General features: G+C 71.4%; 204 protein-coding genes and 4 pseudogenes (2 of these 208 cut by a window edge). 90 read left to right on the top strand and 118 right to left on the bottom strand.

The annotated features are described in order from the left end of the window. Positions 1–281: the 3' portion of an NADP-dependent oxidoreductase gene (locus tag HD597_RS19415; protein ID WP_253744076.1), read on the top strand. The gene continues 706 nt to the left of window position 1, outside the view; 281 of the gene's 987 nt are visible here — the last part of the coding sequence; its start codon lies beyond the left edge, outside the window; its stop codon occupies positions 279–281. Between the two features lie 46 nt (positions 282–327). Here HD597_RS19415 and HD597_RS19410 read toward each other — a convergent pair whose 3' ends face one another. The 4 genes from HD597_RS19410 to HD597_RS19395 form a co-directional block, all read right to left on the bottom strand. Continuing rightward, positions 328–501, bottom strand: coding sequence for a hypothetical protein (locus HD597_RS19410; RefSeq protein WP_253744075.1), 174 nt, complete (start codon positions 499–501; stop codon positions 328–330). 343 nt (positions 502–844) lie between these two features. Next, positions 845–1114 (bottom strand): hypothetical protein, encoded by a 270-nt coding sequence (locus HD597_RS19405; protein ID WP_253744074.1) that lies wholly within the window; start codon positions 1112–1114, stop codon positions 845–847. Next, complete coding sequence (locus HD597_RS19400) at positions 1107–1358, bottom strand: hypothetical protein (protein ID WP_253744073.1); 252 nt, start codon at positions 1356–1358, stop codon at positions 1107–1109. Before HD597_RS19400 ends, HD597_RS19405 begins: the two co-directional genes overlap by 8 nt. A gap of 142 nt (positions 1359–1500) precedes the next feature. Beyond that, positions 1501–2067: a TetR/AcrR family transcriptional regulator gene (locus HD597_RS19395; RefSeq protein WP_253744072.1), complete on the bottom strand. Its 567-nt coding sequence runs from the start codon at positions 2065–2067 to the stop codon at positions 1501–1503. 95 nt (positions 2068–2162) lie between these two features. On the opposite strand from HD597_RS19395, the gene HD597_RS19390 reads away from it, so the two are divergent. Next, positions 2163–3086 (top strand): NmrA family NAD(P)-binding protein, encoded by a 924-nt coding sequence (locus tag HD597_RS19390; RefSeq protein WP_253744071.1) that lies wholly within the window; start codon positions 2163–2165, stop codon positions 3084–3086. A 207-nt stretch (positions 3087–3293) separates the two neighbouring features. Here the strand turns inward: HD597_RS19390 and HD597_RS19385 are convergent, their stop codons facing one another. After that, a complete protein-coding gene (locus tag HD597_RS19385) occupies positions 3294–3725 on the bottom strand; it encodes a hypothetical protein (protein ID WP_253744070.1) in 432 nt (143 codons plus the stop codon). Between the two features lie 521 nt (positions 3726–4246). After that, on the bottom strand, positions 4247–4534 hold the full coding sequence (locus tag HD597_RS19380) for a hypothetical protein (protein WP_253744069.1): 288 nt from the start codon (positions 4532–4534) through the stop codon (positions 4247–4249). 105 nt (positions 4535–4639) lie between these two features. On the opposite strand from HD597_RS19380, the gene HD597_RS19375 reads away from it, so the two are divergent. Beyond that, the gene (locus HD597_RS19375) at positions 4640–5200 is read left to right on the top strand and encodes a hypothetical protein (RefSeq protein WP_253744068.1); all 561 of its coding nucleotides are present in this window, start codon (positions 4640–4642) and stop codon (positions 5198–5200) included. Positions 5201–5623: 423 nt separating this feature from the next. Here HD597_RS19375 and HD597_RS19370 read toward each other — a convergent pair whose 3' ends face one another. Both HD597_RS19370 and HD597_RS65865 read right to left on the bottom strand, forming a co-directional pair. After that, positions 5624–6292, bottom strand: a complete 669-nt coding sequence (locus tag HD597_RS19370; RefSeq protein ID WP_253744067.1) for a response regulator transcription factor — start codon at positions 6290–6292, stop codon at positions 5624–5626. Further along, positions 6289–7347 carry a sensor histidine kinase gene (locus HD597_RS65865; protein WP_253744066.1) on the bottom strand — a complete coding sequence of 353 codons (1059 nt, stop codon included), beginning with the start codon at positions 7345–7347 and terminating at the stop codon, positions 6289–6291. The genes HD597_RS19370 and HD597_RS65865 overlap by 4 nt, the downstream gene beginning before the upstream one ends. Before the next feature lie 87 nt (positions 7348–7434). Here HD597_RS65865 and HD597_RS19360 point away from each other — a divergent pair, with 87 nt between their 5' ends. Further along, positions 7435–8055, top strand: a complete 621-nt coding sequence (locus tag HD597_RS19360) for a hypothetical protein (RefSeq protein WP_253744065.1) — start codon at positions 7435–7437, stop codon at positions 8053–8055. Positions 8056–8289: 234 nt separating this feature from the next. Here the strand turns inward: HD597_RS19360 and HD597_RS19350 are convergent, their stop codons facing one another. Then, the gene (locus HD597_RS19350; protein ID WP_253744064.1) at positions 8290–8811 is read right to left on the bottom strand and encodes a GNAT family N-acetyltransferase; all 522 of its coding nucleotides are present in this window, start codon (positions 8809–8811) and stop codon (positions 8290–8292) included. After that, positions 8808–9998 (bottom strand): MFS transporter, encoded by a 1191-nt coding sequence (locus tag HD597_RS19345; RefSeq protein WP_253744063.1) that lies wholly within the window; start codon positions 9996–9998, stop codon positions 8808–8810. Before HD597_RS19345 ends, HD597_RS19350 begins: the two co-directional genes overlap by 4 nt. An 86-nt stretch (positions 9999–10084) precedes the next feature. Between HD597_RS19345 and HD597_RS19340 the strand changes: the two genes are divergently transcribed. The 3 genes from HD597_RS19340 (at position 10085) to HD597_RS19330 (ending at position 12428) form a co-directional block, all read left to right on the top strand. Further along, on the top strand, positions 10085–10564 hold the full coding sequence (locus HD597_RS19340; RefSeq protein ID WP_253744062.1) for an RrF2 family transcriptional regulator: 480 nt from the start codon (positions 10085–10087) through the stop codon (positions 10562–10564). Positions 10565–10922: 358 nt separating this feature from the next. Next, the gene (locus tag HD597_RS19335) at positions 10923–11654 is read left to right on the top strand and encodes an SDR family oxidoreductase (RefSeq protein ID WP_253744061.1); all 732 of its coding nucleotides are present in this window, start codon (positions 10923–10925) and stop codon (positions 11652–11654) included. Between the two features lie 582 nt (positions 11655–12236). Then, on the top strand, positions 12237–12428 hold the full coding sequence (locus HD597_RS19330; protein ID WP_253744060.1) for an IS3 family transposase: 192 nt from the start codon (positions 12237–12239) through the stop codon (positions 12426–12428). Between the two features lie 404 nt (positions 12429–12832). On the opposite strand, the gene HD597_RS19325 is transcribed toward HD597_RS19330, so the two are convergent. Together HD597_RS19325 and HD597_RS19320 are read right to left on the bottom strand one after the other, a co-directional pair. Next, positions 12833–13480: a response regulator gene (locus HD597_RS19325; RefSeq protein ID WP_253744059.1), complete on the bottom strand. Its 648-nt coding sequence runs from the start codon at positions 13478–13480 to the stop codon at positions 12833–12835. After that, positions 13477–14601, bottom strand: a complete 1125-nt coding sequence (locus tag HD597_RS19320; RefSeq protein ID WP_253744058.1) for a sensor histidine kinase — start codon at positions 14599–14601, stop codon at positions 13477–13479. The genes HD597_RS19325 and HD597_RS19320 overlap by 4 nt, the downstream gene beginning before the upstream one ends. Before the next feature lie 319 nt (positions 14602–14920). On the opposite strand from HD597_RS19320, the gene HD597_RS19315 reads away from it, so the two are divergent. Genes HD597_RS19315 through HD597_RS19300 form a run of 4 tightly spaced genes read left to right on the top strand, consistent with a single transcriptional unit; the run spans position 14921 to position 18619 of the window. Beyond that, positions 14921–15457, top strand: a complete 537-nt coding sequence (locus HD597_RS19315; RefSeq protein ID WP_253744057.1) for a hypothetical protein — start codon at positions 14921–14923, stop codon at positions 15455–15457. Between the two features lie 59 nt (positions 15458–15516). Continuing rightward, positions 15517–16143 carry a TetR/AcrR family transcriptional regulator gene (locus HD597_RS19310; protein ID WP_253744056.1) on the top strand — a complete coding sequence of 209 codons (627 nt, stop codon included), beginning with the start codon at positions 15517–15519 and terminating at the stop codon, positions 16141–16143. Continuing rightward, positions 16140–17027, top strand: coding sequence for an ABC transporter ATP-binding protein (locus HD597_RS19305; protein WP_253744055.1), 888 nt, complete (start codon positions 16140–16142; stop codon positions 17025–17027). The genes HD597_RS19310 and HD597_RS19305 overlap by 4 nt, the downstream gene beginning before the upstream one ends. Then, the gene (locus tag HD597_RS19300) at positions 17027–18619 is read left to right on the top strand and encodes an ABC transporter permease (protein WP_253744054.1); all 1593 of its coding nucleotides are present in this window, start codon (positions 17027–17029) and stop codon (positions 18617–18619) included. The genes HD597_RS19305 and HD597_RS19300 overlap by 1 nt, the downstream gene beginning before the upstream one ends. Positions 18620–18653: 34 nt before the next feature. Here the strand turns inward: HD597_RS19300 and HD597_RS19295 are convergent, their stop codons facing one another. Further along, positions 18654–18965: a hypothetical protein gene (locus tag HD597_RS19295; RefSeq protein WP_253744053.1), complete on the bottom strand. Its 312-nt coding sequence runs from the start codon at positions 18963–18965 to the stop codon at positions 18654–18656. Positions 18966–19145: 180 nt separating this feature from the next. Between HD597_RS19295 and HD597_RS19290 the strand changes: the two genes are divergently transcribed. Both HD597_RS19290 and HD597_RS19285 read left to right on the top strand, forming a co-directional pair. Next, positions 19146–19670, top strand: coding sequence for a TlpA family protein disulfide reductase (locus HD597_RS19290; protein WP_253744052.1), 525 nt, complete (start codon positions 19146–19148; stop codon positions 19668–19670). Further along, entirely contained in the window at positions 19667–21469 is a 1803-nt protein-coding gene (locus HD597_RS19285) for an ABC transporter ATP-binding protein (RefSeq protein ID WP_253744051.1), read from the top strand. Before HD597_RS19290 ends, HD597_RS19285 begins: the two co-directional genes overlap by 4 nt. A gap of 59 nt (positions 21470–21528) precedes the next feature. On the opposite strand, the gene HD597_RS19280 is transcribed toward HD597_RS19285, so the two are convergent. Continuing rightward, positions 21529–21708, bottom strand: a complete 180-nt coding sequence (locus tag HD597_RS19280; protein ID WP_253744050.1) for a hypothetical protein — start codon at positions 21706–21708, stop codon at positions 21529–21531. Between the two features lie 371 nt (positions 21709–22079). Next, a complete protein-coding gene (locus tag HD597_RS19275) occupies positions 22080–22562 on the bottom strand; it encodes an MmyB family transcriptional regulator (protein WP_253744049.1) in 483 nt (160 codons plus the stop codon). Between the two features lie 428 nt (positions 22563–22990). On the opposite strand from HD597_RS19275, the gene HD597_RS19270 reads away from it, so the two are divergent. Continuing rightward, positions 22991–23836 (top strand): IS5 family transposase, encoded by an 846-nt coding sequence (locus HD597_RS19270; RefSeq protein ID WP_253744048.1) that lies wholly within the window; start codon positions 22991–22993, stop codon positions 23834–23836. Positions 23837–23875: 39 nt separating this feature from the next. On the opposite strand, the gene HD597_RS19265 is transcribed toward HD597_RS19270, so the two are convergent. Both HD597_RS19265 and HD597_RS19260 read right to left on the bottom strand, forming a co-directional pair. Further along, positions 23876–25006, bottom strand: coding sequence for a helix-turn-helix transcriptional regulator (locus HD597_RS19265; RefSeq protein WP_253744047.1), 1131 nt, complete (start codon positions 25004–25006; stop codon positions 23876–23878). A 69-nt stretch (positions 25007–25075) separates the two neighbouring features. Then, a complete protein-coding gene (locus HD597_RS19260; RefSeq protein ID WP_253744046.1) occupies positions 25076–25528 on the bottom strand; it encodes an erythromycin esterase family protein in 453 nt (150 codons plus the stop codon). A gap of 557 nt (positions 25529–26085) precedes the next feature. On the opposite strand from HD597_RS19260, the gene HD597_RS19255 reads away from it, so the two are divergent. Next, a complete protein-coding gene (locus tag HD597_RS19255; protein WP_253744045.1) occupies positions 26086–27540 on the top strand; it encodes an FAD-binding oxidoreductase in 1455 nt (484 codons plus the stop codon). A gap of 113 nt (positions 27541–27653) precedes the next feature. Continuing rightward, positions 27654–28106 (top strand): peptidase inhibitor family I36 protein, encoded by a 453-nt coding sequence (locus tag HD597_RS19250; protein WP_253744044.1) that lies wholly within the window; start codon positions 27654–27656, stop codon positions 28104–28106. A gap of 123 nt (positions 28107–28229) precedes the next feature. On the opposite strand, the gene HD597_RS64605 is transcribed toward HD597_RS19250, so the two are convergent. The 3 genes from HD597_RS64605 to HD597_RS19240 all read right to left on the bottom strand — a co-directional run bounded on the left by HD597_RS64605 (position 28230) and on the right by HD597_RS19240 (position 29784). Beyond that, positions 28230–28355 carry a hypothetical protein gene (locus HD597_RS64605; protein WP_276082956.1) on the bottom strand — a complete coding sequence of 42 codons (126 nt, stop codon included), beginning with the start codon at positions 28353–28355 and terminating at the stop codon, positions 28230–28232. Positions 28356–28562: 207 nt separating this feature from the next. Next, positions 28563–29354, bottom strand: a complete 792-nt coding sequence (locus tag HD597_RS19245) for an NmrA family NAD(P)-binding protein (protein ID WP_308210661.1) — start codon at positions 29352–29354, stop codon at positions 28563–28565. Beyond that, positions 29347–29784 carry a nuclear transport factor 2 family protein gene (locus HD597_RS19240; protein ID WP_253744042.1) on the bottom strand — a complete coding sequence of 146 codons (438 nt, stop codon included), beginning with the start codon at positions 29782–29784 and terminating at the stop codon, positions 29347–29349. The genes HD597_RS19245 and HD597_RS19240 overlap by 8 nt, the downstream gene beginning before the upstream one ends. 93 nt (positions 29785–29877) lie before the next feature. Between HD597_RS19240 and HD597_RS19235 the strand changes: the two genes are divergently transcribed. Both HD597_RS19235 and HD597_RS64600 read left to right on the top strand, forming a co-directional pair. Further along, complete coding sequence (locus tag HD597_RS19235) at positions 29878–30468, top strand: TetR/AcrR family transcriptional regulator (protein ID WP_253744041.1); 591 nt, start codon at positions 29878–29880, stop codon at positions 30466–30468. Positions 30469–30502: 34 nt separating this feature from the next. Continuing rightward, the gene (locus tag HD597_RS64600; protein ID WP_308210660.1) at positions 30503–30835 is read left to right on the top strand and encodes a MerR family transcriptional regulator; all 333 of its coding nucleotides are present in this window, start codon (positions 30503–30505) and stop codon (positions 30833–30835) included. A 23-nt stretch (positions 30836–30858) separates the two neighbouring features. Here the strand turns inward: HD597_RS64600 and HD597_RS64595 are convergent, their stop codons facing one another. Further along, entirely contained in the window at positions 30859–30990 is a 132-nt protein-coding gene (locus HD597_RS64595; protein WP_276082955.1) for a hypothetical protein, read from the bottom strand. Positions 30991–31757: 767 nt separating this feature from the next. Between HD597_RS64595 and HD597_RS66755 the strand changes: the two genes are divergently transcribed. From HD597_RS66755 to HD597_RS19220, 3 genes and pseudogenes are all read left to right on the top strand, one after another. Then, the gene (locus tag HD597_RS66755) at positions 31758–32345 is read left to right on the top strand and encodes a peptidoglycan-binding domain-containing protein (protein WP_372513376.1); all 588 of its coding nucleotides are present in this window, start codon (positions 31758–31760) and stop codon (positions 32343–32345) included. A gap of 53 nt (positions 32346–32398) precedes the next feature. Next, a pseudogene (locus tag HD597_RS19225) lies at positions 32399–33301 on the top strand (transposase). Then, the gene (locus tag HD597_RS19220; protein WP_308210967.1) at positions 33274–33789 is read left to right on the top strand and encodes an NACHT domain-containing protein; all 516 of its coding nucleotides are present in this window, start codon (positions 33274–33276) and stop codon (positions 33787–33789) included. The pseudogene HD597_RS19225 and the gene HD597_RS19220 overlap by 28 nt, the downstream one beginning before the upstream one ends. Positions 33790–34306: 517 nt before the next feature. Here HD597_RS19220 and HD597_RS19215 read toward each other — a convergent pair. Together HD597_RS19215 and HD597_RS19210 are read right to left on the bottom strand one after the other, a co-directional pair. Then, entirely contained in the window at positions 34307–35821 is a 1515-nt protein-coding gene (locus HD597_RS19215; RefSeq protein WP_253744040.1) for an aldehyde dehydrogenase, read from the bottom strand. Beyond that, on the bottom strand, positions 35818–37149 hold the full coding sequence (locus HD597_RS19210) for an O-acetylhomoserine aminocarboxypropyltransferase/cysteine synthase family protein (RefSeq protein ID WP_253744039.1): 1332 nt from the start codon (positions 37147–37149) through the stop codon (positions 35818–35820). The genes HD597_RS19215 and HD597_RS19210 overlap by 4 nt, the downstream gene beginning before the upstream one ends. 96 nt (positions 37150–37245) lie before the next feature. On the opposite strand from HD597_RS19210, the gene HD597_RS19205 reads away from it, so the two are divergent. Next, positions 37246–37752 carry an Lrp/AsnC family transcriptional regulator gene (locus tag HD597_RS19205; RefSeq protein WP_253744038.1) on the top strand — a complete coding sequence of 169 codons (507 nt, stop codon included), beginning with the start codon at positions 37246–37248 and terminating at the stop codon, positions 37750–37752. 47 nt (positions 37753–37799) lie between these two features. After that, on the top strand, positions 37800–38351 hold the full coding sequence (locus HD597_RS19200) for a GNAT family N-acetyltransferase (protein ID WP_253744037.1): 552 nt from the start codon (positions 37800–37802) through the stop codon (positions 38349–38351). Between the two features lie 86 nt (positions 38352–38437). On the opposite strand, the gene HD597_RS19195 is transcribed toward HD597_RS19200, so the two are convergent. Beyond that, complete coding sequence (locus HD597_RS19195; protein WP_253744036.1) at positions 38438–39358, bottom strand: LysR family transcriptional regulator; 921 nt, start codon at positions 39356–39358, stop codon at positions 38438–38440. Positions 39359–39429: 71 nt separating this feature from the next. Here HD597_RS19195 and HD597_RS19190 point away from each other — a divergent pair, with 71 nt between their 5' ends. After that, positions 39430–40341, top strand: a complete 912-nt coding sequence (locus HD597_RS19190; RefSeq protein WP_253744035.1) for a DMT family transporter — start codon at positions 39430–39432, stop codon at positions 40339–40341. Between the two features lie 259 nt (positions 40342–40600). Here the strand turns inward: HD597_RS19190 and HD597_RS19185 are convergent, their stop codons facing one another. Next, a complete protein-coding gene (locus HD597_RS19185) occupies positions 40601–41335 on the bottom strand; it encodes a GbsR/MarR family transcriptional regulator (RefSeq protein WP_253744034.1) in 735 nt (244 codons plus the stop codon). A gap of 258 nt (positions 41336–41593) precedes the next feature. On the opposite strand from HD597_RS19185, the gene HD597_RS19180 reads away from it, so the two are divergent. Further along, positions 41594–41953: a DUF1048 domain-containing protein gene (locus HD597_RS19180; protein WP_253744033.1), complete on the top strand. Its 360-nt coding sequence runs from the start codon at positions 41594–41596 to the stop codon at positions 41951–41953. Positions 41954–42030: 77 nt separating this feature from the next. Further along, entirely contained in the window at positions 42031–43272 is a 1242-nt protein-coding gene (locus HD597_RS19175) for a serine hydrolase domain-containing protein (protein WP_253744032.1), read from the top strand. Positions 43273–43471: 199 nt separating this feature from the next. Here HD597_RS19175 and HD597_RS19170 read toward each other — a convergent pair. Continuing rightward, a pseudogene (locus HD597_RS19170) lies at positions 43472–43960 on the bottom strand (Tn3 family transposase); the annotation flags it as partial. 614 nt (positions 43961–44574) lie between these two features. Between HD597_RS19170 and HD597_RS64590 the strand changes: the two are divergent. After that, positions 44575–45057: an ATP-binding protein gene (locus tag HD597_RS64590; RefSeq protein WP_308210658.1), complete on the top strand. Its 483-nt coding sequence runs from the start codon at positions 44575–44577 to the stop codon at positions 45055–45057. 67 nt (positions 45058–45124) lie between these two features. Here HD597_RS64590 and HD597_RS19160 read toward each other — a convergent pair whose 3' ends face one another. Beyond that, positions 45125–45451, bottom strand: coding sequence for a hypothetical protein (locus HD597_RS19160; protein ID WP_253744030.1), 327 nt, complete (start codon positions 45449–45451; stop codon positions 45125–45127). A 744-nt stretch (positions 45452–46195) separates the two neighbouring features. Here HD597_RS19160 and HD597_RS19155 point away from each other — a divergent pair. Together HD597_RS19155 and HD597_RS19150 are read left to right on the top strand one after the other, a co-directional pair. Then, positions 46196–47380, top strand: coding sequence for a family 20 glycosylhydrolase (locus HD597_RS19155; RefSeq protein ID WP_253744029.1), 1185 nt, complete (start codon positions 46196–46198; stop codon positions 47378–47380). A 270-nt stretch (positions 47381–47650) separates the two neighbouring features. Then, on the top strand, positions 47651–48232 hold the full coding sequence (locus HD597_RS19150) for a GNAT family N-acetyltransferase (RefSeq protein WP_253744028.1): 582 nt from the start codon (positions 47651–47653) through the stop codon (positions 48230–48232). A gap of 22 nt (positions 48233–48254) precedes the next feature. On the opposite strand, the gene HD597_RS19145 is transcribed toward HD597_RS19150, so the two are convergent. Then, positions 48255–48500: a hypothetical protein gene (locus HD597_RS19145; RefSeq protein ID WP_253744027.1), complete on the bottom strand. Its 246-nt coding sequence runs from the start codon at positions 48498–48500 to the stop codon at positions 48255–48257. Positions 48501–48713: 213 nt separating this feature from the next. Beyond that, positions 48714–49019: pseudogene (locus HD597_RS19140) on the bottom strand (helix-turn-helix domain-containing protein); the annotation flags it as partial. 617 nt (positions 49020–49636) lie between these two features. Here HD597_RS19140 and HD597_RS19135 point away from each other — a divergent pair. Next, the gene (locus HD597_RS19135) at positions 49637–49936 is read left to right on the top strand and encodes a DUF4193 domain-containing protein (RefSeq protein WP_253744026.1); all 300 of its coding nucleotides are present in this window, start codon (positions 49637–49639) and stop codon (positions 49934–49936) included. Positions 49937–50229: 293 nt separating this feature from the next. Here the strand turns inward: HD597_RS19135 and HD597_RS19130 are convergent, their stop codons facing one another. Beyond that, positions 50230–50415, bottom strand: a complete 186-nt coding sequence (locus tag HD597_RS19130) for a hypothetical protein (protein ID WP_253744025.1) — start codon at positions 50413–50415, stop codon at positions 50230–50232. Between the two features lie 1096 nt (positions 50416–51511). On the opposite strand from HD597_RS19130, the gene HD597_RS19125 reads away from it, so the two are divergent. Further along, the gene (locus HD597_RS19125; protein WP_253744024.1) at positions 51512–51793 is read left to right on the top strand and encodes a sulfotransferase; all 282 of its coding nucleotides are present in this window, start codon (positions 51512–51514) and stop codon (positions 51791–51793) included. 341 nt (positions 51794–52134) lie between these two features. Here HD597_RS19125 and HD597_RS19120 read toward each other — a convergent pair whose 3' ends face one another. The 3 genes from HD597_RS19120 to HD597_RS19110 all read right to left on the bottom strand — a co-directional run bounded on the left by HD597_RS19120 (position 52135) and on the right by HD597_RS19110 (position 54165). Continuing rightward, the gene (locus HD597_RS19120) at positions 52135–53241 is read right to left on the bottom strand and encodes a pentapeptide repeat-containing protein (protein ID WP_253744023.1); all 1107 of its coding nucleotides are present in this window, start codon (positions 53239–53241) and stop codon (positions 52135–52137) included. Between the two features lie 196 nt (positions 53242–53437). Further along, positions 53438–53830 carry an anti-sigma factor antagonist gene (locus tag HD597_RS19115; protein ID WP_253744022.1) on the bottom strand — a complete coding sequence of 131 codons (393 nt, stop codon included), beginning with the start codon at positions 53828–53830 and terminating at the stop codon, positions 53438–53440. Beyond that, on the bottom strand, positions 53821–54165 hold the full coding sequence (locus HD597_RS19110; protein ID WP_253744021.1) for an STAS domain-containing protein: 345 nt from the start codon (positions 54163–54165) through the stop codon (positions 53821–53823). The genes HD597_RS19115 and HD597_RS19110 overlap by 10 nt, the downstream gene beginning before the upstream one ends. A 313-nt stretch (positions 54166–54478) precedes the next feature. Here HD597_RS19110 and HD597_RS19105 point away from each other — a divergent pair, with 313 nt between their 5' ends. Then, positions 54479–54793: a helix-turn-helix transcriptional regulator gene (locus HD597_RS19105; protein WP_253744020.1), complete on the top strand. Its 315-nt coding sequence runs from the start codon at positions 54479–54481 to the stop codon at positions 54791–54793. A gap of 726 nt (positions 54794–55519) precedes the next feature. On the opposite strand, the gene HD597_RS19100 is transcribed toward HD597_RS19105, so the two are convergent. Together HD597_RS19100 and HD597_RS19095 are read right to left on the bottom strand one after the other, a co-directional pair. After that, entirely contained in the window at positions 55520–55873 is a 354-nt protein-coding gene (locus HD597_RS19100) for an ABC transporter permease (RefSeq protein ID WP_253744019.1), read from the bottom strand. Between the two features lie 79 nt (positions 55874–55952). Continuing rightward, positions 55953–56510 carry an ATP-binding cassette domain-containing protein gene (locus tag HD597_RS19095; RefSeq protein ID WP_308210657.1) on the bottom strand — a complete coding sequence of 186 codons (558 nt, stop codon included), beginning with the start codon at positions 56508–56510 and terminating at the stop codon, positions 55953–55955. A gap of 143 nt (positions 56511–56653) precedes the next feature. On the opposite strand from HD597_RS19095, the gene HD597_RS19090 reads away from it, so the two are divergent. After that, entirely contained in the window at positions 56654–57361 is a 708-nt protein-coding gene (locus HD597_RS19090) for a GNAT family N-acetyltransferase (protein ID WP_253744018.1), read from the top strand. Between the two features lie 6 nt (positions 57362–57367). Here the strand turns inward: HD597_RS19090 and HD597_RS19085 are convergent, their stop codons facing one another. From HD597_RS19085 to HD597_RS19075, 3 genes are all read right to left on the bottom strand, one after another. Next, positions 57368–58450 carry a Gfo/Idh/MocA family protein gene (locus tag HD597_RS19085; protein ID WP_253744017.1) on the bottom strand — a complete coding sequence of 361 codons (1083 nt, stop codon included), beginning with the start codon at positions 58448–58450 and terminating at the stop codon, positions 57368–57370. After that, a complete protein-coding gene (locus HD597_RS19080; protein ID WP_253744016.1) occupies positions 58435–59079 on the bottom strand; it encodes a ThuA domain-containing protein in 645 nt (214 codons plus the stop codon). Before HD597_RS19080 ends, HD597_RS19085 begins: the two co-directional genes overlap by 16 nt. Before the next feature lie 170 nt (positions 59080–59249). After that, complete coding sequence (locus HD597_RS19075) at positions 59250–59831, bottom strand: CGNR zinc finger domain-containing protein (RefSeq protein ID WP_253744015.1); 582 nt, start codon at positions 59829–59831, stop codon at positions 59250–59252. Positions 59832–59890: 59 nt separating this feature from the next. Here HD597_RS19075 and HD597_RS19070 point away from each other — a divergent pair, with 59 nt between their 5' ends. After that, positions 59891–60754: an alpha/beta fold hydrolase gene (locus HD597_RS19070; protein ID WP_253744014.1), complete on the top strand. Its 864-nt coding sequence runs from the start codon at positions 59891–59893 to the stop codon at positions 60752–60754. A 116-nt stretch (positions 60755–60870) separates the two neighbouring features. Here HD597_RS19070 and HD597_RS19065 read toward each other — a convergent pair whose 3' ends face one another. From HD597_RS19065 to HD597_RS18970, 20 genes are all read right to left on the bottom strand, one after another. Beyond that, entirely contained in the window at positions 60871–63534 is a 2664-nt protein-coding gene (locus HD597_RS19065) for a fumarate reductase/succinate dehydrogenase flavoprotein subunit (protein WP_253744013.1), read from the bottom strand. 2 nt (positions 63535–63536) lie between these two features. Next, entirely contained in the window at positions 63537–64274 is a 738-nt protein-coding gene (locus HD597_RS19060) for an ABC transporter ATP-binding protein (protein ID WP_253744012.1), read from the bottom strand. Then, positions 64271–65209 carry an ABC transporter permease gene (locus tag HD597_RS64585; RefSeq protein WP_276082952.1) on the bottom strand — a complete coding sequence of 313 codons (939 nt, stop codon included), beginning with the start codon at positions 65207–65209 and terminating at the stop codon, positions 64271–64273. Before HD597_RS64585 ends, HD597_RS19060 begins: the two co-directional genes overlap by 4 nt. Then, a complete protein-coding gene (locus tag HD597_RS19050) occupies positions 65206–66594 on the bottom strand; it encodes an ABC transporter substrate-binding protein (RefSeq protein WP_253744011.1) in 1389 nt (462 codons plus the stop codon). Before HD597_RS19050 ends, HD597_RS64585 begins: the two co-directional genes overlap by 4 nt. A gap of 11 nt (positions 66595–66605) precedes the next feature. Continuing rightward, positions 66606–66833 carry a 4Fe-4S dicluster domain-containing protein gene (locus tag HD597_RS19045; RefSeq protein ID WP_080039017.1) on the bottom strand — a complete coding sequence of 76 codons (228 nt, stop codon included), beginning with the start codon at positions 66831–66833 and terminating at the stop codon, positions 66606–66608. Continuing rightward, positions 66824–67585, bottom strand: coding sequence for a GntR family transcriptional regulator (locus tag HD597_RS19040; protein ID WP_253744010.1), 762 nt, complete (start codon positions 67583–67585; stop codon positions 66824–66826). The genes HD597_RS19045 and HD597_RS19040 overlap by 10 nt, the downstream gene beginning before the upstream one ends. A gap of 67 nt (positions 67586–67652) precedes the next feature. Continuing rightward, positions 67653–69530 carry a dipeptide ABC transporter ATP-binding protein gene (locus HD597_RS19035; protein WP_253744009.1) on the bottom strand — a complete coding sequence of 626 codons (1878 nt, stop codon included), beginning with the start codon at positions 69528–69530 and terminating at the stop codon, positions 67653–67655. Then, positions 69527–70393 (bottom strand): ABC transporter permease, encoded by an 867-nt coding sequence (locus HD597_RS19030; protein ID WP_253744008.1) that lies wholly within the window; start codon positions 70391–70393, stop codon positions 69527–69529. Before HD597_RS19030 ends, HD597_RS19035 begins: the two co-directional genes overlap by 4 nt. A 6-nt stretch (positions 70394–70399) precedes the next feature. Further along, a complete protein-coding gene (locus tag HD597_RS19025; protein WP_253744007.1) occupies positions 70400–71323 on the bottom strand; it encodes an ABC transporter permease in 924 nt (307 codons plus the stop codon). Continuing rightward, positions 71320–72918 carry an ABC transporter substrate-binding protein gene (locus tag HD597_RS19020; RefSeq protein WP_253744004.1) on the bottom strand — a complete coding sequence of 533 codons (1599 nt, stop codon included), beginning with the start codon at positions 72916–72918 and terminating at the stop codon, positions 71320–71322. Before HD597_RS19020 ends, HD597_RS19025 begins: the two co-directional genes overlap by 4 nt. Beyond that, positions 72915–74009, bottom strand: a complete 1095-nt coding sequence (locus HD597_RS19015; RefSeq protein ID WP_253744002.1) for an MsnO8 family LLM class oxidoreductase — start codon at positions 74007–74009, stop codon at positions 72915–72917. Before HD597_RS19015 ends, HD597_RS19020 begins: the two co-directional genes overlap by 4 nt. Further along, on the bottom strand, positions 74006–75079 hold the full coding sequence (locus HD597_RS19010) for an LLM class flavin-dependent oxidoreductase (RefSeq protein WP_253744001.1): 1074 nt from the start codon (positions 75077–75079) through the stop codon (positions 74006–74008). The genes HD597_RS19015 and HD597_RS19010 overlap by 4 nt, the downstream gene beginning before the upstream one ends. Then, positions 75076–76251 carry an LLM class flavin-dependent oxidoreductase gene (locus HD597_RS19005; RefSeq protein WP_253744000.1) on the bottom strand — a complete coding sequence of 392 codons (1176 nt, stop codon included), beginning with the start codon at positions 76249–76251 and terminating at the stop codon, positions 75076–75078. Before HD597_RS19005 ends, HD597_RS19010 begins: the two co-directional genes overlap by 4 nt. Continuing rightward, entirely contained in the window at positions 76248–77570 is a 1323-nt protein-coding gene (locus HD597_RS19000; protein WP_253743999.1) for an NtaA/DmoA family FMN-dependent monooxygenase, read from the bottom strand. The genes HD597_RS19005 and HD597_RS19000 overlap by 4 nt, the downstream gene beginning before the upstream one ends. Continuing rightward, on the bottom strand, positions 77570–78478 hold the full coding sequence (locus HD597_RS18995; protein WP_253743998.1) for a glutathione S-transferase C-terminal domain-containing protein: 909 nt from the start codon (positions 78476–78478) through the stop codon (positions 77570–77572). Before HD597_RS18995 ends, HD597_RS19000 begins: the two co-directional genes overlap by 1 nt. A gap of 23 nt (positions 78479–78501) precedes the next feature. Further along, positions 78502–79014, bottom strand: a complete 513-nt coding sequence (locus HD597_RS18990; RefSeq protein ID WP_253743997.1) for a flavin reductase family protein — start codon at positions 79012–79014, stop codon at positions 78502–78504. A gap of 339 nt (positions 79015–79353) precedes the next feature. Next, entirely contained in the window at positions 79354–80853 is a 1500-nt protein-coding gene (locus HD597_RS18985) for a carboxylesterase/lipase family protein (RefSeq protein WP_253743996.1), read from the bottom strand. An 87-nt stretch (positions 80854–80940) separates the two neighbouring features. Then, positions 80941–81453 (bottom strand): hypothetical protein, encoded by a 513-nt coding sequence (locus HD597_RS18980; protein WP_253743995.1) that lies wholly within the window; start codon positions 81451–81453, stop codon positions 80941–80943. A 31-nt stretch (positions 81454–81484) separates the two neighbouring features. Beyond that, complete coding sequence (locus HD597_RS18975; RefSeq protein WP_253743994.1) at positions 81485–87808, bottom strand: NUDIX domain-containing protein; 6324 nt, start codon at positions 87806–87808, stop codon at positions 81485–81487. Continuing rightward, positions 87809–88186, bottom strand: coding sequence for a YbaB/EbfC family nucleoid-associated protein (locus HD597_RS18970; RefSeq protein ID WP_253743993.1), 378 nt, complete (start codon positions 88184–88186; stop codon positions 87809–87811). A gap of 112 nt (positions 88187–88298) precedes the next feature. Between HD597_RS18970 and HD597_RS18965 the strand changes: the two genes are divergently transcribed. After that, the gene (locus HD597_RS18965) at positions 88299–88604 is read left to right on the top strand and encodes a hypothetical protein (protein WP_253743992.1); all 306 of its coding nucleotides are present in this window, start codon (positions 88299–88301) and stop codon (positions 88602–88604) included. A 16-nt stretch (positions 88605–88620) separates the two neighbouring features. On the opposite strand, the gene HD597_RS18960 is transcribed toward HD597_RS18965, so the two are convergent. Genes HD597_RS18960 through HD597_RS18945 form a run of 4 tightly spaced genes read right to left on the bottom strand, consistent with a single transcriptional unit; the run spans position 88621 to position 93681 of the window. Beyond that, a complete protein-coding gene (locus HD597_RS18960; protein ID WP_253743991.1) occupies positions 88621–89517 on the bottom strand; it encodes a carbohydrate ABC transporter permease in 897 nt (298 codons plus the stop codon). Next, entirely contained in the window at positions 89514–90413 is a 900-nt protein-coding gene (locus HD597_RS18955) for a carbohydrate ABC transporter permease (protein ID WP_253743990.1), read from the bottom strand. Before HD597_RS18955 ends, HD597_RS18960 begins: the two co-directional genes overlap by 4 nt. A 1-nt stretch (position 90414) precedes the next feature. Next, complete coding sequence (locus tag HD597_RS18950) at positions 90415–91788, bottom strand: extracellular solute-binding protein (RefSeq protein WP_253743988.1); 1374 nt, start codon at positions 91786–91788, stop codon at positions 90415–90417. A gap of 27 nt (positions 91789–91815) precedes the next feature. Next, positions 91816–93681, bottom strand: coding sequence for a glycoside hydrolase family 127 protein (locus tag HD597_RS18945; RefSeq protein ID WP_253743985.1), 1866 nt, complete (start codon positions 93679–93681; stop codon positions 91816–91818). A 317-nt stretch (positions 93682–93998) separates the two neighbouring features. Here HD597_RS18945 and HD597_RS18940 point away from each other — a divergent pair, with 317 nt between their 5' ends. Then, complete coding sequence (locus HD597_RS18940) at positions 93999–95909, top strand: Ig domain-containing protein (protein WP_253743983.1); 1911 nt, start codon at positions 93999–94001, stop codon at positions 95907–95909. Between the two features lie 132 nt (positions 95910–96041). On the opposite strand, the gene HD597_RS18935 is transcribed toward HD597_RS18940, so the two are convergent. After that, positions 96042–96383, bottom strand: a complete 342-nt coding sequence (locus tag HD597_RS18935) for a winged helix-turn-helix transcriptional regulator (RefSeq protein WP_253743980.1) — start codon at positions 96381–96383, stop codon at positions 96042–96044. Positions 96384–96444: 61 nt separating this feature from the next. Between HD597_RS18935 and HD597_RS18930 the strand changes: the two genes are divergently transcribed. Next, positions 96445–97305, top strand: coding sequence for an NAD(P)-dependent oxidoreductase (locus HD597_RS18930; protein WP_253743979.1), 861 nt, complete (start codon positions 96445–96447; stop codon positions 97303–97305). On the opposite strand, the gene HD597_RS18925 is transcribed toward HD597_RS18930, so the two are convergent. After that, positions 97292–98626, bottom strand: coding sequence for a lanthionine synthetase LanC family protein (locus HD597_RS18925; RefSeq protein WP_253743978.1), 1335 nt, complete (start codon positions 98624–98626; stop codon positions 97292–97294). The two genes, HD597_RS18930 and HD597_RS18925, sit on opposite strands and share 14 nt — an antisense overlap. A gap of 148 nt (positions 98627–98774) precedes the next feature. Between HD597_RS18925 and HD597_RS18920 the strand changes: the two genes are divergently transcribed. Further along, positions 98775–99968 (top strand): phosphotransferase, encoded by a 1194-nt coding sequence (locus HD597_RS18920; RefSeq protein WP_253743977.1) that lies wholly within the window; start codon positions 98775–98777, stop codon positions 99966–99968. 88 nt (positions 99969–100056) lie between these two features. On the opposite strand, the gene HD597_RS18915 is transcribed toward HD597_RS18920, so the two are convergent. After that, positions 100057–100551 (bottom strand): hypothetical protein, encoded by a 495-nt coding sequence (locus HD597_RS18915; RefSeq protein WP_253743976.1) that lies wholly within the window; start codon positions 100549–100551, stop codon positions 100057–100059. Positions 100552–100814: 263 nt separating this feature from the next. Between HD597_RS18915 and HD597_RS18910 the strand changes: the two genes are divergently transcribed. Continuing rightward, the gene (locus HD597_RS18910; RefSeq protein ID WP_253743975.1) at positions 100815–101384 is read left to right on the top strand and encodes a bactofilin family protein; all 570 of its coding nucleotides are present in this window, start codon (positions 100815–100817) and stop codon (positions 101382–101384) included. A 78-nt stretch (positions 101385–101462) separates the two neighbouring features. On the opposite strand, the gene HD597_RS18905 is transcribed toward HD597_RS18910, so the two are convergent. From HD597_RS18905 to HD597_RS18875, 7 genes are all read right to left on the bottom strand, one after another. Continuing rightward, positions 101463–102008 (bottom strand): hypothetical protein, encoded by a 546-nt coding sequence (locus tag HD597_RS18905; RefSeq protein ID WP_253743974.1) that lies wholly within the window; start codon positions 102006–102008, stop codon positions 101463–101465. Next, on the bottom strand, positions 102001–102525 hold the full coding sequence (locus HD597_RS18900) for a hypothetical protein (RefSeq protein ID WP_253743973.1): 525 nt from the start codon (positions 102523–102525) through the stop codon (positions 102001–102003). Before HD597_RS18900 ends, HD597_RS18905 begins: the two co-directional genes overlap by 8 nt. Positions 102526–102552: 27 nt before the next feature. Next, positions 102553–112806 carry a WXG100-like domain-containing protein gene (locus HD597_RS18895; RefSeq protein ID WP_253743972.1) on the bottom strand — a complete coding sequence of 3418 codons (10254 nt, stop codon included), beginning with the start codon at positions 112804–112806 and terminating at the stop codon, positions 102553–102555. 10 nt (positions 112807–112816) lie between these two features. Continuing rightward, entirely contained in the window at positions 112817–113161 is a 345-nt protein-coding gene (locus HD597_RS18890) for a hypothetical protein (RefSeq protein WP_253743971.1), read from the bottom strand. Then, a complete protein-coding gene (locus tag HD597_RS18885; RefSeq protein WP_253743970.1) occupies positions 113158–113529 on the bottom strand; it encodes a YbaB/EbfC family nucleoid-associated protein in 372 nt (123 codons plus the stop codon). The genes HD597_RS18890 and HD597_RS18885 overlap by 4 nt, the downstream gene beginning before the upstream one ends. A gap of 123 nt (positions 113530–113652) precedes the next feature. Then, complete coding sequence (locus tag HD597_RS18880) at positions 113653–114060, bottom strand: UCP033725 family protein (protein WP_253743969.1); 408 nt, start codon at positions 114058–114060, stop codon at positions 113653–113655. Further along, the gene (locus HD597_RS18875) at positions 114060–114944 is read right to left on the bottom strand and encodes an SseB family protein (RefSeq protein WP_253743968.1); all 885 of its coding nucleotides are present in this window, start codon (positions 114942–114944) and stop codon (positions 114060–114062) included. The genes HD597_RS18880 and HD597_RS18875 overlap by 1 nt, the downstream gene beginning before the upstream one ends. A gap of 83 nt (positions 114945–115027) precedes the next feature. Here HD597_RS18875 and HD597_RS18870 point away from each other — a divergent pair, with 83 nt between their 5' ends. Then, complete coding sequence (locus HD597_RS18870; protein WP_253743967.1) at positions 115028–115417, top strand: STAS domain-containing protein; 390 nt, start codon at positions 115028–115030, stop codon at positions 115415–115417. A gap of 2 nt (positions 115418–115419) precedes the next feature. Here HD597_RS18870 and HD597_RS18865 read toward each other — a convergent pair whose 3' ends face one another. From HD597_RS18865 to HD597_RS18850, 4 genes are read right to left on the bottom strand one after another with little or no spacing between them, the layout of a single operon-like run. Then, entirely contained in the window at positions 115420–116622 is a 1203-nt protein-coding gene (locus tag HD597_RS18865; RefSeq protein WP_253743966.1) for a hypothetical protein, read from the bottom strand. Further along, positions 116619–119348 carry an AAA family ATPase gene (locus tag HD597_RS18860; RefSeq protein ID WP_253743965.1) on the bottom strand — a complete coding sequence of 910 codons (2730 nt, stop codon included), beginning with the start codon at positions 119346–119348 and terminating at the stop codon, positions 116619–116621. The genes HD597_RS18865 and HD597_RS18860 overlap by 4 nt, the downstream gene beginning before the upstream one ends. Further along, complete coding sequence (locus HD597_RS18855) at positions 119348–120499, bottom strand: exonuclease SbcCD subunit D (protein WP_253743964.1); 1152 nt, start codon at positions 120497–120499, stop codon at positions 119348–119350. The genes HD597_RS18860 and HD597_RS18855 overlap by 1 nt, the downstream gene beginning before the upstream one ends. Positions 120500–120511: 12 nt before the next feature. Beyond that, a complete protein-coding gene (locus tag HD597_RS18850) occupies positions 120512–122284 on the bottom strand; it encodes an ATP-binding protein (RefSeq protein WP_253743963.1) in 1773 nt (590 codons plus the stop codon). Between the two features lie 267 nt (positions 122285–122551). Here HD597_RS18850 and HD597_RS18845 point away from each other — a divergent pair, with 267 nt between their 5' ends. From HD597_RS18845 to HD597_RS18830, 4 genes are all read left to right on the top strand, one after another. Next, positions 122552–123139, top strand: a complete 588-nt coding sequence (locus HD597_RS18845) for a quercetin 2,3-dioxygenase (protein WP_253743962.1) — start codon at positions 122552–122554, stop codon at positions 123137–123139. A gap of 101 nt (positions 123140–123240) precedes the next feature. Further along, a complete protein-coding gene (locus tag HD597_RS18840; RefSeq protein WP_345694487.1) occupies positions 123241–124473 on the top strand; it encodes a cytochrome P450 in 1233 nt (410 codons plus the stop codon). Beyond that, positions 124467–125204: a TetR/AcrR family transcriptional regulator gene (locus tag HD597_RS18835; RefSeq protein ID WP_253743960.1), complete on the top strand. Its 738-nt coding sequence runs from the start codon at positions 124467–124469 to the stop codon at positions 125202–125204. The genes HD597_RS18840 and HD597_RS18835 overlap by 7 nt, the downstream gene beginning before the upstream one ends. Next, the gene (locus tag HD597_RS18830; RefSeq protein WP_253743959.1) at positions 125204–125974 is read left to right on the top strand and encodes an SDR family NAD(P)-dependent oxidoreductase; all 771 of its coding nucleotides are present in this window, start codon (positions 125204–125206) and stop codon (positions 125972–125974) included. Before HD597_RS18835 ends, HD597_RS18830 begins: the two co-directional genes overlap by 1 nt. Positions 125975–126058: 84 nt before the next feature. Here the strand turns inward: HD597_RS18830 and HD597_RS18825 are convergent, their stop codons facing one another. Then, complete coding sequence (locus tag HD597_RS18825) at positions 126059–127240, bottom strand: TetR/AcrR family transcriptional regulator (protein ID WP_253743958.1); 1182 nt, start codon at positions 127238–127240, stop codon at positions 126059–126061. Positions 127241–127415: 175 nt separating this feature from the next. Here HD597_RS18825 and HD597_RS18820 point away from each other — a divergent pair, with 175 nt between their 5' ends. Next, on the top strand, positions 127416–129203 hold the full coding sequence (locus HD597_RS18820) for an AMP-dependent synthetase/ligase (RefSeq protein WP_253743957.1): 1788 nt from the start codon (positions 127416–127418) through the stop codon (positions 129201–129203). 1 nt (position 129204) lies between these two features. Continuing rightward, complete coding sequence (locus HD597_RS18815) at positions 129205–130341, top strand: acyl-CoA dehydrogenase family protein (RefSeq protein WP_253743956.1); 1137 nt, start codon at positions 129205–129207, stop codon at positions 130339–130341. 32 nt (positions 130342–130373) lie between these two features. On the opposite strand, the gene HD597_RS65860 is transcribed toward HD597_RS18815, so the two are convergent. Genes HD597_RS65860 through HD597_RS18795 form a run of 4 tightly spaced genes read right to left on the bottom strand, consistent with a single transcriptional unit; the run spans position 130374 to position 135623 of the window. Further along, the gene (locus HD597_RS65860) at positions 130374–130844 is read right to left on the bottom strand and encodes a (2Fe-2S)-binding protein (RefSeq protein WP_253743955.1); all 471 of its coding nucleotides are present in this window, start codon (positions 130842–130844) and stop codon (positions 130374–130376) included. Continuing rightward, positions 130837–133167, bottom strand: coding sequence for a molybdopterin cofactor-binding domain-containing protein (locus tag HD597_RS18805; protein ID WP_253743954.1), 2331 nt, complete (start codon positions 133165–133167; stop codon positions 130837–130839). Before HD597_RS18805 ends, HD597_RS65860 begins: the two co-directional genes overlap by 8 nt. After that, positions 133164–134372, bottom strand: coding sequence for an oxygenase MpaB family protein (locus tag HD597_RS18800; protein WP_253743953.1), 1209 nt, complete (start codon positions 134370–134372; stop codon positions 133164–133166). Before HD597_RS18800 ends, HD597_RS18805 begins: the two co-directional genes overlap by 4 nt. A gap of 36 nt (positions 134373–134408) precedes the next feature. Next, positions 134409–135623: an oxygenase MpaB family protein gene (locus tag HD597_RS18795; protein ID WP_253743952.1), complete on the bottom strand. Its 1215-nt coding sequence runs from the start codon at positions 135621–135623 to the stop codon at positions 134409–134411. A 180-nt stretch (positions 135624–135803) separates the two neighbouring features. Between HD597_RS18795 and HD597_RS18790 the strand changes: the two genes are divergently transcribed. Both HD597_RS18790 and HD597_RS18785 read left to right on the top strand, forming a co-directional pair. Beyond that, entirely contained in the window at positions 135804–136451 is a 648-nt protein-coding gene (locus tag HD597_RS18790) for a TetR/AcrR family transcriptional regulator (protein WP_253759404.1), read from the top strand. A gap of 40 nt (positions 136452–136491) precedes the next feature. Then, positions 136492–137757 carry an MFS transporter gene (locus tag HD597_RS18785; RefSeq protein WP_253743951.1) on the top strand — a complete coding sequence of 422 codons (1266 nt, stop codon included), beginning with the start codon at positions 136492–136494 and terminating at the stop codon, positions 137755–137757. Between the two features lie 5 nt (positions 137758–137762). On the opposite strand, the gene HD597_RS18780 is transcribed toward HD597_RS18785, so the two are convergent. The 4 genes from HD597_RS18780 to HD597_RS18765 form a co-directional block, all read right to left on the bottom strand. Beyond that, entirely contained in the window at positions 137763–138830 is a 1068-nt protein-coding gene (locus HD597_RS18780; protein ID WP_253743950.1) for a Zn-dependent alcohol dehydrogenase, read from the bottom strand. Between the two features lie 18 nt (positions 138831–138848). Next, positions 138849–140270, bottom strand: coding sequence for an aldehyde dehydrogenase family protein (locus tag HD597_RS18775; protein ID WP_253743949.1), 1422 nt, complete (start codon positions 140268–140270; stop codon positions 138849–138851). Between the two features lie 270 nt (positions 140271–140540). Continuing rightward, complete coding sequence (locus HD597_RS18770) at positions 140541–141812, bottom strand: cytochrome P450 (RefSeq protein ID WP_253743948.1); 1272 nt, start codon at positions 141810–141812, stop codon at positions 140541–140543. Further along, the gene (locus HD597_RS18765) at positions 141809–142015 is read right to left on the bottom strand and encodes a ferredoxin (protein ID WP_253743947.1); all 207 of its coding nucleotides are present in this window, start codon (positions 142013–142015) and stop codon (positions 141809–141811) included. Before HD597_RS18765 ends, HD597_RS18770 begins: the two co-directional genes overlap by 4 nt. Before the next feature lie 258 nt (positions 142016–142273). On the opposite strand from HD597_RS18765, the gene HD597_RS18760 reads away from it, so the two are divergent. The 10 genes from HD597_RS18760 (at position 142274) to HD597_RS18715 (ending at position 152396) form a co-directional block, all read left to right on the top strand. Beyond that, positions 142274–143377, top strand: a complete 1104-nt coding sequence (locus HD597_RS18760) for a TniQ family protein (RefSeq protein ID WP_253743946.1) — start codon at positions 142274–142276, stop codon at positions 143375–143377. A 156-nt stretch (positions 143378–143533) separates the two neighbouring features. Continuing rightward, entirely contained in the window at positions 143534–144292 is a 759-nt protein-coding gene (locus HD597_RS18755; RefSeq protein WP_253743945.1) for a TnsA-like heteromeric transposase endonuclease subunit, read from the top strand. Then, entirely contained in the window at positions 144289–146415 is a 2127-nt protein-coding gene (locus HD597_RS18750; RefSeq protein ID WP_253743944.1) for a Mu transposase C-terminal domain-containing protein, read from the top strand. The genes HD597_RS18755 and HD597_RS18750 overlap by 4 nt, the downstream gene beginning before the upstream one ends. Then, on the top strand, positions 146412–147614 hold the full coding sequence (locus HD597_RS18745) for a TniB family NTP-binding protein (protein WP_253743943.1): 1203 nt from the start codon (positions 146412–146414) through the stop codon (positions 147612–147614). The genes HD597_RS18750 and HD597_RS18745 overlap by 4 nt, the downstream gene beginning before the upstream one ends. Further along, positions 147611–148909 (top strand): TniQ family protein, encoded by a 1299-nt coding sequence (locus HD597_RS18740; RefSeq protein ID WP_253743942.1) that lies wholly within the window; start codon positions 147611–147613, stop codon positions 148907–148909. The genes HD597_RS18745 and HD597_RS18740 overlap by 4 nt, the downstream gene beginning before the upstream one ends. Before the next feature lie 9 nt (positions 148910–148918). Then, a complete protein-coding gene (locus HD597_RS18735) occupies positions 148919–149710 on the top strand; it encodes a DUF6461 domain-containing protein (RefSeq protein WP_253743941.1) in 792 nt (263 codons plus the stop codon). Positions 149711–149751: 41 nt separating this feature from the next. After that, the gene (locus HD597_RS18730) at positions 149752–150195 is read left to right on the top strand and encodes a hypothetical protein (protein WP_253743940.1); all 444 of its coding nucleotides are present in this window, start codon (positions 149752–149754) and stop codon (positions 150193–150195) included. A 695-nt stretch (positions 150196–150890) separates the two neighbouring features. After that, a complete protein-coding gene (locus HD597_RS18725; RefSeq protein ID WP_253743939.1) occupies positions 150891–151271 on the top strand; it encodes a hypothetical protein in 381 nt (126 codons plus the stop codon). Positions 151272–151288: 17 nt separating this feature from the next. Further along, positions 151289–151843 carry a DUF6461 domain-containing protein gene (locus tag HD597_RS18720; protein WP_253743938.1) on the top strand — a complete coding sequence of 185 codons (555 nt, stop codon included), beginning with the start codon at positions 151289–151291 and terminating at the stop codon, positions 151841–151843. Between the two features lie 40 nt (positions 151844–151883). Next, positions 151884–152396: a hypothetical protein gene (locus HD597_RS18715; protein WP_253743937.1), complete on the top strand. Its 513-nt coding sequence runs from the start codon at positions 151884–151886 to the stop codon at positions 152394–152396. Between the two features lie 193 nt (positions 152397–152589). Here the strand turns inward: HD597_RS18715 and HD597_RS18710 are convergent, their stop codons facing one another. Next, entirely contained in the window at positions 152590–152937 is a 348-nt protein-coding gene (locus tag HD597_RS18710; protein WP_253743935.1) for a hypothetical protein, read from the bottom strand. 514 nt (positions 152938–153451) lie between these two features. Between HD597_RS18710 and HD597_RS18705 the strand changes: the two genes are divergently transcribed. Continuing rightward, a complete protein-coding gene (locus HD597_RS18705; protein WP_253743933.1) occupies positions 153452–153814 on the top strand; it encodes a hypothetical protein in 363 nt (120 codons plus the stop codon). Between the two features lie 53 nt (positions 153815–153867). Here the strand turns inward: HD597_RS18705 and HD597_RS18700 are convergent, their stop codons facing one another. Further along, positions 153868–154659, bottom strand: a complete 792-nt coding sequence (locus tag HD597_RS18700) for a phytanoyl-CoA dioxygenase family protein (RefSeq protein ID WP_253743930.1) — start codon at positions 154657–154659, stop codon at positions 153868–153870. 101 nt (positions 154660–154760) lie between these two features. Here HD597_RS18700 and HD597_RS18695 point away from each other — a divergent pair, with 101 nt between their 5' ends. The 3 genes from HD597_RS18695 (at position 154761) to HD597_RS18685 (ending at position 165723) form a co-directional block, all read left to right on the top strand. Then, positions 154761–155627: an AraC family transcriptional regulator gene (locus tag HD597_RS18695; protein ID WP_253743928.1), complete on the top strand. Its 867-nt coding sequence runs from the start codon at positions 154761–154763 to the stop codon at positions 155625–155627. Positions 155628–156191: 564 nt separating this feature from the next. After that, on the top strand, positions 156192–164936 hold the full coding sequence (locus HD597_RS18690; protein ID WP_253743927.1) for a DNRLRE domain-containing protein: 8745 nt from the start codon (positions 156192–156194) through the stop codon (positions 164934–164936). Positions 164937–165006: 70 nt separating this feature from the next. Then, a complete protein-coding gene (locus tag HD597_RS18685; protein WP_253743924.1) occupies positions 165007–165723 on the top strand; it encodes a pentapeptide repeat-containing protein in 717 nt (238 codons plus the stop codon). A gap of 41 nt (positions 165724–165764) precedes the next feature. On the opposite strand, the gene HD597_RS18680 is transcribed toward HD597_RS18685, so the two are convergent. The 7 genes from HD597_RS18680 to HD597_RS65855 form a co-directional block, all read right to left on the bottom strand. Next, positions 165765–166205: a hypothetical protein gene (locus HD597_RS18680; RefSeq protein WP_253743922.1), complete on the bottom strand. Its 441-nt coding sequence runs from the start codon at positions 166203–166205 to the stop codon at positions 165765–165767. 197 nt (positions 166206–166402) lie between these two features. Further along, positions 166403–167437 (bottom strand): alcohol dehydrogenase catalytic domain-containing protein, encoded by a 1035-nt coding sequence (locus HD597_RS18675; RefSeq protein ID WP_253743920.1) that lies wholly within the window; start codon positions 167435–167437, stop codon positions 166403–166405. Further along, on the bottom strand, positions 167434–167613 hold the full coding sequence (locus HD597_RS18670; protein ID WP_253743918.1) for a hypothetical protein: 180 nt from the start codon (positions 167611–167613) through the stop codon (positions 167434–167436). Before HD597_RS18670 ends, HD597_RS18675 begins: the two co-directional genes overlap by 4 nt. A gap of 149 nt (positions 167614–167762) precedes the next feature. After that, positions 167763–168134, bottom strand: coding sequence for a YybH family protein (locus HD597_RS18665; protein ID WP_253743916.1), 372 nt, complete (start codon positions 168132–168134; stop codon positions 167763–167765). 25 nt (positions 168135–168159) lie between these two features. Then, positions 168160–168873: an SDR family NAD(P)-dependent oxidoreductase gene (locus HD597_RS18660; RefSeq protein ID WP_253743914.1), complete on the bottom strand. Its 714-nt coding sequence runs from the start codon at positions 168871–168873 to the stop codon at positions 168160–168162. Positions 168874–169040: 167 nt separating this feature from the next. Next, a complete protein-coding gene (locus HD597_RS64570; protein WP_308210644.1) occupies positions 169041–169952 on the bottom strand; it encodes a LysR family transcriptional regulator in 912 nt (303 codons plus the stop codon). Between the two features lie 170 nt (positions 169953–170122). Beyond that, positions 170123–170731, bottom strand: coding sequence for a TetR/AcrR family transcriptional regulator (locus tag HD597_RS65855; protein WP_253743912.1), 609 nt, complete (start codon positions 170729–170731; stop codon positions 170123–170125). A 118-nt stretch (positions 170732–170849) separates the two neighbouring features. Between HD597_RS65855 and HD597_RS18645 the strand changes: the two genes are divergently transcribed. Beyond that, a complete protein-coding gene (locus tag HD597_RS18645) occupies positions 170850–171488 on the top strand; it encodes a hypothetical protein (RefSeq protein ID WP_253743909.1) in 639 nt (212 codons plus the stop codon). Between the two features lie 8 nt (positions 171489–171496). On the opposite strand, the gene HD597_RS18640 is transcribed toward HD597_RS18645, so the two are convergent. Genes HD597_RS18640 through HD597_RS18630 form a run of 3 tightly spaced genes read right to left on the bottom strand, consistent with a single transcriptional unit; the run spans position 171497 to position 174127 of the window. Next, positions 171497–172018 carry a GerMN domain-containing protein gene (locus HD597_RS18640; RefSeq protein WP_253743907.1) on the bottom strand — a complete coding sequence of 174 codons (522 nt, stop codon included), beginning with the start codon at positions 172016–172018 and terminating at the stop codon, positions 171497–171499. Beyond that, the gene (locus tag HD597_RS18635) at positions 172015–173445 is read right to left on the bottom strand and encodes an ATP-binding protein (RefSeq protein ID WP_253743905.1); all 1431 of its coding nucleotides are present in this window, start codon (positions 173443–173445) and stop codon (positions 172015–172017) included. The genes HD597_RS18640 and HD597_RS18635 overlap by 4 nt, the downstream gene beginning before the upstream one ends. Before the next feature lie 7 nt (positions 173446–173452). Beyond that, complete coding sequence (locus tag HD597_RS18630; protein WP_253743903.1) at positions 173453–174127, bottom strand: response regulator; 675 nt, start codon at positions 174125–174127, stop codon at positions 173453–173455. 186 nt (positions 174128–174313) lie between these two features. On the opposite strand from HD597_RS18630, the gene vanY-N reads away from it, so the two are divergent. Genes vanY-N through HD597_RS18610 form a run of 4 tightly spaced genes read left to right on the top strand, consistent with a single transcriptional unit; the run spans position 174314 to position 177864 of the window. Next, a complete protein-coding gene (vanY-N, locus tag HD597_RS18625) occupies positions 174314–174880 on the top strand; it encodes a D,D-peptidase/D,D-carboxypeptidase VanY-N (protein WP_253743901.1) in 567 nt (188 codons plus the stop codon). Positions 174881–174924: 44 nt separating this feature from the next. Continuing rightward, positions 174925–176403 carry an MFS transporter gene (locus HD597_RS18620; protein WP_253743899.1) on the top strand — a complete coding sequence of 493 codons (1479 nt, stop codon included), beginning with the start codon at positions 174925–174927 and terminating at the stop codon, positions 176401–176403. Beyond that, entirely contained in the window at positions 176403–176834 is a 432-nt protein-coding gene (locus tag HD597_RS18615) for a MarR family winged helix-turn-helix transcriptional regulator (protein WP_253743897.1), read from the top strand. The genes HD597_RS18620 and HD597_RS18615 overlap by 1 nt, the downstream gene beginning before the upstream one ends. A gap of 46 nt (positions 176835–176880) precedes the next feature. Further along, entirely contained in the window at positions 176881–177864 is a 984-nt protein-coding gene (locus HD597_RS18610) for a hypothetical protein (RefSeq protein ID WP_253743895.1), read from the top strand. A 9-nt stretch (positions 177865–177873) separates the two neighbouring features. Here HD597_RS18610 and bla read toward each other — a convergent pair whose 3' ends face one another. The 3 genes from bla to HD597_RS18595 form a co-directional block, all read right to left on the bottom strand. Continuing rightward, positions 177874–178803 (bottom strand): class A beta-lactamase, encoded by a 930-nt coding sequence (bla, locus tag HD597_RS18605; protein WP_253743893.1) that lies wholly within the window; start codon positions 178801–178803, stop codon positions 177874–177876. Positions 178804–178932: 129 nt separating this feature from the next. After that, on the bottom strand, positions 178933–179340 hold the full coding sequence (locus tag HD597_RS18600) for a hypothetical protein (RefSeq protein WP_253743891.1): 408 nt from the start codon (positions 179338–179340) through the stop codon (positions 178933–178935). 29 nt (positions 179341–179369) lie between these two features. Then, complete coding sequence (locus HD597_RS18595; RefSeq protein ID WP_253743889.1) at positions 179370–179843, bottom strand: MarR family winged helix-turn-helix transcriptional regulator; 474 nt, start codon at positions 179841–179843, stop codon at positions 179370–179372. 107 nt (positions 179844–179950) lie between these two features. On the opposite strand from HD597_RS18595, the gene HD597_RS18590 reads away from it, so the two are divergent. Continuing rightward, positions 179951–181387 (top strand): MFS transporter, encoded by a 1437-nt coding sequence (locus HD597_RS18590; RefSeq protein WP_253743887.1) that lies wholly within the window; start codon positions 179951–179953, stop codon positions 181385–181387. Here HD597_RS18590 and HD597_RS64555 read toward each other — a convergent pair. From HD597_RS64555 to HD597_RS18575, 3 genes are read right to left on the bottom strand one after another with little or no spacing between them, the layout of a single operon-like run. Beyond that, positions 181371–183167, bottom strand: a complete 1797-nt coding sequence (locus tag HD597_RS64555) for a heparinase II/III family protein (RefSeq protein WP_276082950.1) — start codon at positions 183165–183167, stop codon at positions 181371–181373. The genes HD597_RS18590 and HD597_RS64555 overlap by 17 nt on opposite strands. A gap of 15 nt (positions 183168–183182) precedes the next feature. Next, a complete protein-coding gene (locus HD597_RS18580) occupies positions 183183–184166 on the bottom strand; it encodes a hydroxyacid dehydrogenase (RefSeq protein ID WP_253743885.1) in 984 nt (327 codons plus the stop codon). 8 nt (positions 184167–184174) lie between these two features. Next, the gene (locus HD597_RS18575) at positions 184175–185209 is read right to left on the bottom strand and encodes a LacI family DNA-binding transcriptional regulator (RefSeq protein WP_253743883.1); all 1035 of its coding nucleotides are present in this window, start codon (positions 185207–185209) and stop codon (positions 184175–184177) included. Positions 185210–185440: 231 nt separating this feature from the next. Here HD597_RS18575 and HD597_RS18570 point away from each other — a divergent pair, with 231 nt between their 5' ends. The 7 genes from HD597_RS18570 to HD597_RS18540 all read left to right on the top strand — a co-directional run bounded on the left by HD597_RS18570 (position 185441) and on the right by HD597_RS18540 (position 194362). Next, complete coding sequence (locus HD597_RS18570; protein WP_253743881.1) at positions 185441–186727, top strand: ABC transporter substrate-binding protein; 1287 nt, start codon at positions 185441–185443, stop codon at positions 186725–186727. After that, positions 186724–187701, top strand: a complete 978-nt coding sequence (locus HD597_RS18565) for a carbohydrate ABC transporter permease (protein ID WP_253743878.1) — start codon at positions 186724–186726, stop codon at positions 187699–187701. Before HD597_RS18570 ends, HD597_RS18565 begins: the two co-directional genes overlap by 4 nt. Continuing rightward, positions 187701–188522 (top strand): carbohydrate ABC transporter permease, encoded by an 822-nt coding sequence (locus HD597_RS18560; RefSeq protein WP_253743877.1) that lies wholly within the window; start codon positions 187701–187703, stop codon positions 188520–188522. Before HD597_RS18565 ends, HD597_RS18560 begins: the two co-directional genes overlap by 1 nt. Positions 188523–188535: 13 nt before the next feature. Next, positions 188536–189951 carry an RICIN domain-containing protein gene (locus tag HD597_RS18555; protein ID WP_253743875.1) on the top strand — a complete coding sequence of 472 codons (1416 nt, stop codon included), beginning with the start codon at positions 188536–188538 and terminating at the stop codon, positions 189949–189951. Positions 189952–190597: 646 nt separating this feature from the next. Beyond that, positions 190598–192388, top strand: coding sequence for an AMP-dependent synthetase/ligase (locus tag HD597_RS18550; RefSeq protein ID WP_253743873.1), 1791 nt, complete (start codon positions 190598–190600; stop codon positions 192386–192388). Positions 192389–192447: 59 nt separating this feature from the next. Further along, on the top strand, positions 192448–193533 hold the full coding sequence (locus tag HD597_RS18545; RefSeq protein WP_253743871.1) for an acyltransferase family protein: 1086 nt from the start codon (positions 192448–192450) through the stop codon (positions 193531–193533). A 115-nt stretch (positions 193534–193648) separates the two neighbouring features. Continuing rightward, positions 193649–194362 (top strand): helix-turn-helix domain-containing protein, encoded by a 714-nt coding sequence (locus HD597_RS18540; RefSeq protein ID WP_253743869.1) that lies wholly within the window; start codon positions 193649–193651, stop codon positions 194360–194362. Here HD597_RS18540 and HD597_RS18535 read toward each other — a convergent pair. Further along, positions 194344–194922 (bottom strand): dihydrofolate reductase family protein, encoded by a 579-nt coding sequence (locus tag HD597_RS18535; protein ID WP_253743867.1) that lies wholly within the window; start codon positions 194920–194922, stop codon positions 194344–194346. The genes HD597_RS18540 and HD597_RS18535 overlap by 19 nt on opposite strands. A gap of 66 nt (positions 194923–194988) precedes the next feature. Between HD597_RS18535 and HD597_RS18530 the strand changes: the two genes are divergently transcribed. From HD597_RS18530 to HD597_RS18490, 9 genes are all read left to right on the top strand, one after another. Next, positions 194989–195354: a hypothetical protein gene (locus tag HD597_RS18530; RefSeq protein ID WP_253743864.1), complete on the top strand. Its 366-nt coding sequence runs from the start codon at positions 194989–194991 to the stop codon at positions 195352–195354. A gap of 126 nt (positions 195355–195480) precedes the next feature. Continuing rightward, positions 195481–196476, top strand: coding sequence for a LacI family DNA-binding transcriptional regulator (locus HD597_RS18525; protein ID WP_253743862.1), 996 nt, complete (start codon positions 195481–195483; stop codon positions 196474–196476). A gap of 248 nt (positions 196477–196724) precedes the next feature. Next, on the top strand, positions 196725–198008 hold the full coding sequence (locus tag HD597_RS18520; RefSeq protein ID WP_253743860.1) for a hypothetical protein: 1284 nt from the start codon (positions 196725–196727) through the stop codon (positions 198006–198008). A gap of 29 nt (positions 198009–198037) precedes the next feature. Further along, positions 198038–199294 (top strand): extracellular solute-binding protein, encoded by a 1257-nt coding sequence (locus HD597_RS18515; protein ID WP_253743858.1) that lies wholly within the window; start codon positions 198038–198040, stop codon positions 199292–199294. 40 nt (positions 199295–199334) lie between these two features. Beyond that, on the top strand, positions 199335–200384 hold the full coding sequence (locus HD597_RS18510; RefSeq protein ID WP_253743856.1) for a carbohydrate ABC transporter permease: 1050 nt from the start codon (positions 199335–199337) through the stop codon (positions 200382–200384). Continuing rightward, entirely contained in the window at positions 200374–201231 is an 858-nt protein-coding gene (locus HD597_RS18505; RefSeq protein WP_253759400.1) for a carbohydrate ABC transporter permease, read from the top strand. The genes HD597_RS18510 and HD597_RS18505 overlap by 11 nt, the downstream gene beginning before the upstream one ends. Next, a complete protein-coding gene (locus HD597_RS18500) occupies positions 201228–203006 on the top strand; it encodes an alpha-amylase family protein (RefSeq protein WP_253743854.1) in 1779 nt (592 codons plus the stop codon). Before HD597_RS18505 ends, HD597_RS18500 begins: the two co-directional genes overlap by 4 nt. A 3-nt stretch (positions 203007–203009) precedes the next feature. After that, entirely contained in the window at positions 203010–205394 is a 2385-nt protein-coding gene (locus tag HD597_RS18495) for a glycosyl hydrolase family 95 catalytic domain-containing protein (RefSeq protein WP_253743852.1), read from the top strand. Beyond that, the gene (locus HD597_RS18490) at positions 205378–207174 is read left to right on the top strand and encodes a right-handed parallel beta-helix repeat-containing protein (RefSeq protein WP_253743850.1); all 1797 of its coding nucleotides are present in this window, start codon (positions 205378–205380) and stop codon (positions 207172–207174) included. The genes HD597_RS18495 and HD597_RS18490 overlap by 17 nt, the downstream gene beginning before the upstream one ends. On the opposite strand, the gene HD597_RS18485 is transcribed toward HD597_RS18490, so the two are convergent. Continuing rightward, positions 207149–207403 (bottom strand): hypothetical protein, encoded by a 255-nt coding sequence (locus HD597_RS18485; RefSeq protein ID WP_253743848.1) that lies wholly within the window; start codon positions 207401–207403, stop codon positions 207149–207151. The genes HD597_RS18490 and HD597_RS18485 overlap by 26 nt on opposite strands. 621 nt (positions 207404–208024) lie before the next feature. Here HD597_RS18485 and HD597_RS18480 point away from each other — a divergent pair. Together HD597_RS18480 and HD597_RS18475 are read left to right on the top strand one after the other, a co-directional pair. Continuing rightward, complete coding sequence (locus HD597_RS18480) at positions 208025–209275, top strand: serine hydrolase domain-containing protein (protein ID WP_253743846.1); 1251 nt, start codon at positions 208025–208027, stop codon at positions 209273–209275. A 330-nt stretch (positions 209276–209605) separates the two neighbouring features. Continuing rightward, entirely contained in the window at positions 209606–210313 is a 708-nt protein-coding gene (locus HD597_RS18475; RefSeq protein ID WP_253743844.1) for a sulfotransferase family protein, read from the top strand. Positions 210314–210552: 239 nt separating this feature from the next. Here the strand turns inward: HD597_RS18475 and HD597_RS18470 are convergent, their stop codons facing one another. Continuing rightward, complete coding sequence (locus HD597_RS18470) at positions 210553–212895, bottom strand: DUF4132 domain-containing protein (RefSeq protein ID WP_253743842.1); 2343 nt, start codon at positions 212893–212895, stop codon at positions 210553–210555. A gap of 157 nt (positions 212896–213052) precedes the next feature. Between HD597_RS18470 and HD597_RS18465 the strand changes: the two genes are divergently transcribed. Beyond that, entirely contained in the window at positions 213053–213904 is an 852-nt protein-coding gene (locus HD597_RS18465; RefSeq protein WP_253743840.1) for a DUF1963 domain-containing protein, read from the top strand. A 216-nt stretch (positions 213905–214120) separates the two neighbouring features. Here HD597_RS18465 and HD597_RS18460 read toward each other — a convergent pair whose 3' ends face one another. After that, entirely contained in the window at positions 214121–214462 is a 342-nt protein-coding gene (locus HD597_RS18460; protein ID WP_253743838.1) for a TetR/AcrR family transcriptional regulator, read from the bottom strand. Positions 214463–214486: 24 nt separating this feature from the next. Continuing rightward, positions 214487–216148, bottom strand: a complete 1662-nt coding sequence (locus HD597_RS18455; RefSeq protein WP_253743836.1) for a hypothetical protein — start codon at positions 216146–216148, stop codon at positions 214487–214489. 510 nt (positions 216149–216658) lie between these two features. On the opposite strand from HD597_RS18455, the pseudogene HD597_RS18450 reads away from it, so the two are divergent. After that, positions 216659–216835: pseudogene (locus HD597_RS18450) on the top strand (transposase family protein); the annotation flags it as partial. Between the two features lie 299 nt (positions 216836–217134). On the opposite strand, the gene HD597_RS18445 reads toward HD597_RS18450, so the two are convergent. The 5 genes from HD597_RS18445 to HD597_RS18425 form a co-directional block, all read right to left on the bottom strand. After that, a complete protein-coding gene (locus HD597_RS18445) occupies positions 217135–218199 on the bottom strand; it encodes a hypothetical protein (RefSeq protein WP_253743834.1) in 1065 nt (354 codons plus the stop codon). Positions 218200–218503: 304 nt separating this feature from the next. Next, positions 218504–219124 (bottom strand): dihydrofolate reductase family protein, encoded by a 621-nt coding sequence (locus HD597_RS18440; protein ID WP_253743832.1) that lies wholly within the window; start codon positions 219122–219124, stop codon positions 218504–218506. Continuing rightward, complete coding sequence (locus HD597_RS18435; protein WP_253743830.1) at positions 219124–219630, bottom strand: SRPBCC family protein; 507 nt, start codon at positions 219628–219630, stop codon at positions 219124–219126. The genes HD597_RS18440 and HD597_RS18435 overlap by 1 nt, the downstream gene beginning before the upstream one ends. Further along, positions 219630–219977 (bottom strand): ArsR/SmtB family transcription factor, encoded by a 348-nt coding sequence (locus tag HD597_RS18430; RefSeq protein ID WP_253743828.1) that lies wholly within the window; start codon positions 219975–219977, stop codon positions 219630–219632. Before HD597_RS18430 ends, HD597_RS18435 begins: the two co-directional genes overlap by 1 nt. A gap of 111 nt (positions 219978–220088) precedes the next feature. Beyond that, positions 220089–221690 (bottom strand): MFS transporter, encoded by a 1602-nt coding sequence (locus tag HD597_RS18425; RefSeq protein WP_276082949.1) that lies wholly within the window; start codon positions 221688–221690, stop codon positions 220089–220091. A 40-nt stretch (positions 221691–221730) separates the two neighbouring features. Here HD597_RS18425 and HD597_RS18420 point away from each other — a divergent pair, with 40 nt between their 5' ends. Next, positions 221731–222330 (top strand): TetR/AcrR family transcriptional regulator, encoded by a 600-nt coding sequence (locus HD597_RS18420; RefSeq protein ID WP_253743824.1) that lies wholly within the window; start codon positions 221731–221733, stop codon positions 222328–222330. 280 nt (positions 222331–222610) lie between these two features. Here HD597_RS18420 and HD597_RS18415 read toward each other — a convergent pair whose 3' ends face one another. The 5 genes from HD597_RS18415 to HD597_RS18395 all read right to left on the bottom strand — a co-directional run bounded on the left by HD597_RS18415 (position 222611) and on the right by HD597_RS18395 (position 225945). After that, positions 222611–223015, bottom strand: coding sequence for a YybH family protein (locus HD597_RS18415; RefSeq protein WP_253743822.1), 405 nt, complete (start codon positions 223013–223015; stop codon positions 222611–222613). A gap of 211 nt (positions 223016–223226) precedes the next feature. After that, the gene (locus HD597_RS18410; RefSeq protein ID WP_253759398.1) at positions 223227–223673 is read right to left on the bottom strand and encodes an SDR family oxidoreductase; all 447 of its coding nucleotides are present in this window, start codon (positions 223671–223673) and stop codon (positions 223227–223229) included. A gap of 205 nt (positions 223674–223878) precedes the next feature. Beyond that, positions 223879–224208, bottom strand: coding sequence for a hypothetical protein (locus HD597_RS18405; RefSeq protein WP_253743818.1), 330 nt, complete (start codon positions 224206–224208; stop codon positions 223879–223881). Between the two features lie 499 nt (positions 224209–224707). After that, positions 224708–225199, bottom strand: a complete 492-nt coding sequence (locus HD597_RS18400; RefSeq protein WP_253743815.1) for an SRPBCC family protein — start codon at positions 225197–225199, stop codon at positions 224708–224710. Between the two features lie 116 nt (positions 225200–225315). Further along, positions 225316–225945 (bottom strand): TetR/AcrR family transcriptional regulator, encoded by a 630-nt coding sequence (locus HD597_RS18395; RefSeq protein WP_253743812.1) that lies wholly within the window; start codon positions 225943–225945, stop codon positions 225316–225318. 79 nt (positions 225946–226024) lie between these two features. Here HD597_RS18395 and HD597_RS18390 point away from each other — a divergent pair, with 79 nt between their 5' ends. After that, on the top strand, positions 226025–226733 hold the 5' portion of the coding sequence (locus tag HD597_RS18390; RefSeq protein ID WP_253743809.1) for an aldo/keto reductase. Its footprint extends 266 nt past the window's final position; the window shows 709 of its 975 coding nt (coding positions 1–709); it begins with the start codon at positions 226025–226027; its stop codon lies off the right edge, out of view.

The following is a 226733-nucleotide window of genomic DNA, read 5'->3' as shown; positions in this document are numbered from 1 at the left end:
CCGACCCCACCGCGGCGGCGCTCGGCGTGCACCTGTCACACGGCGCGCCAGCCGCCGACCAGACCGCTGCAAAAGCCGCAAAGGCCGCCAAAGTCGAAGAAGTCGCCATCGGGGCCGCCGACCCGCTGGCGGTGCACGGCCTGGGCATCGCGGCCGAGCTCGCCGCGCGAGGCCGGTTGCGGGTGCCGGTCGCGGCGGCGTTCCCGCTCACCGAGGCCGCGTCCGCCCATGAGCTGAGCGAGCGCCACCACGCCCCAGGCAAGATCGTCCTGGTGAACTGACCAGATCCCGGGCAGCAGAGAACCTCGTACAGGCAGGTCCGGCCAGCTAGGTGTGGTTCTGGCGGGCCTGCTGGGCGGCCACGACCCGGGCCAGCCAGTCTCGCTCCACCTCCGGCTCCGGCGCCGCCCCGTCCGGGCACGCGGCCCGCTCGCCGACTCGGTCCGGCAGGGGGTGACGGCGCAGCACGTCCCGCTGGAGGCTTTCCGGCGGCTCCGTCATGACGGCCGACCCGGTTGTGCGAACGACGAGGAGCCGAGCATGCGCGCGTCCAAGGTTGTGGACGCACTCGGGGGGACGGCCTGTGACTCCTGCGTGCCTGCCCTGATGGAAGACGGCCTCATGATCATAGAGGTCTTCATGAGGCCGCTGCTGCTTGATCTACTGCGCCGGCAGGGCCCTCTTGGGCACAGCGGGGCTACTTCCTGCGTTTCACAGCCGGCGGCCCGATCCGGGAGGGCCAGGGCTGGGCCAGGGGCGCGTTCGGGCAGCCTTGCGTGACCTCGACCAGCTTGGCCTTCTCTGCGGCGTCTGCGATGAGCTGCCAGTGCCGCTTGACGGCCGCCTACTCGGCGACGTAGCGGCAGCGCACGGCCTCGATCGGCAGCCACTGCGCGGGATCCTTGTCGGCCTTTTGCCGGTTGAAGCGGGCGGTGACGGCGACCAGGCGCTCGGGCCGGTCCAGGTAGTTGGCGTAGGCCTCGCGCCTGGCGGCATTCCACGCCGACGCGCCGGAATCCCAGGCCTCTACCAGAGCACGAGGTCGTCGACGTCGAGCTGGCCGGCCGCGTACACCACGACGTCGTGTCGGGTAGCCCCGAGTCCTCTCAGACACGGGGCCCTAAAGGGAACCGGCCTCTTGATCGCTTGGCCGGGAGCGGCGCCGTCCCCTCGTGCCGCACGGCCAGGTCGCCGACGGCCTGGCGCAGCAGCGGCGGCGGGGCGGCCGGGGCGCTGTGGGCAGCAGCCGGGTAAACGGCGGCCGGGGAGGCGGCTGCGGTGAGGGCGAGGATTCTCTTGACAACGATCTCCCTCAGGGCCCGGTCGTACGCGTCGTACGTCAGCGTCGCCGCAGTCACGTTGGCCTCTGGCAGTCATCGGGTACCGTGCCGTGGGCCAGCGTAGGAGGCCATCGGCCACTCGAGTTCCCCGCCGCCGCTTCGCCGCCTGACGGTTCGTATCAAGCAGGCAGGACGATGGAGGGTCTTTCGAGCGGGCTTGTCAGCCCCGCGGGCTCAGGCCCGCCACGGCCAGCCGGAACAGCCGGTCCGCGCGGGCCGCCGGGTCAGGGTGATGCTCCGTCGCGAGGACGATGCCGACGATCAGCGCGATCAGGTCGGCGACGGTGACGTCTTCCGCCACCGCCCCGTCCTGCACGGCGCGCTGCAGCAGGGGGTTCCCCGCCTCGGTCATCATCGCCGAGCAGGTGTTCTCGTGTACGGGGTCGGGCTCGGCCCCGTCGTAGGCCAGTGCCGCCGCCAGCCCTCGGGCCGCGACGCAGTAGGCGACTACGTCACTGAGCCATTCCAGAAGCGCGTCACGGCTGTCGTCCTTGCCTGTCAGCTCGCGGGCGCGGGTGGCCAGGGCCTCGATGCGCTGATGGGAGACCGCCTCCAGCAGCGCCCGGCGGGTCGGGAAGTGGCGGCGCACGGTGGCCGAGCCGACCCCCGCGATGCGCGCGATCTGTTCCAGGGAAGCGCCGGCCCCGTACGCGGCGACCTCCTCCTCGGCCACGGCGAGGATGCGCGCGTAGTTGCGCCGGGCGTCCGCGCGCTGGTGGTCGGGCATGGGTGTCATCTCCAGGGTTGCTAAATGGCGGGGCCCGCCATATCGTATCGCACAGAAAACGGCGGCCCCCGCCGTTTATGACCCTGAGGAGCACCATGCCTGCAGATTCCGCCCCCGTCCTGGTCACCGGCGCCACCGGCAGGCAGGGCGGCGCCACCGCCCGAGCCCTGCTCGCTGCAGGCGTTCCCGTACGCGCCCTGGTGCGTCACCCCGCCACCGAGCGAGCCAAGGCCGTCGAGGCGCTAGGCGCCGATCTGGTCACCGGTGATCTCCACGATCGCGATTCGGTGGTGCGTGCCGCCAAGGGTGTCCGCGCCGTCTTCTCTGTTCAGATGCCCGCCGTGGCCGCCGAAGGTTTCGATTTCGACGGAGAGGTGGCCCAGGCCGTCAACCTCATCGAGGGCGCGCAGGCTGCGGGAGTGCCGCAGTTCGTACACACGTCCACCAGTGGCGCCGGTCGGCACACCGAGGCTCCTGGCTGGATCGCAGGTCGCTGGGGCTCCTTGGACGCCAGCCTGGGAGCCAAGAGCACGATCCAGGACCGGGTTCGCGCGGCCGGCTTCTCTCGCTGGACGATCCTCAAGCCGGGCTTCTTCATGGAGAACTTCCTGCCGTCCATGGCCTTCCTGTTCCCGCGGGGCGTTGAAGGCGGTCTGGTGAGCGTCGTGAAGCCGGACACCCGGCTGTCCCTCGCCGCGGTGGACGACATCGGCAGGGCAGCCGCCGCAGCCATCGCCGAGCCGGAGCGGTTCCACGGGGTCGAGCTGGAGCTGGCGAGTGACTACCTGTCGATGACGGAGATCGCCGAGGTTCTCTCCCGCGCGCTGGGCACGCACCTGTCCGCGCCGGACATGACCGAGGAGCAGGCACTCGCCGCCGGAATGCCGGCGATGGGCGCCTCACACGAGTGGATGAACACAGCCGGCCAGCCGGCCCGCCCGCAGTACGCCAGGGACCTCGGCCTTTCCCTCACCAGCTTCGAGGAATGGGCTCGGCAGCACCTGCGGCCCGCGGCTTGATACACAGGGGGCGGCCGGCCGTGATGGCCATCCCGGATCTGGTCCTCATCTCTGCCCGGGCCATCGTCTTGCTGATCCCAGCCCCTTCTCTGGCAAGATGACCCGCTACGCCTGACTGCTGCGCACCTACCAGCCTTACGTGCCTGACACGCCGGCCGGCTCGGCCGGCCTCGTGCCTTGCAGCGCCAATCCCCCGGGACGACAGCGCTAGCCTGCGATGAACCGCCAGCCTTCGGAGATGGTCGGGGCGTTGGTGGTCCCCCGTTGCGTGCCCTGGTCATGGCATCGCTGGATCCTGTTCGGGATCGCCGGCCAGGCCCGCACGGTCTGCACGTCATAGATCACGTCGAACGCGTGTACCCCGTACTGCCCGGTCACCCGGCTATGCGGGGCGACGACAAGGCTGGCGTTCACCCCGATGGCCGTGGTCCGTTCCTGCACGATCTGTGTGCTGACACTGGCCTGAAGGGTTTTGGCCAGTTCCCCCGCCGTGCCCACCGTGGCCGTGATCGATACCCGCCAGGTCCGCAATTGCGCCGAGGTGAAGGTTGCGTTGATCGATGGCCATCGTGGCCTCGAACTCCCGAAAGTACGGCCAGGGACGAAGTAGCAGTGGTCGCCGGAAAAGAATATCGACACAGTTGATCACCAGCCACCATGTGTGGTCGTCGGTCAAGAGCCGCCTGGATGCATTCAAGTGGTTCCAGCGGTATCTCGACGACGCCATCGTTATCTTGGGTTCTTGGCTTTTTCCCGCAGCTCAGAGCTGGATGATCTTGTCGGGCACGCTAGGCATGTCGGCCGGCGCTCCGGGTCCGGGCGAGGTCGGTGAACGCGGCCACGGCCTTCGTCGGCGGTGCGGTGATGTACAGCCCGTCCAAGCGGCGACAGCTCACAGCGCAGCGGTTCGCTCATGATCGGGCAACACCGACGATCAACCAGGCCCATTCGGCCTCGGGCGATCGAAGATCCGTTTCGGCGATCGAAGCAGCACAGCGTGAACACCGGACACTCCCCCGACTGACGACCTGCGCGAGCACCACCGGCAACTCCGCTGCAGCCAGCCATGGATGGACGTGGCCATGTGCTGGACCGTCGTGGTCCCAGACAGCGGACAGGCATGCACTCTGGACCAGCTCACCACCGGACTCGGCGGAGACTCACCGCACCAGCTCCATCAGCCGGCACCGCCCGATGCGGTCAGGCTTCCTGCGGCACCGACCATCCCGTGTTCGTTGATCGGTGGGATCGTGGATGTCGGGGCCAGGCTGCCCTCCGGCATGCTTGTCGCCGTCGTCGCCATGGTGATCGGCGAGCAACATCAGGGTCTCCCGGATCATGGACGGCCGCCGGGCCTGCTCTTCGGCTTCAGCCAGCCGCGTTCGCAGCTCATCCACCTGCTGCAGTGCGGACCTCTCGGCCCGCGCCAAGCGTTCCAGCAGTGGCACCCCATCCCCCGCAGCGTTGTCTCCGGGAAACCGCCACCGAAGGCCGCCTCGCCACCGCCACAGCCCGAGAATTGTTCACCCGACCCGTAGGTATGATCGTTCAGATTGTCGACCGAGGGGAGCCGTTTGCTGCGTGGCGCGCGTGGGCCGATTCTGCTGCTGCTGGGACTGTTCCTGGCGGCGGCCCACCTGGCGGGTCACTACCTGGCCATGCGGTACGCCATCAAACAGGAGACCGTCTTCGGAACGGCTGGCTCGCAGATGATGAACGCAACCCCGGATGATGGCGGCCTGGCCGAGGACGTAGCCCAGATGCGGCGGGGAAGTGGGGAGGAACGGGGCTTCCTCGCCGTCTTCATGTCGGTCGCTGTGACATGCGTCGGCATCATCCTGCCCAGGCTGAAGGGGTCGGTCAGGACCACCGCGGTGGTTATTTCAGGCGTCACGTGGGCGTTCTATCCGGTCGCCGCTTATCTCACGCTTGGCCAGTTGGGATCCCTCATGGTGGGCGATGGCGGCAACACCGGCCTCCACCACGACTATGCCAAGTGGCTTCCCCTCATGCTGCTCACCCTGGCCGGCGCCGCCGGGCTGCAAGCGACCGGCCTGGTCATGCAGGCCCGCCGTACGCTCGTGAGCCGACACTGCGAGTCTCCGGCTGCCTGAGCAGCCGCCGGCCTTGCGGACTGTGGGCCAGAACCCCGCACCTGTAACGCACTCCGTGTGCTCACCGCCCACTGCCCTATCTGGGAAACGATCACCCGGAAACAGGCAGCCGAGATCGTGGCTGAGACCCGATCACCCGACGCCCAACGACCCGGGACAAGCCGAGCAGACCAGGGCCATGGGGTCAAGGTCGTTCGTCCAGTGGGTGCTCCACCTTCACTCCATGGCCCGGCCCGCCTCCCCCGCGGGCGGTCGAGGGCGACGGGATGATCATGCAGGCTAGGTGTGCGCGTTGCGCGAAAAGCCCAGGTCACGGGCTGAACAGCGTGCAGTTGACGTTGACTCGTTGGAAATCTATATGCAGTCCGGCCCCCTACGGGATCGTCCGCGACACCCGGCCCGGTCGTCGGCGTGTCCGCCGAGCTATGACCAGCCGCCCGCCTCAGGGATCCGCCTTTGGGCACCGGCGAAGACGAGGCCGAGTTCGTAGGCCAGGACGGCCGCCTGGGTGCGGTCGCGGGCGCCGAGCTTGCCCAGGACATTGCCGACGTGTGTCTTGACCGTCTCTTTGGTGACGTGCAGGGCGGCCGCGATTTCCGCGTTGTTCTGCCCGAGCGCGATGTGCCGCAGGACGTCCAGTTCGCGAGCGGTCAGCTCGACCGGCACGCGAGCCGTGGCCGTACCGACGTGCGGGGAGGCGATGCGGCGCAGCGCGTCGGGGAAGAGCAGCGCGTCGCGTGAGTGCACCAGCCGGATGGCCTCCACCAGTTCGTCGGCGGGCGCGCGTTTGAGGACGTAGCCCGCGGCGCCGGCGCGCAGGGCGCCCCAGACCAGCTGGTCGTTCTCGAACGTGGTGACCACGATGACGCGCGTCGCCGGGGAGCGGCGGGCGAGCTCCTGGGTCGCGGCCAGGCCGTCCACCCGGGGCATGCGGATGTCCATCAGCACGACGTCGGCCCCGGTGCCGGCCTCGACGGCTTCGCGGCCGTCGCCCGCCTCCCCCACCACCGCGATGTCCTCGTGCAGGGACAGCATGGTCGTCCAGCCCGAACGGATCAGCTTCTCGTCGTCGGCCAGGACGACCCGGATCACAGCGGCAGCCTCGCCTGAACGCGCCACGTCCCGTCCGCCTCCTCCCAGGTACACGTGCCGCCGGCCAGGCGGGCCCGCATGCGCATGCCGGTCAGGCCGCGCCCCCGCCCGCCGGGGCTGCCCGCGACCGCGTTGTCCACCGTCAGGACCAGGTCGGCGCCGACGGCGACGTCCAGCGTGACCGGGCCACGCCCGTGACGCAGGGCGTTGGTGAGCGCCTCCCGCGCGAGGGCGAAGGCCGTGCGCGAGGCCGCGGCCGGGACCTTGCCGAGGTGTTCGATGACGTTCATGCGCACGTCGAGGCCGCGGGTGAGCGCGTGAAGGGCCTCCAGCGTGGGGGTCTCGGTGGTGCCGCCGTCGTCGAGCACGCTCAACAGTACGTCCAGGTCCTGCTGGGCGTTGCGGGCGGTGGCCGTCAGGTGCTCCAGCGACTGTACGGCGAGCGCGGGTTCGGTGCGCTGCAGTGCCGCCTGGGCGGCCATCGCCTGCACGAGGACGACGCTGAGGGCGTGGCCGACGGAGTCGTGCAGTTCCAGGGCGAGGCGCTGACGGCGGCCGAGCTCGTCGATCACGCGTGATGGCTCGGTACGCAGCAGCCGGCGCGCCGCCCAGCGCTGGCCGAGTCCCGCGGCGACCATCACGGTCAGTAGGGTGGCGGCGATCAGGAGCACTTCGGCAGGCTCGCCTAGCCCCGCCCGCGCCAGTTCAGGCAGCGACACCAGCCCGGGCGTCAGCGCCAGGATGCCCCCGCTGAGTGTGCCACCGACGTACAGGTGCAGGCTGGTCAGCACCACCAGGTAGACGCGGTCCGCCCGCTTGGGCACCTCGACGTCGAGCAGCTCCGACAACGCGGCCACCTCCAGACGCCGCACCAGCGGCGTCAGGGCAAGCAGCACGGAGGCCGGCAGGCAGGCCGCCCATAACACCAGCACACGCCCCGGCGTCCACTCGGTCAGGATGGGCAGGCCGAGCACTACGGCGACCGGAGTCAGCAGCGCGGCGCCCAGCAGTTGGTAGATCCCGGCCCGCACGGCCCGGACGATGTGGTGCTTCACGACGATCGACGTTAGCCGACGGCCCGTCCGGCGCACTCCCTCGCCAGGGGGAGGCGGCCGGCTCCGGTCGTTCCTAGCGTGATCGGCATGACGAGAACCGATCGGATCCTCGGCACGCCGCTGCCGGCTGCCATGACCACCGGAACAACAGGATCGACCATGAACGCGCCGGTGGCCACCGGGCGGCTGCGTAGCACGTGGAGAGCCGCCCATGCCCCGGTGGCCGGGGTGCCCCGCTGGGCGCGGATCGCCGCCTACGCCATCCCGTTCACCGTGCTGCCGTCCAGCCTGTGGCGGCTGCCGTTCGCGTTCGGCGACGGGCTCCCGTTCGGCGAGCGGGCCTATGTCGTCCTGCTGTCGATCGTGTCGGAGCTGGTGGCGTTCGCGGCCGTCGGACTGGTCGCCGCCTGGGGAGAACGAGTCCCGCGCTGGGTTCCGGGGCTGGGTGGCCGCAGAGTGCCGACCCCGGTCGCCGCCATCCCCGCCGGTCTCGGCGCCGTGGCATTGACGGTCTTGTGGACAGCCTGCGTCGTCACCGAGCTCGCCGGAGTGACCCTGCGAGGAGAGCCGACTCCCGCCGACTTCCCCACCCAAGCAGGCGGCTGGGAGGCGGCGATCTACTACCTCTGCTACCTCCCGCTGCTGCTGTGGGGACCCCTGCTCGCCGCCGTCACCTACGCCTACCACCGACGCCGCCGGAACCATTGATCCGATCGGCACGGCACAGCTCGCCGCCCCTCAGCGACGAGGATCCCGCGGCGGCCGGCCACCCCGCTGCGACCAGGCCCTCCACAAGCGCCGCAGCGTCGTCGAACGCTGCTTCAACCGGCTCAAGCACTTCCGCAGCCTGGCCACCCGCGACGACAAGACCGCAAGCTCCAACACCGCCGTGGTCACCATCGCGGCTCCACTGCTCTGGCTGTGATCATCTGAAGACAGAACCTAGTACTCCTGCGGCATCCGCTGATCACCTTCGAGCGTGAACAGCGCGAGCGGGGGGTCACCCGGGAGCGGACCGGCCTCCTGCCAGCCCAGGCGGTGGTACAGCCGGGCGGCGGGTGCTTGTGGAGAGGTGATCAGCCAGGCTTTGGGCCAGCCGGCGGTGGCCTGGGCCAGCAGCCTGGAGGCGATGCCTTTCCCACGGGCCTCGGGGTGGACGAACAGCTCGACCACCTCGAAGGAGCCCGCGGTCATCCGGGAGACGGCGGGTGCGCCGAAGGAGTCCCTCAGCATGTCATAGATGCGGCTGCCTGACAGGTCGGCAGGGGTCGGCCAGCCGTAGCAGATGCCGATCAGCCTTCCTTCGTGGTCGCGTTCTACCCACGCGTTGAAGTCAGGACGTTCCAGGGCTTCCGCCAGGCGATCGGGGTAGGCGTCGAGTTGCTCGGGGGGCTCCGACCAGGGCGGGCCGGCATAGCAGCGGCGGTACAGGGCGGTGATTTCGCCAGCGTCGAGCCGTGTCATGAGCGCGCCGTCCCCGTCCGGAGCCGTGTGATGGGCACGACGGTCAGTGCGGCCGCTGCGGCCAGCAGGACGAAGGCGAGGCGGAAATCAGCCGTGGCGTCGTGCAGGATGCCCACGAGCACGGGAGCCAGTGCGGCGCAGCCGTAGCCTACGAAGAAGGCCATCGCGCTGATTCTGCCCGCCTCGGCGGAGTCGCGGCTGACCGCTACCGGCACTGTCAGCACCAGGGTGAACAGGCCGCCGTGCCCGATGCCCAAGGCGAGGATCCACAGCCACGTCACCGTGGCGGGGGCGAGGGCCAGGCCGGCGAAGCCGAGCGCGGTCAGTGCCGCCGTCAGCGTGAGTCCTGCGCGCAGGTCGCGCCGTTCACCGAGCACTGCCGGGACCGCCAGCATCGCGACCACCTGGATGCAGATCATCACCGTCAGCAGTGTCCCGGCTCCGGCGCCGAGCCCGTTCTCCTGGAGCAGGGGTACGATCCAGGCCAGTTCGCAGTAGTACAGGGCGGAGTTGGCCGCGGACAGGGCGGTCGCCCGCCAGGCCACGCCACTGCGCCAGGGCAGCCCCGTGGTGAGCGGGCCCGCGGGGGTGGCCGCCCGGTCCAGCGCCAGGGAGCGCCGGGACGTCGCCCACGCCGCTACCCCGGCCAGCGCGAGCACCGACCAGGAGGCCAGCGCCCCGGGCCAGGAGCCGAGGAAGTCGGCCAGGGGCCCGCTGACTCCGGCCGCGACGGCGCCGCCTGCGCCGAGCCCCGCGGTGTAGAGGCCGGTGGCCAGGCCCGCCCGGTCGGCGAAGCGGCTCTTGACGACAGCGGGCAGCAGCGTCTGGGCGATGGCGATCCCCGCCCCGACGACCGCCGCGCAGCTCAGCTGCAGCCAGGTGGACCCGCTGGCCAGGCGGGCGGCGGTGGCCACGGCGATGACGATCAGGCCGAGCAGCACCCCGCGATGGAGCCCGAACCGGCGGCCCGCCACGGCGGCCAGAGGTGCGCACAATCCCATGGCCAGCGTGGGAACGGTCGTCAGCAGGGCCACCCCGGTCGCGCTCAGGTCCAGGTCGGCGCGGATGCGATCCACCAGCGGCGAGACCGCGGCGATCGCCGGCCGCAGATTGGCCGCCGCCACGAACATCGCCAGTCCAGCCCATGCGAGCACTTGTTTGCCCGGTGGTGAAGCCGTCAACGTCATGAACACTCCAATGATCTCGGATAGTTTCTATCCGAGTTCTATCATGACTCGGACAGAAGATGTCCGAGTTGAGTAGGCTGACGACCATGAAGCTGTCCACCGGGGTGGAGTGGGCGCTGCACAGCTGCGTCACCCTCAGTCAGAGCCGCGAGCCCGTCCCCGCGGCCAGGCTCGCCGAACTGCACGGAACCCCTCCCGCCTACCTGGCCAAGCACCTGCAGGCGCTCTCGCGTGCCGGCATCGTGCGCTCGACGGCCGGACACGTAGGCGGATATGAACTCACTCGGCCAGCCGCCCAGATTTCGGTGCTGGAGGTGGTGCGGGCCATCGACGGCGACGAGCCCGCCTACCGGTGCACCGAGATCCGGCAGCGAGGCCCGCTCGCCCTCCCCGCCGAACGATGTCAGCGGCCGTGCGCGATCGCCCGTGCCATGGCCACGGCCGAGGACGCCTGGGCGGACGCCCTGCGTCAGGTGACGATCGCCGACCTCGCCACCCGCATCGATGCTGACAGCGAGGGGACAGCCATGGCCGCGGTCAGCCGATGGCTGGCCGCCACGCGCTAGGTGTACTCGGTCATGAACGTGGTGTCGGCCGGCTGGTGGGTGGCCGGCCGCCGAGGGCTGCAGGTGGCCTTGCGGTGTTGTAGCGCTTCAGCCAGACCAGGGGTCGAGGGCCGAGTTTCTTGACGTCCAGGTGAGCCCGTCCCAGACCTCAGTGCGGAACCGGCGCATCAACCGGTGCCCGCACTGACAGCCCGCTGCACCGTCCTGTTCCGCTTGTCACCCATCTGCCCGCCGCCCTGCTCGCCCGCATGCTCGGCATCCTCATCGACGTCGCCGTCGTCCGGCAACGAACCTCCGCTGGCGACCGGATGACCTACGCTGCCGGGATCAGCCCGAAGACCACTAACAGGGAACGCGCATGAGACTGGACAATCACAAGGTCGTCATCACCGCAGCCGGACGCGACTTCGGGCGGGCCCTGGCCATCACCCTCGCCGATCTCGGCGCCCAAGTCTTTCTCTCCGCCCGGACACTCGCGGCAGCCGAACGAACCCGAGACGATATCCGCAGCCGAGGTACCGGAAAAGCCCACGCCTTCGCCTGCGACCTGACCGACCCAACCTCCATCAGCGACTTCGCCCACCAGGTCGCGGCACATACCGACCACATTGACGTCCTGATCAACAATGCGGCGCGCTACCTCGAAGGCCAAGACCTCCTGGCCGTCTCCGACCATGACGTCATCGACACCTTGGCCTCCGGGGCCACCGGCACCATCCTGGTCACCAAGAACTTCCTGCCCCTGCTCCTGCGCTCGGTCAAACCGGACATCGTCACCATGATCTCAACCGCCGGACTCCCCGGACACGCACGCTCCACCGCCCACGACGCCTTCTACAGCGCGAAGAGCGCCCAAGCCGGCTTCACCGAGATCCTCTCCAAGCGTCTTCGCCCGCAAGGAGTACGCGTGATCTCCCTCTACCCACCCGACTTCGACAACGCGGACCCACTCACGCCTGGATGGCACACCACAGCAGGAGATCCCGAAGAGCCGCTCACCAGCCAATCCCTGATCGACTGCATCCTCTTCGCGATCAACCAACCGCGTAACTGCTTCATCAAGGCCTTCCACTTCGAGGAGCCCAGCTGACAACGGGCCCGTTCCCGGCTGACCGCGTCCGGGCTGGGCCGCTCACGGAGAGGGCAAGGCAGCAGGGTGCATCTTGCGGCCGGCCGTCGCTGCCGTCCGCGCACCAGGCCGAGGGCGGTGGCCGCCGGCCCTGCGGAGTGTGAAGGGGGTGCGAGCTGCAGTGGCTTGTGCCGATTGGATCAGGGTGTGAGCGTGGGAGTCTGGACACATGACCATCGGGTGGCCCCGGCAGGAGGTCCTCGAAGCGGTCAGGACACGCTTGCAGCGTCCAGGCGCTGTGAGGGACGGGTACTCCGCCGTCGATGTCCGTACAGAGCCCGACGGCATGCTGGTGATCTTCCACTGGCGGCGGGACCCGAACACGTACGCCATGAGGGTCGAGTTTCCGACGGCGTCGGAGAGTCCAAGGCTACGGGGCGCGAACTTCTCACCCACCGCCCACTCGTACCCCCTTCGGCCACACGGCGGAGCTGCTAACGGCCGTGGCCGCCGAGGGTTCCAGATGTTGGCCGACACCCTGGAGCAGGCGCCCGACGACGTGCTCGAAGCTGGCGAGGCGCGGTCGGCACCAGCGCCGACGACGTGGCGACTGAGTTCGTCGACGCGAGTCTGAAACGCGTGCCGTTGCGGCGGCGCACCACTGGCCCGACGCCCCGCACCGCCCGCCTGGCGGTGTTCCGCTGGATCAACCGCTACAACACAGTCCGGCGGCACTTCCGCCTCGGCCAGCTCAGCCCGATCGACTACGACAAGACGTTTGCGGGGCCTTCCTGAGTCACCGGTGGTCTCGAACGAGGTCCAGGCGGTGGGGATCGGCCCGGACAGGGCGGGGAGGGCTACCGAGAAGGGGGCGGCGTACCAGGTCTTGGAAGGCCGACGACGAAGGGGACATCGATGCCGCGGGTTGCGCCTGCCGGTCCTCCCCAGGCGAAGCCGTACAGTCAGGTACGGCCACCCGCCCCGGGCGTGGGCGTCGACGGTCCAGGGGGGCGACCTGCGCCTGTGACGCGAGGACAGCGAGTGGAGCCTGTACGGCCAGAACAGTGTGATCGAGGTGGAAGGGTTCGGGCTCCTCGACACGATCGCGCACACAACGCGCGCGGCAGACAGAGCGCCGCAGCGACCGCCGTCGCCGCGATCGAACGGTGTCGGCGTCACCGCAGGCGCTCGCTCAGGGTTCACGCGTGGCCGTGTTCCCAGGCCCAGGCGGCTATGCCCACGCGGTTGCGCACACCGAGCTTGCGCTGGACGTTGGCCACGTGAGTCTTGGCGGTGCCCGCCGAAATGAACAACTCGGCGGCGATTTCGGGGTTGGACCTCCCTGCGGCGACCAGCTTGACGATCTCCAGCTCGCGGTCGCTCAGCGGCTGTTCGCCCGGTACGCCGGTACGAGCGGGTGACGGGGTGAGATGGCGCAGCAGGCGTACGGTCACCGAGGGGCTGATCAAGGCATCGCCGGCGGCTGCCGCTCTGATGCCCTCCACGAGGAGCACCGGCCCCGCGTGTTTGAGCAGGAACCCGCAGGCTCCTGCGCGGAGGGCAGCGTGCACGTACTCATCGAGGTCGTACGTGGTCACGACGATCACCCGCATCGGCGATGGCGTCTCGGGGCCGGCCAGGCGCCGGGTGAGTTCGAGCCCGTCCATGCGCGGCATGCGGATGTCGGCGACGACCACGTCCGGCCGCAGCTCACGGGCGAGGTCGAGCGCGGCCACGCCGTCCGCTGCCTCGCCCACCACCTCCAAGTTCGGCTGGGCGGCGAGGATCGTGCGGAAGCTGCGCCGGACGGCCGGCTGATCGTCGGCTATCAGAACCCGGATGGTCATGGGAACACCGCCTTCACGACCCAGCCGCCGCCGGCGGCGCGGCCCGAGGTGAACTCGCCGCCCAGCGCCTGCACCCGCTCGGCCAGCCCGGCCAGGCCGACGCCGGCGCGTTCGGCGGGCGGCAGGCGTGGCAGTGCCCGGTCGCGTGCATGGTCGGCTACGGTCACGACGACCGGCCCTGTCTCGTCGCTCACCTGGATGGCGACGCTCGACCCGGCCGGTGCGTGCTTTCTGACGTTGGTGAGCGCCTCGACGACGATGCGGTAGATCGTGGTCGCGACCTCGCGCGGCACCGGGCCGGACGGTTCGACGCGCATCTCGGTGTCAGGAAAACCCGCGTCGGCGAAACGCCGTACCAGATCGGGCAGGCCGTCGAGCCCGGGCAGCGGCTCGGCGGAGGCGCTGTCACCCTCCAATTCGCGCAGCATGCGCACGCTCCGGTCCATCGACGCGAGCGCCCGCGAGCCGTCCTCCTCGATCGCCCGCAGCGCCGCCGCGGCCTCGGACGGATCGCGGTCGAGCAGGATCTGCGCCGCCTGTGCCTGCAGGACCATGGCGCTGACGTCGTGGGCGACGAAGTCGTGCAGGTCGCGGGCGAGCTGCAGCCGCTGGGTACGGCGGGCCTGCCTGACCGCCTCGACCCGGCGCCGGTCAAGGGTGCGGAGATACGCGCCGAGGCCCACCGCTCCCGCCGTGCCGATGGACCAGAAGAGGGTGAGGGCGACCGCGTCGAGGCCCGAGGGTGGTGGCTGGGTGATCTGCAACGCCAGGAGCGCCTCGGAGATCGCGGCCACCCCCACAGCCGGGACCGCCTGCCGCACGGCGGCCCAGCGCACGGTCAGCGTGATGAGCGTGAGCACGGCGACCGTGTGAACGTAGGTCGACGGGCCGCCGGCGGTGCCGGGATCGGCCAACCAGGCGAGCGTGCACGCCGCGCCGGTCACCCCGGCGGCCGCCGTGATCGCCGCGAGGCGGGGGCGTGCCCTCGGCCACCAGACGAGCCACATGGCTGCGGCCGTGAGCATCGCGGGCACGACGACGAGCGGGCTCGGGAGCGGCCGGAGGACGAGTGCGAGCGCGAGCGCGCCGACCGCCACCAGCCCGCCTGCGAGAAGTCTCATGGGCGGCACTTTAGGGCAGCGCCCGCGCCGGCGAATCAGCCGATCGGCAGATGTCTTCCTCGCCACGCGAGCGCAGTCTGGGTCCTGATTCCAGAGGCCAGGAGGCGGCGATGGTACGGAAACCGGTGTCCGGCGTGCTGCTGTCAAGCGCCGTCTACGGAGCACTCGGGCAGGGCGCGGGGCGGCAGAAGCGGACGCGGGAGAGATGGCTGCCGGCCGGTCTCACCGCCGACGGCCGGCCCGGCCTCCGACGGCCAGATGAATCACCGAGATCGAATACACGTCGGCTAGTCATCCAGACAGTCCTGGAGGTAGAACAATGACGATCAACTCGCTGCACAAGGCTCCGGCCGCCAGCGACACCGAACGGCCCGTCCCACGCTGGGCGCTGCGTGCCGCCTACGCGCTTCCCTGGCTGCTGCTTCCTTCGTGTCTGTGGAGGCTGCCGTTCGCCTTTCACTTCGAAATGGGTCAGCTCGACGACGCGCCGGTATCGCCATTGTGGATCACCATCCCGTACGTCTTCGGGCTCAGCGTGTTGTCGGAGCTGGCGGCCTTGCTGTGCATCGGCCTCGTGCGCCGGTGGGGAGAGGTCGTCCCGAATTGGATCCCGTTCCTCGGGGGGCGGCGCGTACGGCCGATGGCCGCGATCATCCCCGCGGTGGCCGGGGGTGCGATCTTGTCGATGCTGCCGGTACAGACGGTGCTCCAGTGGGTCGGGGTCGTTGACCAGGTCGCTTACGAGAACGTCTGGTGGGAGATCCTGGCCACGGCATGCGTCAGCCCGCTGAACCTGTGGGGCCCGATCGTGCTCGCCCTGGCCTACGCCTACTATCGGCGCCGCCGCCACGCCTAGGGTCTCTCCAGCGCTGCACGCTTGCATGGTCTGCAATACGTTTGTATAGAATGCTGGACGTGCGACCAATCACTGAAGAGGATCTGACGACGCGTGCCCGCATCCGCGACGCGGCGATGGCGTTGTTCGCGGAGCAGGGGGTCAAGGCCACCACGATCCGCGGGATCGCCGAGGCCGCCAAGGTCTCGCCGGGCCTGGTGCAGCACCACTTCGGCACCAAGGAGGCACTCAGACACGCGTGCGACGAGTACGTCCTCGGCTACCTGCGCGACCAGGCCACCGCGGGCGTCACCGACCGCGGCCTGGACAAGCCGGAATTCATCGAGAACGTCCACCGGACCGCGCCGCCGCTGATGAAGTACCTCGGCCGCGCCCTCGTGGACGGCTCTCCCGCGGCCGCCGCCATGTTCGACGAACTCGTCAGCGTGACGGAGGAGCATCTCTCCGACGACGAGCAGGCCGAGGCCGATCACCGCGCCCGCGCGACCGTGCTGACGGCGATGAAACTGGGCATCACGGTGCTGCACGAGCACGTCTCCCGCGCGCTGGGCACGGATTTGTACGACCCGCAGGGCGCGCTGCGCGTCGGCAAGGCCCAGCTCGACCTGATCCGGCCCGAATTCCTCGGCCGCGAACTGTTCGACCAGGCGCGGACGGGCCTGGAGAAACTTGAGGGACACCAATGAACGCCGCAGTGCACGCCGACGGCCTGGTCAAGACCTTCGGCCAGGTCAGGGCCCTGGACGGGCTCGACCTCACCGTCAAGACGGGCGAGGTGCACGGCTTCCTCGGCCCCAACGGCGCGGGCAAGACCACCACGATCCGCATCCTGCTGGGGCAGATGCGCGCCGACGGCGGCCGGATCGCATTACTCGGTGGCGACCCCTGGCGCGATGCCACCGAGTTGCACCGGCGGCTCGCCTACGTGCCCGGCGACGTCACCCTGTGGCCGTCGCTGACCGGCGGCGAGGTCATCGACCTGCTGGGCAGGGTACGCGGCGGCCTCGACCCGAAACGCCGCGCCGAGCTGCTGGAGCGCTTCGAGCTCGACCCGCGCAAGAAATGCCGCACCTACTCCAAGGGCAACCGGCAGAAGGTCGCGCTGGTGGCCGCGTTCGCCTCCGACGTGGAGCTGCTGATCCTGGACGAGCCCACCTCCGGCCTCGACCCCCTCATGGAGGCGGTCTTCAACGACTGCGTCCTGAAGGAGAAGCGCGACGGCCGCACCGTGCTGCTGTCCAGCCACATCCTGTCGGAGGTGGAGACGTTGTGCGACCGCGTCAGCATCATCCGCGCCGGACGCACCGTCGAGTCCGGCAGCCTGGCCGACCTGCGCCACCTCACCCGCACCTCGGTCACCGCCGAGCTGATCGGACCGACGCCGGGCCTTGGCGCCCTGCCCGGCGTGCACGGCTTGACCGTGGACGGTGCCCGGCTGCGCTGCCAGGTGGACGGCGACGCGCTCACCCCGGTGCTCGCCGAGCTGGCCCGGGCGGGCGTACGCAGCCTGACCACGCAGCCACCGACACTGGAAGAGCTGTTCCTGCGCCACTACGAGGGAGCCGCCTGATGACCGGCACCACCGGCACCATGACCGGCACAGGGACACTGATCCGGCTCATCCTGCGCAGGGACCGCGTGCTGCTGCCCGTGTGGATCGCGATCACCGCGCTGCTTCCGGCAAGCATCGCCTCCGCCACCACTGATCTGTACGCCGACCAGGCCGCCCGCGACTCCTTCGCGGCGGCCTCGGCGAGCAATCCCGCGCAGCTGGCCATGCGCGGCCCCATCTACGACACGAGCGTCGGCGGCCTGACCGCATGGACGCTCGGCTCCTCTCTGGCGCTGATCGGCGGGCTGATCAGCATCCTGCTGATGATCAGGCACACCCGTGTCGAGGAGGAGACCGGACGGCGGGAACTGCTGGCCTCAGGTGTCATCGGCCGCCACGCTCCGCTGGCCGCCGCGCTCGCGGTCGTGCTGGCCGCCAACCTGCTGCACGGTCTGCTGTCGGTGCCCGCCCTGGTCGCGGGCGGGCTGCCCACGGGTTCCTCGCTGCTGTTCGGGCTGTCCACCGCCGCGGGCGGCTGGGCGTTCGCGGCCGTGGCCGCCGTCACCGGGCAGCTCACCGCATCCTCCGGTACGGCGCGCGGCATCGCGATCGCCATCGGCGGCCTGCTGTTCGCGCTGCGCTCGCTGGCCGACACCGGCGGCATCGGCTGGCTGGCGTGGCTGACGCCGTTCGGCTGGGTCCGGTTGACCAGGCCCTACGCCGGGGACCAGTGGTGGGTGCTGGGGCTCATCGCGGTGTTCGCCGCCGCCCTGGCAGCGGTCGCGTTCACGCTGTCCACGCGGCGGGACGTGGCGGGCGGCCTGATCTCCGTCCGCCTCGGACCTGCCGAGGGAACGTTGCCGGGCGCGTTCGGCCTGTCCGCTCGCCTGCACCGCGGCACCCTGGCGGGTTTCGCGGTCGGTTTCGGAGCGTTGGGCGCCCTGCTCGGCGTCGCGGCCCGCGGGCTGAACGCCCAGCTGGACACGCCGCAGTTCCGGGAGCTGGCCGCCACCCTCGGTGGCGCCGAAGCCCGGCTCTCGGATGTGTTCTTCACCTTTGTGATGTACGTGCTCAGCCAGCTCGTCGCGGGGGCGGCGCTGGTGTCGGCGCTGCGCGCCCGCGCGGAGGAGTCGGCGGGCCGGGCCGAGCTGCTGTTGTCCACCCCCGTTGGCCGGCTGCGCTGGGCGCTGAGCCATCTGGTGTTCGCCGTCGTGAGCCCGGTGCTGCTGTTGACCGTGCTGGGCGCTGCGGCGGGGCTCACCTTCGACGGCGACCTGGCCCGCGTCACCGGGGCCACGCTCGCCTACCTGCCCGCGGTCTGGACGGTGGTCGGGATCGCCACACTGCTGTCCGGCCTGCTGCCACGACTGGCGGCTGCCGTGAGCTGGACCGCGCTCGGCCTCTTCCTGGTCGTGGATCTGCTGGCGGAGTTCAAGCTGGCCACCGGGATCATCCTCGACCTTTCGCCGTTCGTGCACGTGCCGGCGACGCTACTGGGCAGCGCCTCGTCACCGGCAGCGCCACTGCTGGGGCTGACCGTGGTGGCGATCACCCTGACTGCGGCGGGGCTGGCGTTCCTGCGCCGCCGCGACCTGATGCCCACCGCCTGAAGACCTGATGCCCGAGTCCACGGCTACGCCGACATCAGGCGAGGCCGACATCAGGCGAGGCCGAGGCTCGGGCGCAGCAGGGCGCGGATCGTGGCCTGGACGGCGTCGAGGGCGACCGCCTCGGGCGCCACCCGCCACTGTGCTGACGGTCCCCCACGAGCAGGACCGTGAGCGCCTCCGGAGTGGCGTCCGAGGGCGTCGCGTGCTCCGGGACCCGGGCCCGCACCCCCTGCCGCAGCGCCGTGTGCAGGCGTGCGTAGTGTTCGCGGATCGGGGAGCCGGTCTCCACGGCTTCAGCGAGCAGGGTCAGGAACAAGCGGGTGGCCGGCAGCCGGATGAAGTCCATGATCTGGTCCCAGCGCGCTGTCGGCCGTGTCGGGCGGGGGGAGGCCGGTCAGGACGGCGTGGAGCTGATCTCGGAGATCTTCAGGGCCGGAGCCGGAGGCCAGCCGCGCGCTAGGGACGCGCTAGGAGGATCGGGGAGCATCCCTCGTCGTGGGTTCATGCAAACGTCGGGGAGTGTGTCATGCCGTACCTGGTCGCCGCGGTCGTGCTGGTCGGTCTGCTGTGCATGGTGAATCTGCTGCTGACCGTGGGCGTGATCCGGCGGTTGCGCCATCAGGCCGCACAGCCCGCCGCCCATGCCGACCCGATGCGCGGCGAAGGGCTCGTACGAGGTGACAGGCTCCCGGACTTCGCCGCCACCACCACCGGCGGCGAGCCGATCTCCGCCGAGTTGCTCGGCGGCCCGGCCCTGGTCGGCTTCTTCTCGGTGGGCTGCGAGCCGTGCGAGAAGCTGCTGCCGCGGTTCGTCGAGCACGCCCGCCGGACTCACGACGCGGTACTCGCCGTGGTCGCCGCCGAGCCCGGCGAACCCTCGGAGGCGTACGTCGACCAGCTCGCCCAGGTGGCGCGGGTCGTCCACGAGACGCCCGGCGGGCCCGTGCAGTCGGCGTTCAAGGTCAGCGGCTACCCGACCGTCCTCCGGATCGGCGCGGACGGGACGGTGGTCTCCAGCGACCACGTCATGCCCGTCGCCGCAGGCACATGATCGCCGCCGCTCGCGTCGCGGCGGGGACGGCCATCCGCACGGCCCCCGGCCTGACACTTCTCTACGTCCTGGTCATGCTGGCCGAGGCGCTCGCGCCGATCGCCGTGGCCTGGCTGACCAAGGCGGTCGTCGACAGCCTGGTGGGCGACGTCCCCGCGACCGGGCTGCCGGCCCTCGCGGCCGGCCTGGCCGGCGCCGGGGTGCTGGTCGCGGCCCTGCCGCAGGTCAGCCGGTATCTCGGCAGCCAGATCGGCCGGCTCTTCACCGCGCACACGACCGCCCAGCTCTTCACCGCCACCCTGCGCTTCGCCGGCCTGCGCCCGTTCGAGGACCCGGTCTTCCACGACAGGCTGCGGCTGGCCCAGAACGGCATGCAGACGGGGCAGGGCATCGTCACTGGGTCGTTCAGGGTCGTCCAGTCGCTCGTCACCCTCGTGGGGATGGCCGGATCGCTCCTGGTCATCAGCCCGGGCCTGACCGGCATCGTGCTGGCCACCGGAGCTCCCGCCCTGGTGGCGCAGCTCCGGCTGTCGCGCCGCCGCATGGCGATGTTGTGGGAGACCAGCCCGGCCGAGCGGCGCCAGCTCTTCTACGGCAACCTGCTCGGCACCATCGAGGCGGCCAAGGAGATCCGGCTCTTCAACAGCGGCCGGTTCCTGCGCGACCGCATGATGGGCGAGCTGCGTACCACCAACGACGCCCACCGCCGCATGGACCTGCGCGAGCTCTCCGTCGAGGGCCTGCTGACGCTCCTGGGCGCGCTGGTCGCCGGTGGCGGGCTCGTCTGGGCGGTGATCGCGGCCGGCTCCGGCGCGCTGAGCGCCGGCGACGTGTCCCTGCTGATCGCGGCCGTCGCCGCCGTCCAGAACGCGCTCAACGGGCTGGTCTCCGGCATCGCCGGGCTCCACCAGGACCTCATCATGTTCGGCCACAGCGTCACCGTCATCCAGGCCGAGCCCGACCTGCCGGTCCCCGCCGCGCCCGCCCCCATGCCGCGGCTGCGCGACGGCATCCGGCTCAACGACGTCTGGTTCCGCTACAGCGACGACCATCCGTGGATCCTGCGCGGGCTCAACCTGTTCATCCCGGCCGGCGCGGCCGTCGCCGTCGTCGGCCTGAACGGCGCCGGCAAGAGCACGCTGGTCAAGCTGCTGTGCCGGTTCTACGACCCGCAGCACGGCAGCATCACCTGGGACGGCGTCGACCTCCGCCACCTCCACCCCGACCATCTGCGGCAGCGCGTCAGCGGCGTCTTCCAGGACCACATGGCGTACGACCTGTCCGCCGCCGACAACATCTCCATCGGCTTCGTCGCCGCCCGGGGGGACGAGGCTCGCGTCCAGGGCGCGGCCAGGGAGGCCGGCATCGACGGCAAGCTCTCCGCGCTGCCACGGGGCTACGACACCATGCTCACGCGGATGTTCTTCAGCGAGGACGACAAGGACGACCCGGAGACCGGCGTCGTGCTCTCGGGCGGCCAGTGGCAGCGCGTGGCCCTGGCCAGGGCGATGTTCCGGGGCCGCCGCGATCTCATGATCCTCGACGAGGCCTCCGCCGGGCTGGACCCCGAGGCCGAGGCCGACGTCCACGGCCGCATCCGCCGCCAGGGGGACGGGGCCACGAGCCTGCTCATCTCGCACCGGCTCAACACCGTGAGGGACGCGGACCTGATCGCCGTCCTGGAGGACGGCGTCATCGTCGAGTCGGGGACGCACGAGCAGCTCATGGCGTCGGGACGCGGCTACGCCAGGCTGTTCCGGCTCCAGGCCAGTGGCTACCAGGAGGCGGCTCGCTCCTGACAACGACGGCGCCGCTCCTGCCCGCCCGCATGGGTGGGCAGGAGCGGCGTTCTCGATCGTCAGCAGCCGTTCTCGCTGATGATCACGTACGGGGCGCAGCTGCCGTCACAGCAGCGGGCGCGCAGTCTGATCGGGTAGATGCACTTGTAGATGTAGTAACACTCCACGGCGGCCGCGTTCTCCTGCGGGACGATCATCGCCAGCAGCCGGTCGCTCAGCCTTCCAAAGACGGACGTCATGCCCATTCCTCTTCTCCAGGGATCGGCTCCCCGCCCACCGGGCGGAGATCACACGAGGCCAAGACTTCCTGGCAGCGCTAGCCCGCCGATCGCGTGCCCCTAGCCCCGTCTTCCGCATGTGAGGGTGTTTGAAGATCGTCGCATTGCTGTGGTGATCCTGGCCGGCGGCGGCCGGTTCCGGCCGGAGAGCCACACGCCCGGCCGATCGAGCCGCCAGGCCCTCGCGGGTCGCGGCGACACTCTTGATTCCGGTGATCATGAACGGTTCTTCAGCGGGCGAGTTCCCCCGACCAGCACCCTGCTGTCGGAGAACATGCCGTTCAGAGGGCTTCTTCGACCCGCATCACCATCATTTGAGGCCGGCGGCATTCTCAGCAGCCGGCCGAGTGGCTCGGTTGCAGGCCCTGTTTGCTGGCCCATGAGGCGAGCCGGCGGATGGCGGCGTGGTCGGGGCTGTCGGGGTGGGTGGTGATGAGGGCGATGATCTGTTCGTGATCCTCGACGTTGGCCAGGGCTTGCCAGTCGAGGTCGAAGGTGCCGGCGGCCATGCGCAGGCTGGAGACGGCTTCGCGGGCGCGGGCGGACCAGTCGTCTTGCAGGGCGCGGACATGGGGGTCGAGGAAGAGCATGCGAACATAGTTACGGTGCTGCGGTGGCAGGGCGGCCAGGTCGCCGAGCAGGGCGGCGCCGAGCCGGTTCCAGGCCAGGATGTCCAGGGCGAACTTCCGGGGAAAAGCGTTCCTTGGAACCCCGGGTCCTTCCTGCTCAGCGCGCTGTCGGTGAGGGTGGTGGGCAGATGGAGCCCGACCCGGCAGACGTTGGAGGGGGGCTGCGGGGCCGGCTTCCTCTGCCATGGAAACGGAACCGAGGCCCTCTTCCTTCAGCTCATGCCCATCGGCGGTGCTCCGGTGAGCCGACGGTCGCCTGTGGCGATCAGCCAAACCACGTTGCGCGGCCGGGGGCGGCGCCGAGCCCAGACCCGCTCGCCGGGACTGTGGTCATGCGCAGGAGCCTCGGCCGTCATGCGACGTGGTCCCGGGGGGCCGGCCTGGGCGTGAGTGGGCATCTAGTGATTGATTGTCGGGGTTCGTGCTGATTTCGGCCTGGCCCCAGATGTTGGGATTGATGGGCTTTCGCCACGTAGGGCCCGTCCGAGCAAGGGCTATCGAGCTGGCATTTTGCCTGATGAGACACATCCTGCCCGTCCGATCTCGGGATGCCCGACAATCGCCCAACCCGACAGGTGCGAGCCTTCTACGGCGACAGCTGCTACACGAGGGCTATGACTGCACGCCGCCCCTACCCCTCGGATCTGTCCGACGCCCGCTGGGCGTTACTCGAGCCGACCCTGAGCGCCTGGCGAGCCGCACGCATGCAGGCTCGCGCGCGGGCCGGGATCACCGTCGCCGACCCGTCGACCAGCCTGCGGGACATCTTCGACGCCATCCTCTACGTCAACCGCACCGGCATCGCCTGGAAGTACCTGCCCCACGACTTCCCGCCCCGCACGACCGTGTACTACTACTTCTCCGCCTGGGCCAGGGAAGGCATCTTCGAGCAGTTAGGCATCGAGCTGACCGGCCTGGCGCGCACCAGGGAAGGACGCAACCCCGAGCCCAGCGCCTGCGTCATCGACAGCCAGAGCGTCAAGACCTCCACCAACGTCCCCCTCGACACCCAGGGCATCGACGCGGCCAAGAAGATCGTCGGCCGCAAACGCGGCATCCTGACCGACACCCTCGGCCTGCTCCTGGCCACAACTGTCGCCGCCGCCGACCTGTCCGACAACGCCATCGGCCAAACCCTGCTCACCCAGGCCAGCCACCTACCCACGATCACCAAGGCCTGGGTGGACACAGGCTTCAAGAACGCCGCCATCGAACACGGCGCCCGCCTCGGTATCGACGTCGAAGTGGTCCCACGGCGCGCTCATCAGCCGGGCTTCCACGTCGTCAAACGCCGCTGGGTCGTCGAACGCACCCTGGGCTGGCTCATGCTCCACCGCCGGCTCGCCCGCGACTACGGGACACGACCCGACCACGCCACAGCCATGATCCGCCTAGCCTCCATCGACAACCTCACCCGACGCATAACCGGCGAAACCACCCCAAACTGGCGATACGCATAACCGGCAATCAACCACAAGCTTCGCTCTTCAGACGCCCTCTCAGACGTGCGCGATGTCGGCGTCGGGGGCGTGCAGGAGGGGGTTCGCGTGCTCGCCGAACAACCTCGCCACCAGCTCGCCGCGGCTGCTGACGTCCACCTTGGTGAAGATCGCCTTAAGATGGTCGCGCACCGTGTGCGACGACAGCCGCAGCCGCGCGGCGATCTCCGCGGTGGTGTGCCCGCGCGCCACGCACTCGGTCACCTCGCGCTCGCGCGGCGTCAGCGCGTACGCCTCGACGATGATGGGGACGATCTGCGTCGCCGTCGCCGGTTCGAACACCACCGAGACCGGCCCCGCCTGGCCCCGGCCGTTCTGCAGCACCGAGGCGTGGATGCTGACCCAGCGCCCGCTCCCGCCGCGCACCCGGATGACGGCGGGGCCGGACTCCCGCTCGGCGGCCACGGCTCTGGCCCGCGCCACCACCGAGGTGACGGCTCCCGTCCGCAGGCTGACCGTCAGGGGCAGCCAAGGGGAGCCGCCCAGCTCGGCGAACCAGTGCTCGGCCTGGGCGTCGGCGAAGACCACCCGGTCGTCGGCGTCGAACAGCGCCGTTCCCGGCGCGTCGAGAGCGCCTGACGTCCCGCCCTCCTGCCTGACGGCGACGGCCAGCCCGGCCAGGCTCGGCGCGATCTCCGGCCCCAGCCCGGCCACGTGCCGCAGGTCGCGCTCGTCGAAGGGCGGCCGGTCGCCGGAGCGGAACAGGTCCACCACTCCCCACACGCCCGCGCCGATGCGGAAGGCGGCGCGCAGGTTGTCGGTGTATCCCAGCGGGCGCATGAACTCCCGGAAGCGCACGCTCCTGCCCACGTTGCCGGCGGTGGCCTGCCGCAGCGTCGCCACTGGGGAGGCCGAGCGGGCGATGTCGCGGAAGGTCAGCACGTCGTGCGCGCCGTACTCACGCCGCCAGTACGCCTCGCAGTGCTCCTGGCCGATGTTCTCCACGCGCATGGGCGAGGTCGGCAGGACGGTCGCCGGGTCGGTGCCGATCCAGGCCGCCGCGTCGTAGAGGACCACGCGGCGCAGGCGGCGCGCGGCCGCCGCGAACACCTCCGACCCCTTGCCCGACACTTCCAGCGCCTGCTCACCGGCGCACGCGCGCACGCCGGCCAACCCCCCGATGGTGCCCATGCCGCCATGGTCGCACGCCGTCCCCCGGGCTCCCATCCCCCGTTCGAGGGGGGTGGGCCGGTACGCCTGTCAGGCCGGCTTCTTCAGCCTGACGGCCTCCTTGAGGAAGACGATGCCGTCGATCTCGCCGAGCTGGGCCGGTTCCAGCGGGGACGGGACGTCGTCGCCGACCGTGCCGAAGGCCTGGGCGCGGAAGGCGTACCGGTCGCCCAAATGCGCTCCGCCGATCGCGCCCGCGCTCCACCACTCCAGTGTCTGGTCACCGAACGACATGAAGGTCTTGTTCCGCTGCAGGTGCAGGTTACTGGCATGGATAAGGGCCGGGCCCTGCTCGGCGACGGCCCGCAGGTTGCCGGCCATCATCCCGTCGCGCAGCGCCGACAGCCGACCCCACCGTCCGGGGGAGGCGTCAGCCGGCCAGTGGTGGTCGCGGAGCAGGCCGACGGCGGTGCGCCCGTACAGCTCCGCCTCCTCCCTGTCCTTCGCGCTCAGCCCCGGTGCCTGCGTGTCGAGCAGCGCCACCAGGTCGTCGGCGATCAGCCGCAGCCGCTGGGCGTCGGCGGACTGGCCAATCTACTGCGACGGATCCATGGCCATGGCCTCGTTCGACCACCGCTCGTCCGGGCCCAGTAGCGCGTCGAGCGTCTCCGTCGTGCAGGGGAGCGGCCGTCCAGGACGGCGTGGAGCGCGGTGAGCGCCTCTGGCCGGGACGGCGCCTCGTTCAGCTCCGCCACGCAGTGCCGGGCCTCGTCAGGCCGAGGAGCAGAGGCTCGGCGGGGAGCGAGCGCAGGAACACCGATACGCCCGCGCTGTCCAGCGGCCGAGCCGTGTCGTGGACATCCATGCCTTCGACCGTAACGTTGATCTCTCGGTGCAATTTCTCAGCGGATGTCTCCAGGCATTCGGCGTCGACTCTTCAATCACCGGTACGGCGATCCGCCGCTCCTCACCCGCCTGACCGATCCCGCAGCCGCGGGGGGTGGCGGCCCTGAACACCCCCGGCGGGTGGGATGGGATCGGCGGCCGCGCCCCGGCATCGTCGATCAGGACGACGACTCACTGATCGAAGAGGACGAACGATGCCTATCACTCCTGCTCCCGGCCCCGGCCTCGGCACTGACGGTGGCGGCGGCGGCTTGCGGGCGCTGGGCTCGCGACTCGAAGGGGTGCTGGTCCTGCCCGGTGACCCGGGCTGGGACGCCGCCCGCGCGGCCTGGCAGCTGGCCGTGGACCAGCGCCCGGCCGCCGTGGTCCTGGCCCGCTCGGCCGCCGACGTGGCCGCCACCCTGAAGACGGCCCGCGTCTGCGGCCTGCGCGTCGCGCCGCAGTCCAGCGGCCACAACGCCGCCCCGCTCGGACCGTTGCACGACACCATCCTGCTGCGCACGTTCGAGATGGCGCACGTGCACATCGACCCCGTGCGGCGACTGGCCCGGGTGGGAGCCGGGGTGGTGTGGGCGGAGGTGAGCGCGGCCGCCGCCAAGCACGGCCTGGCCGGGCTCGCCGGCACCGCCTCCGACGTCGGCGTGGTCGGCTACACCCTGGGCGGCGGCCTGTCCTGGTTCGCCCGCTCCCACGGCCTGGCCGCCAACCATGTCACCGGTGCCACCGTGGTGACCGCCGACGGCCGCGTGCTGCGTGTGGACGCTGGCCACGAGCCCGACCTGTTCTGGGCGATCCGGGGCGGCGGGGGCGCGTACGCGGTCGTGACCGAGCTGGAGTTCGCCCTGTTCCCCATTACCGAGGTGTACGCGGGCGCGCTGTACTGGCCGATCGGGCGGGCCGAGGAGGTGCTGCGGCGGTGGCGCGACTGGACCGCCACCGTGCCGGACACGGTCACGTCGCTGGGACGGCTGCTGCGCTTCCCGCCGCTGGAGGACATCCCGGAGCCCTTCCGGGGCCGCTCGCTGGTCGCCGTCGAAGCAGTCGCCCAGCTCGGCCAGGGGACGCAGCTCGGCCAGGGCGGCCCGCTGAGCCAGGAGGCGGCCAACGCGCTGCTCGCGCCGCTGCGGGATTTGGGTCCCGAGCTCGACACCTTCGCGCCCACGCCGCCGTCCCGGCTCGACCTGCTGCACCTGGACCCGCCCGGCCCCACCCCGGCCGCCGGTGACGGCTTCCAGCTCGCCGCCCTCACCGACGACACACTCGCGGCCCTGCTGGCCGTGGCCGGCGCTGACGCCGACGTACCGCTGCTGACGGTCGAGGCCCGCCACCTCGGCGGCGCCCTGGCCCCGGACGCCGCCCTCCCCGGCGGCGCGGTGTCCTCGCTGGACGCGGCCTTCGCCGTCTTCTCCGGCGGCCTCACCTTCGACGCGTCCTCCACGGCCGCCGTGCACGCGGCCCTCGACACGCTCACCACCGTCCTGGCTCCCTGGCGGGCGCCGCTGTCCTACCGCAACTTCACCGAACGGCGGCCGGACAACGGGCTCGCCTTCGAGCCCGACCAGGTACGGCGACGGCTGCAGCGGATCAAGCAGACCTACGACCCGGGCGACGTGATCAGGGCCAACCATCCGGTCGAGCCCTCCCTATAGCCGCCGTGACCTCGATCACTTCGCGGTCGAGCGCGTATCTCGCCACGGAGCGGCCCCCGGGCCGCTCCCTACCTTCGTTCCCGAACAACCCCAGACTCACGGAAAGCACTCTTATGTTCTCTCGTGTCGCCCGCTCGCTCGCCGCCCCCGCCCTGGCCACGCTGGCCGCCATGGCCATCGCCACCTCCACCGCCACGCCGGCCTCCGCAGCGACCACCGCCGGGGCCGCCGTCGCCGCTGACAAGCGGGCGTTGTGCAAGCCGGGCATGTTCTGCATCTTCGGCGACACGAACTACCGCGGCCTGTTCTTCGGCAGCGCCGCCAACGTCCCGAACGTCGGCACGGCGAGCGCGCCGTTCGGCTTCAACATCAACGACCACACCACCTCGTTCTGGAACCGCACCAACCGCGACATCTGCATCTACGCCGACACCAACTTCAGGAAGAAGATGTTCTGGCGCGTGAACAACGGCACCCTGGTCGTCGGCCCGGTCGGGGCCGGGCGCTCCACGTCCAACATCGGCAGCGACACCAACGACAAGCTCAGCTCCTTCGGCCCCTGCTGACCGCCGTAACGGCAAGTCGCACCAGGAAGCCCGCCGCCCGCCGTCGTGAGGCTGGCGCGCGGCGGGCTCCTTCACGCCTTCCAGCAGACCGCGCCAGCGAGACCCGAGACGACATCGAAAGCCTCAGGCGTCGCGGCGCCGACCCTGCGCCTGGATGCCGTCGAGGATGACGTCCAGCCCATCGGTGAACCAGCAGCGTTCACCGGTCGGCAGTGGGTGGCTGACGAGCCGGCGCAAGTGGGGAAACACGCCGAGTACGGCACGGCGAGAAGCTGGAGTCCCACGCGTGGTTCATGAGCTTCAAGGGGGATGTCGCCTTCGTCGTGGTCGTCGTGGTCGTCGTGGTCGTCGTGGTCGTCGTGGTCGTCGAGGTCGTCGAGGTCGTCGAGGGCGGAGCGCGGCGGTAAGGTCGCCGCCCCGGTCGCGGCCACGTTCCTCAAGGATCTCTGACGTCTTTCACCATGAGAACCGGCGGGGCGGACGGCCCGTGACGCGTTCGACGGCGTCGGTGACCCGATCCTCCGAGCCGTCGCGGATGGCCTCGTCGTAGGCGGCCAGCATCCTGGCATAGTCGGCCGGCATGCCCCGCTCGGCGAAGTGCCTGGCCAGTTCCGCCACCGAAACGGCCCGATGGCGCACGGGCTTTCCTTCCCGCCGCGACAGGACCGCCGCGACGTCGTCGTAGCTGAGCGCCTCAGGCCCGGTCAGGATGTGGTCGGTGTTGTGCGGGACCTCGTCGGTCAGCGCGTGGCCGGCGACGGCGGCGATGTCCGCCGCGTCCACGAACGCCACACGGGCGTCCCCGGTCGCGGACAGCAGATCCCCGTCCCGCTCGCGCACCGCGAGGGTGCGGCCGGTGAAGTTCTGCATGAACCACGAGGGCCGCAACACCGCCCACTCGGGCATCGCCGTACGGACGAGCCGGTGCACCTCCCCGAGCCCCGCCGCGCCCTCCGGCACGGCCGAGGAGCTGAGCTGCACGACCCGCCGTACCCCCTGACGCACCGCCTCCTCCAGGAAGGGCTCCACCAGGGGCACGGGATCCGCCACCCCGGCGGGCGCGACGAGATAGACGGCCGAGACGCCGCGCAGCGCGGGCGCGTGGGTGGCCCGCTCGGCCCAGTCGAAACGCACGTGCGTCCCCTGGCCGCGACCGGCCGTCCTGACGGGCACGCCGCGTTCGCGCAGGAACGCGGCCACCCGCGAGCCGGTGGTGCCGGTCGCGCCGATGACGAGGACCTCACTCACCGCCGTCACCGCCGAAGGCCGTGTTCAGCTCCCGCGCGCCGCCCATCGCCTCGGCCGCGGCGAGGGGGTTCCAGTAGTCGCGGTAGTGGTGGATCCGGCCGTCGCGCACGGTGAGGACGGCGACGTACCGCATCCGGTACGGCTTGCCGGTGGCGACCACGAAGCCCGCCGCCTCGAACTCGGCGATCACCACGTCGGGGTCCGTGCTCTGGTGCACGGTCTGCTCAGGGAACTCGCGGATGTCGAGGAGGCCGGGGTAGCCGCTCATATACGCGGTGATCGCCGCACCCCCTTCCACCCGCGGCGGATAGCCGGGCGGCGCGAACGGGAACTCCACCACGCCGTCCTCGGCGAACAGCCGGGAGAAGGCCGCCATGTCCTTGGCGAGCAGCATCTCAAGGGCATGATCGACCAATTCACGAGGGGTCATGAGGATTCTCCTAACGTCTGGACGGCACGGTTCCGTCCCGTCCACAACGTAGCACGAGACGGGACCGTACCGTCCACTCGCTAGACTGACCCCATGACACGTCGCACCCCCACCGGGGCGGCCGTCCTGCAGACGTCCGTCACCGAGGCCATCACCGAAGCCGTGCTCGACGAATGGGCCGAGCACGGCTACGGGCGGCTGTCCATGGAGGCCGTGGCCAAACGGGCGGGAGTGGGCAAGAGCGCGCTGTACCGCCGCTGGGCGTCCAAGGAGGAGATGGCGATGTCCGTGATCTCCGAGATCCTGGCAGCCGAGACGTCCGTCCCGGACACCGGCTCGCTGCGCGGCGACCTGCGCGCCGCCCTCGACGCGATCATGGAGCTGTACGTCCACCCCCGCTTCTCCCGCATCCTGCCCGATCTGGCGGCCGAGGCGGCGCGCAATCCGGAGCTGGGCCACGTCAACGAGTCGATGGTCTGCACACCGCGGCGCGAGCAGAGCAGGGTGATGTTCGAGCGGGCGATCGAGCGGGGTGAGGTGCCGGCGGACCTCGATCTGGAGCTCGTGCTCGACCTGGTGGTCGCGCCGATCTACTGGCGGCTCAGCGTGCGGAGGGTGGAGGCGCGTCCTGGATACCTGGACGGGCTCACCGACATGATGATCCGGGCGATGTCGGCGGCTTGACTCTCCAGCCGGTGGAAGGTGCAGGCTCCCCATCGTGAGTGACAGGCAATCTGCGGACGCGCTTCACACGATCGGAGAGCTGGCCCGCCGGACCGGACTGCCGGCGCGGACGATCAGGTTCTGGTCCGACAGCGGCGTGCTGCCGCCCCGCCGGCCGTTCGGCGGGCGGCTACCGCCTCCACGACGACTGCGCCCTGACCCGGCTCGCCCTGATCGGCATGTTTGTGGCGGACAGATCCAATGCCCACCGGCCGCGTCCCTCACTCTCGTCCCGCTCGTTGGCAACTCTGACTGCATCGGAAAACACTCCGCGTTCCGCCAGCTGTGCTCAACAGGGACTGTCCGAAAGAACGGCTCTGGCCCGTAATCGGTGACGGTGTTGAGTTATCTTCACCGCAGCAGGATGCGGTGACGGTAGAAGGTCGAACCCAGCACGGCCGTGCAGCCGGCGCATGACCGGTTCCAGCCCCCGCCGTCGCGTCCACCGGGCTGGTAGCCGGGCGGTTCGACATAAATCGGCATCTGGTCTCCACTACGTCGGGGCGGCGGCCATCAAAGATCGGAGAGAACGGGCTGCCTGCGGTTGCGAAGTGCTCTGCGGGCAGCGCCCGGCCTGGTCTCGGACCACAGGGCGGCCCATGCCGCTGCTGATGCGCGCGTGGCCTGCGATCACACGGTTCTGGCTTAACCCGTGCGGCCACAGCACCGTCCATCATTCCGCCGCCGGCCGCTTCAGCCTGGAATGGCAGGCCCTGACCAGCGTGGACGACCAGCAAGAGGCCATCGTGCTCATCACCACGCCACCCGGCAGCCCTGACCACGCCGCCATCCAGCGCCTCGACTCCTGGGCACGCGAGGACGCGTTGCACCCCAGCCGTCCCGACCGGCGCTTGAACAGCCCGCGTGAACGGTCGTGTCCACGTACCATCGTCCAGAGCCGGCCACGGTCGCGGCCAACCGGCCGAACGCCTGGAGAGTTCGAACCTCCCCGTCCGGCGCCACACTTGAACCACCCGCTACATGCGCTCGGGCACGGCGATGGGTTCAGCACGCCCCGATGCGATGTCCGGCGCGCGGACCGCGATGGCGTCGGTCAAAGACATGCGCCGCTGCCATCTCGGAGTCGGCGTACCCAGCCACTCTAGCGATCTTGTTCGAAGCTCAGGCAGGGGCAGGACTGGCAGGCAGGATCTGCCGCCGAAGCGGACACCCGTTCCTGGGTCTGGCCCGAGGTCGCATCCAGCTTTGGATGTCAGGCGCCCTGGGTCAGGATCCGGCCGCGGGGTTCGATGGTGGTTCAGCGCTCCTTGTGTGAAGCGCGAGGCCGCCACCGTTCGCAGGCCGGAACCCCAGTTCATGGAGGTCGGGATCGTCGAGCGCGGCGACCACGCTCAGGGCGCCGGCCGGGCAGTTCCGTGACCTGCGTCGCCGAAGCCACCCGCCGCTCCGGCACTCACCTGGACGGAGACGATGATGAAGGAGCTGCCCACGCTGCGGCGCGGCGACGGCAAGGACCCCAACGACCCGACCCGGTGGGACGTCAAGACCGTCTCTACCTGCTGCACGCCCGCGGCTTCGGCGTGGGCAGCGGGATCGACGACACCGTGTTCGGCGCCCCGCTGGAGGACGCGATCCGCTCCTTCCAGCGGCACGCCGGCCTGAAGGTGGACGGCGTGATCGGACCGAAGACGTGGCCCGCGCTCGTCCGGCCTCCTAACACCCCGAGAAGTGATCATGCTCAGGTTCGTGTCCACCGTGCTCGCCGCCCTCGTCGCCGTGGTGCTCGCGGCCTGGCTCGGCGGAGCCGTCGCCCCGGCGGCGGGGCAGAGAAATATGGAACACCATCCGGCGGCGTCAGGGCGCGTATTGGATCGTGATCAACATATGAATGTCCCTTCGCGGCGGGTTCTAGACCGGTAGACCTTCGCGTGTGACGCGAGCGCAACTGACAGACCAAGAATGGGAGTTCGTCAGGCCCTACCTGCCGATCGGTGAGCACGGGCCTTACCCCGAGCGTCTGCGCCAGCAGTTCGAAGGCGTGGTCTGGTGGTTTCGGGCCGGTGCTCAGTGGCGGGAGATGCCGGCCGAGTTCGGCGCCTGGCCGGCGGTCTCCGATCGCTTCCGTCAGTGGCGTGACCCCGGCGTGTTGGAGGCTCTGCTGGAGGGCTTGATCGCTGAGGCCGCCAAGTGAGGAGGGGTGGATCTGTCGCTGGTCGGCGTCGATTCCACCACGGTGCGTACGCACCACGACGCGGCCGGGATGCACCTGAGCCACGACGTGCTCGCCGCCTTGGAGAAGGCCGCTGCCAGGGAAGACAAGGCCAGGTCAAAGGGGGCGACCTCGAAGAACAGAACCGGCCAGGGGCCGAAGCGGGCACGGAAGAGGACAAACGGCGATGCCTTCGGCGCCGCTGGAGACTGCGGCTGAAGTCCGCCCTGCTCGGTCGTTCCCGGGGCGGGCAGACGAGCAAGATCCATCTAGTCGCAGACCGTCAATGTCGCCCGCCGGCGTTCGTCTTGACCGCCGGGCAGGCGGCCGACAGCCCGCAGTTCATCCCGGTACTGAGGAAGGTCCGGATCCCGGGTCCCGTGGGCCGTCCCCGCAGAAGAAGGGTTCCCGGGGCGGCCGGCCGTCGGTCACGACGCCGGCCTCTACACCGAGCGGAACACCGTCGAGCGTCTGATCAACAAGCTGAAGGCCTGGCGAGGCATCGCCACTCGGTATGACAAGACGCCCGGCAGCCATCTCGCCGGCCTCCACCTACGCGCCTCGATGATCAGGATCAGGGACCTCCCGACCCACTCATTGATCACGACCCAATACGCGCCCTAGGCGAACCCGGCCGCCTGGTCATCACCGGCGGCCCCGGTACCGGCAAGACCACCCTGGCCGTGCAACTGCTGCTGGAACTGCTCGCCGGCCGCGGCAGCGACGAACCGGTCCCTGTCATGCTCTCCCTCGCCGGCTGGGACACCACCTGCCACCGGCGCCTGGACGAATGGCTGGCGGCCCAGCTGACCACCACCTACCCGACGCTGCGCGCCGCCGAGTACGGCGGCGACGCCGCCCCCCGCGCACTCGCCGAGCAGGGGCACATCCTGCCCGTCCTCGACGGCCCGGACGAACTGCCCGCCCCGGCCCGCGCCCAGGTCATCCGCGCGTTGAACGACTGTCTCACCCAACGTGATCAGCTGATCCTGACCAGCCGCACCACCGAATTCGCCGCCGCGGTCACCTCTGCCGGAGATGTGGTGACGGGCGCGGCCGTCATCGCCCCCGTCGCGCTCACCCCACCCGTCGCCGCCGCCTACCTGGGGTGACGGTAAGAAATGTGTCATGAGCCCCAAACGAGCATGATCGCCGTTCGCCGCGGTCCTCGCCGAGGTGGTCGCCCTGCAGGCGGCCAAGGCGGGGTATCCAAGGGGAGGGCGACCGGCCGCCAGTGGCGTTAGCGAGCCGTCGGGGCTCGGGTTGTCGCCACCGGCGGTTCCGATGGTTATCTCGGGTTGTTGACCTCTCCCGCAGGTCGGAGCCCGATGATCTTGTCAGGCAGGTAAGGCACGTCCAGTGGCGGACAGGATGCCTGGACCATCGCTGCGGCTACTACCGGGGCCCCTTCGGGCACGACCGCCTCTGCGCCGTCACCCTCCCCCGAGAGGTCACCGCCTGGCGCGACCACCTAGAGACGATTGATTCCAAGGGGTGAGGATCATCCGTTGGGTTGTACAGAGGCCACGCCGGCTGACTGCGAGCGGGTGCTGGGCGGCGACCACCCCGACACCCTGGGCTCTCGCAACATGCTCGCGGGTGCCTTGGGCAGCCCGCCACTTACCAGAGTCATTGATGTCTGATGCTGATCCAGGTGGTCTTCAACTCCATGTACTTGTCGAGCGCGTGGAGCGACTTGTCGCGGCCGATACCGGACTGCCGGAACCCGCCCCAGGGTGTGGTGATGTCGCTGTCGTCGAAGTTGTTGATCCACACGGTCCCGCTCCGCAGTCGCCGGGCGGCGTTGAGCGCCACGTCGACGTCCTGCGTCCAGAGCGCGGCGGCGAGGCCGTAGGCCGACGCGTTGGCGAGCTCGACCGCCTGTTCGGGGCCGTCGAAGTCGATGACGGCCAGCACCGGGCCGAACACCTCCTCCTGGGCGAGCCGGGTGTCGTTGCCGACGTGGTCGACGATGGTCGGCTCGACGTAGGCGCCGCCGGTCTCCACACGGGCGGCGGCGCCGCCGAGCACGAGGCGCCCGCCGGCGTTCTGGGCCTCACGCACCCGGGCGAGGATGCGATCCCTGCTGTCGTGGTCGATGACGGCGCCGAGCTCGGTCGCCGGGTCGAGAGGGTCGCCGAGCCGGATGGCGCCGGCCTGGGCGGTGATGTGTTCGAGCAGTTCGTGCTTGACGCGCCGGTCGACCAGGAGGCGGGAGCCGGCGTTACACACCTGGCCGGCGTTGAGGAAGATCCCCCACGTCACGGCTCGCGCGATGGCCTGGAGGTCCTGGGCGTCCGCCATGACGATGTGCGGTGTCTTGCCGCCGCATTCGAGGCTGACTCGTTTCATGTTGCTCTCGCCGGAGTAGCGCAGGAAGAGCTTGCCGACCTCGGTGGAGCCGGTGAAGGCCAGCGCGTCCACGTCAGGGTGACGGCCGAGGGCCTGCCCGGCGGTCTCGCCGAACCCGGGGACGACGTTGAGCACGCCGGAGGGCAGGCCGGCCTCGACGGCGAGTTCGGCGGCGCGCAGCGCGGTGAGGGGTGACTGCTCGGCGGGCTTGAGCACGACGGAGCAGCCGGCGGCCAGAGCGGGCGCGAGCTTCAGGCAGGCCATGTACAGGGGAAAGTTCCAGGGGGTCACGCAGCCGACCACCCCGATGGGCTCGCGGGTGACGGTCGCCAGTACGTCGCTGCCGGTGGGCGCGGTCTCGCCGTACACCTTGTCGATCGCCTCGGCGTACCAGCGGACGGTCCTGACGGCGGCGGGAACGTCGATCGTACGGGCGTCGGTGATGGGCTTGCCCACGTCCAGCGACTCGGTCAGCGCAAGCTCCTCAGCGTGTGCCTCCAGGAGATCGGCCCAGGCCAGGAGCACCCGCTTGCGCGCCCTCGGAGGCTGGTCGCGCCAGCGGCCGTCGTCGAAGGCCCGCCGGGCGGCTCGCACCGCGACGTCGACGTCCGCGGCGTCGCAGGCGCTGACCTCGAGCAGGAGCCGACCGTCGATCGGGCTGTGGTCGGCGAAAGTGGCGCCTTCCTGGGAGGAGGTCCGCACGCCGTCGATGAAGGGCGTGCCGTGCAGGCGGAGGGATGCGAGTGCTGCCTGCATCGTGTCCGTCGGCTTGGTGTGCATGGGGCCGGTCATGGTTGCTCCGGGAGGGTGATGGAGTCGAGTGCCTGGGTGAGGTCGTGGATCAGGTCGGCCGGGTCCTCGAGTCCGACCGACAGCCGTACATAGCCCGGGGAGATGCCGAGCGAGGTCAGTTCCTCAGCGCTGAGCTGGGAGTGCGTGGTCCCGGCCGGGTGGGTGACCAGGGTTCGGACGTCGCCGAGGTTGACCACGTGGCGCACGATCCGCAGGCGTGACACGAACGCGGCGGCCGCCTCGTGGCCGCCGGCCAGCTCGAGACCGATGAGCCCGCCCCGGGCGCCGAGATAGCGCCGGGCACGCCGTGCGTCGTCACCGCTGTGCAAGGACGGGTGGTTGACGCGGCGCAGCGCCGGGTGGCCGTCCAGGTGCGCGGCGATCAGGCCGGCGGTGTCACAATGGCGGGTCATCCTCAGCGGCAACGTCTGGATGCCCTGCACCAGCCGGCTCGCCGCCGAGGCGGCGAGAGCGGGCCCGAGGTCGCGCATGAGCGTCCGTCGCAGTCGTACGAGGTACGCGCTGGAGTTCGTGGCGCCGGCGAGCGCGGTCCACACCTGCCCTCGATAGGCGGGATCGGGTTCGGTGAGCAGCGGCAGCCGCGCGCCGGCGGCACCCCAGGCGAAGCGGCCCGTGTCAACGATGACCCCGCCGAGGGCGGTGCCGTGACCGCCGATGTACTTGGTGGCCGAATGGACCACCACGGCGGCGCCGTGCCGGCCGGGGCGGCACAGCACCGGCGCGCAGGTGTTGTCGACGATCAGCGGTACGCCCAGCCGGTCGGCGACGTCGGCGACCTGCCGGATCGGGAACGTGCGCAAGGACGGGTTCGGCATCGTCTCGCCGTACAGCGCACGGGTGGATCGGTCCGCGGCGCTCGCGAACGCCTGCGGATCGCGCCCGTCGACGAACCGGGTCTCGATGCCCCAGCGGCGCAGGGTGTGGGCGAACAGCGTATGAGTGCTGCCGTACACGTCCGAGGAGCAGACCAGATTGTCGCCTGCCTGACACAGGTTCAGCACGCTCAGCGCGATCGCGGCCATGCCGGAGCCGGTCGCGACCGTGCCAACGCCCTCTTCCAGGGCGCTGACCCGCCGCTCCAGCTCGGCACAGGTGGGGTTGCCGTAGCGGCTGTAGGTGAACGCCTCGCCAAGCCCGTCCTCACCGTAGAGCGCTGCCGCCTCGGCCACGCCCGGCAGTTCGAAGGAGGCCGTCTCGTACACCGGTGAGACCACTGGCCGGATCGCCGGCCCTGTCCGGACGGCATGGCCGGCGGCCAGCAACCGCGTCTGCACGTCCCATTCGCTGCCCTTCACAAGGAAGACCATAGCGGGTCGATATCCTCCCAAACAAAGGATCTTTCGCTATGATTTCTACAGAAAGAAGGCAATGATAGCTCAACGGCCGTCGAAAGGAAGTCAGCGATGGAGATGGGAGAACGGGGCGATCTGGATGCGACCGACCTCGCGCTGCTGGCCCGGCTCGCCAAGGACGGCCGCGCGAGCCTGACCGATCTCGCGCGCGAGGTCGGTCTCAGCCGGCCCTCTGTCGCCGACCGCCTCCGCAAGCTGGAGACCAGCGGAGTGATCGCCGGCTACGCGGCCCGGATCGACCCGGCCCGCCTCGGCCTCCCGCTGCGCGCGCAGGTACGGCTGCGCCCCCACCAGCCCAACGCCCGCGCTCACGGGCTGCGCGAGAAGCTGCTCGCCCTCGGTCATGTGCTCAATTGCGTGCACGTCACCGGCGACGACTGCTACGTCATCGAGGTGGCCGCCCGGAACCCGGCCCATCTCGAAGAGCTGATCGACAGCCTTACCGGCATCGGACGCACCACGACCCTTCTCGTCCTGTCCGATGTGGTGAGCCCGTCCGACGTCGACCTCAAGGCGCTCCTGCTCGAACCGAGATCCGCCCCATCGGCCGAACGATGACCGGCGCGAGCACAGTAACAAATGGTCAAGTGAATGGAGTGCTTCTCATGTTCTCGCTGCCGCTGCGCGACGGTGCTCATCTCGGGCCGCTGGAGGTCTGGCACGGCGAGGCCTTCGCCGATCATCTGGACCGCGCCCGCGAGCACATCCGTCCCTGGGTCGGCCCCGCGTTCATCACCGACGACGTGGACGGCGCGCGGGCCACGCTCAAGCGGTACGCCGAGCGCCAGGCCGCCGACGGCGCCCGCCTGTACGGCATCTGGCGGGATGAGCTGCTGGTCGGCGGGGTGATGTTCACGGCCTTCGATGCCGCTGCCGGCTCGTGCGAGATCGGCTGCTGGCTGGAGCCGTCCGCCGAGGGCCACGGTCTGATCACCCAGGCGTGTGGCGCGCTGCTGGACTGGGCGTTCACGTCCCGAGGGCTGCACCGGGCCGAGTGGCACTGCCGGGCCGACAACGACCGCAGCTCAGCGGTGGCCCGGCGGCTCGGCATGACGCTGGAGGGAGTGCGACGCGAGTCCTGGCCGTACGAGGGCGTGCGTTACGACAAGCAGCTCTGGGCCGTCCTGGCTACCGAATGGCGGGGAATCGGCCGGTGAGCGGCGACGGCCCGCCGATCTGACAGCCCCCGCGCCACCGGCGGCGACCCCCGTCCAAGCCGTTCGGCGGGACCGTCGAGGCTTCGCTACCGGGTGCGGGGCAGCGTATCCGCGCTGGTCGTCAAGGCGTCCAGGACACAGCCGACCAGCGGATGCCGGCGAGCGCCCTGGCGGATGGCGGCATAGAGCGTGCGGTGCATGCCCGGCTGGTGGACACCGATCAGTCTGACACCGGCGGCGTCCCCCAGGCTGGGAGACGTGGCGATGGCAGGCAGGAGCGTGATGCCATGACCCGCACCGGCCAGGGCGGCGGCCACCGCGAAGTCGCCGCTGTGCGCCACGACGTGCGGCTCGAACCCGGCCAGGGCGCAGCTACGCCGCAGCATCGTCTCGCAGGAACTCCCCGCGGCCGGGGCTATCCAGCGCTCGTCACGCAGGTGCGCCAGCTCGACCTCGGGCCCCTGGAGGGGATGATCGCGCGCTACCGCGATCACCAGCGGCTCGACGAACAGGTCGATGCGGTCGATGTGCGCCTGCGGCCGTTGCGGCGTCAGGCCGTACTCACCGGCCAGCACCACATCGAGCTCGCCTCTCATCAGGGCAGGAATACCGTCTTCAGGTTCGCACTCCTCCAGACGCAGATCCACCTCGGGCGCCGTGGTGCGCAGCGCGGTCAGCGTGGCGGGCAGCAGCGTCCGGCCCAGCGTGGCGATGGCGCCCACAACGAGCGTCCCGCGGAGGTCCCCGTCGAGCGAGGCCAGGTCGGCCTCTGCGGCCTCCAGATCCGCCAAGACACGACGCGCGTGACCGGCCAGCCGATCCCCAGCGGCGGTCAGGCGGGCGGTACGCCCACTGCGGTCGACCAGAAGCATGCCTACCTGCCGCTCCAGGGCGGCGATGTGCTGCGACACCGCAGGCGGGGTGAACGTCAAAGCTCGTGCGGCGGCAGCGATGCCGCCGTGTTCGGCCACCGCGAGCAGCACTCGCAGGCGGCGCACATCTAGCATGAAGCGATGCTACATGGGTGCCGGAAAAGTTGTTACTGGCGCTTATGCAAGCGTAGCGGCAGGCTGGGGCCGTGATCCGTGATCGACGTTTGACCGCCGCCGTGGCCGTCACCGTGCTGTTGTGGTCCGCGGCCTTCGTGGCCATCCGGATGGCTCTGCCTGGCTTCGGCGTGGCCGGCCTGTCAGTGGGCCGGCTTCTGGTGGCTTCTCTGGTCCTCGTGGTGGTCGCCCCGCTGCTGCGCGTCCGTTGGCCCGCCCGGGCCGACCTCCCCCGCATCGTCGGCTGCGGCCTGACCGGAATGACCGCCTACCAGCTGCTGCTCAACGCCGGTGAGCGCAGCGTGCCGGCCGGTACCGCGAGCTTGCTGGTCAACACCGCCCCCATCGTCGCCGCCGTGCTCGCCCTCATCGTGCTGCGAGAGCCGTTGAACCGGCGAAGCATCGCCGGCCTGGCTCTCGGGTTCGCGGGTGCCGCCGTCATCACCTTGGTACAAGGTGGCGGCCTGACGCCAAGCCTGGACGCGGGTCTCGTGCTCGGCGCGGCCGTCGCCCAAGCGTCCTTCTTCGTCCTGCAGAAGCCTCTGCTGGCCCGATACTCCGGAGTCGAGGTCACCTCGTACGCCGTCTGGTCGGGCACTGCCCTGTCGTTGCCGCTGCTGCCCGCCCTGATCAGCGACATACCGCGGGCTTCCGGCGAGGCGTTCGCGGCCCTGCTCTTTCTCGGCGTCGCGCCCAGCGCACTCGGCTTCATCACCTGGGCCTACGCCCAGGCCCGCCTGCCGGTAGCCACAGCCGCCAACACGCTCTACCTCGTGCCGTGCCTGGCGATCGGCATCGCCTGGGCAGCCCTCGGCGAGAGCATCCACGCGGCTGCGCTGCTCGGTGGCCTGATGATCCTCACAGGCGTCTTCATCAGCCGCAAGCCCAGCTCGACCAGCTTGAGTGAGATCAAGGACCAGGGCCGCGTAGCCGCTTCTCCTTAGAGGGCCGACCAGAGTGGCGGCGCTGCCGATGTTGGACGCCCTCGCCTCGGCGATCAGGAACGGTATCGTGCTCGGCATGGTGCCGCTGCGGCCCGGGGACGAACTGGTGGCCACGCTCGCGGAGCTGGCGCTGTTCGCCATGCTGTTCACCAACGGCATCAGGGCGCGCCGGTCGGCGTCGGTGAGCTTCTTTCATGGCTGTCATGCCATCGCATCAGTGGGATATCGGGCTCGACCGTTCAATGTTCGCGTGAATGCTCTATTCGGACAGGGGTGCGCGGGCGTTCCGGTCGGTGTGGCTCTGCTGCCACTGCTCCATGACCTGCCGGAGGGGCGCGTTCACCAGGAGCAGGAACTCGGCGGCGACGCCGAAGCGGGCGCCGGCCGGGGTCGCGGCCCCGAGGATCTGGGCCGCGCGCTGCGATGCGGCGATCAGGGTGTCGTTCTGCTGCACGGCCGCGCGGGTGGAGCGGACCCAGAGGCCGTCGTCGACGACGTAGCGTTCGCGGCGCCCGCCGGGAGTGCGTTCCCGCTTGAGCAGGCCCTGCTGTTCGAGGAAGGCGACGGCCTGTGAGATCGACGCGGGGCTGACGCCCAGCCGCTGGACCAGCTCGGCGGCGGTGAGGGCGCCGGAGTCGGTGACGTACAGGCAGGCCAGCACCCTGGCCGTCATCCGGGGCATGCCCTGCTGCTCCAGGAGCGTGGCGAAGGATTCGGTGAGGTCCTGGACCGCCCGGGGATCGCGCCCGTGGCTGCTGTCGCCGGCCGGCGGTGCCGGGGGCTTGGCCTGGCGGTGCCGGCGGGCCCGCTGCCGGGTGGCCTCCTGCGCCCGCTGCGCCTTGTAGTCGTCGGGTCCGCCGTTGCGGGTGACCTCCCGCATGATGGTGGAGCCGGGCCGCCCGAGACGGCGGCCGATCTCTGTGTAGCCGAGCCCTTCGGCCAGCCCGGCAGCGATGTGCTGACGGTCCTCGTTGGTGAGCCTGTCTCCGGGCATCGGTGCCGGTCTCCCATCTGCGTGCGTGGGCTCGGCGCCCGCGCTCCTCGTCGCACAGTATGCATTCACTCGCATTCCATTGCAATTCCAAGCATGATCGTCTATTGCATTCAGCCATATGCTCATTGCACTCCGGGACCTAAAACTGCACTTGTACAGGATTTTTGTGTCCGATTGAAGTTGACCAACTATTGAATGCAATGTACTGTCGCAGACGTTCAGCAGTGCATGAACGTTGGCGCACAAGGAGGCAGAGGGATGTCTGACATCGCAAAGGGCGGCTTCATCGCGAGGATGATCGGCCCCAAGCGGCGGTGGCGGCAGTACAAGGCGCGCGTGAGCCAGCTCCCGCCGAACTACCGCACGGCGGTCGAGGCGATCGCGCGGCACATGATGCACTTCGTGCCGGCCGACGGTGCCAGCGACGCGTCGCGGTTCGAGAACCTCGCCGCCCTGTTCGAACAGGCCGCGGCGAACGGGACGCCGATCCGCGAGATCGTCGGGCATGACCCGGTGAAGTTCGTCGAGGAGTTCGTCCGCGCCTGCTCCGACGGCGGCTACGTCCCCGCGCGTGCGCGCAAGCAGCTGACCGACGCCATCGCGCGCGTCGCCCTCTGAGACCGCCGGATTGCCGACTCTCGTGCGCGCCGCGCCGGGACGGGCTTTGCAAGATCAAACATTGTGTAAGGAGAATCATGATGGGACACAGCAGCAGCGGCTTCACCAAGACCGGGCTGGACAGACTGCGCGAAGCGCTGGCACGGCATGTCGAGTCCGGGAAGATCCCCGGACTGGTCGCCCTTGTCGGCCGGGGCGAGGAAACCCACGTCGAGGCGATCGGGACGATGCGCCATGACGGCGGCGTGCCGATGCGCCGCGACACCATCTTCCGGATGGCCTCCACCACCAAGCCGGTCGGCGCGGCGGCGGCGATGGTGCTGGTGGACGAGTGCCGGCTGCGGCTGGACGACCCGGTGGATCCGTGGCTGCCCGAGCTTGCCGACCGGCAGGTGCTGAAACGGCCAGACGGACCGCTGGACGACACGGTGCCGGCACGGCGGCCGATCAGCGTGCGGGACCTGCTCACCTCCACCAACGGGCTCGGCATGGACATGACCGCGCCGGGCACCCCGATCATGGGCGCGCTCTTCGAGCGCGGCGTCTACGGCCAGGAGGACGGCTGGCTGCTGCCGGGCGTGGACCCGGATGAGTGGATGCGGCGCCTGGGTACGTTGCCGCTGATGCACCAGCCGGGCGAGCGGTGGATCTACAACATCAGCAACGACGTGCTCGGCGTGCTGGTGGCCAGGGTCACCGGGCAGTCGTTCGAGGAGTTCCTGCGCGAGCGCATCTTCGGCCCGCTGGGCATGAAGGACACCGGCTTCCACGTGCCCGCCGACAAGATCGACCGGCTGCCGCCGCTGTACGCCCCCGACTGGCAGACCGGCGAGTTCCGCGTGGAGGACCCTGCCGAAGGGGGACACCACAGCACGCCCCCGGCGTTCCAGTCCGGCGGCGGCGGACTGGACTCCACCGCCGACGACTACCACGCCTTTTTCCGGATGCTGCTGGGCGGCGGGATCCACGACGGCGAGCGGATCTTGTCCAGGGCCGCCGTCGAGCTGATGACCACCAACCAGCTTCCGCCCGAGCAGCTGGCCGCCCGAGTGGCCTGGGGCCGCGACTCCGTCCATCGGGGGTATGGCCTGGGGCAGCACGGCGGCTGGGGGTTCGGCATGGCGGTGCGCACCTACCGGGGCGACTACGCCCCGATCGGCCAGTTCGGCTGGGACGGCGGCAGCGGCACCACCGCCTACGCCGACCCGCACCACCAGCTCGTCGGCATCCTGCTCACCCAGACCGGCATGTCCACCCCGGACTCGGCGCGGGCCATCCACGACTTCTGGACCACGCTCTACCAGGCCATCGACGACTGACAGCCCATGACTGGTCGAGTCGGTCCGACAGAGAGACTTGACCAGGCTCCGGCCCTAGAGCGCGCACCCTTGTCGGTCTACGTGGAAAAGGGAACTGTGGCTCGAACGATCAACAAGTTGCCGTCATGCGCTGCCGAGCGAGCCCAGAGCACCGACGCTCAGCCGATTGCTTCCGGCGCTGGCACCAGTGCCCTCTTGATCAAGCAGCCAGCTCGACGCCGGTGAAGTCGACCTCTTTGAGCAGCGGGTCGAACGGGTCCGGCCGATGACGGAGTTCGTCGGTGGCGTACGCGCCGAAGCACCTGATGCGGGCCCCCAGGTAGGGCGCGATCTGGCCGAGCTGGTCGGCAGTGATCTCCCAGCCCTCGGCGACCAGCTGCCGCACGACATCGGAGATGTCCAAGGCGTTGTGGAAGACGACCAGGTTGGCCAGCAGCCTGTTGAACTTGATCAGTTTCTCCTGCTCTTCGGGGTCGTTGTCGGCCAGCAGCCCGCCGAAGCCGAGCCACTTGGAAAACCCGTTGCAGGACTCGACCTTGTTGGTCGCCGCGGTGACCCGCGCCCGCAGCGCCGGATCGGCCAGATACCGCAGCAGGGCGACGGTGCGTACGCTGCGGCCGACCTCACGGAATGCCTTGTAGATGCGGTTCTTGCGGGAGTTGGAGCGCAGGCGCCGCATCAGCGTGGCCGGGCCGCAGGGGGTCAGCGTCTGGCCGCGGGAGATTTCGGTCAGGCCCGAACGGCAGCTGTCGGGAAAGGAAGAGGAAAGCATCCTGAAGGAGGGGCTTCACGATGGCGCGCGACCGCGGCGGGAATTGCTGAACCTGTTGTGGTCGTGCCCCGTACCCGATTGTCCCCTGTTCGGAGACCGAGCCATGGGACGAGGAAGACGACCAGCGGCGGATCGGATCGCGTGCCCGCACCGTCGCGGAGTATTTTGCCGTCGAGCGAGCCCGCCCAGTTCAGCTTCCCGAAGACGTCGTCTCCCTCACCGAGCATCGGCTGGCCACACTGCCGGTCGATACCCGGCCTCTGCCGTCGGCGGCCGTCTATGACCAGCTCTTGCGCCACCGGCATCCATCCGCCAGCAACGAAGGGGATGCATCATGACCTCTGCCCCTGCACCACTGCGTCATCAGCGAGGACTGACCGAACAGGCCGCCGACGCCGCGCTCGACCAAGCCTGTCGCCTGCTGCGGGGCTGCCCACCATCCGCACTCAGTTCGCCAGCCACCGCCGATGCCGCCGAACGCGAGCAGCTCACCTACCGCGGCTTCCTGGCCGAACTGCTGATGGCCGAGTGTGAGGATCGCCAACGCCGCCGCAGCGAACGCCGCATCCGCGCCGCAGGCTTCCCCCGGCAGAAGTGGCTGTCGGACTGCACTGGGCACGGAAGCGGCGATGGCCGGGCTCCGCGTCAAGTACGTCCTGGCCGCCCGGCTGGTCAACGAACTGGTCGAGGCCGCCGACGAACTGGTGCTCAACAAGACCATCGCCCGCTACGGCCGTGTCGATCTACTCTGCATCGACGAACTGGGCTGCCTCGAACTCGACAAACGCGGCGCTGACCTGCTGTTCCACGTGCTGACCGACCGGGAAGAGACCGCAAGCGTCGCGATCGCCTCCAACGAGTCGTTCGGTGGCTGGACCGAAACGTTCACCGACCCACGGCTCTGCGCCGCGATCGTCGACCGGCTCACCTGCAACGCCACCATCATCGAAACCGGAACCGACTCCTACCGGCTCGCCCGCACTCGCGCACAACAGACCGGCGTCACCGGATAGCAAGCCTGGCCCAGCCACACGACGACGCACCACCAGCAATATCACGGAGCCTTTCGTGCGCCGCCGGCTACTCCGGGGTGAACGGTTCGTCACTCCACCGGAACCAGGCTCGATCACCTTCGATATGCAGGAGGAACTCGGCGACCGGTCCGCGTGGTGAGATCAGACAGACGGCCTCCGCCACCTGGTCATATGCCGCCTCCCACTCCTCCGGATCATCGTCGTCCTGTTCCAGGAGCTCCAGCTCTCGATCGAAGAGCGGCTTCACCTTGGCGAAGGCCGGGCCGGCGACGAAGGTGCCGTGCATCCAGGGCATGTCCATGTCGTCGATGACGATCTCACCGCACAGCTCATCCCCGCACAGCACCCGCCACGTCTCCTCGCTTCGGCCCATGGATCCACCCCTGCAAGATTCAGCACTTCACATCATCAGCCGCCACCCTAAAGATCGCCGCCGACAAGAATCACCGGCTCGGACGGGGCATGCTGGTGGGGCCACATCCCACCCGTGATCACGCTCGCCGAGATCGTCAACTGGGGCCAGAATCCATCCGAAGGTGGGCCCCAGTCACACCCGTGGAACCAAGTGGGTGTACAGCGTCAACTGCCCAGGCCGCGCAGTGCGCGAGCACACCCGATCTTCGATCGAGGTTCAGCTCTCCCGAAGCCGGGAGTCGCTGCCCGTTACCGCCGATCTTCACGCCGCTCGGAGCATACTTGTCGATCGTCGCTCTGGGCACGGTGCCGCTCACGGTCACGCGACCGGCCCGGACATTGGCGTGATTCTGCAGGACGTCGGTGAGGGGCGCCCTCACGTCGTACGCGACACCCCGCAGGTTCGTGACTCGCACGCCGCTGTGGTGGAAGGTGCCGAGATCGAAACGCACCTCTGGATGGCGCCCCGACGTTACGACCGCCACGACCACCAGCGATTTGCTTGCTGAGATGCCGGCGGCCCGCTCCGGCCGCGCGTCCGCAGGCGCGATCCGGAATGGGTAGCCCCGGCCGCTGTCGAAGACCGAGAGCCACTCGCAGACCTCGCCCGCACAGCGAGGTGGCTCAAGGTCGATCAGGCGCCACGATACCGGTAAGGGTCGGACCGTGCCCCCAGGCCATCCTGCGGGGAGCCGCGACGCTGGTGCAGCTGGCGGAGTGCTCGGCGGGCCGGCTGCCGTTGGGCCGGATCGCGGACGGGCCCGGCCTGGCATGGCGCGGCCTGATGCTCGACGTCGTACGGCATCCGTTCCACGTGGACGAGATCCGGCGCGTCGTCGACCTGCTGACGCGATACAAGCTCAACGTGCTGCATCTGCATCTCACGGACTCCGACGGCTGGCGCCTGCAGTCCACGGCCCGCCCGGGACTGGACTCGACCTCGCCCGGCGAGCTGATCACGCGACGCGACCTGGACGAGCTGTCGGCCTTCGCCGAGACCCGTGGCGTGACGGTCGTGCCCGAGATCGACCTTCCCGGTCACTCCCTTGCCGCGACCCGCGCCTACCCGCACCTCACCGATGGCGGGGCCGCCGCTCACCTGGGCTACGTCGATCCGGCCCTGCCCGGAGCCCAGGCGTTCATCGAAGAGACCGTCACCGAGTTCGCACACGCCTCTCGCGCCCGTTTCGTCCACATCGGCGGTGACGAGCCCTTCGGAATGCCGTTCGAGGCCTACACGCGCGCGGTCGGCGCAGCCGTCCGCGCGGCGCACCACGCCGGGAGCCGGGTCGTCGCCTGGCAGGAGGCGGTGCGCGCCGGCGCGCTTCGCCCAAGCGACATCGTGCAACTCTGGATCGGCGCGGAAACGAGAATCGACGCCGACGCGAAGAAGGCCGAGCTGCCCGAGTCCGCCCACCCGTTCGTCGACCAGATGGTGGCGTTGTTCGCGCTGGCTCCCACCGACGGTCCCGCCGCGGCGAGGGCCGGGCTGCCGGTGCTCCTATCGTCGAGCGATGTGCTCTACCTCGACCGCCCGTACGCGGAGGCGGCCTCCGACGCCGAGGGAGAAGCGCGCCGGGCCCGGCTCGGGTTTCGCGACTATCCGCCCAAGACCATCCGTGAGATGTTCGACTGGACCCCGCAATCCCTGGTGGCGGGACTCGACGTCCGTATCGCCGGGGTGGAGGCCGCGATCTGGTCGGAGACCATCACCGGCTTCGACGATCTGGCCTTCCTCCTGCTTCCCCGCCTCCCAGCCGCGGCGGAACGGGCCTGGACGCGGGAGCGGACGGACTGGGACGACTACCGGGCACGGCGGCAGCCGCACGCGGAAGTGTGGCAGGCGACCGGGTGGGGAGGAGCGTTCCGGCCCGCGACTGCGATGTGACCTCGCGTCCGGCCGCGTACTGGTTCTCCACCGGCCGTTCGGGTTCAAGGCAGGCCTCGCCCGGGTGGCCCGCCTCGACGAGGCTGTTGAACGCCTCCCGGACGGCCGGTCCGCGCCGCGTGCAGGGCTACGACAGGCAGTGGATCATCTCTCCCCACCCCCAGATAGCGTGCCCATCGGGCGTGGGGCTGAGGTCCTTCCAGCAGCCCGAGCCCGCGCGGCGCCTTTCTGCTGATCACCACCACGCCCGCCCTGAGGCGGCCCCACACGATGACCGCGGATTCCCACCCCGCACCGTTGTCCATCCGTCTGGCCCGCGCCGACGACCCCGGCGAGATCGACCAGCTCTACGACATCTGCGTGCGTACCGCGGCCTGGGGCCGCGACGCCAGCGGCCTGCTGGCCGAGCACCGGCTGCTCGGCGATATCTTCGTCGGCCCCTACCTGGCCTGTGCACCCGACCTCGCCTGGGTCTTGGCCACCGAGGAGGTCCAGGGCACGCCGTCGCAGCCCGTTGGCTACTTCCTCGCCGTCGCCGACACCGTGGCTTTCGAAGACAAATGGGAACACGAATGGTGGCCGCGCCTGCGCGCACAGAGCCCGCGTCGGCCGGTCCAGCCGGGCAGTCCCGACGTATGGCTGCACTCCTACGTCGAGAACCCGCCCCGCACCCCAGCGGACATCACCAGCCGCTACCCGGCCCACATCCACGTGGATCTCCTGCCCGAAGCGCAGGGCAACGGACACGGACGACGCCTGTGGACCACCGCCATCAAGGCCCTGCGCAGCCGCGGAGTGCCCGGCGTCCACCTTGGCGTCGCCGCCCGCAACACCAACGCGCAAGGCTTCTAGCACCACCTGGGCTTCCGTCTGCTCACCGAAACCTCCGACACCAAGTTCTTCGGCATGCGCCTCTGAGCCCGCGCTGCTCACCGCCACGGAAGATGACCATCGCGGCGCCGGGGGGCGTACGGCTGCAGGCGGCGATGTCGTTGATCTCCGGGTCGCCAACCCGGATGGCGCCGACGTGCTGGACAAACGCGCCGCGCACGCGCCTCAGCCGGTCGGCGACCGACTGCGCGGCCGCGCCGGCAGACTGCGCGACCTGGTCGACACTCATGAGCGCACCCGGATCACCTTGCGGGAGACGGCGTGAGCCCCGCCCTCGACGAGCGTGAACGCAGCTGCGCCGCCATGGACCGCATCCTGGCCGGCACCCCGCAGAACTCCACCGGCGCGCTCACCGTCGTCGCTGAAGAAGGCGATCGCGAACAAGAACAAGGAACTCACCCAGATCAAGGAGGACGTTCCCGCCCTGGTCCGGGCAGTCCACGTGGCGTCGGTGTCTACCGGAGTAGGCGCGTAAGACGGCGGCGTGGACATCGTCGGCGAGCATGGAGAGCAGGTCAACCGCCTCGCGGACGTAGCGCCAGGCGGTGCTGGTGCCGATGGCGAAGCCCGCGGCCAGACGGGCGTAGGTGTCGCCGTTACGCAGGTGGGCCAGGACCAGCAGGGCTTGCCGGGACGCATCCAGGCGGCGCCACCGGCAGCGGCGCTCGGCACGCCGGGCACGGATCAGCTCGGCCAGGCGGATCAGGGTGTGATGGGACAGCGGAATCGCGGCAGGGTAAGACAGCAACGAGGCTCTCCGGTAGAGGCATCGGATCTTGGTCGACTGCTGTCTTACCGAGAGCCTCTTCTCATGCCAACCGCGCCTCGACGCCATCCCTGCTGACCTGCGCGATCACGTTGGACAAGCCTCAGAGGAAACCGTCCAGCTTGGGCTCAAACAGAGGCTGCCTGGCCGACCCGGCGGGAAGTCGTCCTCGAACAGAGCCGCGCGACCAAAGGCCCCCACCGCCACAGAATGGGCCATGGGACGCAAACCTCCGCAGCGCTCCCCGCTCCTGAGCACTCCGCCTCGCGCCACCGCGCGCAGCACCGCCCCCCCGACCGCGCCGACGCCACCAGGCAAGCCTCGGTGTCATCGGCCGGTCAATCCCTAGAAGCCATCTTTGATGAGCTGTACGGGCGAAGCCCGTTCTTCTTTGGTTCTCTTGATCGGGAATCAAAACCCAAGACACCGCCTTTACGCTGTAGATCAAACAAGCGCCTGCATGCCTGCGCCGACGCTCCTGGCCGCTTGCAGCCGATGGTTCAGTGTGGATTGGGGCGGGCACCAAAGGGGAATCTCCGGCGGATCAGACACACGGCACCGGGCCCCGCGCCGACACGTAGATGAGGCGGCAAGACACCATGGCGACCGACTACGACAACCCTCGCAAGACCGACGACGAGCCGGCGCAGGACAGTCTCCCCGAGCTCCAGGCCCACCGCGCCGACGCCTCCTCCGGCAGCATCGACGTCGATGAGACCGACCTGGCCGAGTCGCTCGAGCTGCCGGGGGCGGATCTGTCGGACGAGGCGCTGTCCGTGCGGGTGATCCCGCCTCAGGCGGACGAGTTCACCTGCTCGCGCTGCTTCCTGGTGCATCACCGTAGCCAGCGCGCACCCGGGCGAGACGATCAGCACATCTGCCTGGAGTGCGCCGCCTGAGCGAGACGCCGAGCGCTATTGGTGCCGGAGCGGATGGACCGATCCTCCCTGAGTCTGCCCACCACTGCTCTCGGCAGCCCAGACATCCGGGCTGGGCTGCTCCCGGGCCAACGGGCCGCGATCCGCTGATGTCCTACGGGAGTAGGCGGAACCGAAGGGGGTGGACCGGCGCAGGAGCGACGGCAGCGCCGGCCCCTCTCGCCCCAAGGCGGTCCTGTCCCTCCCCGCGTCCCTGCGGCAGGTGACGTACAGTAGGTGCTCGCCCCGGCCATCGCGGCTACACCACGTGACCGTCAGGCGGTCTCCTCGCCGCCGGCGTCGACCCCGCGCAGGTCGGCCAGGTTGACGATCTCCCGCATCCTGGCGAACTGCCAAGGCGGGCTGCCCGCAGTCAGCTTGACCGGCTCGGCACGCAGGCCGTCAGCCCTCACCAGGTAACGGCCCATCACCGCGCCCCACCGATCCCGTTGCCCACGCATCCGACGATACGCCTGACGCATCGCTGGACCAGCATCGATCGGGTCAGCGGCAGGTGCTCGGTCGCAGGTACCCCGCTGCGGCCGGGTCACGAGCCGTCACTCTGGCACCTTCCCGGGTGGCCAGTCCCGGAGCGGGATCATGCCTTGCTCAAAGGCGGTTTACCGGCGCGTTTGGGCCGGTGAACCGGGGTAGAGGCCGGATCGTAGGACGAGTTCAGCGTGCGGCTGGACTGCTCTTCCGTGGTGAGACGGCCGCTTCGCCATCGACCAGTGCGGAGCGGCCTTGCGGAGAACCCCTGCCCGTGCTGTGCGGTGAACCGCCGTTGTGAACGGCGGCGTTGGGGCGGTTGCTCGACGACGCCCGGGCGGCTGTCCTGAGCGACGCTGGGACGGGTCGGCCATACAGGATCTGGCCACCCGTTCAGGGTCGCTTCGACGACGATCAGCCCCAGGGCGAGACGCCGTGATGCGCGGCTGTCGATCGCTCTGCGCCGCGGCGCGTCAGTATCCAGCGCTCCGGAGCAACGCAGAAGGGCGAGCCGTGAGCCGGAGGTGCTGCGGCGGCTCCGTCTTACGGCCCGCATGCCGCGCGCGGCCGGTCTTCCCTGGCAGCGGCGCTGCGGGGCCTGGGTCGGGGTCCGCAGATCGGGGTGGCGCTGATGCCGGCCGTGGCGTGTGCGTGAAGGGGGCGCGTCAGCGCGGGGCGTTGCGGTGGCGCAGCCACGCCAGGCCGGCCTGCGCCCGGCGGGACGGCGCAGCCCGGGGGCCGTCGCGGTAGCGTGCCCGGTGTGGCGCCGGGCGCAGATGCATCCTCGGGGATCTCGCCCAGCTCGATCGCGGCCAGCCGCTCTACAGCGAGCCCTTCACCCCGGTGTGCCAAGCAGATGTCGACCATGTCGGGCGACTCTAGGGCGCTGGGGGCGACCGCAGACATCGCCAGGGTGCGGCGGCCGTGATCTGCGCGGGGCGGTCACCATGGCCTGCGACTGACGAAGAGACCACTGATGCCCTCGAGGCATCGGCCGGGGGCGTGGGGCTGTGGAGCTTCGCGCGATGCTGAACGCGCATCCGGACCTGCACGCCCCGCATGAGCTGCATGTGCGCCAGCTGCGCGTGGAGTTCGGCACGGGGATGGAGGAAGAGCGATGGCGGCGCTCCGGCACACGCGTTCGCCTTCGAGCGGATCGCCGCGTGCTGGCCGGACGCGCGGTTTGTGTTCCTGTTGCGCCATCCCGCCTCCATCGCCATCTCTTGGCATGAGGCCAGCCCGGACAAGCGCACCCCAGCGGAGGCGGCGGCCGACGCGCTGCGCTACATGAAGGCCACCGAGCGGGCCAGGAAGGCGCCGCCCGGCGTGACGGTGCGCATGAGGACCTGACGGCCGAGACGAGACAAGACGCTCCGCGGGATCTGCAAGTTTCCTCGGCCTGGACTGGGCGCCCGCAAAGGCTCGCCTACGGCCAGCCACAGGTGGTCGACAAGGGGCTCGGCGACGGGAAGGACAAGATCCGCTCCGGAACCGTGCAACCGTGCCGGGAGCTGCCCCGTCCCGAGGAGATCCCCGAAACGCTGAGGAGCACGTGCGGAAGGTGGGGGTACCTGCCGTGAAGGTCCAGTACCTGCTGTCGGCGTACATCTACATGCGCAAGGCCAAGTACGGGTAGACGTGCAGAGTCGGTCGCCGCCGTTAGTTCTGATCCGGTCGGGGCGAGGCCGGAGTCAGGCCCGTGGCTCGGTGCGCGTCTCACCTTGGTCGACTATCGCGGCCGGCAGACTCACCCCGGCCGGCGGTGCGGCTGGATCCATTCCCCCGAGATCTGGGGGAACTTCCCACTCTCCTGGACTCGACAGGTCGACCGCGCCGCCGGAGAACTCGGCACCGCGGAAACCGACGTCGCTGCCGGAGAACTCGGCACCGCGGAAGGTGACAGTGCCACCGGAGAAACGTGCGTCGTAGAAGGCGACGAGGCCGCCGGAAAACTTTGTTTTCAAGAACTTGACGAAGCCGCCCGCGAATTCCGCGGCCATGAAGCCCACGATGGCTCCGGAGAACTCCACCCGGTCGAAACTGACGCGTCCGCCGGTGAACTTGGCACCCGAGAAGTTGACCTCGCCGCCGGTGAACCTGGCACCGGAGAAGTTCCCGCCGTCGAACAGCGCGCCGGAGAAATCGAAGATGTGCCCCTGCCAGGAGACGCGAGCGCCGTCACGCAGGCGGGCCACGATGACGTCGATGACCGTGTGGCGAACCCGCTGGTCGCGGGCGAACGCTAACTTCTGCTCCGACGGAGCATCCGGGCCTGGATCCGGCTCGTACGGCAATCGGAGATAGGCACACAGCACGTCGATACAGGTCTGACGGAGCGGTGCCCAATCGTCGGCGAGCCCTGCGAGGGCATGCGCGCCGGCCAGGCGAACGGCGGCCCCGTCGTGTCCGAGCTGTCCGACGGCGGTGGCGAACCGTTCGTTGCAAACCCGGGCCAGGTCCTCGCGAGCACGCCGCTCGTCTCGTTCGTTGGCCACCTCTGCTAGACGCTGCCGTCGGTAGGCCATCACCAGCGCGAGCAAGGCGCCCGCCCCCGCGACCGTCCCCAAGACCAGCTTCAGTACCTCCAGCAGCTGGCTGGGCGGCAAGGCGCCGGTTGGTGCCAGCTGCGGGAATCCCAGCACGGCCAGGACGATGACCATGACAGCGGCCAGCCCGAGAAACGCCACACTGGCGGCGATCGTCAGCGCTCGGCCGATCGGCCATAAGCCCGCCTCTGCTTCCACCGCCTGCTGCTCGGCATCACCCCGGCGCGTGCTATCCGAACCCGCTCTGATCATGCCCTGACCCTCTGATCAACGCGCCGAAGCGACGACAGCTCAACGATGGCACCCTTGCACATCAGCCTGTACATGCGTCTGCATGTTGAGGTGTACGCCGACACCTCGCTCATCAGCATCACCGTCGCCGTCAGAAGGGCATATCATCCAACGAGGCCGGCCGGAGTGCCACACCCCCGGGGTGGCGCAGGTCTGCTCAGAGGCCTCCTACGCCGGGGGCGTGGCCGGGCTCGGGGAAGCCGTCCGCGGTCATGCGTTCGATCGCCGCCAGGGCCTGTTCGAGGTGGTCGTAGATGCGCACGACGGACGTGGCGCCGGCGATCTCCAGGATCCGGGCCACGCGTGGCTGCGGTCCGGCCAGGTGCACGGCTGCGCCGTGGGCGTGGGCGAGGGCTGCGGCGGCCAGCAGGACGGCCAGGCCGGTGCTGTCCAGGAAGGGCATCCGGCTGGCGTCGATGACCAGGTGGTCGTTCAGGCTGCGGCGGGCCAGGGTGAGGTAGGTGTCCAGCTGGCGGGAGGTGGTGGCGTCCACCTCGCCGTCGATGGTGATCACGCTGGCGCCGGGCAGGTGCCGGCAGGTCAGTCGCATGGCGGCCTCCCCGGGCGCGGCGCCGGCGCGGGGGTCTGGGACAGGGCGGTGATCGCGGCGTCGGTGCTGGGGTGGATGTCGAGCGCGTCCCAGACCTCGGTGATCTGCAGCAGGCGGGCGGGCAGGTCGCGCACCGCGGCCAGATGGAAGGAGCCACCGTCCTGGCGGACCTCGCGGTGCACGCGCAGCAGGACGTGCAGGCCGGTGCTGTCCATGAAGGTCAGCCCGCCCAGGTCGAGCACCAGGGGCCGGCCCGGGTGCCGCATCCGGCCGATGGAGGACTCCAGATGGTCGGCGTTGGTGGCGTCCAGCTCCCCGGCCACGCTGATCACCACACCGGACTCCGGAGCGGTCGCAGGACCGGTCGCCGGGTTCGCAGGCAGCGGGCGGCAGCCTAGGCGTAAGGGCGTCATGGCGGAGTCGGCGGGGTGCAGGCCGTGTGAAGGCGGGTGATGGCGATCATGACCGTCTCAAAGGTAGGCCCGGCTGGTACGACGGCGACGGTGCCGTCACCGCGAGCGTAAGGGTGAAGGCTGGTGCAGGAAAGCCAGTTCGCCATAGGATCTTTAGGTAGCGAGATGTATCCGTTCCGTACACCCGGGAGCGCCTGGAGCACCGGGGCTCTGGCCGGAGAAGGCATACGTAACCGTGAACGCATCGGCGGACCGTCCCCCCACCTGGACCTTCCTCACCCACCACGCCCGTGTCCTGGTCGAGATCGCCCGAGATCCCGAAGCGAGGGTGCGCGACCTGGCCGGCCACATCGGCATCACCGAACGGGGCGTGCAGAAGATCCTCGCCGATCTGCACCAGGCCGGCTACCTGACCCGCGAGCGCGTCGGACGGCGCAACCACTACAGCCTCAACCTGGACGCGCACTTCCGCCACCCCACCGAGGCCGGCCTGCCCGTCCGCCTGCTGATCGACCTGTTCGTCGACCGGGACAGGCGCCACCCCACCTGAACGGAAGCCGCCGGGACCCGACCCCGGCATGGTGACGGCAGTCTTCGAGCTGAGCCTGACAAGCGGGGGTGACAGGTTCGGTGCCCGGTGGTGGACGGGCGCGGCTCACGGGGAAGTCGTCGCAGGCTGCAACCTGATCACGACCCCTCCTTCCGCTCCTGATCAGGCCCGCAGCCTTCACCGCCCCGGGTGGTCTCTACGGTCCCGGGGCGAGGTGGCCGTGGGGCTGCCGCGGCCCGGCTACAGCCCCACGGCCACCGACACGATGACAGCGACCGTCTCAAGAGATCGGGGCCCGGCCGGTGGGCGTCGGTCCCCGCCCGGACCTCCCTCAGCTACGGTGGGCCGCCACTCCAGGCGGAGGGCTTGCGGGAAAGCCGCGGGCGTACAAGGAGCCGCTCCCCGTCGCATGAACAGGACAGCGCTTAAGTGCGTGTTTAGTAGATCTGGCCGAACGGCGCCGTGTGTCTGAGGCCGGTGCCATCGGCTGGCTGATCGCTCAACGAGGTGAGCGGCCGGTCAACCGCCAGAGGGAGACTCCCTGTGAGAGCGGTCCGATTCGCCGGACATGTGGCCGCAGCGACAGCCTCGCTCCGAAAGGCATCTCCCCCAGGGGAGCGTGATTCCCATGGTCTACCCGCGTCCGCAACCCGTCCGCCCCGAGATCGCCGAGCGGCCGGCGCAGGTCCGGCTCCGGCTCCGGGAGTTCGCTCCGGCCGACGTCGCTCAGCCGCCCACGACCGGCAGCGCGCCGTCCGGGCCAGCATCATGACCCAGCTTGCCCTGGCCTGCGAGCACCTGCCCGAACGCCGAGCTGACGAACACGAACGGGAACACCCAGATCATGCCAAGGCCCTGCGCGCCCTCGACGCTCCCCGCGACCAGCCCGATGTACGCCGCCACCCACGAGAAGCCGAACCCGAGCAGCAGGAGGAGGCCGAACCCGAGCACGATCTCCCCCGGCCCGGCGTGGAAGCGGAAGCCGACGAGCAGCCCGCAACCGGACATGACCACGATGCTGAGCAGGCTGCGCAGGGTCTCGGAGAGCAGGCGGCCGAGCAGGACGGACGAGCGGGTCATCGGGCCGTCTCCGCCTGCGTGCGGCCGGTGAGGGCGAGGAAGGCGTCGTCGAGGCTGGGCCGGCGCAGGGCCAGGTCGGTCACGTGGACGCCGGCCCCGTCGAGATCCCGCAGGAGGGCGGGGAGCTCCCCGTGGCCGCCGGCCATGGGGATCGTGACGGTGTCGTCGTCGATGACGGGCGGCCCGCTGCCGTGGCCGCGCAGGACGGTGGCGGCGGTCGCGGCGTCCGCGAGGTCGGCCGGCACGACCACGGCGCGGGCGCCTCCAGCTCGAACAGCTCCAGCAGCTTCGCGGCCCTGCGCCGGGCCCCGGGTGCGCCCGCCCCGTGCAGGCGGCCGACGAGGACGAGGCTCTCCAGGCCGGTCAGCAGCTCGTCCACGGCGGCGTACTGGCCGGTCAGGCCGATCAGCTCGCGCACCCGGCCGGGCCGCGCCGTCACGTCCACGCCGAGCACCTCGGCGCGGCCGGAGTCGGCGCGCAGGAGCGTCGCCAGGATGCGCACGACGGTGGTCTTGCCGGCGCCGTTCGGCCCGAGCAGGCCGGCGACCGAGCCCTCGGGGACACTCAGGCAGACGCCCTCCAGTCCCCGGGTCCTGCCGTAGGACTTGCGAAGGTCTTCGATCAGGACGGCGGCCATGCGGACTCCCCTCTGACGGGTCGTCTCCAGCGTAGGAGGGGGTGCCCGACAGGCCTGTGTCGGTTGGCCCGGCGCCCGCGGCGCTCCGCGTGGTTCGTAGGATGGCCGTCGACTCCCCCGCAGGACACGAGAGGTGCAGCACCATGGTCAGCCGCGACGTCCCCGCTCTCGACGATCCGGTCGGCGAGTCGCTGCGCGGCCGTCACGCGCATCTCGCCCGCCGGCTCGGCCGGGCCGCCACGTACCAGCCGGGAGTCGCCACCTTCTCCACGGTGAGCGCCGGCGCGGGCCCGGAGGAGTGGGCCGACCTCGCCCGGCTGCTCGGCCCGGGCGAGCTCGCCGACATGTTCAGCAGCCCCGCGGTGCCGCCGCCGGGCTGGGCGCCGGTCTTCGTCCTCGACGGCAGGCAGATGGTCGGGCCCGATCAGCCGCCTGCCGGGAGCGGCGCCGGGGCGGTCGAGCTGGGCGCGGACGACGTGCCCGAGATGCTGGCCCTGGTCGCCCGCGCCCAGCCGGGGCCGTTCTGGCCGCGTACCCGCGAGCTCGGCACCTATCTCGGCGTCCGCGAGAACGGCGCCCTGGTGGCGATGGCGGGTGAGCGGCTGCGGCCTCCGGGGTGGACCGAGATCAGCGCCGTCTGCACCGCGCCCGAGGCACGCGGGCGAGGGCACGCCGCCCGGCTGGTCGGCGCCCTCACCGCGCGTGTCCTGGCTCGCGGCGAACGTCCCTTTCTGCACGTGGCCGAGGCGAACGCCGGCGCGATCGCCCTCTACGAGCGGCTCGGCTTCCAGACCCGCAGGCCCGTGACGTTCCGGGGGTTCCGCACGCCCGTGACGACCTCACCCGCCTGACTGCCGCTAGGCGCCGAGCGCGTCCAGCGCCACCGGCCTGGGCCGGTCGCAGGTGCTCTCGACGTCCACCGCCCGCCCCTCGTGCGCCGAGGCGAGCAGCGACTCCATGACGTCGAGCACGTGCAAGGCCAGCGTGCCGCCCGCCCTGGGCTCGCGGCCCTCGGCGAGGTCGATCAGGCCGACGCCGCGGCCCGCGCCCGCGTACCCGGCCGACACCGGCAGCGGGCGCGGGCCCTCGTCGCCGAGCCGGGTCAGCAGGACCTCGCCGTCGAAGTGGTTCGGGTCGGGCACCACGAGAGAGCCCCGCTCGCCGTGCACCTCGATGTTCGGCGCCTTCGTGGCCACCGCGTCGAAGCTCATCACCAGCGTGGACAGCGCGCCCGACTCGTGCACGAGCACGCCGGTCACGTGGGTGTCCACGGTGACGGGGATCTCCTCGCCCTGCCGCGGGCCCGAGCCGATCGTACGCTTCGCCCGCGTACGGCTGGCCGCGCCGATCACCGTCGTCACGGGGCCGAGCAGCGTCACCAGGCTGCTGACGTAGTACGGGCCCATGTCGAGGAGCGGCCCGCCGCCGGGGACGTAGTAGAAGTCGGGGTTCGGGTGCCAGCGCTCGTGACCGGGCGTCACCATGGTCGCCGTGGCCGCGACCGGCCTGCCGATGAGGCCGTCGTCGATGGCCTGGCGGGCGGTCTGGGTGCCGGTGCCGAGCACGGTGTCGGGTGCGCAGCCGACCCGTACCCCGGCCGCCTGGGCGGCCTCCAGCACCCGGCGCGCGTCCTCGCCGGTCGCGGCGAGCGGCTTCTCGCAGTAGACGTCCTTGCCGGCCGCGATGGCGAGCAGCGCGACCTCGGCGTGCGCGGCCGGGATGGTGAGGTTGAGCACGGCGTCGATCCTGGCGTCGGCCATGAGCTGGGGCACGGTCAGCACGTCCACGCCCGGGTGCGCCGCCACCGCCGCCCGCGCCCGATCGAGGTCCAGGTCGGCCACCGCGACCAGCCGCACCTGCGGCAGCCGGTCGATGGTGCGCAGGTACTGGGCCGAGATGGCCCCGCAACCGACGATGCCGAGGTTCAGCGGCTGGCCCACAACATTCCCCTCTCGATGATGGTGCGCACGCTGTCGTGCTGCAGGACGTCGAGGCTGTGCCCCGGGGTCGCGACGAAGATGCGCCCCTTGCCCCATCGGCGCGTCCAGATCGCCGGCGAGGTCACCTCCCGGTGCCAGGGGTCCCACGGGCGCACCTTCTGCGTCGTGGTCGCCAGCACGTCGTTGTAGTCGTCGGCCAGCACCCAGTACTGCTCGGTGACGAGGTCGAAGTCGCCGATCCCCTCGGTGATGGGGTGCGCGGCCGCCTCGGGCAGCATGTTGACGGTGTAGGGGACGAAGTTGTGCCGCTCGGTGCCCGCGTCCTCGTCGTCGGGGTGCTTGCCGGGGTGGCACGCGAACTGCCCGCCGATCAGGTGCAGGTAGTCGGAGGAGTTGCGGTAGGAGTCGGCGATGCCGCCGTGCCAGCCGGCCATCCCGGTGCCGGCCTCGATCGCCGCCCGCAGGCCCTTGAGCTGGTCCTGCTCGATGGCGCCCATCGTGTAGCACTGCACGATGAGGTCGATCCCGGACATGTACGCGGGGTCCGCGTAGGGCGCCGGGCTGTCCGCCAGCCGCACCTCGAACCCGTTCTTCTGGAGGAAGGGCACGAAGAGGTCGGTGGCCGCCACCGGGGCGTGCCCTTCCCAGCCGCCTCTTACCACCAGGACAGTGCGCCTGTGCTCGCCCGCCATGCACTCGCCAATCACTCGATGAACCACAAATAGGCCGTGTGCCACTTAAGTCCCAAAAGAGGCACACTTCACTAATTGTGGCTGAGGGAGGGCCAAAACTCCCAGGGTTAATTCCTGACGCGTTCCTGGTGGCGCTTCACCTTCGTCCGGTTGCCGCACCGGCTCATCGAGCACCAGCGGCGCCGGCCCGCCTGCGACCGGTCCACGAAGCGCAGGCCGCAGCGGTCCGAGCCGCACACGCGCACCCGTCCCACCTCCGGCGACAGCAGCAGCTCGGCCGCGTCGCGGGCGACGAGCCCCAGCCCGGCGGCCACGTCGCCGGCGAGCCGTTCGGCGCGCGGCGCCAGCCGGCCGTCCGCGATCACGAGCTGGAGGAGCGGGCGCGGCGCCGCCGTCACCGCCTCGTTGATCGTGTCCACGTCCGCGAGGGCGGGCAGGCGGCCCTCGGCCGCGCTCAGCACGGCCCGGTCGATCGCCTCCCGCAGCAGCCTGGCCGGCCGCAACGCGGCGCCGGGCGGTGCGGGCAGGCGTGCCCCGGGAACGACCAGCCCGGCGCCGTGCAGCCACCGCACCAGGTCCTCCGGCTCCTCGATCGTCTCCCGGGGCACGTCCCACCGGTCGCGCAGCGTGTTGACGAAGTCGAGGCACACCCGCCCGCCGTCCCTGATCCACGCGTCGTTCGCCGCCATGGCCCCATTCTCGCGGTAAAGTCACTAACCCTATGAAGAGGTTAAGCGAGAGGACGCCCATGAGGTCCACAGGGGTGGCGCGCGTCGGCGGGATCCGGCTGCACTACACGCGGGCGGGCAGCGGCCCGCTGGTGGTGCTGCTGCACGGCTGGCCGCAGACCGGCCTGTGCTGGGAGCCGGTGCTCGGCCCGCTGGCCGCCGGTCACACGGTGGTGGCTCCCGACCTGCGCGGGTACGGCCTCAGCGACAAGCCCGCGACCGGCTACGACAAGCGGCGGATGGCGGCGGACGTGGCTGAGCTGGTGAGCTCGCTCGGCTTCGAGCGGGCGTCGGTCGTGGGTCACGACCGGGGCGCTCGCGTGGCGCACCGGTGGGCGCTGGACCGTCCCGACCAGGTGGAGCGGCTGGTGGTGCTGGACGTGGTGCCGACCCGCGAGATGTTCCGCCGCCTGGACGCGTCGGTGGCCTCGGCGTACTGGCACTGGCTGTTCCACCTGCAGCCGGACCTGCCCGAGCGGCTGGTGGGGCAGGACGTGCGCGGCTATCTGGAGTACTTCTTCGAGCGCTGGACGTACAACCGGCACGGCCTGTCCCCCGAGGCGGTGGACGCCTACGTCCGGGCGTTCTCGCGGCCCGGCGCGCTGCGGGCGGGCTTCGACGACTACCGCGCGCACGAGCGCGACCTCGCGCTCGACGACGAGGACGCCGCCGCGGGCCGCCGCCTGACGATGCCGGTGCTGGCTCTGTGGGGGTCGGCGGGGCTGCCCGCGCGGCTGCCGACGCTGGAGATCTGGCGCGAGTACGCCGGCGACGTGCGGGGCTTCGAGATCCCCGAATGCGGCCACTTCATCCCCGAGGAACGCCCGGACGCCCTGCTGGCCCACCTGCGGGGCTTCCTGCCCGGCGCCGTCTCCGCGGCCTGACCCACGGACGGCGGCAGTCAAGGGCGCGGCAGGGCGGGCGCGGCGGTCACGGTGCAGCGGTCACGGTGCAGCGATCAGGGTGCGGCGGTCACGGTGCAGCGATCGAGGTGCGGCGGTCACGGTGTGGTGAGGGCGCGGCGGGCGTAGGCGCGGACGTCGGCGTCCGTGTCGCCGAGCGCGCCGCGCAGCGCCCGTTCCACCTCCGCGGCGCCCGCCCACGGCCCCAGCGCCACCACGGCGGCCTTGCGCACGTCCAGGTTGGCGTCCGACAGCGCCTCGACCAGCGGCGGCGCCGCGGTGGCGGGGTCCGCGGCGGCCAGGCAGCGCGCCGCTCCCACCCGCACCTGCCAGGCCGGGTCCCGCAGCCCCCGCAGGGCCGGCGACACCAGGGGATCGCCCGTGGCGGCCGACGACTCCAGGGCGGCGGCCCTGACCAGGGGGTCGGCGTCTTCGGCGAGCAGCGCCAGGGCGGGCGACGGCTTGCCGATCAGGCCGAGGGCCCTGGCCGCCTGCACCCGCACCTCTCGCGACGGGTCCGTGGCCGCGTCCGCCACCTCGGAGACCGCGTCGAGCGAGACCAGCCCCCTGATGGCCGCGATCCGCACCCGGTGGTCGGTGTCGCGCAGCGCGCCGTGGAAGACCTCCGTGCCGCCCAGCCGCAGCGCGCGCAGCACGTCCAGGACCGCCGCCCGTACGGTGGCGTCACCGCTCGGCAGCCTGCCGGCCAGGACGGCCCCGAGCGCGCCGGTGGCGGGCAGCACCTCGACCAGCTCGACCAGCCCGGTGGCGGCGGCCCGCCGCACGGTGCCGTGGGCGTCGTCGAGCGCCTCGGCCAGCGCCAGGCCCGTGCCGGACGGGACGGTCTCGGTGAGCGTGGCGATCGCCGCGCGGCGCACCTTGGGGTCGGGGTCGGCGAGGTACGGGGCCAGGTCGGCGACGGCGGGCTGCTGCTCGGCCAGGCGGTGCAGCTCCAGGATCCGCGGCGAGCGCCCCACGGCGGCCTGCCGTACCACCTGGCCGGCGGCCCGCCGCACGACGGCGACGGCGCCCTGCGCGCCCAGCACCACCGGCTCGGTCTCGGCGGGCGTGAACTCCTCGACGGGCACGAGGTACGGCTCCACCGGCCGCTTGACGAACTCCATCGCCCCGTCGGCGCGCCTGCGCAGGTTGAGGTGGAACAGCCACGCGGAGTCGTCGCGCCCGGGCAGGTCGGCCCGCTCGTGGTAGAGCCCCCACCGGCTCTCGGTACGGGCCAGCGAGGAGCGCGCCGCCATCTCGGCGCAGTCGCGGATGAAGTCCACCTCGGCGCAGCGCATCAGCTCGTGCGGCGTGCGCGCCCCCATGGCGGCGATCTCCTCCCGCATCCGCTCGAACGACTCCAGCGCGATCTCCAGCTTGGCCCCGGTCTTGGGCGGTGCCACGTAGTCGTTGACGAAGCGGCGCAGCTTGTACTCGACCTGCTGCTGCGGGGGCCCGTCCGGGTGGCGCAGGGGCCGGTAGACGAGCTCGTGCGCGGCGGCGACCTGGTCCTCGGGCAGCGCGCCCGGCGCGCGGTGGTGCGCGGCGGCGTGCGCGCCGGCCAGGTCGCCGAAGACGAAGGCGCCGATCATGTAGTTGTGCGGCACGCAGGCCAGGTCCCCCGCGGCGTACAGGCCGGGCACGGTGGTGGCGCCGTTCTCGTCCACCCACACGCCGGAGGCGGAGTGGCCGCCGCACAGTCCGATCTCCGAGATGTGCATCTCCACGTCGTGGGTGCGGTAGTCGTGCCCGCGCCCGGCGTGGAACGTGCCACGGGTGGGGCGCTCGGTGGTGTGCAGGATGTCCTCGATGGCGGTGACGGTCTCGTCGGGCAGGTGGGAGAGCTTGAGGTAGATGGGGCCGCGGGCGGAGCCGATCTCGGCCGATACCTCGGCCATCATCTGCCCCGACCAGTAGTCGGAGTCGACGAACCGCTCCCCCTTGTTGTTGACCTGGTAGCCGCCGAACGGGTTGGCCACGTACGCGCAGGCCGGGCCGTTGTAGTCCTTGATCAGCGGGTTGATCTGGAAGCACTCGATGCCGCTGAGCTCGGCGCCGGCGTGGTAGGCCATGGCGTAGCCGTCGCCGGCGTTGGCCGGGTTCTCGTATGTGCCGTAGAGGTAGCCGGAGGCGGGCAGCCCGAGCCGGCCGCACGCGCCCGTCGCGAGGATCACGGCGCCGGCGGCCACCGTGACGAACCGTCCCGAACGGGAGTCGAGGCCCGCCACGCCGACCGCCCGGCCGCCGGAGGTGAGCACCCTGACCGGCATGACGCGGTTCTCGATGCGGACCCGCTCCCTGATGTGGCGCTGCCGCAGCACCCGGTAGAGCACCTTCTTGACGTCCTTTCCCTCGGGCATCGGCAGCACGTAGTTGCCGGAGCGGTGCACCCGGCGCACGGCGTACTCGCCGTGCTCGTCCTTCTCGAACTTCACGCCGTAGCCTTCCAGGCGGCGCACCATGTCGTGGCCCCTGGTCGCGGTCTGGTAGATCGTCTTCTGGTTGACGACGCCGTCGTTGGCGCGGGTGATCTCGGCGACGTAGTCCTCGGGCGTGGCCTTGCCGGGGATGACCGCGTTGTTGACGCCGTCCATGCCCATGGCCAGCGCGCCGCTGTGGCGCACGTGGGCCTTCTCCAGCAGCAGCACGCGCGCGCCGCGCTCGGCCGCCGTGATGGCGGCCATCGTCCCGGCGGTGCCGCCGCCGACGACGAGGACCTCGCACTCCAGGTGCAGGCGGTCCTCGATCGGGGCGATCTCCATCTTCACAGCTCCTCGAGTATCTGGTGGCGCAGGCGGGCACGGTCGGCGGCACGGTCGGCGACGGGGTCGGCGGCGGGGTCGCGGGGGGAGGGCACCTGGATGACCGAGCGGACGCCGCCGTGGCCGAGGACCACGACGCGGTCGGCGAGCAGCAGCGCCTCGTCCACGTCATGGGTGACGAAGACGATCGTCGCCCGGGTGTCGCGCAGGACGTCCAGCAGCAGGGCCTGCATGCCGGCGCGGGTCTGGGCGTCGAGCGCGCCGAACGGCTCGTCCATGAGCACCGCGCGGGGCGTCCCGGCCAGGGCGCGGGCGAGCTGCACGCGCTGGCGCATGCCGCCCGACAGCTCGCGGGGCAGCCGGTCCTCGTGGCCCTCCAGGCCGACGCGGGCCAGCCACTCCTGGGCCACCGCCCTGCGCTCGCGCCTGGACAGCCCGCGGACGCGCAGCGGCAGCTCGACGTTGCGCCGCACGGTGCGCCAGGGCAGCAGCCCGTCGTCCTGGAAGACCATCGCCCGCTCCCGGGAGGTGCCGGTGACCTCCTCGCCGCCGGCCAGGACCCGGCCGCCGTGCGGGGGCAGCAGCCCGGCCAGCGCGCGCAGCAGCGTGCTCTTTCCCGACCCGGACGCGCCGACGATCACCAGCACCTCGCCGGGCCGGACCGCCAGGTCGATCTCCCGCAGCACGGGGCCGCGCGCGTAACCGAGCGACAGGGACTCCAGGGTGATGCCGAGCGTCACGACTCCTCCTCCGCTCTGGGCAGCCAGCGGGTCACCCTGCGCCCCACCAGCTCGACGGCGGCCGAGGTGAGCCAGCCGAGCACCCCGATGGTGATCATGCCGACGATCACGGCCGGGTAGTCGACGATCGTGTACGACATCCAGGTGCGGTAGCCGACCCCGAACTCCCCCGAGATCATCTCCGCCGAGATGACGCAGATCCACGACACTCCCATGCCGACCGACAGGCCGCCGAACACCCCGGGCAGGATCCCGGGCAGCACGACGTGCCACAACACGTGGCGGCGACCGCCGCCGAGCGTCCCGACGGCGTCCTCCCACAGCGTGGGCAGGGCGCGTACGGCGTGCCGGGTGCTCACCATGATCGGGAAGAACGCCGCGGCGAACGTGATGAACACGATGCCCTGCTCGTCGGCCGGGAACAGCAGGATGGCCACCGGCACCAGCGCGATCGCGGGGATGGGCCGCACGGCCTCGAACAGCGGGGTCAGCACGTCCCCGGCCCTGGCGGACCTGGCCACCAGCACGCCCGCGGCCACGCCCGCCACCGCGGCCAGCCCGAACCCGGTGAGGATCCTGATGAGGCTCTGCAGCAGGTCGAGCCAGTAGAGCGAGGTGGTGACCCGGCTCGCGGCGCCGGCGCCGATCTCGCTCAGCGTGGGCAGCCGGTCGAAGCGCAGCCACACCTGGGCGTCGGTGACGGTGAGCACCTGCCACAGGCCGGCCGCGACCAGCAGGGACGCGGCCCCGACGAGCCGACGCCGCACCTTCGCGCCGCTCCTGGCCCGCCGCCGCGGCACGGCGGACGTCCCGGGCGGGTCGCCTGCCCGGGCGCCGGCGGCCCGAGCCCCGGCGGGCCTGACCTCGGCAGCGCGGGCGCCGGCGATCTGGGCGCCGGTGATCTGGGCGCCGGTGATCTGGGCGTCGGCCGTCATCGGGCGTCACCTCCCCCCGCCACCGAGGCGAGCGCGTCCGCGTAATCCACGGGCTCGGCCTTGGGATGCTTCGCGCGGTAGCCGTCGGCGCCTTCCTGGGTGGTGAAGGGCAGCAGGCGCCCGCCAGGCTCCTTCAGCCAGACCGACCGGTCGGCGAACCACCTGGTCCCGGTCACGGTGTCGGGCACGTAGGCCGCCCGCACCTTCCCCTGGGCGGCGGCGATCTGGCGCAGCAGGCACGTCGGCGTGGCGGCGGGCCTGGTCGCGCTCTCACCCGCCAGCCAGAGCTCCGAGGCGGTCCCCGGGTCGCCGACGGGCTCGCCGCAGAGGGGGTCGGTGCCGGTGGTCGTGGCGGGGTTCACGGTCGAGGCCCGGTCCTTGTCGTACGCGGCCCCGTACGCCTTGCGCAGATAACCGTCGTTGACGAACGCGCGCACGTCCACGCCGGAGAAGTCGGAGCTGATCTGCTTGAGGTAGGCGACGTCACGCTCGTGCGCCTGCCGCAGCGGCTCCTTCAGCGTGACGTCGAACGTCGAGATGCCGTCGCGGCCGTTGTAGAGGTAGACCACCTCGGCGGGCAGCCCGGTGTCCTCCGCCACGGACTCGGCCGCCTCCAGCGGGTGCTCGTGCAGGTAGCGGGTGGCGTCGAGCTGGGCCTTGAGGAAGGCGTCCACGACCTCGGGATGTTCCTTGGCGTACGCCTGCCGCGCCACCACCCCGTGGAAGGTCGGCACGTCCAGGGCCGACCCGTCGTACACCAGGCGGCCCTTGCCCTGGAAGGCCAGCAGGCCGGGCCAGGCCACGAACTGCGCGTACCCCTGCACGCCGCCCGACTCGAGCTGCGCCGCGCCGACGGCGGGCTGGTGGTTGACCACCTCGGCCGTGATCTTCGCCCGCTCCATCGCCTGCACCAGCGTGCCGTGCCCGGCGGAGCCGACGCTGGCGGAGATCTTGGTTCCGGCCAGGTCGGACAGCGTGCGGGCCGTGGAGCCCGGCGGGACCAGCACCATGTTGAGGCCGCCGCGCAGGTTGTAGCCGGTGATGGAGATCAGCTCGGTGCGGGCGGCCGGGATGGATTGGGTCCTGGCGGCGTTGATCAGCAGCGGGTAGTCGCCCATCGAGCCGATGTCGATCTTCCCGGCCACCATCTTGGCGGTGATCGGGGCGCCGGTCTCGTAGTCCTGCCACTCGACCGCGTATCTGTCGCCGAGCCGCTTCTCCAGGTATCCCAGCGAGCGCAGCAGCGTGCCCGCCGTCACCGTGTTGATGGTCTTGGACTGGTACCCGACGACGAGCTTGATCTTCCCGCCGTCCCCGGCCGCTCCCGAGACCGAGCAGGCCGCCGCCGCCAGGAGCAGGGCGGCGGCCATGAGAGCTCTGCGCATCGCACGCTCCTTCATCGCAGCAGGTAGGGGATGTTGATGGTGACCGCGTCGACCGGGCAGCGGGCCGCGCAGGGGCCGCAGTACCAGCACTCGTCCACGTACATGTACGCCTTGCCGGTCTCGTCGCTGATCGCCAGCGAGTCGAGCGGGCACGCCTCCACGCACAACGTGCAGCCGTCGATGCACAGGGATTCGTCGATCGTCACGGGCACCTCGACCCGCTGCTCGATCAGGGCCATGCCTGCTCCTCCTTCTCGGTACGCCTCAGGTGGCCGCGCATCGTCAGCCGGTCACCCCTGAAACGGATGAACTCCAGGTCCACCGGCCTGCCGTCGGCCAGGTGGGTCAGCCGCTCGACCATCAGCAGCGCGGCCCCGCGCGGCGTGCCGAGCGCGGCGGCGGTGTGCGGGTCGGCGTTGACCGCCTCCAGGGTCAGCTCGGCCGTGCCGAGGGGCTGCCCGGCGATCGTCTCCAGCAGGACGAAGATGTCGTTGCCCGCCAGGTCCTCGTCGAACAGCGGCTCGCCGACGTCGCGCACCAGGTACGTCAGGTCGAGCGAGAGCGGCAGGCCGTTGAGGCTGCGCAGCCGTTCGAGGTAGACGACCTGCTCGCCGGGCGCCAGCCCGAGCCGGTGGCTGACCGGGGCGGGCGGCTCGATGAGGGTCATCGTGCGGACCTGGTTGACGACCCGGCCGTGCTCGTGCAGGGTCTCGGCCAGGCCGAGCAGGCGGTGCAGGCCGTGCGGGTACTTCTCCGCCGCCACCGTGGTGCCCACCCCGGGGCACCGCTCGACCAGGCCCTCCTCGCGCAGCAGGTCCAGCGCCTGCCGCACGGTGTTGCGCGAGGTGTCGAACTCGCGTGCCAGCGCCGCCTCCAGCGGGAGCTGCCCGCCGGGGAAGCCGCCGTGGATGATCTGTCTTCTCAGCAGGTCGGCGACCTGCCGGGCACGATCCGCCCGGCGCCGCCGATCGTCGAGGGCCATCCGTTCCATGCCCTCTAACCTACTTAATGAGTAGGAAAAAGGGGATAACGGAGAGGTTGCGCCACCTCCCCGTGGCTCACTTCCCCGCGCTCACCTGCGGTTCCGCCGCCCTCACGGGCAGATCTGCCACCACGCCGGCGGGCAGCCGGGGCACCGCCGCCACCAGATCGCGCGTGTACGGGTGGCGCGGGGCGGTGAACACCTCGTCCACCTCCCCCTCCTCCACGACCCGGCCGTCCTTCATGACCAGCACCCGGTCGGCGACGTGATGGACGACGCCCAGGTCGTGGGAGATGAACAGCATCGCGGTGCCGTACTCGGCCTGCAGCTCGGCGAGCAGGTCGAGCACCTGGGCCTGGACGGAGACGTCCAGCGCGGAGACGGGCTCGTCACAGACCAGCACGTCGGGTCGGGGGCCGAGGGCGCGGGCGATGGCGATGCGCTGGCGCTGGCCGCCGGACAGCTCGCGCGGGTGCCGGCCGGCCACCTCCGGCGGGAGGCCGACGCGGGCCAGCAGGTCCAGGACCCGTGCCCGCCGCTCGGCCCTCGGCAGCCGCAGCGGCTCGGCGATCAGGCGGGCGGTGGTGTGGCGGGGGTCGAAGGAGTCCAGGGGGTTCTGGGAGATGAGCTGGATGGTGGGGCGGCGCGGGCGGCGGGCGCGCTCGCGCAGGCCGCTCCAGGGCTCGCCGTGCAGGGTGACCTGGCCGTGGTCGGGGTCGAGCAGGGCCATGGCGAGCCGGGCCACCGTCGTCTTGCCCGAGCCCGACTCGCCGACGATGCCCAGGGTCTCGCCGCGGTGGAGGGTGAAGGAGACGTCCTCGACCACGCGGCGGGAGCCGTAGGAGCGGGTCAGGCCGGAGGCGGTCAGCACGGCGCCACTGCCGGCACCCAAGACGGCCTGCCCTCTCACCGGCCCTCCCGCCCATCCTTCCGCCTGCCCCGTCACCTCTCCTTCCGCCTGCCCTCCCACCGGCTCTCCCACCTGCCCTCCCGTCTGCGCTCCGGCCTGCGCTGCGGTCAGGGCGGAGACCGGCGTGAGGGCCGGTGGGAGAGCCGGTGGGAGGGCCGGTGCGGGGGCCGGCCTGGGGATGGGCGCGGAGGTCGGAGGCGGGGGCCGGTGCGGGAGCGGGGTGCCGTCGGTGAGGCGGGTGCCGCGGGAGGCGGCCGAGGGCACCGCCGCCAGCAGGGCGCGCGTGTAGTCGTGCGCGGGCGCGGCCAGCACCTCCCGGGCGGCCCCCTCCTCGACGACCCGGCCGCCGCGCATCACGAGGATGCGATCGGCGATCGAGCCGACGACGGCCAGGTCATGGCTGATCAGCAGCAGCGCGGTGCCCGCCGCCCTGCGCTCGGCGAGCAGCCGCAGGATCTGGGCCTGCACGGTGACGTCGAGCGCGGTCGTGGGCTCGTCGGCGATGATCAGCTCGGGCTCGGCCGCGATGGCGGAGGCGATGAGCACGCGCTGCCGCAGCCCGCCGGACAGCTCGTGCGGATGTTGCCGGACCCGTGCCTCCGGCTCCGGCACGCCGGCCGACTCCAGCAACTCCAGCGTCCTGCTCCCCCGCCACCGTCTCGGCACCACGTCGTGCACGGCCAGCACCTCGCCGATCTCGGCGCCCACGGTGCGCAGGGGGTCGAGCGAGACCAGCGCGTCCTGCAGCACGAGCCCGGCGAACCTGCCCCGCAGCGCCCGCCACTCCCGCTCCCCGAACCGCAGCGCGTCCCGCCCCGCGACCGTGAACGCGGACGCCCGCACCTCCGAGCCGGGCCCGGCCAGCCCGAGCAGGGTGCGCGCCGTGACGCTCTTCCCGGAGCCGGACTCCCCGACGATCGCCACGCATTCGCCGGGCGCGACCGACAACGACATCCCGCGCACGACCTCAGTCCCCTTGAAGCTCACCCGGAGGTCCGCCACGGCGACCAGCGGGGACGGGTGATCTGCGGTGGCTGCGCTCATGGGGTCCTTCCTTCGAAGCGGCGCTGGAGACGGCGGCCGACCACGGTCAGGCAGACGACGGTCAGTGTGATCGCCAGCCCCGGGAACAGCGCCTCCCACCACGCCACCCGCAGGTAGTTGCGGGCCTCGGAGAGCATCGCGCCCCACTCGGCGGCCGGGGGCTGCGGCCCCATGCCGAGGAAGCTGAGCCCCGAGCTGGCGATGACCGCCTGGCCGAGCCCGATGGTGGCCAGCACGGGGATGGGGCCGAGCACGTTCGGGAGCACGTGCCCGGCGGTGATCACCAGGCGGGGGCGGCCGAAGGTGACGGCCTGCTCGACGTAGCCGGAGCGGCGCACGACGAAGGTCTGGGCGCGGATCACGCGGGCGTAGTTCGGGATCTGGGCGACGGCGATGGCGAGGATCACGTTCCCGGTGCCCGGGCCGGTGATCGCCACGACGAGGAGGGCGAGCAGCAGCTCGGGCAGGGTGGACAGCACGTCGAACGCGCGTGCCAGCGCCTCGTCCGCCCACGTGGGCGACAGTCCTGCGGCCAGGCCCAGCAGCACGCCGGAGGTGACGGCCAGGGCGGTGGCGGCGGCGCCGATGCTGATGGAGTGGCGGGCGCCGTGCACGACCCTGGCCAGCACGTCGCGGCCCAGGTGGTCGCTGCCGAGCCAGTGGTCGGGCCCGGGGGGTGCGAGGGCGCTGAGCGGGTCGGCGGCGAGCGGGTCGGCGCCGGTGAGCAGTGCCGGGGCTGCGACCGCGAGCGCGAGCAGGAGGAGGAACGCGCTCGGCGGGAGCAGCCGCAGGACGCCGGGCGCGATCGGCACCCTCAGCGCCGCCCGCGCGCGGGGGGATGGGGCCGGGGTGAGGGCGGTCATGGGCGGTCAGCCTCGGATTCGCGGGTCGATGGCGCGGTAGGCCAGGTCGAGGAGCGTGCTGATGGTCACGTACACGACGGCCGACAGCAGCACGACGGCCATGACCACCGGCATGTCGCGCCCCGTGACGGCGTCCATGGCGACGCGCCCGAGCCCCGGCCGGCCGAACAGCACCTCCGTGATGACGGCCCCGCCGAGCAGCGTGCCGGTGAACCAGCCGGCCAGCGTCACGGCGGGGATGAGCGCGTGCCGCAGGGCGTGCCGGGCGACCAGCGCCCGCTCGGTGAGCCCGCGAGCCCGCGCGGTGACCGAGAACGGCTGCTCCAGCGCCCGTTCGAGCCCGCCCCGCAGCACCTGCCCGAGCACGCCCGCGATGGGCAGCCCGAGCGCCAGCGCGGGCAGCACCAGCGCGGACGGCCCCTGCGCGCCCGAGACGGGGAACCAGCCGAGCGTGAACGAGAACACGGCCAGCAGCACGATCCCGATGAGGAACGGCGGCACCGACACCGCCACCAGCTCGGCGACCGAGGCCGCGCCCCGGGCGAGCCGGCCGCGCCCGGCGGTGAGGAGCGCGATGGCGGCGGCCACCGTCACCCCGACGGCCGCCGCGGCCAGGGTGAGCTGGACGGTCGGGCCGACCTGCGTGGCCAGGATCTCGCCGACGCCGCGCCGCAACTGGTAGGAGCGCCCGAGGTCGCCGTGCAGCAGCCGCCACAGGTATGACAGGTACTGGACGATCTCGGGCCGGTCGAGCCCCCACTCCTCGGTGATCGCGGCCCGGATCTCCGGCGTGTCGATGCCGTCGCCGACCAGGATGTCCACGGTGTCGCCGGGGGCGAGCAGCAGCGCGACGTAGGAGGCGGTGGCGGCGGCCCACAGCACGGCCAGCCCGGCGCCGAGCCGCCTGATCACTCCCAGGCGGGTGGTCACGTGCCGATCCGGACGTCGTAGGCGTTCGCGGGCGTCCCGGACGCGGGGTCGAAGCGGAGCCCCTGCACGCTCTTCTGCGCCGCGATCTGGTCGGCGGGCACGTAGATCGGGAACACGACGGCCTTCTCCCGGACCACCTCCTGCTGCACCCGGATGTAGAGCTCCTTGCGCCGTGCCTGGTCGGAGGCGGCTCCGGCCTCGGCGAGCCACTTGTCCACCCGCGGGGAGGAGAAGCGGGTCCGGTTGATCGCGCCGTCGCTCGGCAGGATGAGGTTGAGCGCCGCCCCGGCGTCGGAGTCGCCGCGCGAGTTCTCGAAGATCTCGTACGCGTCGTCGTCGAGCGCCTTCTGGGCCGTGCCCTGGTCCACGATCCTGACCTGGAAGTCGATGCCCGCGTTCTGCTTGACCTGTGCCTGGATGGCCTGGGCGAGGATGTCGCGGCGGTCGCGGACGAACGCCGCCGAGGCGACCGTGCGCACGGTCAGCCGCCTGCCGTCCCTGACCCGGTACCCCTGCGCGTCGCGCTGCTTCCAGCCGGCCGCGTCGAGCAGCGCGTTGGCCTTGGCCGGGTCGCCGCCGTAGGTGTTCTCCAGCGAGGCGTCGTAGAAGGTGCCGGCCTTGCCGACGATGCTCCACGCCCTGGTGGCGGTGCCCTGGTAGACGGCCCGCAGGACGGCGTCCACGTCCACGGCCTCGCGGAAGGCCTCCCGTACGCGCTGGTCGTCGAAGGGGGCGTGGGAGGTGTTGAAGTAGTAGGAGAAGGAGGTGCCGGAGTTGAGCGCGGTCTGCAGGGACAGGCCGGGGTCGTTCTTGATGAGGCCGGCCTCGGTGGCGGGCACGCCCTCGATGACCTGCACCTGGCCCGAGGTGAGGGCGCCGACGCGGACCGAGGCCTCGGGCAGGAACCGGTAGGTGATCTCCGACAGGTGGGCGGGGCCCTGGTGGGCGGCTCCGTCGGGCGGCCAGCGGTAGGCGGGGTTGCGGCGGTAGTGGATCTCCTGGCCCTGGACGTACCGGTCGAGGATGAAGGGCCCGGTGCCGACCAGGTCGGGCCCGCCGAACTTGAGGTCCTTGGCGCTCTTGAGCGACTTCGGGGAGACCTGCCCGGCGTAGGGGGAGGCGAGGAAGTCGAGGAAGAGCGCGTCCCGTTCCTTGAGGGTGATCTCCAGCGTGGCCGGGGAGATCACCTTCGCCTCCTTGAAGGCCCGTAACTGGATGGCGGCCACGCCCGGGTTGTAGCCGGGCACGCGGAACTGGTCGAGGTTGGCCTTGACGGAGGCGGCGTCGAACGTCGTGCCGTCGTGGAAGGTGACGTCGTCCCTGAGGGTGAGGGTGTAGGTCAGCCCGTCGTCCGACACCTTCCAGGCCGTGGCCAGCCAGGGCCCGAAGGAGCCGTCCTCCTTCCTGGTCAGCAGCGCGTCGAACTGGTTGAACACGAGCAGCCTGACCTTGTTCTGGGCCCACTGCTGCGGGTTGAGCGTGATCGGCTGGGTCTCGATGGCCCAGGTCAGGGAGGCGGGGGCGGCCTGGTCGGCGGCGGGCTGGGCGCCGCACGCCGCCAGGGCCAGCAGCAGGACGGGGATCAGGCGTTTCACCGGCGGTTCCAGGCTTCTGCGAGCAGCTCGTACGAGCGCACGCGATCGTCGTGGTCGTGCGTGATGGTGGTGACGAGCAGCTCGTCGGCCCCGGTGACGCGGCGCAGCACGCGCAGCCGCTCGGCGACCTGCCCGGGCGTGCCGACGAACTGGGTCTCCACGCGGTCCCTGACCAGCTCGCGCTCGGCGTCGGTCCAGGAGTGGGCGGCGGCCTCGGCGGGCGTGGCGTACCGCATGGCGCCGGCGCCCGTCCTGATGCTGCGCACCCACAGGGCGTAGGGGGAGGCCAGCTCGCGCGCGGTGGCCTCGTCCCCGGCGACGACCGCGTCGGCGGAGACGACGACGTACGGCTCGGCCAGCTCCGACGAGGGCTTGAACGCCTCCCGGTAGGCCTCGACGGCCTCCAGGACGGAGGCGGGGCTGACGTGGTAGTTGGCCGCGAACGGCAGCCCCCGCTCCCCCGCCACCTGGGCGCTCTGCCCGCCGCTGCTGCCGAGGATCCACACCTGGAGGCCGGCGCCCTCGCCGGGCACGGCGTGGGCCTCGTGGGTGCCGCCGAGGAAGGCGAGCACGTCGTCGATCTGGTCGGCGAAGCCGGGGGTCCGCGCGCCGGGCTGCTGGAGCAGGGTGGCGTGGTGGGCGAGCTGCGGGTGGGTGACGAGCTTGGAGAAGTCGAACGGCTTCGGGATGAGCAGGCCGTCCACGATCCGCTCCGCCGGGGACTCCACAGGTGTGCGGGCGGCGGCCAGTTCGGCGCGGCGCTGGCCCGAGCGGCCGATGCCGAGGTCGACGCGTCCGGGGTGGAGCGCGTCGACGAGCCCGAACTGCTCGACGACCGACAGCGGCGTCTGGTGCCCGAGCTGCACGGCGCCCGACCCGACCCGGATGGTGTCCGTGGCCGCGGCGATGAGCCCGATGAGCACGGCGGGCGCCGAGCTGGCCACGCCGGGCGCGAAGTGGTGCTCGGCCACCCAGTAGCGGCGGTAGCCGAACCGTTCGGCCTGCCGGGCGAGGTCGATGGTGTTGCGCAGGGCGTCGGCGGCCGTCCCGCCCGAGGGGATCGGGGCCAGGTCGAGGATGGACAGCGTCATGAGTCACCTCCGGCGGCTGGGACGGGGACAGGGGCGGGGACGGAGGCGGAGGGGAACGGCCGGCTCGGGATCTCGGCCCGCAGGACGGGCGCGATCTCGCTCTGGAACAGCTCCAGCGCGCCCCGGTGCTGGGCCGGGGTGAGCCCGTCGGCGTCGGCGTGCAGGTGCATGACCTCGTGCCCGAACCGCTTGTGGTAGCGCAGCACCTTGTCGATGATCTGCTGCGGGCTGCCGACGAGGATGGAGCTGCGCTCGATGGCGTCCTCCAGGGTGGGGAAGACGACCGGGAGGCCGAGCTTGCGCTGGAACGCCACGCGGGCGTCGAAGATCGGCCGGTAGGCGGCGACGGCCTCCTGGGAGGTCCTGGCCGCGTAGAAGCCGGCCGTCCCCGCTCCGACCAGCGCGTCCTCCGGGTCGTGCCCGTAGTGCGCCCAGCGTTCCCGGTAGTGGTCGATCAGCTCGGCGTAGGGGTCGATGGGGTTGGTGACGTTCGCGGAGAACAGCGGGTCGCCGTAGCGGGCGGCCAGGTCCACCGACTCCTTGCTGGTCGCGCTGCCGTGCCAGACCCTGATGGGGTGTTGCAGGGGCCGCGGCCAGGTCTCGGCCTCGACGAGCGGCGGCCTGAACCGGCCCTCCCAGGTGACCTTGTCCTCCCGCCACAGGCGGCGGAACAGCTCGTAGGACTCCCGGTTGCGCTCCCACTGGTCCGCGGCGGTGACGTGGAACAGCCCGGCCTGCGCCGCCCCGTTCCCCTTGCCGATGATCAGCTCCAGCCGCCCGCCCGACAGGTGGTCGAGCGTGGCGTAGTCCTCGTACGCCCGCACGGGGTCGAGCAGGCTGAGCGTGGTGACCGCCGTGAACAGCCGGATCCTGGACGTCCTGGCCGCGATGTGGCTGAGCACGACCGGCGGCGAGGAGGAGATGAACGGCCGCTCGTGCCGCTCCCCCACGCCGAACCCGTCGAAGCCCAGCTCCTCCCCCAGCACGGCGTTCCGCACGACCTCGCGGAACCGATCGGTCGGCGAGCTGTCGCCGGTGTGCGTGATCAGCGTGATGAGCAGGAACTTCATCGTGCCTCCGCGTAGCGGCTCGCCGGGCGGGGCAGGCCGAGCAGCCCGCGCAGCGTCCCCGCCTCGTACCGGCTCCTGAACGCCTGGCGGGCGCGCAGCTCGGCCGTCAGCCCGGAGGCGATCTGCCACAGGTCGTACGGCACCGCCCCCGGCCGCAGCCGGAACCCCTGGATCCCGGCGCGCCGCCACTCCAGCAGCAGCCCGGCCAGCTCCCGCACGTGCCCGGTGAAGATCGCGGCGTCGGAGGCGAGCTCGGCCCCGTCCAGCTCGTCGAGGCGCGCCTTGCGCCCGGCCGCGTCGTCGCCGAGGAACACGACGAGGTCGGCGAAGATCTTCACGTCCGCGGACAGCTGTCTGACCTCGGCCACGATGGCGCGTGCCTGCTCGGCCGACTGCGGGGTGACGAACACGACGTCGGCGTGGGCGGCCGCGAACTCGTACGGCAGCCGGGCGTGCGCCAGCGCGGCCACGACCGGCTGCCCCTGCGGCGACCGGGGCGTGATGGAGGGGCCCTTGACGGAGAAGAAGCGGCCGGCGAAGTCGATGTAGTGGAGCTTGTCCCGGTCGATGAACCGGCCGGTGGGCACGTCCCGTATCTCGGCGTCGTCCTCCCAGCTGTCCCAGAGCCGGCGCGCCACCTCCGCCGCGTCGCCGGCCTCGGCGAACAGGTCGCGCACGTGCGGGTCGGCGGACAGGTCCGCGCCGCCGGGGCGGTTCAGCACCTGGTCGAGCGGCGGGAGGTCCCTGCGGCCGAAGTGGCGTGACTCGAAGCCGCGGGCGGAGACCTGTGGCCGCCAGCCCGCGCGCCCGCCGCTGACGTGGTCGAGCGCGGCGATGCCGATGGCGACGTGGAACGGCTCGGTGTGGGTGGTGGTGGCGGTCGGCACCAGGCCGATGTGGCGGGTGAGCGGGGCCAGCCTGGCGGCCAGCAGGACGGCGTCGAGGCGGCCCCGTACCTGGTCGGTGCGCTCGTCGGGCGCGTCGGTCAGGGTGGACTGCAGGCCGAGCGCGTCCTCGATGGTGACGAAGTCGAGCAGCCCGCGCTCGGCCTCGGTGACCAGCCCGGCCCAGTAGCGGGCGGAGAACAGGGCGCGGGGCGCGGCGCTGGGCTCGCGCCAGGCGGCCGGGTGCCAGCCGGCGCCGTCCAGCGCCACGGCGAGGTGCAGGGTCATGCCAGCTCCAGATGTTCGCGCAGGGTGGTGCCGGTGTAGTCGGCGCGGAAGGCGCCGCGCTCCTGCAGCAGCGGCACCACCCGGTCGACGAACTCGTCCAGCCCGCCGGGCGTCAGGTGCGGGACGAGGATGAACCCGTCGGCGGCGTCCGCCTGCACGTGCTCGTCGATCAGCCGTGCCACCGTCCGCGGCGTGCCGACGAACGTCTGCCGTCCGGTCACCTCGATGACCAGGTCGCGGATGGACAGCCCCTTCTCCTCGGCCAGGGCCCGCCACTTGGCGGCCACGGCGGCACGGTCCTTGATCGCGACGCGGCCCTCGGAGACGCCGTCGGACAGGTCGGGCTCCAGGTCGGGCAGCGGGCCTTCCGGGTCGTAGGCGGACATGTCACGGCCCCACACCTGCTCCAGGAAGGCGATCGCGGTCTGCGGGCCGACCTGCTGCCGGCGGATGGCGGCGGCGTTCTCGGCGGCCTCCTCCTCGGTGTCGCCCAGCGCGAACGTCACGCCTGGCATGATCTTGAGCTGGTGCGGCTGCCTGCCGTACCTGGCCAGGCGGCCCTTGACGTCGGCGTAGAAGCGCTTGCCGTCCTCCAGCGAGCCGTGGCCGGTGAAGATCACGTCGGCGTTGGCGGCGGCGAACTCCCTGCCCTCGGCGGAGTCACCCGCCTGGATGACGACCGGGTGCCCCTGCGGGGAGCGGGGCAGCGTGAAGCGGCCCTCGACGGAGAAGTGCGCGCCCCGGCGCCCGACCGTGCCGATGGCGTCATCCTGGCCGAGGAAGCGCCCGGCCGCCTGGTCGCCGAGGATCGCGTCCGGCTGCCAGGAGTCCCACAGCTCGCGGGACAGGCGGACGAACTCGGCGGCGCGCTCGTACCGGTCGGCGCGGTCGAGGTAGCCGCCGCGGCGGAAGTTCTCGCCGGTGAAGGCGTCGGAGGTGGTCACCACGTTCCAGGCGGCCCGGCCGCCGCTCAGGTGGTCGAGCGTGGACAGGCGCCTGGCCAGCTCGTACGGCTCGTTGAAGGTGGCGTTGACGGTCCCGGCCAGGCCGAGGCGGTGCGTCACTGCGGCCAGCGCGCTGAGGACGGTGAGCGACTCGGGCCGTCCCACCACGTCGAGGTCGTGGATGCGGCCCTTGAGCTCGCGCAGCCGTAGGCCCTCGGCCAGGAAGAAGAAGTCGAACCTGCCACGCTCGGCCGTCCTGGCCAGGTGGATGAACGAGGCGAAGTCGATCTGGCTGCCGGAGCGCGGGTCGGCCCAGACGGTGGTGTTGTTCACGCCGGGGAAGTGGGCGGCGAGGTGGACCTGCTTGCGGCTCATCAGGAGTGCCGCCCGTGCGGGGCGTCCCAGCCGGCGGGCAGGCCCTCGGTCGTCTCGCGGAAGGCGGGGCGCTGGTAGAGGTCGCGGGCGTAGCCCCACAGGTGCTCGAAGCCCGACAGGTCCCGGTCGCTGATCAGACGGTCGCGGTTGTACTCGGCGTCGTACCTGGCCAGCGTCACCCACAGCCGCACGTCGGCCTCGGTCAGCGTGTCGCCGGTCAGGTAGCGCCGTCCGGCCAGCCGCTCGTCGAGCCACTCCAGGGCGGCCAGCACCCGGCGGCGCTCGTCCTCCCGCTCCTCGCCGTGGGCGCGGGCCACGCGGCCGACGCCGGTGTTGACGTCGTGGTAGAGCCAGCCGTTCAGCTTGTTGATCTCGGGGCGGAGCGGCTCGGGGTAGAGGTCGGCGGACGGGTCCGCCCACTGCCCGAACTGGGTGGCCAGGTCGATGGTGATGTCGGGGAAGTGGTTGCTGACGATCACTCCCTGCTCCTTGTCCCACAGGACCGGGACGGAGATGTGGCCGCCGTACCCCTCCTCGGTGGCCTCGTAGGCCTGCTCCAGCAGGGTGAAGCCGTTGACGGGGTCGGGGCCGCGGCGTTCCCTGAAGGCCCAGCCGCGGCCGTCGCGCTCGTCGTCCACGTACGACAGCGACACCACCTCCTCCAGCCCCTTGAGCCTGCGGACGATCGCCGCGCGGTGGGCGTACGGGCAGATCCAGGAGACGTAGAGGTGGTAGCGGCCCGGCTCGGCTGGGTGGCCGCTGGAGCCGTCGGCGGTGATCCGGCCCTGGAAGGGGTAGAGGGGGCGGTTCCAGTCGGGCGACAGGTGCAGGCGGCCGGGCCCGTACTGGCCGTAGGAGACGTGGTCGACGGGGCTCGCGTAGGTGGGAGCCCCGGTGGAGATGGTCACACTCGACTCCAGGTGCGTAAACATCAGTCTTCGGGGTGCGGGAGGAAGCGGCCGAAACGGCCCTGGTGGTACAGGAGCGGGCGGCCGGTGCTGTGCGTCTCGACCTCGGCGACGAGCCCGACGACCAGGATGTGGTCGCCGACCTCGGCCCGCTCGTACGGCAGGCAGACCAGGTGCGCGGAGACGTCCCGCAGCAGCGGCGCGCCGAGCGGCCCCGGACGCCAGCGGGTGGGCGGCGCGAACCGGTCGACGCCCTTGCGGGCGAACCGGGCGGCCACCTCGGCCTGGTCGCTGGCCAGGATGTTGACCGCGAAGTGGTCGGCGGCGCCGAGCAGCGGCCAGGTGGTCGAGGAACGGTCCACGTAGAAGGAGACCAGCGGCGGTTCGAGGCTGACGGAGGAGAACGACGTGGCGGTCAGGCCGACCGGGACGCCGTCGGTCTGCGCGGTGATCACCACCACGCCGCTGGCGTGCACGGCGAGCGCGCGGCGGAAGTGCTCGGCGCCGACGGCGCGCCCTGGCAGCGTCTCCGTCATGCCGCGCTCCCCTCGGGGCCGGGGTGGAGGCGGGTGGATCGCAGGTCTGAGCTGGATGGGATCACGGGGTGTTCCTCACGAGAAGTTCCCTCACGGGAGAACGAGCGCGGGTGGGAGAGGGCGGAGGCGTGGGCGTCGGCGGCCACGCCGCGGCGGTCGATCCGTGATCAACGACACTGGGCGCTGGCGACGTGGCCGAAGTCCACGTGGGGGCGCTTGGTGAGGAGGAGGCCCTGGCTCATGGTCAAGACGCTAGGCCGCCGTTCCGGATAAGTCAATATTTCCTACTGGTTTTACCGGTAATTAGCCCGGCGCCGCCCCGGCTCGCCGGCCGCCGCGCTACGACCGCAGCGTGAGGGGGTCGAAGGCGTGAGCGGCCCACAACCGGCGGGAGGCCTCCTCCGGGTACGCCGTCACGCCCGGCACGCTGTCGACGACCCAGGTGTGCCTGGCCTGCGGCTCGTACGCGGGCCAGCCCGGCTCCCCCGTCGCGGCGAAGGCGGCCCAGGCCGCGCGGACCCGGGCCGACAGCTCGGCCGCGGCCGGTGGCGGCTCCTGCCCGAGCAGCAGCCGCGCCGCCCCGGCGGTCAGGTTGCCGAACGTCAGCGGCAGGCCGAGCCCGTGACAGGCGCCGAGGATCTCACCGCCCATGCCGGAGGCCGGCCAGGTCAGCTCGTACACGTACGCCCGGCCGCGCCGCTGGTGGGCCTCGGCCAGCCGCAGCGAAGGCATCCGGAACAGCCAGTCGGAGTGCACCAGCTCGTACAGCCGCTCCTCGCCGGCCTCCGGGTGGGCGGCCCGGTAGGCGCGCGGGTCCGGGGCGAGCTCGCGCAGCGCCGTGTCCGCCTGCTCGGGGGTGATCTGGCCGAGGTCGCCCCTGATGGCCATGAACAGCCGGTACTCGTCACGGTTGTGGCCCGCGATCAGCTCCACGTCGCGCGCCGCCCAGCCTCCCGGCGACGCCCACGGCGCCACGGGCAGCACCTCCCCGTCCACGACGGGCGCGAGCAGCGTCCGGGCGTACGCGGCCCGGCCCCACCGCGGGTTGCCGCCCATCTTGTCCGACATCGTGTCCCCGGCGTCGATCAGCCGTCCGGGCGGCAGCCGGGCGAGCTCGCCCGCGACCGGGGGCAGGCCCAGCTCACCGGCCACGGCGGCGGCGAGGTCGGCGGCCAGGTCGGGAGTGAAGAACAGGCTCGGCACGCTCTGCGCGATCGCCCTGCGGAACAGGCCCTCGGCCGCGGGCATCACCATGAGCGCCGCGATGCTGCCCGCGCCGGCGGACTCGCCGAAGACGGTGACCCGATCCGGATCACCGCCGAACGCCGCGATGTTGCCGCGCACCCAGCGCAGGGCGGCCACCTGGTCCAGCAGCCCGCGGTTGGCCGGCGCGCCCCGGAAGTGCCCGAAGCCCTCGGCGGAGACCCGGTAGTTGAAGGTGACCACGACGACGCCGTCCCTGGCGAGCACGCGGCCGTCGAAGAGCGGGTCGCCGGACCACCCGTACATGTAGCCGCCGCCGTGGATCCACACCATCACCGGCAGCCGCGCGGCCCCCAGGCCGGGGGACCACACGTTGAGGGTCAGCCAGTCGCCGTCGGTGTCGTCCGCGCCGCCCGCGCCCAGCAGCCTCGACTGCGGCGGCGGCGGGCCGAACGCGCCGGCCTCGCGCACCCCGTCCCACGGCTCGGCCGGCACCGGCGCGGCCAGCCGCAGGTCGCCCACCGGTGGGCGCCCGAACGGCACGCCACGGAAGACGGCCACGCCGTCCTCCACCCGCCCGCGCAGCCTTCCGGTGGTCACCCGGACCTCGGGGGCCGCGGATCCGATGGCGCTCATGGCACGCTCCTCGGGGCGCCGGCTCGCACGGCCGGGCGCGGCCATCCTCCCCCGGGCCCCGGGCCCGCCGCACCTGGATATCGGCGGTCAGGGAGTGTCGCGAGCCCCCACGGTGATCACGCCGGCCGTGTGCAGGCTGGTCAGCAGGGCCCAGTCGCCCGCCGGGTCGAGCCAGATCTGGAGCCCGGCGGGGCCCGACGGTCTCGGCAGCGATCCGGCGGGCCGGTAGAACGACGCGACCAGGACGAGCGGAACGGGAGCCGTCCAATGGGCGGGCGCAGGCGGCTCGTGCCGACCGCCGAGCAGGACGGCGCGCTCCTCCTCCCCGCACGCGCCGAGCCGCCCGGCCGCGAGCTCCGCCTGCAGCCTCACCTGCACGTGCAGGGCGAGGGCGACCCGCGCCGCCGCCCGTTCATCGTCGGCGCCGAGCTCCGGGTAGCCGGGGACGAGCATGCCGACGAGCTCTTCCGGTTCGTGGGCGTAGCCGCGCAGGGCGCCGCCCGAGTAGATCATCTCGTAGCGATACGGCCGGCCCTCCGCGTCGACCGGCGGGGCGGGCGGCCGCTCCGCCTCGGAGACGTTGCGGATGATCACGGTCATGGGCCCGGTGTCCTGTTCGCCGGTGCGGTCGTCATGGCTTCCCGTCGTCCGGGACGGCCCAGCGGGTGACCGCGAACAGGGCGGTGAGCTGCTCCTTGTCGGCGGCCCGCCAGAAGATCTCGTCCATCAGCAGCCGGAAGGAGAGGCTGCCCTCCTCGGTGGTGTCCGCCGCGGAGCCGAGGCGGCGCAGGTCCGCGTGGGCGCCCAGGGGGTCGTGCCGGCCCCCGTTGGGCTGCGCGTCCAGGATCGCGTTGCGGAAGGCGGCCTCGACCACCGCGAGCGAGACCTTCACCTGCGCCTGGATCACGGCCGGGTCGAGCGAGCCGTCCCAGATCCGGAGCTCGACGTGGTCCTTGCGCCCGCCCGTCACGCCGAACGTGTTCACCGCCGTCTTGCGCCCGTGGAGACCCCGCACCTGCGAGATCGACTCGTAGCCCGCGGCGTGCGGCGAGCCGGGCAGGCACCAGCCCTGCCCGCGGTGGCCCTCCCGCTCCGGGTTGTGCCCGAGCCTGTAGAGCGTGTCGGTGTGCTGGGCGACGTAGTTCAGCACGCTGGTGTAGTTGCCGACGAGGTGGTCGTAGTCGTGCGTGCTCACGTGGATGTGGCCGCCCGCCCTGACGCCGGCCGTGCCGCCGTGCGCGCGGATGATCTCGCAGGCCAGGCGGATGTTCTCCCACGTCTCCGGCTCGTCGTACAGGATCGGCGAGACCAGCTCGCCCATCACCGTGCTGTCCTTCTCCAGCCTCCACAGACCGCGCCCGCCGTGCGCTCCCGAGCGGTAGCCCGCGTCCTTGGTGGAGTGGTAGTCGTGCACGGTGGCGTCGGCGGTCAGGCCGGCCTCGTGCAGGGCGCGGGGGATGTTCATCGCCGTGTCGTTCGAGACGCCGCCCGGCACGTCGTACTCGATCTCCAGGCCGAACCCGCGCCCGCCGTCACGGGCGCCCAGCCCGGCGGTAACGTTCTCGTACAGGTACGGGATCGCCGCCTCGCCTCTGAGCGCGCGCTCCACCGCCTGGTCGTAGGCCCGCTTGAAGGCGTCGAAGTCGCGGGTGAACGACACCTCCGGGACGTCCGGCCGGCGCTGCCACGCCTCCACGCGGGATTCCAGCGAGGCGACCAGCTCCCGTTCCAGCACGCCACGCGGGTCCGTGCCGATCAGCGACTGCAGGGAGCGGCGCAGGGGGGAGAGGCTGCGGCGGTACTCCTGGCGCGCCCGCTCGTGATCGCGGCTCGCGGCCTCCCGGGCGTCCCGCACGGCCGACGGGGACAGATCGTGCAGGCCCGGAGCGCTCCCGCGCACGTCCGGCGCGCCGCTCTCAGGCCGGGGAAGTCTCAGCGCGTCGAGCACCTGTTGCCGGTCGACCGGGGCGAAGAGGTCGAAGCCGCGCTGCGCCACCTCGGCCGCCCGCCGGGCCAGCCCCTCCGGGGAAGGGCCGAGGCCCGCGTCGTCGGCCAGGCGGCGCACCGGGTCGAACAGCCACAGCCGGGACGACGGCTCGGAGCGGGTGATCTCGGTGAGCCGGGCCAGGGCGCGTGCCTCGTCGTCGGCCGCCCGCGTGACGCCGTACTCGTCCGCGAGCCGCAACCCGTCCCACAGGTACGGGTCCCGCGCCCGATGGGCGAGGAGCAGATCGGTGAGCTCGCGGGCGCCGGGGGCCCGCGCCGGGTCGTCACCGTGGGCTCGCGCGTCCCCGGCCAGGCGGACGAGCTGTTCCAGCGATCCTGCCTGGCCCACCTCGTGCGCCAGGCGTTCCAGCGGCAGGAGGACCCGCCGCCCCATGCCCGTCTCCGGATGCGTGACGATGTCGTACAGCAACGACAGCATCCGGGCGCCGGGGTCGCTCACCTCGCCCAGCGCGTACTTCCCGGCCACCAGCAGGCCGTTCCACAGCTCCGGGTCCGCCTGCCGGAACCCTCGCATGGCGTCGTTGAAGGCCTGGTCCCCGGTCGTCCCCGGCGGCAGGTGACCGTTGGCGTGCGCCGCCTGCACGAGCGGCATCACCTGCTGGACGTTGTGGACGCCGGCGGTCTGGAGCAACGGCCTGGTGAACGCGCTGACCGTGCTCTGGACGACCAGCGGACCCATCATCTCCACCATGAGCCCGGCCACCCGCGCCTGCGCGACGGTCGAGGCGGGCAGCAGGGACCGGTGCTGGTAGCCGAGCCAGCGGTGACGATCCGCCGCCATGGCCCTGCCGAGGACGCCGGCCAGCTCGGCGCGGTCGCGTGCGGCCTCCGGGGCCAGGCCCTGCCTCTGGGCGTCCTGGTAGAGGTCGACCAGGGCGTCCACGTCGAGGCGGGCATTGAAGAGCTGCATCGCCAGGTCGCCGATGGCCCTTCGCGGGTTCTCCGCGTGCAGGCTCGTGCTCATCGAGGCCAGGGCCACCGCCGTCGCGTCGTCCTGCCGCTCGACGGGGAGCTCCCGCATCAGGCTCGTGCCCTGCTCCAGGAGCTCCTCGCGCGGTGGGGCGCCGTCTTCCGGGTGGCCGTTGAGCAGGCGTTCGATGCGGTTCGGGGCGCCCTGCTCGTGGCCGCCCGCGTCGCCGGGCGGCCAGCGGTGGAAGATCGCCGCGGCCTCGGCGAAGTTGCGCGGCCGGGGATCGGCTATCGGGGAGTAGCCGTCGGCGAGCGCGGTGTCCGGAGGGCCGGGCACCGCGGGCATGCGCGCGTGGCGGGCCTCACCCGCCGCCGCCCCCGCAACGGCGGTCTCCGGCACGAGCGGCGGCGTGACGGCCGACGTGACGGGCGGGATGGTGCCGGTGCCCGCCGTGTCCGCCGTGCCCGTCGTGTCCGTCAGGACGTGGTCCAGCCGGGCGCGGACCTCGGGCCAGGCCACGGCGAAGTCCGGGTGCAGATCGAGGCCCGCCACGTCCCGCACCGGCACCCACGCGACGTCGATGGACTCCGGGGACGCGGGCCACACCTCGGCCCGCGAGGGCATCTCGCCGATGACGGTGTCGAACGCCCACCCGCCGTGATCGTCGTGGTGGACCGCGCGCACCTCCACCTCGCGCAGGTCCAGCCTCATCGCCTCGCCCGCTTCGCGGAACGCCGTCTCGACGGGCGCCTCACCGGGATGGCGGGCGCCGGCGACCGGCCCCCAGAGCCCTCCGTGGTGCGTCTCCAGGGAACGCAGCTGCACGAGGACGTGCACCTCGCCGCCGGGACCGCGGTGGAAGGGCAGCAGGCCCGCCGCGCCGTGCGGGTCCCCGTGCCGGTGCCCCTGGCCGCACTGTGTCCAGTCGTCACCCGGCTGCCTGGTCCGCCAGCCGCGGGGCAGGTCGGCGTACGGGCCGGGGCCCGTCTCGACGACGTGCGGCGGGCGCAGGACGGTGACCTCGCCGGGCGCCGCGAGCAGGACGAACTCGTGCAGGGGAAGCTGTCCCATCCCCGTCCACGGGGTGGCCAGCACGCGGGAGGCCGGGAACACGCCCGCCATGACCGCCCCGTCCCCCAGGCCGGTGTACCGCTTGGCGACCCCCGGGGCGGCGCTCCAGGACTGCAGGGGCAGCGCCGGCGGAGCCGCCACCACGTCGCCGGTCCCGGCGGCCGCCAGGGACGGCATCGGGTGACCCCGCTCGAACGCCACGCCGCGGTAGAGCGCCAGCTCCTCGATGCCGTGGCGGCTCAGCTCGTGCTGGGTCTGCGCGTACTGCCGACGCAGGAAGTCGCGCAGCACCTCGCCGTGGCGGGCGTAGTCCCTGGCTCCGGTCGTGGCGCGGCTGGAATCGGCGTACGCCTGCAGGTCCAGGACGCCCGTCAGCCCGAACTCGTCGAGCGCGGCCATGTTCATGGCCAGCCTCGGCGGCAGCAGCTCGCCCGCGCCGAAGCCCCACATCCGGACCAGCTCCTGTACGGCCAGCCGTCGCGCGATGCCCACCGCCTCGGGCGAGTCGAACGGCAACTGGCGCAGGATCCGGCGGGGGCCGGTGATCTCGCCGGGGCCCCGTACGTACGACGGCAGGTCGCCCCGCTCGACCGCGTGCCAGGAGCGGATGGTCCTGCCCAGGGCCCCGTACTCGGAGTGGACCAGCAGGTGACCGGGGTCGCCGACCGCCCGCAGCAGGCTGTCCTTGCGGGCCGCGCGGAGGAGGTCCCGCGTCGAGGAGCTCATGGTGTTCATCAGCCGCTCCACGGCCGCCCGGTCGGAGGCGACCCAGGCGGGGACGCTGATCGGGTCGTACGCGCCGTCCTGGCTGAGCAGGCTCGCCACCCGCTCCTGCGCCGGTCCCGCCGGGCCGGGGCCGGCGGGGAGCGCTCTGGAGTGGGCGGCCGGTGTGCTCAGGACCGCCGGCACGCCTCGCTGCCCGGGAACGGGCGGGAACGCCGTCTCGGCGGGCGGATGTGCTGCTTGTGCAGGCGGCTGTGCGGCCGTGGGCGGGAGTGGCGCCTGCGCGGGCGGGTGTGCGGCTGCGGGCGCGCGCCCGTTCTGCGAGCCCGGGTTGTCCCCCGGAGCCGGGAGCCTGCCGTGCACGGGTGGCGCCACCGCGTTGTGCGGCGAGGAGGCCGGGAGGCCCGCGTCGGTGGGGCGGTCACCGTGCGCCGGACGGGTGGCGGGCGGGGCCGTGCCAGGGACCGCGGGCGGCTCGGTCCGGTCCTGGGACGCCCGGTCCGGGGATGTCCGGGAGGCCGCGGACGTCTGCTCGTCCGCCACGGGCGTGGCGCCGTGGTCCCGCTGCGGGAGTGGCGCCGTGCGGGAAGCCGCCGCATCAGCGGCGTCCTTCCCGGTGCCCTGCTCGGCCGCGTCCCGACCGGCCCTGTCCGGGTCGGCCCTGTCCGGGTCGGACGGCTTGCGTTCGGCGGTGTTCTGCTGGGCAGTGTCCGGGTCGGCGGTGTCTCGCTCGGCAACGTCCTGCTCGGGGGTTTCCGCGACGTGAGCGACCGCGTTGACGGCCGGGACGGTGGCGGGGAGCGGCGAAGCGCGGGAAAGGTCGCCCGGGGTCACGGCCTCGGCCCGCACCGCCGGGGCCCCGTTCATCGGGCTCCGCTCGGCCGTGGGGGCGGGCAGCGGCGTGTCTCGGCGCTGGACGACCTCGCCCGCGATCGTGTCGCCGCGATGCGGTGCAAGCGTGCCACCGCCGGCTTCGGAGGGCGGCGGCCGGTCGATCACGGTGTCCGGGCCGCTGCGGGGCTCCGGTGGAGCATGCTGCACGAGGGTCGTGGCGTCCGGGCGGAAGGCAGGCGAGCCGCCCGCGTCGCCGTGGCCCGCGGCGGCCGGCTGATGCGGCCCGGCCGAGGGAAGACCCTGTCCCGGCAGGAGTGCGTCCCGGCCTGAGGGACCACCGGAGCCGGCGAACGCACCCGAGCCCGAAAGAGCAGCCGAGCCGGAGGGACCGCCGGAGCCAGGAGAAGCACCGGGGCCGGAGGGAGCGTCGGAGGTGGGCGGGTGGGGGCCGAGGTCGGCGACGGCCAGCATCGGGAGGTAGCTCACCCGCGCCGAAGCCGGCACGCCGAGCCCGCCCGCCACCCCCGAGATGAACGTGTACCCGAGATGCTCGGCGTCGAGCTGCCCGCTGAGGGCGAGCCCGGGGACCGCGCCGAGGGTGCCCGTCACCCCGCCCAGCAGCGCCTGCCCGTACATGCTCTGCCCGAGCGCCACGAGCCTGTCGCGCACGGCCAGCTCGGCCTTGGAGGCGACGTACACCATGTTGCGGCTGAGCAGCCGCGACAGGCCCGCGTTCGCGCCGGCGAACAGCGCGCCGGTCAGCGCGCCGCTGCCCGCCGACAGGGCGAGCGACTCGAGGTCGAAGTCGCCCGTCTCGCGATCGCCCCAGACCTGCTGGGCGGCCTGCACGCCGAGGTCCAGGCCGCCCATGACGACGCCGAAGCGCAGCATGTTCAGCAGCACGAGGCGCTTCAGCGTCTGGATGTTCACCCTGGTCAGCAGCGAGTGGTGCTGGATCAGCCCGAGAACGGCCGGACCGTTCACGCAGATCCACACCAGCAGCCTGACGATCATCGCGCCGAGCAGCGCCAGCGACGCGTAGATCATCCACTCGGTGTGCTGCATCCGCACGCCGTGCTCGCGCAGGGACTTCGCCTCGTCCCGCAGCGCCTGCTCCAGCAGGTCGAGCAGCGCCTCGGGCGAGCCGGTCGCGCCCTCCCGCCCGCTGAGGGTGGCGAAGACCTGCTCGAACGACTCCTTGGCCGCCCCCTGCCAGAGCCCGTCGCGCAACAGCCGCATGACGGCGCCGGCGTCGTCCGCCTTCATCTCGGCCAGGGCGTCGGCCAGCTCCTCCAGCGTCCGCGCCTCGGCCATGATCCCGCCGACCTCGGTCTCGGGTAACGCGCCGCCCGTCAGCGGCTGCGCCATCGGCTTGACCACGTCGGGGACCAGGCTGAGGTCGAGTGCCATCTACGGGGTTCCCGGCCGCGGGAGGAAGGAGTCGAAGCCCGTGTGCTCCCCGAACAGGTCGTCGAAGGGCAGGTCCGGCACGAACGGCCCCATCAGCTCCTTCATCTCGCCGGAGACCTGCCGGGTCGCGTGCCCGATCTGCTCCACGATGGAGTCGGACAGCTCGGACGGCGACAACTTGCGGTAGACCCGCGGGTCGAGCTCGATCGTGCGCACCTCGCCGCGGGGGCCGACGGTGACGGTCACCATGCCGTCGTGGGAGCCGGCCGTCGCCGACAGCTCCCGCATCCGCTCCTGCATCTGTTTGAGCTGCTCGGTCTGCTGGTTGACCTCCTGGACGAGCTGCTCCAGCAGCCGCCACTGCTCGTTCGATGCCATCGCCGTCCCCACATCAGCACCATCAGCCTCAATGGCCTCCCATGCCCCATCTTCTCTCATTTCACGACGCGGAATGACCTTCGAACGCCGGGATTCGCTACGCTGCCGACTCGTGGAGTTCGACGGATCCGCCTACAGCAGGAGCCAGCTGCGCCGGCTGGCCCGCGGCACGAGCGACATGGCCGCGCTCGTGTCCGGCACCGACGCCCGGTACACGACCTCGGTGAGCGCCATCCGTGCCGCCGTGGGCGACGACGACTACGGCCGCGCCTACTGGCAGGCGCGAGGCCGGCGCATCGACGGCATCGGCACCGGCCTCGGCCTGCTGGCCTCCGCGCTCGGCCGGGAGGAGACCCGGTTGCTGCGCGCCCTGAAGACGTACCGCGCCGGCGACGACGCCTCGACACCGGAGGCCTGAGGAGGCCGCCCTCCTGTCAGTTCTTGATGCCGGTGAGCGTGACCCCCTCGATGAAGTAGCGCTGCAGGAAGAAGAACAGGGCGATGATCGGGGCGATGACGGCGGCGGAGGCGGCCATCAGGTAGCCCCACTGGGTGAGGTAGATGCTCTGGAAGGAGGCCAGGCCCAGGGAGAGCGTGTACTTCTCCTCGTCGTTGAGGTAGAGCAGCGGCCCGAGGAAGTCGTTCCAGGTCCCGATGAACGTGAAGATGGTGACCACCACGATCGCGGGCTTCGACAGCGGCATGACGATCGTCCAGAACACCCGCCACGGCGACGCGCCGTCGATGTAGGCGGCCTCGTCCAGCTCGAACGGGATCGTCAGGAAGAACTGCCGCAGCAGGAAGACGTTGAACACGCCGCCGCCCGCCCCGGCGAACCAGCTCGGCACCGTGAGCGGGATGAACGTGTCCAGCGCCCCCAGCTCCTGCCACATGACGAAGGTCGGGATGAGCGTCACCGCGTACGGCAGCATGACGGCGCTGAGCAGCACGGCGAAGGTGAGGTTCCGGCCGCGCCAGCGCAGGCGGGAGAAGCTGAAGGCGGCCACCGAGCAGGTGAGCACGGTGCCCAGCACGCTGATCACCGCGATGATCACGGTGTTGACGAAGTACAGCCAGAACGGCTGGGCGGTGAGCGCCTCGGTGAAGTTCGTCCACTGGAACGGCGAGGGGATCCACTCCGGCGGCGCGACGAACATCTGCGCGTCCTGCATCAGCGCGCTGCGCACCAGCCACACGAACGGCAGCAGCGTCGGCACCGCCCCGGCGGCCAGCGCCAGGTACACCAGGGCCTTGCCGTACCTGCGGGGCCTGCGCAGGCCCGCCGTGGGCGCCACCCGTGCCGAGCGCGGCGGCGCCTCCACCGCGGTCATCGCGCACCTGCCATCTCGTAGTAGACCCAGCGCCTGGCGTTCCTGAACAGCAGGAACGTGATCACCACGATGATCATGAACAGCACCCAGGCGAGCGCGCTGGCGTATCCCATCTCGCTCTCCCTGAACGCCATCCGGAACAGGTAGTAGACGTAGAAGAGCGTGGCGTTGTTGGGCCCGCCCTCGGTCATCACGTACGCCTGGTTGAACACCTGGAACGTGCCGACCACGCCCACCACCAGGTTGTAGAAGATGGTCGGCGTCATCATGGGCAGCGTCACGTGCCAGAAGCGCCGCCACGCGCCGCCGCCGTCGATCGAGACCGCCTCGTACAGGTGCCGCGGCACGCCCTGCAGGCCCGCCAGGAAGATCACCATGGTGTTGCCGAAGCCCCAGGTGCTCATGACGATGAGCGACGGGACGGCCATCGACTCGTCGTAGATCCACTGACCGGTGGGCAGCCCGGCCTGGCGCAGCAGCGAGTTGAGCAGCCCGAAGTCCGGGTTGAAGATCCAGATCCAGAGCACCACGTTCGCGATGGCCGGCACGAGCGTCGGCAGGTAGAAGACGGTGCGCCAGACCGGCAGGCCGCGCACCTTCTGGTTGAGCAGCATGGCCACCGCGAACGACACGATGAGCACCAGCGGGACCGCGCCGAGCGTGTAGTACGTGGTGGCGCTGAGCGATGTCCAGAACAGCTCGTCGCGGGCCAGCTCGGCGTAGTTGCCGAGCCCGATGTACGCGGGTGTGCCGCCCACCTGCCAGTCCGTCAGGCTGAACACGAACGAGGCCACCATCGGCCCCGCCGTGAAGATCACGAATCCGAGGATGGCCGGGAGCGCCATGAGCACGCCCCAGCGCCGCTCCATGCGGCGCTGGCCCGACAACCCGGCCACGTCACGGCTCCTGCGTGTGCTGCCACCCCTGCAGCATGCCGGTGATCTTGGGGGTGACCGCCTTGAGGATCTCGGCGGCGGGCCGCTTGCCCGACTCCAGTTCCTGAAGGGCGGGGGTCAGCACGTCGCTGGAGATCGCGGACAGGTTCTTGACCCGGTTGCGCAGGTCGGGCACGCCGTGGTCGCGGCCGTAGTCCACGACCGCCGTGCGGAACTCGGGCGGGTGGGCGTCGTTCTTCGTCCAGGAGTCGATGGCCGCCTGGTCCTCGTAGTACTTCTTCTCCTGCGGCATCCACAGCCCCTGCTTGTACAGGTCCACGTACTGCGGGTCGATGTGGAAGGCGAACAGCTCCACCGCCTCCTCCACGTGCTTGGTGCCGGCGAACACCGACGAGGCGCCCGCGACCTGGGAGGTGGTGAACGGCTCGCCGTACTTGGGCAGCACGCCGATGCCGTAGTCGACCTTGCTCTCGTTCATGTCGAGCAGCGCCCAGTGGCCGTCCACCACCATCGCCACCCGCTTGGTCTTGAGCAGGATGTTGGTGCCGGGCACGTCGTCGCCGGTCGCGGCGAGCTGGCCGGGGCCGGGGGCGACGCGGTGCTTGTAGATGAGGTCCTGCAGGTTCTGGAACATCTGGACGGACTCGGGGGTGTCCAGCAGGCACTTCCTGCCGGTCTCGTCGGCGAAGTCGGCGCCGTTGCTGCGCAGGAAGCCGTACCAGGCGGCGGCGTAGGTGAGGCTGATGGAGATGCCGAACTGGCGGACCTGCCCGGGGTCGAAGCCGGACTCGTCGGGATGCCTGCCGTTCTGGTCCACGGTGAGCTTGTAGGCGTTCTCCACGAGCTGGTCCCATGACCAGGCGGAGGCGGCCACGGCCGGCGGCGGGGCGATGCCGGCGGCGGCGATGGCGGACTTGCTGTACCACAGCAGCTCGATCTCGTTGGCGGTGGAGACGCCGTGCAGCTTGTCCTCGCCGTACCAGAGGTAGGCGTCCGGGAGGTAGCCGGCGAGCTGCGGGTACTTCTGCAGGTACGGGTGGAGGTTGACCAGGTTGCCCTGCTCGGCCAGGCGGAACGACATCGACATCGGCACGTAGCCGAGGTCGGGGGTGCGGCCGCTGGCCACCAGGCTGTTGAGCTTGACGTCGTACTCGTCGGGGGTGAAGACCGGCTTCACCTCGATGCCGGGGTTCTTCTGCTCGAAGGCCTTGAGCATCTTCTCGATGGCGGCCTTCTCGAACGTCGAGCCCCAGTACATGAACTGCAGCTCGGTGGAGCCGGCGGCGCCCGTCCCGCCGCCGCCCGAGCCGCAGGCCGCCCCGGCCGCGCCCAGCGCGGCGAGGCCGCCCATCCTGAACAGGTCTCTTCTCTTCATGGGGGGTGTTCCTTACGCAGGCGAGATTCAGGCGAGGGGCATCCAGACCCGCATGACGCCGCCGTCGCGGTTGTCCCACTGGTGGTAGGGGACGGCGGTGGCGGTCGCGCGGGCGGCGGGGGCCGGGTCCGCGCCGGCCGTGTACGGCAGCCCGCCCGGCGGCGCGGGCGGCAGGCGGACGGCGTCGGCCTCGACGAGCACGGTCCTGCCGATGCCGGGCAGGTCCCGCTCGACGGTGCGCAGGGCGGGGTCAGGGGTCAGGGCGAGGTCGTCGAGGTCGGTGTCCTGGTCGATCTGCTCGAAGCAGTAGACGAGCGGGCCGCGCTCGATCGCCGCGCAGCCGCGCAGCGCGTCGATCCTGCGGTGCGGGCGGACGATGCGGGGCGTGAGGTCCAGATCGAGGGTGAAGGTGTCGCCCGCCTGCCACTCGCGGCGGATCGCGGCGTAGCCGTCGGCGCCAGGGGTGAGGTCCCCGGCGCTGCTCCAGGCGGGCACGCGGAGCCTGAGCGTCCACTCGCCGCCCGGCGCGGACCGTACGGTGAAGCGCACGCGGCCGTGCCACGGGTAGCCGGTCTCGACGTCGAGGACGACGCCGCCCGCGCGGATCACCCCCGGCGCGTACTGGTGCACCGACACGCCCTCGTCGCTGGTGGTGGCGACGTAGTGGCCGAGCGAGGAGACCAGCCGCATGATGTTCGGCGGGCAGCACGCGCAGGCGAACCACTCCCGGCGCCTGCCGAGGTAGGCGTCCTCGAACAGGTCGGTGCGGCGCTGCAGCGGGTTGACGTAGAAGAAGCGGGTGCCGTCGCCGCTGGTGGAGGCGGCGAAGGCGTTGTAGAGGGTGCGCTCGATCAGGTCGGCGTAGCGGCCGTGCCCGGTGGCCAGCAGCAGCCGCCAGTTCCAGTGGATGCTCGCGATGGCCGCGCAGCTCTCGTTGTAGGCCCGGTCGGGCGGCAGCTCGTAGCGCTCGCCGAACGCCTCGCCGTCGTGGCGGGAGCCGTGCCCGCCGGTGATGGAGGTCTTGGTGGCGACCAGGTCCTCCCAGCGGCGCACGGAGGAGGCGAGCAGGCCGGCGTCGCCGGTCTCGACGGCGACGTCCACGACGCCCGCCTCCAGGTAGAGCTGGCGGACGGCGTGGCCGACGGGGGTGGCGGCCTCGCGTACGGGCAGGTGGTCCTGGGCGTAGAGCGGGCCCATGCCGGTGCTCTTGATCAGGCCCTTGCCGCGGTTGTCGATCAGCTTGACGGCCAGTTCCAGGTAGGGCCGCTCCCCTGTGAGCCGGTACAGCTCGACCAGGGCCGTCTCCACCTCGGCGTGCCCGTCGATGCCGTCGTCGCCGTCCACCAGGAACCGCTGGACGAGCAGGCCGGCGAAGCGGCGGGCGACGTCCAGGAGGTCCTCGCCGAGCCCGGCGCGGGCCGCGGCCACGGCCGCCTGGAAGAGGTGGCCGGCGCAGTACATCTCGTGGCTGTACTCCAGCTCGGCGAAGATCTTGTCCGGCTTGACCACCTGGTAGTGCGAGTTCAGGTAGCCGTCGGGGCGCTGGGCGCGGGCCAGCAGCGCGGCCGACTCCGCGACGAAGGCCCGGTAGGCGTCGTCGGGGTGCCTGCAGTGCTCCCAGGCGACCGCTTCCAGTTGCTTGTACAGGTCGGAGTCCTGGAACCGGTAGCCCTGGAAGGCGCCGCCGCCCTCTCCCGCCGCCAGCCGCAGGTTCGGCGCCGCGCCGGACTTCTCCATCTGCTCGAGGCCGAGCGGGATGCTCGCCTCGCGGTTGATCTGCTGCCAGCGCCCGAGGGGGCCTCCATGGATCTCGACGTCGTCGATGCTCAGCGGCCGTTGCACCGCGGTGGAAGGAGCCAGCGGGCCACGGACGCGGCCCGTGAGGTCGGACATCTCGCTCCTTGTTGCCGGGAATAGGTTTTCCTGGCCCGCAATGTAAGATGTGATACAGCACTCGTCAAGAGGTGAGCAGATGCGTGAACGCACGGGAAACCGATTGCCCCCCCTTGCTCTCCCACCGCCTCCTTGATCGCAACCTCCCACTCCCGAAAACCTTTTCTTCGTTATCGGAACGTTGCATTGCTGCACATGGTGCAAAGCGCCCTTGACAGACGGCTGAGGCTGCGTTTTGCTTCCGAAAACCTTTCAGGTCTTTCGCCATTTCCGCCACCAGGCGGGCGCCCCCGCACCCCTAGCGAAAGGTTTCCGCCATGAGACGACTGGCCGCGCTGGCCGTCCTCCTCACGTCCTTACTCACCGTCCCGGCCGCCCCCGCGCACGCCGCCGGGCCCGCCCAGCTCATCGACCTGTTCGGCAGGACCGTCAACTCCTACGGCGTCAAGCTGGTGGACTGGCAGGGCTACCTGGCCAACCCCTACGTCGAGCTCACCGTCAGGCCCCCGGCCGACATGCGCTTCCCGCTCACCATCGACCTGAAGGCCGAGGGCACGTCCCGGCTGATGATGGACCTGCCCAGCCAGCTCACCGCCACCGGCGCGGCCAAGACCCTGACGTTCGCGAACGCCTCGGAGCAGAAGGTCTTCCGCCTGGCCATCCACTCCAAGCGCGGCCCGGGCGCCGACGAGCAGCACACGCTGCGGCTGTCGATCAGGGACGCGGGCGGCGCGACGTACCAGCACTCCCTGCCCATCTTCGTGCAGCAGGACGAGAAGACGGCGCTGCAGCCGACCATCCCGGTCGCCTTCGACTACCGCTACGACACCATCACCGGCTACTTCTCCGACACCGGTGTCCGCACGGCCGCCGAGGAGGCGGTCAAGGACTGGTTCCGCTTCTTCGACCTGCAGCCGTTCGACACCGTGGCGGCCGGCGCCGAGCCCAACCACCTGCCCGGCAACGACTGGCAGAACACGATCAACGTCACCAACAACGCCGCCTACAACGGCATGTACGTCTTCTTCCGCGGCATCCAGACCCCGTACTCGACCGGCTACCCGGCCAGTAACGGCCGCTACAGCACCCGCGGCGGCCAGCAGGTGCCGGGCCCGCTGCACCGGTCCACGGCGATGATCCTCGAGTACGACGAGGCGAACAAGCAGCTCTTCACGTCCCTGGCCGACGAGGACTGGTACAGGACGGAGATCCAGGGCTCGGTGCTCGACGTGCACGGCCTGGTCATGCACGAGTACGGCCACGCCGTCGCCTTCCACAGCGACTGGGCCGGCATGCGCTCCTACGTGGCGGGTGGCGGCAACGACCCCGACGTGGTCGCCTACCAGGGCCGCGCGGTCCCGCTCGACGGCAGCTACCACATCCCCGGCGACCAGCCGAACTGGGACCGGCTCAGCGGCCAGAGCGGCGGCTGGACCCACCTGTTCCCCACCCGCCGCTGGATGCTGACCAAGCTGGCCCTGCTGGTGGCCGAGAACGCCGGGTGGAGGCTCAACCGCAACCTCACCCCGTTCCTGGCGCCCGCCATCACCACCACCTCGCTCCCCCAGGCCACGCCCGGCACCGCCTACCGGCACACGCTGGCCGCCAGGGGCGGCGTGCCCTTCTACGACTGGCAGGTGACCGGCGGCTCGCTGCCCGCCGGGCTCAGCCTCGACCGCTTCACGGGCGCCCTCTCCGGCACCCCCACGGCGGCGGGCACCTCCACGTTCACGGTCCAGCTCAGGGACTACGACCGGCTGAGCACCCCGGCCACCAGGACCTTCACCCTCACCGTCGGCGGCGCCCCCGCCGCGAACCTGGCCGCGAGCGCCACCCCGTCCGCCTCCTACACCTCGCCGTGGGAGAGCGTCGCGGCGCTCAACGACGGCGTCGAGCCGCCCTCCTCGAACGACACGGCCAACCGCCGCTGGGGCACCTGGCCGCAGACGGGCACGCAGTGGGCCGAGCTGACCTGGCCGTCCGCACAGACGCTGCGCTCGGCCGAGGTGTACTTCTTCGACGACAACGGCGGGGTGCGGGCGCCGGCGTCGTGGCGGCTGCAGTACTGGAACGGCAGCGCCTACACCGACATCCCGGGCACGTATCCGACGGCGCTGAACGCCTACAACCGGGTCACGTTCGGGGCGGTGAGCACGAACAGGCTCAGGGTCGTCCTCCAGAGCGGGACGGCGTCGGTCGGGCTGCTGGAGGTGAAGGCGTACGCGTAGAGGCGTGCCGCATACCCACTAATTAGTGGGTACTTGCCGCCGCGGCGGTGGCACGGCGAAGCTGGTCCTGGCGGCCGGAAGGCCGCCAGGACGCAGCCGGGCGAGAGGGGAAGGCGGAGGTGAGGGCGTATGTCAGGAAGCGGCGGCCAGCCGCTCGATGCGGCGGTGCCCCCACTCCGACAGGGGCGCCAGCGCCTCTGACAGGTCGCGGCCGAACGGGGTCAGGGAGTACTCCGTCTTCAGCGGCCGCACGTCGTACACCTTCCGGTGCACGATCCCGTCGCCTTCCATCTCCCGCAACATCTGGGTCAGCACCTTCTCGCTGAGCCCCGGCAGCCGCCGGAGCAGCTCGGCGGGGCGGTGCGGGCCGGATTCCAGGATCCACAGCAGGGCCGTCTTCCACTTGCCGTCGATCACGGCGATCGCGGCGGTCACCCCGCAGACGTTCGGGTCCTGGGCGCGGCTGCGCGTCATTCGTCATCCCATCCTTTCCGAGGAGTCAAGAGGCATGCCCTCATATGGTGAACAGTCTGCCGTGACCGTGCTCGGCCTGGGCCCGATGGGCCGGGCACTGGCCGGGGCGTTCCTGGACGCGGGCCTGCGCGTCACGGTGTGGAACCGGACGCCGGGCAGGGACGCGGAGCTGGTCGCGCGGGGCGCGGCGAGCGCGGCGACCCCCGAGGAGGCGGTCGCCGCGAGCGGGCTGAGCGTGCTCTGCGTGGTGAACTACGACGCCGGCGACGCCATCGTGCGGCGCGAGGCGGTCACCGCGGCGCTCAAGGGCCGCACGCTGGCGAACCTGACCGCCGACACCCCTGGCCGGGCCAGGGACGCCGCCGCCTGGGCCGCCGAGCACGGCATCGGCTACCTGGACGGCGCGATCATGACGCCGACCACCACGATCGGAACCCCCGCCGGGGTGTTCCTGCACAGCGGCCCCGAGGAGCTCTACCGCGAGCACCAGGCCGTGCTGGAGGCGCTCGGCGGTACGCACACCCACCTGGGCGCCGACATCGGGCGGGCGGCCTCGTACGACGTCGCGCTGCTCGACGTCTTCTGGACGGCGATGGCCGGCTACGCCCACGCGCTGGCGGTGGCGCGGGCGGAGGGCGTCACCGCGCAGGAGCTCGCGCCGTTCGCCCAGGGCATCGCCGCGATCCTGCCGCCGATCTTCGAGGAGAGCGCGCGGGAGGTGGACGAGGGCACGTACTCAGGCGAGGGCAACCCGATCACCTCGGCGGCGTCGTCCATGGCGCACATCGTGCACGCCTCCGAGGAGCACGGCATCGACGCGAGCGTGATGCGGGCGGCCGAGGGGCTGGCCCGCCGCGCCATCGGGCTGGGGCACGGCGGCGACGGGTTCCTGCGGATCACCGAGCTGCTCAACCCCCGCTGAGCGCCGAGGCCGGCAGCGGGATGGCCGGGAACGGGTTGTCGGGCAGGAGGACGACCCGGCGCGGCTGCTTGGGCCGGTCGGCGGCGTCGAGGTGGAGCAGGGCCGCGCCGATGCCGGCCGCGCCCACCATGTAGCCGGTGTCGGCCGTCACCTCGCCGGGCCGCAGCCGCCGGTAGGCCTGGTACCAGCGGTAGCCGTGGCCGTCGAGGTCGGTGGCGCGGCCGATGAGGTCGGCGGCGAGCGTGCGGGCGTACTCCAGGTGGGACCGCTCGCCTGTGGCCGCCCACAGGCCGACGAACAGCTCGATCACGCCGGCCGTGCCGCAGCACTGGCAGGCGACGTTCCAGTAGCCCTCGGTACGGCGCCGCGGCACGCCGCTGCGCACGATGCCGCGGGCCAGCCGCTCCACCCACTCCAGGTCGCCGGGGTCGCCCGCCACCCGGTACAGCTCGTAGAACATCCTGGCCACGCCTGCGGAGCCGGAGCAGAACCCGAGGTAGTGCAGGCCGCGGGCGTGCGGCACGTGGTGCGGGACGACCGCGCAGGCGCCGGTCACGACGCTGACCTCGCGGACGAAGGCCGCGCCGCTGCGCGCGGCGCTCAGGAACTGCTTGTCGCCGGTCACGCCGTACAGGCGGGCGAGCAGGAACGCGGTGCCGGCCGTGCCGGCCAGGAAGCCGGGGGTGACGGCGTCCACCGGCAGGTCGGCGCAGTCGCCGAAGCGGTGGCCCGGCACGGGCAGGCGGGCGATGCGCCGGCCGGCCTCGATCGCCGCCTCCTCGTACGCGGGCACGCCGAGGTGGGCGGCGGCGCGCAGCAACCCGAGGATGATCCCGCCCTCGCCGCGCTGCGCCGGGTCGCGGGACCAGGTCACCCCCTCGCCGCCGGCCCGGCCGCGCCGGACGATCAGGTCGGCGATGGCCGCGGCCTCGGCCTCCAGCCCGGCCTCGCCGAGTGTCCAGCCCGCCTCCATGAGGGCGAGCATCACGCCGGTCAGCCCGTGGTAGAGGGACAGGTCGTCCTGCTCGCGCCAGGTGGCGGCCAGCCGCCTGGCCCCGGCCCTGGCGTCCTCCAGGTAGGCCTCGTGCCCGGTGGCGGCGGCCAGCTCCAGGAAGAACAGCACGACGCCGGCCGCTCCGGAGTACAGGGACCAGGGCTCGGCGGTGACCGCCGACGCGCCGCGGGTGTCGGGGTTGGCCTGCCATCGCCGTCCGTGCTCGTCGTCGAGGGCGGCCGATCGGATCCACCGCCCGGCCAGGATGGCGGCGGTCAGCGGAGAGTCGGCGCGCGCGCTCGACGCGCGCATCTCGTCCAGGCTCATGCGGCCATTTTCCCATACGATTGGTAGGAATACTCGGAATCTTGGAAAATCACTCGCGGTTTCTCCGTTCCAGTATGGCCTTCCACGCGCGCCGGCGGTGACACCGAGCGCCGGGAGGGGCGCCGGGCGGGCCGCGTAGGCTGTGGCGGTGATCAACGTGGTGGAGTGGACCCGGCTGGAGCCGTGGAGGGTGGCCAGGGCCCGCACCGACCAGGACGAGACGGTGATCGTCAAGTGGTCGGGGCCCCACGCCGCCCGCACGCACACCGAGGAGTGGCGGCTGCGGACGGAGGTGGCCGCGCTCAGGTTCCTGGCGGACGACCTGGGGACGCGGCTGGCACCCCGGGTGCTGGCCGAGGACCTGGCCGCGGGGCAGGTGGTGCTGGAGGACCTCGCGCCGCGGACCGCGCTCGACGGGCTGCTGCGCCGTGACGGGGCTCCGGCGCACGCGGAACGGCTGGCCGCGTTCGCCCGGGCCAGGGGCGAGCTGGGCGCGGTCACGGCGGGGCAGGCGAGCCCCTACTACCGGCGGCGCGCCGCGCTCGGTCCCGTCGAGCCCGCCGCCGACCTGCTCGGGCACGTCGGCCGGCTGCGGACCTCGGGGGTGCCCGAGGCCGGGGTGCTGGAGGTGCCCGCCAGGGGCGGGGTGGAGCGGGAGCTGGCGGCGGCGCTGGACGAGCTGGCCGACCCCGGGGCGTTCCTGGTGCTCAGCAACGGGGATCCGGAGGCCAACAACGTCCTGGTGCACGAGGGCGGGGCGGCCGACGCGAAGCTGATCGACTTCGAGTTCGCCGGGTTCAGGCACGCGCTGCACGACGCGGCCTGCCTGTACGTGCCGGGGCCGGCGTGGATGTGGGTGTCGGCGTCCCCGGCCGGAGCGGAGGCGGCGGGCACTCCCCCGCCGGCCGGTGCGGGCCGTCTCCCGCGGTCTGCTGCGGGCCGTCTCCCGCGGGCCGGGGCGGGCCGTCTCCCGCAGGACACGGGGGACGGCGGCGCGGCGCTGGAGGAGCTGGGGGACGTCTACCGGCGGGCGCTGGCCGCCGGGGTGCCGGAGGCCGAGGACGACCGGCGTTACGGGCTGGGGCTGGCGGCGGCGTGCGTGGCGTACGCGCTGGCCCGCCTGCACCGGCTGCCGGTGCTGCACGCCCGCCCGGCCGGTGACGACAGCAGGGCCCAGCTCGTGGCGAGCCTGGAGGCCGCCGGCCGCACCGCCGACGCCCACCGGGTGCTGCCCCGGCTGGCCGGGTGGTGCCGCCACCTGGCCGGCGCGCTGCGCCGCCGCTGGCCGGACGCGGACATCGACGTCGCGGCGCTGGCGCCGTACACGCCGCGCCGCCGCTGATCCGCGCCCGATCCCCGATCTCACCGCTCGGTCAGCGCCCGGCTCCGGATCACACTGCTCAGCCGGCGCCGGTCCTCGATCACGACGCTCAGCTGGTGTTGCCCTCCGCCGAGGAGCAGCGGTGCAGCACGGTGGCGCGCTTGGCGGCGGCGCCGCTCAGCCGGACGAAGGGCTGGACGGTGGTCGTGCCCGCACCCACGCTGATCAGCGCGAACGTCGACCTGGTCTCGAAGAACTCCTGATGGTCGGCGAAGTTGGCCGGCCCGAACGTGCCCTCGAACGGCGCCGAGCCGTTGATCGACCAGCCGAGCCGCAGCTCGGCGCCCGCGTCGACGCCGGCGTCCGCGGTGACCTCGGCCTTGATGAGCTGTGACGAGCCGACCGTGACCGTGCGCGGTGCGGTGAGCGCCAGCCAGCCGAGCGCCGGCGTGACCCCGAACGACGCGGCCTGGCAGCCCGCCTGGGCGGCGGGCACGGCCCCCGCGGGCTGGACGGACGTGACCGCCGCCGCGAGCAGTGCCACGGCGCCGAGCGCCGCGGCGCCCGCCGTCCGGCCGCGCGGCCACCTGGTGATGCGTTTCATGAGACCCCCTGTGTGGGTGTGCTTGTCCGACCGGCGCCTCCGCCGATGCGTCTGGGCCGGGGCGGCGCCTGTCCTTCAGGCGTGACATCCGGTTCCGCTTCCTGGCACGGCCGTGCCACGGTCGTGCCGTCCACGGCGGGTGTCGTGTCCCGATGTAGATGAGAAGTCCCTAATGTCCATCTCACGTTGCAGCCACGGGCGGTCGAGATGCTTCTTCATGCCGGGCGGACGACCCGCCCGGTCCACTGACGAAAGGCATGAAGATGAAGGCGATCAAGCTGGTCGTTGCCGGCGCCCTCCTCGGCACCGTGTTCGGCGGCCTGGCCATGGCCACCCCCGCCGCCGCTGACTCGCGTACCTGCAAGGGCACGATCCGGTCCGCGAGTGTCGACGACGTACACGTCCCCAGGGGCGCCACCTGCACCCTCCTTGGCACCCGGGTGGACGGCAACGTCAAGGTCGGCGGCGGGGGCACCCTGGTGGCGCGCGGCGTCCGGGTTGACGGCGACATCCAGGCGGAGGGCGCCCGCGCGGTGTCAGTCACCGCCGGCTCCAAGGTGGGCGGCAACATCCAGGTGGAGGACAGCGGCACCGTCACCGTCACCTCCTCCCGCGTGGACGGCGACATCCAGCTGGAGGACAACCGGCGCTACGTGCGCGTCAACGGCAACCGGGTCGACGGCAACATCCAGCTCAAGGACAACCGCAAGGGCCTGCAGGCGCACCGCAACCGCGTGGACGGCAACCTCGAGTGCGAGGGCAACCGCTCGAAGGTGACCGGCGGCAAGAACGCGGTGCGCGGCGACAAGGAAGGCCAGTGCCGCCGCTTCTGACGCGGCACCGCCGGACGCCTGAGGGCTCGGCCGCCGCCCTCGGTGGCGCCCTCGGTGGCGCCCTCGGTGGCCGGGCCCTCAGGCGTCCTCGGTGTGCAGGTGGCGGAAGTCGGCCAGGCTCTGGCGGTAGAAGGCCAGGTCGCTCTCCAGCTTGGCCCTGGTGAAGCGGCCCGGCTCGGCGTCGCGCGCCGACCTGCCCAACTGAGTCCAGAACGCCTCGGGCGGCAGCCCCCCGGCTCCCTCGGGCAGGAACTTCAGCGCCTCGGCCACCGCGTCGGCGGCGTAGGTCCAGTCGGCGACCACGGTGTGGAAGCGCCCGGGGTCCGCCGACGGGTCGGCGGTGTGGAACAGGCCGCCCTCCAGGGCCCTGCTCGCGTACGTGGCGCCGACCAGCACCCACTGGCCCGGGTCGAGCAGCTCGGAGACGCCCGTGCCGAACGTCGCGCGCGACCGCCTGGCCTCCTGCTCCGCCTCGTACGGGACCACCACCTCCAGGCCGCCGGCCCGTACCAGCCAGCCGTCGGGCGTCTCGGCCACCGACGGCCGCGCCGAGCCGCCGGAGACGACCACGTCGAGGTAGACGTGCGCCTCGGCGAGGGAGCGTGCGCGGCCCCGCTCAGGCATGCCGGGCCGCCAGCTCCCGGTAGGTGTCGCGGACGACGAGCAGCCGGTCGAGCTGGAACCGGCCGGGCTCGGCCGCCCGCACCTCACGGCCCCGCTGTGACCAGAACGCGTCGCCGGGCACCTCGTCGGCGCCCGGCGGGACGAACTTCACGACCTCCTCGACCGCCGCCGTCGCCACGGACAGCGTGCGATGCGCCTCGGCCCGGTCGTCCACCGGCACGTTGCCCGCCGTCAGGTCGGCCACCCACAGCCACTCCCCCGCGTCGAGCAACTCTGACGGCTCCATGCCTCCGAACGTAGGGTAGCCCGCGGGCATGACCGGCCGTTCCGGCAGCCCGAACACGTACTCACGCTGCCGTCCGCAGCTCTCGCAGGCGCCCGAGTAGCGGTTGGCGAGGCCGCCCCCGGCGCTCACCAGGCCGCTCTCCCAGGTCGTCTCCACCGAGCCGCACGCGCAAGGGTGCAGGTCGAGGTAGAGATGCGCCTCATCCCTCGTCCTGGCTACCGCGAAGGTCATAACCGTCCTCTCCCTCGGAGGTCTCCATCATGCCCGCACCGCGCGGCCGGTGCCCGCTTCCTCGCGCCGGCCGCACCGGCAGGGCAGCTCCGGCGGGCACACGCACTCCCTGTCCAGCGGGTGCCAGCCGGTGCCGTCGGCCAGGCTCCTGGCCCGGCTCCACATCGCGTGCCTGGCTCCCGGCCGCGGGCCGGCCAGCAGCCCGGCCAGGTCTGCGGCCAGCGCCGCGGGGACGAGCCGCCGGGGCACCGCGGACGCCACGTCGTGCAGGACACCCAGGCGGGCGGGCAGCTGCGCGGGCGTGGCGGTGCGGACCTGGCGGACGCTCTCGTACAGCCCGGCGACGGCCGCCTGCCCGGCGGGATCCAGGCCGAGCTCCGCCGCCAGGGCGGCCGCGGCGGTGGAGGCGGCGGCCCGCTCGTTCGCGCCGATCGTGCGGCTCTCGTCCACCTGGTACGTCAGCAGCCCGTCGTCCGGGCGGCCCGGCCGGTTCGCCGCGCGGATCTCGACCGGGATGGGCGGGTGGCCGGGGATCTCGATGTCGAGCAGGCCGGGACCGTACGTGCGGGCCCGGGCGCCCATGCGCGCGACAGCCCTGGCGACGGCGTCGGCGGCGGCCGTCTCGGGCAGCGCCGGGCTGCCGCGCAGCGCGGTGACGTGCTCGGGCGCCAGCTCGCCGGCCCTGGCGAGCGCCACGATCCTGGCCGCCGAACCCGGCTGCCCGGGAGCGAGCCCGGCCTTCTCGGCCTCGGCCCGGACGGCGGTGGCGTCCGGGACGCCCGCCCTGATGCCGCCGAGCGCCGCCGCGATCGAGCCCTGCGCGGACGGCTCCCCGTCGATGAGGCCGCGCAGCCTGGCGAGCGTCTCCGCGTCCGGCAGGCCGGCGATGTCCGTCGCGCCCGCCGTGCCCGGTGGCGCGCCCAGCGTGCCCGGTTCGGCCCCCCTTGGTGAGGACGAGTGCCAGGGTGCGGGCGGCGGGGTGGCGCCGCGGCGCGCGATGTCGGCGGCGAGCACCTGGATGGCCTGCGCGATCAGGTCCTTGGCGGCCGGGTCGGTGGTCCTGCGCCATTTGCCCGACAGCTCGCCGTGCTCGGCCAGCCGCGGCAGGAGGCAGTGGTCGGTCCCCTCCTGCAGCGGCGACAGCGCCCCTCTGACCATCCCCTGCGGCATGCCGGCCAGCAGCGCGGCCCGCACCTGGACCATGTGGGAGATCTCGTGGACCAGCACCGCCGACACCATGAGCGGATGCACGCGCGGGGCCATCCACAACACGTGCGGGTCGTCCGCGGTGCCCGCGTACAGCTCGGTACGCGCGAGGAGCCGTTCACCGGGGTTGCCCACCCGGACGACCGTGTGGATGTCGGGCCCCCACGGGACCTGGACGACGAGCCGGTCGTCGCCTTTCGCGCGGATGTTCGCCACCGCGCCGCCGAAGACGGAGGGCGAGACGTCCTGCCCGACGACCTCGGCGGGTGTCACGTCGGGAACGCCCTCGGGACGCGCCGTCGCGTCGAGCGGGCTCCCGGGGAGCTCCGGGTCGGTCACCGACTGCGGAATCGTCGCCTGGGAGGTGCTGCCGCCCTGGGACTGGGCCGGCGACTCGTCGGAGATCTGCCAGACCGGCTCCGGGTCCGGCGGGAGCGCATCCCGGCGCGCCAGCTCGGCCGCGACCTTCTGGGTGAGCGTCCCCGGGACGAGGAAGTTCGTGAAGATCTCGCGCAGGTTCAGGTCGTTGCGGTCGGCCGCGTCCAGGAGGTGGGGCGGGAGCGTGGAGAACGCCTCGGCGAAGCCGCTGTCGACAGCCTCGGTACGGCCGCCGCCGTCGGTGTCTCCGAGCACGAGACCGTCGGGGGTGGCCAGGTAGCGGCGCTTGACCGTCCTGCCGTCCGGCCCCTCCTCGTACACGTGGACCCTGGCCACCCTGCCCCGCTCGCGGGCCGCGACGCGGGCGTCCTGCAGGACCTGGATCAGGCCGCTGCGCCCGCGCTTCGGGCGGAAGTCGAACCTGGGCAGGTCGTCCATGGGAGGCGCGACGCGTACGCCGGCCTCCATCCTGGCTTGCAGCTCGCTGAGCTCCTCGCCGAAGAGCGTGATCATGGCGGTGCCGCCGGCCCTGCCCGGCAGGTGGACGGCCTCCTTCCTGGGCGTGACGTCGCCGCGGCGGTGCCGTTTCACGCGTTCGAAGGTCAGGTCGTAGTCCACCCTGACGCGCACGGTGTAGAGCTTGCCGGTCTCGAACATGCTGCGCTCGCGGCGCGCCCCCTGGTGGGCGGCGGCGCTCTGCCCCGACTGCGCCCCGAAGCGCTTGGAGAAGCCGACCCCGAGCGCCTTGAAGCCGGTGCCGCCGGACGCGCTCAGGGGAAGGGCGTGACCGCGGCCCACGGACACGTTCTGCGCGTCGGCCCGCCGGTCCACCTCGCCCTTCTCGCCGTCGAACGGCCCCGCCACGACCGTGAGGTCCGACATGCGCGCCTGGAGCGTGACGTCCACGCCCTGGTTGCGGAACTTCGGCTCGGCGGTCTGCGGCACGACGTCGCCGTCGCGGCCCGCCGCCCGCTCCAGGCCGGTGATCAGTCCGGAGTGCGACAGCCAGGCCGACAGCTCCCCGGCCCGTTCCTTGGTGGCGGCGTGGCCGGTCATCCTCGTCAGCTGGGAGTCGATCACGTCGAACAGCGTGTCCCTGTCCATGTCCTCGGACAGGGCCTCGGGGAAGTGGCCGGGCTCCAGCTCCACCCGGCGCGGGTCGGTCACGCCGCGAACCGGGCCCGGGTCCTGGTCGGCCCGGCGCACCATGTCGCTCGGGATGCCGCGCTGCAGCTTGACGTCGTACTCCAGGCTGACCGCCGGGCGCCTGCGCCACAGCCGGATCGTCGCCAGCTTGGCCTTGCCGAGCGCGGAGACGAGCTTGGAGAACTGCGCCCTGACCACGCCGGTCGCCCGGGGCAGTCGCCTCTCGAACGGCACCGGCCGCACGTGGGCGGGGCCGGTGACGATCTCGACGACGAGTCTCATGTCCTGCTCGACCGTCGTCAGGCCCTGGAACCTGGCCAGCCGCTGCAGCCTCATCCGGTTCTCGCTGTTGCTGCTGGAGTAGGAGCGTCCGCGGCTGGTGGACAACCCGCCCGTGTTGTCGCCGTCGCTGTCGGAGTCGCCGTAGTCGAGGCCCGCGGAGTACGAGACGGAGTACGCCTCCGTGTGCGACATCTCCCTGGCGCGGTAGCGCTGCAGGATGATCCCGTCCTCGTCGGACTCGTCCACCAGCACCGCCTTGCGCGGGTCCGCGCCGGGGGCGGGCTCCATGCGCACCCGGACGGTGACCGCCTTGGCCGCTCTGCTCTCGCGGCCGACGTGCACGGTGTACTCCCGCTCCAGCCCCCGTCGCGACCAGATGTCGTCGAGATGGACCTCCGCCTGGTCGTTGTCGAGGTCGTTCGCGATCTGCCCGCGCAGGTTCGGTGTGCCTCTCACGGCGCCGGGGACCGCGGCGTCGACCGCGCTCAGCACCACGTCCATGAGGTTGACGGGGTTGCCCTGGCCGTCGGTCACGTCGAACGCCTGCGGCAGGCTCACGCCCATGCCGTTCTCGTACTGCGGAGCGACCACGACGTGCTTGAGGCGGTCGTTGACGTCCTTCGCCTCGCTCAGCGCGTTCTCGAGCCCGCTCCACGCCGTGAGCGGATCGGCCGCCGCGGCCGCGACGGCGGGGGCGAACGTCTCGCCGAGGTCCGCGACCTTCTTGAGCGCTTCCAGCAGCTTCGCGGGGGTGTGTCCCGCGCCGATCCCGAGATTCTCGCGGCGGGACAGCGCGTCGCCGCGGGCCTTGACGTACCGCATGACGAGCGGCACCGCGAGAGTCCGGTGGAGGTTCATGCTGCCGTTGAGGAACCGCTCGACCGCGTCGGCCAGCACGGGCAGGGGCAGGGAGAGCTCGCCGTCGGCGTACATCCGCAGCGCGTCGTGCTCGGGGACCGTGAACAGCCCGTTGCCCGGGCTGTGCAGCATGCGGCTCTTCCACCCGCCGGCGTGATGGCCGGTCGGGACGGCGTGGCTCGTGCGCAGCTTCACCTCGACGTCCACGGGCACCTGGAACCGGTACTTCCTGGCGACCGAGATCCCCAGGAACTCGGTGCCGAAGATGGCCACGAGCGCGGTCGTGATGGCCCTGATCCGGGAGCGCGACGGCAGCTTGAGGGTGCCGGAGTCGCTGGTCGTGCCGCCGTCGTCGGAGTCGGCGAGACTGTTCATCAGGCCGAGCGCGAGGTTGTTCGAGCCGCCCCAGGAGATGCCCACGCTGCGCAGGGCGAGCATGATGCGGCCGGTCACCGAGTCCACGACGTCGAGCAGGCGCGCCTCGCCGAGCTCGCCCCGCACCTCCAGCGACGCGCGCGAGGGCGCGAGGCCGTCGGGATCGAGCACGAGGTCCCTGCGGACGGGACGGCCCGCGAACAGGTGGGAGGCGAGGAAGTGCCGGCTCAGCAGGGGCCAGAGCTGGGCCAGCGGCGCCACATTGCCGCGCAGGCCGCGCGGCAGGAGCCCCCAGATCTTCTTGATGTCGCCCAGCGCGGGGCCGGCGTCGAAGTGCTCCAGCGTCGCGCGCTTCATCAGGTTCTTCGTCGGCCTGCCCATCGGGCCGGTGAAGTCGGGCCCCCCGTCACGGGGCAGCATGTCGCCGGGCACCATCAGCAGGGGTTTGATGGTGCGGGCGTCGACCAGCTCCTTGATCTCGCCGTTGTGCACCAGGTGGACCTCGAGCCTCGCCGTGGTCTCGAGGTTCGCGGTCTGCTTGTTCTGGCCGTCCTCCTCCATGTCGACGTTGTTGACCATGCTGGAGGTGCTGGTCCCGGCCGAGTACGACCAGTCGGCGCCGCCGTTCGGCCCCGCCTTGTGCGTGATCCCGTCGTGGTGCTCGGGGGGACCGTCCGTCTTGACCGCCGAGGCGCCGACGCCGAGCTTCTTGGACTGGTTGATGCCCCGCCCCGACGTGTCGCTGGCGATCTCGAGGTGCGTGCGTACCTTGTTGACCAGCCCCTTGGGGGTGTCCAGGCCGCTGAAGTCCTGCCGCACCACGAGGTACAGCCCGTACGCGTCGGGGCCGGCCTTGAAGGGACCGTGCAGCTGGAGGACGATCAGGACGCCGCTCTGCGCCAGCTGGTCGAAAGCGCTGCGGACGGCGCTCTCCACCAGGTGGGACCTCACCTGCTCCTCGTTCAGGAGCTGGGCGGCGCGGACGAGCGGGTTGGAGTCGTACTGCGGCACCCCGTTCACGATCTTGGCCACGAGCCCCCGCCTGCCGAGCCGCTCCAGGACCTCCTCCGCGAGGCCGGTCAGTCCGGCGACCTCCCGGACGTCGGTCGGACCGGCACCGCGCATCTGCCCGGTGCCGTCGCCGAGCCAGTCCGGCCGCTGGATCCTGCGGCCGGGGAGCCGCTCGTACCGGGGGGAGTCACTCAGGACGATGTTGCCGTCGGCGTCCAGCTTCGGCTTGCCGTTCTCCAGGACGAACGCGTCCACGGGCACGGGGTCGCCGGCGTGGAAGGCGTCCAGCACCTGCAAGCGAACCAGCAGCTCCGTCGTGAACGGCCCCAGCTCCACTGGCTTCTTGCCCGGCCGCTCCACCGTGAAGGTGAGCTCGGCCTCCTTGTGGTAGGCCTGCGAGAGCCCGGTCCGCTTGTCCACCGCCGGGTGCACCGCCACCTGGCCGGCCGAGGACGACGACGACCGCGACACCGGCCTGCGCCCCTCGAACTCGGGCCTGACCACGTCGGGATGGTAGTCGCCGAGGGGGCCGAGGACGTCCATGCCCTGCAGCACGTCGTGGTTGATCCCGACGGAGGCCTTGCCGCCCAGCGATCCGCCGTACTCGACCGAGGTCGACGAGGTGGCGGTCTCGGTGAGAACCCCCTCCTCCAGGACGTCCGCGGTCGCGGCGCCCACCATCCTGGTCTTCTCCGGCACGAGCCGGCTCGTGGCCGTGATCCGGACATCGGGCTCGCCGTTCACGGCGAGGATCGCCGACAGGCCGGTGTGCGTCTTGCCGAAGCGCGCCTGCACCTCCTGGGTGACGAACTTGCGCAGATCCCGGCGCGCGTTGGTGCCGATCCTGGCGAACTCGCCGCCGAGCTCGCGGGCGAGCTTGTCAAAGGCCGCCTCCAGGCCGGTCATGGCGATGACCTCCTGGTTCGACGCCGGCCTCTTGCGCGTGGCCTCCGGGTTCGTCACCTTCAGGGTCTGCTCGACCTGCTCGATCGTCGTCGTCCTGCGCGACTCCTGATCGACGTAGGAGTGCCACACCCAGATCCGCTGGGTGGTGGTGTCGCCGGGATCCCCGGAGCTGACCAGGACGGGGGCGCTCCACCCGTTGCTCTTCCTGGTGCGCACCTCCACGGACCACGTGGCCTTGGCGTCGAACAGCAGCGACTCGCTGCGGTTGTCGGCGACCGAACCGCCCTGCTCGAACATGCTGCTGCCGCTGGAGGCCGACCAGCTCCGCCCGTGGCTCGCGCCGGCCCCGACGGCGAACATCTCGGCCAGGAGCCTGGGCGTGCTGCCCACCTGCAGCAACGGCGTGAACGGCGCGCTGCTCAGGTCCACCGTGGTGCCGGTGCCGCCCGATTTCGTGGCGCTGTACGTCTGGCCGGTCTGGTAGAACATGCCCACCGTCGCCTGGGACGCCACGACCCCCGGGTCGATCATCTCCACCAGGTCGGAGAGGGAGAGCCTGATCCGCACCTCGGCGGCGTTCTTGCCCCAGCCGGTGCTCAGCACCAGGCCGTCACCCGACACGACCTTGTGGAAGTCGGCGCGGATGTAGTTCTCCAGTTCGTCCGGGGTGTACCGCCTGGGGGCGCCCTTCTCCTTGAGGGCGTCGTTGACCCTGTCGGTGAGCACGTTCAGATGCGCCAGCCTGCCGGTGGGCATCGCCTCCGGCATGGAGAACGGGTCGGGCAGCGCCTTGGCCAGCGCCTCCAGGTACCGGTCGTGCGCCCGCCCGGCCTCGCCCAGGCCGGCAGCCGCGGTGGCCGCCATGCTCATCTGGCCGGGCTGCGTCGGTGCGGGGGCGTGCGGTGCCGCCGCGCGCACCCGCGCGTACCGTTCGTAGGCCTTTCTGGCCTCGGCCGCCTCGTTCAGCGCGGCGTCGTACGCGGCGGCGATCCTGATGTGCCGGCCCTGCCTGTTCCTGTGGCTGCGGGCGTCCGCCTCGGCCGTGTCGGCTCGCAGCGCCGCGCCGCTGTCCTTCTGGTCCCTCGCCTTCCTGGCCTCCTCCGCGGCTTCGCGGGCCTCCTTGCCGGCCTTCTTCGCGCTCGCCTTCTTGTCGTCCCTCAGCCGGGTCAGGGCCTGCTCGGCGTCCGCGAACCGTCCGGCGAGCTCCCGCGCGGCACCGGCACTCAGGTCCGGGCCGGGCCTGCCCACCTCCAGGCTCGTCCGCACGGCCCCCGGGCCGGTCGCCCAGGGCGGGAGCGGGGGTGTGACCCTGCGCCGGCGCAGGTCGTTCAGCACGCCCTGGATGTCACCCGCCAGCAGGTACTTCTCCTGCGGGGTCGAGGCGCGCTCCCACTTGTCCGTGAGGAGTTCCAGCTCGTTGCGCCGGCCGGGCACGCACTCGTCGGTGGTCTGCCGGCTGTCGCCGGCCGCGTTCGTCCGGCGCAGCACGCCCTGCCGGCCGCTGGTCTGCTCGGCGGCCAGGCGCTGCAGCGTGTCGGTGATCTCGTGCAGCCAGACCCTGGAGATCTGGTCGGTGGCGATGTGGGAGGGGAAGCTCACCTCGTGCAGCTCGACCGTGTCCGGGCCCGCGGGAGCGGCCGGATCGGCGATGGTGGCCGCCCTGAGCCTGGTCTGCCCCATCATCTCCTGGTCGCGAGGGCCGATGACGGGACGGAAGTGGTAGGCGCCGTTCGTGGTGCGGACCACCAGGACGTCGCCGAACCAGGACAGGTGCAGGACCCTCTCGGCGGCGTGCTGGAAGTGGGTGGCGAGCAGTTCGGCCGTCGCCTGCTTGAGCTCGTCCATGGTGACGGCGGTGGGACGGCCGCTGTCGGTGACGTACCGGGTGCCGGGGATCGGCGGGGAGGTGACGGTGCCGGGCTCGCTGGTGTGCGCCGCCGGAGGCGCGATGCCGGCGGGGGCGGCGGACGACAGCCTGTCGTCCGACACGGCGATCATCAGCAGCGCGGACGCGTCCACCACCAGGTCCGCATAGCTGCCGACGGCGGCGGCACGGATGTCGAGCACACTGCGCAGGCGGGCCATGGTGGCGCTCGACAGGACCCGGTGGCCGTCGCCACGCGGGACGATCACCTCTCCGGTGGGGCCGATCAACGCGCCGGGGAAGGCGCTGTCGAGCGCGTCCAGCAACGCCGAGCGCGCCCTGAGCGGCGCCGGGACCGTCGCCGGGATCGCGGGCGTGGTCCCGTCCGGGTCAGCGTCCGGCCCGGACGGAGCGTTCGCGATCTGCGAGGGCTGGTCGGCCGGGGCGTGGTCGTCGCTCGGGCCGGGCAGCGTGGTGTCGTCCTCGGAGTGCGCCTCTTCCCGCGTGGCGCTCTCGTCGTCCTGCGCCGTGTCGTCCTGCGCCGTGTCGTCCTGCGCCGTGTCGTCCTGCGCCGCGGGGCTCTCGTCGGGGTTGCCGGACGACTGGGCCGCGGGATCCGCCTGCGGGTGCGCGGTGGCCGGGTCCTGCTCGTCCTGGCCGTCGGCTTGGCCGTCGTCCTGCGCCGGAGCGGCGTCCGTGTCGGAGGGCGTGACGGCCGGATCCGGCCGCTCCTCCTGCCGGGCCGGGGTGTCGGTCGTGGCCGGCCGGCGTTCCTGGGTGGTGTCCGTGTCCGCGCGCGGAGCCGTGTCGGGGCGGGTGTCCTTGCCGGACCGCTGGTCCGGGGTCTCGTCAGGGGCAGGCGTGACGGCGGGCTGGTCCGGAGAGGTGGGGCGCCGGCGGGTGGAGACGTCCGCGTCCGGCTGCCCGGCGCCGGGACCCTGGTTGCCGGCTGCCGCCATTGCCGGGGTGGTGGACGGCCTCGGCGGCGGGACGGTGACCAGGTCGGGGTTGCGCTGGGCGCCGGGCTGGTTGCTGTCCGGGCCCGAGGGCCCGCCGCCCGGCGGGACGGGGCCGGTGGAGGGGCCGGTGGAGGGTCCGGCGGAGGGGCCGGCGGCGCGGGCCTCGTCGGCACGGGCGGCGGCGTCGTAGGCCGAGGCGAGCGTGGTCAGCGGGTGGGCCAGCGCCGAGGCCACGTCCGGGTTGAACGGGCTGATGCTCCCGGTACGCCCCACGCCCCCGAGGAAGGCCCCCGTCATGGACTCGGCGGTGAACGGGTTCTGCCACTGCCCGTACACCAGGCCGTTGCCCAGGAGGCTGCCCACCGGCGAGGCGATCACGTTGGTCAGGCCGGTCGTCAGCGCGCGGCCGGTGAAGCCGGGCACGACCCGGTTGACCCGGGAGATGGGCCCGGCCACCATGGTGCCGGTGACCGCGCCGCCGCCGGCCCCGAGGGCCGTGGCCGCCAGCATCTTCCAGTCCAGCTCCTTGCGGGTGCCCATCTCGATCTGCTGCTGCTGGGCCTTGTACGCGATGGTGAACTCCTCGCCGATCTCCTCGACGAGTTCCCTGCCGATCGGCGAGGCCATCAGCCGGAGGAGTAACCCGCGCCCGGTGGCGCCGCTCAGCGCGGCCACCCTGGCCAGCCGGGCCGCGCCGATCTCGCGGCCGGCGATCGTGGCCAGCCTGACCAGGATGCGGCTGATGGCGGTCCGGGCGGCGGCGGCGTACGGGCCGATGAGCGCGGTGGAGGCGCCGGCGCTGAAGAAGGCGACGATGATGGCGATGGCGATGGCGACGGCGGTCACCCAGAACGCCACGTTGATGGAGAGCTTGGAGTACTGGGTCTCCACGGCGAAGCCGTTGACCTGCTGCGCGTACGCGCGGGCGTTCCTGCTCACGCCGGTGACGCCGCTCTCGGTGCCGTACAGGCGCCGGGCCCGGGTGATGAAGTCGGCGGTGGCGGGGGCGCTCCAGCCCGCCACGATGACGCGGGCGGCCGACCCCGCGGGCTCGACGGACTTCGTGCTGCCGTCGGACAGCCCCGCGTAGGCGCGCGCCAGCGTGGACAGGCCGCTCTCGCTGCCGCCCGGCCACCTCTGCCCGGCGGCCAGCATGGGGATCAGCCAGTAGACGACCCAGTCCGGCAGGGCCTCGGTCTCCCAGACGGGCTCGACGTCGGAGTCGATGCTGACGACTTCCTGCTCGGCCGGCACCTGCGTGCTGGTCTGGACATGGCTGTCCCCCGTGTACGCCATGCGGCTCTCCTCAGACTTCGCGTGTCAAGCGCGTGAGGTCGTGGTCGATGTCGGCGTCGGTCTGCCGGGTGTTGTCGATGGCGTGCCGCAGCCGGTCTCCGGCGTCCACGATCTCCTCGGCCAGCCGCTTGCACTGGTTGATCATCTCGGTGGGCCCGCCGTCACCCAGGTGCGCCCGGTAGAAGGCCTCACCCTCCGCGCCGACGCCCCACGGCGCCGCGGCCAGGCACTTCTCCACCTCGGCTGTCAGCTTGGGCAGCGTGCGGCTGACTTCCTCGGCGTTCGTGGACCAGGCGGTCATGCCGCGGTCCACGACGGATCGGGCGATGGACGCGCCGTCCCAGCGCTCGTTCACCGGCCACCTCCCATGTCGTTGGCGAGCCAGGCCATGACCGTCTCGACGTCACCGTCGAGGTGCGCCTTGAACTGGCCGGCGGGGATCACGTGCTCGAAGATCTCGATGACGCGCTGCTGGGCCGCCTCGGCGGCCTTGCGCGCGGTGTCGGTGATCGTGTCGGCCAGGGCGCGGGCGTCGGGGCGCCGGTAGATGCGCGGGTCGAGGTCGATGCGGATCAGCTCGCCGCGCGCGCCGACCGTGACCGAGACCAGGCCGTCGCGCGAGGTCTCGGTGGCCTGGACGGCCTTCGCCCTGGCATGCAGCTCCAGCCCTTCGTCCTGCAGCCGGTTGAACATCTCGCGCAGCTCGTCCGCGTACGCCCGCATGGCCGCCACATCGGGCCGCTCCGGTGACCCCATAACCCCCTCGCGACATTCCCCGTTTGTTACGACACATCCGCCTTACTGGTCAGTTTCCGTCACATGAACACCAGGTATCAAGGTCTTAGCCTAAAAGTGATGATTTTCGGCGGTTATCGGGACGACGTCCTCGCGTAGTTCCGTCACCTCCGGCCGGGGCGCCCAGGCCCGCCACACGCCGCGTTCCACCCGCTCCAGGCCCAGCTCGCGGGCGGTGAGCACGGAGCCGCCGAGGTATTCGAGCAGCAGCAGCCCGTCCCGTTCGCCGTGCACCTGGAACCACTCGCCGCGCCAGCGGCACACGACGGTCACGACGTGCAGCCAGTCGCACTCGGTCACGGGGACGGTGCGCACGTGGCAGCCCGGCTCGACCTCCTCGAAGCCGTCCAGCGGTTCGCCGCTGCGCAGGCGTACCCACAGCTCCAGGGCGTGCGGCTCGGGGCTGGCCGGGTAGTCGGCGCCGCGCCAGCGGGCGCGGTAGAAGTGCCAGGACGCCATCAGCGCCTCCCGATCAGCAGCCAGCGCCGCAGGTCGCCGTGGTAGATGGCGCGGCGGTGCTCGGTCCCCTCGCGGGTGAGCTCCCAGATCTCGGCGCCGTGGGGCAGGCCGACCCCGTACACCTTGTACTCGCGGACGACGTTGTCGACGCTGGGCACCAGCCCCATGCCGACGAACGGCGGCTCCTCGACGACCCAGCCCGCCACGGCCTCCCGGCCCTGCTCGTCGGCTCCCCCGTACGGCGTGCGGTAGAGCTCCAGCCCGACGGGGCGCCAGCGCAGGATGTTCAGCGACCCGCTCTCGGTCAGCAGGCCGGACTGCCCGAGGATGCCGGCGAGCAGTGCCGGCGTGGCGATGTGCGAGACGTCGAGCGCGTGGTGGCAGTAGCCGGACACCCTCGGCTCGCCCGTGGACAACAGCTCCGGGATGTCGCCGGCCGGCAGCAGCTTCTGCACCACGGGCACGCCCGAGCCGGGGGCGAGCCGGAGGTCCTGGACCATGGTGGGCACGGCCAGCCGGGCCACCGTGCCGGATTCCAGCAGGAACGACACCCGCATCCCCGGGTTGACCGCCAGCCCCCAGCGCAGGTCGGGCCAGCCCGCGGCCAGTTCGGGCAGCGAAACGATCCGGCAGTGCGTCGCCGCCCCGCCCGAGGCCAGCGTCATCGCCTCGACGGAGGTGAAGGCGGGCAGCCAGGTCCGCTCGGCGTCGGTGATCGTCGCCCAGGCGGGCGGCTCGGTGCCCGCCGCCGCGGCGGCGGTGATCGGCAGCGCGAGGTCGGCCTCGCGCAGCAGGCTCAGGCACAACGCCTGCCGCCCGTCGCGGTGCGCGGCCCACAGCCGCTCCTCGAACGGGCCGGCCGGTGGTTGATCATCGGCAGTCATCCGCCCATTTTGTCCCCTTCGTCAGGTACGTAGCGACGCGGGAGGGTTGCTCCCCGTTCCCATCGGACCGACGATGGAGGCCCATGACCGGACAGAGCGGTTCCGCCCGGCGTTTCACCGTCTCGATCGGCCTGCACGGAAGCCTGATCGTGGCGCACGCCAGCGGTGACCTCGACTACCGATGCGCCGACCTGCTGCACCGGCAGGTCGCGGACGCCTGGCAGGTCGCTCCCTCCGTGGGTCTGGTGCTGGACCTGGGCGGCCTGACGTTCTGCGACTCCATGGGGGTGGGCGCGCTGGTGCTGCTGCTGAAGCAGAGCCGCGCGCAGCGCTCCCCGCTGGTCCTGTCGAGCGTGCCCGCCCGGGTGGAGCGGATCCTGTCGATCAGTGGTCTGCTCGAGTCCTTCCACGTCGAGCCGTCGGTGGAGGCGGCCATCCAGGCGGCCGACCCCCGTCACGGCTCCGACGGATGAGCTCACCTCACGGGCGCCGGCGGGCGTGTCGCCGGCCGTTCCTGCCGGGTGGCGGCGGCGCGCAACGCCCGGTAGAGCAGGCGGGCGTCGCCCAGCCGGTGGCGCAGCACCCGCTCCAGGCCGCCGATGGGGACGAGGTTCTGCGGGGCCCGGGGGTCCTTGTAGTCGACGCCCGCCAGGGGCGGCAGGGCGTGGGTGACCGAGTCGGCCAGCCGTACCAGGGCGTCCAGGCCCAGATCGGCGCTCGCCTCGCAGCGTACGACGCCTGCCCAGGGCATGCCCGAGGGCGCGGGCAGGCGCACGTACCAGGCGTGGCGGCGCCAGCTCGTGCCCATGAGGAAGACCGGGGTGCGGCTGCCGGGCCGTAGCCGTGACACGGTGGCGGCCTGCGGCGCCGGCAGGTAGGCCGTGTGGTGCGTCTTGATGTAGCCGACGGTGCGGGGCAGGTGCGTACGCCCCCGCAGCGGGCCGTCCACCAGCAGCAGGTCGTCGTCGTCCGCCTCGGCCCTGTGCCGGATCGCGAGGTCCACCTCCAGCTGGGCGAGATGGCTCTGGAGCGCCAGGACCAGGTCGTCCATGCCGGAGCGCGGGGCGCGGCGGGCGCGGTAGCCGCCGGCGGTGGTCATGATGTCGCTCGCGTACGGCGACGCGCTGAACAGCGACCGGCTCACCTCCACGGCGACCGGCTCGGCGGGGGCGCCGGGGACGCATCGGACGATCCCGGCGGCACAGGACGCGGCGATCCCCGGCATCGGCCCGCCCTCGCCGCTTCCCCCCGGGAAGTGGCCGTCACCGGTCGCGGCGCCGCCCTGCGTGACCTCCCCGTTGCGGGACCCGACGGGCCCGTGCCCGGCCGCGCCGTTGCCGGACGTGGCAGCCTCATGCCCGGCCATGCCGTTGCCGGACGTGGCAGCCTCATGCCCGGCCGCGCCGTTGCCGGATGTGGCGGCTCCCGGCGCGGAGTCGCCGTCGCCGGGCGCGTACGTCCACAGCCGGGCGTCGATCCTGCGGACTCCGTCGGCGATCAGCAGGGCCTCGGGCGGCGGGGTGCCGGGGTCGGGAGTGATCGGGCGCCACCTGGCGGCGGGCAGCTCGACGTCCAGGTCGAGCTGCGCGCTGGTGGCGTCCAGCTCGGCCAGCGCCTCGGCGTGGAGCGCGGCCGTGTAGCCGGGATCCCACGGGTCCACGGTGAACGCGGTTGTCATGCGGTCACCCTGTGCAGGTGTGATCCCTTGGCGTCACGGCGGACCTCGAAGCGCACCGGGATCCGGTCGGCCAGCGCGGGCACGTGGGTGACCACGCCCACCATGCGCTCGCGCCCACCGGCGAGGCGTTCGAGGGTGGCGGCGACCGTGTCCAGGGTGGCCGGGTCGAGGCTGCCGAAGCCCTCGTCCAGGAAGAGCGAGTCGAGGCTGCGGGCCGCCGTCGCCGACAGCCCCGCCACCTGGTCGGACAGCGCCAGCGCCAGGGCGAGCGCGGCCTGGAACGTCTCGCCGCCCGACAGGGTGCGGGCGTTGCGCCGCATGCCCGCCTCGGCGTGGTCGATGACCTCGATCTCGTTCCTGGCGCCGAGTGCCAGCTCGTACTGGCCGTCGGACAGCTCGCGCAGGGTGTCGGAGGCGGCGGTGACCAGCAGGTCGAGCGCCTCGGTGCAGAGCCAGCGCTCGAACGCGTCCGCGCGAAGGCACTGGGCCAGCTCCTTGGCCACCCGCGCCCGCCCCTCCTCGGCCCTGGCCCGCTCGTCGAGCTCCCTGGCCGTGGCGCGGTTCTCCTGGACCCTGGCCAGGTGCGCCTGCGCCTCGGCGATCGCCGCCGCCACGAGCTCCCCGAACCGCCCGGCCGCCGGGCCTGGAACCGCCGCTCCTGGAGCGGTCCTCCCAGGAGCCGCCCTTCCGGGAGCCGCCCTTCCAGGAGGCTCCTTTTCCGGGGCGGCCGGCGCTGCGGCGGGTCCGGAGGTCTCCACGCCATGTTCCGCGAGGCGGGCGGCCACGGCGGACCAGAGCGTGCGGGCCCGGCGTTCGGCCTCGGCGACGCGGGCGTCCTGCTTCTCCAGCGCGGCCCGCTCGCGGACTCCGGCGTCGGCGCGCCAGGCGAGCAGTGCGGTCCAGGCGTGGTGGAGGTCGTCGCGGTCCAGGGGCGGCGCGCCGAGCGGCACCACGGTGTCGCGGGCGGCCTCCAGGTCGCGCCAGAGCCGGTCGGTCCTGCCGGTCAGTTCCTCGGCGCGCCGCTGTGCCGTGGCGAGCCGCGCCCGGGCGTCACGAGCCGCCTGCCTGAGCTTGGCGGCACGCCGCTCCGCCGCCCGCACCGCCGCGAGCCGCCCCTCCAGGTCGTCGCGATCGACGCCGGCGAGCAGATCATCCCCGCCATGCGGGCCGGAGCCCGCGAACGCCGCCTCAGCGTCCGGGTCGCCGGCCGTGCGTGCGCCGCGATCGGCCGGGTCACCGCCCGCGCGTGCGCCGCGATCGGCCGGGTCACCGCCCGCGCGTGCGGCACGATCGGCCGGGTCGCGCGCCAGGCCGGCGGCACGGCCGGTCAGCTCGTGGGCCGTGCGGGTGGCGTGTTCGACCAGCTCGTGGGCCGTGCGTTCGAGATGGCGGGTCTCCGACTCCGCCTCCGTGAGGCGGGCGCGGGCCTGCTCCGCCTCCTTGCGGCACGCCTTGACGTGCCGCTCGGCCGCCCGCAGGTCCGCCGAGGCCGGGTGGTGCGGCAGCCGTTCGACGGGCCGCAGGCACGTGGGGCAGTCCTGTCCGACGACGAGGCGGCGGGCCAGCTCGGCGCCGGCGTGGGCGTCGCGCAGCCGGTCCCTGGTCTCCTCGGCGTCGGCGAGCGCGGCGTCGAGGGTGCGGGCGCGGCCGGCGAGCGGTCCGAGCCCCGCCCGCGTCCGGGCGGCCCGCTCCTCGGCCGCCCGCAGCCCGGTGACGGCGCGTTCGTGCTCATCGGCCGCTCTGAGCACGTCCATCAGCACGTCCGGGTCGTCCAGGGCGGCCAGCTCGTCCTCGGCCCGCTGCTCGTCCGCCTCGGCGCTCTCGGCGTCGCGGGCGTGGTCGCGCGCCTCACCGGTCGCCGCGCGGACGGTCTCGGCCAGGGTCGGCACCTCCGGCGGCATGGCGAGGGAGGTCAGCGCGGCGACCCGCCCCCGCACGGCCTCCCGTTCCTCCGCCAGCCGGCGGATCTCCTCGGCCGAGCTCCTGAGGGCGTCCAGGTCGCCCCTGATCTGCTCGTCGAGGGCGCGCAGCGAGGCCAGCCGCGCTTCGGCCGCCCGTTCGGCGGGCTCGTCGGCGTCGGTGAGGCGGGCCAGCCGCTCGCGGGCGAACGTGGCGGCCTGCGCGGCGCCGCTCTCCTCCTGCACGGCCCGCTGCCTGATCCGCTCGTAGACGTCGGCGTCGAGCAGCTGCACCAGCAGGTCCTGCCGTTCGCGCGGCTGGGCGTGCAGGAACTCGGCGAACCTGCCCTGCGGCAGCACCACGCACTGGGTGAAGAACCTGTACTCCAGGCCGGTGATCCGCTGAACCTCGGCGGTGACGGCGGCGCCCTCCGCGACCGGCCGGGCGACGGCGCTCATCAGCTCGTCCAGCCCGGCCGTGGCCGGGACGGACGGCACGAGCTCCTCCAGCCGGGCCTCGGCGGTGTGCACCTTGCCCCTGGCGTCCCGCTTGAGCGCGCGGACGACGGCGTACCGGCGTCCGCCGGTCTCGAAGACCAGCGCCACCTTGGCGGCGACGGCGGACGGGGCCAGGGCGTGGGCGATGACGTTCTCCTTGCCCCAGCGGGGCACGGTGCCGTACAGGGCGAAGCAGATGGCGTCGATCAGCGTGCTCTTGCCCGCGCCGGTGGGGCCGACGAGGACGAAGTAGTCGACGTCGGAGAAGTCGACCGTGACGGGCTCGCGGAAGCTGCCGAAGTCGTCCAGGTGCAGTTTCAGCGGGCGCATCAGCCGGTGACCTCCTCGTGGAGCCGGTCGAACAGGGCGGCGACCTGGTCGTTGTCGCGTCCGGCGCCGGACAGGTAGTCGCGGAACAGCTCGCGTGGCCCCCGCGCCGCGCCGGAGGCCGGGGTGGCGCGCGGGTCGCGTACGGGCTGGAAGCGCTCGTGCACGCTCACCTCCAGCGCCGTGGGCAGGATCTCGCGCACGGTCTCGGCCAGCCCGGGCCGGGGCTTCTCCGCCACGATCACCCGCAGCCAGGTCTCGGTGAGATCGGCGGCCATGGCCTCCAGCTCCTCCAGCGTGCCCGTCCTGGTGGCCAGGCCGCGGGCGGAGGAGATCGGCGCCTCGCGCACCACGGCCGGGCGGCCGGGCTCGACGGTGACGAGCAGCGCGCCCGGCGTGTTGTCCTCCTCGCCGAAGTCGACGGCGAGGGGCGAGCCGCTGTACCAGATCGGGCAGGGGCCGGGGATCTGCTGGCGCCGGTGCAGGTGGCCGAGCGCGGCGTACTGGGTGGTGGCGGGGAACGCGGTGGGCTCGAAGTAGTAGGAGAAGATCGACTGGGCGCGGCGCTCGCCGCCGCCGAACCGGCCGCTCGGGAGCGTGCCGTGGGTGGTGACGAGGTTGACGGTGCCGGCCTCGAAGCCGGCGGTCAGTGCCTGGACGAGCTCGGCGACGCGGGCGGCGTAGTCGCGGTTGTGCTCGGCGGGGGTGCCGGCGAGCACGTCGGCGGCGCGCACGACGTACCGGTGCGACAGGAACGGCAGCGCGGCCAGCCGCACCGGCTCGCCCGAGCGGGCCGTGAAGGAGAGCGTGCCGCCCTGGTCGGGGCGGCGGAAGGTGCCGACGGCGTGGATGCCCAGCCTGCCGAGTATCGGCCGGTACACCTCCAGGAGCTGCGGGTTGTCGTGGTTGCCCGCCAGCACCACGACGTCGCGGCCGCCCTCGCGCAGCGCGAGCACCGCGTTCAGCACCAGCGCCTGCGCCTCGGGTGTGGGGGCGGAGGTGTCGAAGAGGTCACCCGCGACGATGACGGCGTCCACGTCCTCCTCGCGGGCCAGCGCGACGAGCTCGCTCAGCACCGCGCGGTGCTCGTCGGTGCGGGAGCGGCCCTTCAGTACCTTGCCGACGTGCCAGTCGGCGGTGTGCAGGATCTTCATGGGGAAGCGTCCTCAAAAGGGAGGGATGTCGTCGTCGGCGCCGGGGAGACCGGTGAAGGGGTCCGGGCCGCGTGTGACGGTGGCGGGCGGCTGCGCCGCCTCGGCCGGGCGGGTGGCCCAGGCGGGGAAGGGGAAGGTGACGGCGAGCGGCACGGGGATCTCCGGCTGGGCCACGAACATCGTGCCCGGCCGGGCGATCGTGGCACGTTCCCTGGCGGTGGCGGGGAGCCAGCCGTACTCGGGGCGGGTGGCCTCGGCGGGGTCGAGGCGGCCGGCGACGCGGACGGCGCTGTTGGCCACGATGCGGCGCTCGACCTCGGAGGCCGTCTGCTGGGCGCCGATGAGGATCACGCCCAGGGACCGGCCGCGCTCGGCCACGTCGAGCAGGATCTCCTTGATGGGCGACTCGCCCTCGCGGGGCGCGTACTTGTTCAGCTCGTCCAGCACCACGAACAGCAGCGGCCTGGCGGTGCCGGCGCTCTCCTTGCGGGAGAACTCGCCGCGCAGCGTCACGCCGACGACGAACCGCTGGGCCCGCTCGGGCAGGTTGTGCAGGTCCACGATGGACACTTGGGCGTCGGAGGTGCCGATCGAGTGCGGCCTGCCGCCGGGCAGGTCGCCGCGGACGATCGGCGACAGGGGACGCACGGCGCTGCGCAGCCGCCGCAGGAACGCGTTCACGGTGCCGAGCGGGGTCGGCGCGCCCGTCCACGCGGCGCGGGTGCCCTCGTCGGAGAGCTGCCCGGCGACGAAGTCGACCAGGTCGCCGAACGTGCGGCAGACCGGGCCCGCCTCGCCGTCGGGGCGGCGCACGCGGACCGCGCCGCCTACGCCGGCCGGCTCGGCCCAGGACTGCAGGCGGGCCGCCACCTGGCCGACCACCAGCGAGTACTGGGCCCGCTCGTCGTCGGCGTCGGTGAAGACGAACCGCAGCAACTCCTCGGCGCAGAACTCCGCCAGCGTCCAGTAGTAGGCGCTGACCGCCCGGGTCCTGGCCTGGACGTCGGGCACGCCGTTGGGGTCGCCGGGCCGCGGCGGGGCGAACACGTGGACGCTGCCGAAGGGGGCCGCGGGCAGGCCGAGCAGGTCGTAGCGGTCGCGGGCGGCGGCGTCGAAACGCGTGTTGGCGTGATCGAGGAAGAGCAGGTCCTCGCCTTTGACGGAGAAGATCAGCGCTTTGGTGTTGGCGGCCTCCGCGCCCAGCACTCCGGAGTTGAAAATGGAATACAGCAGGAATGTGGCGAACGACGTCTTCGTCGCCACTCCGGAAACGCCGGAGATCGACACGTGCGCGCCGCGGGTGCCGTCGAGGAAATCGAAATTCACGTACATCGGCCGGCCGTCGCGGCCCAGCCCCATGGGGACGCGACGGTCCATGACGTCGAAATAGAGCGCCTGGTCGCGGTCGCCGGCCTGCGCGCGGTAGGCCGGCGCGCCGGGTAGCGGCGGGACGAACACCTCCGGCTCCACCCTGGTGACGCGCACCTCGGCGCACTCGACGACGGCGGCGGGCAGCGCGCCGTCGGCGATGAGGAACACGTCGGAGTCGAACGCGGCCCCCTCGTGCCTGGCCTCGACCGCCGAGACCACCCCCGCGACCAGCACCGGCCCGAAGCCGGGCGTGTCGCGCCTGGTCACCACGACGTCGTCGAGCTGCACGACGCGGCCGGGCTCCAGGCCCACCCAGAACGACAGAGGCGAGGCGGCCTGCGTGCCGAGGACCCGGCCGATCGCGTCTCCCGACGCGGCGGCCCCTTCAGCCACCGCCTCCGCCTTTTCGATCACAAGTGCGCTCCCGCCCCAGGGGTTTCTCTTCCGGTCTTCCGCTGAATCCTAACTATCGGGAAAAAGTTCCTCGTCCCTTTCAATTGATCGTTTCCGGCATTTCCCCACCGGGCGGAGCGGTCACGAGCGGCGTTTCCCCCCAGGGCGTTTTCCAGCGCCGCACGCAGGTTGGTGCGCCCCGCCGCCCGCAGCCGGGCCCGGGCCGGAGACAGGCCGGGGACGGGCCGGGCGCCTGCTTCACGAGCCCCGCGTCGCGCCGGCGGTAGCGTGACAAGACCGTCCCACCTGGAGGTCTCCCGCATGACCATGGAGTACGCCACTCGGTACCGCACCCGCTCCCACCTCCCGCCGGACGCCGGCACGCCGTACTTCGTCGAGAAGGGCATGGGCGACCGGGCCCACCTGTTCGGCGACCTGATCACGGTCTACGCGGGCGGCGAGCAGACCGGGAACACCTTCAACTTCTTCACCTGCGAGGGCCCCAAGGGCAAGATCATCCCCGCGCACCTGCACGCGGACACGTACGAGGTGTTCTTCGTCACCCAGGGCGCGGTGCGGCTGTTCGTCGAGGACCTGGAAGGGCGGCAGCAGGAGAAGCTGCTGACCTCGGGCGACTTCGGGTTCGTGCCGAGGAACTGCCCGCACGCCTACCGCATCGAGCGCCACCACAGCCAGATCGTCGGCGTGGCGGCCAGGCCGGGGGGCACGTTCGAGCGCTTCTTCGAGTCGCTCGGCACGCCCACCGACGAGCTCGGCCTGCCCGCCGCGCCGTACGTGCCGGCGCCCGACAGGTTCGGCACCGTGCCGCAGCGCTACGACGTGCGCTTCCTGCCCGATCACGAGTGGCGCGTGTGACCGCCGGGGGGCCGGGGCGCCGCCGCCCCGGCCACGGCCACCGCCCCCGCCCGGCCCGCAGAAGGTCAAGTCGGTTGACTTAATTAAGCGGGTTGGCTTAGATGTGCGCAATCTACTTCTCTGGAGGCCACGTGACCGTCGAGCAGGTTCCGCACTACCCGTTCGCCAACCCCACCGCGCTGGAGCCCCCGCAGGAGTGGGCCGACCTGCGCGGCGGCTGCCCGATCGCCCCGATCCGGCTGGCCAGCGGCGACCAGGCGCTGCTGCTGACCCGCTACGACGACGTCAAGCAGGTCCTGTCCGACCCGCGCTTCACCCGCCAGCTCGACGCGCCGGACGCCGCCCGGGTGACCGCCAACGAGTCCGGCGGCGTGTTCGGCAGCGGCGGCAGCAGCATGAGCGGTGAGGAGCACCGGGCCTGGCGGCAGCTCGTGGGCAAGGCGTTCACGGCCAAGCGGGTCATGGCGATGCAGCCGAGGATCGAGGCCATGGCGGCGGAGCTGGCCGAGCGGATGACGGCCGAGGGGGCGCCCGCCGACCTGGTGGCCCACGTGGGCTTCCCGCTGCCGGTGTGGGCGATCTGCGACCTGCTCGGGGTGCCCGACTCCGATCGCGAGAAGTTCGCGTACTGGTCGGACACCATGCTGAGCATGACGAGGTTCGGCCAGGAGGAGATCGACGCCGCCCAGGCCGAGTTCGACGGCTACCTCGTCGCGCTGGTGGCGGCCAAGCGGGCCGTGCCGGGCGACGACCTGGTCAGCGAGCTGCTGGCGATGGTGGAGGGCCTGGACGGGCGGCTGACCGAGCAGCTCATGCTGGGCACCGCCAAGGGCCTGCTGGTGGCCGGGCACGAGACCACCGCCAACATGATCGGCAAGATGGTGGCGATGCTGCTGGCCGACCGTACGCGGTGGGAGGCGCTGCTGGCCGACCGCTCGCTGATCCGTACGGCGGCGGAGGAGGCGCTGCGCTTCGACGCCAACCCCGGCTTCGGCATGCCCCGCTACCTCAGCGAGGAGGTCGAGGTCGCGGGCGAGAAGCTGCCGGGCGGCACCACCGTGATCTGCAGCATGGCCTCGGCCAACCGCGACGAGCGGCAGTTCGAGCAGGCCGGCGAGATGCGCCTGGACCGCTCGCCCAACCCGCACCTGGCCTTCGGCGCCGGCCCGCACTCCTGCATCGGCCAGGCGCTGGCCCGCACCGAGCTGCAGACCGTGCTGAAGGTGCTGCTCGACAAGCTGCCCGGGCTGGAGCTGGCCGTCCCCGCCGACGAGCTGCGGCGCCGTGAGGGCCTGATCGTGGGCGGGCTGGAGCGGGTCCCGGTCCGGTGGTGAACACAGCAACCGGCACGACCACCGGCACAACCACCGGCACGACCACTGGCACGACCACTGGCACGGCTGCCAGGGCCGAGCGGGGACAGGAGACCCGCGAGGCCATCCTGGACGCCGCCGAGCGCCTGTTCGCCGAGCACGGCGTCGGCGAGGTGTCCAACCGCCAGATCAGCGAGGCGGCCGGGCAGGGCAACCACTTCGCCGTCGGCTACCACTTCGGCACCAAGGCCGGCCTGGTGCGGGCGCTCGTCCGCCGCTACACCGCGGAGCTGGAGGAGCGGCGGCTGCGGCTGCTGGAGGTGATCGGCGGCTCCGGCGACCTGCGCGACTGGGTGTCCTGCCTGGTCCGGCCGGCGACCGACCACCTCGACGCGCTCGGCGTGCGGAGCCGGCGGGCCCAGTGCATGGCGCAGATCAACACCGTGCCCGCCCTGCGGCAGATCGTCATCGACGAGTCCGCCGCCGCCCCGTCCATGCGCGCCACCCTCGACGGCATGCTGCGCCTGCTGCCCGACCTGCCCGAGCAGGTGCGCCAGGAGCGCGCCGACATGTGCCGCCTGCTGCTGGTGCACGCGCTGGCCGAGCGGGAGCGCGCGCTCAACGAGGGCGAGCCGACCGCGCGGACCACCTGGGACGCCGCCGCGACCGGCCTCGTCGACGCCCTGACCGGCCTCTGGCTGGCCCCCTCCACCCCGGGCCCGGCCCACTCCCCCACGAGAACGGATCACTGATGCGAGGACTGAACGGCAAGAGGATCGTCGTGGCCGGCGGCGCCACCGGCATCGGCGCCGCCACCGCGGAGCGGCTGGCCGAGGAGGGCTGCCGCGTCCTGGTCGGCGACGTCAACGCCGACGGCGCCGAGGCCACCGCCGGGCGGATCACCGCCGCCGGCGGCACCGCGGTCGCGGCCGTGTTCGACCTGTCCGACGAGGCGTCGGTCGAGGCGCTGTTCGAGCGGGCGGTGGCCGAGTTCGGCGGCGTGGACGGGCTGTTCAACGTGGGCGCCGACCTGTCGCCGGCCACGATCGGCCGCGACGGCGACCTGTCGGAGATGGACGTGGAGGTGTGGCGGCGCACCCTGGAGGTCAACCTGCTCGGCTACGCCCGCACCTGCCACGCGGCCATCCCGCTGATGCTGCGCGACGGCGGCGGGGCGATCGTCAACACCTCCTCCAGCGCCGCGTTCGTCGGCGAGCCGCTGCGCCCCGCCTACGCCGCGTCCAAGGCGGGCGTGAACGCGCTGACCCGGCACGTCGCCTCCCGCTGGGGCAAGGAGGGCATCCGCTGCAACGGCGTCTCCCCGGGCCTGGTCCTGTCGGAGACCGGCCTGGCGACGATGAGCGAGGAGTTCAAGGCCGGCGTGCTGGCCGCGATCCGCACCCCGCGCCTGGGCAAGCCGTCCGACCTGGCCTCGGCGGCGGCGTTCCTGCTGTCGGACGACGCCGAGTGGATCAACGGCCAGACCTGGTCGATCGACGGCGGCGGATCCCTCCACGACTGATCCGCCGCCACCCGCTCCAGCGCGCCCGCCCCAGCGCGGACGTCCCCGCGCGCCCGCCCCAGCGCGCCCGTCACAGCACGCCCGTCACAGCGCGGGCAGTCCCAGCAGCGGCCGGAGCAGCGCCGTGGTGCGCGCCTCGGTCGCCGACGGGCCGCCGGAGCGGGCGAGGTCGCTCACGATGTTCAGCGCCGCGTGCGTCCTGAAGCGGATCTCGGACGCCCCCTCCCCCGGGCGGATCCGGGCGACCAGGCCGGTCCAGGTGTCGACGTGCCGCCGCTGGGCGGCGCGTAGCCGCCGCAGGTCGGCCGGGGGCAGGCTCTCGCTCTCGGAGAGGTAGACGGCGGCCAGGTCGGCCTGGGCGAAGGTGGTCCCGACATAGGCGTCGACCAGCCGGCCCAGGGCCTGGGCCGGCGTGCCCGCGCCGGCGAGCGCCGCGGCCGTGGTGTGCTCCAGGCGGCTGGTGGCCCGGTAGTAGGCGGCGGCCAGCAGCTCGGCCTTGCTCGCGAAGTGCGTGTAGACGCTGGAGGCGTTGATCCCGGCGGCCTGGCCGATGTCGGAGATGCTCACCTGGTGGTAGCCGCGTTCGCGGAACAGCCGGATCGCCTCGGCGAGCAGCCGCTCGCGGCGGGGCAGCAGGGCGAACACGTCCGGCTCCTGCTTGCGCGGGGACGCCTGCCGCGGTGGCGCGGGCAGGTCCGCGTCGATGAGGACGGCGACGCAGTCGAGGAGCGTGCGCTCGGCCTTGCCCCTGGACAGGCTCGCACGGTGCGTGGCGGGGCTCGCGATCACGCTCAGCGTGGCGGCGATCAGGAGCGCGGCGTCCTGTCTGATCAGCCCGGGGCGGGCCCGCAGCAACTCCTCGCGCAGCGTGCGCACGGCGCCGTCGAACGGCGCGGCCAGCACCGCCCGCCCCTCCGCGTCGAGATGGCGTCCCTCCCACTGGTAGAGCCGCGCCACGGCGCGCCTGTCCAGGGTGTAGCGGACCAGCGCCAGCAGGGCGGCGCGCAGCCGGTCGGCGGGGGCGGCCTCGTGCGCGCCGGACCGCACGCACTCCGCGAAGCGCAGGCCCAGCTCCTTGACGGCCGCGGCGAGCACGGCCTGCTTGTTCGGGAAGTGCCGGTAGATGGCCGGGCCGGTGACGCCGATCTCCTGGGCGATGTCCTCGATGCCGACGTTGTGGTAGCCGCGGGCGCAGAACAGCTCCGCGGCGACGAGCGCGATCGTCTCCTTGCGGTCCCTGGGCCTGCGGCGCTGGGTGGTCGGCACCGTCCGAGTGTAGCGAGCCGCGAGGTGACCCGAGAATCGCCCTCTATCAGATCGTGACAATGCTTCTAGCTGGGTAAACAGGAGAATAAGTAAGTGCTGATTCGGATGCATTGACAGTAGAACGATGTTCGGGATCTGATGGATGCGCTCAATGCCCAGGCGAAGGGAGCGTTCGATGGTGACAGAGGAGGACGTGCGCGCGGCGGTCGGGGCGCACACGGTGCCGGGGCTGCTGCGGCGCAACGCCGACGAGCACGGCGGGCTGCCCGCGCTGACCGGGGCCGACGGGAGCACCTGGACCTGGCGGGAGCTGCACGAGCGGGTGCTGGCCGCGGCGAACGGGCTGCGGGCGCTGGGGCTGCGGCGCGGCGAGCGCATGCTCATCGGCATGGCGAGCCGCCCGGAGCACTGGGTCGTCGACCTGGCGGCGGTCGAGCTGGGCGCGATCCCGTGCACGACGTACGCGACGCTGAGCCCGGAGCAGATCCGGCAGGTCGCCGTGCACAGCGGGGCGAGCGTGGTCGTGCTGGAGGGCCCGGCCGAGCTGGCGCGCTGGGAGCTCGCGCTGGCCGCGATGCCCGCGCTGAAGGGCGTCGTCGTGGTGGACGACGCGGATGGCACGCACACGAGCTACGCCCGCCTGCTGGAGGCCGGGCCCGGCGAGCCCGCCGAAGCGGAGGCCGCCCAGGACGACCCGGTGGCGATGATCTACACCTCGGGCACGACGGGTGACCCGAAGGGCGTGGTGCTGTCGCATCTCAACGTGCTCTACCAGTGCGCGCTCCAGGAGCTGGTGCAGCCGGTGCCCGCGCATCCCAGGACGGTGGCGTACCTGCCGCTCGCCCACATCGCCGAGCGGGTGCTCGGCATCTACCTGCCGCTCTACGCCGCGGGACACGTGACGATCTGCAACGACTCCACCCGCCTGCTCGCCACGCTGACCGCGGTGCGGCCGCAGGCGTTCTTCGGCGTGCCGCGCGTATGGGAGAAGTTCGCGGCCGGCCTGCAGCACGCGCTGTCCGGTCTGGAGGGCGGCGCCCGCGACGCGGTCGGCCGGGCACGGGAGCTGGCCGCCGAGGCGTACCGGATCCGCGCCACCGGCGCTCCCCTGCCCGACGAGCTCGCCGGAGCGCTCCAGCAGGCCGACCAGGCGGTGCTGCGCCCGCTGCGCGAGCGGATCGGGCTGGCCGAGGCGGTCCGGCTGGGCAGTGGCGCCGCGCCCGTCCCCGCCGAGGTGCTGGAGTTCTTCGGCAGCCTCGGCATGACGATCATGGAGGTGTGGGGCCTCAGCGAGACCACGGGCGCGGCCACCAGCACGTTCACCGACCGCTATCAGGCCGGCACGGTCGGCCTGCCCATGCCGGGGATGGAGCTGCGGCTGGCCGAGGACGGCGAGGTCCTGGTGCGCGGGCCGCTGGTGTTCCCCGGCTACCTCCAGCAGGACGGGCGGATCGAGCCGGTGGTGGACGCCGGCGGCTGGCTGGCGACCGGCGACATCGGCCGGTTCGGCGAGGACGGGCTGCTGCGGATCGTCGACCGCAAGAAGGAGATGATCATCACTTCGAGCGGCAAGAACATCGCGCCGAGCGCGGTCGAGTCGCTGCTGCGGGCGCACCCGCTGATCGGCTACGCCGTCGTGGTGGGCGACCGCCGCCCGTACCTGACGGCGTTGCTGATGCTGGACGAGGAGGCCGCTCCCGCCTGGGCCGCCGCCCAGGGCCTGGCCTCCGTGGAGCTGAAGGAGCTCGCGGCGGAGCCGCGGGTGCTCCAGGAGGTGACGGCGGCCGTCGAGCGGGCGAACGCGGCACTGTCGCGGCCGGAGCAGGTGAAGGCGTTCCGCGTGCTCGACCACGCGTGGAGCCCGGCGAGCGGGGAGCTCACCCCGTCGCTGAAGCTGCGGCGGCGCGTGATCGAGCGGCGCTACGCCGAGGTGATCGAGGAACTCTACGCGGAAGGTTCGTGACTTGACCCTGACCGATGAGCGGCGCGACTTCGTGGCCGCGATCGAGGACTTCTGCCGGCGCGAGGCGGGCACCCGCGAGCAGTGGCTGAAGCTGACCGGCGGCGGCGCGGAGCCGCACAACGCCGAGCTGTACGGGAAGATGGCCGAGCTCGGCTGGCTGGGCGTGGCCGTGCCCGAGCAGTACGGCGGCGCCGGCCAGAGCATGGTCGACCTCCTGCTGTTCCTGGAGACGACCGCCTACTGGCAGGTGCCGATCGGCGGGTTCGCCACGTCCGCGATCACCGCCGCGTCCTACGAGAAGTTCGGCAGCGAGGAGCAGAAGAGCCGCGTGCTCGGCGACTTCCTGCGCGGCAAGGTGCTGGCGGTGTCGATGTCGGAGCCCGGCGCCGGCTCCGACGTGGCCGCGCTGGCGTGCCAGGCCGAGCGACGCGACGGCGGCTGGGTGGTCAACGGCCAGAAGACGTGGTGCTCCAACGCGCACATCGCCGAGCACATCCTGCTCGTCGCGCGGACGTCCGCCTCCGGCGACAGGCACGACGGGCTCACCATGTTCTCGGTGCCGGCCGGAGCCGGCGGGCTCGAGGTGCGCGGCATCGAGACGATGGGCGGCAGGGAGGTCAACGACCTCTACTTCACCGACTGCCTCCTGCCGGAGGACGCGGTGGTCGGCCAGGTCGGACAGGCCTGGCGGCAGCTCATGGCGGGCCTGAACCTGGAGCGGATGATCCTGGCCGGGCTGATGCTGGGCACCGCGCGCCGGGTGTTCGACGACACGGTGGCCTACGTACGCGAGCGCCGCCAGTTCGGCCGCCCCGTCGGCAGCTTCCAGGCGCTGCGGCACCGCCTCGCCGACCACGCCACCGAGCTGGAGTGCACCCGGCTGCTGGTGCACGACGTGGCGCGGCGGATCGAGGCCGAGCCGGAGCGCCTGCTCCCGCGCGAGGCGTCGATGGCCAAGCTGAAGGCCACGGAGCTGGCCAAGGCCCTGGCGCTGGACGGCATGCAGATGATGGGCGGCTACGGCTACGCCGTCGAGTACGGCATGGAACGCCTGCTGCGCTCCACGGTGGTCTCCACCGTGTACGGCGGCACCAGCGAGATCCAGCGCGACATCATCGGCAAGTCCTACGGGCTCTGAGGTGGCGCCCCCGGACCCGGGGGCGCCACCCTTCACATGTTCCCGGCGCCTGCCCTGATCGCCTCGCGGATGCGGAAGTAGGTGCCGCACCGGCAGATGTTGCGGATGCCGTCGAGATCCTCGTCGGTGATCGCGCGGCCCTCCGCGGCCACCTGCTCGACCAGCGCCACGGCGGCCATGATCTGGCCCGGCTGGCAGTAGCCGCACTGGGCGACGTCGTGGTCGAGCCAGGCCTGCTGCATGGGGTGCAGGTCCTCGCCGGTCGCCAGCCCCTCGATGGTGGTGACCTCGTCGGACGGCTGAAGCCGCCCGACGGGGATCGCGCAGGGGTTGACCGCCCTGCCGTTGAGGTGGCTGGTGCACGCCTTGCAGACGTTGATGCCGCAGCCGTACTTGGGGCCGGTGATGCCGAGGACGTCGCGCAGCACCCACAGCAGGCGCACGTCGTCGGCGACGTTCACGGTGACCTGCTCGCCGTTGACGCGGAAGGTGTGCTCAGGCACCCTGCGCTCCTCGGTCCAGGCCGTCGGCGGGCGACGGCGGGATGGGCGGGACGGTGGGTTTGGGGGTGAAGGAGAGGGTGCCGTGGTTGATCGGGAAGCTGGTGGGCATCGTGCCGGTCGCCCGGCCGTACGCGCAGGCGACCGCGGCCATCGAGGCGGCGACGCCCAGCTCTCCGGCGCCCCCGGGCTGGTCGGAGGTGCTGGGCATGACGATGATCCGCAGGTCCGGCGGGGTGTTCCACTGCCGGGTGTAGAAGTAGTTGTCCCAGCTCGCTTCAAGGAAGTACCCGTCGCGCAGGTGCAGGCTGGCGGTCAGGGCCAGCGCGATGCCGTCCATGATGCCGCCCATCATCTGCGCCTCCAGGCCGCGCGGGTTGACGGCCAGGCCGACGTCCACCGCGAAGACGGCCCTGGTGACGCGCGGCCCGCCCACGCCGTTGCGGATGGGACGGCCGACGGTCGCGGGCCGGCAGTCGATCTCCACCAGGCAGGCGCTGACCGACTTGTACTCGGCGTGGAACGCGATGCCCTGCGCGGTGCCCGGCTGCATCGCCCGGCCCCAGCCGCCGGCCTCGGCCACCTTCGCCAGCACCGCCCGGGACCGCTCGTCGTCCAGGCGGTCGTGCCGGAACCGGTAGGCGTCCTTGCCCATCCGCGCGGCGAGCTGGTCGACGATGAGCTCGCGGGCGCAGGTCACGTCGGGCGAGTAGACGTTGCGCATGCTGCCGGTGTTGAAGCTCTTGTCCGTCTCGGCGAGCAGCCGGCTGCTGACGCCGAAGTCGTAGGACATGGCCTGGCTGAGGTGGAAGAACGTCTGCGAGAAGCCGATGTCGCCCACCGGGAGCCGCGCCGCCAGCGCGGTGAAGATCTCGCCGAGCCCGTGGCCGAGGTCGGTGGCGACGCTGGTGTGCCGCTGCTTGTAGCTGAGCACGGTGTCGCCGAGGTAGGAGACGCGTACCCGTGAGGTGGCCATGGGATGGGCGCGGCCCTGGCGGGAGTCGTCGGCGCGGTGCCACATGAGCTTGACCGGCTTGCCGATCTTCTGGGACACCTCGGCGGCCTCCAGCGCGGCGTCGAAGAAGAGCTTGCGGCCGAACGAGCCGCCGCCCTCGGTGACGTGCACGGTGACCTTGCCGACCGGCAGGCCTAGCTTGGCGGCGATGGTCTGCTGGGCGACGATCGGCGACTTCAGCGCCGACCAGATCTCGGCGCTGCCTGGCCGCACGTCGGCGATCGCGCAGTTGGGCTCCAGGGCGCTGTTGCTGCGGAAGTAGAACGTGAACGCGCCCTCGACGACGGGGGTCGGCGGCCTGAGCCCCATCGGCAGCTCGGCGGCCTGCAGCTCCCGCAGCACGCTCGCGTCGGACTTGCCCGCCGCGGTGCCGGGTCTCCAGGAGACCTTCAGGGCGCGTACGGCGTCGATGCACTGGCCGAACGTCTCGGCGCGCACCGCCACCCCGGTGGAGATCACCACGGCGTCGGTGACTCCCGGCATGGCCCGGACCTCGGCGAGGTTGGCCACCGAGGCGACCTTGCCGTTGATGGTCGGCGGGCGGCACACCATCGTCGGCCTTGCGTCCGGGACGTCGAGGTCCATCGTGAACTTCTTGCGCCCGGTCACCGCGTCCCGCGCGTCGACGCGGTTGTGCGGCCGGCCGATGACGGTGAAGCTCTGGCGCGGCGCCAGCTGCACCGACACCTGCTGGGTGCGGCTGCTCGCGGCCTTCGTGGCGAGCGCGCCGATGTCGAGGCCGCGGCCGGAGCGATCGCTGATCACCCCGGCCTTCAGAGTCAGGCCGCTGACCGGCGTGCCGAGCTCGGCCGCCGCGGCCGACAGCAGCCGGGTGCGGGCGATGGCGGCGGCCACCCGGATCGGGACGTACGTCGAGATGGTGGTGTTCGACGCGCCGGTGAGCTGGTTGAACAGCAGCTCAGGCCGGGCGTCGGCGAGCGTGACGCGTACCCGCTCCAGCGGCACGGCCAGCTCCTCGGCGATCAGCATGGCCGTCGAGGTGGTGATGCCCTGCCCCACCTCGGCCCGCGGCAGCGCGAACGACACGGTGCCGTCGGCGCGGACCTCGACCGAGATCAGGGCCGAGGTCGGCAGGGCCGCGGCCGTCATGACGTCGTTGAGGTCGATCAGCTCCGTCAGCTCCGTCAGCTCCGTAAGCTCGGCCGGGGCCGGCGCCGGGGCGGCGGCGGCCGGCGGCGCCGGAGGGGCGAGCTCGGCGGCGGCCACCAGGGTCGGCGCCGCCACCACGTAGCCGAGGAACCGCCGCCGCCCGATCGCCTCGTCCGGCGCGCCGCCGTCGGGTCCGGTCATGAGCCCGGACGGTTGGCCGTAGGAATCTCGATCTTGGTCTCCTTGCCCTTGGTGAGGAAGAACAGGATGTAGCGCCGCACGGCCTCGTCGATGATCCAGGCGGTCTCGGGCACCAGCGGCAGCGGGACGAGCCCTTCGCGGAACTTGACCAGCTTCGGCCAGAGGCTCCTGATGAGCGGGTCCCAGATCGGCTCGCGGCGGATGCCGTTCCAGTCGGCCACCTGGTCTCCGACGAGGTAGCGGGCCAGCGCGTTGCACAGGGGCCGGCTGACGCTCAGCGGGCTGGTCTGCTCGGCGAGCTGGCTCAGCAGGATGTCGGTCAGCTCCACGCCCTCGGTCGTCGGGCCCATGTTGCGGGGCAGGATCTGGTCCGACTGGGCGTTGGCCGCGTCCCAGGTGGCCGGGATGTACTCCTCCTTGATGCCGAGCAGGTGCGCGGTCACCTGCCAGACGTGCAGGTACGCCGCGGACTCGGCGGGCCTGATCGGGACCTGCCATTCGAGCATCTTGCGCATGGCGAAGGTCGGCAGCGTGTGCCAGGTGACGAGCATGTCCTCCTGGCTGATCGGGATGTCGCCGCCCCAGTGGGGCGACTGCTGCAGCAGATGCCGTACGGCGGCGTGCACCAGCCGGGTCTTGACGCACTCGACGACGCACGTGCCGTCAGGCCGGTAGGCGTTCAGCGCCCCGACGGCGAACCCGAAGATGCTGGTCTTGGCGACGCGGTCCTCCATGTCCGCGCCGCCCTTGGAGTAGTAGACCGCGCGGGCCTCGTTGGGGATGGCGGTGGCCAGCATGCCGCCGCCCACGCCGTTGCACAGGTTGAGGTAGATCCCCCTGGACTTGTTGAACTGGGCCGCGAGCTCCAGCTTGGCCTGGTCTGCCCAGGACGGCATCCTGCGGGCGCGCTCCATGAAGTCCCGCAGGTCCGCCGGCAGGCCGTCGGGTAACGGCTGGTCGTTGCGGTTCCAGTCCCACAGCAGGCGGTTGACCTCGGGGATGGCGCCGCGATCGAGCAGCGAGGCGAGGAGCGCGTCGGCCTCCTCGTCCCAGACCCACCGCGGGTCGGCGCCGGCGCCGGCGCCCGCGATCGAGCCCTGGGGCGACCATGTCCACGCATATGCGGGGGACGCCATCGCCAGCGCTCCCAGCGCCCCGAGGGCGCCTCCAGAGACCAGCATCCTGCGCCTGCTCAGCTCCGCCATGAACGACCGTTCCTTTCTGTCCGCCTGGCGCCCCGCTCAGGAGGGGCGATTGGTCACCGGGATCTCGATGCTGATGGGCCGCGCCTCCGACAGGAAGAGCAGCGCCGCCTTGCGCAGGAACTCGTCGAAGAGCCAGTACGCCTCCGGCGCGAGCGGCAGGGGAAGCAGCCCTTCGCGGACCGCGATGAACGGCTTCCAGGAGAGCCGGAGCAGCGGGTCCCAGACCGGCTCCCTGGGGATCTTGAGCCAGCCGGCGATCTCGTCGCCCAGCATGAAGCGGGTGAAGGAGCCGAGGATCGGCTTGCTGAGGATGCCCGCGTCGACGGAGGAGCCGAGGTTGAGCAGGATGTCGGCCAGCTTGATGCCCTCGGGCGTGGGGGCCAGGATCGGGGTCAGGACCTGCCCGGCCTGGCTGTTGGCCTCCGCCCACGAGGCGGGGATGTACTCGTCCTTGATGCCGAGCATGTGCGCGCCCACCTGCCAGGAGTGCAGGAAGGCCGTGGACTCGGAGCTGGGGATGGGGATCTTCCAGGCGACCATCTTCTGCATGACGGTCGTGGGCAGGCTGTGCCAGGTGACCATCATGTCCCGCTGGCTGATCGGGATGTCCTCCTCGGCGACGCCCGGCCAGTGCGGCGACTGCGGCAGCAGGTGCCGTACGGCGGCGTGCACCAGCCGGGTCTTGACGCAGGTCACGATCATCTCGCCGTCGGGCCGGTAGGCGTTGTGCGAGCCGATGTCGTAGCCGAGCTTGGCGGTCTTGGAGATGCGGTCCTTCATGTCCGCGCCGCCCTGGGAGTAGTAGACGGCACGGGCCTCCTTGGGGATGACCGTGCTCATCATGCCGCTGGCCAGCCCGTACAGGACGCCGAGATAGAGCCCGCGCTTCTTGTTGAACTCGACCGCGAGGTCGAGCTTGGCCTGGTCGGCCCACGACGGGAGCTGCCGGGCGCGCTCCATGAAGTCCCGCAGGTCCGCCGGCAGCCCGCTGGGTAACGGCTGGCCGTTCTTGGTCCAGGTGCGCAGCAGCTCGTTGACCCTGGGCACGTCGCCCCGGTCGAGCAGCGAGGCCACCAGGGGGTCGGCCTCCTCGTCCCACACCCAGCGGGGGTCGAGCCCTGCCCCGGTGCCCGCGACCGAGCCCTGGGGTGACCACGTCCACGCGTGTGCGGGGCTCGCGATGCTCAGCGCGCCCATCGCGCCGAGCGCGCCACCCGCCTTCAGCATGTTGCGCCTGCTGAGTTCACCCATGCTTCGCTCCTCCTTCGACGAGGCCGGGAACGTGCACTGATACGATGAAACGCCTTGCGCTTCTGCGTATCATGACAGCACAACGTGACGGCCATCACAAGACGCTGCAACGGCCGTTAGGCGATTGAGGCACAATGAAATCCACAGGAGGTGATCGTGGAATCTGCGCTTTCCGCGCTCATGGCACCGCCGAACTCGGAGTCGCTGCTGGAGCGCGCGTACCTTGATGCCGTCGAGCGCGTCGACGACACCGACGAGGTGCGCTCGCGCATCCTCGGCGCAGCGTACGAGCAGTTCTGCCGCATGGGCATCCGGCGCTCGACCATGGAGGACGTGGCCAAGCGGGCCAGGGTTTCACGGATCACCGTCTACCGGCGCTTCACCACCAAGGACGTGCTGGTCGAGCATGTGGTGCGCCGGGAGTTCCGCCGGTACTTCGATCAGTTCCTGGTCGACATCGAGCAGGCGGGCACCGCCGCCGACCGGGTGGTCCTGGGCTTCGTGAGCTCGCTGCGCGCGATCCGGTCCAACCCGCTGATCGGCGGCCTGATCGCCGCCGAGCCCGACCTGCTCGTGCCGTCCATGATCAATGACGGCGGTCAGACCCTCGCGACCGTGCGCCAGTTCGTCGCGGGCCAGCTCCGCCGCGAGCAACGCGCCGGCCACGTGCCGGGCGACCTCGACACCGACCTGGTGGCCGAGCTGATGGTGCGCGTCTCCGCCTCGTTCCTGGCGATCCCCAGCGAGGTCGTCGACCTCGACGACGAAGAGCAACTGGCCGCCGTGGCCAGGCGGTTCCTGGTGCCCATGCTGCGAGCCACCGGATAACGGACTGCGGCGGCGGCCAGAACCAGGCACGATCTAGGGCATGAAGGACAACGAGAAGACTGTTCCCTGGCGGCGCAACGTCGCCCTGTTCCTGACCGGCCAGACCGTGTCCCTGTTCGGCTCGATGGTCGTGCAGTACGCGGTGATGTGGTGGGTGACGCTGGAGACCCGGTCAGGGCTGGCGGTGGCCCTCTACGCCGTGGCCGCGTTCCTGCCGCAGGGCCTGGTGTCGCTCTTCGGCGGTGTGCTCGCCGACCGGATGAACCGCCGCGTGCTGGTGATGGTCGCCGACGGAGGCATCGCGGCCGCGACGCTGGCGCTGGCGGTGCTGATGGCCAACGGTGTGACCGACCTGTGGATCATCCTGCTGGCGGTCGCGGTGCGCTCGGTCGGAGCCGGGGTGCAGACACCGGCCGTGCAGGCGATGATCCCGCAGATCGTGCCGGCCGAGCAGCTCATGCGCGTCAACGGGATCTTCCAGACCATCAGCTCGGCGATGGCGCTGCTCGCCCCCGCCGCCGCCGGCGCGATCTTCACGGCGTTCGGCATCGTCCCGGTCTTCTTCCTGGACGTGGTCACGGCGGTCGCCGGCATCGGCCTGCTCGCCCTGGTCGCGGTGCCGACGCTGGAGCGGGCCGCCGGGCAGGCCGCCTCCTACGGGCAGGACCTGGTCGAGGGGATGCGCTACATCCGCACGCATCCGGTCGTGCGCTGGCTGCTCATCGTGTACACGATCATCTTCCTGCTGACCGTGGCCCCCTCCTTCGTCACGCCGCTGATGGTCGCGCGCACCTTCGGCAGTGAGAAGTGGATGCTGGCGGTCCTGGAGATCGCCTTCAGCCTCGGCATGCTGCTCGGCGGGGTCCTGATGTCCACGGTGCTGGCCAAGCGCGGCCGGGTGGGGCTGATCCTGGTCGCCGTCTACGGCTTCGGGGCCGTGACCGTGGGGCTCGGGCTGAGCACGAACCTGTGGGTGTTCTACGGCTTCATGTTCGTGCTCGGGCTGCTGGTGCCGCCGTTCTCGACCCCGTTCATGACGCTGATCCAGGAGAGCGTCGAGCCCACCATGCACGGGCGCGTCTTCAGCTACGTCAGCATCGTGATGGCGCTGGCCACGCCGGTCGGCATGGTCGTCTTCGGCCCGCTCGCCGACGTGGTCAGCGTGGAGGCGCTGCTGATCGTCGCCGGCGCCGCCACGATCGTGGTGATGGCGATCTCGGCCCGGCTGCCGTCCGGCCGCGCCACCGTCGCCGCCTCCCGGGCTCCTGCCGTCCCGGAGCCCCACGAAGCCGGCACCGGCTCCTGAGCCGGTCAGAACACGACCAGGGACCTGATCACGTCGCCCGACCCCATCGCCGTGAAGGCCTCGCCCACGCCGTCCAGGGTGATGCGCCGGCTGATCAGGCCCTCCAGGTCGAGCCGGCCGGCCCGCCACAGCCGCAGCAGCCGGCCGAAGTCGGTGCGGACGTCGCCTGAGCCGTACAGGCAGCCGACCAGCCGCCGCTCCGTGGCGAACAGCTCGGCGGCGCTGAAGGTGACCAGGTCGTCGCGGCTGCCCGCGCCCACCACGACGGTGGTGCCGCCGCGCCGGGTGGCCTGCCACGCCTGCCGGATCGTGGCCGAGCGGCCCACGACCTCGAAGGCGTAGTCGAAGCCGAGCCCGCCGGTCAGCTCCTTGACCGCGTCGCCCAGCTCGTCCGGCGTGGCGACGTGGGTGGCGCCGAACGCCCTGGCGGCCTCCAGCTTCTCCGGCACCCGGTCCACGGCCAGGACGGGTGCGGCGGCGGCCAGCTTGGCGCCCTGGATCACGTTGATCCCGACGCCGCCGCAGCCGATCACCAGGACCGACGAGCCGGGGCGCACCCGCGCGGTGTTGACCACGGCGCCGACGCCCGTCAGCACCGCGCAGCCGACCACGGCGGCCACCTCGAACGGCACGTCGTCCGGGATCGGGACGGCGGCGCGCGCGTCGACCACGGTCTCCTCGGCGAAGCAGCCCACGCCGAGCCCGGCGTGGGCGGGCTCGCCCTCGAAGGTGACCGTGGACGACGGCGGGCGCACGCCGACGCACAGGTTCGGCTGGCCGCCCAGGCACAGCGCGCAGCTCCCGCAGGGCGGGATCCAGGACAGGATCACGTGCGTGCCGACCGGCGGGCCGCTCACGCCGGGGCCGAGCTCGACCACCTCCCCCGCCCCCTCGTGCCCGGGCACCAGCGGCAGCCGGGCGGGCAGGCGGCCCTCGCACATCGACAGGTCCGAGTGGCAGACACCGGCGGCGCGCAGCCGCACCCGTATCTCTCCCGGGCCCGGCGGCCGCACGCTCAGCCCGTCGGTGACCTCGACGGGCTTGCCCGTCTCACGCAGGATGACGCCTCGCATGTGTGCTCTCCCCCGGGCTCAGAGCTGGACGGACGTGGTGGTGAGGAACTCCTCCAGGCCGAAGCGGCCGTACTCGCGGCCGTATCCGGACTGCTTGAAGCCGCCGAAGGGGGCCAGGCCGTTGTGGGCGCCGTCGTTGATCCGGATCTGCCCGGCGCGCAGCCGCCTGGCCACCCTGCGTGCGCGGTCCTGGTCCGCGGCCCGGACGCCGGCCGCCAGCCCGTACGGGGTGCCGTTGGCGATGCGGACCGCCTCGTCCTCCCCGTCGTACGGGAGGATGACCAGGACCGGGCCGAAGATCTCCTCCTGGGCGATCCGCGACTCGGGCGTCACCGCGGTGATCACGGTGGGCCGCACGTAGTAGCCGCGTTCCAGCCCGTCGGGCGCGTCAGGGCCACCGGTGAGGATCGTCGCACCGTCCTCGGCCGCCGCGCGCAGGTGCGCGCGCACGCGCTCCCGCTGCACGGCCGAGACCAGCGGGCCGAGCCGGGTGGCCGGGTCGCGCGGGTCGCCCGGCGTGTACGTGACCGCCTCGTCGGCCGCGATGCGTTCGGCGTCCTGGAGGCGCTCGCGCGGCACCAGCAGCCTGGTCAGCGCCGAGCAGGTCTGGCCCGAGTTGAGGTAGCAGGCCGCCACGCCCTTGCGCACGGCGTCCTCGAACGCGGCGTCGCCGAGGTCGTCGAGCAGCACGTTCGCGGACTTGCCGCCCAGCTCCAGCGCGGTGCGCCTGACCCCGGCGGCGGCCAGCTCGGCCACCCGCCTCCCCGCGCGGGTGGAGCCGGTGAACGACACCATGTCCACCAGCGGGTGCGCGGCCAGCGCCTCCCCCGCCTCCGGCCCGGTGCCCGAGACCACGTTGAACACCCCGGCCGGGATCCCGACCTCGTGCATCACCTCCGCCAGCACGAACGCGTCGAGCGGCGTCACCTCGCTGGGCTTGAGCACCACCGTGCAGCCCGCGGTCAGCGCCGGGGCGACCTTGGCCGCGATCTGGTGCAGCGGGTAGTTCCACGGGGTGATCGCGCCGACGACGCCGACCGGGTCCCGGTAGACGACCGAGGAGCCCATCGGCTCCTCGAACGCGACGGCCGCCGCGACCTCGGGCATCGACATGAACGTGCGGATCGGCGAGCCGACCTGGATGGCGCGGGTCAGCTTGATCGGCATGCCGAGCTCGTTCACGATCGTCTCGGTCAGCTCGTCCGCCCGCTCCCCCAGCGCGGCCGCCACGGCGGCGCAGAGCCCGGCGCGCTCGGTGACGGGCCTGGCCGACCAGGCGGGCAGCGCGGCGGCGGCCGCCTCGACGGCGCGCGCCACGTCCTTGGGACCGCTGCGCGGCACCTCGTCGAAGGGCTCCTCGGTGGCGGGGTTCACCACCTGTATCGCGGCTCCGCCGCTCGCCGGAAGCCACTCACCATCGACATAGATCCGCTGCGGCATGACCCACCCTCGGCTTGGAGGAGCTTTATTCTAGATTTTAATTCTAGAAGCCGAGGCGGGCGGCGTCCAGTTGCGGGCTCGCGCGCCAGCTCAGCCCCTGCGGCAGGAACCGCGCGCGCCCGGCCACCTGGACCCGGCACCGGCACCGGCACCGGCACCCGCACCGGCACCCGCACCGGCACCGCGCGGCCGGCAACCGGCACCCGCACCGCGCGGCCGGCCCCTGCGCAGAGGCCACGAAGTCACCACTGAGCAGGGGCCGCCATGCCGTCAGCCGATGCGCAGGGGCAGCGTGCGGGGCCCGCGCACCTGGCTGGCCGCCCACGTCACCGCCGCCGGATCCGCCAGGGAGAAGACCGGAACACGTTCCAGCCACACCTCCAGCGCCACCCGCAGCTCCATCCGCGCCAGATGCGAGCCCACGCAGCGGTGGATGCCCAGCCCGAACGCGGCGTGCCGGTTGACCTCCCGGTCGATGACCACCTCGCCGGCCCGCTCGAACTGCGCCGGATCCCGGTTGGCCGCCGGGAAGGACAGCAGCACCCAGTCCTCGGCCTTCATGTCCACGCCGTTCCAGTGCATGTCCTGCCTGACCAGCCGCGCCATCGTGACCGGCGCGTACGCCCGCAGCAGCTCCTCCATCGCCACCGGCACCAGGCCCGGCTCGGCCACCAGCCGCTCCCGGTCGCCCGGCGTCCCGGCCAGATGCCACAACGACGCGCCGATCGCGCTCCACGTGGTGTCGATGCCCGCGATGAGCAGCAGGATGATCGTGCCGAGCACGTGGTCGGGGCTGAGCTTGTGCCCGTAGAGCTCGGCGTCGACCAGGTACGTGATCAGGTCGTCGCGCGGGTGGTCGACGTGGTCGCGGATCTGGGCGAGCAGGTAGTCCGCCAGCGCGGCGAACCCGTCGGCGCGCTCCTCCGGCCGCTTGTTCACGCTCTCGAGCGCGGTCTCGATGAACTGCCTGAACAGCGGCCCGTCCTCGGGCGGCAGGCCGAGCAGGTTGGCGATCACCCGTACCGGGATGTGCTCGGCGTACTCGTGCGCGCCGTCCACCAGGTCGCGGCCCTCGAACGCGTCGATCAGCTCGTGACAGTACGCCCGCGTCGCCTCCTCCTGCCTGCGCACCGCGCTCTTGGTGAACGCCGGCAGCAGCAGCCTGCGCGCGTCGTGGTGGAAGGGCGGGTCGGACGAGATCGGCGGCACGCTGCCCATCGGAGCCAGCTCGGCCGGTGGCCGGACGTTGCTCACGATGATCCCCCGGGAGGAGAACCGCTCGGTGTCGTACGCCACGGCCGCCACGTCCTCGTACCGCGTCGGCAGCCACACCCCGCCGAACCGCTCGGTGTGCGCGATCGGACAGCTCTGCCGCAGCTCGTCCTGGATCGGGTACGGATCGGCGGCCCAGACGGGATCGACGTGGGAGAAGTCGCCGGCCCAGTCGGAGACCGGGTCGGTGACGATCTCGCTGACCGCCGGGAGCGGCCGGTTCTTGCGCGCCTCGTCAAGGTCAGGGCCGAAGCGATCGTCCACGCTCATCGGGCGGCTCCGTTCTCTGCCTCGATGGCCCGCTCGGGGCAGTTGGCCGCCGCCAGGCGCGCCTCCGGCTCCTGACCCGCGGCCACCTCGCCGCTGCCGAGGACCTTGCCGTAACCTTCGTCGTCCTCGCCGAACAGGTCAGGGGCCAGGTCGTAACAGCGGCCGTGCCCTTGGCAACGCTCGGGGTCGATGCGTACCTTCATGCCGTCGTTCCCGTCTGTGCTGGGGAGGTTCTTCGTAGGGGGTGAGGCGGTGAGCGAGCGCTTGGGGAGGGCGGGAGCCCTCTTTGGAAGGAATTAAAAAAGCGTTCATTTGTCTCGTCAAGAGCAAGGCCCGGTCAGTTGTCTGTTGTCTGGCGGTCTTGAAGACGACAGTCCGTCACGGCAACTGGAAGTGGACATGGAAGCGCGTCATCGAAGTTGGCAGTAGCGGCGTGTACGGCAGGAGGTTCGGCCCGGGAAGTGGTGACGGTCTGGCCCCGGCGGCTGGCGTTGGTGGTGGCACCGGTGCACGGCGAGTCGTTCGCGTCGTGGGTTGATCGCATGGCCCTGCGGAACGGATGTCCGCCGTGGGCGATGGTCGAGGCGTTAGGGCTGGATGTAGCCACGTCGAGTGACGTTCGTTCACTGGCGTACGGCGTCGTTGCGACGCCGGAGACGTACAGAGCGATCGAGGCTGCCACAGGCGTGAGCGCCGAGGTCGTGCGGGGGATGCACCTGGCGATGTTCGACGGCTCGGTCCTGGACCTGGCAGGCGTTCGCGTGGGCGACAAGGAGTCAGTCCGTCGGGCAGAGAGCCGTGAATGGGTGCAGTTCTTCGGCAGCCGGGCATGCCCGCAGTGCCTCGCGGCTTCGAACGGAGCGTGGCTGGTCTGGTGGAAGCTGGGCTGGGCCGCGGTTTGCCCCGCGCATAGGACGCTGCTGGTGGATCTCTGCCCGAGATGCCGCGTTTCCATTCGACGGGGTCCGGCTGGTCAGCCTGCACGTCTGTCTCGCTCACGGATGCCGGATCCGTTGCGGTGCGGTGCGCTTCTCAGCGGGTTCGTATGCGATCAGCCGATCCCTCAGATCAGCACGAGCGCAGTGAGTAACAAACTCGCTGATCAGCAACGGCTCGTGCTTGAGGTGGCGATGGGCCGCCGGCCTGCGCTGATCGCAGGCCAGGTGGTGAGTGCCGGTCAGTGGTTCGCGGTCTTGAAAGCGACGGCGATGCTGATCCGGCTTGGGGTGCCGGAGGTTCTACCCCTGTTGAATGTGACTCTGGATGGTCAGGGCGCGCTGGCCGCCGAGGCGGCTAGGCAGCGCTGGAACCGGGCGGGTCCAATGGGCCGCTACGGGACGGCTCCGCGGACGGCGTTGGTAGCAGCGACACTGCTCGAGGTGGCTCTGGAGGTGGCCGAGGCGGAAGGGGAGTCGGAGCTGGTGGCGCGGTTGATGCCACTGGCCGCCGCCGCGCGGATGAGATGGAAGGAGCGGCGGCCGGATCTGTTGACGCAGGTGGCTCTGTCACCGGTTTTCGCAGCAGCCTTGGATGTCGTGCTCGGTGGGCAAGCTGGCCGTCAGTGAGCGGGCCAAGTGGGATGGCCTGAGGTGCTTGGTCCGGAAAGTGAGGACGAAGTAAGCCACCAGGCGCTAACGTGACCTTCGTCACATGCTTCTGCTTCGCGTGTCGACGCTCTGGATGAATGCGAGCAGCCGCTTCTTACGGTCTCGGGAGGCGCGATGAAGGCTGCCGACCTGCAGTTACGCAGCGTGCACGTCCGCTTTCTGCATCCGGACGGGCAGGAAGAGCAGCTTCCGCTGGAAGTCGCTGCCGAGGTGGCGTTTGAGAACTGTGGCGCGATCCGGCGGATCCCGCACCGAGTTGATCAGGCGCACACGCCGAGCACGCATTGGTCCTCCACGACGAACCGGATGATCGAGTGTGAGTCGTATCTGGAGAGCGTCTGGATGACGATGCTGGACTTCGACCCGGAGGTGACCGGCTTCGCCGGCCAGCCGATGCAGCTATCCGGCGTGGACAATCGCGGCGCGTGGAAGGCCACGCCGGACCTGTTCGTCCGCCGGGTGGACGGCTCGGCAACGGTGATGGAGGTCAAGAACCCCGGCCGGTTGAACGACGCGAAAGTGAGAACGACCGCTGAGCGGGTGGCGGCCTGCTGCGCGGTGGCGGGCTGGGGTTATGAGCTGGTCGGCGAGCCGCCCGGGCGGCAGCGCACGATCAACGTGCTGGCGTTGGCGGGCTATCGCCGCGAGATGGTCGGGGTGAGCGACTACCGCGCGCAACTCCTGTCGCTGGCCGGCGAGCCGGTGCCGCTGGGCCAGCTGGTCAGCTTCACCGCCGAACCGCTGGTGGCTCGCGCGGTCGTGCTGCATCTGTGCTGGACCGGCGAACTGTCGGCGGACCTGTCCCGCCCGTTGGAGGACACCACCATGGTCTGGGCCGCTCCACTGGCCGGCGACGCCGGGGCACACCCATGAACGAGCCGGACGAGACTGGCGGCCGCCGGCTGACCAAGGGCACGTGGCTATGGTTCGGCGACGAACGCCACCAGGTGGTCGGCCAAGGCGGCAGCGAGGTTCACCTGCTGTCGGCCGCTGGGGAGTGGACCACCATCTACATCGCGGCCTTGATGGCGGCGCCCGGGTTCCGGCTGCTCAGCGAAAGTCCCGTTGACCTGCCCTCCAGCATGGCCGATAGGGGAGCGTTGCTGGACGGCCTCGACGAGGAGGAAACGGCCTCGGTGCGTGACCTCGAAGCGCACCTGAACGAGATCAGGACCGGCTACCGCAGCGGCGATCCGGAGCGGGCGGAGCCCGGTGAGCCGCGGCCCGCCTACGATCAGGCGTTGCATCCCCGGGTGAGCGACCGGGTCAAGGCCAAGGCCGCTGAACTCGGTATGGGCGAAACGACGGTGTGGCGCAAATTGCGGCGTTATCGCGAAGAGCGGCGCGGCGGGCTGATCGACGGACGCGGCGCCGTCGTGCGTGATCCGCTGGCCCGCGCCGATCAGCGCGTGCTGGATGCGATCCTCGTCCAGCATCGGGTCGGTGAGCGGGAGGACTCCAATGGCGGTCTGGACCGGTTCTATCGGCGGCTGCAGGATCGGCTGGACGACGAGCACGGGCCGGGCGTGGTGACGCTGCCTTCGAGTTCGACCATCGCCCGCTACGTCGAGCAGTTGTTGCCAGGTCAGTACACCTTCGGCCGGGCGCCGTCGCGGCGCAGCGCGGCGGCGCGGCCGCAGCGGTCCTACCGGGCGGAGGAGGCGGTGCGGCCGGGCCAGGTGGTGATGATCGACGCCACCCCGCTGGACGTGATCGCCTACGACCCGATCGGTGACGTCACCCACAAGGTGCATCTCGTGCTGGCGATCGACGTCGCGACCCGGACGCTGCTGGCCTGGCGGATGACCATCGGCGACACCCGCGCGGTCGACGTGGTGATGCTGCTCAACGACGCGGTCACCCCGGAACCGATGCGGCCCGGCTGGAAGCAGGCGCTGGCCTACCGGATGCTGCGCCTGCCGATCACCCGCGAGGTCGAGCTGGAGGAGCGGCTGGAGCTGGCCGCGGCCCGGCCGGTGATCTGGCCGGAGCAGATCCTGGTCGATCACGCCAAGGTCAACCTGTCTGAGGCGCTGCGCGAGGCATGCCTCGACCTGGGCATCAACCTGGGGTTGGCCCGCAAGGCCAATCCGACCGACAAGGCCAACATCGAACGCGCCTTCGGCACCATCCGTGAAGATTTCGCCAAGCATGTCGCCGGTTACAAGGGCTCCGATACCTCCACCCGGGGCCGGCTGGTGGAGCACGCCGCCCGGTGGAGCCTGGAAGATCTGGCGGAGTTCTTCGCCGAATACGTGGTGGCCATCTATCAACGGCGCGTGCACGCCGGGCTGGTCGTCCCGGGGTTCCCGGAGCTGGAGTTGTCGCCGAACCAGGCTTATGGCCTGATGGTGGCCCGCTACGGCTACGTCCTCTGCCCGCCGCAATCGCATCACTACTGCAAGCGGCTGCCGATCGAGTACCGGACGATCCGCCCGGAGGGGATCCAGCTCGACTACCTCCTCTATGACGATCCGATTCTGGACGGCCATCGGCGGGCGCTCTCGCCGGTCCCGGGCAAGGGCCGCAAGTGGCCGATCCGCTACAACCCGGGCGACCCCAGCCGGGTGTTCATCTTCCTCGAAGGCGCCTGGCGGGTGCTGTTCTGGACGCATCTGCCGGATCCGGCCGTCCCGTTCACCACGCGGATGCTCCAAGAGGCCCGCAAGCTGCTGCGCGACGGCGGGTTGCGGGAGCCGAGCCAGCAGGAGATAGCCGAGGCGCTGGTGGACCTGCAACGCCGGATGGACGCGCCGGAGTCGGCGACCGCGCGCACCCGCCGCGAGCTGGTGCGGGCCCGCGAGGACGTGCGCGCCATCAAACGGGATCAAGCTCGTCTCCAGTTCGGTGAGCCCGAGGAGCCGCCTCCGGTGCTGAGCCTGGTCCCGCCCGCCGGCGAGGAGGATCCGGCGCTGGACGAGGTGGTGGACCTGTCCGAGCTGGAGGAGTTCGAGATCTGGGATCCCGGCGCACCGCGCGGCCCGGGCAGCGCATGAGGAAACGTGTCGCGCAGCCACGCACCAAGGAGCAGTGGCGCGAATTCTGCGCCCGCCCGGCACCGCCCCGGCCGGAGCCGGTCAGCAGAGGCGAGTACGACAGCTGGGCCGCCGACCGGCAGGAGCCGTTCGATGAGATGCGCAGAAGCTGCAACGCCAACCCGCCGTTCCTCAAGCATCCGCAGGTCCTGCGGGTGCTGGCCGCGCTGAAGCCGAAACTGACGCAGGGCCGCTACAGCCAGGACGCCACCTTCCACAGCGCGATCATCAACGGGCCCGGTCACTGCGGCAAGACGTCGCTGCTCAAGCTGATCGGCAAGGAGTGCGAGCTGGACTGGCGGCGCCGCCACCCCGACCTGGCCCCCGGCTTTGGGGTGTCGCCGGCCGACTTTCGCGGGGACTTTCTCGGCAACCGGGTGCCGGTCATCTATGTCAGCGCCAGCACCGGCGCGACCGCGGGCATGCTGTCGCAGGCCATCGGCAAGTTCCTGCACGTCCCGAACCCCGGCCGGACCGCGACGAAGTGGACCCTCACCGATCCCGTGCTGGACGCGATCGAGGCCTGCGGCGTCGAGCTGCTGCTGCTGGACGACCTGCACATGCTGGACAAGATCCGTGACGGCGGCCAGGAGACCAACGACCACATCAAGAACCTGGCCAACCACGCCGCGGTCACCATCGTCGGTGCCGGGATCCTGCTGGAGCAGGGCAACCTGTTCACCGACGGCGCGCCGCCCCGCACCCGGCCGGGCAAGGCCGGCACCGCCCCGGGCGGGCACGAGCGCGGCCGGGCCGGCCAGTTCGGCTCCCGCTTCGCCGACCTGCAGCACCTGGCCCCGCTCACGATCGCCACCCGTGAGGAGCAGCGCACCTGGATGTCGCTGGTGCGCCACTTTGAGACCAACCTGGTCCTGCTCGATCACCCGCCCGACGACCTGACCCTGCATCACTGGCGCTACCTGCATGAACGCACCTCCGGCTACATCGGCTCGCTGGCCATGCTGTTCAAGGAGTCCGCTCACACGGCGATGGACACCGGCGTCGAAACGCTCACCCGCACCATCATGGACAGCGTCGTGCTGGGCCACGACGACGAGGTCGACTACGCCAAGACCCAAGCCCGCCGCCTGGCCGCCACCCGGCGCCGCACCAAGAAGAAGGACTCGCCCGCCTCCGGCCGGGACGCGAGCACCGGATGATCCAGCACTACCCCGACCTCGACGTCGAGGAGCGGCAACCGGACCGGCCGCCGCCGCGCCGGCTGGCCCTGGTGCCGCCGCCGGCCGACGGCGAGGCCTTCCACTCCTGGTTCTTCCGCCTGGTCGAAGCGCAGCACAGCCACCGCGACACCATCGCGTCCCTGCTCGGCCTGCCGCCCTACACCCCGCAGCGCTACACCCTCGGCGAGGACTTCCTCACCATCTACGACGGCGAGTACGTCTTCGAGAACCTGCGCGACGCCACCGGCCTGCGCGCCCGCGCCATGATGCGCATGGCGCTGTTCGGTCAGGGCGGCCAGTTCATCACTTACAGCTGGACCGGCATCACCAGCACCCGGCCCTGGCCCTGGCGCGCCGAGGCCGCGGCCGTCTGCCCCCGCTGCCTGGCCGGACCCGACCCGATCTGGCGCATCGCCTGGCACCTGCTGCCCTGCGTGATCTGCCCAATCCACCGCGTCTATCTGACCGGCTGGTGCCCGAGCTGCCACACCCGGATCAGTGTCGGCGACGGACCGTTCGGCCCGCAGGGGCGCATCGTCGGCGCCCGCAACTGCCGGCAGCAACTCGCCCGGCTCCCCTGCCAGCTGGCCGGAAGCGAGAGATTGCTGCGCATCCAGCAGGACCTCCTGGGCCGGCTACGCCGCCCCCGCGACGGGCCCATCGAACCCGTCAAGGCGTTCTGGGACCTCTACGAGCTGCTGTTCCGCCTGGCGATCTATCTCGGCACCCCGGAGATGCTTCCCGCCGGCACCGACGTCCACCTCTGGTGGACCTTCCACGAGTTCTGTCACCTGCGCGACCAACTCGCCCTCACCGCCGGACCCACCGCCCGCGAACGCTGCGGCGACCTGCTCTCCTACCAGCCCGGCCCGCTGCTCAGCGCCGCGGCGATGCTCATCATCGACGAACTCAGCTTCACCGGCAGCCTGCTGGAGGCGCTGCGCTACTTCATGGACCAGCGCCGCTACGACCCCTGGGCCGGCACCCTCTGGCACGAATACTGCGCTCACGACCGCCCCACCGCGGTCACCAACCGGATCCTCAACCACCTCAAGATCAGATACGTCGACCCGGCGCTGCTCAAACCGCTCGCCCTCTGGGAACCCGGCGCGCCTCATCACCTGCATCCAGCTGAGACCGTCGACGACCTAGACCTGCCCGAGGCAGCGCTGCTCCTGGCCGGTGAAGGACTACGCCCCTGGGAGGGGGTTACATCGCCTCAGGCGAGCCCGCCGGGACAAGCAGGGCAGACACGGCATCAAATCTATCGGTAGTTTCTGATCATGTCCGATGCCGACTTCACCCCCCTCCGCGTCACCTACCGGTCGCCCGAGCTCGACCGCACTCAGATCCGGGACTGGGCAGAAGCGAACGGCTACCTGGTCAGTGAGCGTGGCCGGATAGCTCCAGAAATCACCGAGGCCTTCTTCGCCGCCCATCCCGAGATCCTCGAGCAGGCGAGCACGTTTGAGATGGTCCGCGCCACCGCGAGAACTCCCGGCGCGTCGCCAGAAGATTACGGGTGGGAAAAAGGCAGCGGGCTCGGCGACATCTACACCATCGTCTTCGTCCGCGGGCTGGACGAGCATGAGGTGCTTCGCCGGATTGGGGCCGCAGATGAGGACATCCGGCTCATCACGGACGAGGATTACTCCCAGCCGGAAGGACCGGAGATCATCACCGTGAGGCGAATCGAGGACTGGACGATCGCCATCGAGGATTGCGGCTGGCGAGCCTCACACATGGAGGTCCTCTGCCCTCTATCCCGCGACGGCGGAGAAGCCGTGGCGGTGATGCGCCATGACTACGCCGCCCGACACCGCCTTGCCTACGCCGTCGACGGGGAATACCTCACCGACATCAACCCGACCTTCCCCATCGAGAGACGTGGCACGGATCCTGATCGGCTCAATCGCTACCTTCGTGAGCTAGGTATTGATCCAGCCGCCGACGACCGCATCGACAACGCCATCCCGGCTGCCTTGGCAATCGCCAGCCGGATCACCGGCGTCCTGATCACCCCAGAGCACCTTCGCCGCCCCATTCTCGGCGCCGCCATTCCCGGCGCTTACTGATCACCTTGACCACCCTTCGTAACCTCGGCACCATGCCCGACATGAGTGTCGGCCTGATCATCGCGATGCCTCTCCGCCAGTGGAGGCTCATCGACGCCTCCATGGACAATGACGCCAGCGTCGAGACAGTGAACGGCAATCGCCGACGCGCCGATCTTGCGCGCAGCATCCGCAGGGCGGGTTGGGATCAGATCGCTCATTGGACGCCCGGTGTTCCAGGCTCCGGTTCGTGGCCACCGCCGGACGACATCGTGAAACCCAAGCTCACGATCGCTCAATGGCTTCTCACGATCGACGTCCTCGAACGCTGGGCCGCAGCCGCCGATCGCACCGGGCGCCACGAAGCCGCCGCCCAAGAACGCGAGCTCCGAGAGCTGATTCTCTCCCGGCTTCAAGCGCACGGCGTCCGACTCCCTGAAGCCTCCGTCGGCAACCCTGGGCCAGAACAACCTCGAACTTCGGAGTCATGGCCTTCACTCGAGTGAACGCGATCTTCGACCCGGCACTGCCAACTTCGATGACGCGCGCATCCACATTTCGACACCCATCGAAGTGGCAGTGCCCAGGTCGGGAGCAGGCTCCACTGTCATCTTCGCTGGGTCCAGACAGTCTGTTGTCCGACGCGCTTGCAGATGTCAGAACGGCACAGGAGATGTCAGGAGGCGCGTGTACAGCAGGAGGTTCGGCCGGAGACATGCAGACGGTCTGGCCCCGGCGTACGGCGAGTCGTTCGCGTCGTGGGTTGATCGGACGGCCCTGCGGAACGGATCTCCGGCGTCGACGACGGCCGAGGCCTTGGGCTGGATGTACGCAGGTCAGGTGACGTCCGTTCACTTGCGTACGGCGTCGCCACGATGCCGGGGACGTGCAGAGGGTCGAGGCTGCTACAGGCGTGCGCTCCGAGGTCGTGCGTGGGATGCACCTGGAGGTGTTCGACCGCTCGGTCCTGGATCTGGCAGAGGTCCGGCGCGGTCTGTCCCGCGCGATCGGAGGGACTGTAGAACTGACGGCGGATGCGATGATCAAGGAAGCCGGACCGCTCGATGACGGACGAGCAGCTCCCAGCTCGTCCGCGAGCGGCAGCGGCGGCTGTCCGGAGTGGACGAGCTGGTCTTGTCCCTGTCGGCCAAGGGGCTGGCCCCTGGGGAGATCAGCGGTTGGCGCGTCAGGAGGAAGGTCGGTGGCGGCGGACCTGGCGAGAATGAGCGAACGCGAGTACTTCGCCTTCGTGGCTGAGCGGCTGGGCATGTTCGTGGCGGGGTCGAGGCTTGCTGGGATCGAGGCTTTCCTGGACGGTTATGACCAGCACGCGCTGCGCCATGGAGGTCCGGGCCTGACCGGCTGGCGGGAGTGGCTGGTGACTCGCCGGGGCCAGGAGTGCGGTCACGGCTGGGCTGCACAAGTACGACATATCACCCTCTCTGAAGGATCCGGACAGCGAGAACTGACCCGTGAAGAGGAGGCCAGGGTGGTCAAGGTGCTCTTTGAGCTGCTGGATGAGTTCCTCACCGCGCGGGAAGCGCCGGTTGCCCATGACAGCATGGGCGACGTCAGCCCTTGATCGTATTCTGGGCGACCATGGCCACCCTGCGGACTGCGTCGTTCGACTTCCACATCTCGTACGGGCAGGCCTACCTCGTTGACGGATACGACGAACTCCCGGTCATGGAGGACCGTCCTGACGACGATCCTGAACACCCCGTGGGGATCATCCGGGTGTCGTCAGGACCTCAGATCATCACCGTGATGCGGAGCGGGAACTGGACGGTCGCGTTCGAGGACTGCGGCTGGCGCGGCGCGCAACAGGAGACGTTGAGCGCCCTGTCGCGCGACGGCGGAGAGGCCGTGGCGGTGCTGCGGCATGACTACGCCCAGCACCATGTTGCCCATGCCGTCGACGGCCGGCTCATCACCGGCATCGATCCGAGGCTTCCCCTAGACAGGCAAGGCGCGGATCCCGACCGGCTCAATCGTCACCTCCGTGAGCTGGGCATCGATCCGGCTGCCGGCGACAGCATCGACAATCCCATCCCGGCGGCTCTGGCACTCGCCACCCGCATCACCGCTGTCATGGTGAGCCCACGACATCCTCGCCGCCCCATCCTCGGCGCCGCCATACCCGGGGCACGCTGATCGCCTTGACCACCCTTCGCGATCTCAGCACCATGCCGATATGAGTGTCGGCCTCATCATCGCGATGCCTCTTCGCCAGTGGGGGCTCATCGACGCGTCCGTGGACGATGACGCCGGCGTCGAGACGGTGGACGGCAATCGCCGGCGGGCCGATCTTGCGCACAGCATCCGCAGGGCAGGTTGGGATCAGATCGCTCACTGGACGCCCGGTGTTCCAGGCTCCGGTTCATGGCCACCGCCGGACGAGATCGTGAAACCCAGGCTCACGATCGCTCAATGGCTTCTTACGGTCGACGCCCTAGAACGCTGGGCCGCGGCCGCCGCTCGGACCGGACGCCATGAAACCGCCGCCCGAGAACGCGAACTCCGAGCGCTGATTCTCTCCCGGCTACAGGCGCACGGGGTCCGACTCCCTGAAGACTCCGCGGGCAACTCCAGCCAAGACAACCTCGACCTGCGGAGTCATGGCTTCACTCAAGGGAAAGCGATCCCCCGACCGGGCACCGCCAACTTCGATGACGCGACCACCCGTATTCGACATCCGTCGAACTGACAGTGCCCAGGCCGGGAGCAGGTCCCACTGCCATCTTCGCTGCGTCCAGACATGGTTGCCTGAGGGTCTTGACCGCGACGCCGCCCGCACGGCCGGCTGAGCCGATCAGGCGGGGTCGCGCCGGGGATTCGAGTCAAATATCAGGCACACGTTCCCGAAAGGGCCGTGCCCGCCGAAATCCTCGGCGAATTCCTCAAGTGGCCAGGATGTCCTCGCAATGGCGCTCTTTCGGCTCGGCGCTGTGGGTTCTGCCGCCGTTCTCCCGGTGCCCGGCGTCACTGCCATGGGCTACGCAGACTCCGGGCCGGCCGCGGTCACCTGCGCATTCGGGAGAACAGGACAACTCACCGTTCAATCGCCCTCGATCGTCCTGACCGACGCGCCCGGCACCACGCCCTTCCAGGTGTGACTCGACCTGAGTGGCGTCGCTGCCGCGCGGCCGGGAATGCCCGATGGCGACATCCAGGGCATACCCGCTCAGATATCTGGCAACGTCACCTTCTTCCTTCGGCCCGGCGAGCGATTCGAGGAATATGACCATCGCGCGGCTGCCGAGGCAGCCGAATGGGCGACTCCCCTTCGGGGGACAGCGGCGGCGACCGCGCCTTTCTGAACGGGTCCGGCAATCTGGGCGACAGCACAGGGAAAGCGGTCCCTGGCACCGCGACGCGATCACCGAGCCGGAGGCAGCGGTGCTGCTCTCACCTGCCCGGCGCTTCCGGCTCAAGGCCGACGCTCTGCGCGCCGCGGCGAACCTGCGCCACGGCATCGCCGCCTACCCCCGCCTACCGCCGCCTGGCACGTCTGCACGCCGCCCAGCTCGAACTCGCCACGGAACACCGGCACAGCCTGCGTGGCGAGGCCGATCCGTCCGCGCCGGGCGAGGGGTCGTCGCGGGCGCGCGTCCAGGCGCTCAGGACCGCCCTCGCCGGAAGCGGCCCATGACGGCGGGCGCGTCCCGTACCTCCTGCACGATCGAGCCCCGAAGGACTGCCGATGAACGAGCGTGCGCAGCGGCTGCTGGCGCGATGCCCTGCTCACAGCCGTGGGGGGGTGTGGTTCCTGCTGCTCGGTGCTTCCCCGCGGCGGCCGGCTGCGGCGCCATCACCTACGAGCGGCGCCGGGCCCCCGGCCCGCCCGAGCCCACGAACACGTCGGTCATCTCGGACTGCGACCAGACCGTCCCCGCAGTCGCCGCCGGTCTCGCGTGCGCCTTGGGCGTGGCCGCAACCGGCCTCTGCACCTGGCGGCTGCGCAGGGCCGGCGCCGGCAGGGTCGCGCCCTCCGGGCGGGAGGAGGTCCACGTCGTCGGTCCCGGCGAGGTCAGGCTCGGCGACGTTGACGGCACTGTTGTCCAGGCCGGATCGGTCCTCGGCAGCGTTCTGGCCAAGGGCCGCAAGCTGTGGCCGCTTGACTGACGGCACGGCGGCCACAGCGGAGGAGCAGAGCACGACCAGGACCGTCGGGCGTTCTAGGCCCAGGGGCGAGGGAAGCTGTCGCCGTCCAGCCGATCCCCCGCGGCGAGTCCGAGAGGGTCGGTGACGACGTGCCCGCCCCCGCTGTAACGGGCCGCCTCGTCCATGTAGATGGTCACGTGCGCGAACCGGGCCTGGCCGGTGCGGTTGGGCAGCGCCATGTGACCGGTGTAGCCGCTGTGGAAGGTACAGTCGCCGGCCCGGAGCGGCACGGTGACCCGGGGGATCCAGCGCAGGGCCGGGTCCATCGTGAACAGGTCCTCCTCGTGGTGCAGGTCCTGCGGGAGCAGGCCGGTCCGATGCTGGGTGCCGGGCAGGAACGTCATGCAGCCCCGCTCCGGGGGAACGTCGACCAGCGCTATCCACGCCGACAGGGGGAGCCGGTCGCCCGCGTGCGGCCAGTACGGGCGGTCCTGGTGGAACTCGGTGGCGGCGTTGTTGTGCGGCTCCTTGACCAGCATCTGGTCGTGCCAGAGCCGGAGCCGGAATCCCGCGAGTTGCTCGGCGATCCGGCCGAGCTTCGGCTCCAGGGTGAGCTCGCGCAGGGTCGAGTCGTGTTGCCAGACGTTGACCAGCTGGCTGAAGACGCCCTGCCGTTCCAGGCTCTGCGCGCGATGGGCCCGCAGGAACGCTTCGGCGGCGGCCCTGAAGCGCCGCACCTGGTCCGGGCCGAGCACGCCCCGCACTCGGACAAAACCGTGCTCGCGGTACGCCTCCACCAGCTCGTCCGGCACCCGGCCGCCGGCATCGACGTCGCTGCCGGGCTGCCCCGTCGTGGTCGTTGTCATCACTGACCTCCAAGGTCGTCGCCGTTGAGATACGGCAAGCCTGGCTGAGCCGGCCCGTCATGGGCTAGGCCGATCCGGGCGCGTAGTCGTACGATCCCGACATGCCTGCCACGCTGCACGAGCACGCGCTGTTCGCCGGGGTCCCGGTTCTGGCAGGTGTCCACCACCTGGACGCCGGAGTCGAGCCGCACGCGCACGATTTCCTCGAGATCGCCGTGATCGGGACCGGTCGCGGCCGGCACGTGACCAGCCAGGGCGAGCGCCCGCTGCGGCGCGGGCAGGTCATCGTGCTGCGCCCCGGCGCCTGGCACGGGTTCGCGGGCTGCGCCGGCCTGGTGGTCGCCAACTGCTGCCTGTCCGCCCAGGCGCTCCGGGGCGAGCTGGCGGCGCTGCACGACATCCCGATGCTGCGCCGGTTGTTGTGGACCGATCCGGTCGCGTCCGGCACGCACGGCGTGGCCGTCACGGACGTCGACCCGGCCGCCGCCGAGGAGGCCGTCGCGGAGATCGACCTGCTCGGACGCGACCTGGCAGCCGGTCGGCACCGGCCCGGCCGGGTGCTGGGCCGGCTGATCACGGTGCTCGGCGTCCTTTCCGACGGCCGCGAGCCCGAGCGGCGGACGCCCGATGCCAGCGTCCACCCCGCGGTCGCCGCCACCATCGCCCGGCTGGAGGCATCGCCCGCCCATCCGTGGCGGCTGGACGATCTCGCCCGAGCGGTCAGCCTGGATCCCGCCCATCTCGGCCGGCTGTTCAGGCGCCACGCCGGGCTGACGCCGCTGGGCTTCCTGGCCCGGCTGCGGGCCGAGCGCGCCGCCACGCTCCTGGCACATTCGTCCCTGCCGACGGCTCGGGTCGGCGCCGCCGTCGGCTGGGACGACCCGACGTATTTCGCCCGCCGCTTCCGGACGCTGGTCGGGCTGACGCCCACCGAGTACCGGCGACGCAGCCGATCAGAGGGACCGTGACCCGTGCCGCGGTGGGCGGCGGGTCTTCGTTCCGTGCGGGAGACCGGGAGCGCGTAAAAAAGAGCGTTCCATATCCGCGCCGCCGGAGGCGGAGCCCAACGTATCCCGACACAAATTTCGGAACGGTAACGCCCGGCCGGGAATATGCTGGCAATAAATTCGCGTCCGGCGAAAGCGCCGCCAGCCAGGAAAAAGGCTCGACCTCGGCCGCCGTTTTCAAACCGTTACCTTGACTCGGCGCGCTCACAGCCCGTGCACGTGACCTTGCCGCATTCCCGTCGAGCCCAGCTCATGGCCTCCGACCAGGCGTCCGGGCCCGCGAGATAAGCGGTCTGACCCGAGGTCCGCAGAGGGTTGACAAGGATCGTGACGAGGTTGATGATCCCGCAAAAGACAAAACGGGGATCTGACTTTACCGCGCCGGAGATGGCTTAATCGCGCCCGGCCGACAATTCTCGATCTACTTCATCGGCTGCTGCCACGGCGTCCTTCGGCATGCCCTGGCCCAATTCCACCATGCCCTTTTCCAAGTTCGGAGGCAGGCTCTTGCCTGGACACACGACCATGCGTAAATCCCGTCGATTACTGGGCGCGTTCCTGGTTCTCACCCTCGCGCTGGGCGGCAACGTCGTTCCCGCGCAGGCCACGCCCAGCCCGCCGCCCCTGGGCGACGCGCGCGGCGGATGGAAGCCGGACAGCGAGCGCGACTGGCTGGACGACCTGCAGGACTGGTTCACCGGCGGCGCCGAGGAGGCGCCCGAGCCCGAGGATCTCGGGGTCGACGCGGTGCCCAGGAACGACGCGGAGCCCGCGGCGCAGAAGATCCCGCCGGCCAAGCGGGTGAAGGAGCTGACGGGCAGGCGCACCGCGCACGAGCGGACGTTCCTGCTGGAGGACGGCCGGCAGCAGGTGGAGGTGTCGGCGGCCCCGCTGAACTATCGCGACAGGTCCGGTAAGTGGCAGCCGATCTCCACGGAGATCTCGCCGACGGACCGCGCCGGATTCGCCTACGGCAACCAGCGCAACGCCTTCAGCAGCTTCTTCGGCACCGAGCCCGCCGCGCTGCTCCGCGTGGAGCTGGACGACGTGTCCCTCACGCTCGGAGCCGACGGGGTCAAGCCCGGCAAGCCGAAGGTGAAGGACGACACCGCCACCTACGCCTACGAGAGCGGCGGGGCGAAGCTGGCGTACGAGGTGACGCCGGAGGGCGCCAAGGAGCAGATCGTCCTCGACGCCGCGCCCGCGCAGGCCCCCTCCTACACCTTCACCCTCAAGCCGGACGGGCTGCGGGCCTGGCAGCGGCCCGACGGGTCGATCGCGTTCTACCGCGGCGACTTCGACGGCACGCCGGTCATGGAGATCCCCCGGCCGTACATGACCGACGCGCGCGACGACGCCTCCTCGCCGTACGGCAAGACGTACAGCGACCAGGTCAAGCAGGCCATGGTGTGGGACGCGGCGGCGGGGCTGCTGCGGATCACCGTGACGGCGGACCAGGCGTGGCTGGCCGACCCGGCCCGTCAGTACCCGGTCGTCATCGACCCGACGATCAAGATCTCGCCGACGCCGTCGGTCTCGCAGGACACGATGATCGTCTCCGACTCCCCCGACACGAACTTCGACGGGAGCTGGCGCCTGTCCACGGGCACGTCCTCGGTGGGCGTGTCGCGGGCGCTGCTGAAGTTCCCGCTGACCGGGGTGCCGTCCGGCACGAAGATCGACTCGGCTCGGCTCCAGGTCTACTACGACCAGGACATCCAGACCAGCACCGGGGTGAGCAACAACGTCACCCTCCAGGCGCACCGCGCCACCGCCGCCTGGGACGAGACGACCGCGACCTGGAACTCGGCCAGGAACCTCACCGGCGAGCTCGGCAACAACAGCGAGGTCGTGGACGACGGCGACGCCGGCAAGACCGCGGCGACCGGCTCGTGGCCGGTCTCGACCAGCCCGCTGGCGGCCAACGCCGTCGGCGGTGACTACCTGTACAACAAGGACACCGTCGCGGGTGACCGCTACACGTGGGTGCCGCGCGTGACCGAGGACGGCGACTACCGGGTCGACGTGCACTACGTGGAGGCGGCCGACCGGGCCACGGCGGCGCCGTACACGGTCACCTACAACGGCGGCAGCAAGACGTACGCGGTCAACCAGAACGCGGCCTCCACCACGAACGGCGTGTGGAAGACGCTGGGCACCCACCCGTTCACCGCCGGCACCGGCGGCAAGGTCGTCCTGGGCGACGGCCCCGCCTCCGCCTCCGTCGGCGTGATCGCCGACGCCGTACGGCTGACCAAGGACGCCGTGCAGGTGAAGCCGGCCTCGGCCAACGGCAGCCAGTGGCACTCGTTCTCGGTGCGCAACATCGTCCAGTCGTGGCTCGACGGCACCAGCGCCAACCACGGCTTCGTGCTGAAGGCGGCCGACGAGACCCTCGACAGGGGCGGGGTGCGCTACGAGGGCAGCCTGTACTCCTACGGCGGGGAGACCGCGACCTACCCGCGCCTGGTGCTGACGTACGGGCGCCAGGGCGTCACCGTCGATCCGCCTGCCACGATCCACGCCGCCGGCGCAGATCTGTCCTGGCCCGCCTATCAGGACCCGTCGGACGCCGAGTCGGACGACCTCGCGGAGTACCAGGTCCACCGCAGTGTCTACCAGACGTTCACGCCGTCGGCGGCCACGCTGGTCTCGCCCGTGGCGGCGGGCACCACGACGTTCACCGACACGACGGCCACGCCCACCCCGGCCGACTCCACGGACCCGTTCGGCCAGGTCTACTACTACATGGTCGCGGTGAAGACCAAGGACGGGCAGCTCGTGCCCGGGCCGACGGAGATCGCCGCGCTGCCCAAGGCGGGCAGGACCGTCAAGATCTTCCAGGGCGGGACCGCGGACACGACCCTGTCCAGCAAGCAGCCCGACGTCAACCAGGACGTGCTGGCGGGCGCGCCGTGGCTGATGGTCGGCAACAACTCCGGCACGTACGGCACGACCCGGGTCGTGCTCAAGTTCCCCGGTGTCTCCGCCATCCCCCCGACCGCCCGGGTGCTCGACGCCTCGGTGGACCTGTGGGAAGTGACGATGATCGGGTCGGCCACGGCCACGTACGAGTTGCGCGGCGTGAACACCGCCTTCGACGAGAAGACGGCCACCTGGAACAGGGCCACCTCCTCCCAGGCGTGGACGACGGCGGGCGGCGACTACGCGAGCTCGGTCACCAGCAGCTACGCGGGGATCACCAACGACCCCTACCGGCGTTCCTTCAGCGCCACGCCGCTCGCGCAGAGCTGGGTCTCGAACCCCTCGGGCGACCACGGCGTGATGGTCAAGCTCGCGAACGAGACCTCCCCCGCCGAGCGGACCCTGTTCCTGTCGGACGAGGCGGCGGAGCCGCAGCTCCGGCCCCAGCTCCGGGTCACGTACCTGGAGAAGACCACCGAGAACACCTACTACGCGCCGGACACGGCGCTGCGGATGGCCGAGGGCGCCCAGACCACCACGCCCATGACGCTCACCAACACGACCACGGCCACGTGGAAGGCGTCGGACTACGTGCTGTCGTACCGCTGGGCGCAGCCGGACGGCACCGACGTGACCAGGGCCGAGAACCAGGTGAAGACGGCGCTGCCCAAGGACCTGGCCCCGGGTGAGACGATCACCGTCCAGGCGCAGGTCAAGGCGCCGGTGACGGCCGACGAGAGCAACAAGCGCACCAGCTACGTGCTCCAGTCGGACCTGTACAACAGGACGACCGACGCGTGGTTGTCGGCCAGCGACGCGATCCCGGCGCTGACCCAGGCGGTGGCGGTGGACAAGCCCACCTCCAACCAGCTCGGGCTGGAGTCGTTCTACGAGTACGCGGGCGTCGAGACCGGCGCGGGCGGCCACCTGCAGAACAACCTGTACGCGGGCAACGCCGTCTGGGCCTACAGCCCGTGGGCGCATCCCTCACGCGGGGACTTCGCCACCGTCGTCAACCTGGCCTACAACTCCAAGGACACCTCCAACAGCTCGATGGGCTTCGGCTGGTCGTTGCACGCCTCCATGCCGGCCCGGCTGGGCACGCCGCTGGACTTCCATCCCAACCAGAGCCCGACCACCGTCACCATGACCGACGGGGACGGCACCGGCCACACCTTCTCGTGGGACGACGACGCTCAGGAGTGGATCAGCCCGAAGGGCGTGCACCTGTACCTGCAGCGCCTGGTGACGTGCGGCCCGAAGACCGAGGAGTCGCGGGCCTGGGTGATGACCGCGCCGGACCGCACCCAGTACTTCTTCGACTGCGACGGCTACATGTCGGCGACGCACGACGGCAACGGCATGATCAACACCGCGTCGTTCACGTACGCCTCGCGCAGGTCGAACAACATGCCGACCAAGTTCCTGCAGTACATCACCGATCCGGCCGGCCGTCAGACGCTGACCGTCGAGTACTACAAGAAGGGCGAGAACTACACCTGGATCAACGACGCGGGTGAGGAGGTCTACTGGGCCAACCTGGTCAACCCCAACATCATCGACCGGGTCAAGTCCATCACCGACATCGAAGGTCGCAAGATCACCTTCATGTACACCAGCTGGGGCCTGATGGCCAAGATGGTGGACGGTGACGGGCGCGAGGGCGCCAAGTCGTTCCGCTTCGACTACGACATGACCCAGGGCACCAAGAACGCCAAGCTGGTCAAGGTCACCGACCCTCGCGGCAACGGCACCGGCGTGGCCTACTACTACCCGCGTGAGGGCGACGACCCGAAGTTCCACTGGTCGGCGCAGACCCTCACCGACCGGCTGGGCGGCACGACGACGTTCGGCTACGTGGACCCCGACGGGCCGCAGGGCTCGACGCTCGACACGACGGTCACCGACGCCGAGAACCACGCCACCGCCTACCACCTGGACGAGTTCGGGCGGCCGGTGCAGATCACCAACGCCAAGAGCCAGGTCACCAGGCTCGGCTGGGACGCCGGCCACAACGTGATCCGCGAGGAGGAGAACAACGGCGCCGTCACCACCTCGGCCTACGACCCGCTGACCGGGGACCGGCTGTGGATCCGCGACGCCGAGGCGAACCTCAACGGCACGCCGGCGACCACGTACACCTACCAGAGGGGCCTGAACGGGCGCATCACCGACCTGACCGCCGAGACCAGCCCGGAAGGCCGCCGGGTCACCTTCACCTACGACCCGTGGGGCAACCTCGCCTCGGTCACCGACCCGGTCGGCAACACCACCGACACCGTGGGGGACTACACCACCCGCTACGGCTACGACATCTACGGGCAGGTCATCCAGGCGACCGACGCGAACGGCAACGCCACCACCTTCGGGACCTACGACGCGACCGGCCAGCCACAACTGATCACCGACGCGTACGGCGACTCCACCCGCCTCGGCTACGACCGGCGGGGCCTGACGCTGTCGCTGACCGACCCGCTGGGGACGGCGAGCACGCGGACGTACGACCTGTTCGGCCGCCTGCTGACCAGCACGGTGCCCAAGGACCGCACCACCGGCGAGAACATCGTCACGCCCGCGCCCGTCTACGACGCCAACGACAACATCACCAAGGCCACCGCGCCCAACGGCGCCGTCACGACCTCCGAGTTCGACGCCAACGACCGGATCACCTTCACGCTCGAACCCAAGGACGAGCAGGACGGCGCACCGGAGCGGAAGACCTCGTTCACCTACGACAAGGTCGGCAACCGGCTGACGGTCACCGAGCCGAAGGGCAACCTGACCGACGCGGCCGGCGACTTCACCACCACCAAGTCCTTCGACGCGATCTACCAGCTCACGGGCGTGACCGACGCCAAGGGCCACACCACCTCCTACATCTACGACGGCGTCGGCAACGTCATCTGGGTGATCGACCCGCGGAAGAACGCGACCCCGGACCCGCTGGACTACACGGTCAAGTTCGACTACGACCGCAACCATCGGGTGACGATGGAGACCGACGCGGGCGGCTACACCACGCGCGCGGGCTATGACCGCGACGGTCTGGAGACCACCACCACCGACCAGAACGGCAGCGTCGCCACCACGGTGTACGACGCCCGCGGCAAGGTCGTCGAGACCCGGGTCCCGCACGAGTCGGTGGACGGGAACGTCAAGGAGACGACCACCCGCTTCGAGTACGACCAGGTCGGCAACCAGACCAAGACGATCAACCCGCGGGGCGTCGCCACCACCGACGACGCGGGCGACTTCCTCACCGAGATCCGCTACGACAAGCTGAACCGGCCGATCGAACAGGTCTACCCGTTCGACAAGGACGACAACCAGTCCGCGCCGGACTATCCCTACCGCACGCCGCAGAGCGTGACGTACAAGTACGACTCGGCCTCGCGCCTGACCGAGGTGGCCCTGCCGCCGCCCGACCCCGATCACACCCCCGACGAGGAGCACCGGGGGCGGATCGTCAGCAAGACCGAGTACTACGACAACGGCTGGATCAAGAAGTCGATCGACCCGTTCGGCATCGCGGTCACCTACGACTACAACGAGCTGGGGCTGCAGACCGAGCGGAAGGTCAACTCGGCGGCCGGCGCCCTGCAGCGGGCACTGGAGTGGGGCTACCACCCCGACGGCAAGCTCAAGCACCACGCCGACCAGGGCGGATCGTCCATGCCGCCGTACCCGAGCGTCATGTCGTTCGACTACCTGTACGACCCGAACGGCAATCTCGAGAAGGTCACCGACAGCTCGTCGAACGCCACGATCGACCAGTGGGACCTCGAGTACGACGACCTCAACCAGATGGCCAAGGTCAGCGAGCGCCTCGACGGCGTGCTCAAGAACACCACGACCTACGGCTACAACGAGATCGGCGGCCTGATCCGCCGCGCTCACGACAAGACGATCGCCGACTACACCTATGACGCGCGGGACCTGCTCGAAACCGTGCGCAACGTCAGCAGCGCCACCGACCCCAGCCCCAGGCTGACCCGCTACGACTACACCCCGCGTGGCGAGCGGAAGACCGAGACCAAGTCCAACGGCAACGTCGCGGCCTACGAGTACTACCTCGACGGGCTGCTGCGGCACTCGGTGGAGAAGAAGGCCGACGGGGCCGTGCAGTCGGAGCACACCCTGACCTACCAGGCCGACCTGCGGGTCTCCAAGGACCACACCAAGGTCCAGTGCGTCGAGTTCAGGTGCCTGTTCCCCGACGTGGAGAAGCAGTACACCTATGATCCGCGCAACCGGGTCACCAGGGTGGAGTACCTCGGCCAGGCGCGCAGCGAGGAGTACCAGTACGACGCCAACTCCAACGTCGTCATCCAGAACGTCGCCAACGAGTCGACGAACTTCCAGTACGACTGGAACCGGCTCGTCAGGAGCGGCGACCTGGGCGGCGGCTACTCCGAGTACAACTACGACCCCTCGGGCCGGCTGTTCTCGGTGACCTCGGGCGAGGAGCAGACGCAGACCGCCCTGTACTACTACAACGCCTTCGACCAGATCACCCGTACCGAGCAGCTCAGGGTGGACGGGGTGGAGCGGGCCACCGACTACACCTACGACCCGCTGGGCCGTACGTCCTCCATGACCGACAACGACGGCAGGAAGACCACCTACTCCTACCTCGGCATGTCCGGTGAGGTGCTGGACGAGGAGGTGGGCGGCGCGATCACCCGCTCCTTCGAGTACTCGGCGTGGGACGAGCGGCTGTCCATGGCGAAGCTCGGCGGCGGGGCCGCCGAGCGCAGCGTCTACGGGTACGACCCGCAGGGCAACGTGGAGATCATCACCACGGACGCCGGCGACACGCGGGGCACGTACGGCTACAGCGTCTTCGGCTCGCTGGTGCCGGGATCGGTCAGCGGGGTGGACACCCCGGACTCGGCCAACCCCTACAAGGAGCCGTACAACCCGTACTGGTTCGGAGCCAGGCGGTTCGACCAGCTCTCCTCCACCTACCAGATGGGGTCGCGGAACTACCTGCCGGGCAGTCACCAGTACCTCACCCCCGACTCCCGGCAGGACGCCGGCGCCGATCTCGGCCTCGGCCTCAACCCGGCGACGAGCAACCGCTACGGCTTCGCGGCGGGCCTGTCCATAGCGAACCTGCAGTACACGGAGCCGATGGACTGGAAGCGAGCGCTCGCGTCCTTCGGCGCCGGGCTGGCGGTCGGGCTGGGCGTCGCCGCGCTGGGGGCGTTGTGCCCCGAGACCGGCGGCCTGACCTGCGGGCTGGCGGTCGCGCTGGCCTCCGGTGCGGCGGCCTCCGCGACGCACTACACCGTGGACGTCGCCATGGATCCCGCCCGGACCTTCGACGCGGGCGACTTCGCCCTGGAGACCATCACCGGTGCCGCGATCGCCGGGGTCACCTTCGGCCTCGGCAGGCTCTTCCGGGGCGGGGGCGGCGTCGGCTGCGGGCCGGGCAACAGCTTCGTGCCCGGCACGATGATCCAGATGGCCGACGGCACCACCAAGCCGATCGAGAAGGTGGAGGTCGGCGATGAGGTGCTGGCCGCCGACCCCGAGACCGGCAGGACCGCGGCCAAGCCCGTCACCGAACTGATCACGGGTGAGGGCGACAAGGAACTGGTCGACATCAAGGTCGACACCGACGGCGAGAAGGGGGACAAGACCGGCAAGGTCACCTCGACGGACAGCCATCCGTTCTGGGTTCGCGACCTGAAGAAGTGGGTCGAGGCCGAGGACCTCGAGCCGGGGATGTGGCTGCGTACCTCCTCCGGGACGTACGTCCAGATCAAGGCGGTCAAGAAGCGGACGGCGCAGCAGCGGGTCCACAACCTGACCGTCGCCGACCTGCACACCTACCACGTCCTGGCGGGCTCCGCCGCTGTACTGACGCACAACGCCGCCGCCCCGACTCCGGCGGCCTGCGGAGTCAAGATCAGCAAGGCGCTCGCGAAGAACCTGCCCCCGGGACTCAGGTCCCGCTACCTGGCCTCGGCGGAAGCCGTGGAGGCCGCCGCGCTCCGGCTCGCCCAAGACCCCAAGGACATGCTGCGGTACCTCACCAGGAAGGAGTTCAAGGATTATCAGCGGCTGATCCGCGCGAAGAAGTTCAAGAGCGCGCGGCGCTACTTCGGAACGGCATTCCACCGGGCCCTGGAACGGGAACTGAACGCGACCGAACCGGGGCGGTGGGTCTACAAATCGAGCTGGGGCGTCGACCTCTACGACCGGCGTTTCATGAACTGGGTCGAATTCACCACGGTCAAGGACCACGCCCGGCACCTCGCCCGGACGAAGACCAACGTGTACAGTAAGGTGCCGTACGTGCTGTACAGCATAGGCCGCCTGCCCTCCTTCAGAAGATAGCCATCGACACCGGATACGCTCCCGGACAAGTCCGGGAGCGTATCCTTGTCCACGCAATAGAGGAGCCGCTGTGAAAGCAAAAAGCGAACTGAATCTGAACGCCGCCCGGCAGAACGGCACCGACTATTCCGGTCAGCGTTTCTCGGTCATTTCCATCGCCAACGGCAGCCACCTCACCGACTGCAATTTCCGCGGCATTCACGCCACTAAGGGATGCCTGGGCGCCGGCAAGCGGCCGAGCGTCTACACCGGCTGCGTGTTCGACGGCAGCACGCTCAAGGGCGACGGCCTCGACCCCGGCCGGGCCACCTTCGTCTCCTGCTCGTTCCTGGACGTGAAGCTGTCCCACCTCAACTTCATGGACGCCGAGTTCGTGGACTGCGTCTTCTCGGGGACCCTCGAATCGGTGACCTTCTCCGCGGACCCGTGGGCGCGGGACGCCGAGCTGGGGCGCACGGTGAACAGGTACGAGGGCAACGACTTCACCGCGGCGCGCATGCAGGACGTCGACTTCCGCGGCGGGATCGGCCTCGGCCTGCAACGCCTCCCGGAAGGGGGCGACTACCTCGTCGTGCGTGACGCGGCGGCCGTCCTGAAGGCGGCGGTGCAGGAGATCGAGACGTGGGCGGACACCGACGAGCGCGAGGAGGCGCTGTCCACGATCGACACGCTGGAGTTCGACGTGCAGGGAGGCCAGCGGGATCTGTTCATGGACACGGCGTTCGTCACCGACGGGCTGTCACCGGAGGCGGCCGGCAGGCTGCTGGCGGTCTTCCGCCGTTCGTAACGCACCTCCCCCGGCCGGCCCTCCGGTGTCGCACAGCACGTCTACTCGGCCTTCCCGCGGGCCAGCGAGTCGACGAGGGTCTCGGCTTCGGCAGGGCCGAGCCGCTTCTGATCGCGGACCAGGAAGACGGCCGCCTTCCGCTGCCCCTGGGCCAGGAACTCGGTCACCGGCCCTGTCAGATCCTCCGGCCACCGGCCGGGGAAGTCCGGCAGGAGCTCACCCCGGCGCAGGGCGCGGGCCGCGGCCAGCGCATCCGGGCCCGAGACCTCCGCCTCCTTCTTCAGCACCTTGACGGCCTCGTCGAACCGCCCCGCTTCGATGAGGTCGTGGGCTTTGGCCTGGATCTCCACCGGAGTGAACAACGGCATCGGCATGGAGACCCGCACCCCGTTGCGCCGCCGGCGCCAGACCCGCGACCCCAGGACGATGAGCCCGATCAGGGCCAGGACCAAGATCGACTTCACGGGGTCGAGATCGAACATGCCTGGATTGTAGTGACAAGTGTCCCCACGCTCAGGCGCGATCATGTCCGCTGCCGAGCGTCCTGGGTGCGGCCATGCCGGCGTACGAGACAGTGGACGGCGACCGGCGGCGGGCCGATCTCGGTGCGCGGCGTCGGGAGCAGATCCCCCACAGGGCAGCCGGCGTTCCAGACCCCGTCCGTGCGCGGGGAGCCGTCTCAGCCCTCCGGGTCGAGGACGACGCGGAAGCGGGCGTCGCCGGAGAGCATGCGCTGGTAGGCACGCGGCGCCTCGCTCAGCGGGAACACCTCGTTGCGGGAGCGGATGTCGTGGCCGAGGGCGAACCGCAGGTTGTCCTCGTTCTCGATCGCCGTGCCGGTCAGGCTGCCCCGCACCACGTGGCCGCCGAAGATCAGGTCGGCGGTGTTCACCTGGACCGGATCGGGCGCGGCCCCGACGACGACCAGTTCCCCGCGCCGCCCCAGCCCGGGCACCAGCGGCGACATCGACGCGCCGGAGGCGGCCGTGGCGACGATGACCGCGGCGCCGCCCCGTTCCCGCAGGGCGGCGCCGGGGTCGGTCCGGGTGCTGTCGATGTAGTCGTGCGCGCCGAGTTCGGCGGCCAGAGCGGCCTTGGCGGTGCCGCGCGCGACGGCCACCACCCGGTGGCCCAGCGCCCGGGCGTACTGCACCCCCAGATGCCCCAGCCCGCCCAGGCCCTGCACCGCGACCAGCGAGCCGGGAGGCACACGCGCCGGCACCAGCGCGTTGTACACGGTCAGGCCCGCGCACAGCAGCGGCGCCGCGGCCACCGGGTCCAGGGCGGGCGGGATCCGCACCAGGCCGGTCGCCCTGGCGTAGGCCACTTCGGCGTAACCGCCGTCGACGTCGGTGCCGGTGCGCGGCTGGCCGGTGCAGTTGACGAAGTCGCCGCGCCGGCACGCCTCGCACGCGTGGTCCTGCCCGCCCAGGAAGCCGACGCCGACGCGCTCGCCGGCCTGCCAGGCGGGCGCGACGCCGTCGCCGACGGCCTCGATCACGCCGACGATCTCGTGGCCGGGGACGATCGGCGTCTGCGGGTCGGCCCGCATCCCCTCGACGGCCAGCACGTCGGTGTGGCAGACGCCGCAGGCCTCGACCCTGATCCGCACCTCCCCGGGTGCCGGCTCGCGCCGCTCACGCTCGACCTGGGTGAACTGTCCCCGCCCGGTGACCGTGAAGGCCCGGTAGGCGCCGGAGGTCACGGCGCTCATGCCGGGACCTCGCTTCCGGCCTGCTCACGGACCAGGTAACCGGCGTACCGGCCGAGCCGGCCGAGGTCCTCGGCGCCCGGGCGGGCCTCGCGCTCGCCGTACCAGCCGGAGCGGAAGTCCCCGTCCCGGTCGGCGTCCGGGACCGGCACCACGACCACTTCGAGTTTCATGTCCATGATGTGCGCCTCCTGCGCTGTAGTGATGAGCTCGCGTCGACGGCTGCCGGACCGCACCGGCGCACCGGTGAGCGTCGCTGCTCAGGCGGGGTCCTGCGGAGAACGCCTGCGCGTGGCGCCGGCCGCGGTCGATCACCGCGGGCCGGTTCTCAGCCGGGAAGGGAGACCTGGTAGTGGCTGATGAGCCAGCCCTGCCCGGTCCGCCTCAGCAGGACGCCGAGGGTGACGTGGACGGCGGGCCGGTCCGCGAACGAGAAGTCGACGGCCAGGTAGCCGAGGACGAGGCCGTCCGAAGGAGCCCTGGTCTCCAGCACGCGGTACGCGGCCGTCAGCCCGGGCGGCTGGGAGTCGTAGTAGGCGGCGATTCCCGGCCGCCCGACGCTGTAGGGGCGCAGCCCCTGGAAGATCGCGTCCTCGGTGAACAGGGCGGCGACCCCCTCAGGCTCGTGGGCGTCCACGCCGGCCTTCCACCGGTCGAGGACGTCCCGGAGGATCGTCTCCTGGTCCTTGTCCGTGCCCATGGGGCGTCTCCTTCCGGTCGTGCGGTCAGTGGCCGGCGCTCATGCCGCCGTCGACGTGCAGGATCTCGCCGGTGACGAAGGGGGCGTTCTCCAGGAAGACGACCGCGTCCACGACGTCGCTCAGCTCGCCCATGCGGCGTACGGGGTGCAGTGCCGCGAGGGCCTCGTACGTCTCCTCGGGATGCATGGGCGTCTTGACCGAGCCCGGCGACACGGCGTTGACGCGGATGCCGCGGGTCGCGTGCTCGATGGCCAGCGACTTGGTGGCGGCCTGCAGGCCGCCCTTGGTCAGCGAGGCCAGCACGGACGGAACGCGGGAGTCGGCGTTGTCGACCAGGCTCGTGGTGATGGTGACGACGTGGCCGCCACCCTGGCTCAGCATGCGCTCGATGGCGAGCTGGGTGACGTGGAAGAAGCCGTCGACGTTGACGGCCTTGACGGCGGCGTAGTCGTCGAGGGTGTAGTCGGTGAACGGCTTGGCGATGAAGATGCCGGCGTTGTTGACCAGGGTGTCGAGCCGGCCGAACCGCTCGACGGCCCCGGCGACCGCGCGTTCGGCGGTGGCGCGGTCGGCCACGTCGCCCTGGACGGTGAGGACGCCGGGGTCGTCCGAGGGCGCGATGGTGCGCGAGACGGCGACGACGGCGTGACCGAGCTTGCGGTAGGCCTCGACAATCCCGGCGCCGATGCCCTGCGAGGCGCCGGTGACCAGGGCGACCTTCTGCTGCTGATGGCTCATGACGATCTTCTCCGATCCAGGTGACCGGCCACTAGACAACCGGTCGTCTATTCGTGAGAGAAGCTAGGGCACGGGCAGGGGGATGTCAACGACTCATGGCCCCTGAGCTGGGACTTTGTTCCTCGTACCTGATAGGCGCAGACTCCCGCACCAGGTCGGCGGCTGCGTCAGCGCCGGTGCGGATCGTCCTTGGGCAGCCAGGCGTCCGGGCCGTGAACGCCGAAGTCGCGGTCCTCGCGCAGGGCCTCGACGACCGCGAGGACCGGGTCGCGCTCCTCGTCCCGGCGCCACACCAGGGACCACGTCCAGTAGATCTCCGGCGCGACGACCGGGCGCCGGACGAGGTCCGGGGGCAGCGGGGTGAGCTGCCCCTTGGGCGAGTTGATGATCGGACGGCGGCTGCGGCGCACGTGGTCGAAGAAGGCCGGGCCGGTGATGCCGCCGTCGGAGATGCGCGCCGCGCGGGCGCCGGTCTCGTGCGCCAGCTCCTCGGCGTAGGCGTTCCAGGACGACCAGGAGGTGGCGTCGGCGTCGAGGAGGACGACGGTGTCGCGGGCGGGGACGGGGCCGGTGTCGCGGCCGGCGGCGACCGCGTACAGACGGTCGGCGCCGATGAGCTGGGCACGCAGGCCGCGGCACGCCAGGTCGTCGCCGCGCACCCAGCACACCGCCAGGTCCAGGCCGCCTTCGGCGACCCGGGCGGCCTGCGTGTGCGAGGGCGCCACCCAGGCGTCGAGGTGGACCTGGGCCACCGCGGCGGTGCGGGCGGCCAGGTCGGGCGGCGACCAGTTGACGTAGCCGAGGCGGACCGGCTCCGATCCGGACAGGCGGCGGGCCCGCTGCCGGAGGTCGTCGGCGCGTTCCAGCAGGGCACAGGCGTGGGGCAGCAGGGCGGCCCCGGCCGGGGTGAGGGACACCGAGCGGCGGTCGCGGTCGAACAGCCGCACGCCGAGGTCGCGCTCCAGCGCCTTGATCTGCTGGGACAGGGAGGGGCCGGCGATCAGCAGGCGCGCGGCGGCGCGGCCGAAGCTCAGCTCCTCGGCGACCGCGACGAAGTAGCGCAGCTGACGCAGCTCCACGTAGGTCATGCTACTGGCGCAGGTGACGGCCCCAGGCCAGGAGCCTCCGGCCGGACGGCGCGCAGGACGCGAGCGCGCCCGGGTCTTCAGTCCTCAGCGGGCGCGCCAGGGGTGTTCAGTCCTCAGCGGGCGCGCCAGGGGTGTTCAGAGCTCGGCGGGCGCGCCAGGGCTCAGACCTCGGCGGGCGTGCGGGCGCCGAGGAGGGCCAGGCAGTTGGCCCACAGGGGGCCGAGCCGCTCGGTGTCGTTGTAGAGCTTGGCGAACAGGACGTGCCCCTCCAGCTGCGCCACCACCGACCGCGCGGCCTCGCGGGTGTCGCCCACGGTGACCTCTCCGCGGGCGAGCGCCTCGACGATGACCGCCTCGACGAGGTCGATCTGGGCGTCGAAGATCTCCTGCAGCCGCCCGCGGATGGCTTCGGTCTGGTTGCTCATCTCCAGCGTGAGGTTGCCGAACAGGCAGCCCGAGATGGTGCCGCAGCTCTGCTGCCCGGCGCTCTGGGTGGCCGTGGTCTCCTCGAACACCCGGCGCAGCCGCTGCAGCGGCTCCGCCTCGCCGTCCAGGATCCGCCTCCAGGACCGCTCCTGGCTCGCCCAGTGCTCGTCGATGACCGCCAGCACGAGGGCTTCCTTGGACGCGTAGAAGTAGTAGAAGCTGCCCTTGGGCACCCCGGCCGCCTTGCAGATCTCGGCCACGCCCAGGGCGGAGTAGCCGCGCAGCTCGATGAGCGAGCGCGCGGCGGCGAGGATCCTCTCCCCCGCGTCGCTGGTTCGTCCCACATCAGCAGTTTACGACCGGTCGTCTACTACCCGAGCCCGGCGACGCGGGGCGCAACGGCCTCGAACCATTGATCGGCTGACGACGTCCAACAGGATCACAGCGTCAGGAAGGACACCTGTGATCACTCGCAAGCGCGCCGCCCGCCCCGCGCAGCGCATCGACGTCACCCGCCTTCCCGAAGACGTCGTGGCGCTCATCGACGGGCTGGAGCCCGGCGAGCACCTGGTCATCACACGGGACGGCGGGCCGATGGCGACGGTCTCCAGCACCGTGGACGTGGTGCAGGGGGCCGTCGTCGATCGCGAGACGCCGGCCGAGGAGCCCGGGCAGGCGCCGGCGGACCACGAGAGCATGACGGTCGTGGCCACCGCGATGGAGCTGTCGGCCGCGGCCCGGGTGGCGCTGTCCACCCAGCTCGGCGCGGACTACGTGGTGCTCGACATGCACGTGGCTCCGGCTACGGCCGACGTGCTGCTGGTGCCCCCGGCCAGCCCGCAGCTGATCGGAAGGCTGCGGTTGCTGTTCCCGAAGGCGCGCGTCATCGTGACCGAGATCGAGGACCGCGAGCTCGGGGTCGACTACCACGGCCCGGTCCGCCGGCTGCTCGACGCCGGCGCCGAGGCGTACCTGCCGCCGGCGACCCTGCCGCAGCTGGCCAGGCAGCTGGAGTACACGCTGGGCCGGGGGCGCGAGCTCGCCGCCGGGACCGCCGCACCGCTGCAGCTCGCTCCCGCGGTGGAGCCGGGCGACGACTGACCCTTCCATCACTCGATGTCGCCGGGGGCCTCCGGGCCGCCACCGGTGCGCCGGGGGCAGTGCCGGGGGCCGGTGCTCTGCCCTGCACCGACGACGGTGACCTGGGCGGGGCCGTCCGGCACCGTGGCGGCGGCCGTGCACACGATCTGGTCGACGGCCATGCCGGGCAGCTCGCCGAGCGGGGTGGACAGCGTCACCACCACGTGGCCGGGCGGCTCGACGGACACCGAGAACGGGCCGGCTCCGGCCGGGACTTCGGTGGTGAGCCCGCGTGCCTTCTCTCTCGACAACGGACCGGCGGCCAGCAGCGTCAGCGTGTCCGCCGGGGACAGCGGGGGGCCCGGCCGGTTCACCACGCTGAGCCGGCCGTTGCGCACCAGGTAGAGGCTGGCCTCCCAGGTGGGTGCGAGGCGTCCGCTCGGCGGGTCGCCGGCCTCGATGACGTCGCTGGGCCGCACGCCGCAGCCGGTCACGGCGACGAGCCAGACGAGGCCGGCGGCGAGCACGCGGCAGGGGAGGCGGGGCCTCACTCGGCGCCTCCGTCCGGATCGTCCGACCGGCGCGGCAGGCGCAGCGTGAAGACGGCGCCGCCGTCCGGGGCGTTGGTGACGGTGAGGTCGCCCCGGTGCAGGAGCGCGTTCTCCCGGGCGATGGCGAGGCCGAGGCCGCTGCCCTCGGACCTGGCCCTGGCGGCGCTGGCCTTGTAGAACCGGTCGAACACGTGCGGCAGCACCGCCTCGTCCAGGCCGGGCCCGTGGTCGCGGACCTCGAAGGCGATCCAGTGCGGCTCGGCGGACACCCGTACCGACACCGGCGGCTCGCCGTGGCGCAGGGCGTTGCCGACCAGGTTCGCGAGGATGACGTCCACCCGGCGCGGGTCGAGCCGGGCCGTCACCCCGGACGGCAGGTCCGCCCGCACCGGCTCCGTCCAGCCCCGGGCACGCAGGGTGGCGCGTACCAGCTCGGCCACGTCGACCTCGTTCAGCGCGAGGGCGGCGACGCCGGAGTCGAACCTGCTGATCTCGATGAGGTCGTTGACCAGCCCGGTGAGGTTGAGCGTCTCCTGGCTGACCAGCCGGGCGGCCCGGCCGGCGGGCTCGGGCAGCGCCTCCGCCTCCTCGTCGAGGACGTCGGCGACCGCGGCGAGCGCGGCCAGCGGGGTGCGCAGCTCGTGGGACACGTCGGCGACGAACCGGCGGGCGTCGGCCTCCATCGCGCGCAACTGCTTGACGTGCCGTTCCAGCTCCGCCGCGGTGTCGTTGAACGTGCGCGCCACGTCGGCGAGCTCGTCGGAGCCGTGGACCTCGACCCTGGTCCGCATCTCGCCCTGGCCCAGCAGGCGTGCCGCCCGGCCGAGCTCGCGCACCGGGCGCAGCACGCCACGGGTGGCCAGCGACGCCAGGACCACCGCGAATCCCAGGGCCGCCCCGCCGATGAGCCAGGCCCAGGCGGCGAGCTGGTCGATGCTGCGCTGCTCGGGATCCAGGCTGCGCGCGGTGTAGACCTCGATGCCGGACAACCGCGTCATCTGGTCCGGCTCGACGATCAACAACGGCGCACCGATGATCAGGACGGGGACGCCCCGCCACATGATGCGCTGCCACGCGAACTCGCCGCGGGCCACCGCCCGCCGCAGCCCCTGTGAGATCGCCTCCGTCTCGAAGCCGGCCGGTGAGCGCTCCTCGTGGAAGAGGGCGACGGCGGAGACGTCGGCCTCGGTCACGGAATCGGCGATCTCGTCGAGCTCGGCCGGCCCCGGCTCGGGGTTCCGCAGCGGGAAGACCGTCTCCAGGCGGCTTCTCATCGACTGGACCGCCGCGTCCTGGGTCCGCTGCAGGATGTCGTTGCGGGCCTGGACGTACATCCCGCCGGCCACCGCCGCCGCGGTGACCACGCACAGCAGCGCGAAGGCGGACAGCAGCCGGGCACGCAGCCCCAGGTTCGGCCATGGTGTCACCGGCGGCTCACACCGGCCCGAACCGGTACCCGAACCCACGCACCGTCTGCACGTAGACGGGGGCCGCCGAGTCGTCCTCGATCTTGGCGCGCAACCGCTGCACGCACGCGTCCACCAGCCGCGAGTCGCCGAAGTACCCGTGCTCCCACACCGACTCCAGCAGTTGCTGGCGGCTGTGCACCCGGCCCGGCGTGCCGGACAGCTCCAGGAGCAGGCGCAGCTCGGTCGGGGCGAGGCTGACCGGCGCGCCGCTCTTGCTGACCACCAGCCCGGCGCGGTCGATGGTCAGGTCGCCGTGCCGCTCCAGCTCGGCCTGGTCCCGGCCGATCCGCCTGAGCACCGCGCGGATGCGCGCCTCCAGCACCCTGGGCTGCACCGGCTTGACCACGTAGTCGTCGGCGCCGGCCTCCAGCCCGGCCACCACGTCCATGTCGTCGCCGCGCGCGGTCAGCATGATGATCGGCGTCTCACCGGCGGCGCGGATGCGGCGGCAGACCTCGAAGCCGTCGATGCCGGGCAGCATCAGGTCGAGCACGACGACGTCGGGCAGGTCCGTACGCATCCGGTCCAGGCCCTGCTCTCCCGACTCCACCGCCCGCACCCCGTGCCCGTGCCGGGTCAGGGCCAGCTCCAGCCCCTCCCGCACAGCCGGGTCGTCCTCGATCAGCAACACTCGCGACACGCCGCGTTTCACCACACGCTCCGTAACTCGCCCGCCGTCCACCCCGACCACTGTCGGCCTGCCGTGTCCCCGTCTCGTCCGCGCCATGTCATGGTTGTGTCACGGTCCTGCCCGCGGTGGCCGCCGTCGAGAAACCATGACATGCGGCTGACGACGCACGCACATTCGGCGCCAATCGTATTCGGCATGAACGAACCACGCACCATCCCACCTCGGCCCCGGGACCGGCTGTTCGCCGTGGTCACGCTGGTGCTCGCGGTGCTCCTGCTGCCCGTGGCGTTCGCCCGCCGTCCCGGCCGCGCCCTGGAGCTGGCCTGCGGCTGGGCGTTACGGATGCGGTTCCCCGCCGAGGATCTCACCGGGCTCACGGACGGCGCCCTGGCGGCGTTCACCGCGGCGCGCACCGAGGCGCTGTGGCGTCACGGCCAGCTCATCGGCCTCACCTCGGGATACCGCGATCCCCATGTCCAGCAGCGGATGTTCGACGAGGAGGTGCGGCGCTCGGGCTCCCCGGCCTCGGCGCGCATGCTCGTGCTGCCGGCGGCGGAATCCCCGCACGTCAGGGGCATCGCGCTGGACGTGCGCCCGCACGAAGGCGCGCGCTGGCTGGAGGAGCACGGCGCCCGCCACGACCTCTACCGCATCTACGACAACGAGTGGTGGCACTTCGAGCACCGCCCGGACAGCCGCGGCACGCCGCCACCACGACGGCCCCACCCGGGCGCGGGCCATGCGATCGGGGGTCAGATGTGACCCCCGATCGGACAGATCATTAGTTATGCGAATATAATCGTTATATGTCTATAACCAGCCCGGCGACCACCCCGCCGGCGGCCACCCCCGCGCTCAGCCCCCGCCGGCGGATGCTCATCCTGGCCATCTGCTGCATGAGCCTGTTCATCGTCGGTCTGGACAACACGATCGTGAACATCGCGTTGCCCGCCATCCGCCGCGACCTGAACGCCTCCGTCTCCGGTCTGCAGTGGGTCATCGACGCGTACACGGTGGTGCTGGCGAGCCTGCTCATGCTGGCCGGCTCCACCGGCGACCGCGTCGGCCGCCGGCGCACGTTCCAGACAGGCCTGGTGCTGTTCACGCTCGGCTCCGTCATGTGCTCGCTGGCCCCCAGCCTCCCCTGGCTGATCGCGGCGCGGGCGCTGCAGGCCGTCGGCGGCTCCATGCTCAACCCCGTCGCCATGTCGATCATCACGAACACCTTCACCGAGCCGCGCGAGCGGGCGCGGGCCATCGGCGTGTGGGGCGGCGTGGTCGGCGTGAGCATGGCGCTCGGCCCGCTGGTCGGCGGGGCGCTGGTCGGGTCGGTCGGCTGGCAGGCGATCTTCTGGATCAACATCCCGGTGGGAGTGGCCGCGTTCGTGCTGTGCGCGCTGTTCGTGCCGGAATCGCGCGCACCGCGCCCGCGCCGGGTGGACCCGGCCGGGCAGGTGCTGGTCATCGTGCTGCTGGCCACGCTGACGTACGCCTTCATCGAGGCCCCGGCGGCCGGCTGGGGGTCGCCGCGGACGCTGGGCTGCTTCGCGGTCGCGGCGCTGGCGCTCGCCCTCCTGGTGCCGTACGAGCTGCGCCGCGCCGAGCCCCTGATCGATCTGCGCTTCTTCCGCAGCGCGCCGTTCACGGGGGCCACCGTCGTCGCCGTGTGCGCCTTCGCCGCCCTGGGCGGCTTCCTGTTCGTCAACACCCTCTACCTCCAGGACGTGCTCGGCCTGTCCGCCCTGCACGCCGGGCTCTACACGCTGCCCATGGCCGGGCTGACCGTGATCTGCGCACCCCTGTCGGGCCGGATCGTCGGCAACGCCGGGCCCCGCGTGCCGCTGCTCGTGGCCGGGGTCACGATGGCGGCCAGCGGCCTGATCATGACGGGGCTCTCCGCGCAGACCCCGACCTGGCAGCTCATGGCCGCGTACGTGCTGTTCGGCCTGGGCTTCGGCATGGTGAACGCGCCCATCACCAACACCGCCGTCTCCGGCATGCCGCGGGCCCAGGCCGGGGTGGCCGCGGCCGTGGCCTCCACCAGCCGCCAGATCGGCCAGTCGCTGGGCGTCGCGGTCATCGGCGCGCTGGTCACCTCGGCGGTCGCGGGCCCGTTCGCCACCGGGTTCCCGGCGGCCAGCCATGTCGGCTGGTGGATCGTCGCCGGGTGCGGGCTGGCGATCGTCCTGCTCGGTATCCTGACCACGACCGGCTGGGCCCGCCGCAGCGCCGCCCGTACCGCCGAACGGCTCGCCCACGCTCCCGACAGAACGGCGGACACCTGATGAGCGACACCCCCGGCCAGGAGGCGGTGGCCCGCGTCTGGGCCGCCATGTACGACCTCGTCCTGCGCCAGGAGGATCGCCGCAAGGAGGTCGCGGAGACGCTCGGCATGAGCTTCTTCCGGGTCAAGGCGCTGCGCCGGCTGCTGGCCGGGCCGATGACCATGCGGGAGCTGACCGCCGAGCTGTCGACCGACAAGCCGTACACCACGCTGATGGTGGACGACCTGGAGCAGCGCGGTTACGTCACCCGCAGCGTCTCCCCCGGCGACCGCCGCAGCAAGATCGTCACCCTCACCCCGGCCGGGACCGCGGTCGCCGAGGAGGCCGAGCGCATCCTGGCCCGCCCGCCGCGCTCCCTGCTCGCGCTGGACCCCGGCGACCTGGCCACCCTCGACCGCATCATGGCCGGGCTGCGCACCCCGCAGCCCTGAGCCACGGGGCTGCCGGAAGGCCGCTTCCCGTGCCAGACTGCGCATCATGGTGACCGAGGCCCTGATCCCGTGGCTGCGCGACAGCGATCCGGCCCTGCGCTGGCAGGTCGAGCGGGACCTGCTGCACGAGCCGCCCGAGGTCTGGGAGGCCACGCGGGCGAGGGTCGCGACCGAGGGCTTCGGCGCGCGGCTGCTTGCGCTCCAGGACCCGGACGGCCAGTGGGCGGGCGGCGCGTTCTTCCCCGCCGGCTTCGACTTCGCGACCGTCGACGGCGCACAGGACAACACGCAGCCCTGGACGGCGACGACCTGGACGCTCAACTCGCTGCGCGAGTGGGGCCTCGACGCCGCCGCCCTGCGTGGCACGGCCGAGCTGCTGGACAAGAACTGCCGCTGGGAGTACGAGGACCTGCCGTACTGGGACGGCGAGGTCGACTGCTGCATCAACGCCTGGACGGTCGAGAACGGCCTGTGGCTGGGCGCCCCCGTCACCGGCATCGTCGATTGGTTCGTCGAGCACCGGCTGCCCGACGGCGGCTGGAACTGCGAGTGGATCGAGGGCTCTACGCGCTCGTCGTTCCACTCGACGCTCAACTCCCTCAAGGGGCTGCTCGCCTACGACGTCGCGACCGGGGGCACGGACGCGACGCGGGCCGCCCGGCGCGGCGGCGAGGAGTACCTGCTGCGGCGCGGGCTCCTGCGCCGCCTGTCCACGGGCGAGCCGGTGGCGCCGTGGGTGGGCCGCTTCGCCTACCCGTTCCGCTGGTTCTACAGCGTGCTCAACGCGGCCGACTACTTCCGCCGGGCCGCGCTGTTCGACGGCGTGCCGCCCGACCCGCGCATGGCCGAGGCGATCGAGCTCGTCCGGGCCGCCCGGCAGCCGGACGGCACCTGGCTGCAGGGCCGCACGCTGCCGGGGGCGGTGTGGTTCGAGGTCGACGTGCCGGAGGGAGAGCCGTCGAAGTGGCTGACCCTGTCGGGGACCCGGGTGCTCGACTGGTGGGACGCCCGGCCCGTGTCAGGTCCCTGATCCGGGAGGTCAGAGCCTGCCGAGGCCCTGGGCCAGGATCGTCGCGGTCCTGGCGATGGTCCGGTTGTCGGCGGGCAGGCCAGGGGTCCGGTTGGTGTAGACGGCCATGACGACGGGGGCGCCGCCCTTCTCCGGCCAGATGACGGCGATGTCGTTCCCGCCGCCGAAGCCGTCGGAGTTGGTGCCGGTCTTGTGGGCGATCGTCCAGCTCCTGGGCAGGCCGGCCGGGATGCGCTCCGCTCCGACCTTACCGGCCAGCAGCCAGGCGACGAGCTGCTCCCGGTCCTTGGCGTGCAGCGCCGTGCCGGTCGCGAGCGCCCGCAGGTTGCCGGCCATGGCCGCGGGCGTGGTGGTGTCGCGCCTGTCCTTGGGGGTCCAGTCGTTGAGCCCGGGGTGCCAGCGGTCCATGCGGGAGATCGGGTCCTTCAGCGTACGGAAGTACGCCGTCATCCCCCCGGGCCCGCCGATCAGCTTCATCAGCAGGTTGGACGCGGTCCCGTCGCTCCGGGTCACGGCCGCCACGCAGAGCTCGGAGACGGTCAGGCCGTCCTTGACGTGCTTCTCGGTGACCGGCGAGTTGGGCTTCATGTCGGCGGCCGTCCACCTGATGTGCCTGCTCATCAGCCCGGGCTGCCGGGTGCGCGCCTGGTGCAGGACGGCCGCGCACAGGGGCGCCTTGAACGTGGACAACATGGGGAAGCGCTCCCCCGCCCGGTACGTCAGGGTCTTGCCGGTGGCGGTGTCGAGGGCGTACGCGCCGATGCGCCCCTTGAAGGCGGACTCCAGCGCCCGCAGCTCCTTCGTGACCCGGGCCTCGCCGGAGACGCCCGCCACCGGCACCGCGGCCGAGGCCGTGCCCGTCGTCATGGCGCCGCCTCCCAGGAGGGAGATCGCCAGGGCGGTCGCGGGCAGCACGGTGGCGGCGCGCAGGTGTCGCATGTCACGTCGTCCTTCGCTCGATGATCCGTCGGAGATCAGGAGCCAAGCAGATGTGATCGGCGCATGTCTAATAGCGCTATCGACGCTGACGTGATATCCGTTCGCATATCAGACCTGATCAGAGGCAGGTCACGGACAGGCGGGGCGGCTCTCCGAGGTGAGCAGCGCGATGAGCCGGGCGGGGTCCTCGACCGTGACCGTCAGGGCGGGATGGCGCAGCAGGCCGAGAGGCTCGCTGCCGGACACCGAGCGGCGGAAGCAGATGCAGACCCCCTGCGTCGTGCTGCTGCCGAACGTCAGCCCGCCGTCGGCCAGCGACACGTGCACCCCGATCGCCTTCAGCGGCGAGAACGGGCCGGACGGCTCCGCGCCGGTGACGTTGTGCCGCGGCGACAGCACCAGCCATGGCCCGAACCGCACCCGCAGCACCTCGTCGGTGAGCGTCAGCCGGCAGGTGGACGGGCGGACGCCGAGGACGGCGAGCAGCGGGCGGTAGCGTTCCTCGAAGGCGAAGCCGAATTCCTCTTCGTGACTCACCCGCCCACGGCTACCCGGAGCCCCAGCTCCTACACGCCCGCGCCGCTGCCCTGCTGGGCCTGGCGTTCCGGGTGGGGCCAGGGGCGGCCGCGGAGGCGTTCGATGTCGGTGTTGAAGCGCTTGAGGTAGGCGGCGAACTGCGCGACCTCGTCGGCGCTCCACCCGGCCAGCACCTTCTCCAGGCCGGTGATGTTCCTGGCGCGCTCGGAGTCGAGGTAACGCTCGCCCTCCTCGGTGAGGCGGAACTTGCGGGCGATGCCGCCCTGCGGGTCGGGGATGCGCTCGGCCAGCCCCCGGCGCAGCAGCGCGGAGGTGTGCCGGTTGAGGGTGGACACGTCGAGGCCGAACGCCTCGCTGAGCTGCCCGATGGACATCATGCCCTCCATCCGGATGCGGCTGAGCAGGATGTACGCGCTGCGGTCGAGGTGGCGGTGCTGGCCGAGCAGCATCGTCTCGTACTCGATCAGGTGCGTGGGCTTGTCCATGCCGGTCCTTCTGTCCATCGGATGCGGGCTCAGCCTATCCGCCGTGAACCGCAAAATGTGCATGTAACACACTATGTGTAGAGTGCACATCGCTTCCCATGCCGAGAGTTCGTAGGGGGATCCGCGTGGAAGAGAGTGGTTCCGGTGGCCGCGAGAACGGCATCGTCACCGTCATGGCCGTGGCGGGCATCGTGGCCTCGCTGTCCCAGACCCTGGTCGTGCCGCTGATCGGCGTGCTGCCGACGCTGCTGGGCACCACGGCCTCCAACGCCTCCTGGGTGATCACGGTCACGCTGCTGGCCGGAGCCGTCACGACGCCGGTGATGGGCCGGCTGGGCGATTTATACGGCAAGCGCCGCATGATGCTCGTCTGCTCGGTTCCGCTGGTCGTGGGCTGCGTCGTCTGCGCCTTCGCCGGGTCCCTGGCGCCGATGGTCATCGGGCGGGGGCTGCAGGGCATGGGCATGGGCATGATCCCGCTGGGCATCAGCGCCCTGCGGGACGTGCTGCCGCCGCACCGGCTGGGCCCCTCGATCGCGCTGATGAGCTCGTCCATGGGGATCGGCGGCGCGCTCGGCCTGCCGCTGTCCGCCGCGGTCGCCGAGTACGCGAGCTGGCGGGTGCTGTTCTGGGGCTCGGCCGCGCTGAGCGTGGTGGTGGCCCTGCTGATCTGGCTGCTGGTGCCTGCCACGCCCGCCAGGGCGCGGGGACGCATCGACCTGCTCGGCGCGCTCGGCCTCGGCGCGGGCCTGGTGTGCCTGCTGCTCGGCGTCTCCAAGGGCGCCGACTGGGGCTGGTCGAGCGGCACCACGCTCGGGCTGCTCGGCGCCGCCGTGGTCCTGCTGCTCGCGTGGGGGTGGTGGGAGCTGCGGGTCCGCGACCCGCTGGTGGACCTGCGCGTCACCGCCCGGCCCCAGGTGCTGCTGACGAACGTGGCCTCGATCGTCGTCGGCTTCTCCATGTACGCCCAGTCGCTGATCGTCATCCAGATCCTCCAGCTCCCGGCCGCCACCGGCTACGGCCTGGGCCAGTCGATGCTGGCCGCGGGCCTGTGGATGGCGCCCTCCGGCCTCATGATGATGATCAGCTCGCCCATCGGAGCCCGCCTGTCGGCCGCCCGCGGCCCCAAGGTCACGCTGATCGTCGGCAGCCTCGTCATGGCCCTCGGGTACGGCCTGTCCATGCCCCTGCTCGGCTCCACCTGGGGCATGCTGGTCATCACCTGCGTCATCAGCGTCGGCGTCGGCTTCGCCTACGGCTCGATGCCCGCCCTCATCATGAGCGCGGTGCCACTGTCCGAGACCGGCGCGGCCAACAGCTTCAACACGCTGATGCGCTCCATCGGCACCACCGTGTCCGCCGCCGTGATCGGCGTGGTCCTGTCGCAGCTCACGATCGACTTCGGCGGGCACCCGCTGCCGTCCGAGGGCGGCTTCCGCACGGGCATGCTCATCGGGTGCGGCGCCGCGCTGGTGGCCGCGGCGGTCACCATGACGCTGCCGGGCCGCCGCCGGGAGGCCGGGCCCGTTCCCGTGGAGCAGGCGGTCACGTCCGCACGGTGAACAGGAAGCGGTGCGCGCCCGGCGGGACGCGTGCCGTCAGCCGTACCCGGTGGACGCTCTCCGCGGCGCCGTCGTGCCCGCGGACCCGCCGTTCCTCGGTCAGCGCCCGCCAGCCGGGCGGCACCCGCAGCTCGACCGGGCCCCACGTGATCACGCCGGGGCCCGGCCTCGGGCGGACCCGCGAGACGAACAGCTCCTCCACCAGCGCGTCCGGGCCGGCCAGGGCGAAGCCGTCCACGAGCTCCAGCGCGCCGGGACGCCAGTGGAAGGTGCGGGTGAAGCGGTGCGGGGTGGCGTACGCGGCGGTGAGGTCCAGCGCGAACGTCACGCGGTCGCCGGTCGCCGTGTGCTCTAGCACCTCGGCACGGCGGTCGCGGCCGGGGAGCTGGGCGGCGCCGTCGATCAGCGGGACCGAGTGCCATTCGGCCGTGGCCTGGGGCACCTGGTAGCGGCCCTCGCGGAAGTAGTCACGGGTGTACTCCGGCGCGCCGAGGTCGTCCAGGATCGTCCGGCCGTGCGCGTGCAGCACGAAGTGGCCGAGGTCGAGGTGGTTGTGGGGCTCGTCGTTGTGGCCGCCCTTGGCCGCGAACGCCGTGCCCGCGGCCCTGGCCACGACGATCGCGGCGTCCGGCAGGTACGAGCACGGCTGCGCCGCCGTCTTCCGGGGCGCTTCCCGTGACCACCACAGGGTGCGGGTCAGGTGGGCCCAGCGGTAGCAGGCGTCGTCGTGGAACGACGGCACTCCCGGCTCCGGGACGGGGACGCCGAGCCGGGCCGCCAGGCGGGACAGGAGGCCGGCGGGGTACACGCCGCGGGCTCGCGAGTCGGCGAAGGCCGGTCTGGCGCCGTCGCCGAGGTCGATCCTGGACGGGTAGGCGGCCATCGCGCGTACGTGGGGGTCGTTCAGGAGGTCCTCGCCGGTGTGCTCGCGCAACGCCTCGGCGAAGTAGACGAAGTAGCCGAAACCGTAGGACCAGTAGTCGGGGCCCTCCAGGCAGGCGCCGTCGGCGCCCGCGCCCGACAGGAACGCCGCCAACGCGCGCCTCAGGCGGGGCAGCAGCACGGGCAGGCGGGGCGCGTCCATGGCATGGGTCGCGCCCATGGCGCGGGTCGCCTCCATGGCGTGGGTCGGGTCCGCGGCGCGGGATGCCTCCGCGGCGCGGGATGCGTCCAGGGCGAGTGCGGCCAGTCCCGACGCGCCCGCGCAGACGGCCGCCCAGTTGTGGTGGGCCGACTCCCACCACATCGAGGGCTCCCCCGGCCGCAGAGGGCGCAGGACCCTGCGGTCCACCTCAACGCGCACGCGGTCCCGGACCGCGGGGTCGAGGTGGTCGGGCAACAGGGCCACGATCTCGGCCAGGGTGTGGGCGGTCTCGGCGGCGAACAGGTCCACGAACGTGTCGAGCGGGCGGTCGCCCGGCTCGTGGGCGGGCAGGACCCACGTGCGTTCCTCGCACACCGACCACAACAGGCCGTCCAGGGCCGGACCGGCGCGGACGGCGAGCCGCGTGTCGAGGTGCGCGCCGGGACGGGTGTAGAGAGGGGCGCCGGGGAGGGCGTCGAGGTGGGCGTCGAGGGCCAGGGCGGCCAGGCGCCGGCGGCGGTCGAAGTAGGCGCGCTCGTAGGCCAGCCGGTCACCGGTCTCGGCGAAGCTGCGCCACAGGGCGTCGGTCAGCTCGGGAGCGGGGGTGGCACGGGCCCGCTCCGCCTCCTCGCGAATCTCGCGCACCAGCCGCTCGACGCCCCGCGCGGGCGGGCCGGGAGCCGGGTTCACGGCCATGGACGCCTCCAGAGGTCAGGCGATGCGGTTCAGGTCGGCCACGCGGACGGCACCGCGCAGCGGCCGACCCCGGGCCAGCCGCTCCACCTCCCCCACCGCGAACTCCCCCAGCCGCCGCAACTCCCGCCCCCTGGCCCCGCTGATGTGCGGCGTCACCAGCACGTTCGGCAGCCCCAGCAGCGGATGCCCCGGCGGCAACGGCTCGGGATCGGTCACGTCGAGCACGGCGGAGATCCGCCCGCCCGCGCAGTGCCGTACGAGGGCGTCGGTGTCGATCAGCGCCCCGCGCGCGGTGTTGACCACCACGGCCCCGTCACGCAGCAACGCCAGCCGCCGCCCGTCCAGCAGCCCACGCGTCTCCGGCAGCTCGGGCGCGTGCACGGTGACCAGCTCGGCCGAGCGGCACAGCGCGTCCAGCGGCACGGCCCGCGCCCCCAGCCGCGCCGCCTCCTCCGCCGACACGTAGGGGTCGCTGAGCAGGACCCGCGCCCCGTGCGAGCGCAGGCCGCCGATGACGAGCCGGCCCACCCGCGAGGCCCCGATCACGCCGACGGTCGCCCCGCCCAGCCCCCCGCGCTCGCCCGGGGTGGCCACGCCGGGCAGCGCGTCGCCCGACCAGGCCCCCGTCGAGTACGCCCGCGCCCTGGCGAACGCCTGCTTGGCCGCCAGCACCAGCATCGCGAGCGTGAACTCGGCCACCGGCACGGCGTTGGCCTGCGCCGCCGACGAGACGGCGATGCCACGGTCGAAGACCGCCGCCGTCAGGTGTCCCTTGACGCTGCCGGCGGCGTGGACCACGGCACGCAGGCGGGGCGCGGCGGCCAGGACGTCGGCGTCGATGCGCGGGCACCCCCACCCGGTGATCAGGATCTCGGCGTCGAGCGGCCCGTCGAAGGCGTCGAGCACTCGCTCGCGCACCCGGCCGACCTGCGCCAGGCGGCTCCGCAGGTCGAGCGGGAACAGCTCGGGCAGCAGCGGCGGCTGCATCGCGAACGCCACGACAGGGTTCATCGGGGGCCGAGGGGCCTGACCGAGTCGCGGACCACGATGTGGGTGCCGAGCGTCAACGGGCTGGTGGTCAGCCGGCCGAGCGCGAGGCGCACCGCGGCCCTGCCGAGCTCGTCGTGCGGCAGGTGCACGGTGGTCAGGTGCAGGTCCTGGGCGGGCGGCACGTCGTCGTAGCCGACGATCGACATGTCGCCGGGCACGCGCAGCCCGTGCTCGTGCAGCGCTTGGATCGCTCCCGCGGCGACGAGGTCGTTGCCGGCGAAGACGGCGGTGAAGTCGGGCGGCCCCTCGGCCAGGCGGCGGTTCATGGCGGCGTAGCCGGCGTCGCGGTCGAACTCGGCCTCGATCTGCAGCCGCGGGTCCAGGGCGACGCCGTGCTCGGCCAGGGCGCTGCGGTAGCCGGCCACGCGGGTGTCGGAGGTGGTGTGGCCGGGCCGTACGCCGAGGTAGAGGATCCTGCGGTGACCGGCGGACAGCAGGTGGGCGGTGACGGCGTGCGCGCCGCCGGTGTTGTCGAAGCCGACCACGAGCGCGGGCACCCCCTCCCCCAGCGGCGGCCGGCCGCACAGGACGAGGCGGGAGCCGGCGGCGGCCAGGGCGTGGGCGTACTCCGTCATGCGCTTGCGGTACTCCTCGTCCACGATCACGCTGCCGACCAGGATGACGGCCTCGGCGCGCTGCTCGCGCAGGAGCTGCACGATGGACAGCTCGCGGCCGTTGTCGCCGCCGGTGGTGCAGATGAGCGACAGCCTGCCCTCCTGCGCGGCCTGGTCCTCCACGCCCTGGGCGATGAGCGCGTAGTAGGGCACCGCGATGGTGTTGACGACGATCGCGATCGCACCGGGCCGGGCCGCCGACAGGGCCCGGGCGTGGGCGTTGGGGACGTAGTCGAGCTCTCGCACGGCACGCATGACCTTGTTGCGGGTGGCCGCGAGGACGGGGTAGTCGCCGCCCAGCACGCGCGAGACGGTGGCGACGGAGACTCCGGCCTTCCTGGCCACGTCCCTGATGGTGACGCGGCGGGGTGTGGTCATGCGATCTCCCAGATGAGCGCCGGATCAGGTAATCGGTTACTTGAGCAATGCCCAGGACGCTAAGAGATCCCATCCGGCCCGTCAAGCCCGCCCTCAGCGGGATTGTAACGAAAAGTTAACAGCGCATTGACGCCACCGGAGCTCCGCGTCTAGCGTCCGGCTCACGACGTCTGAAGTAACCGGTTACCTGGCATCGGCCCCGGCTCTTTCCCCCCACGAGAGGTGGCCCCGATGAACAGACCACTCACCCGGCGCGGACTTCTGAAGGGGTCCGTGCTCTTCGTCGCCGGCGCCGCCGTCTCCGCGTGCTCCACCGGAGACCCGCTGGCCAAGGGCGGTGCCGCGCCGTCCGGAGGCGCGGCGAAGATCACCTTGACGCACTGGTACCACGAGTACGGCGAGGAGGGCACGCAGCAGGCGGCCATGAAGTACGCCGCCGACTTCACCAAGGCCAACCCCGACATCGCGGTCAAGGTCTCCTGGATCCCCGGCGACTACGCCACCAAGTGGACGGCCGCCGTGCTCACCCCCGACGGCCCCGACGTGTACGAGGTCAACGACGTCAGCCCGAACATGGTCAAGGCCGGCCAGGTCACCGCGCTGGACGACGTCCTCGGCGCGGAGAAGGCCGACTTCAACCCCAAGGTGCTGCAGCCGTACATCTGGGGCGGCCAGGTGTACGCGGTGCCCATGATCGTGGACCCGATGCTGGTGTTCTACCGCAAGTCGCTGTTCGCCAAGGCCGGTGTCAGCGTTCCCACCAGCTTCGCGGAGTTCGCGGCGGCGGCGAAGAAGCTCACGCAGGGCAAGCAGAAGGGCCTGTTCGTAGGCAACGACGGCGTCGGCCCGCTGGGCCAGATGGTGCCGTGGTCGAACGGCAACCTGCTGATCGACGACCGCGACATCACCTACGACGACCCGAAGGTGGTCGAGGCGCTGACCGCGGTCAAGGACCTGTACGACGCCAAGGCGACCCTGCAGGGCTACTCCACCGACTGGTGGGACCCGGGCGCGCTGATCAACGGCGCGGCGGCCATGCAGTGGGTCGGCCTGTGGGCCGTGCCGGGCCTGATCGAGGCGCTGGGCGACGACTTCGACGCCTTCGCGCTGCCGCCGTTCGGCCCCGGCGGGCAGGCCGTGGTCAACATGGGCGGCTGGGTGCAGGTCGTCAACGGCAAGAGCCGCAACCTGGAGGCGGCCAAGAAGTACGTGCGCTGGCTGTGGGTGGAGAACACCGCCGCGCAGACGGACTGGAGCCTGGCCTACGGCTTCCACATCCCGCCCCGCAACAGCGCCGCCGCCCAGGCGGACAAGCTGAACACCGGCCCGGCCAAGACCGTCATGGACGCGGTCGCCGCTCACGGCATCAAGCAGCCGGCGCTGTGGACGGCCGAGGTGCGCCAGCCGTACACCGACGCCGTCACCGCGATCGTCAAGAAGGACACCGACGCGGAGAAGACGCTCGCCGAGGCGGCCAAGCGGTCGCAGGACATCCTCGACAAGGTGCCGGTCCTGTGACGACGGCGGCTCCGCCCCGCCCCGCAACCGGGCGCCCCCGCCGCGCCGCGGGGCGGCGGGCCGCGCGGTGGCCGGCCTGGCGCGCGTTCCTGCTGCTCACGCTGCCGATGGTGGCAGGGCTGTTCCTGTTCAAGTACGTGGCCATCGGCTGGGGCCTCCTGCTCAGCTTCAACGACGCCCGCGGCACGATCGCCCTGGGCGACTGGAACGGCCTGGAGAACTACCGGCGCCTGCTGGGCGACCCCGCCTTCACCCGGTCGCTCGTCACGATCCTGCTGTTCACGCTGTTCATCGTGCCGGTGACGTTCGCGCTGTCGCTCGGCCTGGCGGTGCTGGTGAACCGGCTGCGCGGCGGCCGGGCGTTCTTCCGCACCACGTTCTTCATCCCGGCGGCCGTCTCGTACGTGGTGGGCGCGCTGGTGTGGAAGATGTCGCTGTTCAGCGGCACCCCGTCGGGCGTGGCCAACAGCCTGGCCTACCTCCTGGGCTACGAGGAGTCGATCGGCTGGGTGGCGACCGTGGATCCGCCGCTGTACTGGATCGTGCTGGTCACGGTGCGGCTGTGGCTGCAGACCGGCTTCTACATGATCCTGTTCCTGGCCGGCATCCAGCAGATCCCCGCCCAGCTCTACGAGGCGGCCCGGGTGGACGGGGCGGAGTCGGAGGGCCGGCTGTTCCGGCACATCACCTGGCCGATGTTGCGCAACACGTCGGTGGCCGTGGTGCTGCTGCTGATCATCAACGCGTTCCAGGCGTTCGACGAGTTCTACAACATCCTGGCCTCCAACCTGTCGGGGCTGGGCGGCGCGGACGGCCGCACGCCGCTGATCTACCTGTTCCAGACGGCGCTCGGCGAGCAGAACTACGGCGCCGGGTCGGCGGGGGCGTTCGTGGTCACCGTGCTGATCGTGGTGTTCACGCTGCTGCAGGGCCGTTTCGCCGGGTTCGGCAGGACCGCCGAGGAGGAGGGCTGATGAGGAAGCGGCGTCTCGGCTCGTACGCGGCGGTGATCGTCTTCGCGGTGCCGTTCCTGCTGCCGTTCTACCTGCTCGTGCGCAACGCGCTGATGAGCAAGCGGGAGCTGGGCTCGCTGGACTGGCACTGGTGGCCGGAGACGGTCAGCTTCCAGGGGTTCGCGGACGCGTTCGGCAACGAGGCGGTGCCGCTGGCGCACGCGCTGTGGAACTCGACGCTGATCTCGGCGATCTCCGCGCCGCTGTCCACGCTGCTGGCCTCCATGGCCGGGTACGCCCTGGCCCGCATCCCCGTGGCCGCCGCCAAGCCGGCGTTCTTCTTCATCATCGCCACGATGATGGTGCCGGGCGCGGCCACGTTCATCCCGACGTTCGTCGTGGTCGGCTCGCTGGGCGGGGTGAACACGATGTGGGGGCTGATCGTGCCCGGCCTGTTCAGCGCGTTCGCGGTGCTGCTGTTCCGCGGCTTCTACCTGCGCTTCCCGCGCGAGCTGGAGGACGCGGGCCGGGTGGACGGCCTGGGCTACCTGGGCCTGTACGGGCGGCTCGCGCTGCCGAACTCGGGCGCCCTGTTCGCCTCCCTCGGCATCCTGTCCTTCATCGAGCACTGGAACGCGTTCCTGTGGCCGCTGGTCATCGGCCAGGACCCGGAGTTCTGGACGGTGCAGGTGGCGCTGTCGACCAACCTCAACCAGCAGGCGGTCAACATGCCGGCGCTGTTCGCCGGCGCGCTCGTGGCCATCCTGCCCCTGGTCGCCCTCTTCCTCATCGCTCAGCGGTGGATCGTCAGGGGCGTCCTGCTCACCGGCATCAAAGGCTGATTGGAGCACCCTCATGTCCCGCGTCCTGACCTTGCTCGCCGTACTCGTCCTGGCCCTGTTACCCGGGCTCCCCGCCCAGGCGGCGCCTGTCACGGTGCCGGTCGGGGCCCAGTTCACCGACACCTCGGGCAACCTGCTGCACGCCCACGGCGGCGGGGTGGTCAAGGTCGGCTCGTACTACTACTGGTTCGGGGAGAACCGCAACGCCGACGGCACCTTCCGCTACGTCTCCGCCTACCGCTCGGCGGACCTGCGCACGTGGGAGTTCCGCAACCACGTGCTGACCCAGTCCAGCGCCGCCGAGCTGCAGGTCGCCAACATCGAACGCCCCAAGGTGATCTACAACCAGGCCACCGGCCAGTTCGTCATGTGGATGCACAAGGAGAACGGCAGCGACTACGGCGAGGCCCGGGCGGCCGTGGCCGTGTCGAACACCGTGGACGGCGCCTACACCTACCTGCGCAGCTTCCGCCCGCTCGGGCACATGTCCCGCGACATCACCACGTTCGTGGACACCGACGGCGCCGGCTACATGATCTCGGCCGCCGACGAGAACTACGACCTGCACATCTACCGGCTGACCGCCGACTTCACCGACGTGGCCGCGCTGGTGCGCATGTGGGACGGCGACCACCGCGAGGCGCCCGCCCTGTTCAAGCGGGGCGGCGTCTACTTCCTGCTCACCTCGGGCGCGACCGGCTGGCAGCCCAACCAGGCCAGGTACGCCACCGCCACCAGCATCACCGGCACGTGGAGCGCCTGGCAGAACGCCGGGGACGCGCTCACGTACGGCTCCCAGCCCGCTTTCGTGCTGCCGGTGCAGGGCACGTCCGGCACCTCGTACCTGTACCTGGGCGACCGGTGGGCCGGCGCTTGGGGCGGCCCGGTCAACGACTCCCGTTACGTGTGGCTGCCCGTCCAGTTCCCCAGCAGCACCACCATGAGCCTGACGTACGCGCGGCAGCTCACCCTCGACGCGGCCGCCGGCACGATCACCACGACCGGCTCCGGCTACGACCGGCTGACGGTGCGGCACTCGGGCAAGTGCGCGGACGTGCGCAACGGCTCCACCGCGAACCTGGCGGCCGTCATCCAGTACGACTGCAACGGCGGCTCCAACCAGCAGTGGCGCATCCAGTCGATCAGCGGCGGCCATGTGCAGATCATCGCCCGAAACTCGGCCAAGTGCCTCGACGTCAACGGCGTCAGCACCGCCGACGGCGCCGCCCTGCAGCAGTACGGGTGCGGCACGGGCACCAACCAGCAGTGGACGCTGCAGGACGCGGGCGGAGGTTACGTGCGGCTGGTGGCCCGGCATTCGGGCAAGTGCGCGGACCTGCCGAGCTCGTCCACGGCCAACGATGTGCAGTTCAAGCAGTACCCGTGCAATGGCGGGCAGAACCAGCAGTTCAGCAGGTCACAGCTTTGACCGGCGATCCACCTCGGAACGGACGGCGCCCGGGGACCGCATGCGACCGGGCCTGTCCGTTCCTTCCGGTCTCCCCAGCGGCCGTGCAGGCCCTGTCCGGTTCCGATCCCCGCCGCCGCCCGTCCCACCGGCTTCTGGACGATGCCAGCCGCCGACTGGACGCCACCGGAGCGGCCGGCCCGCTTCCTGAACGACGGCGACCCACCGATCTACGCCGGCTTCGGCAGCTCCTCCAGCGGCGGCCCGGAGGCGCGTCCTGATGATCGAGGAGGCTCCGCACGCCTGGCTGCTGCCGTTCTGCGCGTGACACGGGACCGGGCTGTCCGATCGGCCGCCGGCCGTTGAACGCCGCGGAGCACCCCAGACCGCTGCCACGCCACTGCCACGCCACTGCCACGCCACTGTCATGCGCCATGCCGCCGTACCGGCGCCGACATGGCCTCCATCAGGCTCAGTGAGGGCGAGGGAGTCTTGTCCGGGCGGTGGCCCGGCTCGTCCGGTGATGAGCTCGTGCCAGGCGTACGACCTGCCGCGTTTGTGCTCGTTGACCTGGGGAAATAACACATCGGCTGCTCATGGCCGCCATTCATGCGGTGCCCGGCGCCGCAGTCTGCCTCGTTGGCCTTTCCTCACAGGGAGATGGACGATGCGTGTCCACGCCGCCCCGGCCCCGGTGACCGTTGCCCCCGACACCCAGCTCGCCGACGTGGTGTTCAGCGACGACCGGGTGAACGGCGACATGGTCCTGTTCCAGCGCCGGTCGGCCGGAGGCTGGAGCCCGGTGACGGCCCGGCGGTTCGCCGCCGACGTCCGCGGCTTGGCCGCCGGCTTCCTCGCCGCCGGCATCCAGCCCGGCGATCGGGTCGCGCTGCTGGCCGCCACCAGCTACGAGTGGACGCTGCTGGACTATGCCCTGTGGGCGGTGGCGGCGCTGCCGGTCCCGATCTATGAGACCTCCTCGGCCGAACAGGTCCGCTGGGTGCTGGAGGACGCCGGCCCAGTCGCCGTGGTGGTCCAGAACGAGACGCACCGTCGCCTGGTCGAGGAGGCGGCCGAGGATCTGCTCAGGCCGCCGCGGGTGTGGCAGATCGACGGCGGCGGGCTGGACCGTCTGCGCGAGGGCGGGCACGGTGTGGACGACACCCAGCTGCGGGAGCGGCGCCGGATGGTGTCGGCCGGCGATCTGGCGACGATCGTCTACACCTCGGGCACCACCGGCCGTCCGAAGGGCTGCATGCTGAGTCACGGCAACCTGCTGCACGAGGCTCGCGTCGCGATCGACAGCCTGGAGCAGATCTTCGGCCGGCACGCCTCGACCCTGCTGTTCCTGCCGCTGGCGCACGTCTTCGCGCGAGTGATCCAGGTGGCCTGCGTGGAGCGGGGCGTGTGCCTGGCGCACAACGCCGACCGGGCGCGGCTGACCGAGGACCTGGCCGCCCTGCGGCCGTCGTTCCTGCTGGCGGTGCCCAGGGTCTTCGAGCGGGTCCACAACGCTGCTCGGCAGCGGGCCCGGGCGCGGGGCAAGGAGAAGATCTTCGACTGGGCCGAACGGACCGCCGTGGCCTACAGCCAGGCGCTGGACGACGGGCGGCCAGGCCTGCGCCTGCGCTTGGCACACCGCCTGGCCGACCGGCTGGTGTACCGGCGGCTGCGGGGCGCGCTCGGCGGCCGGATCCGCTACGCCATCTCCGGCGGAGCGCCGCTGGGCGTACGGCTGGGCCACTTCTTCCGGGGAGCCGGCGTCACCGTACTGGAAGGCTACGGACTGACCGAGACCACCGCGGCCGCGACCGTGAACCTGCCCCACGCGCTGAAGATCGGCACGGTGGGCCCGCCCCTGCCCGGGGTGGACATCCGGATCGCCGACGACGGTGAGATCCTGATCAGGGGCCCGGTGGTGTTCCAGGGCTACTGGCGCAACGAGCCGGTGACCAGGCAGAGCCTGACCGACGACGGCTGGCTGCGCACCGGCGACGTCGGCGCCGTGGACGAGGACGGATTCCTGACGATCTCGGGCCGCAAGAAGGAGATCATCGTCACCGCCGGCGGCAAGAACCTCGCCCCGGAGCCGCTGGAGGACCGCCTGCGCACCCACCCGCTCATCAGCCAGGCGGTCGTCGTCGGCGACCGGCGGCCGTACATCGCCGCGCTGATCACCCTGGACGCCGGCGCGCTGGCGTCCTGGAAGCGGGCCGCCGGCCGGCCCGGGCACGCCGGCCCGGCCGACCTGCGCGACGACCCGGACCTGCTGGCCAGGCTGCAGACGGCCGTGGACGAGGCCAACACGACGGTGAGCCGGGCCGAGTCGATCCGCAGGTTCCGCATCCTCGCGGTGGATCTGACCGAGCAGAACGGATATCTGACCCCGACGCTGAAGGTCAAGCGCGCCCTGGTCCACAAGGACTTCGCGGCCGACATCGAGGAGCTGTACCGCTGAGCGGCGGACGATCGGCACTCGACCGGCTGGTCGCGGCCACGCCTGCGTCCCGCGACCGCGTGGTCGACGCCGCCCGTGCCCTGTGCATCCTGGTCGTCACCCTCTGGCACTGGACCTTGTCGATCACCCACCGCACCGCCGACGGCAGCCTGTCCATGCCCAACCCGATCCACACCGTGCCCGGCGGCTGGCTGGCCACCTGGGTGCTGCAGATCATGCCGGTGTTCTTCCTGGTCGGCGGGTACGTCAACCTGCTCGGCTGGGAGCGGTCGCAGACGCGCGGGACGAGCGCCGGGCAGTTCGTCCGGGACCGGTTGCGCCGGCTGCTCCTGCCCACCGCCGTCTGGGCCCTGGTCTGGCTCGCCGGCGAGCTGATCGCCTCCGCTCTGCCCGGAACGCACCGATGGATGTGGGAATGGTTCCCCGGCTACCTGACCCCGCTGTGGTTCCTGGGTGTGTACGGCGTGCTGATCGCCACCGTGCCGATCACTGCGAGCCTGCACGCCCGCCACGGAGCCGGGGTCCTGGCGGCACTGGTGCTGCTGATCGCCGTCGGCAGTGTGGCCGACCGCGGCGCCGGCCTGGCCTGGGCGGGCTGGGTGACCGCCGCCCTGGTGTGGCTGTTCTGCCACCAGCTCGGCTACGCCTGGCGCACCTGGCAGCTGGGGCATCGGCCGTTGCCGCAGCGGCTCGCGATCGCCGCGGCGGGTCTGGCCGCGCTGGCCGGACTTACCGTGGCAGCGGGCTACCCCCTGTCGATGGTGTCCACCACCGGTGACGCCGAATCCAACATCTTCCCGACCAACGCCACCATCGCCGCCCTGGCCGTCTTCCAACTCGGGCTGCTGGTCCTCATCACGCCGTCCGCCGAACGCCTGCTGGGCCGGCCGGCCGTCTGGAAGCCGGTGGTGGCCGTCAACGTCGTCGCGTTGTCCGTCTTTCTGTGGCACATGACCGCGTACCTGGTGGTGCTGTGGGTCTATGAGGGGTTGGGCGGCACCCTGCCGGCGGAGCCGACCGCCGGCTGGTGGGCCCAGCGCTGGCTGTGGCTCCTGGCCCCCTCGGCGGTGCTGGCCGTGCTGGCCGTCCTGTTCGCCCCCGTCGAGCTGGCCGCCCGCCGCCCCCGGAAGGGGGCAGGTCGCTGAGCCCGGAAGCCGGCGCGACGGGGTGCCGGCGCGCTTGATCGCGAGAGCCGAACCGCACCACTCCGCGGGCCGAGACCGCCCGCGGAGGAGACACGAAGCGGCGTATCCTTCCCTGGTGGGACTGCTGCTGTTCAGCACGCGCGAGTCAGACTCGGCGTGGGTCGACAGCGTGTGGACCTGCACGAGCGAGCAGGTCACTGCCATGACGTCCGTCGCGGGGGCGCGCTGGGGCCTGGTGTTCTGGGAACAGGCCGGCAGGTCGTACACGAGCATCACCGGCCCCGAGAGCCGGACCGGCACGGCGCCGGTGCCGGAGGGCGCGACCTTCACCGGCATCGAGTTCGCCGTGGGCACCTCGTTGCGGGCCGTGCCCACGCCCGCGCTGGTCGACGGCGGCATCGAGCTGCCCGACACCACGCGCCGGACGTTCCGGCTGGACGGCGCGCGCTGGGAGACGCCCGGCCCCGACGACGCCGAGGCTCTGGTCGAACGTCTCGTCCGGGCCGGGATCGTGCTGCGTGACCTGCTCTGCGTCGAGGCGCTGCGGGGTGACCGTCCAGCCGTCTCGGGGCGCACGCTCGAACGCCGCTTCCGCGCCGCGACCGGACTGACGCAGGGCGCCGTCCGGCAGATCGAGCGCGCCCGCGCGGCGGCGCAGCTGCTGGCCGCCGGCAGCCCGGCCGTCGACGTCGTCGCCAAGCTCGGCTACTGCGACGAGCCGCACCTGGCCCGCGCCCTGCGCTTTTACGTCGGACGCACCGTCAGGCAACTGCGCGAGGGCGCCGGCGGCGCGATCGCCCTCGACCTGGATCAGCGCTTGACGTCGTAGACCAGTTTCAGGATCCCGTTCGAGTAGCTCTCCGATTCCCGCAGCGTCAGCATGTACTTGTCCCGGTCGGTCCGGCCGAACAGGCTCTTGCCGGCGCCGAGCAGCACGGGAAAGACGAGCAGGTTGTACTGGTCGATCAGACCCGCGTCCGACAGCCGCCGAGCCAGCTCCGCGCTCCCGTGGATGAAGATCGCGCCGCCCTCGCTCTCCTTGAGCGCGGCGACGTCCTCGGTCGAGCGCAGGATCGTGGTCGGCCCCCATCCGTCGACGAGGGCGTCGTCGGACAGCGTGGCCGACACCACGTACTTGGGCAGTTCCTTGTAGTCGGCGTGGTCCTGCGAGCCGGGCCAGGTTGCCGCGAACGACTCATAACTGCGACGGCCGAACATCAACGCCGTCGTGTCGGCGAGCTCCTCACCCTTCAGCGACCAGGCTTCGGGGACGAACTCCAGGTCCTTGAACACCCACCCGCCGCTGCGGTGCTCCTCCCCCGGCCCGCCGCCAGGCGAGTCCACGACGCCGTCGAGCGACATGAAACCGGTGTAGACCAAGTTACGCACTGCTCTGTCTCCTTATGCCCGGGCGAACTGCCGGGTCCACGGTAGAGCACGACCGCGGTCGCCGTCTTGAACGAAAACGACAGCGCGCCTGCGCGCCCGGATGGGGCTGCACCTGCCCACCCCGAACGAGTCTCACGATGCGTCGTCCTCGACTTCCTGGACGACAAGGGCGTCGACACCACCGCCTACCGGCGCCAGGCCACCGCGGTCTCGATCTCCAGCACGCTCCAGGCGCTGCTCACCGATCTGATGGCCCGCGTCGCAGCCCACTCCACCGAGATCGACCACCCTGAACGGGCCGGCCGCGACGCGGAGGAGATCCTCACCGAGGCCGCCCGACCGGCGGCAGAGCGGGACACGGGCCGCCTCGCCGACTGCGGTGGCCCGCTCGGCCGGGCCCGCATGGTTATGGCGGATATGCGGCCTGTATAGCCGAGGTTGTCATCCTGGCCAGATGACATGCGGGACAAGGGCTGGCGGCGACCGGCAGCCCACATTTCTGTCTTCCTCTGGTCGTATAGTGAGATCACGCGCGGTCCGGAATGATCAAAGGGAGCCATGGCCAAGGTCGGAATCAGTGACGTCGCCGCCCGTGCCGGGGTCAGCGAAGCGACCGTCAGCCGCGTGCTCAACCGCAGGGGTGTGGTCGCCGCCACGACGCGCCGCGCCGTCGAGGACGCCCTGCGCGAGCTGGGCTACGACCGCGGTGGCCAGAGCCAGCTCGTCATCGTCCTGACCCCCGGCCTGGCGCAGCCGTTCTTCGGGCGGCTGTGCGAGCTGATCGAGTCGGCGCTGGCTCCCCAGGGGTTCAAGGCCGTCGTGTGCTCCACGACGGTGGGCGGCCTCCAGGAGATCGACTTCATCACCTCGATGATGGACGTCGGCATCGCGGGCGCGGTCTTCGCCTCGGCCAGCAACACCCTGGTCGGCGCCGACCCCGGGCCGTACCGGCTGCTGCAGGAGCGCCAGATCCCGTTCGTGTCGATGAACGGCGCGATCGAGGGCATCTCCGCGCCCAGCTTCTCCACCAACGACAAGGTGGCCGCGGCGCTGGCCGTCGAGCACCTGTGGGGCCTCGGTCACCGGCAGATCGGCATGATCGTCGGCCCGGCGGGCAACCGGCCGAGCGAGCGCCGGCTGGAGGGCTTCCTGGAGTCGATGGGCGCGCTGGGCGCCGAGGATCCGCGCCGGCACGTCGTCCGTCAGGTCTACAGCGTCGAGGGCGGCATGTCCGCGGCGGAGACCCTCCTCGACCAGGGGGTGACCGCCATCGTCGCGGCCAGCGACTACATGGCGCTGGGCGCGATCCGCACGGCCGGCCGCCGCGGCCTGTCCGTGCCCGCCGACCTCTCCGTCGTCGGCTACGACGACCACCAGATCATGGGGTTCGTCGATCCGCCGCTGACGACCGTGCGCCAGCCGATCGAGCGGATCTCGCAGGCCATCTCGGCCACGATGGTGCATCTGGTGAACCGGCGGCCGGTGCCCGCCGGGGAGCTGATGTTCGACCCCGAGCTGATCGTCCGCAGTTCGACGGCCGCTCCTCGCGCCTGACCTTCTACTGAGGTCGATGCCGTCTTCTTGACGTCTTCTGCAAGGCGGAGACAGGCCGCCTTGCCATGTTCGCGTGCACGTCTCCCGTGACCCGGATCGACGTTGTGCAAGTTTTTTGTCGGGTCGTTGACGGGTTTGAAGCAGCTATGTAACACTCGCTCCTCATGACGAACAAGTCACCATCTGCGACTTCTGTCGGCAGATCGGGGCAGAATCGCCCATCTGAGCAGGTCTGGGTTGATTCAAGCATGACGGATCTTGTCGAATCTTTCAGCTGGGCGTCAACGCGCTCGCGGGAATGGGTGCAGACCGGGCGGCACTCCGCCTTCCTGCCCAGCTACTGGGCGGCGATGACGGACCGGCCGATGTTCTACTCGCGGGACTTCGCCCACCAGACCCTCGGCGCCCACCTCCTGGGGCTGGACACCGAGAACCTCGCGATGCTCCGGCACTTCGCCGGCTCGGCCACCGGGGCTCGCGGCTGGTACCCGCTGTGGGCGTTCGAGTTCGACGGCACCCCGGCCGCGATCGACTACCGCTCGGACGACGACTTCGTCCGGGAGATCCCGGCGCCGTTCGAGCTGGTGGAGAAGGCGGTCGAGCAGTACCGCTGGACGGCCGACGGGCGGTTCCTGCTCGACCCGGTGATCGCGGGGTTCCTGCGCACCACGATGACCTCGTTCGTCGAGCTGCACGACCCGCTCGGGACGGGCGTCGCGGGTGAGCGGGGCACCGGGGACTTCTGGTCCGGCACAGCCACCTACAACGAGGTGGAACGGCCGCCGTACCTGCGGGTCTCGGCCGACGGGATCGCGAGCCAGTGGGCGGCGCACCGGGCGCTCGGCTCGGCGGGCGTGCTCGCGGCGGGCTTCGCCGCCTGGAACCGCTCGCGCGCCGCGGAGCTGGAGGAGCACTTCTCCGACGCCTGGTGGTCGCAGGACGGCCGCCACTACACGGCGGGCTTCACCGCCGAGGGCCCGGTCGCCGGCTTCCGGCTGGAGAGCACCTGGTTCCCCGCGCTGAAGGGCATCATGCGCGCCGACGAGCGCTCGGCCGCGCACCTCGACTTCCTGGCCGCCGGGCTGGAGGCGGCGCCGCCCGCCAACATCGAGGCCGCCACCTACCTCCCGGAGGCGTTCCTGCGTTACGGCAGGGACGGCGAGGCGTTGCGGTGGATCCGCGCCCTGGCCGCCTCCCGCGCGGACTACCCGGAGGTGCCCTTCACCCACGTCGCCCACGTGGCGACCGGCCTGACGGGGCTGGAGCCCGGTGAGACGCCGGGCGTCGTCCGCACCCGCTCGCACCTGCCCGCCGGCGAGTGGCTGGCGGCCGGGAACGTTCCGGTCGGCGGCTCCCGCATCGGCGTCAGGCACGACGGCCGGGAGGCCACGGAGCTCCAGGTGACCGGCGGCCCGGGCGTGACCTGGGCCGCCACCTGGGACGACGGGCAGGTCTCCACCATCGAGGTGCCGGCCGGCACCCGTGTACGGGCGACCCCGGACGGCGGCGTCACCCGGCTCCCCGCCCGTTGACAGATCACTTTTTGCGAAGGAGACCCCCCATGCAGGCCAAGGCACTCACCGCTGTCACCGTCGCCTCGTTCCTCGCTCTCGCGGCGTGCGGCGGCGAGCCGGGCGCGGATCCGGCGACCGGCGGTCAGGGCAACGTCACGATCACCTACGCCTTCTGGGGCAACAACGACGAGGCCGCCACCATCAAGTCGATGATCGCGGCGTTCGAGAAGGCGAACCCGGCCGTCAAGGTCGAGGCCAACTGGATCCAGAGCGACTACGAGCAGAAGCTGCAGACCTCGATCGCCGGCGGGGACGCCCCGACCGTGGCGCAGATCTCCAACACCGCGCTGCCGAGCTTCGCCAGCGCGTTCATCCCGGTCGAGGTGGATCACGGCGTCTACTACTCGGCGGCCGTCGCCAAGGCCGGCAACGTCGGCGGCACCGACTACGCGGTCCCCTTCGTCGCCAAGAGCAAGGTGATGGCGATCAACAAGGCCGCCTTCGAGTCGGCCGGCCTGACCGTCCCGTCCGGGTCGGCCCCGATGAGCACCGCGGACTTCGTGGCCGCGGCCACGAAGCTGACGTCCGGGTCGGGCGAGAAGAAGGTCTACGGCTCCGCGCCGCTGTGGTACGACGGCTGGCTGGTCGCGGAGGGCGGCTCGTACTACAGCGCCGACGGCCGGACCTGCACCATGGCCGATGCCGACGGCATCCGCGCCGCGCAGGTCGTGGTCGGCTCGACGAAGCCGGACGGGTTCGCGCCGAACCCGGCCGACGCCCAGGGGCAGGACATGTTCCAGTGGTTCGCGGACGGCAAGGTCGCGATGCTGCCGGACTTCGGGCCGTGGAACATCGCCAAGCTCGCCGCCCTGGACACCTCGAAGTTCCTCATCGTGCCGATGCCGGGCAAGGGCGAGCCGATGGAGGTGGACAGCCTCGGCATCTCGAAGTCGGCTGAGCAGGCCGAGGTGAGCGCGGCGAAGACGTTCGCGACGTTCATGAGCACCAGCCCCGCCGCCCAGAACCTGCTCGCCTCGACGACGTCCGCGCTCGGCGTGCCGGTCGTGCAGGGCTCGCTGGAGTCCTTCAGGTCGATCGCGCCGAAGGTGAACCTGCAGGCCTTCACCGATGCCGTCGCCAACGCCGTCACCACGGCGTACGTGAAGGACAAGGTCAAGATCGAGAGCACCTTCTCCACGGATCTGAACTCGCGCACCGCGATCGGCTCGGGCACCGAGGACCCGGCGGCCGTGCTGCCGGAGCTGCAGGCCCAGTGCCAGCAGATGCTCGACGCGACCAAGTAGGCGGCCAGAGGGAGGCGGGGACATCGACATGGAGGACATCGTGCGCGGCCTCGAGGGTCTGCTGGGACGGCTGCACGTCTACGAGGGCCTCAGACCCGTCCTGTCCTTAGTGATCATGCTGGCCGCCGTGTTCGCCGTCCTCCTGGCCGGCCTGTGGTGGGCCGTGCGCGCGCGCTGGATCTCGCGGAACACCGCCGCCTTCTGGATCTTCGTCTCGCCGTGGATCATCGGGTTCCTCCTGTTCACGGGAGGGCCGATGGCCTACTCCCTGTACCTGTCGCTCACCGACTGGAACCTCATCGACCCGCCGGAGTTCGTCGGGCTCGCCAACTACGCGGAGGCGTTCGCGGATCCCGACCTCGGGCAGTCGATCAAGGTCACGCTCACCTACGCCGCCGTCAGCGTCCCGCTGCAGACGGTGCTGTCGCTGGCGGTGGCGCTGCTGATGAACAGCAGGGTGCGCGGCATCCACGTGTTCCGCACGATCTGGTACCTGCCGTCGCTGGTCACCGGGGTGGCACAGGCCGTGCTGTTCATCTGGGTGTTCAACCCCAGCTACGGGCTGGCCAACGGGCTGCTGCGGCTGCTCGGCGTCGAGGGCCCCCGCTGGCTCTTCGACGCGGACTGGGCCCTGCCGACGGTGATCATCATGAGCCTCTGGACGGTCGGCGGCAACATGATCATCTACCTCGCCGGCCTCCAGGACATCGCCAAGGAGCTCTACGAGGCGGCGCAGATCGACGGCGCCGGCCGGTGGCGCAGGCTGTGGAACATCACCCTGCCGCAGGTGAGCCCCGTGATCTTCTTCAACGTGGTCACCGGGCTCATCTACGCCATGCAGACCTTCACCCAGGGGTACGTGGTCACCCGCAACGGCGGCGGCCCGTCCGACTCGCTCCTGTTCTACGTCCTCTACCTCTACAACAACGCGTTCTCCTTCTTCCGGATGGGTTACGCGTCCGCCCTGGCCTGGATCTTCTTCATCATGATCATGGTGCTCACCGCGCTCGTCTTCCGCGGCAGCGCCTTCTGGGTCTACTACGAATCGCAACGACCGAAGGAGCGCAAGCGGCGTGTCCATGCCCACTGACGCCAACCAGGCCGGCGAGGCACGGCGCGGGCCGCTCGGCACCCGGATCCTGGCGCTCACCCTGCTCGTGATCGGGTCGGCCGGCTTCGTCTACCCGTTCCTCTGGATGATCGCGACCGCGCTGCGCACGCCGGAGGGGGTGGCGCACGCGGGCGCCTCGCTCTGGCCGCTGCAGTGGCAGTGGTCCAACTTCGCCGAGGGGCTCGGCTCGTTCCCCTTCTGGACCTACCTGCGCAACTCGCTGCTCAGCACGCTCGTGCCGGTCGTCGCGGTCGTCTTCTCCTCCTCGCTGGTCGGCTTCGCGTTCGCGCGGATCCGGGCGCGGGGAGCCGGGGTGCTGTTCGCGGTCGTGCTGTCGACGCTCCTGCTGCCGCAGGAGGTCACGATCGTGCCGCAGTTCATCCTGTTCAGGAACCTCGACATGATCGACACGCTGTGGCCGATCATCGTGCCGACGTTCTTCGGCTCGGCGTTCTTCATCTTCCTCTACCGGCAGTTCTACCTGCGGCTGCCGGAGGCGCTGACGGACGCCGCGCTCATCGACGGCGCGGGCTGGTTCCGCATCTGGTTCTCGATCTACCTACCGCTTTCTCGCCCGATCATCATCGCCACCGCGGTGCTGCAGTTCATGTCGTACTGGAACAACTTCTTCCAGGCCGCCATCTACCTCACGACGGACCGGTGGAAGACCCTGCCGCTCGCGCTGGCCGGGTTCCAGTCCGTCAACGGGACGGACACGCCGCTCCTGATGGCCACCGCCCTGGTGGTCACCGCACCCTGCGTGCTGCTGTTCTTCATCGCCCAGCGTCACATCATCGGCGGAATCTCATTCACGGGGAGCAAATGACCGACGTCGCATCACCGTCGCCCGTCACCTTCTGGCTGCCGGGCAGGTCGCAGGCGCCGCCCGAGACACCGGTCGTCCTGGCCGGTCACCGTCCCGGCGCCGGGCTCCGGCTCCAGGCGACCCCGTCGGCGGAAACCGGGGTCCGTACCCGCGGCGAGGGCGTCGTCGAGGTGGTGTTCCGCACCCTCGGCGGGCGCTTCGCCCTGACCGCGGCGATCCCCGCCACCGACGCCGTCGCCTGGTGGCGGCCGGGCAGCGCGGTGCGGGACGCCACCATCCCGCCGTCCTGGGCGGACCCGGATGACGTGACCGCCCTGCGCGGGCTCCCGCTGGGCGCGCTGCTGGCACCCCGCGACGCCACGCGGCTGGTGTACGCGGTGGACTCCGGCACGAGCGCGACCAGCGTACGGGCGGGCCTGGTGGAGGAGACCGCCGACTTCGCGATCATGGTCACCGTCGACGGCCCGCCGGGCGAGGTGCGGCTGCTGCTGGACACCTCCGGCCGCCCCTTCCCCGAGGCCGTGACCGGGGCCGGGCACTGGCTCCAGGGCGAGCAGGGCGAGCAGGGCCACCGCGCCGCCCCCGGAGCGACGGACGCCGTCCTGTGCACCTGGTACTTCGCGCACCAGCACGTCACCGCCGACGCGGTGCTGGCGCAGGCCGGCCGGGCCGCGGAGCTGGGCTTCGGCACGGTGATCGTCGACGACGGCTGGCAGACGACCTCGCACGGCCGCGGGTACGGGTCGTGCGGCGACTGGGAGCCGGCCCAGGAGAAGTTCGCCGACGCCGCCGGGCTGGTCGCGGCGCTGCGCGAGCGGGGGCTGCGGACCGTGTGGTGGATCGGCACGCCGTTCCTCGGCCACCACGCCGGGGCGGCGGGCCTCGGGTTCCCGACGCTGCGCGACCGGCCCGAGCTGCAGGCGCGGGTGCTCGACCCGCGCGACCCGGCGGCCCGGTCCCACCTGGTGGGCAGGCTCGATGACATCATGGCGCGAACGGGGGCGGACGGTCTCAAGCTCGACTTCCTGGAGGAGTTCGCGGACGAGCACGCGCCGGGCTCGGTGGCCGCCGCGATCGACACGATCTCGGAGCTCGTCACCCGGCTGCGGGCTCGCGGCACCGAGCCTCTGATCGAGTTCAGGGAGCCGTACGTGCATCCGGCCGCCGCCCGCCTGGCCTCCATGATCCGCGTCGGCGACTGCCCGCTGAACGGTCTGCAGAACCGCGTCGGCATCCTCGACCTGCGCCTGGCGCGGCCTGGCACGCCGATCCACAGCGACCCGATCATGTGGGCGGCCGACGACAGCGCGGAGCGGGTCGCCCACCACCTGATCAACGCCCTCCTGGGCGTGCCGCAGGTCTCCGTGGACCTGACGCGGCTCACCGGCGGCCAGGCCGGCGCGCTGGCGTTCTGGCTCGGGGTCTGGCGCGCGAACCGCGACCTGCTGCTGCACGGCCGGCTGACTCCCGAGCGGCCCGACCTGCTGTACCCGGTGGTCAGGGCGCGCTTCGGCGGGCGGCACTTCGTGGCGAGATACGCGCCGCACCCGATCACGATCCCGCCGGGCGACTGGACGGAGCTGCTGGTCGCGAACGCCGACGACAGCGCGCCGATCCTGCTGAACGAGGGCGGCGAGGTGCGCGCGCACCTGGAGACGTGGGACGCCACGGGGCGGCCCGTGACCGGCGCGGAGATCACCCTGGCCACCGGCCCGCACGTGCTGGCCGTACCGTCCGGCGGGCTCGCCCGGCTCCGGCGATCAGGGCCGAGGTGAGCCGTGGACCCGTTCCAGAAAGCTGAGCACCTGCTCCGGGCGCCGGCGCCGGCGGCGCACTGGCTCGAGGCCTTTCCCCTGGGCAACGGACGCCTCGGCGCGATGGTGCGCGGAACGCCGGGTGACGAGCACCTCCAGCTGAACGACGGCACGGCCTGGTCCGGCGGCCCCGGCAGCGAGGAGGCGACCAGCACGGCCGATCCGCGCCTGGCTCCGGCCGCGCTCGCCGCGGCCCGGGCGGCGCTCGCCCGCGGGGACGCGCCGGAGGCGGAGCGGCAGCTCATGGCGCTGCAGGGCGGCTGGTCCCAGGCCTACCTGCCGTTCGCCGACCTCCACGTGGAGATCGAGAACCCCGGGGGCGCCCCCGCCGAGGGGTACGGGCGGCAGCTCGACCTCTCGACCGCGACGCACGAGGTGAGCTACCGCCTGGCCGGGGCCGCGCTGCGCTGGACGAGCTTCGTCTCCCACCCGGACGGGGTGCTGGTCCTCGTGCTCGACGCGGACCGGCCCGTCTCGGTGCGCTGGCGGCTCGCCTCGCCGTTGCGCGTGCTCGGGCAGGAGGCGCATCCGTCCGGAGCCTGGCTGACCGTACGGCTGCCGAGCGACATGCCGCCCCCGCACGAGCCGGACCTGTCGCCGGTGTGGGGCGAGGAGGCCCTGCGGGGCGCGGTGGCCGCGCGGGTCGTGCACGACGGGGAGGCCCGGCCGGGGCGGGCGCTGCGGGTGCGCCGGTTCGAGCTGGTCCTGGCCACCGAGACGACGTTCACCTCGATCGGCCGCGCGCCGCGCGGGGACGCGGCCGGCGCGCTGACGCGTGCGGAGCGGCGCGTCGCCCGCGCCCTCGGCAGGGGAACGGCGGAGCTGGCGGCCCGCCACCGGCAGGACCACGCCCGCCTCTACGACCGGGTCCGGCTGGAGCTGGACGGCCCGCCGGAGGCGCGGGCGCTGCCCACCCACGAGCGGGTGCTGCGCGCGGCGGCGGGCCCGGCCGGGCACGACCCGTCCCTGGCCGCCCTCCTGTTCGCGTACGGCCGCTACCTCGCCATCTGCTCCTCCCGGCCAGGCGGGCTGCCGTCCACGCTGCAGGGGTTGTGGAACGATCGGCTCCGGCCGCCGTGGAGCTCGAACTACACGATCAACGTCAACACCGAGATGAACTACTGGGCCGCCGAGACCGCCGACCTCGGCGAATGCCTCGACCCGCTCGTCGAGCTCGTCACGGCGCTGGCGGACCGGGGCCGGGCCACCGCGCGGCGGCTCTACGGCGCCCGCGGCTGGGTGGCCCACCACAACACCGACGCCTGGGCGTTCACCTCGCCCGTCGGCAGGGGGCACGCGGACCCGGCCTGGGCGTTCTGGCCGATGGGCGGGGTGTGGCTGAGCTGGCTCCTGGCCGAGCGGCTGCGTTTCGGCGCGGACGAGCGCTTCGCCCGCGAACGGGCCTGGCCGGTGTTGCGCGAGGCCGCCGCGTTCTGCCTCGACTGGCTCGTCAGGCTGCCCGGCGGGACCCTCGGCACCTCGCCCTCCACCTCACCGGAGAACCACCACCTCACGCCGGACGGGCGGCACGTCGCGGTCGGCCGCTCGGCCACGATGGATTTGACGCTGATCTCCGGGCTGTTCACCAGGCTGTCCGACCTGGCGGAGCGCCTGCACCTCTCCGGTGACCCGGTCGTCGTGGCGGCGCGGGCCGCGCTCCCGCTGATCCCGGCGCCATCGGCGGGCCGCGACGGTCTCGTCCGCGAATGGCTCGACGACCCGCCGCAGGCCGAGCGCGGGCATCGGCACCTCAGCCATCTGCTCTTCGCCTATCCAGGGGACACGCCGCCGGACGCGCGGCTCAGGGCCGCCGTGGCCAGGAGCCTGGACGACCGGCAGGACGACTCGACCGGCTGGTCGCTCGCCTGGAAGCTGGCGCTGTGGGCCAGGCTCAGGGAGCCCGCCAGGGTGTCGCGGCTGCTCGGCCTGGTGCTGCGCCCGGCGCCGGTGGAGCAGGCGGGCGAGCGCGGCGGGCTGTACCCGAACCTGTTCGCGGCGCATCCGCCGTTCCAGATCGACGGCAACCTCGGCTATGTCGCGGCGGTGGCGGAGATGCTGGTGCAGAGCCACGACGACACGATCACCGTCCTGCCCGCCGTGCCCGCCGAGTGGCGCAGCGGGCGGGTACGCGGGATCGTCGCCCGGCCGGGGGTCTCGGTGGACGTCGCCTGGGACACCGTGGCCGGTCGGATCACGGTGACGGAGCTCGCGCTGACCGCGCGGCGGCCCGCCGGCCGTGCCCGCGTAGTCGTGCGGACCGGCGACCGGGAGGGCCTGATCGACCTGAGCGCGGGCGGGCGCGTCGTGGTGGATCCCGGGACGCTGACGGCGGGTGGCGAGAGTGCTTGACGTGACCGGCTTCGGCGCGGTTCCCGGCGCGCGAGCCGACGCGGCGCCCGCCGTCACCGCGGCCCTGCGCGCCGCGGCTGCCCAGCGGGGGCCGGCGACGCTCCGGTTCCCGCCCGGCGACTACCATCTCTGGCCGGAACGGGCGGAGCGTCGTGAGCTGTACGTCTCCAACACCGTGGGGGACGACCCGCGCCACCGTGACAAGACGATCGCCCTGCTCGTCGAGGCGGCCGAGGAGCTGGTGATCTCCGGTGCGGGCGCCCGCCTGATCCTGCACGGGCTGCAGACGACCTTCGCCGTGCTCGACTCCCGCCGGGTGCGGATCGAGGGGCTCGCCTTCGACTTCGCCGTGCCGACCGTCGTGGACGCCACCGTGGTGGCCGCCGGGGTCGCGGCGGGGCGGGCGTACCGGCTGATCAGCGTGCCCGAGGCCACGCTCTTCTCCGTCGAGGGCCGCTCCGTGCGCTGGCACGGGGAGCTCCTGGGCACGGGAGCGTACGCCTGGGAGGGGCGCGACGCGCTGGAGTACACGCAGGTGCACGATCCCGCGAGCGGGCGCACGCGCCGCGCCCCCAACCCGCTCTTCGACCGGGTCAGGCGGATCGAGCCGGTGGGGCGGCGGGAGATCCGCATCGAGTACGACCACGGCGGCGAACCCGCCGACACCGGCCTCGTCTACCAGATGCGGCCGACGACCCGGGACCATCCGGGCGGGCTCGTGCTCGACAGCGCCGAGGTGACGCTGTCCGGTCTGCGCTTCGGGTTCCTGCACGGCTTCGGCGTGGTTGCGCAGGCCGCCCAGGACGTCACCATCGAGGACTGCGAGTTCCGGGCGCCGCGTGACACCGGCCGGTACAGCGCCGGGTACGCCGACTTCGTGCAGTTCTCCGGCTGCTCGGGCCGGGCCGTCGTGCGCGACTGCCTCTTCGACGGGCCGCACGACGATCCGGTCAACGTGCACGGCACCTACCTGCGCGTGGCCGGCCAGCCCGGCCCCCGCACCCTGGAGCTGGAGTACGCGCACCGGGAGACCGCGGGCATGCCCCAGTTCGCACCCGGCGACCAGGTCGAGATCGTCGACCGCGAGACGCTGCGCCCGATCGCCGCGGCGACGGTGCGGCGGGTGCGCCAGCCCAGCGGCCGGGACCACGACGCCCCGCTCAGGAGCATCGTCCTGACGGTCGGCGCCGCGCTCCCCGGCGGGCTGGCCGGGCGGGCCGCGGTGGAGAACGTCACCAGGACCCCCGCCGTGCACCTCGCCCGCAACGTCTTCCGCAACGTGCCGACGCGCGGCGTGCTCGTGACCACCCGCCGGCAGGTGCTCATCGAGGAGAACCGGTTCGAGCGGACGGGGATGGCGGCGGTCTACGTTTCGGGCGATGCCGCCGAATGGTGGGAGTCGGGGCCGGTGCGCGACCTGACCGTACGGAACAACGAGATCATCGAGCCGGGCGGCCCTGGCGTGTTCGTCGATCCCCGCAGCAGCCGGTCCGATCCCGCCCATCCGGTGCACCGGGGCGTCGTCGTCGAGGGGAACCGCTTCGTGCTGGACGGCGTGCCCGCGCTCGACGCCAAGGACACGGCGGGGCTGCGCTTCCGGGACAACAGCGTCGTCCGCGTGGGCGCGCCGGCGCCTGACGTCGTGCTGCGCTCGTGCCCGGACGCGGACATCGAGCTGGGCTCACACCCGGACGCGGGCGTCGGGCCGGCGCAGGTCGGAACCGTGATCGGCGCGCCAGGAGGCGAGGAGCAGGCTATCCGGCCGCGTCCGGCGAGCTGAGGGCATGCGGCCGGCCGACGACCTGGGCGTCGCCGTGCGCCCGCGCCGCTGCACGTACTCTGCGATCGCGCGGCACGTCCAGGACGATGACGGGCGCGTTCTCCGCGAGCAACTGATCGGCGTCGAAACCCACTCCGGTGGTCTGCTCGGTGAAGGCGAACACAGCGGCGCACTTGCCGTCGAAGTCGTCGCGCGCCAGACCGTCGAGCCGCCATCCACACCCGGGCACCCTCGCTGACCGTGGCGAGGACCTGGTCGGAGAACAGGTAACCGTTGGTGAACTCCAGCAGGCCCCAGGCGCCGTCGCCCTCGAACGCGAAGAGCACGGGCCCGTCCGCCTCCAGCGCCTCCTCGGGCGGGTAGGCCATCACGCGCCGTTCGGGATCGCGGCCACCGTTCACCCGCCACAAGACGTCGTCGAGGCCGAGGTCCTCGCCGAGGGGCTGCACGACGATCCAGCAGAGGGCGTCCAGCCAGGCGGCGCGACGCAGGACGTCCCGGTATTGATCTATCACCCACACATGAGAACACGCTGCGCTGCTTGTGAGAACCGGGCCGGCTCTCCGCAGGAGGAGCCGGGACACCGTCGGCCCCCTGGCCGCTTTCCCGCCCTGCCGGCCGACATCCGCAGCGGCCACGCCGGCCTCTCCATCGCCGGCGAGTACCCCGGCGCTCGTGATGATCTGGTCGTCCGCGGCTCCGGCTTCCGGGTCGCTCCCGCTGGCGGCATGGACACCCGGCTTGGCCGATCACGGCCACGTCGGCCTGGTACGGGAACTGACTTCTGTCATGCGGGACCCGTGACACAGCGCACTGACCGCCGCCGGGCGAAAGGCTCATGCTGAGCGCCATGACCATTCGTCGATACAGCATGCTCGCCTCGCGGCTGGGAGCCGCGACCCTGGCCGCCGCGCTGCTCGCGGCGGCACCCGCGGCCGCCGCCGACGTCGGCGGCCTCGACCGGCAGCGGTTGCGCCAGACGCTGGACGCCATGCACGAGGCCGGCATGTACGGCACCTATGCGAACGTCGTGGACGGCCGGCGGAGCTGGAAGGGCGCCGCGGGCGTCGCCGACGTCGAGACCGGCCGCCCGATGCGTCCCGAGATGGTGCACCGGGCCGGGAGCATCACCAAGTCGTTCGTCGCCGTGGGCGTATTACAGCAGGTCGGCAAGGGCACGATCGAGCTCGACGCCCCCATCGGCCGCTACCTGCCGGAGCTGATCCCGGGTGAGCGCGGGCAGCAGATCACCGTACGCATGCTGCTCAACCACACCAGCCACATCGCCAACCACACCGAGGTGATCTTCCCGTCCATCGAGAGCCTGGACGCCAACCGCTTCCGCGCCTTCTCGCCGCAGGAGCTGGCCCGGGCGGGACTCGGCGCCCCGGCGACCGGGCAGCCGGGGGTGACACCCGGGTCGTACTCGAACACGAACTTCGTCATCGCCGGCCTGCTGCTGGAGAAGGTGACGGGCACGAGTGCCGAGCGGTACCTCACCGACCAGGTCTTCCGGAAGGCCGGGCTGCGGCACACGTCGTTCCCGCGCACGCCGTACCTGCCCGGGCCGAGCTCCAAGGCGTACGAGGCGCTGTTCGGCTACTTCGACCCGCCCAAGGACTACAGCGTCTACAACATGTCCTGGGCCTGGACGTCGGGTGCGGTCGCCTCGACGATGGAGGACCTCAACCGCTTCTTCCGGCTGCTGCTGCGCGGCGAACTGCTCGACGCGACCCTGCTCGCCGAGATGCAGAAGACGGTGCCCATCAGGGCCTTCTCTGGCGCCGTGATCGACTACGGTCTCGGGATCTTCCCCCTCGACCTGCCGTGCGGCAGATTCTGGGGGCACGACGGGAGCATCCCCGGCATGCAGACCTTCGCGTTCTCCGGCACCGGCGGCGACCGCCAGTTCGCCTTCGGCACCAACCTGAGGAACTACCAGCAGCTCGACGAGAACGGCAGTCCCGTCACGCACCCCATCGACTTCGCGCTCGGGAACCACCTGCTGGAGGCGGCGTGCGGGCCTGACGCGGGCGCGGCGACCAGGGCGGCACCGCCGCTCCCGGCGATCGGCGTGGACGGGGGCACGGCCACACCGTGACCGGCGGCTCATCGTCGCTCTCGTCACCATCCACGCACTGCACCAGGACCTGCCGGCGCTGCGGTTCGACGGCACCGACACCGCCCGAGGCGATCACCCAGCGCCGAGACCGCCGACGGCATGCCTCGTCCGCGTCTTCGGCGTTGGTACCGGCACGGCGATGCGCCACGTTCAGGCGGTTCGACGCCATCGCCCAACGCAGGCCGTCGGCATGGGACGCGCGCGGCGACAACACTGCCACGATGACCGCCCTGCACCCGGGTTCCGAGGATTGCCAGGGCCATGGTCACGCCACCATGATCGGGGCAGCCGACACCATGGAGGAGCACCATGCTGACCGTGATCGGCGCGGGTTTCCCGCGCACCGGTACGAGTTCGATGAAGGCGGCGCTGGAGCGGCTGGGGTTCGGGCCCTGCCACCACATGTTCGACGTCGGGTCCGATCCCGACCGCGCCCGGCGGTGGGCGCCGCTGGCCGCCCCTGACGTGGTGCCCGACTGGGACCACGTGCTCGAGGGGTTCCGTTCGGCCGTGGACTGGCCGGCCTCGTTCTTCTGGCGCGAGCTGGCCGACGCCTGCCCGCAGGCCAAGGTGGTCCTCACGGTACGCGACCCGCACACCTGGATCGCGAGCATGCAGGCGCTCATCGCCAACGGGCCGGCGCGGTTACAGGCCGACAAGCTCGCACCGGAGATGGCCTCTCTGGTCGAGAACATGAACACCACCCGCCCGCTGCTCGAACGCATGATCCGGGAGGGGCTGGGCAGCGACCGGGCCTTCGGCGAGCCTCTCGACGAGAAGGACAGCCTCCTGGCGTTCGAGCGGCACGTGGCCACGGTGCAGGCGAGCCTGCCGCCCGAGCGGCTGCTGGTGTTCGACGTGCGGGAAGGGTGGGAGCCGCTGTGCCGGTTCCTCGGAGTGGACGTGCCCGCCGGGGAGCCGTTCCCGCACCTGAACGACAGCAAGGTGATGGAGCAGTCGATCGACAGGCTGCTGCGGGGGGAGAACATCGGGCTGCCGTTCCACGGTGTGAGCTGAGCCCGCCGGGCCGAACGCTTCCATGGTCCGCGAACCGCGCTGCCGGCCGAGGAGGTGCTGGAACACCGGCGTCGCGGCATCGTCCGGCGCCGCCTTCTCCTCCCCAGCAAGGGGGCTGACGCGCGGGCGCGCCGGCGAAGGCAGGATCAGGCGTGGCCCAGGCCGAATGGCCCACGCCTGAGCGCCGATCCCCCGTTCGCCGGTGGCAGGCGAACTCCCGGCGGTGTCTGAGCGGTGGTTCAGCCGAGTTGCCGGGTGATCGTCGGGTCGGTGATCGCCGTGTCGTCGGCCAGGAGGTACGCCTTCGAAAGGATCACCGACAGCGTCCCCCCGTCGTCCTCGAACGGCAGGAACACCGACCCGGCCGCGTGCCCGCTCGCCGGGACGATGCACAGGTACGCGTCGTTGGGCTCCATCAGGATGTTCGTCGACCCCAGATGGATCTTGTACGTCCTCAGATCGCCCCGTACGAGAAGGAATCTGTCGGTCAGCGCCACCCGGGAGGCGATCTTCAGTTTCGGCAACAGCCGCGCCAGCACCTCGCGCCGGGTCCTGGCCGTCTCCGTCAGCTCGCCGAAGCCGTGGGAGCGCCAGTAGCGTTCGTGGCCGATCAGCGCCTGGTCGTCGCGGGCGACCGAGGCCACGCCTACGGCGAGGTCGGCCTCGCGGAGGATCTCCGACAGCACCAGCGGCGGCAGATCGGCCATCGACGCCGGTTGCCCGTCGCGGTGGAAGGTGATGCCCTCGGTGGCGCACAGCATGGAGGTCTCGGCCCCGGAGGCGGAGACGATGTGCAGGGCCCAGCGGGCCTGCCAGCCCGCCAGGTCGCGCACCACCTCGCCCTGGTCGCCGCCGTTCACATGGTCCCAGTTGCCGATGGACCGGCCGGTCCAGCCGCGCTGGCCCAGCAGGGTCCGGGCCTGGCCATAACGCAGAACGTGACCGGCGAAACGGTTGGAGAAGGTGCCGGTCCGCTCCTCGGCGGGGGTCAGCAGGTAGAGCTCGCGGAAGACCTGCTTGAACGGCTGGCGTACACCGCTCTCGATGAGCTGGTCGCGCCACGCCGCGACCTCGTCGGCGGTCGCGTGGATCGGGTGCCACAGGCCTGCCACGGCGTCGGGGGCGGGGCGGTGGCCGGCCAGTTCCCAGCCCTCGGCGGTCTTGACCGGCAGGGCCGCCGGGCCGCCGGCGATCTGCCAGACCAGGGTGCGGGCGTAGGGGCCGGTGACGGGATGGTCGAGGAAGTACTCGGTCACCTCGCGCCAGTGCCACGTCCGTTCGTGGACGATCGCCTGTTCCAAGCGGGACCGCTCGGCCGCCTGCGCCAGCTTGAGCTCCTTCAGGATGGCCCGCAGATCGGACAGCTCCGCGCGCAGATCCTTCGGCAGCGACTTGACGGTCTTGCCGGCGGCGTTCACGTAGCGCAGGGTGGGCACGTCGGCGCACAACCTGACCCGGTAGTCGCCGATCCTCTCCTCACGGACGCCGCCGGCGTCCAGGCCGAAGGTGGGGACCGTCCGGTCGAGCAGTTGCTCGCGGGTCAGCCCCTTCTCGGCGGCCACCGCGTCGAGGGCGAGGCTCAGATTCCTCTGTACGGACCTCGCGCGCACCTTCGCCTGGATCCTGGACAGCGGGACGATCACGTCGAGGCCACCCCTGCGGGCCAGGACGCCGACGGCGGCGTTGGTGACGGGCTCGCAGCGGCACGTGGAGCCCATCCCGTTGCTGCCGGTGCCGCAGGTCATCGCGACGTCGGTGACGAGCGAGGTCACCCAGCGCTCGTCGATGACCTGGCAGGTCCACAGGATGCCGCGCACCACCACGATGGTGTCCTCCTTGAGGAAGACCTTGTCCCGCCACTCCTTGTCGTCGTATCGGACGACCCAGTCTCCGCCCCGGTAGGCCGCCAGCCGCGTGAGCAGCTCACGGACCAGGGCGACCGCGCCGGGCGTGAGCATCCGCGCGGCGTTCCTCAGCCACCGGGCGCTGGGTCTGGTCGAGCGGGCGCTGTTCCAGTGGCGGAGCAGCGGCAGCACCTCGACCAGGCGCGGGCCGTACTCCTCGGCCAGGATGCGGGCGAAGTGGTCGGTGTCGCCCATCTCGGTCCGGACCACCCCGGCCGGGCCGTTCTCGGCGGGTTCGGTGAGCAGCTCGGTCACCTGCTCGGCCAGGAGCGCCCGCGCGTCCTTCAGCGCCGGTCCCGACGTCAGCCAGCGAAGCAGGTCCCGGCGCAGCTGGTGGTCGAACCTGCGGGCCGCCGCGAGCGGGATCCGGAACAGCTCCTCATAACGGGTGTGCCCCTGCCGCACCCAGTACCCCGCACGCTCCATGAGGTGATGCGCTTCCCGGTAGGTGAAGTCGATGTCACGCTCGGCCACCGACCGGACCACGCGCAGCACCCGCTCGTCGTAGTCATGACCGCCTTCCGGCCCCAGCCAGAGCTTCATCTGCGCGTAGGTGCCGTATACCCGCCAGTCGACGCCGGGGCCGGGGTCGAGGCCCTGCTCGGTGAGCTCGTCGAACCGCTGGTAGGCAGCACTGGTGGCCGGGCCCAAGTGGTCCCATTTGCCCGCTGACGTCATCACTCGGCTCCACTCATGATCAGAAACGCTGGGTGATCATGGATATCAGCCGGAACCGACAAATGCCCCTCTGTCATGATCCGAGACTTGTCTCCATCAGAGCCGCGTCCACCGCTTTTCGACCGTTGTGTCGTACGCGTGGAGCAAGATGGGCGGCATGCCGGACTGGAAGAGTGATGTCGCTGAGTTCGCGCGGCAGGAGTTGCCTGCCGAAACGGCGGAGCGGCTCATCGGAATGCTACGGCCCGCCATCAGGCTGTCGGCCGCCGAGGACGGAGAGGTCGTGGTCGGGCGGCTCGGGGGTGTCGCAAGGCTGCCGTCCGCCATGGCGTGGCCGTCGTGCGCAGACGGCTGGCCGCTGTCGTTCGTGGCCGAGCTCGACTGCGGGGCACTGACGCGCTACGAGACGGACATCGTGCTGCCGGACACCGGCACGCTGCTGTTCTTCCTCTCCACCCGGCCTGAACACGAGACCCAGGTGATCTACGTGCCGTCGGGGACCGTGGTCGCCGAGCGGCCCGTACCCGACGACCGTGCCAACGTGCATGCCGAGCAGGCGCTGGCGGCGGCCACCGAACCGACCTGGCCGGGTCGCGATCATCCCGCACTGGCAGACGCCTTCGGAAGCATCGACGAAGCGCATGAGGCGGTGTGGGATCACGTGGTGGACGAAGAGGCCGGTGAGAGCTTCGAAATGGAACTCGAGGACTTCAAGGCTGCTGGGGCGTCCGGGCCGCCGCATCAGGTGGGCGGATACTCCGACTGCAGCGCGTTCCAGGACTCGATCGAGGCTGTGGCGGCGCGTGCCGCCGGCGCCGGCCTGCCTGGTGATCCGGCCTTCCATGAAGAGGCGCGCCAGTGGGTCACGCTGCTGCAAGTGGCCGGGGCCGGCGCAGCGGAGATGACCTGGGGCGATTACGCGTACCTGCTGTGGGGCGTCCGCAAGGACCACCTGGCCGCGCGCGACTTCTCCAAGGTTCATTTCGACGCCCGGGGGCGCTGGCACTGAACGGTCCGAGCATGAGAGCCGATCCTTGCCATCGTGGCGCCAGGACCGATTGAGGCTGGCCGGGTTGGCGACTGCCTCCGTTGCCCGGCAACGGCGGAGGTCTTCCGGAGACTGCTCGGTCTTCAGGCCCGGGATCCCCGCAGCGCGAGCCTTCATCGGACTGTCCTGTGTCGAAGGTGACCGGCGTCGCCGGGCGCCCTGCCAGCACGTGCGCGGTTACGACTTGGTCCACGATCTCGTCGTCCTCGATCGGCACGGTCTTGCGGGGGTGCCGAGCCCGGCGCGGATGGATGGGGTCAGGTTGGGAACTCGGCCGGATCGGCCTGGGGGCCCGGGGCGGGGAGCGGCGCCGGTTTCGAGCATGCGCAGGGCCTCGGGCGTGGTCACGGGCCGGGTGGTGGCCAGCGGCAGGAGGCCGGGGTGACGCAGCAGCTCGCGGCGGTAGCCGGTGGCGAACGCTCGTAGCAACTGTCGCCGGTCGCCGTCGATCCGGAGGGTGAAGGCGCGGGCGAGCACGCGTTCGACCAGGCCGTCGAGCAAGGCTTCCTTGTTGCGCATGGACAATTTTATGATTCTCCGAGTTCAACCTGCGCAATCCGACGGGCCGTTTTCGGAGCCTTTCTCTGCGTTCAGTGGAAGACATCGGTGGGGCCGCGCTTTCTCGCACTGTCCATACGGTACTGGAGTTGCGAACGCCTGGACGAGATGGTTCTGGCATTTTTGGATAGCCGCGATCAACAGCGGGTAAATCAGCGTCGGAAGCGCGAAAAGCATCCCCCAGAAGGCGATCCACCACACATTCGTCCAGGGCACATAGGCGAGGGGCATGACAGAGGTCAACAGAAGGCAGGCAGGGATCGCGAACGCTCTGTATCTCCTAGCAGTGCGGCACCGACCAAGCAGCGCGCACAGCCGCCACAAATGAACGGAGACAACTATTGGCGTAGCGAGGACCGATACGAAGGCCGCGGTTGCCAGCACCGGATGCCCTTTGCGATGGGATCGTCCCTCCCGACGCGCCGCTTCAGCGCGCAAACGATCCCCCGTCAACACAAGTCGGTGGAAATGAACTGCGCCGACCAGCGGATACGTCAGCAGGGTGAAGAACACAGGTCCGCTCGCAAGCGGCCATGCCACCGCCTCGGCGATGGGGCGTGACTCGACATAATCGCCACTGCTCGTGGCATAGACCAGGGGCGGTGCAGGTGTCGTGCCTTGCCTACCGCGCCAGGTGTTATGCAGCCATTTGAAGCGCAGCAGCCACAGACTGGCAAGCCAGATGAACAGGCAGGGAATAGGAAAGAAGGCAAGGAACCAGCTGTCATCAAAACTCGGCTTCTGGGCGAGATAATCCTCGACGAGCCGTCTTCCCGTTATCCATGCGTACGCTGCTGTCAGCAGCAGTGCACATAGGGCTGGGAAGGAGAGAATTGCAAGGTCAAGTGGCCGTTCAGTTGGCGTTCGCCGAAGTCCGAGTACTGCAGAGACCTTGCGCTCCTGCGTGTAAGCTCCAGTGGACTTGTTCACATACCAGCTGCTCGCGGTATCCTTGACGTCCAGTACATCCTGGTCGGCGAGACAGAGGATCTGGCGTTTTATGCGGAAGGCGGAAACGAGGGGGCGGGCAATCAAGTAGCTCGTGATAAGCATGACCGACAATAGTGCCAGAACACCCTGCACGCCCAGCTTCATTGCACCGCCCAGCGCGTTCATAAGATCACCCCCTCCCCCTCCTGTGGCCAAATCAAGCAGCTCTGCGGCAACTGCCTGAAACGCGCGATCGAATCCTTCGCCCGGAAAAGCTCGAGCAAACAGCCGCTTCGGGATGGAACTCAAAAGCAGAGCGATTATGGTCGCCGAGACAGCCACTCCAATCACGACGAGGGCGAGCCTGGCGGGGGGCAGGGAATTACGGAAGGCCGTACACGAATCTCGATCCCTGGCCTGCGCCTCCGTGAGATGCCCAAGAGCCCCTTTAACACTTTGGTGACGAATGATGGTGGCAAGATTCCGGTCAATATGTCGCACGAGGAGCGTGTGCGTGCCCAGCGTGAGTCGTGGCAGCACAGCAAGCCGCTTCAGGAGCCGCCAGCGAGAGGCCCTGCAGGGTATCTTCACGAAGAAGATCGGGAGGGCCGCCGCGTCATCCAGAGCACGGTTGTACATCTCGAGCAGTTGAGGGATTTCCGTTGCGGGAGCCAGAGAATGGGCCTCTCCATTTTCTGCCATCTTGTCCCGATCCATTACCGCACCGCACAGCTCTCGATCCAGTTGATTGCTCAGGTCCGGCGTTCGACGGCCGGAAATGTCGCACTGGTGACCCTCTTCCCGCCTGGCGCACGACCGCCCAAGCCTTGCATACCCTAGTTTTTTGACCGCAGCCCAAGCCCTCCGGGCGCCATTGTTAAAGTCTCGGTGCGCCGATACAACAGAATGAATTTGTAGAGTCATGAAATCATGAGCTCTTTCCAACCTGGTGGCCGGCCGGTGCGGCTTCACGGGAAGCGGCGGCGGGTAAGAGGAGGCTCCCGATCGGACAGCAGTCGACCAAGATCCGATGCCTCAGACGGGAGCCTCGTTGCTGCTTACCCTGCCGCGATTCCGCTGTTCCGTTACCCCTGATGCGCCCGGCCTCGCTGATCCGCGCCCGGCGTGTCGAGCGCCGCCGCCAGTGAACGTGCGTGGCCCATCCGGGGCAAGCCTGCACCGGCGCCGCCTGGCGCTACGTCCACACTGCCGTCTTACGCGCGGGCCACCATCCTGGACGGAACCCCGGTCCCGATCGACCGGCTGGCCAACGAACGGCCGTACTACTCCGGCGAGCACCGACGCCGCGGCGTGAACGTGTACGTCGTGGCCGACCCGGCCGGCCGATTCGTCTGGGCGTCACCTGTGCTGCCCGGTGTCACGCACGACCTGGCCGAGGCACGCGCCTTCATGTCTGCGGAGGGCAATGCGAAATCCGCGCCGGCGCCTTTACGCTGTAGATTAACGCAGCAGCATGGCTGAATGCCTGCATCGCCAAGATCCTGCGTGTGACACAGCCGCTGAAATGTGACCATGGTCATCGGCACCATCCGGCCGAACACGCCTTGCTACCGCAGCTCAGCGCCCGCCGGAGGACGACGGATCCCTGCGGCGACCAGATCCCGGAGTCACATTGGGTGACCCTTCAGTGGCACCCAACGTGACTCGCCGCACGCGGCGGAGCAGGTTAGGCCGGCTGATGGTCAGGAGTTCCCGGGCGCGGGCCGCCACACGAGGGCGCGCCGTGAGCCGTCGGGAGCCTCGGCCCACCCGGTGATCTCGCCCTGCGCGTTGACGGCATTGGCCATCGTGGCGGTGCCTGTCGCCGGGTCGGGCAGCAGGACGGGCGCCGTGTCGAGGCCGGTCCAGATCGCCGCGTGGGCGGCGGTGCCGGCACTCGTGCAGGTGTGCGTGCCGACGATCACGTCGTCGTCGTTGACGGCCTTGGGCGCGGCCAGGCCGCCGGCGTCGGGCAGGCGCCGCATCCCCTCTTCGGCGCTCCAGAGGTATCCGCCCGCGACAACGCCGTCCGCGCCGAGCGCCGACTGGCCGACGATGTGGCCGTCGCCGTTGATCCCCTCGGCCTGGCTCCACTGACCGCCGAGTGTGCCGAGTTCGGTGATGACGCCGTCGTCCCAGAGAAACGCCCGGTGGGTCCGCTGGCTCGCCGGGCCGGGCGGTTCGAGACGGCGCTGGGTGCCGGCGATCTGCCCGGCCGGGTTGACGGCCGCCGCATTGCTGCCGGAGACGGCGGCGAGGTCGGTCCTGACGCCGTTCTGGATGCGGAACGCCTGGTAGCGGGCCGTGCCGTTGGGCAGCAGGTACCGATATTCGCCCACGATGACGCCGGCGCTGACGTCGCGGACCAGGGTGGGGATGCCGAAGGGGCCGAGGTCGGTCATCGTCCCAGCGCGCCAGTGGAAGGCGTGCCCCTTCTCCGTCGCCGTGTAGCTGCTGCCGACGACGTTGCCGTCCTCGTCGAGGGCGCCGGCGTAGGCGTGGCCGCCGCCGAGACTGCCCAGATCGATCACCTGTGCGCCGTCCCAGACGGTCGCCCGCTGTTCGCCGGTCGCGCTCACGCTGGAGCCGGCGATCTGTCCCAGGTCGTTGATGTCGAGCGCGCTCCCGGTGACGCCCAGGTCGGTGACCTCCCACTGGTCGGTGATCACCGGACAGCTGTCCGCCACGGCCGGGCCCGCGCCCGCCGCCTGCCCGGCCATGAGGAGGATGCTCGCCAGAATGGTCAGGTTCGTGCGCGTGGATCCCATGATCACCCCGCGGTTCGAAGAGTCAGCAAAACGATCACCAACATAAGGGCACGATCGCCGGCCGCCAAGGTTTGAAGGGGAACGTCACCATCCGTCCATGCGCGATCTCAGAGGCCGGCCGGGCCGTTCTCGCGGAGAGCTGCGCAGCATGACGTTCGCTCGCCGAACGCGGTGAGCTCGCGTAGTCACGGAAGCCGCCTGGCGGCTGGGACGTGTTCGGGAGCGGGGAGGGCCCCGATGCTCAGCGCGCCGAGGATGCTCATCGCGGTGCCGACCTCGGCGGGGAGCGCTGAGGCCGAGACGATCACCGCTCGCGGACTGCGTAGGTCAGGTGGGTCACCCGCTGCGTCGGCTCCCCGCGGACCTGCTCCAGGGCCACGCGGCCCGCGTCCACGCCCTCGAACAGGCGGATTCCGGAGCCGAACAGCACGGGTGACAACGCGATCGAGAACTCGTCGACCAGGCCGGCGTTCACGTACGCAAGGATCGTTGCTGCGCCGCCCGCGATGCGGACGTCGCGGTCGCCGGCGGCCTGGCGGGCCTGGTCGAGCGCGGCCTCGATGCCGTCGTTGACGAAGTGGAAGGTGGTCCCGCCCGGCCGCTCCCAGGGGTCGCGCTTCTCGTGCGTCACGACGTACACCGGCGTGTGGAACGGCGCCTCCTCCGGCCACATCTGCTCGCCGGCGTCGAACATGCGCTTGCCCATCACGCTCGCGCCGGTGCGCTCGAACGTCTCCCGCACGATGTCGTTGTCGCGCCCCTCCTCTCCGCCCCCGCCGAGCTTCAGGTTCTCCCGGAAGAACCGCTGCGGGAAGATCCACCGCTGCAGTTCCATCCACTGCCGCCCCATCAGATCCCCGACCGACTCGGGTGCGATGAACCCGTCCAGCGACATCGACACGCTGAAGAACACCTTGCCGGCCATCAGCCCTCCACTCCCTTCCGGACGATCTCGGTGACGTAGGCGGCCAGGTTGCCCAGGGTCTGCCGGCCGCCCTCGATCGCGTGGTATTTCTCGACCGCTTCGTCGCGCAGCTCCTTGGTGGGGAACACCGTGCGCATCTCGACCCGGGTCGACGCCCCCTCGGGCGCGAAGGCGAGGAACGACTCGAAGGCGTTCGGGTCGCCGCGGTACTCGCCGTGCAGCAGCACGATCCCCTCCGGCGGGACGATCTGCGTCCAGGTGATCCACTCCTGGTAGTCCGTCCCGTCCGGCCCGTGCATCACGAAGTCCCACTCCCCGCCGACGCGGAACTCGAAGGACCGCGTGGTGGTGGTGAACCCCTCCGGCCCCCACCACCGCGACAGGTGCCGCACCTCGGTGAACGCCTCGAACACCAGCTCCCGTGGGGCCTCGATGACCTGGGAGATCACAACCTCGCGGTCGGCCGTCGCAGACCGCGCCGGCGCTCCTCGTCCCGTCTCGCTCATCAGCTACTTCCTTCCTGACGTGCCTGCTTGAGGTCCTGCACGTAGGCGTCCAGCCGGTCGAAGCTCTCGTTCCAGAACCGCTCGAAGCCGCCGGTCCACTCGTGGACCGGCCGCAGCCCGCGGGCGTCCAGGCCGTACAGGCGCTGTTTGCCTGCCTTGCGGTCCCGTACCAGCCCGACCTCCCGGAGCACCCGCAGGTGTTTGGACGCCCGCGGCTGGGTCATCCCCAGTTCCTGGGCCAACTCGGTCACCGGCCGCTCACCCGCCCGCAGCAGTACCAGGATCTCCCTGCGCTGCGGCTCGGCGATCGCGTTGAAGACGTCCGACGTCGTCGCTGCTCGTGCCATGGCCGCCATCATATGCCTATATCGGCATACGTCAATTCAGGGGGAATCAGGCAGGTCTTGTCACATGACGGTCGTGACCCTTGCCAGCGGGGTGCCGAATGTCCCGAGGAGCTATTCGGTGGGCTGCGGGCGGCCTGTCGGCGGGATGTGGCGAAGCTTGAGCAACGCGAGGGCAGCCGCGACCGCGGCGATCACCGCGGCGGTGACGGCGGCCGTGTTGAGTCCGCTGGTGAAGGCTTCGCGGGCCGGGACGAGTAGCGCGGCGCCCAGATCGGCCGGCAGGCCAGGTGCCGCGGAGACGGCGCCGTCAAGGCTGTCGCGGGCGGCCTCGGCGGTCTCGCGCGGCAGGCCCGCGGGCAGGGCGCCGGCGGTTCCGGCGCGATAGACGGCGGCGCCGATGCTGCCGATGACGGCGATACCGAGTGAGATGCCCAAGTCACTGCACGTGGTGGCCAGTCCGGAGGCCGCACCCGCCTTCTGCGGCGGTACCGAGCCGACGACCAGGTTGGTGGTCAGCGCCATGGACGGCGCGACGGCAGGGTAGAGCACCATGAAGCCCGCCACCAGCAGCGGCAGCCCGCCGACGCTGTCGACCTGGGTGAGCATCAGGTAACCGATCACCTGGACGACCAGCCCGGCCGCGATCAGGTATCCCGGGCGGATGTGCCGTACCAGAACGGGCGAGAGTGTGGAGACGAGCACCAGCAGGGCCGCTCCCGGCAGCACCCACAGTCCCGCTCGCAGCGGCGAGAGGCCCTCGACCAGCTGCAGGTACTGCGTGAACAGCAGATACACGCCGCCGAGAGCGGTCGCGGCGAGCAGGAAGACGCCCAGCGCGCCGCTGACGGTGCGGTTGGCGAACAGCCGAACGTCGAGCAGCGGCTCCGGCAGTCGCAGCTGACGAACGACGAACCAGACGCCGAACGCCATCCCGATCGCGATGCTCGCCAGAGCCACCGCCAGAGCGTCGTCCTTGGCCAGTTCCTTGACGCCGTAGACGATGGGCAGCAGGGTCGCCAGCGACAGCGCCACGCTGAACACGTCCGGCCGACCAGCAGCCGGATTACGGTGGTCGGACAGCAGCAGCAGGGCGCCGATCGCCACCACCAGCATGACGGGCACCCCGACCAGGAAGGCCGCACGCCAGGAGAACGCCTCCAGCAGCGCCCCGCCGACCACCGGGCCCAGGCCGGTGCCCACCGAGATGCCGGCCGCCCACACGCCGACAGCGATGGCGCGCTGTCTGGCGTCGGCGAACGTGGTGAAGATCAGGCCCAGGGTGGCGGGCATCTGGGTGGCCGCCGCCACCCCGAGCATGGCCCGCCAAAGGATCATCAGGCCGGGGTCGGACGTGTTGGCGGCGATCAGCGAGACGACGGCGAAGACGGCCGCACCTGCTGTCAGCAGCCGCCTGTGGCCGATCCGGTCGCCCAGGGTGCCCATGGTGACCAGCAGCCCGGCCATCAGGAAGCCGTAGATGTCGATGATCCACAACATCTGGGTACTGCTCGGCTCCAGCTCCGCGGCCAGCTCGGGGATGGCCAGGAACAAGATCGTGAGCATCATGAACAGCAACATGGCGGGCAGGACCAGCACGATCAGCGCGAGCCACTCCTTGAGCCCGGCGCGCTGACCGACACTTTGTGCGGACGAAGAGCCACCCCTCGATTCGATCCGAGATACCCCCAACGGGTATGAACGGCACGGTAGCATAAGTCGTATTGGCCAATACGACTTGCAGGGGTTGAAGAGCATGGCGCGTGACGAGCGACCCAAGGGCGGCATCCGTGCGGACGCGCGACGCAACCGCGCCGCGATCGTGCGTGTCACCATCGAGACGCTGCGCCGCAACCCGGAAGCGTCCATCCCGGAGATCGCCGCGGCGGCCGGGGTAGGCAGGATGACCCTGTACGGGCACTTCCCCACGCGGGCCGAGCTCCTTGAAGCGGCCCTGGCCGACGCGCTCGAGCGTGGCGAGCGGACGCTCGGCCGGCTGGACCTGGTGGGTGATCCGCGGGATGTGCTGGTCCAGCTCATCGATACCAGCTGGGTACTCGTGGACGAGTCGCGCGCACTCCTGGCAGCGGCTCAGAAGCAGCTGCCGCCCGCCAGGATCCGCGAGCTGCACGAGCAGGCCGAGGCCCGGGTGCGGGAGCTGCTCACCTGGGGGCAAGGTGAGGGAGCCTTCCGCGCCGACCTGCCGGTGGACTGGCTGGTATCCGTCACGCACCTGGTCATACACGGCGCCGCGGACGAGGTGGCCGCGGGACGCCTGACGCCCGACGACGCCTCGCGAGTCATCCGGGAGACGCTGCTGGGCGCGTTCACCCGCCGGGACACCGGAGATTCCTGAGGACTCGTCCCCCGCATGGACCTAGAGTTGATCTTCGGGTTCGGGTGGATGGGGTGCGGCGCCATCCTGGTGTGGTGCCGTCCTGGTGCGGTGTGCCGTGCCACGGGACCAAGGCCACGGCCGGCGGGCGGCCCTGCTGCTCGACGGTATCTGAGGGGGGTGTTGATCCCACAGCCCGAACCGGGTGTTGGTCAGGACCGTGATGGCCTGATGCGCCGGCTTCGGAACGGCCACCTCCGGATGGCTGAGCGAGCCGGGTAGCGAGGTGTGGGTTGCGTCGTCAGCGTGCCGCTGCGTGATAGTGACAGATCCGCCAGGTGTCCTCGAAACGCTGAGCGACGACGGAGAGACGTATCGGGAAGGTCTCACCGGTACGAGCGGTGAAGGTCACGTCCGCGAACCCGCACACGATCGCGTCGCACAGCGGGTTCGCCCGCAACACCTCCACGATCGCCGTCGCGCCTTCGGCGACGTTGTCGTAGTACCCGAAGATTTCGGCCGGGCCGGCCAGCAGCCGCGGGCTGATGCCCTGGAACAGGGCGTCCTCGGTGAACAGCGAGACGAGGTCGCCCGTCCGGTGGTCGTCGAAGGCCCTCTGCCAGCGGCCCAGCAGCTCGGCGATGACGCCGTAAGCGGCGCCTTCCGTGCACGCCTCCGGGCGCCCGGTTCCCGTGATGCCGGTCAACGTTGATCGCCTTCAGCTTCCGACGTGGAGGCTACCGTGACGGCTACTCCGGCGCGGCCGCTGTGGAGGACTTCCCGTTGCCACTGGTCTCGCGGCCGGATGCGCAACCGCCAGTGGTGTGCGGCGATGTCGTCGGGGTCGAAGGCCGTAACCGCAGCGGCGGGACCGTCCACGTGGACGCCCGAGGGCCCATGCTCCTGGCCGAGCAGAGTCACCAGGGTTCGCCCTCCGGCCTTGCCGAGCGAGAGGCTGGCGCATCCCGGCTCGGCCTCGGGCATTCCGCCGGTGATGATGAACGAACCGCTCCCCGCCGCGCCATCGCGGGTGAGACGTGGGCTGCGGCGGCGAGCGCTCCGACCACGTTGACCGCCCAGGCATCCACCTGGGCGCGCGCCGGCAGTTCTCCGGGCGTGTCCGGCTGGATGATCGCCACGTTGCAGACCACGACCTCTGGGAGGCCGAACTCATCGGACGCCGCGTCCGGGGCGGCGTGCAGCGCTGTCTCATCGACGCTGTCCCCGGTCGGCGAGATGACTGGCACACCGAAGGCTTCGGCCACGTCGGCGCGTGTTTCCGGCCGTCGGTGCGGGCGCGATCGGCAAGCCCTGGTGCGCGACCGGCGGGCGACCGACCGGCCGATCCCCGGACCGGCTCCCATGGCCACTGCTCCCGGCATCACTGGCTCCTTCGCTGGACGATGACTGACAACCGGGACGCTAAGACGTCACATCAGTGTGAAGGTCAACTCGGAGCGAGGGGGTCGCATGCGGATCGGTGCCCTGGCCCTCACGATGGGCGTCAGCCGGCGGCTGCTGCGGTGCGCCACATCCGTGCCTTGCTGGCCGCCGGCCTGCCCACCACGGTCATCGCCCCGGAGGCCGCGGCAGGCCGGCCAGGCAGCGATCGACCCCGATCAGCGCGCGATGGCGGTCGCCGTTCCGGCCGGCGGCAGAGCCGCTCGCCGCACTCGGACGCTCACCGCGGCGCCGAGGATCGCGCCCTGAGACGGCGGAGAAGGGACGCTTGCCATCCGCCATCACCGGTCCGGCGTACAGGACGAGCTTGCGCAACATCCAGCTGTAGCCGGGACAGTCGTAGGTGCGGGCGCCGGTGGCGTTGCTGCCGCGCTTGCGCCGCAAGAAGCGCGTGTCGTTCGGCTCCATCCAGAGGCCGCCGCCGACGGACATCTCCACGGCGAGCTCCACCGGCCGCGCCGGGTGGCTGGGTACGTGACCTTCGAGGAAGGCTCGTCGTTGAGCGGGAGCCCAGCCTCGAACCCGACGTGGTGCGGCAGCGTCCGGAGCCTGCCGCCGTTGAGCGCGCAGGCAGCCGGGCGAAGCGCGTTCGGCTCCGGCGATCCAGGAGTGATGACCACCATCGCCCACGCCTGGAAAGGGGGCGTGCTCGCGGTCGGCGCAACTATGCGTGGTCTTTCACGGGGATGTCAGGTGCGAAGCGGGAGACAGCGGCCACCAGCCGGTCCCTGTCGAGGCGCCACCCGGTCACTGCCCGGGAGGAGATCGCAACATCGGCGGGCATCGGAACAAGATGCCTCAGGACCCTGTGGACAGTGCCGCGCAGGGTGGGCCTGGATGGTCTTGACGACCGTGGTGGGTCAGCGGCCACAAACGTGTGGCACGCGGCTACAACCCCCTGGTCGCAACGTTGTCGACGCCGCCGTCCGCAAGCAGATCAGTCGTTCGCGTCGCGGACGTCCCTTCCCTCCTCGGCGAACGCCCTGAAGTCCTGCATGTGCTGTAGCGACTGCTTGCGGAAGGCACCGGGCATCAGGAGCCCCACCAGCCGCATCAGCAGGCCACTGAACCGGTATTCGTTCTCGCTCACCCAGAGCGTCGTCTCCGGGCCGGCTTCGGTCAGCCGCTCGCGCGCGGCGCTCCACATGCCCCCGCCGACGATCTCGCGCTCGAAGTGAACGACGCTCCCCTTCGGGATTCCGCGCAGGTCCGCCGGCTCCCGGCGCGTGATGGTCTCGGTGCCCTCCATCTTCTGCTGCCCCATCTGCATCACGACGCGCGACTTGGTACCGACCTGCCCGTGCACGCCGCTCAGCGGCTCATGCAGCACCAGACCCCGCAGCCACTTCGGCATGTGTGCCGGGTCAGCGAGCAACTGGGCCACCCTCTCCCGCGGCAGGGCGATCTCGATCGAGACGGTGTACCTCATGGCGCAGCGCTCCGGATTCCTGAGTGAACAGGCCTACGCTAACAGCCTCGCCTCATATTGAGCGTGTCCCGACCTCGCTCTGTTTGCCGAACGGGTGATCGGCCACCCGTTCGTGGTCATGGGCGCACGGTGGGCGGCCCCGCCAGCCGCATGAGGTGACCGATGACCTGATCGCGGGCGGCGGCGACGGCGCGGGCCACGTGCGCTTCGACGTTCCGCGGCGGGCGGGAGCCCTTGAACAGCAAGGTGGCATAGCCGTACGCCGCCGACAGGTGGACGTAGACGAGATCGGCGACGTCGGTCCAGGAGGTGGCGGCGGGCAGCGCCTCGGCTGCCAGAGTCATCAGCACGTCCATCAACCGGCGGCTCTGCTCGCGGACGGTGTCGCGGTGAGGGCCCGCGAAGTCGTGGGTGTAGAGCAGGTCGATGCCGGCGCGGTGGTCGAGGGCGTACCGGACGTAGGCCCCGGCGGTGGCGGCGAGCCGCTCGACCGGGTCCGGGCCGGCCTCCTCGGCGGCCCTCGCGAGCAGGTCGGCGAGGTCGGCGAAGACGGCCGCCGCGCACGCGGCCAGCAGCGCCTCGCGGTCGGGGAAGTGGCGGTACGGGGCTGCCGACGACACACCCGCGCGGGTGGCGACCTTGGCCACCGAGAAGCCGGCGAGGCCCGACTCCGCCAGCAGTGCGACACCCTCGCGGACCAGCACGGTCCGTAGGTCGCCGTGATGGTAGGTGCTGCGTCTGCTCACGACAGACCATTTTCCTCTTCTCCGGGTGTGGAGTAGTCTCCCGCAATGTAAGAGCCCTCTAACATCGAGAGGAGCGAAGATGCGTGAGCGAGTCCTGGGGCAGCGGGGACTGGCGGTGTCGGCGCTGGGCTACGGCGCGATGGGCATCTCCCTGGCCTACGGGCCGTCCGACGAGAACGAAGCGATCGCCACCATCCGGCGCGCCCACGAGCTGGGCGTGACCTTCTTCGACACGGCCGAGCTGTACGGCCGGGGGGAGAACGAGCGGATCGTCGGCGCGGCGCTGGCGCCCGTCCGCGACGAGGTCGTCCTCGCCACCAAGTTCGGCTTCGACTTCACCGGCACCCGCGCGAGCCGCTTCGACAGCCGTCCGGAGCGCATCCGCGAGGTGGTCGACAACAGCCTTCGCTACCTGGGCGTGGACGTCATCGACGTGCTCTACCAGCACCGCGTCGACCCGGCCGTGCCGATCGAGGACGTGGCGGGCACCGTCCAGGAGCTCGTTGCGGCCGGGAAGGCGCGCTACTTCGGCCTGAGCGAGGCCGGTCCGAACACCGTTCGACGGGCGCATGCGGTGCATCCCGTCTCGGTGCTGCAGACCGAATACTCGCTGTTCGAGCGCGACGTCGAGGTGCTGTTGCCGGTCCTGCGCGAGCTCGGGATCGGATTCGTGGCGTACTCGCCACTCGGCAGGGGGTTCCTCACCGGGCAGGCCAAGCCCGGCGCCGAGTACGACTCCACCGACATGCGCAGCTTCGACGCCCGGTTCCAGCCCGGCAACTACGACA

Origin of the sequence: Nonomuraea thailandensis (genome assembly GCF_024172165.1) — a bacterium.
Lineage (GTDB): Bacteria > Actinomycetota > Actinomycetes > Streptosporangiales > Streptosporangiaceae > Nonomuraea > Nonomuraea thailandensis.
This window is presented reverse-complemented; position numbering and strand designations above follow the sequence as displayed.

Coding starts and splice junctions, on each gene's coding strand:
- HD597_RS19000 (WP_253743999.1), bottom strand. CDS start 77,570: ATGAGCCGCAAGCAGGTCCACCTCGCCGCCCACTTCCCCGGCGTGAAC.
- HD597_RS18435 (WP_253743830.1), bottom strand. CDS start 219,630: ATGAGCGAGACGGGACGAGGAGCGCCGGCGCGGTCTGCGACGGCCGAC.
- HD597_RS18715 (WP_253743937.1), top strand. CDS start 151,884: ATGAGTGTCGGCCTCATCATCGCGATGCCTCTTCGCCAGTGGGGGCTC.
- HD597_RS19395 (WP_253744072.1), bottom strand. CDS start 2,067: ATGCCCGACCACCAGCGCGCGGACGCCCGGCGCAACTACGCGCGCATC.
- HD597_RS18935 (WP_253743980.1), bottom strand. CDS start 96,383: ATGACGCGCAGCCGCGCCCAGGACCCGAACGTCTGCGGGGTGACCGCC.
- HD597_RS18695 (WP_253743928.1), top strand. CDS start 154,761: ATGCCTGCCACGCTGCACGAGCACGCGCTGTTCGCCGGGGTCCCGGTT.
- HD597_RS18975 (WP_253743994.1), bottom strand. CDS start 87,808: ATGGCACTCGACCTCAGCCTGGTCCCCGACGTGGTCAAGCCGATGGCG.
- HD597_RS19195 (WP_253744036.1), bottom strand. CDS start 39,358: ATGCTAGATGTGCGCCGCCTGCGAGTGCTGCTCGCGGTGGCCGAACAC.
- HD597_RS19015 (WP_253744002.1), bottom strand. CDS start 74,009: ATGACGCTGTCCATCCTCGACCTGGCCCCGATCCCCTCGGGCGGGACG.
- HD597_RS18570 (WP_253743881.1), top strand. CDS start 185,441: ATGAACAGACCACTCACCCGGCGCGGACTTCTGAAGGGGTCCGTGCTC.
- HD597_RS19115 (WP_253744022.1), bottom strand. CDS start 53,830: ATGCGACTGACCTGCCGGCACCTGCCCGGCGCCAGCGTGATCACCATC.
- HD597_RS18885 (WP_253743970.1), bottom strand. CDS start 113,529: ATGCGGGCGTACGCGGACGAGCTGCGCGAGATGTTCAACCGGCTGCAG.
- HD597_RS18945 (WP_253743985.1), bottom strand. CDS start 93,681: ATGTCCGACCTCACGGGCCGCGTCCGTGGCCCGCTGGCTCCTTCCACC.
- HD597_RS19045 (WP_080039017.1), bottom strand. CDS start 66,833: ATGGCCCTGATCGAGCAGCGGGTCGAGGTGCCCGTGACGATCGACGAA.
- HD597_RS19215 (WP_253744040.1), bottom strand. CDS start 35,821: ATGACCGGCCCCATGCACACCAAGCCGACGGACACGATGCAGGCAGCA.
- HD597_RS18870 (WP_253743967.1), top strand. CDS start 115,028: ATGACCGGACAGAGCGGTTCCGCCCGGCGTTTCACCGTCTCGATCGGC.
- HD597_RS18740 (WP_253743942.1), top strand. CDS start 147,611: ATGATCCAGCACTACCCCGACCTCGACGTCGAGGAGCGGCAACCGGAC.
- HD597_RS19210 (WP_253744039.1), bottom strand. CDS start 37,149: ATGGTCTTCCTTGTGAAGGGCAGCGAATGGGACGTGCAGACGCGGTTG.
- HD597_RS19285 (WP_253744051.1), top strand. CDS start 19,667: ATGATCGCCGCCGCTCGCGTCGCGGCGGGGACGGCCATCCGCACGGCC.
- HD597_RS19325 (WP_253744059.1), bottom strand. CDS start 13,480: ATGACCATCCGGGTTCTGATAGCCGACGATCAGCCGGCCGTCCGGCGC.
- HD597_RS18710 (WP_253743935.1), bottom strand. CDS start 152,937: ATGGTCATATTCCTCGAATCGCTCGCCGGGCCGAAGGAAGAAGGTGAC.
- HD597_RS19275 (WP_253744049.1), bottom strand. CDS start 22,562: ATGGCAGAGGAAGCCGGCCCCGCAGCCCCCCTCCAACGTCTGCCGGGT.
- HD597_RS18675 (WP_253743920.1), bottom strand. CDS start 167,437: ATGAGCGCCGTGACCTCCGGCGCCTACCGGGCCTTCACGGTCACCGGG.
- HD597_RS19125 (WP_253744024.1), top strand. CDS start 51,512: ATGTGCGCCAGCTGCGCGTGGAGTTCGGCACGGGGATGGAGGAAGAGC.
- HD597_RS19290 (WP_253744052.1), top strand. CDS start 19,146: ATGCCGTACCTGGTCGCCGCGGTCGTGCTGGTCGGTCTGCTGTGCATG.
- HD597_RS18795 (WP_253743952.1), bottom strand. CDS start 135,623: ATGGGTGAACTCAGCAGGCGCAACATGCTGAAGGCGGGTGGCGCGCTC.
- HD597_RS19320 (WP_253744058.1), bottom strand. CDS start 14,601: ATGAGACTTCTCGCAGGCGGGCTGGTGGCGGTCGGCGCGCTCGCGCTC.
- HD597_RS18865 (WP_253743966.1), bottom strand. CDS start 116,622: ATGACAACCGCGTTCACCGTGGACCCGTGGGATCCCGGCTACACGGCC.
- HD597_RS18790 (WP_253759404.1), top strand. CDS start 135,804: ATGGCACCGCCGAACTCGGAGTCGCTGCTGGAGCGCGCGTACCTTGAT.
- HD597_RS18780 (WP_253743950.1), bottom strand. CDS start 138,830: ATGCGAGGCGTCATCCTGCGTGAGACGGGCAAGCCCGTCGAGGTCACC.
- HD597_RS18755 (WP_253743945.1), top strand. CDS start 143,534: ATGAAGGCTGCCGACCTGCAGTTACGCAGCGTGCACGTCCGCTTTCTG.
- HD597_RS19180 (WP_253744033.1), top strand. CDS start 41,594: ATGTCTGACATCGCAAAGGGCGGCTTCATCGCGAGGATGATCGGCCCC.
- HD597_RS18855 (WP_253743964.1), bottom strand. CDS start 120,499: ATGAAGATCCTGCACACCGCCGACTGGCACGTCGGCAAGGTACTGAAG.
- HD597_RS19005 (WP_253744000.1), bottom strand. CDS start 76,251: ATGACCCTGCACCTCGCCGTGGCGCTGGACGGCGCCGGCTGGCACCCG.
- HD597_RS19205 (WP_253744038.1), top strand. CDS start 37,246: ATGGAGATGGGAGAACGGGGCGATCTGGATGCGACCGACCTCGCGCTG.
- HD597_RS19340 (WP_253744062.1), top strand. CDS start 10,085: ATGAAGCTGTCCACCGGGGTGGAGTGGGCGCTGCACAGCTGCGTCACC.
- HD597_RS18665 (WP_253743916.1), bottom strand. CDS start 168,134: ATGGGCACGGACAAGGACCAGGAGACGATCCTCCGGGACGTCCTCGAC.
- HD597_RS66755 (WP_372513376.1), top strand. CDS start 31,758: ATGGTGGTTCAGCGCTCCTTGTGTGAAGCGCGAGGCCGCCACCGTTCG.
- HD597_RS19315 (WP_253744057.1), top strand. CDS start 14,921: ATGACGATCAACTCGCTGCACAAGGCTCCGGCCGCCAGCGACACCGAA.
- HD597_RS19295 (WP_253744053.1), bottom strand. CDS start 18,965: ATGGACTTCATCCGGCTGCCGGCCACCCGCTTGTTCCTGACCCTGCTC.
- HD597_RS18840 (WP_345694487.1), top strand. CDS start 123,241: ATGTGCGCAATCTACTTCTCTGGAGGCCACGTGACCGTCGAGCAGGTT.
- HD597_RS19390 (WP_253744071.1), top strand. CDS start 2,163: ATGCCTGCAGATTCCGCCCCCGTCCTGGTCACCGGCGCCACCGGCAGG.
- HD597_RS19350 (WP_253744064.1), bottom strand. CDS start 8,811: ATGACACGGCTCGACGCTGGCGAAATCACCGCCCTGTACCGCCGCTGC.
- HD597_RS19300 (WP_253744054.1), top strand. CDS start 17,027: ATGACCGGCACCACCGGCACCATGACCGGCACAGGGACACTGATCCGG.
- HD597_RS19345 (WP_253744063.1), bottom strand. CDS start 9,998: ATGACGTTGACGGCTTCACCACCGGGCAAACAAGTGCTCGCATGGGCT.
- HD597_RS19175 (WP_253744032.1), top strand. CDS start 42,031: ATGATGGGACACAGCAGCAGCGGCTTCACCAAGACCGGGCTGGACAGA.
- HD597_RS19160 (WP_253744030.1), bottom strand. CDS start 45,451: ATGGGCCGAAGCGAGGAGACGTGGCGGGTGCTGTGCGGGGATGAGCTG.
- HD597_RS18875 (WP_253743968.1), bottom strand. CDS start 114,944: ATGACTGCCGATGATCAACCACCGGCCGGCCCGTTCGAGGAGCGGCTG.
- HD597_RS18925 (WP_253743978.1), bottom strand. CDS start 98,626: ATGAGCCTGGACGAGATGCGCGCGTCGAGCGCGCGCGCCGACTCTCCG.
- HD597_RS18805 (WP_253743954.1), bottom strand. CDS start 133,167: ATGACCGGACCCGACGGCGGCGCGCCGGACGAGGCGATCGGGCGGCGG.
- HD597_RS18765 (WP_253743947.1), bottom strand. CDS start 142,015: ATGAAGGTACGCATCGACCCCGAGCGTTGCCAAGGGCACGGCCGCTGT.
- HD597_RS18960 (WP_253743991.1), bottom strand. CDS start 89,517: ATGACCGCGGTGGAGGCGCCGCCGCGCTCGGCACGGGTGGCGCCCACG.
- HD597_RS19150 (WP_253744028.1), top strand. CDS start 47,651: ATGACCGCGGATTCCCACCCCGCACCGTTGTCCATCCGTCTGGCCCGC.
- HD597_RS18680 (WP_253743922.1), bottom strand. CDS start 166,205: ATGTTCGATCTCGACCCCGTGAAGTCGATCTTGGTCCTGGCCCTGATC.
- HD597_RS18515 (WP_253743858.1), top strand. CDS start 198,038: ATGCAGGCCAAGGCACTCACCGCTGTCACCGTCGCCTCGTTCCTCGCT.
- HD597_RS19335 (WP_253744061.1), top strand. CDS start 10,923: ATGAGACTGGACAATCACAAGGTCGTCATCACCGCAGCCGGACGCGAC.
- HD597_RS18990 (WP_253743997.1), bottom strand. CDS start 79,014: ATGACGGAGACGCTGCCAGGGCGCGCCGTCGGCGCCGAGCACTTCCGC.
- HD597_RS19270 (WP_253744048.1), top strand. CDS start 22,991: ATGACTGCACGCCGCCCCTACCCCTCGGATCTGTCCGACGCCCGCTGG.
- HD597_RS19200 (WP_253744037.1), top strand. CDS start 37,800: ATGTTCTCGCTGCCGCTGCGCGACGGTGCTCATCTCGGGCCGCTGGAG.
- HD597_RS18950 (WP_253743988.1), bottom strand. CDS start 91,788: ATGAAGAGAAGAGACCTGTTCAGGATGGGCGGCCTCGCCGCGCTGGGC.
- HD597_RS19250 (WP_253744044.1), top strand. CDS start 27,654: ATGTTCTCTCGTGTCGCCCGCTCGCTCGCCGCCCCCGCCCTGGCCACG.
- HD597_RS64595 (WP_276082955.1), bottom strand. CDS start 30,990: ATGCCGATTTATGTCGAACCGCCCGGCTACCAGCCCGGTGGACGCGAC.
- HD597_RS18720 (WP_253743938.1), top strand. CDS start 151,289: ATGGCCACCCTGCGGACTGCGTCGTTCGACTTCCACATCTCGTACGGG.
- HD597_RS19235 (WP_253744041.1), top strand. CDS start 29,878: ATGACACGTCGCACCCCCACCGGGGCGGCCGTCCTGCAGACGTCCGTC.
- HD597_RS19305 (WP_253744055.1), top strand. CDS start 16,140: ATGAACGCCGCAGTGCACGCCGACGGCCTGGTCAAGACCTTCGGCCAG.
- HD597_RS18690 (WP_253743927.1), top strand. CDS start 156,192: ATGCGTAAATCCCGTCGATTACTGGGCGCGTTCCTGGTTCTCACCCTC.
- HD597_RS19100 (WP_253744019.1), bottom strand. CDS start 55,873: ATGACCCGCTCGTCCGTCCTGCTCGGCCGCCTGCTCTCCGAGACCCTG.
- HD597_RS64585 (WP_276082952.1), bottom strand. CDS start 65,209: ATGACGGCCGACGCCCAGATCACCGGCGCCCAGATCACCGGCGCCCAG.
- HD597_RS18820 (WP_253743957.1), top strand. CDS start 127,416: ATGGTGACAGAGGAGGACGTGCGCGCGGCGGTCGGGGCGCACACGGTG.
- HD597_RS18970 (WP_253743993.1), bottom strand. CDS start 88,186: ATGGCATCGAACGAGCAGTGGCGGCTGCTGGAGCAGCTCGTCCAGGAG.
- HD597_RS19360 (WP_253744065.1), top strand. CDS start 7,435: ATGACGAGAACCGATCGGATCCTCGGCACGCCGCTGCCGGCTGCCATG.
- vanY-N (WP_253743901.1), top strand. CDS start 174,314: ATGAACGAACCACGCACCATCCCACCTCGGCCCCGGGACCGGCTGTTC.
- HD597_RS19010 (WP_253744001.1), bottom strand. CDS start 75,079: ATGAAGTTCCTGCTCATCACGCTGATCACGCACACCGGCGACAGCTCG.
- HD597_RS18895 (WP_253743972.1), bottom strand. CDS start 112,806: ATGGCGTACACGGGGGACAGCCATGTCCAGACCAGCACGCAGGTGCCG.
- HD597_RS18905 (WP_253743974.1), bottom strand. CDS start 102,008: ATGCCTGAGCGGGGCCGCGCACGCTCCCTCGCCGAGGCGCACGTCTAC.
- HD597_RS18980 (WP_253743995.1), bottom strand. CDS start 81,453: ATGACCGTGATCATCCGCAACGTCTCCGAGGCGGAGCGGCCGCCCGCC.
- HD597_RS18470 (WP_253743842.1), bottom strand. CDS start 212,895: ATGACGTCAGCGGGCAAATGGGACCACTTGGGCCCGGCCACCAGTGCT.
- HD597_RS18985 (WP_253743996.1), bottom strand. CDS start 80,853: ATGAGCGCCATCGGATCCGCGGCCCCCGAGGTCCGGGTGACCACCGGA.
- HD597_RS19040 (WP_253744010.1), bottom strand. CDS start 67,585: ATGGAACGGATGGCCCTCGACGATCGGCGGCGCCGGGCGGATCGTGCC.
- HD597_RS18550 (WP_253743873.1), top strand. CDS start 190,598: ATGCGTGTCCACGCCGCCCCGGCCCCGGTGACCGTTGCCCCCGACACC.
- HD597_RS18750 (WP_253743944.1), top strand. CDS start 144,289: ATGAACGAGCCGGACGAGACTGGCGGCCGCCGGCTGACCAAGGGCACG.
- HD597_RS18425 (WP_276082949.1), bottom strand. CDS start 221,690: ATGCTACCGTGCCGTTCATACCCGTTGGGGGTATCTCGGATCGAATCG.
- HD597_RS18800 (WP_253743953.1), bottom strand. CDS start 134,372: ATGGCGGAGCTGAGCAGGCGCAGGATGCTGGTCTCTGGAGGCGCCCTC.
- HD597_RS19070 (WP_253744014.1), top strand. CDS start 59,891: ATGAGGTCCACAGGGGTGGCGCGCGTCGGCGGGATCCGGCTGCACTAC.
- HD597_RS18480 (WP_253743846.1), top strand. CDS start 208,025: ATGACCATTCGTCGATACAGCATGCTCGCCTCGCGGCTGGGAGCCGCG.
- HD597_RS18440 (WP_253743832.1), bottom strand. CDS start 219,124: ATGGCCGGCAAGGTGTTCTTCAGCGTGTCGATGTCGCTGGACGGGTTC.
- HD597_RS18660 (WP_253743914.1), bottom strand. CDS start 168,873: ATGAGCCATCAGCAGCAGAAGGTCGCCCTGGTCACCGGCGCCTCGCAG.
- HD597_RS18595 (WP_253743889.1), bottom strand. CDS start 179,843: ATGGACAGAAGGACCGGCATGGACAAGCCCACGCACCTGATCGAGTAC.
- HD597_RS18730 (WP_253743940.1), top strand. CDS start 149,752: ATGAGTGTCGGCCTGATCATCGCGATGCCTCTCCGCCAGTGGAGGCTC.
- HD597_RS18430 (WP_253743828.1), bottom strand. CDS start 219,977: ATGGCACGAGCAGCGACGACGTCGGACGTCTTCAACGCGATCGCCGAG.
- HD597_RS18900 (WP_253743973.1), bottom strand. CDS start 102,525: ATGACCTTCGCGGTAGCCAGGACGAGGGATGAGGCGCATCTCTACCTC.
- HD597_RS18700 (WP_253743930.1), bottom strand. CDS start 154,659: ATGACAACGACCACGACGGGGCAGCCCGGCAGCGACGTCGATGCCGGC.
- HD597_RS18525 (WP_253743862.1), top strand. CDS start 195,481: ATGGCCAAGGTCGGAATCAGTGACGTCGCCGCCCGTGCCGGGGTCAGC.
- HD597_RS19030 (WP_253744008.1), bottom strand. CDS start 70,393: ATGACCGCCCTCACCCCGGCCCCATCCCCCCGCGCGCGGGCGGCGCTG.
- HD597_RS18880 (WP_253743969.1), bottom strand. CDS start 114,060: ATGGCGTCCTGGCACTTCTACCGCGCCCGCTGGCGCGGCGCCGACTAC.
- HD597_RS18785 (WP_253743951.1), top strand. CDS start 136,492: ATGAAGGACAACGAGAAGACTGTTCCCTGGCGGCGCAACGTCGCCCTG.
- HD597_RS18475 (WP_253743844.1), top strand. CDS start 209,606: ATGCTGACCGTGATCGGCGCGGGTTTCCCGCGCACCGGTACGAGTTCG.
- HD597_RS18500 (WP_253743854.1), top strand. CDS start 201,228: ATGACCGACGTCGCATCACCGTCGCCCGTCACCTTCTGGCTGCCGGGC.
- HD597_RS18610 (WP_253743895.1), top strand. CDS start 176,881: ATGGTGACCGAGGCCCTGATCCCGTGGCTGCGCGACAGCGATCCGGCC.
- HD597_RS19145 (WP_253744027.1), bottom strand. CDS start 48,500: ATGAGTGTCGACCAGGTCGCGCAGTCTGCCGGCGCGGCCGCGCAGTCG.
- bla (WP_253743893.1), bottom strand. CDS start 178,803: ATGCGACACCTGCGCGCCGCCACCGTGCTGCCCGCGACCGCCCTGGCG.
- HD597_RS18940 (WP_253743983.1), top strand. CDS start 93,999: ATGAGACGACTGGCCGCGCTGGCCGTCCTCCTCACGTCCTTACTCACC.
- HD597_RS19410 (WP_253744075.1), bottom strand. CDS start 501: ATGACGGAGCCGCCGGAAAGCCTCCAGCGGGACGTGCTGCGCCGTCAC.
- HD597_RS19095 (WP_308210657.1), bottom strand. CDS start 56,510: ATGGCCGCCGTCCTGATCGAAGACCTTCGCAAGTCCTACGGCAGGACC.
- HD597_RS19130 (WP_253744025.1), bottom strand. CDS start 50,415: ATGCGTGGGCAACGGGATCGGTGGGGCGCGGTGATGGGCCGTTACCTG.
- HD597_RS18670 (WP_253743918.1), bottom strand. CDS start 167,613: ATGGACATGAAACTCGAAGTGGTCGTGGTGCCGGTCCCGGACGCCGAC.
- HD597_RS18775 (WP_253743949.1), bottom strand. CDS start 140,270: ATGCCGCAGCGGATCTATGTCGATGGTGAGTGGCTTCCGGCGAGCGGC.
- HD597_RS19255 (WP_253744045.1), top strand. CDS start 26,086: ATGCCTATCACTCCTGCTCCCGGCCCCGGCCTCGGCACTGACGGTGGC.
- HD597_RS19265 (WP_253744047.1), bottom strand. CDS start 25,006: ATGGGCACCATCGGGGGGTTGGCCGGCGTGCGCGCGTGCGCCGGTGAG.
- HD597_RS18555 (WP_253743875.1), top strand. CDS start 188,536: ATGTCCCGCGTCCTGACCTTGCTCGCCGTACTCGTCCTGGCCCTGTTA.
- HD597_RS18735 (WP_253743941.1), top strand. CDS start 148,919: ATGTCCGATGCCGACTTCACCCCCCTCCGCGTCACCTACCGGTCGCCC.
- HD597_RS18910 (WP_253743975.1), top strand. CDS start 100,815: ATGAAGGCGATCAAGCTGGTCGTTGCCGGCGCCCTCCTCGGCACCGTG.
- HD597_RS64555 (WP_276082950.1), bottom strand. CDS start 183,167: ATGGCCGTGAACCCGGCTCCCGGCCCGCCCGCGCGGGGCGTCGAGCGG.
- HD597_RS18575 (WP_253743883.1), bottom strand. CDS start 185,209: ATGACCACACCCCGCCGCGTCACCATCAGGGACGTGGCCAGGAAGGCC.
- HD597_RS18505 (WP_253759400.1), top strand. CDS start 200,374: ATGCCCACTGACGCCAACCAGGCCGGCGAGGCACGGCGCGGGCCGCTC.
- HD597_RS18915 (WP_253743976.1), bottom strand. CDS start 100,551: ATGAAACGCATCACCAGGTGGCCGCGCGGCCGGACGGCGGGCGCCGCG.
- HD597_RS18615 (WP_253743897.1), top strand. CDS start 176,403: ATGAGCGACACCCCCGGCCAGGAGGCGGTGGCCCGCGTCTGGGCCGCC.
- HD597_RS18830 (WP_253743959.1), top strand. CDS start 125,204: ATGCGAGGACTGAACGGCAAGAGGATCGTCGTGGCCGGCGGCGCCACC.
- HD597_RS18410 (WP_253759398.1), bottom strand. CDS start 223,673: ATGGGAGCCGGTCCGGGGATCGGCCGGTCGGTCGCCCGCCGGTCGCGC.
- HD597_RS18620 (WP_253743899.1), top strand. CDS start 174,925: ATGTCTATAACCAGCCCGGCGACCACCCCGCCGGCGGCCACCCCCGCG.
- HD597_RS18520 (WP_253743860.1), top strand. CDS start 196,725: ATGACGGATCTTGTCGAATCTTTCAGCTGGGCGTCAACGCGCTCGCGG.
- HD597_RS18770 (WP_253743948.1), bottom strand. CDS start 141,812: ATGAGCGTGGACGATCGCTTCGGCCCTGACCTTGACGAGGCGCGCAAG.
- HD597_RS18460 (WP_253743838.1), bottom strand. CDS start 214,462: ATGCGCAACAAGGAAGCCTTGCTCGACGGCCTGGTCGAACGCGTGCTC.
- HD597_RS19065 (WP_253744013.1), bottom strand. CDS start 63,534: ATGGAGATCGCCCCGATCGAGGACCGCCTGCACCTGGAGTGCGAGGTC.
- HD597_RS19240 (WP_253744042.1), bottom strand. CDS start 29,784: ATGACCCCTCGTGAATTGGTCGATCATGCCCTTGAGATGCTGCTCGCC.
- HD597_RS19120 (WP_253744023.1), bottom strand. CDS start 53,241: ATGATCAGAGCGGGTTCGGATAGCACGCGCCGGGGTGATGCCGAGCAG.
- HD597_RS18745 (WP_253743943.1), top strand. CDS start 146,412: ATGAGGAAACGTGTCGCGCAGCCACGCACCAAGGAGCAGTGGCGCGAA.
- HD597_RS18420 (WP_253743824.1), top strand. CDS start 221,731: ATGGCGCGTGACGAGCGACCCAAGGGCGGCATCCGTGCGGACGCGCGA.
- HD597_RS19185 (WP_253744034.1), bottom strand. CDS start 41,335: ATGCCCGGAGACAGGCTCACCAACGAGGACCGTCAGCACATCGCTGCC.
- HD597_RS19090 (WP_253744018.1), top strand. CDS start 56,654: ATGGTCAGCCGCGACGTCCCCGCTCTCGACGATCCGGTCGGCGAGTCG.
- HD597_RS18400 (WP_253743815.1), bottom strand. CDS start 225,199: ATGAGGTACACCGTCTCGATCGAGATCGCCCTGCCGCGGGAGAGGGTG.
- HD597_RS19050 (WP_253744011.1), bottom strand. CDS start 66,594: ATGCGCAGAGCTCTCATGGCCGCCGCCCTGCTCCTGGCGGCGGCGGCC.
- HD597_RS19035 (WP_253744009.1), bottom strand. CDS start 69,530: ATGAGCGCAGCCACCGCAGATCACCCGTCCCCGCTGGTCGCCGTGGCG.
- HD597_RS19135 (WP_253744026.1), top strand. CDS start 49,637: ATGGCGACCGACTACGACAACCCTCGCAAGACCGACGACGAGCCGGCG.
- HD597_RS18560 (WP_253743877.1), top strand. CDS start 187,701: ATGAGGAAGCGGCGTCTCGGCTCGTACGCGGCGGTGATCGTCTTCGCG.
- HD597_RS19280 (WP_253744050.1), bottom strand. CDS start 21,708: ATGACGTCCGTCTTTGGAAGGCTGAGCGACCGGCTGCTGGCGATGATC.
- HD597_RS19075 (WP_253744015.1), bottom strand. CDS start 59,831: ATGGCGGCGAACGACGCGTGGATCAGGGACGGCGGGCGGGTGTGCCTC.
- HD597_RS18445 (WP_253743834.1), bottom strand. CDS start 218,199: ATGGGATCCACGCGCACGAACCTGACCATTCTGGCGAGCATCCTCCTC.
- HD597_RS18465 (WP_253743840.1), top strand. CDS start 213,053: ATGCCGGACTGGAAGAGTGATGTCGCTGAGTTCGCGCGGCAGGAGTTG.
- HD597_RS18455 (WP_253743836.1), bottom strand. CDS start 216,148: ATGGATCGGGACAAGATGGCAGAAAATGGAGAGGCCCATTCTCTGGCT.
- HD597_RS18860 (WP_253743965.1), bottom strand. CDS start 119,348: ATGCGCCCGCTGAAACTGCACCTGGACGACTTCGGCAGCTTCCGCGAG.